This window comes from Pseudomonas sp. GM41(2012), from assembly GCF_000282315.2.
Taxonomy (GTDB): domain Bacteria; phylum Pseudomonadota; class Gammaproteobacteria; order Pseudomonadales; family Pseudomonadaceae; genus Aquipseudomonas.
Map to the genome: position 1 here is coordinate 798058 of NZ_AKJN02000006.1, position 230686 is coordinate 1028743.

Below are 230686 nucleotides of genomic sequence, written 5' to 3' on the forward strand. Positions count from 1 at the left end.
TTTTACCTACTGAGCAAAAATGAAAGTAGTATGAGTGGACACTCATTAATCTACTCGCACCTTTTTCTATTTATGGGGCTAGCACTTCTCGCAAATTTGATCAGGCATGCGATCCTAAATGACATTGCAATGCGCGATTTCCAGATTACGTCAATCATCGGCATGGCCTTATTTTTCTTAGGCAAGCAATATGGCTACTTCATAGCGGTACCTAAAATAAGGAAATACATACTACAAAACACCTTGATCGTGTTTTCTCTAGGTGGTTTGGTTATATTCCTACCCCGCGTCGAGTACATATTGGTCGGCCTGACAGTAACCATGATCTGTTATGTTTTATTAAACTTCAGGTATCGTTGAATCTTTAAAGTTGGGCCATATCACGGGTGGATCAGCTATCCGCGCGCACCAAAGACTCAGCAGCTGATTGTCGAGGACTGACGCACTGCGGATCGTGCTGAATGTGGTTAGCTGTTCAAACCCTTCGCCCAGTCGCTATACATCCCTACCAACGAGAAGCGGGTGGTCGCATGGTAAAGCACGGGGGGAAACACCGCGCGGCGGGAGGCCCGCGCCAAGCGGCAAAAACCTAATCAAAGAAGGCCAGGGTGCGAACTTCGATACTCTCGCGCGGCGGGGCTCCCGGCGGCGTATTGGGGTCTTTGAAGGCGGTATGGGGCGTGAAGCGGGCACGGCCGTCGTGACGTGAGTCATACCCCTTGATCAGCAAGACTTCGTCACGGCGCATGTCCGGAAAATAGTACCAGCGCTGTTGCGGATTGTAGGCCAGGTGGTAGATCTCACCGATACGATCCGGATAGACCAAGTCGGTGGCCAGCAGGTCATTGGAGTTGAGTGTCGAGGCGTCCAATACGGCCAGCGGTGAGCGCTTGACGGGCCCGCTCATCGGGCGCCAGAGGTTAATCTGGGCCACCGACACCAGTGTGGCGGCTTGATCCTGACCCAGCACGTCGCGAATACGCTCAGGCCCCGAGCGGTCGGTGTAGTCATTATGCACACGGCTGGCTGGACCGCGAATATCCCGCCGCTCGGCGTCGCTGCGCCTAGTGTGGTCGAAGATGACGACCCGGCTCGCGCCCGTCAACTCCTTGATCAAGGCCTTGACCTCGTCATAGTAGATGCTTTCCACTGAGGTATCGTCGTAGAGATCGTCGACCACCGTATCCCGCCGATGGAGTTCAAACCCCTGCTTGTCCAGAGACAGGCTGTCTGCCAACGGACGACCGTTGTGTATCGTGACCTCGCGCTCCTCCTGCTCAGCAAAATAGTGCGGTTCACTGTTACCGGTCAGCGCCTCGGTATGCACATAGGGCTTCGCATCGTGCTTGACCAGGTAGGTAAGTGTCGTAATGACGCTAGCGGGCGTATCAGTTGTGTGCTTCAAGTAACACCTCCCAGTCTGCTGACCGCTTCAGGCGTGGTGTCACCGTGGCGGAGCTGTAACTTGTACGTAGGCACCTTCCCGCTCAATCGTATGCCTTCGAATGGACACTATCAAATTTAGCCCGAGGTGCATGGCTCCCGACTGGTAAAAAAGGACCACTGTTACCTCGGCATCGACGACCAGCTTGACCATGACTGGCGCGTCGCACTCCGGGTCTGCGCCGATCATGAGCATCCGATATCCCGGCCCGCCCTTTACATTCGTTTGTCTGCCATGACGGGTTCGGACGTTGGTTGAATCAAACTTCCCGCACGACTATCTAGAAAAGCGGAATGCTATAACTCACAAAAACACGATTCTGATCTACGTTACGAGATGCTTCGCTGTTGGACTTGCCGTTACGCCAGCCGAACCCTACGCCTTTGAGCGCTCCGGATTGAAGGACGTAGTCCAGACTAATGTCTCTTTCCCATTCCTTTTGGTTGTTGCCTGAGGTAGTTTTAATATTATCACCGGAGAGGTACATGACAGAGCCTTTCAGGCCAGGGACACCCAGAGCGGCGAAGTCGTAAGCATACTGACCGAAAGCTGTGCGCTCCCCTGCGCGGGTGAAAGTTTGGATAAGGCGGTCTGTATACAAGTACAGGCTTGCTCCACCGGCGCCCTTGTCTACCAGGCTACCCTGGCTGAGTTGAGTGAAGTTGCTGCCATCCGACACACTTTGGTACCCCGCAGTAATCGCGTGGCCACCCAGTGTATAAATCAACGCGGCACTCCAGGTGCGGTTGTCGATCTCTCCACTACCGTCTTTGGTGTAGCCACTCATTCTGTAGCCTGACGTACCGGAGCTATTTGCCCCTGACGAGTCAGTTTTGAAATAGCGCAGGTCGGTTTTTAGGGACTGATTGTCCGAGAGGGCAAGGGTGTGAATTAATCCCATAAAATGCTGCGTATAGTAGTTGTCGAGGCTGGCGTAGTAGTACTGAGCTGTCAGAGCCTTGGTGATGTTCCAATCGCCCCCGGCGAAGTCAAACTGATTGCTTTCCCGCGTACCACCGGCAACGGCCAACCCCGTCTGATCGCTCGAACCACGTCCTGTTGCATGTTCGATACGACCTCCAGTCAAGGTCAGCCCTTTGAACTCGCTCGAGGTGATTTGACCGCCCTCGAAGGTTTGTGGAAGTACGCGCCCATCGTTGGCGACCAGAATTGGGAGTTTCGGAATCAAAGTGCCGTAGCGAAGTTCAGTTTTCGACATTTTGCCTTTTACGGTCAGCCCCAGCCGGCTCCACTCTTCGACGGCACGGTTGTCACCGTCAGAAGGCATCATGCTGCTACCGACATGCCGTCCTTTGCCACTGTCCAAGGTAACTCCCAGCAACCCCAGGCCATCGACACCAAAGCCAACAATTCCATCGGTATAGCCCGATTTGAAGTCCAGCATGAAACCCTGCGCCCATTCTTCGGTTTTGGAAGGTGCGGCAACGCCATCGCGGTTGTCGTTATTGAAGTAGAAGTTTCTCATTCCCAAGGTGGCTTTGCTGTCACTCAGGAAGTCCGCATGCACCTGGGCACTCAGGGTAATACTAAGAAACACCGAACTTGCAGTTATTGTTTTTCCACTCATTTATATAGCGCTCCATTTGTTATTTTAAAGTAATAGAAGCAACGCAAGATTTTCAGGTGCGCGTTTTTTATTATTCTTAATATCCTGCTGAAAACGAGAAATCGACGATGCCTCGCCCCTCCTGCATCAAGTTAATATTGTTAATGCAAGTTCCAAAGTCGCTCATCGCACCTGTTTCTGTTATGCAGCGCGATAGCGTTAGAGCGGATTGTGTGAGAAAGGCGCAGGGAGTGCCTTGCCTGGGGAAATGGAGTTCTGCGTTGCGGTCTGAAAATTTATCTTATCGTCTGAATTTCAGGACTGGGGCCGGACACAATTGTCGGTCGAGTATCCAAAGGCTCAGCGGGCTGACCTGACGACTGTCCTCTCTAGCAACCCGCGGCGCGGCGATCACGACGTCCAAGGCCCAGACTGCGGTGTAATCATCTGCAACAGGTACCGAGACGGACGACGAACATGGCGGTTCCCCGCAATGCCGCCTACGCTTGTTGGATGGTCCCCATGCTTTTGCTCAGGCGATGTATCGGGCCGGAACGATCTAATTTATTTTGACCGTCCGTTCATCGCCAATCCGGGCCTGCCCGCGCGTTTTGCCAGCAACTGTCCCTCACCCGGTCGACCCGATCAGCATGTACGGCGCAACGGGCAAAGATTGCACCCACTACCCCACCTGTCGTTCCCAAGCGACCGATGCCGCAGCACCTCTGGAAACAGGGGCGCTGTTCACGTTCTCCCCATTGAGGAAGATGAGTATGTATCGGCCGAGCACGACTCCTTATCAGGAGCATCGAGGGTTCAGCCGAACCTTCACTCCGGGTCATTTGAGCCTGGGATTGTTCTTTCCTTTGGAGGCCTTCGATGGGGACACTCCGAGTATGCTCAACCAGGTCGCATTGGCCAAACGAGCAGAGGCGCTGGGCTTCTGCGCGCTCTGGTTTCGCGATGTGCCTCTTCGGGACCCTAATTTCGGTGATGTCGGCCAAGTCTTCGACCCCTGGGTATACCTGGGCTATATGGCCGCTCATACGTCGGAGATAGCGCTTGGCACCGCATCCATTGCCATCCCGTTACACCATCCTCTGCACACGGCCAAGGCATCAGCCAGCGTCGATCAGTTGAGCGCAGGTCGCTTGATTCTGGGTGTAGCTTCCGGCGATCGCCCTGTTGAGTTTTCGGCTTTTGGCGTTGATCCCGAAAGGCGCGCAGAAATCTTTCGGGAGCATTACGAGGTGATTCGCAAAGCCCACAGCACCAGCTTCGAGCCCATTCGCTGGAGCGATGGTGAGATGCAGGGCGCAGACCTCATTCCGAAACCCACGACCCAAGTTATTCCAATGCTCGTGACCGGGAATAGTCGCCAGTCACTGGATTGGATCGCGCGCGAAAGCACCGGATGGATCAACTATCCACGCCAACCGAAAATGCAGCGACTGATCGTGGAAGATTGGCGGCTGGAGGTCATGAAGCAATGTGGTTCAGTCTATAAGCCCTTCACTCAGTCGCTTTACATCGACCTCGATGAGAACCCGTCCACGCCGCCCACTCGCATTCATTTGGGGTTCAAACTTGGACACTACCATCTCCGGTTTTTGCTGGAGTCGCTTGAGGAAATCGGAGTGGACCACGTTATCCTGAATCTCAAATACGGAAAGCGCCCTGCTGCGCAAGTCATTGAGGAGCTGGGCACTCACATCGTTCCGCAATTCGGAGTACAGCCGCGTCCTGAAGCGAATTGATCCGCCGGCCGCCTCCACGCCGGCCGAGGTGGTGCGGTTCAACTGGTTGAATCATCAGGCCGATACCTGCTCAAGGAATATCAGTTGCAACGGCTCTTCGAGCAGGTCATCTGCCGTGGCGGCAAAGCGCTGAAAGTAAGGCATCGAAAAATGCGCATCCAGCGCCGTCTGATCCCTGAAAGCCTCGCGCATGTAGAACGTGTCCTGCTCGTCGCGCAGCTTGAACAACACATAATCGAGATTGCCCGGCTCTGCTCGGGTCGGCTCTACCAACGCCAGCAGTTCTTGTTTCAATGCCAGCTCTTTGCCTGCCTTGGCCTTTAGCACGGCAATCGATACCAACACGTTACTGGACGAATTCATCGTCAACGCTCCAACATTGAAAAATGGCAAGTGATGCCGCAGGCGGTTCAGCGGGCCCGCAAGCGACCCGCCTTAAGTGAAATCAGAAACCTTCGAGAACGATCTTGCCCCGGGCCTTGCCGCTCTCGACTAGCGCATGGGCACGACGCATGTTTGCCGCATTGATTGCACCGAAGTGCTCGCCCACAGTGGTTTGCAGAACACCTTGGTCAATCAGAGCGCTGACCCGATTGAGCAGGTGATGCTGGTTGATCATGTCCGGGGTTTCGTACAGCGAGCGGGTGAACATCAGCTCCCAATGCAACGACAGCGACTTGCGCTTGAGCGGCATCACGTCGAGGCTGTCGGGATCGTCAATCACACCCAGACGCCCTTGCGGCTTGAGAACGTCGATCAGTTGTGCAAAGTGCTGTTCGGTGTGAGTCAGGCTGGCGACATAGTCGATCTCCGGCACGCCGAGCGCTTGCAACTGTGCGAGCAGTGGCTGGCTATGATCAATCACGTGATGCGCGCCCAACTGCCGCACCCAATCAGCGGTTTCCTGGCGTGAGGCAGTTCCGATGACGGTAAGGCGGGTCAGCTGTCGTGCCAGTTGCACCAGCATCGAACCGACGCCCCCAGCCGCTCCGGTGATCAACAGGTACTTGCCCTCCCCCGAAGCCTCGACGACACCGAGCCGGTCAAACAACAATTCCCAGGCAGTGATCGAGGTCAACGGCAACGCTGCCGCATCGGCGGCACTCAATGACCGAGGCTTGTGCCCGACGATCCGCTCATCGACCAGATGGAATTCGCTGTAGCTGCCGGTGCGGGCAATCGAGCCGGCATAGAACACTTCATCGCCCGGCTGAAACAACGTCACTTCAGAGCCGATCTCGCGGACAATGCCTGTGGCATCCCAGCCGAGGATTTTCGGTTCTTTTGTGAAAGTTCCGGCGCGCACCTTGGTATCGACCGGATTCACTGACACCGCGCGAACTTCGACCAGCAGATCCCGTGGACCAGGCGTGGGCACCGGGAGGCTGATGTCGATCAATGCGTGTGGATTGTCGATGGGCAAAGCGTGTTCGGTAAAGGTGATGGCTTTCATAAACACTCGCTGTCTGAAGGGTGATGCACTCGTTTGCAGCCATCTTCGACTTCCCAAGTACAAAGAAAAACAAGCAGAATGCGCCAACACTTTCACTGCAGGAGTGAAAATGATCCGCATCGATGATCTCGGTTTATTCATCCGCAGCGCCGCGCTGGGCAGTTTCACCGCAGCGGCGCTGGAGGCTGATCTATTGCCTGGTCAGGTCGCCGCCGCCATCAAACGTCTGGAGCGCGAGCTGGACGTACGCCTGTTCGCCCGCACCACTCGCAGCCTGCGATTGACTGCCGAAGGCGAGCAATATCTGCCCACCGCCCACTCAGTGCTTGAGACCCTGCAGCAAGGCAAGGAAAATTTGCGTGGTAAGAACGCCACGCTGCGGGGCGTCCTGCAGGTGACAGCACCCTCCGATCTGGGGCGCAACATACTGCTGCCGTGGCTGACGCTGTTCCGCCGTCAGCATCCAGAATTGACGTTGCGTTTTTTCCTGTCAGACCAGATGGCCAATCTGTTTCGCGACCCGGTGGACGTGGCGATTCGATACGGCCCGAATGAAGACGCCAACTACGTGGCACTGCCGCTTGCACCGTGGAACCAGCGGGTGCTTGTTGCCTCGCCAGAGTATGTGCAACGCTGCGGTTCTCCCCAAACGCCGGATGACTTGAGCAAGCATCACTGCCTGCTCTATCTGCAAAATGGCCGGGTCTACGACAAGTGGAACCTGGGCGGGCAAACCGTGCAGGTTTCAGGGCCACTGTTCAGCGATGACGCCGATGTCGTGCGACGCTGGTCGTTGGACGGTGAAGGTATCGCCTACAAATCCTGGCTGGATGTCAGTGCCGATATCGCCACTGGGCGCCTGCTTGTGCTGCTGCCGGATTTTCCTGGCGAAGCTTCGCCGTTGAGTCTGGTGTGCCCGCATCGCAAGCAGATCAGCCCTGCGGTTTCCCAGCTTTATACGTGGTTGAGTGGTCAGTTTTCTGCGCTGAAGCGCAGTTGAACCGAATGACGACAATTGATGTAGCGCTGGGCACCGGCATCGTTTGAAAGGGTGACAAAAAATTCAATAGCTTCTCCCTGTCCGTACCGTAAAGGGCCGGCTAACAGTCCTTTCCTTTATAGCAAGTGCATAGGTATGACCTAAATCTTTGGCCAGTTACTTCGGCCACAAAATTCACCTCAAATACAAGTGTTTCAATAGGCCAGCATAACAACCCATCTGATACCATTTTTTTTCGCTCACCTGAGCCTTTTTCGTCAACCAGCATTCTATAAAGTGCAAGCCCGATGTTCTTTAAAACAACAAAAAAGAAGCCAACTTATTTTGGCGCTTGGGCACACTGACGCGCTCAAGAATCCAGACCATCCCAGGATAAACAATAGAACCATGCTTTATCAGAAAGAAATGGGACAAATAACTATTCATTTGATTTGGAGATGGTGCCGTGCGAAAGCTTGGCTTGGGTTTCCTGGTAACGGGCGTTGTAGGGCAACTATCAGCATTATTATGGACGTACACAGCCATAGGACCACTTTGTGAAAACAATGTCGACAATTCATACATCCAGAAAAACGTGACAAAGCTAAAACAGCTCATCGATGACACCGCTAATGAAGTTGTAACAAACCTCACTACGAAATATTCCGACGGGCTCACGCCCCTTGCGGAAAACGAATCCCCCATACCCGACTCAACGGAGGCTCACGCCGCACAGTTTTTGATCGAAAATCCAGACGAATCGCCAGTTTTTTCGCTGCCTTCACTGCCCACACAAGCACGCAATTGGACAATTATCCTTAGCGGCCTGATTGCTTCTACCGGCCTGCTCCTGGTGCTCTTCGCCCGCAAAAAAACCTCTGATCCGCAATGGCACGTCTTTCGCTCCGTTCCTGGGTCGTTAATCACGCTGGAAAGCCCGTGCTTAACGTGCGGTAGCTATATTCTCCACGCTAAAAAAGAAGCTTCAACCACGCCTTCATCCGGCTTGTGGGTGATCGAAATAGCGTTGAACACACCCAGCCGTCATCGCGCCACAAATGCCATTAAGCAACTGGAATTACCGGTAGCGCGTAAAGAAAACAACTTTGTCGTCATCGGCCCGTATAGACAAAAACAAGACGCAGCTCGAGTCGTGAAAGAGTTGAGTGAGAGTCATGGCGTTCGAGGATGGATGATGGCAGGAAATTGACATAGTCCGATTTAGCGCTGGGCCGACCTCGTACAACCCGCCACATTTTTCATGCCACAAGAGAATATTTCATGATCGCAAAAGAATTCAGAGCCGAACACGCTCTGAAGAAATTCCTGGACGCCAACTTATGGCTCCAGCTTGAACTCAGCGAGTTGAACTACAGCCTCGCTGAAAGTTGCGGGCTGTCGCCCCAAGAATATCGCCAGAAATTCCTGCAAGAAGCATTTGAAACAGAAGCAGACGCTCATGACTGCGATTGTTGGGACTTCACTCTCCAATGGGTAGCCAACACTAATGAAGAGCTTGAGTTGATGCGTGAAGAACGCATGAAAGAGATTTATGAGTTTCTGGACGATTAGTCCACTCTATAACTTTCGTAGCCTATACACGCCTCCAATGCTGTAGATAAACGACTAACTTCACCGACGGGAGTATTGCCCAATACCCCGCCCTTCTCTCGATTCAAACCGTCGGATAACAATCCACTACTCGCCGATACTGGCTGGGTGAAGCTCCGATGTGCTGACGGAAAAACCGTGTGAAATGACCTTGCTCGGAGAACCCGAGGTTCTCCGACAACAGGCCCAATGTTCCACTGCGCTCACGCTCAAGCCAGGCAAAAGCCCGGCGCATGCGCGCGTCGTTAAGCAGCAGGGTCGGCGTCATGCCGGTATCTTTCTTGAACAGCGCAAAAAAGTGCGCCCGCGACAGACCACAAGCCCGTGCGGCGTTGTCGATCGGGTTCGGATCATCGAGGTGCTCAAGCAACCAGGCGGTGCCACGGCGCACGCGTGCGTCCCGGAACTCACCTGAGTTCGGCGCACCCAGTAGCGACAAATGCCGCCAGCTGGAAAAGTCCTCGATCAGCTCGATCAGGAAATCAAACAGCATGAATTCCATGCGCTCTTTCGGAACAATCCCGCAGCCATGCGCTTCGGCAACCAGGATGTCAGCCAAGGTGCGATTACGACTCGACAGCTCGATGCACGACTGGGCAAAAAAGTCCGGCCGACCGCTGAGCGCCAGCGACTGCTGGGCAGTGGCCAGCCAGGCGGGCTCGATGTAGAGCGCCAGGATCAGGGTGGCACCGGCATCCGGCTGCGGATCGTAGAAATGCGGCTCCCAGGCGTTGACCAGCACCGCCGTGCGATCGCTGAGCGGTACCCGCCGACCGTTAACGTTGAAGTAAGTGTCTTCGCCAGACACTTTGACCAGCACATGGCATTCGGAATGGGTGTGGGTGACCAGCGAACGATCCATATTCAACAAGGCGACCCGTCCAAACCTGCCGTGGAAAACCCGTTGGGCAATGGACATCAGATTTCTCCGCTCGCATGAAGCGATATCGTTATCGACCTCAATGCATATCATCGGGGCGTCTATCTATTTCTCAACACCGGCGATCGCTCTATGGTTCAGCAAACCACTATCGCGCGCGAATGACCGAGCGTCTACCTCGACTTTCGCAGCCCCCACACTCGTCGGAAAAACCGTCTTACAAGGCATGACGCTCTTTGCCGTGATACACGCGCAGGATATCGGCCACCACCGCCAGGGCGATTTCCGCCGGGGCTTTGCTGCCCAGGTCGAGGCCGATGGGCATGTGCAAACGGGCAATCTGTTCATCCGTGAGACCACCGATGCGCTTGAGCCGCTCGGCGCGTTTGTCCGAGGTTGCCAGGGACCCCATGGCGCCGATGTAAAACGCCGGCGTGTGCACCGCTTCCATCAGTGCCAGATCGTCGATTCGCGGATCGTGAGTCAGCGCCACTACCGCGGTCGCCGCGTGGCAACCTCCGGCGGCAATGAACATTGAGGGCAGCACACGTTGCATCTCCACGCCTTCAAGATGTACATGCAGCATCTCTTCCCGGGGGTCGCAGGCGATAACTTCGCAGCCGATGGCTCGGGCGAAACTGGCGCAAACTTCAGCGACCGGCGAGAGCCCTGCCAGAATCAGGCGTAACGCCGGGCCAACGCTGATGCGCACCCTTTCGTCGTCGACTTGTACCCGTTCGCTGCCGTGGCCCGCGTCCGGATCCAGGCGCAAGGCACCGCTGCTCAGCTCGATATGGCGCTGCAGACGTCGCTGACCGAGTAACGCCGCTTGCAGACTCTCCAGGTGTGCGATCCATTCAAGGCTGGCAGCGCGGTGTTCGACCAGCACTATCAGCACGCCACCACAGGGCAACCTCAGGCGGTGGCGTTGCTCGACGCTGTCGCCATAACTGACGATCTGTGCCGGTTCGCGTAATTCGCCGCGCGCCAGACTTTCGAGAAACTCCTCTTCGACGCAGCCACCCGACAGCGAGCCGACGTGTTCGCCCGAGCCGTTGGTCACCAGCATCGCACCCGGCGCACGCGGCGCCGAGCCATAGGTGGAGAGCACCGTGCACAGCCACTGTGCCTGCCCAGCGCGAGCCCATTGCAGTGCCTGGTCGATCACCTGAACATCGAGATGACGCATGTTTTCTGTACCTCAAGCAAAGCGTGGTGCTGCATGCAGGGTTACGTTTACGGTAACCTGCGAGCAACCTTGTTCAATCGTTGATTCAACATGTCGCCACAACAATTTTTGCAACTTGGGCCGCTGCGCCTGGAATATCGCCAAATCCCTGCGGCTGACCCATCGCGACCGACGCTTGTGCTGCTGCACGAAGGCCTCGGAAGCGCCGATCAATGGAAAGACTTTCCCCAGCGCCTGGCCCAGGCCAGCGGTTACGGTGTAGTCACTTACAGCCGTCAGGGTTATGGGCAATCGAGCCCGGTAACCCTGCCGCGTCCGCTGAACTACCTGAGCAGCGACGGGCCTCGTGAACTGCGGCAACTGCTCGATGCCTTGCAACTGCCGCAAGTGGTCTTGCTCGGTCACAGTGACGGCGCATCCATCGTCCTGGCCTATGCCGCCGCCAACGATCCGCGCGTGTTGGGCAGCATTGCATTGGCGCCTCACGTGATTGTCGAGACCGAAAGCCTCGATGGCATTCGCCATACCACTGAGGCTTGGCATCAGGGCGAATTGCGCGAACGCCTGGCGCGCCACCATGGGAGCAATGTCGACGGTGCTTTTCACGGCTGGAGCGACAGTTGGTTGCACCCGGACTTTTCCCTGGACGATCTCGAAACGCAGTTGGCTTATATCGAAAAACCGCTGCTGGTCATCCAGGGTCGCGAAGACCACTACGCGACGCCCGAGCAACTGGTGGTCATCCAGCGGCAGGTGCCTGGACCCTGCCGATGTGTGTTACTGGATAACTGTCGGCACTTTCCCCAGACCGAAGCGCCCGAGCAGACCTTGCAGCTGATCTGCGAATTCCTGGAGCACCTCCCCGCCTTTATTTGAAATTGCCTTGGGTTTCTGGAATCACCACACTGCCAATCAGGTAGATCACAGACAGACCGACGGCAAAAAACGCCAGTACCATGGGGATCTGCGCGGGGCTGCTGCTGACCAGAGACACAAAGGTCGGCATGGTTCCGCCGAGGGCGAAACCGATGTTCCAGGACAATCCGGTGCCGCTGGCTCGCAGCTCGGTGGCAAAGCGTTCGTTGAGGAAGATCAGGATAGGCGCGATGATCGCCCCGCCCATGAAGCCTATGCCCATGCAATACAGCGCAGTGCGGGTCAGCGAACCCGGTTCGGCGACCCCAAGGAACATCATGGGCAGGCCCACCAGGTTGATCACACCCAGCAGCATGAAGGTCTTCTTGCGACCGATCAGGTCACTCAGGTAACCGAAGGCCAGTGCTCCGACAATGGTTGCCACCGACCCATACATGAGCAGCTGCGAAGTCTGGGTATGAGGCACTTTGGCGACCACGTTGAGCAATGTCGGCAGATAACCGCAGGCCAGGTAATACGTGGCACCGCCGCCGAAGGTAATGAGCAGATTGACCAGCATCACGGCGCGGTACTCACGACCGAACAGACGCTTGAGTGGCGACACGACCACGACCGTCGGCCCCTTGTTTTTACGCGCTTGTTGCAGTTGCTGCCAGACCGGGGTTTCTTCCAGGTAACGGAACATCACCAGCCCAAAAAAGGTGCTGAGCAGACCGCAGAAGAACATGCAGCGCCAGCCCCAGACATCAAATTCACCTCCGGGAAAGATCTGCGACAACACCAGATAAGTGGCTGACGCCAACAACGCGCCCATGCCGGCACCGGCGCCACCGATCAACCCGGACATCAAGCCGCGATAGCGCGGCGAGATGGATTCGGTGCCGATGGTGTGAGTGGAAGCGACGATGCCGCCAACGAAAATGCCCTGAATCACCCGCAATACCAAAAACAGTATCGGGGCCAACACCCCGACCTGGTGAATGGTTGGCAACACGCCAAACAGTGCCGTGGAAATACCGACGCCGACCATCGATACCATCAGCGCACGCTTGCGACCGTGTTTGTCGGCATACGCGCCAAAGATCGCCGAGCCCAGTGGACGCACCAGCAAGGCCACGGCGAACGAGGCGTACACGGCGGCCAGCGACAGTGTCGGGGTGTCCGAGGGGAAGAACAGGCGGCCAATGATCGGCGCCACATAGAGCAGAATGAACAGGTCAAACAAATCCAGCGCCCAGCCGAATGTCGAGGCAAATGCCGCGAGCAAAGCCTTACCCGGTGGAATCTGCGGTGTATCGATAGCGGCGCTGGTGGGTGATGCAGTTATTGTTGTTGTCGTAGTCATGGTTGCCTCACACAAGCGGTGAATCAAAAGGAGCGGCAGGCCCTGCTCCGTAAGGCGTACGCCGTTACCAACATACTCCCGGGCCTGTTCGCCGGTACGATTTACTCGCCGATAAACACGGCTTCACGCTTGCTGTGAAACGCTTCGACGCCTTCCTTGAAGTCCTTGGAACTGCGCAGACGGCTATAGCAGTGACCTTCCATTTCGATCGCGACGGTCAGCGGCGCATCTTCGTTGTCGTTGATCAGTTTTTTCGCCGTGCGCTGAGCCAGCGGCGAGAATCGCCGCAGTTCATCGACCAATGCATCGACGGTGCTTTCCAGTTCGGCATCCGGCACGACCTCGGTAGCGATACCCCAGGCATAGGCCTGGTCGCCGGTGATGCGTTTGGCGCGCATCACCATGTGCTTGGTGCGGGTGATGCCGATGATTTTCTGCAAGCGCGCGGAGCCACCCGAGCCCGGGATCTGACCCAGGTTCTGCTCAGGCAAGGCGTAGCGAGTGGTTTGCGAAGCAATACGGAAATCGCAGGCCAGGGACAGTTCGAAACCGACGCCGAAGGTGTAACCACGGTTGGCGACGATCACCGGTTTTTCGCAACGTGCCGGTGCCGCGACGTTCCAGGCCAGCTTCGAAACGTGCTCGGGCGAGGCTTCGAGGAAACCCTTGATGTCGCCGCCGCTGGAGAAGTGTTCACCCACCGAGCGCAGCACGATGACGCGCACGTCTTTGTGTGCATCGAGGGCTTCGAAGACCAGGCGCAATTGATCGCGCTGCCCCATGGAAATGACGTTCAATGGCGCCCGGTTGAGGATGATGTCGGCGCGCTCGCGGGACACATCGACTTCAACCTGGAAGCCATCGAACTGAGTGTCGAGAAATTGCTGGATCGCTTGTTGTTGCATGAGAGTGTCCTCTGGATGATTAGCTGATGGCCTTCAAGGCCTGTTCCTGGAATTGGGCGAGCAGCACGCGCCGCAGCACCTTGCCCACTGGAGACTTGGGAATCTGATCGATGAACTGGTAACGCCGTGGCCGCTTGAATTTGGCCAGGCCCGAAGCGATGCAATGGGCATCGAGGTCTCCTTCCGAGACCTCGGCGCGCGGCTTGATAAACGCGGCAATGATCTTGCCCCACTGCTCGTCGGGCAGACCGACCACCACCACTTCTTCCACTGCCGGGTGCAGAGAGAGCATGTTTTCGATTTCCGCCGGGCTGACGTTTTCGCCGCCGGTGATGATCAAGTCATCGACACGCCCCGTGACGAACAGATCGCCCTCCAGATCGAAGTAGCCGATGTCACCGGTGAAATACCATCCGTCACGTAATGCCTTGGCGGTCGCTTCGGGGCGGTTCAGGTAGCCTTCGAACGCCTCGTCACTCGCCAGGTCGGCGATGATCTGGCCCTCCTCCAATGGGTTGACCTGCACATCCGCCGTTTCAGCATCGATCGGCACCACGCGCACGCGCTGGTTCATTGCACTGCGCCCTGACGAACCGGGTTTGCGGTTGGCTTGCTGGTCGATGGTGAAGGTGTAGATCTCCGAGCTGCCGTAATGATTGACGAACAATTGCGGCTGGAACGCCTGCTCGACACGACGCATCAAGCCGTCGCTCATCGGCGCACCGGCAAAGCCGATTTTCTCCACACTGGCAACTCGCTCGCGAGCAAAGGCCGGGTGTTCGATGAGCATGTGGTAGAGCGTCGGCACCAGGTAAAGGTTGCTGACTTTTTCCCGCTCGATGGCCTGCAGCGTGGCTTCCACGTCGAACTTCGGCACACAGACGAAATGTCCGTCAATCAGCGCCATGGACAGCAACGAACGCACGCCCATGGTGTGGTAAAGCGGCATGACACCCAGCGTGCACTCGCTCTGGCGGTAGAGGTTTTGCGCCACGTGGGCAACCGCCGCGGCGCGTTCGCAACGGTGCCGACGGGGCACGCCCTTGGGCTTGCTGGTGGTTCCGGAGGTGTAAAGCAGCAGTGAATAGTCTTCGGCGTCGGCCTGCAAAATGATGCCGGAGGGGGTCTGCGAACACAGTTCCTCGAAACTCAGGTCGGTGTTGGCGGCACGAAGTCCGGCGGCGATCCGAGGCAGCCTTGTGGCGGCGCTGCAACCGGCCACGGCGGTCACGGTAGCGTCGTCGTAAGCCACTGCCCGGATTTGCGCATCTTCGATGCAGTAACCCAGTTCATCGGCCGTCGAACGCCAGTTCAAAGGGGTCATGACGATGCCCGTAAACTGACAGGCCCAATGCAAGGTTGCCATCTGCCAGCGGTTTTGCATTGCTACCAGCAGTCGATCACCGCGTTGCAGCCCAAGGCATTGCATGCCCCAAGCGGCGCTCTGGATATCGACGAACCAGTCTTCATAGGTTTTCTTCAACGCACCGTCACTGACCGCCACGGCGTGCGGCCGGCGTTCAACAGCAGCGAGGAAACTGCGTCCGAGATCGAACATTATTGTTATACCCCTTTGTTCGTTTGGCGCTGGGCAGCGACTTCGAGCACGGCCTGGACGATGCCGGTGTAGCCCGTGCAGCGACATAGATGCCCCGAAAGCATGTCGCGTACCTGGGTCTCGTCCGGGTTGGGTACCCGTTCCAGGAAATCCACGCAGGACATGAGAATGCCCGCAGTGCAAAAGCCGCACTGCAAGGCGTGATGACGGCGAAAGGCTTGTTGCAGGTCGCTCAGAGTGTCGTCGTCGGCCAGGGACTCGACGGTCTCGATACGCCGCTCGTGTCCCTGTACTGCGAGCATCAGGCAGGAACGCATGGCGACTCCGTCCACCAGCACCGTGCAGGCACCGCAGACACCGTGTTCGCATCCGACATGGACACCGGTGGCACCGAGGTCGTGGCGCAGGAAGTCGCAGAGTTGGGTCCGCGGTTCGGCTAGCGCTTCGCGGGAGCGGCCATTGAGTTCCAGGCGAATCGGAAAGGTTTGGTCGGCAGTTACACGCATGTTCAGACTCCTTCGATCAGCTGATGACCCAGCTCGCGAATCAGTTGGCGGCGATAGGCAGCGCTGGCCTGCACGTCGTCTTGAGCGTCGAGCGACCAGGCGGTTTGATTGAGCGCGTCCGGCAGCGCCGCACCACGTGGCAGGCTGCGACGTTGCGGACGGTCGGCGACCCCGCCGATGCCGAGTTCGACCTGGTCCGCGCCGATGGCCGCGGCCAGGGAGACAATGGCAAAGTCGCCGTGGCGCATGGCGATTTCGCGGAAGCGATAGGTGATGCCTTCGCGCTTGAGCGGAAAACGCACCTCGACGACCAGTTCATCGGCACGCTTGTCGGTGGTGAGAATGCCTTGGAAGAAGTCGGCAGCCTTGACGATGCGCTTGCCTTTTTTCGACTCGAGAACGATCTCGCCGCCCAGCGTCACCAGGCACAGCGGCAACTCGGCGCTGGGGTCGGCGTGAGCCACCGAACCGCAGACGGTGCCGCGATTGCGCGTCTGGAAGTGACCGATCCAGGGCATCGCCAGTGCCAACAGAGGAACCTCGTCCATCAGGGTCGAACGCGCCAGCAGCTGCGCCTGGCGTACCCCAGCGCCTACCGCCAGGCAATCCTTGCGCAGTTCGATATAGGTCAGCTCAGCCACATGATTGATATCGATCAGCAACTTGGGTTGAGCCAGGCGCATGTTCAGCACCGCCATCAGCGACTGGCCACCGGCAATGATGCGAGCGTCCTGGCCGTACTCGGCGAGCAACTCAACCACCTGACGACGGGTGTCAGCCCGAACGTAATCGAAAGCAGCCGGTTTCATTGCGCACCTCCCTTGCCAAACAGCGCGCCAAGCGAGGCCCGCAGTCGCGCCCACCAGCCGGTGGAGATGGCTTGGCCGCTGACCCGTTGCGACAGGCGAGTAAAGATTTGTCCGATGATCACTTTCGAGGCCCCTTGCAACATTCGGCCGCCGACCGCAGCGACTTTGCCGCTGACCGCCACCTGGTATTGGTATTCCAGACGTGTGTGGCCATTTTCCAGTTGGACGAAACGAACCTTGGCCTGACCCTGGGCCGAACCCATCGAGCTGCTGCCGGAACCGGACAGACGCAATGAATGCGGCGGGTCCAGATCACTCAGGGCAACCTTGGCCTCGAAGCGCGCACGGATCATGCCGACGCCGACGGTGACGTCTGCGCGGTAACGGTTTTCGCCTTCAAGCACGAGGTCGTGGCAACCGGGAATGATTGCCGCCAGCGTCTGCGGGTCGAGCAAGGTATCGAAGACCTGTTGCGGCGCAGCAGGAATCACCACCGAGTCGTTGGCCCGCAGTGCCGGTCCACCGGCAGCTGCCGCGTCCAGGTTTTCATCGGGCTCCATACCGGCGGGCCGTGGCGGCTCGTCGATCCCGATGAGCGTGCGTACTTTCGATGGCGTCAGTGGCAGACGGATGTCCGAGCGGCCAAGGGCGTCGGCCACCGCGTTGGCGATGCACACCGGCGTGCTCATATTGTTGCCCTCGCCCACACCCTTGGCGCCCAGTGGGGTGAATGGCGATGGCGTTTCCATGTGCAGGATCACCGGTTCGATCACTTCCGGTGCGGTCGGCACCAGATAATCGGCGAAGGTCCCGGAGAGGAAACTGCCGTCCTCGCCATAGGCGAACTCTTCCATCAGCGCCGCGCCGAGGCCTTGGGTGAAGCCACCACGAATCTGGCCATCGACCAGCGCCGGGTTGAGCAGGCGGCCGGCGTCATGGCAGGTGACGTAGCGATCAATGTGGATCTCGCCGGTCATGCGGTCGATTTCCAGACCACAGATGTCGAAGACAAAGCCGTAGCACAGCGAGCTGTTGACCTGATCCTGGTCGTCCGGGGCCACCAATTGCGGCGGGCTCCAGAAGGCGGTTTCGCGCAGTCCGCCACTTTCACCTTCCGGCAGCAAGCCCGGCGACCAGTGGGTCGCACCAGCAATCCGATGGAATGGCGCCACCGCCCCGCCATTGACCACAAAAATCTTGCCACCGGCGAAACGAATATCTTCGGGACTGGCCTGCAATTGCTCGGCGGCAATCGCGGCGAGGCGATCGCGGATCTTCAGCGCGGCCTTATAGACGGCACCGGCCACAGCGCCCGCGAAGCGGCTGGAATAGTTGCCAGAGGCAATCGACCAGGCGTCCTTCTGGGTATCCAGCTCGACGTTGACCACGATGGATTCCAGCGCGACGCCTAGCACTTCGGCGACGACCTGAGCGACGGTGGTTTGATGGCCCTGCCCTTGCGGCGCCGAGGACACGTGCACACTGACGTCACCCAACGGGCCGACGTTGATGGTGGCGGTTGCGACAGCGCCGTTTTTCGGACCGGCCTTGCGCCGCTCTTCGGGCGTCATCGCGGTGGTGATGTAACCCATGTTGGAAATCGAAGGCTCGATGACAGCGGCATAGCCAATGCCATAGATCCGGCCTTCGGCACGGGCCTGATCACGACGTTTGAGCAACTCGTCGAGTCCACCGTCAGCCGCCGCCAAGGCAATGCCTGCCTGGTAATTGCCGGAATCGAGCAACGCACCGGCGGCCGCGCGATAAGGGAAGGCATCGGCCGGCACCAGGTTGCGGCGGATCACGTCCAACGGATCAAGGTTCAATTGCACGGCAATGTGTTGCAGCAGCCGCTCCAGGGCGAAATACACCTGCGGGCCACCGAAACCACGGTTCAGGCCGGATGGGGTTTTGTTGGTCAGCACCACTCGGTTGCGCACTTGCAAATTGCGGATCGCGTAGGCGCCCGTCAGGTTGCCGTGCATGCGGTAGAACGTCGCCGGTTCAGGCGCTCTCAGGTAGGCACCACAATCGTCGATCTGGTCATAACGCAAAGCGGTGATGCGGCCATCCGCTTCCACCGCCGCTTCAATTTCGGTCACCCGATTGGTCGCCGAAGAAGCCCCCTGCAAATGTTCCAGACGGTCCTCGACCCACTTTACCGGTGCGCCGACCTTGCGTGACGCCAGGCCCATCATCACCACGTAAGGGAAAACCCCTTGCTTGATGCCAAAGCTGCCGCCGGAATCTTTCGGTGTGCGCAAACGCAAGCGGTTGCCGGGCACATTCAGTGCACGGGCCATGACCGTGTGCAACGCGTAGGGACCCTGGAAATTGGCCAACACGTCATAAATGCCGGTGGCGCGCTCGTACTGAGCCAGCACCACATAGCATTCAATGGGTGTGCAGGAACTGCGCGGAAACTTCACTTTGAGCGAGACCTTGTGCGGCGCCTGCTCGAAAGCCTGCTCCGGCTCGCCATAACGAAAGCGCCGTTCGTTGACCACGTTGCTGCCGACGGCTTCGTGCAGGATCGGCGCCTGTTCGGCGGTGGCCAGTTCGGGGTCGATGATCGGGGGCAGCGGCACGTATTCAACGCGCACACCTTCGATGGCGTCCTCGGCCAGATAGCGGCTCTCGGCGATCACCACGGCCACAGGCTCTCCGACGTAACGCACCTTGTCGACGGCGACGCACCAGTGCTCCATGGGCTGCCGCACCCCCACCGGGAACGGTAGCGCCCAGCGTTTGACGTCTTCGCCGACCAGTACGCCGTGCACGCCTTTCATCAGCAGCGCTTTGGAAAAGTCCACCGAGGTGATCCGCGCATGAGCGTGGGGTGAACGGATGATCGCCGCGTGTAGCGTACCCGGCGGGATCGCAGCGTCATCGGCATAGCAGCCAAGGCCGCGCAACAATGCGGCGTCCTCGACACGGGTCTGACGGGCGCCGATGTGGCCGGTCTGGCTTTCGGTAGCAGGTTGGAAACTAGTCATTTTTCGCGGCTCTTGTTGTTTTGCAGCGCGATAGCGTTAGAGCCGAGTGTGTGAGAAAGGCGCATGGAGCGCCTTGCCTGGGGAGAGGGAGTTCTGCGCTGGGGTCTGAAAATTTGCCTTAGCGTCTGATTTTCAGGTCTGGGACCCGACACAATTGCCGGTCAGGGAGAGGGAAACAGGATGGCTCAGGAACGCTTCGATTTCTGCAAAGGGCATCGGTTTGGCAAAGTAATACCCCTGAAAAATATCGCAGCGACTGACCTCCAGAAAATCCACCTGGGCAGCCGTTTCCACGCCTTCGGCGACCACCGTCAGGCTGAGGTGATGGGCCATGGAAATGATGCCTTGGGTGATCGCTGCATCGTGATGGTCGGTGGCGATTTCCTGGATGAACGAGCGGTCAATCTTGATCTTGTCGATGGGCAAACGCTTGAGATAGCTGAGGCTGGAAAAACCGGTGCCGAAATCATCGAGAGCAATGCGCACCCCCAACGCCTTGAGCCGGTGCAACGTGTCGATCGCCTGTTCAGCGTTATGCAGCAGAAGCGACTCGGTGATCTCCAGCTCCAACTGCTCACCCAGCAGACCATGTTTGTCCAGGGTAGCCTGGATACACTGGACGAAATGGCCACGCTGAAAATGCATCGGCGAAATATTCACGGCCATTGAGATGCCGGTGATGCCCTGCTCGCCTAGCTGGCGCAACTGCGCGCAAGCCGTATCAAGAACCCAAAGGCTTAGCGGGATGATCTGACCACTGTCCTCTGCCACTGGCACAAACACCGCCGGAGAGATGAATCCTTTTTCCGGATGCTCCCAGCGCAGCAACGCTTCGATCCCGACCACCCGCCCCGTGCGCGCGTCTATCTGCGGTTGATAATGCAGCTGTAACGATTGAGTTTCGATAGCCTTTTGCAGGTCATTGCGCAGGCTCGCGTGCTCACAAACGCGCTGATTAAGATCGCTGGTGTACCACTGAAAGTTGTTGCGCCCTTGCTGCTTGGCTTTGTACATGGCCATGTCAGCCTGCTGGATCAGCTGCATCGGCTGCTCGATGTGACCATCGCTCAGGGTGATGCCGATACTGGCACTCACGTGCAAGTCAATGCCCTGGACACAGTAGGGTCTGGCAATGCTGGCCATCAAGCGCTCGGCCACCGGTACAACGTCCTCATCACGAAGCAGGTCCGGCAATAGCACGATAAATTCGTCACCGCCCATGCGCACGATGGTATCCCCGGGACGAACCTGCTGGGTCATACGCTGCGCCACCTCGATCAGCACCTGATCGCCGAAGTAGTGCCCGGTCGAATCGTTGATGGATTTGAATCCATCCAGATCTATGCACATCACCGCCAGACGACGCTTACGCCGACGACTGATGTGACAATCCAGAACAAGCCGGTCTTCAAGCGAGACACGGTTGAGCAAACCGGTCAGACGGTCATGGCTGGCGTTGAAGCTCAATTGGCGCTCGAAATGCTTTTGCTCGCTGATGTCCCGGGCAATGCCAAATACCCCGACGATCTCTCCGTTGACCATGATCGGCAGGTTAGAGATGTCCATGGTCAACAGCTTTTCACTCTCGTCGCGAACCCGCGCCTCGAAGCGCTGAGGCTCTCCGGCGCGGGCTGCGGAAAAATGCTGACTGACCCGTTGCAGGTCTTCTTCAAGCACCAGATGGGAAAAGTGATGACCAATGAAATCGGTTGCGGTGTGCGGTTTCAGCTTCAGGCCTGCTGGATTCACACTCTGGATGTTGCCGCCTAGATCGAGAGCGAACACAGGGTGGGGGTTGTAGGTGAACAACGAACGAAAACGTTGCTCGCTTTCCTCCAGACGTTGGCCGTCACGCTCATGGCGGATCGCGATGACTGCCAGTTGTGCTGCGCAGGCCAGCCGTTGAATCTGCGCCTCGTCCGGCGCATGGGCGCGGTTCTGGTACAGGGCAAATGTGCCCAACACGTTTCCTTGATGGGAGAGCAACGGCACCGACCAGCAGGAACGCAGGTTATGCCCCAGCGCCAGGCTGCGGAAACGCTCCCAGTTCGGATCCCGGGCGATGTCTTCGGTGACCACCAGTTCGCGCCGGAACGCTGCGGTGCCGCAGGTTCCTTCGTGTGGACCAATGGCCATGCCATGAATCGCCTCGCTGTATTCCACCGGCAGGCTGGGCGCCGCGCCGCTCAGCAAGCGTTTGCCCTCGGCATCTGTGAGCAGGATAGAGCAGAAGGTTTCGGGGGCCTGATCGTCAAGCATCTGGCAGATGGCGCTGAGTATTTCGCTCAGATGATGGTCGGTCGCGATCATGCCGAGAATGTCACGTTGAGACTCGGGGAGTGCCTTGCTGTGAAAGCTGGGACGAGTATTCACGGTGATTCCTGAAGACTCTCGAGGTCGTCCGGTCTTCAGAGAGCCTGAAAAAGTGGGCGGCCGATCACTGTCCGCTAGTGCGTCGGACGCGCACTCTATAGAGCACTGACTAACCAAAAAAAGGCTCAGATCCAACATAAAAAACAGTATCAGATGGCCGCCGTTTGCCTGACTTCGCTTTCTCGACTCGCGGCAATTTCTCGACCAATTCTCCACCTCCTGTACAGCATCGCGTTCGCTGTACTGGAAATTCAAACCCACATGGTTGACACCGACCGCCCGCAGGCTTTCGAGAAACTACAGGATCACGTTGTGCCCGACGCACAAATCCAAGTGACTCGGGCACGGGTGAATGGTTGGGGTGTACGGCCGTTTCGATGTTCTGCTGAGCCGCACAGTTCGCAGGCTGCTGCCCGGTTTCCATGAACTTGGACCGATGAACATTTCCATGCCAATAGCCTTCGGACGTGCCGCAGAACATAGTAACGGCCTGCCTATGAACATATGACATGGCCCACTTGTATAGGCGAAGTCTTCGGTGAGCCCCTCCCTGGGTATTACTTCTCGGGTTCCCGATCGCGGAATGGTCGGGTTAGCACCATCCCGGGGGCATTGGCTCGCGATTAGATCCCCATCATTCGCCAGCAAGACAGCGCGGCGAAAGGGTTTCAGGTCCTGCGAGCGCAACCATCGCTACTGGGATGCTGAGATTGCTACGTCCAAGGAACCCTTGAAGTGGCAGCGAACAGCCAACTGGGCCTCCGACCAACTACGAACGAGGGGGGCTGCCGAGAACGAGATGTGCGGGCGTAGAGATCTATTGATAGGTGCAGGCTCCCTCGGAAGCTCAGTCGCGGAGAACTGCTCGACGCTTTCGCGTTTTACCAATTCAATGCCGGCGAGATCACTGTGAGCGTTAAAGCGGGCCGCCATAACGTCTATTGGGGTGAGTCGCTTTTTAATGCTACCAACGGCATTGCCTACTCCCAGGGCCCCATGGACCTGGCAAAAGCGCAGGCCAACCCTGGTACTGAGGCCAAGGAGCTCTATCTGCCGCTGTCACAAATCTCGACCCAGATAGACCTCAACAGCAACCTTGCATTGCAGGCTCAGTATTATCTGGATTGGGAAGCGTCCCGCTACGCGGAGGGTGGCACCTACCTGGCAGCCAGTGATTATCTGCTCAACGGCCCTGGGTGAAATCTTTATAGATGCGGTAACCACGAATGGGAACGAAGTCGACAGTCCTTTGGCGAGAGGCAGTTGTGGGAAGCGGGTGCGGATCACGGGCGGGGCGGCAGAAGATCCTATAAGTGAAGTGGCTGCTTTGTCGAATCCACCCCTTCTGGATCCCGACACCCGAAAGCAAAACGGCATCCCGCCCCTGCTCACGGCGATACTGGACATCACGTTCAAGAATGACTGCCACAACGTGGGGGCGATCTATTGAGACACCGGGCGAAATCGGCTTCGTACCAGGTGATTGGCAGTTCGATAGTCAGATCATTCAAGCAGCGCCTCGACGTACTCTACGTGGCAAGCGAGGACGCAGCGGATTGGCACCCAATTTGACACGATGATCAAGTTCGTTCAGAACTTCGCGAGCCTGATAGGCATCCATCTCGATAAGCTGCTCGAACATCTGCAAACCTTCAAGCTTTGTTCCTTCCGTTCGGTGGAGCGTGATTGCAAGGTCCATGATTTCTCTTCCTGCAAAGACGAGCGCAGATCCCACATTTGTAAGACGGTCTCGCCACAGCTGAATAAGTTGAGTAGCAATTCGAGCCACAAGAACCGCATGGCGAGGAAGTAGGTCTCCCAAACGCTCAACAACGTACGGTTCACTGGGCGGAGGTGCATGCTCTATGTTGTCACTGATCGCCTGTAGAAGTCGCAGGGTGTGCGGTTCTGGCGAGGCTCGCGATTAGATCCCCATCATTCGCCAGCAAGACAGCGCCGGGACGAACCTGCTGGGTCATACGCTTCGCCACCTCGATCAGCACCTGATCGCCGAAGTAGTGCCCGGTCGAATCGTAGCGGCATTGGCACTCGGGGCCTTGCAAGTCGTGGTGCAGCAACTGAACTTTGCCCAATTCAGCGATTCCCCCCTGCTGGAGGGGCTTACCGCATGCGGCCTATTGTTGCTCGGCGTATTCGTATGGCAGCAGTGGAATCATCCGCGACCGTTGTTGCGTTTTCACGGATTGAAAGAGGCGACCTTTCGCACCGGCTTGATGCTGTATGCACTTTATTATTTTATCAACAACGCCCTCGGGTACCTGATCTCCCGATTCCTGCAAGGAGGGCTTGGATATCCCGTGGAAAATGCGGGACACCTGGTGGGTATGACGTCCCTCGCATCTCTCGGCGGAGCCCTGATCTATTTCCGTTACGCCGGTCTTGTCAGCCACAAGAAATGGATCTTCGTCCCAGGTTTTCTGCTTACCGCTTTTATCGGCGGATGGATGGCAAGCATGCCGCCGTATGCCAGTACTTCCTGGCTATTGCTGCCTCTGACCCTGCGCGGTCTGCTGCTGATGTTTGTTGCCTTGCCGGTGGCCAATATCGCCTTTCAGAGCTTCGCAATGGAGCTGTACCCCCACAGCTATCGCATCAAAAATATCGTCAAGCAAATGGCCTACTCGTTTTCGACAGCCACGATCATCGTCTTCGAACAACATCGCGTGGCTATTCATCAGACCAACCTGTCGACAAATGTCAGCGCCAACAATCCAGTATTTGGTCACGCGATGGAGAAGTTGACCCATCACTTCGAGCAGGCGGGCCAAAGTCTATCGGCTGCCCATGATTTGGCGCTTTCGCAGATCTTGAAGCTGGTTGCCGACCAATCTATCTTCATGAGTTATCTCGATGGGTTTCAGTTCATAGCGATCCTGTCGACAGGGGCCGCGATATTTGCACTGTGGCAACGCCGGATTGACTGATGCACCTCTCCCCCAACCCACACTTCTGGCGGATTGCTGCAATCAGTGAACAGCCACCTTGGTGGCAAGCGACCGCAAGACCTACTTATCGATGCGCCAATATGCGTTGTGGAAGCGGCCGTGGATGAGGGGCCGGCGTCATCCACGGCTAATCAACCTTTCTTGCCGAGCCCGAACATCGGACCCCATGCCGCTTTACATCACCGTGCCGGCCCGTTTCGGCGCAAACCTGAGCATCACACGCATATCATGGAGTGCCCCCGCAGGCTTGCAAGTGTAGTTTCATATCAAGCAAGCCTCTGATCGCGAGCTTTCAACTCCGGGCCCTGGAGGTTAACGTATCGCACCGTTTTCGTGGAGCGCCTGCCTATGCCGTACCTCAATCTAGACCGACGCTTCGTCCAACGGAGGAAATACGACCAGGAGGAGTTACTGCGGTCAGACCTCAACGGTCGTAAATTGTCATGGGGTGAGGTTCTGGCAAGCCGTTATGCGATTATCGTCGCGCCGGCTAACTTCGGGAAAACCACTGAACTCAAAGAGCAGGCAAAGAGTGAACGCGCGGCGGGGAAATACGCGGTGTTTATCGAACTGCGCAAAGTGCTTGACCGGGGTGCCTTTGAGGACTCACTGATCCCGTCTGAGGTCGATGCCTTCGAGGCCTGGCAGCAGGTTCCTGATGCGCCAGTCACCCTGTTCATCGATTCCTTGGATGAGGCTTCGCCCAAGCAGCGGGCCGACCTGCATCATGCCCTGAAGAAGGTCCTCAAGGCGGTTCAATGGCCAAACAGTAACACCCAGTGGATCATCTCTACACGCCCGGCCGTACTCTCTCAGGATGTTTTGAGCCAGCTCTCAGAGATTCTGGATGTTCCCCTTGAGGTCACCTCCAAGGAGGAGGCCGACTTGGGAGGGCTGTTTGATGATGAAGCGAACAAGGCCATAACCACCCGTCTAAGCAGCAGCCAGGCCGCCTTGTCCATTTTCTCCCTTGCTTCGCTAACCTCAACCCAAGCCAAAACCTACCTACAGCGTGTACAAGGGGTTGATGATGCAGCCACACTCCTCGAGGTAGCCCACAACAAGGGCCTGCCTGGGTTCACGAAGAGCCCTGGCGGACTTGCGATCCTTGCCCACCTCGATCTGGCAAACCGCCAACCAGAGTGTCTAACGGACGTCTACAAGGGGGTGGTCCAGGCTGTCGAACTCCAACAAGGACGCGACGATCGCCTTTCAACTGCTGGCACTCCCTCTGCACAGGTGGCGGTTGTAAGCAGAATTGCGGCAGCCTCAATGGTTTGTCAGCGGATAAACATCGAGATGCCCTCGGAACAGTTCGGCGTGGATGACGCTGTGCTTTCCGCGCGACTGATTGCGGGTACCCAACTCTCCGAGTCGGGCTTGCAGCAATTGCTGACATCGCAACTATTCATTGATGCTGGCCACCACCAGGTCAAGCTCTACCCTGAGGAACTTGTTCCATTTCTTGCCGCGCAACATTTCGCCTCGCGGGTTCAATCACCCGAAGATGCCAAACGCCTGGTCGATGCGTTTTCCTGGGACGCCCCTACTGGTGAGCGTGGCGTACAGCGTCGGCTGCTGCCGATTTTGGGTTGGCTGGCGACGTTGAGCGCCTACTGCCGGGCAGAACTTTTGCCGCGCGACCCGCAAGTGGTCGCCTTTTTTGGTGACTTACGTAACCGGGACATCCCTATGGCTGATGCCCACGAGGCGATCAGGCGAAGTATTCAACTCGTGGCCACACAAGGGGATCGCCTTGGGCGCAAACATTACGATCTCACACCCGAAAACTACTGGCAGGTTGGCGCAGACTGCAACCTGCCATTGATCAGCGAGCTGTTCGAGCAATATGGTTCAAATCATCGCGCCCGAAGTGCGCTGATCAATATTGCGACCTACAGCCAATCAGACATTCTGCGCCAGCAGGTGCTGAAGGCGTGTCAGTGTGACCTCGCCCTGCTCATGAAACAACGACAGGGCCTCGACCTGTATTACCTGCTGGACCTTGGCGTCAACGAGGACCTTCAAGGCATCGCAACCGCGCTGATGGAGGAAACTGATCTACATGAAAGCCTGATCTCCGCCTCGATTATCCGCCTGGCCTGGTCGCACCTGACGGTGGCCCAGATCGTTACCTTGGTCGAACGACAGTTTGACCGGGGTCAAGGAGCTTACCGCCTGACCTCCACTATCACTGGTCCGGTTCTCGACGCTGCGGATGATCAGCAGGCCTATAAGCTGGCGCGTTCGCTGGTAATTCGCTTGGTCCGGGACCGTCATCTGCCCGACGCCCGAAAGAAAGTCTATTCGGACTTCTCCGATCGTAGGATCAGTTTTGTGATCGATGTACTGGCCTCGCTTATCACTCGTTTAGGGATCCGCTATGAAGCCCGCGTAGTTCTCCTTTGCCTCATCATCCGTCGTTTTTTCCGCGAATGCTTTTATGGTTCGAGTGATTTTTCAGCTCTGCGCACAGCGCTTGGCCAGAACCCGGCGGTACGCTTGGAACTCCTTCGGAAAATCCTACAGCTAACAGTCCCAAATGCTGAATTGCTCATGCAAGCAATTTTTGGCTTTGGCTTTATCTGTGAACCCACCTTGGAGGACGCCACGACGCTCATGTCAGACCCGCTGCGGTCCGCGATTCTGAAATCTCAAGCTAACACCACGGCTGGCAAAAAGCCCCGGCCGACGGCCAAGGAAATTCGACAGAGTCGCTTGACCATGGACGCCACATCACTGGCAACCCTGCACAAAGAGATTGAGCTGATCCGTGACGGCTCTGGACGTCAGACAATTGCCTGGTTGGTTAGCTGGCTTTTGCAGGCAAACACGTCGTCCCGCTACAGCGACGTTAGCATCGAGCCCGTGGCGGCGGTCGCTGGCGCTGACCTGGCAACCGCATTCAAGGCCGGGCTGTCCACGCTTTGGCGCGATCAACTGCCAATGTTTAAGGAGGATGAACCAAGGTCTACGTACCACATCACCGTGGCTGGCTTGCTGGGCCTATGCCAAGAGCTTCGCGACGGCACCGATTTGCCGACCTTGTCGGGGAGCCAGGTAGGACAGGCCATTCAATACGCTTGCTTTGAAATCAACGGATTTCCTAAATGGTTCTGGCCATTGGTCGACGCACACCAGGCTGTGGCGATTGTCGAGTTACAGCAGCTGATCGCGCGCGCGGATCGGGGGCCAACCTCCTTCGAACACGCAGAAGAGTTGCTTGTTGAATTAAAAAACGCACCGGAGAGCATTCAGACAGCGTTGGCGCCGGCGGCCTGGTCCTTTCTTCTTAAACAGCCACGGTGCAGAAATCACACGACCGAGTCGCTCCTCAATCTGGTAAGCAATGTTCCTGGCACAACAACTCAAGACGTGATTGAGGCGCAGGCGTCGAGCCGACTTCAGGCGACATTCAGCACGGCCATGCTTACTGAATCAGGCGAGAGCGTCATTCAGCCCGCTCTACTGGAAACAGTGGCACAAAGTGTCATGTGGGGGGCTTTCTGGCTTACTACCCATCCAGATTCCTTCAAATCCCATCTTGAGCGGTGGCTGGTTGACGCCCGTCCCCAAGCACAGAGTTTTGTTTTCGAACTGGCGGCCTACCTCGGAAAGGACTATGGGTCGAAAGTGATCGGGCTCGCCAAACAGAGTGACGACGGGGTTGACACACTGGCCGCCCTTTATAGATGGACCTTCGGTATCGTCCGACCTGAGAACGACATCGAGCATCCTGAAGGAAGTGTGTATACGCCAGGTAATCGGGATGCTGCCGAGCAACTGCGTGATGCGCTCATACCCGCCATTGCTGCAGCAGGGTCGACAAGAGCCTATGAAGCCCTTGAGGCAATTCGCAAGGTTGCGGGCGACGAGCAAGTACAGTACCTGAGCAGTGTTTTATTCGACATGCAGGAAGCACGCTTCAGTCGTTCGCCAGTATTGCAACGGGATTTTGACAAGTTCGATGACGACTTCAGGCAGCCAGTCGCCGGCACACTTTCGCTGGCGCTGGCGGTCCAGGAAGACCTTCTGGCCGTGAAGTACAGCATTGAAAAAGGTGAGTTCAGTCTTCGTCGGTTCTTCAGCGCCGTGAACTTTTCTCGCATCAGTACCGACAAGGAAGGCCTCGCGTTGGAAGCCGATTTTCAGGCCTTGCTTGGGAGTGAAATGAATCACCTCGCGGGGGCTCGTTATACCGTCACTCGGGAGTCCGAGACAGCAGAGGCCACGCGACGGGATGTGCTTTGTCGGAAAGGTTCAGACTACGCCTCCATCGAACTCAAGATGTCCATGCGCTGGACCGTGCCCCAGTATTTGGAAGCACTCGAGCACCAGTTGGTGGGGCAGTACATGCGCAACCGCAATGCAACGACAGGCTTCCTAGTCATTGTGCTGCAGGAGAAAGATCGAAAATGGCATTACCCTACAGGTTCCGATCGAATGACATTCAGTGAGCTCATTAAATTGCTTCAGACCCGGGCTCTTGAATTAGAAGGGCAGGATCGCAGGCGATTTATTCGAGTGATCGGGATCGACGCGACACCGCCGAGAAGCTTTCGGGACGCCTGAGGATCCAGAGGGCCGGCCCGGTATCGTGGCCGCCACTCAAATGGTCGGCCGATCTCCTATGCGTGCAGTCTTCCTTCGCCCATGAAGGGTTCATCGACACGCCATCCTTCGATGATTTCGCCAGCGAGCGGCAGCTCACCCCGGAGAATTGGCATGGCCCTCAAGGTCGTGGATTACTGGAAAGATCGTAAGCGTCCGGCTACCGGACGCTTATGCAGTTTTCACACAGCGACGTGTTGGAAGTAAATATCCAAAACCGGAAGGAGCTACACGGTTTTGGATATTTACATGCCAGAAATTTCGATATTTACTTCCGGGTAGTTGAAAGGCCAGAAACGACGAATCCCGCTTTAGGCGGGATTCTCAGCCGTCGATTGCATGCGTTCGACGGGGCAGGACGCTGTTACCTGGCACTGGGCCATCTGACTTTCATCAGAAGAGGGGTGCGATCCGAAGATCCCTGTAACCACCCTGTGGTTCACGCCTAGGCGCAGATGAACAATAGTCAATCCATAATCGCTGTGTCAATCCTGCTGTCACCACCTAGATTCACCCCCGATCATCCCTCAGCCCCCGGTTCCGAGGGCTCTTAGCCGCAGAACTGGCTCTTCGCCGGATCGCTACGAAGCGGAAAACGGGCTGCGGCGATCATGGCTTGATCCAGTCGGTGCGGCTCAACTGGCATAATCCGTATGCCTATCCAATAAGGAATGAGGCCGTTAAGGCAATTCAGTCGCTCATGGACTGAAGCTGAACCTCAGGTTCAGTTCAGCTGATTGCTGCATCGGGATCGCAGGCTGCAAGCCGGAGTGTGGAATGGCCGCTGATGGCTGTGGATTCAATCGGTCGATACTACGGATTTTCGGGATTTGGGCTTACGCTTGACGGCGGGAACCTGACGCACCTTCGTCAATTGTTGTTCTAGGGCTTCGGCGCGGGCCTGCTGTGCCGCAGTCAATTGCCTAGATTGACTGAGCTCGTTTTGAGTCGACTCCAGCCGCCGTTGTAACTGCTCGACCTGCCGCCCGGTGGCTTTGAGTTGGATCATCATCGCTTTGCCCTCCTCCCTAGCGTGATCGACCTCGCGGTAAGCGCGATTTTCGACGCCACGGACGTAGCTTTCCTGGGCGATGCGCTCCTGCTCCATCTTTAGCCGCAGCGCCTGCATTTCCTGCTGGAGTGTCTGACTTTGTTGCTGAGCCTCGCCGCGCTCGCGCAACAGGTCTTCACGCTGTTGCTGCAGGTCCTCGATCTGAGTCTGACGCTGCGCCAGCAACAACTCGAGGTCAGCCAGTCGCGTCTCGACGGTTAGGCGTCCCGCCACTGCCTCCACCGTTTGCTGCCGAAACTGCGCCGCATCCTGACGCGCCTGCTCCTCGACGGCAGCGACCCGCTCACGCTCTGCGGCGACTACCTGTCGTTGTTTGTCCAATGCCTGTTCGGCGACACCTTGCGCGAGAAGGATTGCCTGTTGCCACACCGCAACAAAAGCTTGTGACACCTCGTTCGGTAATGCCGGCAAGCGGATCTCGCCACTCAGGCGTTCGGCCAAGCGTGCCCACCACTGATCGAGCAGGCCACCGACCCGCGCCGGACTGCCGCGCCCCAGTTCCAGGCGGACACGTTCCACCGTTGGCCGTTCCCCACGGGCCAACACCGCATCCGCGGCGGCAAACACGTCGTTTTCCGGCACCCCTACTGCCATGCCTCATCTCCGGCTATATTGGGTCTGATAATTAAAGATTATCCGACGTTATTTTTTGAATAATGGAATTATCATACGTTGAACGTACTAAATATTACAGATCAATTTCCCTTGGTCGACGAAACCCCACTGGACCTGCTTGTTCTCGCCGAAAACTCCCAGCACGCTGCGGCGGCGTTTATCGCCGCCGGCACCGCGGCCAACACCGTGCGCAGCTATCGCAGCGCCCTCGCCTACTGGTCGGCCTGGCTGCAACTGCGTTACGGCCAAGTACTCGGCGATGCGCCACTCCCCGTCACCGTGGCCGTGCAGTTCGTCCTCGATCATTTGGCCCGGCCGTTGGCCAACGGCGACTGGGCGCACCTGTTGCCGCCGCCAATCGACGCGGCGCTGGTCACCGCCCGGGTCAAGACCCGGTTGGGCCCGCTGGCGTTCAACACGGTCAGCCACCGTCTGGCGGTGCTCGGCAAATGGCACCGGCTCAACGAGTGGGACAGCCCGACCGAAGCAACGGCACTCAAGACCCTGCTGCGCGACGCGCGCAAAGCCCAGTCGCGCCAAGGCCTCTCAGTGCGCAAGAAAAGCGCGATCGTGCTCGAGCCGCTGCAGGCGCTGCTCGCCACCTGCGACGATGGCGTACGCGGGATTCGCGACCGCGCCCTGCTGCTGCTGGCCTGGAGCGGTGGCGGTCGCCGGCGCTCGGAAGTGGTCGGCCTGCAAGTCGGTGATGTGCGCCAACTGGATGCCGACACCTGGCTGTACGCCCTGGGGGCGACCAAGACCGACACCGGCGGCGTGCGTCGGGAGAAGCCACTGCGCGGCCCGGCTGCGCAAGCACTCACCGCGTGGCTGGACGCAGCGCCTGCCGAATCCGGCCCGCTGTTTCGTCGGCTGTATAAAGGCAACAAGGTCGGGGCCACGGCCTTGTCGAGCGACCAGGTGGCGCGCATTATCCAGCGCCGCGCACAGCTCGCGGGGCTGGACGGTGATTGGGCCGCGCACAGCTTGAGATCCGGCTTTGTCACCGAAGCCGGCCGTCAGGGCGTGCCGCTGGGCGACGTCATGGCCATGACCGAGCACCGCAGCGTGACCACGGTGATGGGCTACTTCCAGGCGGGCACCCTGCTGCACAGCCGAGTCACAGACCTCCTCAGCCCGAAAACCTGACCAAGCACACAAAAACGCACTTGGGATGAAATGATCAGCCGGATCGGCAAGCGCACTGAGGGCAATGCCGCCTGCACTCTAGTATGGCTAGTGAGGCCGGTCGCTCGGCGAGGCGGCGGCTTCTGGACACGTCATGGCGTTTCGGCAAGCTCCGCCCTGATCCTTTCCAGGATCTCATCGAGGCTCTCGCCCGACTGGAGAATATAGCCTTCGATGAGGATGCTCAGCGGATGAACATCCATTGCCTGAGCGATGGCCGTGAGCTTGTTCACGGTCACCGCCCTGATCCCCCTTTCCAGGGAGCTGATGTAGGTTCGGCTGCTGATCGCACCAAAGTCCTCCTGGGTAAAGCCCCTTCTTAGTCGAGCGTTTTTCAGCGCCTGCCCGAGAGCATTGTTAAGTTCCATTTGCGCAACCTGCAAAAGGAACGATCAGGCGACATTGAACACTAAAGGACTACAATCTATAGTGTTCATTTTATGCAAGGGGTGGTCTGAATGTTTATGACTCATCCAGGCGCTGAGCTACACAGCAGGCTGCAATTCGGAGATGGAACTAAACAATGGGCGATCATCGAACAGCAGTTATCGATACCTTGGCTCTACGTTTGCATCACACAAACTGACCACTGCTACGACTATCGGCGGATGTTGTTGGTCTCGTGCGTTGAACATTTTGCGAAACTGCTCGAGGACCTACCCCAGAACGCGAGCGTGACGGGGGTTATGAGCGTTCTGCCCAATCGCGATGGTATGGGTCTTTGGTCGATGGTTCAGGTAGACCGCATCGATGCCCACGCCAAAGACGGCATGCCCGTGGCGACCGTCACGCTCGCCAACGGTGACGCGTATGAAGAAGTCGGGGGCGCCAACCTCCTCGGGGCCAACTGCAATCCGCTGTACCGGGCTAGCTGAAAGCCGGTCAACCCGCAGCAACAAACGGCGACGGACGCCCTACCTTGATGTGATCACCATACCAAAAGCGTAGAAAGGTCGCTGGCTCGGGTACGTAGCACCAGAACTCAACGGTCTCATGCGCGCGAAAGTTGCTCTGGTCGCTGACGCGCAACCTCATGCCGCATCGCTTGTCCGTACAGCGGGACAGCAACGCGGGGCAAGCGTGCCAGCAGGTCAGATCGGAACTCAACCGAGAACCAGCACCAATGACGCTGATGGCTTCCGCACCCAACACTAGTGAGGTGCTGCCCGACAGCTCAACGGAAAAACGATCCAAATCTCGATTGCAGGCCGTGCACATAACTTCGATGCCGGCCCAAATTGCGTAGAAGTGCGTTATCCAGAGTGCCATGATCTGACGAGGCGTGGACGGACGGTCATGCCAGTTCGGCGCAACAAGATTGATTCCGTCCCCCTCTGCGAATCGATAGCGCAACGCGGCACACCATGCCAAAAAGGCCGCGGAAACCACACAGGCGCATTGGCAATCGAGGCCATGTCGACTCCGCGCAGAAAGGCTCGACAGATACCTGTAGCAGCCCGCATGTGGCCTCACGTAGGCGTTGTACAGGTAACGCCGGACGTATCGGTACAACAGAAAGACTTGCCGGGCACTGAAGTCAAAACCAGCGGCCTCTTGGGCGCTGTAAGTCGCCCGGGTCATTTCGTATCGGGGAATCGGAATCAGGTTGATGGCATTGGGGGCGGGAAACCCTCCCACGGCGGCAACTGCTGAATTGAGTCCGATGTTGATCAGCCGCTCTTCTTCGTCGATGTTTCCGCCTTTCGCCTTGTTCGCATGGAGCGAAGAAATTGCATAGTTGACCAAGGGGTCCTGCATCGCTCCCGCCGCATCGAGCCATGCTTCTATCCTCGCGCCCAACTCCGCATACTTACGCTTCTGGTCAGGGGTGGCACAAATCAAGCGAACGGATCCAGCGGAGTCAAACAAAAAGTGACTGCAACGCATCTTGCTGCTGAAGCCGGCCGGCGCATGGGTGACAACCAGTCCACGTACGATGGCGTTGCTGCAGTGTGAGCAAGGCTCAAGCAGTTCGTTATGCCAAGGACACCGTTTTATGATCTGGAGAAAAAAGAAGACCGAGTGATACCCGACGGCCACACATTTTGCGCAATGCCGGATGCATACCGTGGACATCCGCGGACTGCACTCCACCAGGTTGTCGATAAAGGCTCGTCTGATTGCAGGATATGGCAGGGACAGCGCCGCCGCCAGTTTCGTGTCGTCAACATCACAGGCCCTCCAATACTGGGAGGGATAGCTTGGCTGTTGGGTGCGGAACAGCTCGCTGAGTAATTGCAGGGGCGATGCAAGGTTCAACGCGCTCGCTTTAAGGAGAATCCCCCAAGACGACTCAAAAGGAATATGGTTGAATCGCCCATACGTGAGCTTCATCTACTGGTTGCTTGGAGCTTGTTGCATGAAGGACACGAACTCAGCAATCAGGCTGGAATCCACGGCCTCCTTGACGATCCCCTCAGTGAGCTTGAACACTGAGCAGTCCATGTGGCGGGACCTGATCAAGATACGTTCGATCACGCGGAACATGTGTTCCATGGGTAACACGCCGGGACCACTCTCCCCTGCCACGCTCATCAGCCCAGACCAGATCAGCTTATTGTATTGAGCAAGGCGAAAACTTGCCGCGAAGGCTTCGGGCAAGAAGAATTCGGTGTAACTGCAGCCAGAGTCCAGCGGAAACTCTTTATTTGCATCATACTCATTGAGCATGGATTCGAAATCGGCTTCGGACATGCAACCGTTGAACCGAATCGGCTCACACAAAAACCGGGCAACCAAGTTGGTGGCTCCCAAACCAAAGAAAAAATGTCGTCTTTGGAGTATTTCTTCCTGGCCAAACCCCAGCGTCGTCATGCTGATGCCGTGCATTTCCAAACGGTTATGAATCACCAGCAGTTCATTCCAACTGTCTGTCGACAGCAACTGGTTTTCGTCAATAATAATTACGAAATGACCACCGCCCCGGGACTCCACCTCGGCACGCACATGGACAATAAATTTCTCCATTAAGGCGCTGTACGATTCTTTTTGGTTTTTGAACAGGCCTACCTCAACGACCAAGTCCCGGATCAGCTTGGCGGATTTGTTCCCGTCTGCGGTGTGATACAGAAAGTACTTCTTGGGGAATTCGGCCGCCAGCAGATCCCTAACGATTCTGGCACACCGGGTTTTACCCATTCTCGGCTTCGCGTACAAAAAAGTGCCCGTATGCCTCGAAAAGACCCGCTCGCGAAAAATCGAGTATACTTTGGCGATCATCGGAGTAATCAACGTATAGAGAGTGCTTACAACCGGATGACTCTCTAGGTAAAGCTCCCGATCAAAACCATTGTTGGTAGTATTCATTCCTTAAACCTCCTCTGCTTGAGCAATGCGTTCAGATCAGGAACCTTTTTGCCAATGATCAATGCGTCCGAGAACTCCAACGGTTTTCCCTCGATAGCCGGCACAGGGGCGGGGCGGGGTTCGGCAACTACCAACGGCACTCCCCCTTCAGTCGCTACCCGTTTTGCCTCGGTTACCACATCGGCCGAAATAACAACGGACTTCTTGCTCTTTGAAGCACTTAGGAAAGCCAGGTAAACCAGAACCGGGTCTTGCTCGAGGCTGACCTGCAGCGTCCTGTCCGCCATTTTTGAGTTGATGGCTTTACGGGTTCGCATGTCGTGCTTGGTATCAGCCCATTTCCCTACCGCAACCAGGTTGCCAAGCAAAAAGCCTTCCATTGTGAATGCCGTTACGAACCTCAAGTCGTTCTCATCAATATGGAGGATAATTTTTTTCCCAATCATGGGCCATGCGTCGTACAAGTAGTTGGAGGTGTAATGAACCCTCAAAAACTGAACATACGGATGGCGTCCGTTTTTTGTGTTACCGCGAACAGTGACGATTTTCTTCAGTTGCAATATCGTAACTCCTCTGTCACTAGCGTCAGGTAGTGTTCTTACCAAGAAATGATGCCGGTTCTGCTCCAGCTTTTGCCGGATAAAATCCAATGGCGACAGAAAGAACAACCCTTCACTGATCCTCGCATTGTGCTGCGTGATCTCAACGTCAAGAAGGTGCAGCAGGTGTTCCGCAAGTACTGGAGCCTGTGTGGCATACTCTTCGCAATTATCTGCACGCCCGTTGTTCGGGCCGTGTCCGGTTGTGCTTAAAAGCCGGCAGAACACATTGTTGGAGAGCAGGCCAAACAAGTGCTCTACATATGGTCGCCTTTCAAAGTGCCCTGGAGGGCCGAGTGTCCAAAAATAGCCCAACTCCTTTCTGGCGGCATTCGTCACTTTTTCAGACAGATGCGCCAACGCCCCATCAAACTTTACGACTGTAAACAAGGCACCTTTACATTCTTGAATGACTTCATTTGGTAATCCGCTACCTTCGGGATATATAAGTCCTTCAATAACTGGCTCTGGCCTGGACTGTCCCACTATCGAATAGCGCATGACATCAATCACGTCGGTGGCAGAGACCTCACTTCTGAGAACGCACTTGTAAGCCAAGACAGCTTCGGATGCGCAATCTAACATGAGAACAACCCATATCCGGCTAATTCTCTTGGCGACGTAGGTACCGTTTGGAGCCTTCATCAGCACCGAGGAATGGCTGTCAAATTTGTACCCATCGATCTCAACGGCATCGAAGGGCTCGGTATAGACCAACCCGGGCCTCGGCCCTTTTCCGACTGCCATGTGGGCCTTCGCCTCGCGCTCGCCCTCGTTGCGCACCACGCGACTGAAGTTACCTTCCCGAACATTTTTGATGTGTTCGTATACTGAGCGCTGCCCCAACCATTTGGTATTAAATGGCCACTCAGGTTCTTGAATATCGAACTCTTCGAGTAGGGAAAGGAAAAATCTATGCAGCGTCTTTGGTTTGATTGCGTATTCGTTTTCAGACTCATGATCCACATGCGAAAGAATTTTCCGGTTGAACCGCTTTTCCAGTTCCGGATATTTGGCAAATACCATGCCCAATGCACCTGCATGACCGCCTTGCGCTTCCGAAAGTTTTGGGGCCACCGATTTGGTTCTGCCGTAGTTTTTTATGTGCAAGTACGGCAATAACGCGCGACAGCCCCACCACATGCCATCCGGCGCCGACTGCAGACAGCGTGCGGCATAGTAGTTTAGGCACTGCCTGTTTATGCCCGTTGCGGCGACGATGTCCTTAATGGGCACTCCCTCGCAGTAGAGTTTCATAGCTAGAGACTTTAACTGAAAATCCTCTAACTCAACTTCCGTCAGCCCAACCAGCTCTGGCTTTTGCCAGTCATGAAAGGTTCCAAACGCTATCGCCCTTTTGCTTAAGGATCCGACCCAGTTGTTAGCCTCAACGTCTTTATTGGTCATGTCCGGCACTTCCATTGGGTATAGCGACCAAATGAAGGCTCTTTCGTTAGATCAATCTCTATAAGTCCGGCAATGAAATGGCGGATCAAGACTCCGCATATTATGGGTGGGGCGATAAGCGGGGCGTTTCTAAGCACAGCCTGAACATCTCCAGCTCCCAGTGATACTTCAATTGCACGCACGGCATTTGAAGCTGCCGTACATGCAGATCCCCTGATCGCCGCTGCATATGCCATCGCTTTCATGGCCTTGATAGCCAAAGGTGCCTTTGCCAGAAGCTGACTCCGTGAAATACGAATGGTGCATCTCTCTTCGCTGCCTGAAGGTTCGTCTAGATCCGAAAAAACCACTTCAGACACACTTCCTGATTGTTTTTTCACCAGAAAATCGAAGCCATCCCCGCCTTCAGACTGGCTAAATTCTACTACGTCTAAATCAATCTCTAGGAACACCACCCAGTAAATTAGAGCGCTGTCAGACGGCAGTACTAAATCTCTATTCAGCTTGACGCTATACACGTACCAAAGGTTGCTACTTCCATGTCCGCGCGCTCGCGCTTCCTGCAGAATCCTTCTTCTGTGCTCTTGCTTGAGAGAATGTTTGCCCGCGCTCATACACCCGCCTCCCGGCTGTCCACGCTTTAATCTAACGTGTAATTTTCCTATCGATATATCAATTTATAATATGAAAGCCTCAACTAATTTCCGAACAGCCCAAGCATTAAAGTCAGTGCGAGTTACGCATAAAAGTTGCCAAGCTAATATTTTGCTTGCTGGTTATGCGTACGTGATGAGTATCGTCTAATGCAAATCAATCGTGACAAGCACAATATGCGTACGTGTAATGCATTAATGTCGCCACCATATTTAAAATGGTGTTGACCTGACACTTGCACGTACCAAGCTAAAGCAAATGGCCAAAACAAGCGATTTGGGCACACGAAGCGTTTTCGACGGGTGAACGCTTGAGTTATATGACATTCCAAAGCTGTTCCGCCATCTGCGTGTAACGGCGCGAGGAGGTATGAGCGTAATGCTTGTCCAAGCCAAGTTGGTTTCGCTTCTGCTATAGCGTTACCGCAGCTTCGAAAAAAAATTTGTTCCGGCGTCCTCTTGGAAAAATAATCAGTTCTCAAGATTGAACTAATTGTTTTTCCCAATGCATCGTGCGCTGGTTAGAAACAGTGTCATCTCTTTGTATTTATTGGTAATCTTATGTAAGGAAATGTCAATAATTTACTTCTGAGCACTATCAATTCCCTCAGCCCTCATTCTCCCGTCAGCCTCTCAAACAGCTGCGAATGTTCGGGAAATTGCTCGCCAAGCTTTTGCCGACTACCCAACTCCATATCTGCAAAATCAAACCCAGGTGAAACCGCTTCACTGATCAAACCGTATCCCGCCAATCCATTTGTAAGCTGCGAAGCTTTCCAAACGCCACCCGGTACCTGTAGCTGCAGACATTGGCCGGCGATTATATCGCTGCCCATCACAACCGTTTTTAATGTGCCGTCCGGGAAAATCAGGCTGTACTGAATTGCATCTCCCACATGGTAGTAATGAACGATGTCCGATGGGTTCAGATGAAAATGACCTATCGGCGAATCCTTGGTCAGCAAGTAGTAAATGGATGTCATCAGGTAGCGCCGGCCCCCAGCGGTCTCAACCATCGTGTGGTGATCGGTTTGAAAGGTTCTGCGGTAGAAACCGCCTTCCATGTGGGGTTCCAGGTTCAGTGCTGCGATTACAGCCTCAGCGCTGGGAATGTGTTTATCAAAGGTGTTGGTAGTCATGTTGATTGAGCCCTCCAGCCTTTGAAATAACGCGCTATCAATGTGTTATTTCTATTGTATCTATGCAGTAAATTAATAATAACTATGCTAAATAGCTCTTTAGTAGAGCTAGCTAATAGAGCTTGAGCATACGAGTACTAACTACCCTCGCCCGCTATTGTTGTTCACACTGCACTTGTGTTTGCGACCCGAGCAGTGCGGATAAACAAGGCGCGCACTTTCTCCCAGAAATTTCCCCCTAATACGAAAAAGCTGCCGATCAGCATGAGGTCACCCAGCGCTTGAGCTTGCCAGAGGTTGGGTCTGAGCCCTGGCCAAATGCTGTCGATGTAGGGTTCAAGAAAGGAGGAAATCAGCGGCACAAAGAACATAACGATGCCAATTCTGTGACGCCATGGGCCCACTTCGACTTCCGTGCTAGGGGCCAGTAAGGACACATATCCGAACAGGGTGCGTTTTAACTGTTGGAATCCGGCTTTGCCCATCACCGCAATAACGATGATCAACAGGACTTTGTTGCTGATGAACAGCACGCCGGTCAGTGCCGCGATCCTTGATCCAGGTACATCGACGGCCGCGGCGATAGGCACCAACAGCCAGGAGCCCAGCATCAAGCAGATAATTGCTATTCCCAACTTAAAGCGCCAGCTGGCTGAATGGGGTTCAACGACACCGTCGGTGTTATTCATAATCGTCGTACCTTTTTAACAGATGACAATAGATTTGATGGCGCTTAAAAAGCGTAGCAGTCATGTGCCCATTTGGACGGCTATGCTCCAGTGATCTTTGTTGGTCGGGACATGCGTAATGCATCCAGGTAAAACCCTGCTGAAGTGGCCAGGCCGACTCGTGCTGCTTGGCGTACTCGGCCTCAATGGCTGCGTACGACTTGGGCCGGACTTCCAGCCGCCCGGCGAAGAATGGGTCAAACACTGGAGCACCCCTGCCCTCGAGCAATCCAGCCAGCGGAGCCTGAATCCGGACCTTCGTCAGTGGTGGCAAATCTTTGCCGATCCGGTCCTCGATCATTTGATTGCCGAGTCGGATGCACGCAACTCCAGCCTCAAAATCGCCGGCCTGCGCGTCATGGAAGCCCGCGCCCAACTCGGTATTGCTCAAAGTGGTCTTTACCCGCAACTGCAGCAAGCCAGTGTCGACAGTCTTTACTTCAACCGCAGGCAATCCGGCGGGACCAACCCGCAAGACAGTCATTTCTGGCAACACAGCGTGGGGTTCGATGTGGGTTGGGAGCTGGACTTCTGGGGCCGCTTCAGTCGCGCTATCGAGTCGTCCGATGCCAGCTACTTCGCCGCCCAGGCCAACTATGAAGACGTACTCGTACTGCTGCGTGCGCAAGTGGCCGATACCTATTTCTCGCTGCGCACCACCGAAGCCCGTTTGCGTGTCGCCCAGGAAAACGCCAAACAGCAAAAACGCAACTTCGAGATCACCGAAAAGCTCTTCAACAGTGGCCAAACTGCCGAACTCGACCTGCAACAAGCCAGAACCCAGTACCTGGGCACGTTGAGCACCATCCCCAACTTCGAAGACCAGTTGCAACGAACCCGCAATGCGTTGGCGGTGTTGATTGGCCAGCCGCCCGGCGCGATGCCGCAACTGGTCGAGTACGTGGGATTGATCCCGCTGGTCGACCGTGCCGTGTTGCAAGATGTACCGGCCAATCTGCTCCTGCGTCGGCCCGACGTGCGCGCCGCCGAGCTAAATGTCGCGGCCCAGTCAGCGCTGATCGGTGTGGCCGAGAGTGATTTCTATCCGTCGTTGACCTTGCTGGGCAGCATCGTCTGGTCAACCGACACGCTCAGTGGCACGCCCCGGAATCTGGATTTGATTGGCGGTCCCAGTCTGCGCTGGAATCTGTTCGATCACGGCCAGATCAGCAACAACGTGCGCGTGCAGGATGCGCGGTTGCAGCAGCTGATCGAGGCCTACCGCGACAAGGTTCGCCAGGCGGCACGCGAGGCAGACGATGCGGCCTTTGGCCTGATCAAATCCCTGGAGCGCGAAGGCATCCTGCGTGAGGCCGAAGTGGCCGCCAAACGCTCGCTGGTGCTGGCCAGCGCGCAGTATCGCGAAGGTTATTCGGACTTCCAGCGGGTGCTGGATGCGCAGCGTGCCTTGCTCGAACAACAGGACAATTATCTGGTCGCCCGCAGCAATGCCGTCAGTAATGTCATTGCCTTGTACAAAGCCGTGGGCGGTGGTTGGTACAGCGCCCAGCCGAGGGTTGATCCGACCACCCGCCAACAGATGGAAAAACGCACCGACTGGGGCGATCTGCTGAAAGAACCCGCCACTGCACAGCCTGCCATTCCAATGTCTTACAAGGTAAAAGACCAATGAGTGAAACCGCCCCTTCCTCGTCCGAGCCCCCAGTCGCCCAAGCGCCAGCACCAGCAACGGCTGCCGACCCGGCGAAAAAAGGCATCAAGTGGGTGCTGTTACTGATCCTCCTGAGCCTGACCTGGTACCTGTTGGCGGATCGTTTCACACCCTATACACAACAGGCCCGGGTGGGTGCCTTTGTGATTCCGGTTGCCTCTGAAGTGGCAGGCCGCGTGACCCGGGTGAACGTGCGCAATAACCAGGACGTCAAGGCCGGCGAAATCCTTTTCGAGGTGGACCCTCAGCCGTACCAGATTGCCGTCGACCGTGCACGTGCCGACCTTGAATCGACCCGTCGACAGATCGGCGCAAGCACCGCCGGCATTGCCTCGGCCCAAGCCAATCTGCGCGCAGCCCAGGCCAATGAACTCAAGGCGCGCCAGGACAATCAGCGTCTTGAGGGTTTGTATCGCGAAGACCCCGGCACCATTTCCGTACGACTGCTCGAAGTGTCTCGCGCCAACCGCGAACAGGCGGTCAGCCAAGTAGCGGCTGCCCGCGCCGAAGTGCAGCGCGCGCGTGAGCAGGAAGGTGGCAGCGAGGAAGACAACGCCTTGCTGCGCAGCGCCGCCACGGCATTGTCCAAAGCCGAACTGGATCTGTCCAACACGCAGATTCGCGCTCGCTCGGCCGGACTGATTACGGATCTGCGTACTGACGCCGGGCAATTCGCCGCTGCCGGTAGCCCGGTCATGACCCTGATCGCCATTCATGATGTGTGGATCAGTGCGGACATGACTGAGAACAACCTCGGTCTGGTGAAGCTCGACACACCGGTTTCGATTGTTCTGGATGCTCTGCCGGGCGAGGTCTTCGAGGGGCGCGTGCGCAGCGTCGGTTATGGCGTCAGCGTGGGGCAGACACCCGCGCCGGGCACCTTGCCCAGCGTGCAGAACAGCCGCGACTGGTTGCGTCCGGCCCAGCGTTTCCCGGTCATTATCGAGTTCTCGCCAGACTCGTTGAACACGTTGCGTGACAGTCGGGGGATCCGTGCCGGTGGGCAGGCCGAAGTCATGGCCTTCCCCACCGAGGGCAATCCGCTGAACCCGCTCGGCCGCGTGTTTGTGGGGTTCATGAGCTGGCTGAGCTATGCCTATTAAGAGCATGTCTACTCGGCGCACGCCGCGGGATCAACGCGCGCTGCGCCTGGCCACCGGTACAGCGTTGTGCCTCACCGCCAGTTTCGGCCTGGGCTTGCCGATTCCCTTTCTGGCGCCGGTGCTTTGCCTGCTGTTGCTGGCTTCTGTCAATCGCCCGCTGCCGTTCAAGGCCGGACTGGTTCTCGCACTGGCTGCCATGTTGACCACCGGCATCGGCCTGCTATTGATCCCGGTCCTGCGTTATTACCCGGTCAGCGGCGTGCTATTGATCAGCGTCGGTCTGTTCCTGGCCTTCCGCTTTGGCCTGCGCGGCGGCAACACCTTGATCATGACCTTCCTGGTGATTGGCCTGACCATGATCTCCTCGGCGGGTATCGCCGAATTCGATCTGGCGGCGATGGTCATCGGCGCACTGGTCAAGGGTTTGCTGCTCGCCGTTGTTGTCGTGGCGTTCAGTCATGGGTTATTCCCGGATCCACCCAACGCCCCTTCTCCGCCGCCTGCCCCACCTCTGCCGGCAGAAGAAGTCAGTCGGGTTGCGCTACGAGCAACCCTGATCGTGTTGCCGGCACTCCTACTGGCGCTGATCGACCCGGCCGGTTATTTGCCCATCATCTTGAAGGCCGTCAGCCTGGGTCAGCAAAGCTCCACGACAAACGCCCGCATCGCCGGTCGCGAACTGCTCGGCTCGACGTTACTCGCAGGTCTGTTGGCGATCCTCTTCTGGAGCGCCCTCAGTCTGTTTGTACATCTGTGGATGTTCTTTCTGTGGATGTTGCTGTTCGGCCTGGTGCTGGCGCGCAAGCTGTATGCCCTGAGCCCGACGAGGTTTACCCCGGGGTTTTGGCTCAATACCCTGATCACGCTGATCATCCTGTTGGGTCAGTCGGTACAGGACAGCGCAGCAGGCAAGGACGTTTACACAGCGTTCGCCATTCGCATGGGCTTGTTCATCCTCGTGACGCTGTATGCCTGGCTGATGGTTCATTTGCTCGAACAACGGCAGGAAAACGCTCAAGGATTAACCTGATACCCCTTCCCTTGCAGGCAACTGGTATAGGCCGTTGAACTGGTCGCAGCACTGGTTTTCTCTTGCGCCCGGCGTTCCTGACGCTGACGCGAACCTCCGACGACCGCTCCTGCGGCGGCGGTTTCCTTGGCGCGATTCTGACGATAGTCCTGCTTCACGTCATCGTCGACACGATCATAAAACTCGTCGTGCTGACGTCCACGCACCTGGGCCCCCGCAGCCCCTGCGGCAGCGCCCGCTGCGGCCCCCTTCAGTCTTCCACCGGAAGGAGGCGGTGCAGTCGAGGAACTCTGACTGGCTGCGATGTTGTGGCATTCGGTCATGTCCGCCTGGGTTTGTTGTGAACTCTGCCCTTTCATCGGCACGACCGTTTCGGCCCATCCCTGGGTCCAGGAAAGCGACAGTGCGATGCACAGGCTAATGAATGACAACCTTTTCATGATGACCTCCGACAGGGCCCGGCACTCTGCAAGCACACTGGGTCGGTAGACAGACAGCTCAATACGTCACACCTTGTGATCCTGAGCGTGGTTCAGCATAAAAGATTGTAGATCACCCCTTCTCAACCGCCCCCCTTCCCTATTCGTGGCCCGCATCGCGGAACTATTTTTCGCGCCAGCACACGCCATGACCTAACCTGAATGGTTAAAGCCGCTGGAGGCATGCCTATGCGTCCTGCATTGAAATTACTCATTTTCGTTGTGTTTGCGCTAATGGGGGCGAACATCGGCGAGCTGTCGGCGGATGAACTACCCAACACGTCGAGCAACAGTGAGACCAGCGCTAGCGCTACGGTGTCAAAAAGCGATCTCGAAGCACTGCAATTAAGACTGGATAACCTTAAACAGCAAGTATCACTGACCAGTAACTACACCCAGTTGATAGGCTTTCAGGACAACGTTCAGTTGCTCTTCAGTGATGTGGACAAGTTGGCGGCTGTGTTACTTCCCGAGCAAGCGCAATTACAAGCACAAATCAGTGTGCTCGGGACGACGTCCGCTACCAGCGCCGCCATGGAAAAGTCCGATCTCGTGAAACAGAGGTCTTATCTCACTGAACAAAAAGACAAGGTGGATGACGATCTCAACATACTGTTGGCCATCAAAGAAGGCGCGACTAACCTCATCACCCAGATTGCCGCCATTCGGCGCACTCAACTGGAAACCGAACTGGCCCAGCGCACCGCCAGCTTCCTCAACCCCCGGTTCTGGTTGCCGCTGTTCTCTCCACTGGAGGAGGATAAAAACCGTCTGAGGTTTTTGATTGACCAGTCTAACAATGTCATCCAGTCCGTCTGGCAACCCGACCGGCGTGCCGCGACCGTCACGTTGTTATTGCTGGCCCTGGCCTTCTGGACGCCGGGGCGAAGACTGGCTGAACGTGGTTTGACATGGATCTGCATCCATCGAGTACCGGAAGGTCGCCTGCGCAGAAGTTCATTGGCGATAGCGACGGTAGTTGCCACGATGTTGAGCGCAGGTTGTGTAATACAGCTCATCTCCGCGGCGACTACCCGCCTTCAACCATTGCCGCAGCCACTGGAAGGTTACTTCGACGATGTCGAGAAAGTCGCTTACGCCTGCGCCCTGATTATCGGTCTGAGTCGGGCCCTGTTGTCTAAACGCAATCCCTCATGGCGGTTGCCTGGCATCGCCGATGAAGTAGCACTTGCAATAAACCCTTTTCCGGCGCTGCTGGCCGGATCAATGCTGATACTCATCTCGCTGGTACAAGTCACCAATGCGACGGGTATGAGTACGCAAGTGGTTCTCTTCAGCCGGGGCGTCGTGTCATTGGTCGTCATCATGATTATTGGTGCGCTATTGCTACGCGTCAGTAGAACCCGTCGAGCGATGGTTATTGCCGGGGAACACCCTGAGTCAGGGACTACGCTGGCGGGGGTGATTTATACCGGCGTGAGTATCGCCGTGTTGATCTCGATTTTTGGTCTGCTGATCGGTTACATCTCCCTGGCCCGATTTATCACTTACGAAATTGTCTGGCTCTATATCGTTGTTGCCAGCTTCTATTTGCTGATGCAGTTGTTCAGGGACTTGTGTGATTACCTGTTTTCGCCAAAGCACCCAAGCGGCAAAACGATCAAACAGCTGCTGGGTATCGGTGACGTACGACTGGAACAAATCGAGGTTGTTGTGTCGGGTATTGGCAGAGCGGCCTTACTGCTAATTGCCGTGATTACAACGTTTGTGGGGGGGATTGGAGCGACCTTTGGCCAACTGACTGACAGGGTTTCAGCGATCCTCGGCGGCGATGGCCTGCGCAAGCTGAATATCATTCCGGGCAATCTGTTGAATGCGGTCCTCGCGCTGTTGATCGGTATTTACCTGATTCGATCGCTGCGCAGATGGCTGGATAACGAATTCCTGCCGAAAACCGATATGGACCCCGGCATGGGGGCGTCGCTGAGCACCCTGTTCAGTAATATCGGGTACGTACTGGTCATTCTGCTGGCGTTGTCCTCATTGGGCATCAAATGGACCAATCTGGCCTGGATCGTCAGTGCGTTGTCGGTGGGTATCGGCTTCGGCTTGCAGGAGATCGTCAAGAACTTCGTGTCCGGGTTAATCCTGCTCACCGAGCGTCCGGTCAAGGTCGGCGACCTGATCAGCATCAGCGGGGTCGAAGGCGATATCCGGCGAATCAATGTCAGGGCCACCGAGATACAGCTCAGTGACCGCTCGATCGTGATCGTGCCCAACTCCCAGCTTATCTCCCAGAACCTGCGCAATGTGACCATGGGCGGCAGCGCCCAAGGGGTGGCGACACTCGAGCTGGTGTTCCCCCTGGATATCGACCCCGAACAAGTCAAAACCCTGCTGTACACCGCCTATCACGAGCATGAAACCATCCTCGACAAACCCTCCCCCGTTGTTCGCTTCAGCAATCTGAGCCCTGAAGGCATCACCCTGACCATCACCGGCTATGTCAGCAGCCCAAGGATTGTCAGTACGACCAAGAGCGATCTGCTCTTTGAAATCCTCAAGCGATTGGGGGCGGCCGGCATTGAATTAGCCAAGCCTGTTCCTCCTGCGTAATACCCATCAATAGCCTGCCTGTCGCCTGAATATGCTCGTGATCACACGGGAGCGTTGTGAATTTGTGCGCCTCCGAGTGATACGTTTATTTTCACAGCATTGCATTATGAAATAAAACATGTCATTTATAGCCACACAAAATCATCAGGACTGATCCACCGCGCCAGATCGGATGGCCTGTACCACCCCAACGCCCCTCCAAGGAGTCAACAATATGAACAAGACAGAACTTCTAGGTGCTCTGGCACTGTGCGCCGCAAGCTTGCTGGCACACGCCGACGAAGACAGCCTGCGAATCGGTATCGAAGCCGCCTACCCGCCCTTCTCTTTCAAGACGCCGGAGGGCAACGTCAGTGGTTTCGATTACGACATCGGCAACGCCCTGTGCGAAGAAATGAAGGTCAAATGCGAGTGGGTCATCCAGGAATTCGACGGCATGATCCCATCGCTGAAAGTGCGCAAGATCGATGCCGTGCTGTCGTCGATGTCGATCACTGAAGACCGTATGAAGTCGGTCGACTTCAGCAAAAAGTACTACCACACGCCCGGCAAGTTCGCGATGAAGGCCGGCAACGTGATCAACGACCCGCTGGTTGATCTCAAGGGCAAGAAAGTCGGGGTGCAACGCTCATCGACCTACGACCGTTTTGCTACCGAGCAGCTTGAAAAAGCCGGGGTCCAGGTGGTGCGCTACGGCTCACAAAATGAAGCCTTCCTCGATCTGGCGTCAGGTCGACTGGACGCGACGCTCGCCGACATCGTCAACACCGACGAGAGCTTCATCAAAACGCCGGCGGGTAAAGGCTTCGCGCTGGTGGGACCGGACATCAGCGACCCGAAATATTTCGGCCGAGGCGCCGGGATTGCGGTGCGCAAAGGCGACAGCGTGAACGTTGCACGTCTGAGTACAGCGATCGACGCCATTCGCGCCAACGGCAAGTACCAGCAAGTGATGGCCAAGTACTTCGCGTTCGATATCTACGGCGAATAAGCCTTACCTGAAACCCTGTGGCGCCCGCCTCTTGCGGGCGCTTTTGGGCTTGTCTCGCGCGCCTTTTGGCGCTCGTTTGAGGACCTTCATCATGCTTCACGGCTACGGATCGAGCATTCTCGATGGCGCCTGGCTGACCATTAACCTGGCCTTGACCTCCATGAGCATGGCGATTGCTTTGGGTCTGATCGGCGCGGCCTTTCGGTTGTCGCCGCTCAAATGGCTGGCAATGCTGGGCGAAGGGTATACCACCCTGATTCGCGGTATTCCTGACCTGGTGTTGATCCTGCTGATCTTCTACGGCGGGCAGGATCTGGTGAACCGCATCGCCCTGGCACTCGGTTACACCCACTACATCGACATCAACCCCTTTATCGCCGGCGTCTGCACCATGGGCTTCATTTTTGGCGCCTATCTGTCGGAAACCTTTCGCGGCGCGTTCATGGCGATTCCTAAAGGTCAGGGTGAAGCCGGCGTGGCGTATGGCATGAGTGGCGGCCAGGTGTTCTGGCGGATTCTGGTGCCGCAGATGATTCGGTTCGCCATCCCCGGGTTCACCAACAACTGGCTCGTGCTGACCAAATCCACCGCACTGATTTCGGTGATCGGCTTGCAGGACATGATGTTCAAAGCCAAGAACGCAGCGGACGCCACCCATGAGCCGTTTACGTTTTTCCTCGCGGTGGCGGCGCTTTATCTGATGCTGACCAGCGTGTCATTGCTGGTGCTGCGTTACCTGGAAAAACACTACTCGGTCGGCATCAAAGCCGCCGAATTGTGATTGGGAGCAACCCCATGATTCTCGACTACAACCTGATCTGGGAAAACCTGCCGCTGTATTTCAATGGCGCCTTGTTGACCCTCAAAGTCCTGCTGATTTCCTTGGCCTTCGGTCTGGTGCTGGCGATTCCGTTGGCACTGATGCGGGTGTCCCGATCGCCCCTGATCAACGTCCCTGCGTGGCTCTACACCTACGTGATTCGCGGCACGCCGATGCTGGTGCAATTGTTCCTGATCTATTACGGCCTGGCGCAGTTCGCAGCGGTACGTGAAAGCGCGCTCTGGCCGTACCTGTCCAGCGCAACCTTTTGTGCCTGCCTGGCCTTTGCAATCAACACCAGTGCCTATAGCGCGGAACTGCTGGCCGGCAGTTTGAAGGCCACGGCCCACGGCGAGATCGAAGCCGCCAAGGCCATGGGCATGTCGCGCTTCACTTTGTACCGCCGCATTCTGCTGCCCTCGGCCTTGCGCCGGGCGCTACCGCAGTACAGCAACGAAGTGCTGATGATGCTGCAAACCACCAGCCTGGCATCGATTGTCACGCTGGTGGACATCACCGGGGCTGCGCGTACGGTCAGTGCGCGGTTCTATCTGCCGTTCGAGGCGTTCATCACGGCCGGCCTCATCTACCTGGCCCTGACCTTCATCCTGGTTCGCCTGTTCAAGCTGGCCGAGCGTCGCTGGCTGGCGTACCTGGCACCGCGCAAGCACTAAGGAGCTGTTATGGAGCACATTGAATACCTGCTGCCGTGGAGTGCTTCGGGCACTGAACGACGCCTGTCACTGTTTCGTTTTGGCAGCGGGCCGCGCAAGGCCTACATTCAGGCGTCCCTGCACGCCGACGAGTTGCCGGGGATGCGCGTGGCGGTTGAACTCAAACGACGTCTGCGGGTACTGGAAGAACAAGGTCGCCTGAACGGCGTGATCGAGTTAGTGCCGATGGCCAATCCGATTGGCATCGCGCAGATGTTCCAGGCCACCCATCAGGGGCGCTTCGAGTTTTCCAGCGGGAAGAATTTCAATCGGGATTTCCCGGAGCTAACCGAAGCCGTGGCGGCGCTGGTGAAAGACCACCTGGGCGACAATGCCGACGTCAACACTGCACAGATCCGTCGGGCCATGGCCGATGTCCTCGCCGACATGCCACCACCGATGTCGGAACTCGATGGCTTGCGCCGCCTGTTGCTGCAACATGCCTGTAACGCCGATGTGGTGCTGGACCTGCACTGCGATTTCGAGTCGATCATGCTGCTTTACGCCATGCCGCAAAACTGGCCGCGATTGCGTTCGTTGGCCGCTCGACTCGGTGCCGGCGCAGCATTGCTGGCCGAGGGTGCGGGCGGCAGTGCCTTCGATGAAGCCTGTGCGATCCCTTGGTTGCGCTTGGCTGAGCTGTTTCCTGAAGCCGATATTCCGCTGGCCTGCGTGGCCACCACCATCGAGTTGCGCGGCATGGCCGACACCGAACGCGAACAATGTGTCGATAGCGCCGAGGCCATTCTGGGCTATCTCGCCGAGCAAGGCCTGATCAGCGGTGACTGGCCAGCAGCGCCACCGACCTGTTGTGAAGCGACGCCATTCGCCGGCGCGCAGTACGCCTATGCGCCGCACCCGGGGGTGGTGAGTTTTCTGCAACCGCTGGGTGCCCGGGTCAGGGTCGGCGATCCGCTGTTCGAAGTGCTGGATCCGCTGACCGATCGCCACAGTATCGTGCGCGCCAGCACCGACGGCACCCTCTATGCCCGAGAACGCCTGCGCTTTGCCCAGCCCGGTTTGTGGCTGGCCAAAGTCGCCGGCACCCGTCTTATTCGCCAGGGTCGCTTGCTCAGCGACTGACTCCAGAGAGTGAACAGCATGTACAAACTTGAAATCCAGAACCTGCACAAAAGCTACGGCAGCCACGAAGTGCTCAAGGGCGTGTCCCTGGAGGCGAAGGCCGGTGATGTGATCAGCCTCATTGGCTCCAGCGGCTCGGGCAAAAGCACCTTCTTGCGCTGCATCAACCTGCTGGAGCAGCCCAACGCCGGCAACATCGTGCTCAACGGCGAACAATTGAAACTGGTAACCAACAAACTCGGCGGGCTCAAGGCCGCCGAACCCAAGCAGCTACAACGCATGCGTTCGCGGCTGTCGATGGTGTTTCAGCACTTCAACCTGTGGTCGCACATGAGCGCCCTTGAAAACGTCATGGAAGCCCCGGTGCATGTGCTTGGCATGGGCAAGAAAGAGGCCCGGGAAAAGGCCGAGCACTATCTGAACAAAGTCGGCGTGGCGCACCGCATGGACGCCTGGCCAGCCCATATGTCCGGCGGCGAGCAGCAGCGTGTGGCGATTGCCCGCGCGTTGGCCATGGAGCCGGAAGTGATGTTGTTCGATGAGCCGACCTCGGCACTCGATCCCGAACTGGTCGGCGAAGTGCTCAAAGTCATGCAGGACCTCGCCCTCGAAGGTCGCACCATGGTGGTCGTGACCCACGAAATGGGCTTTGCCCGCGAGGTTTCCAATCAACTGGTGTTCCTGCACAAGGGGCAAGTCGAAGAACGTGGCGACCCGCGCGAAGTGCTGGTCAACCCGCAGTCCGAACGCCTCCAGCAGTTTCTTGCCGGGAGCTTGAAGTAATCCGCCCAGCTTAATTGACTGGCATTACCGACTCTTGGCAGCGCTGCACACCGAGGGTCGGCTTCGGATACACTCCCGCGAGCTTTATCAACCTTCAGGAAATGTTGAGCCGGATATGCCGACCCCATCGAACAACACCACGGTCTATGCCGCACCGGTTATGCGCAAACTGGCGGAGATCGTTGGCGATTTGCAGCCATCCCTGCGCAAGGTGGCGGACTTTATCCTGCGTCACCCGCTGAGGGCCGCGACGCTGACCATCGAGGAAATGGCCCACGAAACATCCACCTCGCCAGCCGCGGTCAACCGCTTGGCCAAGGCCCTGAACCTGGGCGGCTACACCGGCATGAAAGCCGAACTCGTGGCGACGTTGCAGCAGATGGTGTCGCCGGTCGACAAACTGCGCAACGAACTGGCACATCGTCCTGGCGGCGCGTTTGGCCTGCATGAGCAAATCCAGAGCGCCAGCAGCAACCTCGCGACGGCCGCGACCAACAACCATGCAGACACCTTTGAAGCGTTCGTGACCCGCCTGACCCAGGCTCGCAAAATCTACATCCTGGGTTTTGGAAACAGCGTGTACTTCGCCGGCCTCGCTGCCTCGACGCTGATGCCCTTCTGCGCCGACGCCACCGCCATTAGCATGGAGGGCGGCAACGAAAACGCCGCTTACCGTCTGGCCGCGATTACCGATCAGGATGTGTTGCTGGCGATCTCCCTGCCGCGCTATTCCCTCGACACCCTGCAACTCGCCCGTTTCGCCAATGAGCGGGGAGCCTCGGTGCTGGCAATCACCGATTCACCCGCCTCGCCGCTCACCAGCATTGCCGAACACGTGTTGTTTGCTCCCGCCGACCATCCGGTATTGACCAGTTCCAACATCGCGGTGCTCGCCTTGATCGAAGGCCTGGTGGCGGGCGTGATGGCGCGCAATAAAGAGGCCGTGAAACTGGCGACCGAACTGACCGAAAGCGTGATGGCTTACCTGCACATGCCGGGTAACAGCAAATCGGCGAAAGCCACAAAGCCGCGCTGACGTAACCCCGACTTACCCGCGACCCGTTGCGCCACAGGGTTTGCGGGCGAGCGTCTGACTGGGAAGTTCGTTGAACAACGCGCGATAACTGCTGGAAAATCGCCCTAAATGCCAGAACGACCAGTGCATCGCCACTTCGGCAACGGTGGTGTCCATCGCTGTGCGACTGAGCAATTCGCGGCGTGCGCTGTTGAGTCGACGCAAGCGCAGCCAATGGGTCGGGGTCATCCCGGTATAAGCCTTGAACGCATGCTGCAACTGACGCAGTGAAACCCCGGAGACCTGCGAAAGCTCCAGCAGGTTCAGGGTGTCTTCCGGGGCATCAGCAGCCCACTCACCGATGCGTTTCATCACTGCACGCTCTTCGGCGCGGCGCTGTAAACCGCCGCGATCAAGGCAAACACACGCGTTGTCGAGGATGTACAGGCAGTCTTCGAGCAACTGCTGAGTCAACGCCTCCTTGCTCGGTGGATCGAGGGTTTGCGCCAGTCGGGTCAACGTCCCGCTGAGCCAGCGACTGAACAATGCGTTCTGTCCCGAGTTCAGCGGCGCCATGAACAGGCCTTCGAGCCTGGCCACGTTCAAACCGTGACGCTGCACAAACTCCGGACCGAACACCACGGCGATTTCCTGATAGTTCTCCGGGGTGATCCAGATGTTGCGGCTTTCGCCATTCAACACGTACAGCGCGTTGTCGCTGCGATCGAAACAGAACGCCAGCGAACCTTCGGGCGCGCTGAAATTCTGCTCGACGCGGGTGTTCATCTGTTCCTCGTAAATCTCCACGCCTTGCAGGTCCAGATAGCGCACGCGCCCGGCGAAATGCCCCGGTGACATTTGCTGGTAATGCTGCACCCAACCCGGTGTGGCGCGGATTTGCTCGGCGACATCGGCGGTGTCGAACGCTTGGACTTGCAGGGGATTGCACGTTGTCATGGGTGACCTTACGCACTCGTTTGGTGCGTTTTGGTGCTGCTGAAAGTGGATAGATGGAACGTCAAGGCTCGCCCAAGATAGTCGTCAACGCGCCACAGGGGAAGTGTGTGATGGATGAAACCAGCCTCCCCGGCGTTAATAAAACCAATAACGAGGTCTTTATGAATGTCCCTTTCGATCAGCTGCTCACGTGGCTGAAAGATCACAAGATTACCGAAGTCGAGTGTGTGGTCAGCGACTTGACCGGCATCGCACGCGGCAAAATTGCACCCACCAACAAGTTCCTGCATGAGCGAGGCATGCGCCTGCCGGAAAGTGTGCTTTTGCAAACGGTAACCGGGGACTTTGTCGACGACGACATCTACTACGACCTGCTCGACCCGGCCGACATCGACATGGTGTGCAAGCCCGTCTCCGACGCGGTGTACGTGATCCCATGGGCCATCGAGCCCACTGCCATCGTGATTCACGACACCTTCGACAAGTTCGGCAACCCGATCGAGCTGTCACCGCGCAACGTGCTGAAAAAAGTCCTGCAGCTGTACACCGACAAAGGCTGGCGGCCGATTGTCGCGCCGGAAATGGAGTTCTACCTGACCCAGCGCTGCGAAGACCCGGACTTGCCGCTCAAGGCGCCGCTGGGTCGTTCGGGCCGTGCGGAAAGTGGTCGTCAGTCATTTTCCATCGACGCCGCCAACGAATTCGATCCGCTGTTTGAAGACGTGTACGACTGGTGTGAACTTCAGGGGCTGGACCTCGATACCCTGATCCACGAAGACGGCCCGGCGCAGATGGAAATCAACTTCCGTCATGGCGACGCACTGGATCTGGCCGACCAGATCACCGTATTCAAGCGCACCCTGCGCGAAGCGGCGCTCAAGCACAACGTCACCGCGACCTTCATGGCCAAACCGATTGGCGATGAGCCCGGCAGCGCCATGCATATCCACCAGAGCGTGGTGGACATCGCCACCGGCCAGCCGATCTTTGCCGATGCCGACGGAAAAATGAGCGAGCTGTTCCTGCACCACATCGGCGGCCTGCAAAAGTACATCCCCAAAGTGCTGCCGATGTTCGCGCCGAACGTCAATTCGTTCCGCCGCTTCCTGCCGGACACGTCGGCACCGGTGAACGTCGAATGGGGCGAAGAAAACCGTACCGTTGGCCTGCGTGTGCCGACCTCCACGCCGGACGCGATGCGCGTGGAAAACCGTTTGCCGGGCGCCGACGCCAACCCTTATCTGGCGATCGCTGCGAGTCTGTTGTGTGGGTATTTGGGGATGGTCGAGCGCATCGAACCGAGCGCTGCGGTGCAAGGTCGTGCCTATGAGCGCCGCAATCTGCGCCTGCCGATCACCATCGAAGACGCTCTGACGCAAATGGAAGAGTGCGACACCGTTTCGCGTTATCTGGGCAGCAAATTCGTTCGCGGTTATGTGGCGGTGAAGCGAGCGGAACACGAGAACTTCAAACGGGTGATCAGCTCGTGGGAGCGAGAGTTCCTGCTGCTTAGCGTCTGAGATCTGCGCTGCCTGTGAGGGCCTCATCGTCGGAACGCCGCCCGGAGCCGGCTCGCTCCCACATTTGAAATGCGTACCCCTGTGGGAGCGAGCCTGCTCGCGATGACGGCCGCCAGAACACCAAAGAAACGCCTGAAAAATCCAACAACTACAAGAGGTGTCGAATGCGTCTATTGAAATCCATGGTACCGGTCGCGCTGGCCGTGTTGTTCAGCGCCGTTGCGCAAGCTCAGCCAACGGTCAGCGTCTACAACTGGACCGATTACATCGGCGAGACCACTCTCGTCGATTTCCAGGCGAAAAGCGGGATCAAGGTGATCTACGACGTGTTCGATTCCAACGAAACCCTGGAGGGCAAACTGCTCGCCGGCCGCACCGGGTATGACGTGGTGGTGCCGTCCAACCACTTCCTCGCTCGCCAGGTGAAAGCCGGCGCGTTCCTGAAGCTCGATCGTTCGCAGCTGCCCAACTTCAAGAACCTCGACCCGAAACTGCTGGCGTTGCTGGAGAAAAACGATCCGGGCAACGAACACTCGGTTCCGTACCTGTGGGGCACCAATGGCATCGGCTACAACGTCGACAAGGTCAAGCAAGTGCTGGGCATTGACCGCATCGATTCCTGGGCGGTGTTTTTCGAACCGGAGAACCTGAAGAAACTCAGCCAGTGCGGCGTGTCGATGATGGATTCGGCGGATGAAGTGTTCCCGGCCGTTCTCAATTACATGGGCATGGACCCGCGCAGCGAAAACCCTGAAGACTTCAAAAAAGCGGAAGCCAAGCTGCTGACCATCCGCCCTTACATCACCTATTTCCACTCCTCCAAGTACGTTTCGGACCTGGCCAACGGCGACATCTGCGTGGCGTTCGGTTACTCGGGTGACGTGTTCCAGGCCGCCAACCGGGCTAAGGAAGCCAAGAACGGCGTGAATATCGCCTACGCGATTCCCAAGGAAGGCAGTAACTTGTGGTTCGACCTGTTGGCGGTTCCCGCAGACGCCAGCAACCAGAAAGAGGCGCATGCTTTCATCAATTACCTGCTCGATCCGCAAGTGATTGCCAAGGTCAGTGCGTCGGTCGGTTACGCCAACCCGAACCCGGCGTCCAAGCAAGACATGGACCCAGAGCTGGTCAACAACCCTGAGGTTTACCCACCCCAGGCAGTCCTCGACAAGCTCTACATTTCCACCACCCCGCCCCAGGCAATCATGCGTTTGATGACCCGTTCCTGGAGCAAAGTGAAGTCCAACCAATGAACCAGTACAGCAACGAACATGCTCGTTCCTATTACGCGGCGTCAGCCAATGGAACGGCGCCCTACCCTACATTGGCCGAGGACCTTGAAGCCGACGTCTGTGTGATCGGCGGCGGCTTTACCGGCGTTAACACCGCGATCGAACTGGCGCAACGCGGGCTCTCGGTGATTCTGCTGGAGGGCCGGCGAATTGGCTGGGGCGCCAGCGGACGTAACGGCGGTCAGTTGATTCGCGGCATCGGCCATGACGTCAGCGGTTTTGCCCATCATGTCGGTGAAGAAGGTGTGCGCTACCTTGAGCGTGCGGGCGTCGAGTCGGTAGCGTTGGTGGGCAACCGCATTCGTGAACACGGGATTGATTGCGACCTGCGCTGGGGGTTCTGCGAACTGGCCAATACTAAAGCGCAGTTCGCGGCGTTCAAGGCTGAGCAGCAAGGCCTTGCGGAATCGGGTTACGCCCACGAAACCCGACTCGTCGGGCCGGAGCAGATCCGTCAGCAGGTGGTGAACTCCGGCGTGTATGCCGGTGGTCTCGTCGACATGGGCTCGGGTCACTTGCACCCGCTCAATCTGGTCCTTGGCGAAGCGCTATTGGCGCAATCCTTAGGGGTGCGGATCTTCGAGCAAAGCCCGGTGCTGGAGTTGATCCATGGCAGCACCGTGCAGGTTCGCTGTGCCGGCGGCACGGTGCGCGCCGGCAGTCTGGTGCTGGCGTGCAACGCTCACCTGGAAGAGCTCGAACCGAAACTGAGCGGCAAGGTGCTTCCGGCGGGCAGCTACATCATCGCCACCGAGCCGTTGACGCCCGAACAGGCAGCGCAATTGATCCCGCAGAACCTGGCGCTCTGCGACCAGAAAGTCGGCCTGGATTACTACCGGCTCTCGGCGGACCGACGCTTGCTGTTCGGCGGCGCCTGTCATTATTCCGGGCGTGATCCTGCGGACATCGAAGCTTACATGCGCCCGCACATGCTCAAGGTCTTCCCGCAACTGGCCAACGTGCGCATCGACTATCAATGGGGCGGCAAGATTGGCATTTCCGCCAATCGCTTCCCTCAGGTCGGGCGCTTGAGCCAGCATCCGAACGTGTTCTACGCCCAGGGATACTCCGGTCACGGCCTGAACGTGACCCACTGGTGCGCAAAGCTGTTGGGTGAAGCGATCCACGTCGGACACAGTCAGGGCTTTGACGTGTTCAGCGCCGTGCCGCACATGACCTTTCCCGGTGGGCCGATGCTGCGCTCTCCACTGCTGGCCCTCGGCATGTTCTGGTATCGATTGCGCGAAATACTCGGCTAGAAATCAACGTTGCTGACCCACCGCTATCGCGGGCAAGCCCGCTCCCACAAGGATCATCGTCGTTCACACATGTTGTGATCGGTGAAGATCATGTGGGAGCGGGCTTGCCCGCGATTAACGATGACACGGTCTATCAGGCATTTGGCCTTTAGATTTGCTCAATCGCTAGGCGCTTCTATATTGAGGGAGTGCTCTGACTTCCTTGCGTCCTGGCGAGTGCAGCCTATGGCTACGACTGACCCACTGATCATCTGCGAGCACTGCGACTGCGTGTATGAAAAAGTCACGCTCGCCAAACATCAAAAAACCCTCTGTACACGCTGTGGCGGTGTGCTTCAGCGCTATAACGGCCTGACGGTGGAACAACGTCTGGCGTTGACCTTCACCGCGTTGATGCTGTGGATTTTCGCCAACTTCTATCCCGTCATGAGTATCAGCCTCAAAGGCCTTAAAAACAGCGCAACGCTCTGGGATTCGGTGCTGGCCCTGAGTCTGGGGCCGATCACTTTCATCGCCATGGTGGCGGCGATCTCAATGATCATCGCGCCGATTTTCCAGCTGGTGCTGCTTATCTGGGTCCTGAGCTTCGCCCTCGGCCACCAGCGCTCGCCCGGTTTCAAGTTCTGCATGCGCTGGCTGGAAACCCTCAGGCCCTGGAGCATGCTGGAGGTCTGTCTGCTGGGGGCGATGGTTGCGGTCATCAAACTCGCCGGATTGCTGGATGTGCTGCCCGGCATCGGCCTGTTTGCCCTGGCCATTCTCAGTCTGATGATGATCCGCATCGCCGGGCGCGACATCCGTGATCTATGGGACATCTTATGAACAGGCCCCCGGTGGCGAGTGAGCTCAACCTGTGCCTGTGTCATAGCTGCGGCCTGGCCTGTGACATGACCGATGAACCTCACGAATGCACACGGTGCGGCGCACCGCTGCATCGGCGCAAAACCAACTCACTGGCCCGGACCTGGGCCTACATGTTCACTGCCCTGGCGTTTTACGTCCCGGCTAATCTGCTGCCAGTGATGAACACCAAGATGGTCGGCAACGGAGCCGATAGCACGATCATGAGCGGTGTAATTGAGTTCTGGCAGCACGGCGCCTGGGACATTGCCCTGATTATTTTCATTGCCAGCATCGCGGTGCCGGGCATCAAGTTCGTCGCCCTGACGATGTTACTGGTGACCGTCCAGCGCGACAGCCAATGGGCGAGCAAGCAGCGGTCAACGCTGTACCGTTTCGTCGAGCTCATCGGTTACTGGTCGATGCTCGATGTGATCGTGGTCGCCCTGGTGGCCTCACTGGTGAAGTTTCAAGCCCTGGCCGATATTGAACCGCGCCCGGGCATTCTGTTTTTTGGCCTGGTGGTGGTGTTCACCATGCTGTCGGCAATGAGTTTCGACCCACGCCTGATCTGGGATAAAGAAGAGCGGGATAACCCAAACGAGGAGGTCATGGATGAAGTCGCAAATCACTGACGGGCCGCAAGCCCCCGGTCAGGCCCCGGTCAAGACCCGCCGCTTCAACGTTTCACTGGTGTGGATCGTGCCGATTGTCGCGGTGCTGGTGGGGATTTCCCTGGTCGTGCACACCATGATGCAGGAAGGTCCGACTATTACCGTCACGTTCAAAACCGGTAGCGGCCTGACGGCCAACAAAACCGAAGTCAAATACCGCAACGTGGTGATCGGCCATGTCTCGGACGTGGAGCTGAACAACGATCAGAAGAGCGTCAACGCCACCATCAAACTGTCCAAGCAGGCGGAAAGTTTCACCCGCGAAGACTCGCAATTCTGGGTCGTGCGTCCGCGTATTGGCGCTGGCGGGGTGTCGGGGATCGATACCCTGCTGTCCGGGGACTACATTGGCGCCGACATCGGCCAGGCCAACGCGCGTGCAAAAAACTTTATCGGCCTGGAAAACCCGCCACCGATTACCTATGGCGAGCCGGGCAAGCGCTTCACCCTGAACACCCAGGACCTCGGTTCGCTGGATATTGGCTCTCCGGTTTACTACCGCAAGATTCCGGTGGGGCAAGTGGTGGCCTATGGCCTGGACGCCGACGGTAAAGGGGTCAACATCGAAGTGTTCATCCACTCGCCCAACGATGCCTACGTCACTGAAAATACCCGGTTCTGGAACGCCAGCGGAATCGACGTGAACGTCGGCGCCAACGGCTTTTCGCTGAAAACCGAATCGCTGTCATCGATCCTGGTGGGCGGCATCGCCTTCCGCGCTCCGGATTACAGCCCCAATGATCAACCGGCTAAAGAAGACAAAGCCTTCGACCTGTTCGAAGACCAGCTAACCGCCCTCGCCCCGCCCAGCGGCAAGGGGCAATTCCTGACCTTGCGTTTCGATCAAGCCTTGCGCGGGCTCAAGGTCGGTGCGCCGGTGGAGTTCCTGGGCATGGAGTTCGGCAGAGTCGTGGCGGTCAATCTGGATTTCGACCCGAAAAAGCGCAGTTTCCCGGTCAATGTCGGGATCATGATCTACCCGCAACGACTCGGCCAGGCCCACACCAAAATGCTCGAGGTGTTGAAGCATGACCCCAACGACGAAGCCGCTGGCGTACGTTTGATGGGCAGCTTCATCGAAAACGGTCTGCGGGCCCAGGCCCGGAGCGGAAACCTGTTGACCGGTCAGCTCTACATTGCGCTCGACTTCTACCCCAAAGCAGACAAAGTCGTGTTCGACCCAACCGCCCGTCCAGTCTCTATCCCGACCATTCCGGGCAGCCTCGAGCAGTTGCAGGAAAAACTCGAGGGCATGGTCAACAAGATCAACCAGCTGCCCATCGAGCGCATTGCCGGCAACCTCGACAGCAACCTCGTCGAACTGCGCAAAGGCCTGGCGCAATTCAACGCCAAGACCCTGCCCGGCGTGCAGACCACCCTGGCGGACGTCAGTAAAACCCTGCAATCGGCCAGTTCGACCTTGGCCGAAGACTCGCCGCAACGCGAACAATTAGGTCAGACCCTGGACGAACTCGGGCGCATGTCGCGCTCCTTGCGTGAACTCTCGGATTACCTGGGACGGCATCCGGAATCGCTGATTCGCGGCCGCCCCGACAATGCCGCGCCGATGGACCTGCAGGGGCCACCACGCAAATGACCACAGGAGCATCACCCATGGCTTTTTCGTTAAAGATCACCTTGGTCAGCGCATTGTTTTTGCTCACGGCTTGCCGCAGCGAGCCGATTCAATTCCACACCCTGACCCCGGCCCAACCGAGCGGCAACTCAAGGACCAGCACTGCGGATATCCAGATCGAGGCCCTCAGCGTCCCGCCCCAGGTCGACCGTCCGCAGATCGTTATTCGCCAGGGCACCAGCGGCCTGGCGATCCTCGAAACCCAATGGTGGGGGGCGAGCCTGTCGGATGAATTGCGCACGGCCCTGGTCGATCAACTGGTCAACAGCAATCCCCAGCGCAGGGTGTCGGTGCGGCTGGACGTGCAACGCTTTGATTCGATCCCCGGCCAATACGCGCTGATTGACGTCAAATGGCGCCTGCGCAATCTTGGCGAACGCGATAACACGCTGGTCACTTGCCGCAGCACGTTGCAGACACCGTCAGGGCCTTCCATCGATGAACTGGTGATCGCCCAACAGAACAACGTCAAACGCCTGGCCGCGTTGATCAATCAGGCCGCTGCCGGTACATCAAGGGGTTGTCCGGCGGCGCAGTAAGCGCCGACCTCCCGTCAGTCAAGTCAACCGTGAAGCAACATCCGTTTGGCTGGCGGCTGGTGAGTTCCACTCGCCAATTCTGATGGGTGCAAATACGCTGGATCAACGAAAGGCCCAGGCCCAGCCCTTCGCCACGTTGCTCATCACCGCGCACGAACGGTTGAAACATTGCATGACGTTTTTCTTCCGCAATGCCTATGCCACTGTCTTCGACACTGAAACCGTGCTCGCGCAACGTCAGCCGAATGAAACCCTGATCGGTGTAGTGCCAGGCGTTACGCAACAAGTTACCCATGACCGATTGCAGGAACGTCAGGTTATGGCGATCCGTTGAAACGTGTTCGACGACGTAAATAAACTCGATGTCCTTTTCCCTGATCAGCGACCTCCAGACATCCACCAGCGCGTCGGCGATGTCCTTCAGGGTGGCACTCGCACTTGAACCGCAATCCTCCCGCGCGCGCGCCAACATCAAAAACGTCTCGACCAATTGGCGCATTTCATGACTGGCACGGGCGATTCGCTGAACCTGCGCCATGGAACGGTGGTCCAGCGAGGGATTGCCGAGTAGCAGTTCACAGGAGCTGGCCAGCACCATCAACGGCGTACGCAGTTCGTGACTAACATCGCTGGTAAAGAGTTTTTCCCGTCCCAGTGCTGCGCGCAAACGGCCCAGCGTCTGATCGAAGGAAAGCGCCAGTTCACCCACTTCGTCCGTTGCATAATCGGGATGTAGCGGTGGTGCCAGCTCCAGCAGTTGATCGCGATGCCGCACCTGACGCGCCAGACGAATCACAGGTGCGAGGACGCGCCGGGCCAGCAACCGGCCCATCAAAATCGCCAGCAAGACACTCAAGAAAACCCCGACAACCACCACCAGGAACAGCACATGTTCCCGTCGTTCGAGGCTTCGTTGGTCGCGCAACAAAACGTATTTTCGATCACCCACCAGGTTCACCATGGCGTAGTACTTCGACCCCCCGTAGAGAATCTCCTGAAACCCCGGGGGCAGCGCCTCCAGCACCGAGTTCAGGGCCATGGGGGCCTTGGCTCCCTGGGCGAAAAACAGTTCATCTTTCTCGGGTTGATGGGTCCAGTTATCGGGGTTGTCCATCAACAGGAGGCGGTGCAGCCCTCCTCCCAGGGTCGTGGCCGTGAGCCTTCGTTCCACCACATGGACAGTCGCCACAATGCCAAACGCAAAAATACCCGCGACCAGCGCGCTCATCAGGGCGAATACGATGACAATCCGTTTCGTCAGGCTTTGCTTTAAATCCATTCTGTTGCCGGGCTCCATTGTCGGGGTCTATTGCCGCAGAACCGGGGCTAAAACCAACATCAGCCCACAGGCAAGGTACATAAGAGAAACGTTTGCAACAATGCACTAATAATTAACTGCGCAACCCTCTCGCAAAACTTTCACATTTCTTTCACTCCTCAGGCACCTGACACCTTTTAGTTTGTCGTCGATTGCATCTTGACAACAAAAATAGCCAATCAGCTTCAGCATCTGATTGGAAGAAGCGCATTGAAAGTTGATGTTTATCGCGTACTCAGGGGTAAAAACATACGTGCCTAATTTACTATCGCGCAAGTTTCCGCAAAAACCAACGTGGCTATCGCGGCTGTTCGGGCTCACGGGGTTGATCGTGGTGTTGGTCATAATTGCCGGGGTAACCGGTTTTGCCTTCTGGCCAAGATCTCCGGTCAACGTGGTCACTGCCGGAGCCGCAACTAAAGCGGACCTGCTCCAGCGCTGGCAAGCCGGTGAGGTCGTCGCGCTGGTACGCCATACCGAGCGATGCGACCGATCCACGAACCCATGCCTGGGCCCGGCTGACGGCATCACCCAAGCCGGCAGCGTTGCGGCCGCGGCGGTGGGCCAGGGTTTCCTGCGCCTGGGGCTGTCGCAGACCGACGTCCTGAGTAGTCCGGTTACCCGTACAGTGCAAACCTCACACTATATGCTCGGCAAAGACGCGATGACTCAGGACTGGCTGTCGATCTGCGGCAAGACCCTGCGTAACGATGTGGTGGCGCACAAGGTGGCCCATCGCAATCTGGTGTTGGTCACTCACAGTGGTTGTATTCACGAATTTGAAGCGCAGACCGGTTTCAAACACGTGAAGAAAAGTGAATATGGCAGTTCGTTGTTCGTGAGCATTAGTGCGGATGGAAAACTTCAAGTGCTCGGGATCGTCAATGCCAATGACTGGGATTCGCTGTTGAGCGAAAAACAGGTGAACCCATAATCCTGCGAGCGCAGTCGAATACAGTATTTGAGAATAAATCGCTTTAACTTAAAACATTCAAAACCCCCGTTGAGCCAACTTCCAAGTTCAGGTCGCGGTTGCGTCATGACATTGAAGAAGTTGCACTCTTGCTGCATCGTGTCACGCGCCCGTTCATTTAAAAACTTTGACAAGGTTTAGTCATGACACCCGATAACCTGCTTCCCCGTTCTGCTGGCCGTTTGTCCCGAGCAGACTCCTCAGCCCGGTCGATCGCCGAGCGCTGGATGGTTCCGGGATTGCTGCTGGTCTTCCTGGTCTTTTATCTCCTGCCGCTGGTGACCCATGGTTTATGGACGCCTGATGAAACCCGTTATGGCCAGATCAGTCAGGAAATGCTGTTAAGCGGTAACTGGGTCGCTCCGCATTTCATGGGGATTCGTTATTTCGAGAAGCCGATTGCCGGTTACTGGATGATCGCCATCGGTCAGGCTGTATTTGGCGACACCCTGTTTGGGGTGCGTATCGCCTCGGCATTGAGCACCGGGCTGAGTATCTGGCTAACCTACCTGATTGCCCGTCGCCTCTGGAACGACCCGCGCAAAAGCTTCGCCTGCGCACTGCTGTACATGAGCTTCGGGTTGATCGCTGGTCAGGCCGGATACGCCAACCTCGATCCGCAATTCACGTTATGGGTCAACCTGAGTCTGGTTGCGCTGTGGTTTGCCATCGATAGCCAGGTTTCACGCGCCCGACTCGGCGCTTGGGCGCTGTTGGGCGTTGCCTGCGGTATGGGTTTCATGACCAAGGGTTTTCTTGCCTGGTTGTTGCCCGTGTTGATCGCCCTGCCCTGGATGCTCTGGCAACGACGCTTGGGTGAGTTGTTACGTTACGGGCCGCTGGCGGTCGTCGTGGCCGCTGTGGTCTGCCTGCCGTGGGTACTCGCGATCCACCATCAGGAACCGGACTTCTGGCGTTTTTTCTTCTGGAACGAACACATTCGCCGTTTTGCTGCCGATGATGCGCAGCACGCTCGTCCCTGGTGGTTCTACGTGCCGCTAATGGTCGTGTCGAGCCTGCCTTGGGCCGCCTTGCTGCCAGTGACATTCGTCCAGGCCTGGCAGCACAAACGCCAGCCGGCGATCTGCTTTCTGTTGCTCTGGCTGCTATTGCCACTGGGGTTCTTCAGCCTGAGCAGCGGCAAGCTGCCGACCTATATCATGCCGTGCCTTTTACCCCTGGCGTTACTGATGGGCCATGCTCTGACCGAGTTGCTGAACAAGGCGCGCAGCCGGGCGATTCGTATCAACGGTGTGATCAATGTCGTCATTGCGACCACAGCCCTGATCGTTCTGCTTTATCTGCAGACCACCAAAGAGCTCTACGAAAACACGGAAATGTTCAGCCTGTCGCTGGTGTTTTTCGTGCTGCTTGGCTGGATCATCGCTAACGCGTTGCAAGTCTTGCGTCCATTGATGTTCTGGGCCATGCCGGCCCTGGGCATCTGGCTGCTGGTCGCCTTGCTACCGGCGGCGATGCCCGGCCAGATCGTCGATAGCAAGATGCCCGATCAGTTCATTGCCGAGCACCTGGATGCCTTGAGCCAGACGACCTCGCTGCTGAGTAACGATTTGGGTGCGGCAGCGGCCTTGTCGTGGCGCCTGAAGCGGCCGCAGATCGCACTTTACAACACCGTCGGCGAGCTGAAGTACGGCCTCGAAGATCCTGCGATGGAATCGAGAAAAGTGACCATGGAGAATGTCGCTCAGTGGATGACCGAGGCCCGCAAAAAAGGCTCGGTCGGCGTGGTGATGCGGGTCAACAGTGTCCAGGAAGAACAAGAAGTCGAGTTGTTGCCCATCGATGGCAAGCGTTATGAGCGCGGTAACCTGCACATTCTGATCTTCGCGCAGCGCCAACCCTGACAAAATACCGGGCTCGCGAGTGACTGTCTCGGTCCCCGAGTCCACACGCCAAATGACAGGAATTAACGATTAAATTGACGTTTTTTTCTCATTTCAGGCACTACATTCGCCGCGTCTCAAACATGCAAATGATTCCTATTGATCTACACTCATCGACGACCTACCTCGTCGACGATGTCGAATCTGCGCGCACTATTAAAAAACAGGAGCTGCCGACGCATGAATGCCCATTTCCCCTCTTTCCTGAAAACCGCACTGCTGGCCACCGCTCTGCTGAGCGCCGGCCACGTGTATGCCGCGGATGCCGATGGCATCGTGGTCTACAACGCGCAGCACGAAAGCCTGACCAAATCCTGGATCGAGGGCTTTACCAAGGAAACCGGGATCAAGGTCACCGTTCGCAATGGTGACGACACCGAGATGGGCAATCAGATCGTGCAGGAAGGCGCTGCCTCCCCAGCCGATGTGTTCCTGACCGAAAACTCCCCGGCCATGGTGCTGGTCGACAACGCGGGGCTGTTTGCGCCAGTTGCGCCGGCCACCCTGGAACAGGTCGGCAGTGCTTACCGCCCGGCCCATGGTAAATGGGTAGGGATCGCCGCGCGCTCCACGGTGTTTGTCTATAACCCGAGCAAACTGCCCGAAGCCGAGCTGCCCAAGTCGCTGATGGACCTCGCCGGCCCGAACTGGAAAGGTCGCTGGGGCGCTTCACCGGCCGGTGCCGACTTCCAGGCCATCGTCGCCGCCGTGCTGGAACTCAAAGGTGAAGCCGCCACCCTGGAATGGCTGAAAGGGATGAAAACCAACTACACGGCCTATCGTGGCAACAGCGCCGTGCTCAAAGCCGTCAACGCCGGGCAGATCGACAGCGGCGTGATCTATCACTACTACAGCTTCGGCGACCAGGCCAAGACCGGCGAAAACAGCAAGAACACCGCCCTGCTCTACTTCAAGCACAAGGATCCGGGCGCGTTTGTCAGTGTCTCCGGTGGCGGCGTGCTGGCATCCAGCAAACACAAGGAACAAGCCCAGGCGTTCCTCAAATGGATCACCGGCAAAGATGGCCAGGCCATCCTCAAAACGGGTAAATCGTTCGAATACGCCGTGGGCAAGAACGCTGAATCCAATCCAAAACTGGTGCCTTTGCAGCAACTCGACGCGCCGACAGTCGATGCTTCAAAACTCGACAGTAAAAAAGCCGTGGAGCTGATGACTCAGGCGGGACTGCTCTAATTGATGCCTGAAACCTTGCCAGCGGGTGTCGCCGAGGCGATACCCGCGAATTTGCGACGACGATCCCGCGGCCTCTTCGCGGGACGTGGTGGCGCGTGGGTGATCAGTTTGTCGGTGCTGGTTTCGCTGCTGTCGCTGCTGCCGATTGCCTTCGTCATCGGCGTATCGTTTCAGACAGGCTGGGCGACCCTTGTGCCGCTGGTATTCCGGCCGCGGGTCGCTGAATTATTGATCAACACCGTTTTACTGGTGGTGATCACGATTCCGTTGTGCGTCACGCTAGGCCTGTGTCTGGCCTGGCTGACAGAGCGCACCAACCTGCCGGGGCGGCGCTGGTGGTCGTTGTTGGCAACCGCGCCGCTGGCGGTGCCGGCGTTCGTCCACAGTTATGCGTGGGTCAGTCTGGTCCCGCCGATTCACGGGCTGTTTGCCGGGGTTCTGGTCTCGGTCATCGCCTACTTCCCGTTCCTGTACTTGCCGATTGCTGCGACCCTGCGCAGGCTCGATCCGGCCATCGAAGACGTTGCCGAATCGCTGGGGCTCAAGCCTTGGGCGATCTTCTTCCGTGTGGTGCTGCCGCAATTGCGCTTGGCCATCTGCGGCGGCGCGTTACTGGTGGGCCTGCACCTGCTGGCCGAATATGGCCTGTACGCGATGATCCGTTTCGACACCTTCACCACGGCCATCTTCGATCAGTTCAAATCCACCTTCAACGGCCCCGCCGCCCACATGCTGGCCAGCGTGCTCGCCCTGTGTTGCCTGGTGATGCTGACCGCAGAATCGGCCGCTCGCGGCACGGCGCGTTACGCCAGGGTCGGGTCGGGAAGCGCTCGCGAACAGCGGGTGGTGCGCCTTAAACCCGTAACCACCCTCCTCGCCCTAAGCGTACAGATTGCGACCTGCGCGCTGGCGCTGGGCGTGCCACTCGTGACGTTAGGTAACTGGCTGATCGCCGGCGGTACGCAGGTCTGGCAGATGGACGAACTTCTGCCGGCGCTGGAACAGACGTTGCTGCTCGGCGTTGCGGGTGCCGCCCTGACCACCTGCGCTGCCATCCCGATTGCCTGGCTGTCGATTCGCTCTCCGGGCCGGTTGCAACGAGTACTGGAAAGCTGCAACTACATCACCAGTTCGTTGCCCGGAATCGTCGTGGCCCTGGCATTGGTGACCGTCACCATCCATTTCGCCCGGCCGATTTACCAGACGACTGTCACGGTGTTGCTGGCGTACCTGCTGATGTTTTTGCCCCGCGCCCTGGTGAGTTTGCGCGCCGGTATCGCACAGGCGCCGGTGGAACTGGAAAACATGGCCCGCAGCCTCGGCCGCTCCCCTGCCCGGGCTTTGTGGCTGATCACCCTGCGTCTGGCCGCGCCCGGCGCTGCCGCAGGCGCCGCACTGGTGTTTCTGGCGATCACCAATGAGTTGACCGCCACCCTGCTGCTCGCCCCCAACGGCACACGCACCCTGGCCACCGGATTCTGGGCCATGACCAGCGAAATCGACTACGCCGCCGCTGCGCCCTACGCCTTGCTGATGATCCTGCTGTCGCTTCCGTTAACCGGACTTCTTTATCACCAATCCAAACGAACGGCTGGCCGATGAACGCTCTTGAACTCCATTCCATTTCCAAGGCCTACGGCGCCCATCAAGCGCTGGAGAACATCAACCTGTCGGTGCCAACGGGCAGCCGAACGGTCATCGTCGGCCCGTCCGGCTCAGGGAAAACCACGCTGTTGCGGATGATCGCCGGCTTCGAGTTCCCGGACACGGGCCGTCTTTCACTCAATGGCCAAACGCTCGTCGATGAGACACACGAGGTTCCGGCGCATCAGCGCCTGATTGGCTATGTTCCTCAGGACGGCGCCCTGTTCCCGCACATGACCGTGGCCGCGAACATCGGTTTCGGGCTTTCGATCAAGGGCGGCGCAAAACAGGAGCGAGTCGCGGAGTTGATGGACAGCGTGGCGCTGGATGCGAACATGGCCAACCGTTGGCCCCATGAGCTCTCCGGCGGCCAGCAACAACGTGTGGCGCTGGCGCGGGCGTTGGCGCAACAGCCGCGCTTGATGCTGCTGGACGAGCCGTTTTCGGCCCTCGACACCGGGCTTCGTGGCGCCATGCGCAAAATGGTCGCACGGCTGCTGAGCGACGCCGGCGTGACCACCATTCTGGTCACCCATGACCAGAGTGAAGCCTTGTCGTTTGCCGATCAGCTGGCGGTGATGCGCGACGGCCGGCTGGTGCAGTCGGGCCATCCGCTGGACCTTTACCGCTACCCCGAGGATGAACAAACCGCGCTGTTTCTGGGGGATGCCATCGTCATGCCCGCCAGAATCGAAGCCGGCTGGGCCCATTGCGATCTCGGTCGGATACCGGTGAACAACCACCGGGCCAACAAATCGGCGCAGATCATGCTGCGTCCCGAACAACTGCAACTCGTCAGCATTCAGCCCAGCCCGACCACGGCTGCCGGGTGTCGCGCCGTCGTGACCGAGCGGGATTTCAGTGGTAATTCCTGCACGTTGACGGTGGAACTGGAGGCTTTGGCGTCCGGGCAACAGCCTGGTCGATCATTAATGGTGCGCAGTTCGGGCCTGTACGCACCACCCGCCGGCAGTGCAGTTCACGTCTCGACAATCGGCCATGCCCACGTACTGAGCGAATCGTGAACCCCGCCCATCAAAGATCGAACCGGTCCACAGCCCGACGCCGCTCGTTGTCATCGCGCACATCGTAGTTGGCCGTGGTCTGGATGTTGCTGTGATGGGCGAGTTTCTGGGCGATCGACAAGTCGTACTCCTCAATCACTCGGGTTATGAACGAACGTCGAAAATCATGCGGCATGATTTTCACCCCGACCTGCGCGCCCCGCTGTCGGGCGATGTAATAGATCGCATGTTTGGTGATGCGCTCGCGGGTGATGTGACTGCCGCGGCGGATGCGGTTGAACAGGAACGAATCGTCCGTTTCACCCTCCTTCAGTAACGAGCGCCGCAACTCCAGCCAGTCATTGAGTTTGGCGAACGCCCAGGCCGGTGCGTACTTGATCAGTTGCTTGTTGCCCTTGGCGGTCACACGAAGGCTGCGCTCGGTGAAATCGACCTGGTTCAGGTCCAGGTTCACCGATTCCGATTTGCGCATGCCCGAGCCATACAAAATCCCGATAATCGCCGCATCCCTCAACCCTTGTGGCCGTGGATCGGCAGCGCAGACTGCCATCAATTCCTGGATCAGCGTGCGCCTGAGGTTGCGCCCCTGGGACAATCGCGTGCCGGCAATCCCCTTGACCGAGCGCATTTTCAGCAAGTGTTCCTGACTGATCAGGCTCATGCGCCACGCCTCGTTCATCACCCCGCGCACCGCGTTGACGTACAGCGAAGAGGTGTTCGGCGCGTAGCCGTCGGTGCGCAAGGTCGCCACCAGTGCGATGACATCTTCCGGTTGCAGGTTGTGCCAGGGAATCTCCTCGACGTTCATGTCTTCGAAGCCCAGCCGGTCAGCGGCGTCCTGCAACACATAACGCATGGTCAGTTGGCTGGAAGGCGCCAGACGTGCCAGGTACAGGGTCAGCGGATTGGTCTTTGAAGGGATTGAATCGGTAGCGGGTAAGTCAATCAAACGAAACGGCCTTAATGTGGAAACAGTTCATTAAACAACTAAGGATTGAAACATCCTTCATGTAAAGCGGGCCATTTCTGTAGGACTTTCTACTAGAAATCTCGATGAACGGCACAAGCCTGAACAGTGGCTGTATGACATACAGATAAACGATTCGCCGACCGGGTTTTCATGTTCCTTTCACAAAATCGGGAATAACCTCAATGAATCCGGAATGACCCTGCTTTTGGTCCCAACCTGCCGAGCATGGCAGCAAAAGTCAACTGATGTGCTTTCTCATGCATTTGAAGTAACTGACTGATGCAGCTTTTGTTTTATCGTCTAAGCTTGCACTGGATCCAATTTTTTTTTAGCCTCACAGGCTATTCGCTCTTCAGCCCCCGAGGTGTCCATGAGTCAGGCTTTCCTCCCCTTCTCCCGCCCCAGTATCGGCGATGAAGAAATTGCCGCCGTAGAGCAAGTATTGCGCTCCGGCTGGATCACTACCGGGCCGAAAAACCAGGAACTGGAAGAGCAATTCGCCAACTACGTGGGATGCCGTCATGCCGTGGCACTGTCCTCCGCCACCGGCGGGATGCACATCACGTTACTGGCATTGGGCATTGGTCCTGGCGACGAGGTCATTACGCCGTCCCAGACGTGGGTATCCACCGCCAACATGATCTGCCTGCTGGGCGCGACACCGGTGTTCGTCGACGTTGATCGCGACACGCTGATGAGTGACCTGGCAAGCATCGAAGCCGCGATCACGCCGCGCACCAAAGCCATCATTCCGGTGCACTACGCCGGCGCCGCGTTCGATCTCGATCCGCTTTATGCGTTGGCCGACAAACACGGCATCCCGGTCATCGAAGATGCCGCTCATGCAGCAGGCACCTTCTACAAAGGTCGGCATGTCGGCGCGAAAGGCACCGCGATCTTTTCCTTCCACGCGATCAAGAACATGACCTGCGCCGAGGGCGCCATGTTCGTCAGTGACGATGAGGCCCTGGCCAGTCGTGTGCGCATGCTCAAGTTTCACGGCCTTGGCGTCGACGCCTATGACCGCATGACGCACGGCCGCAAACCCCAGGCCCAGGTCATGGAGCCCGGCTTCAAGTACAACCTGGCCGACATCAACGCCGCCATCGCCCTGGTGCAGCTGGAGCGCCTGGACCAGATCAACGCCAAGCGTACGGAACTGGCCGGCGCCTACCTGCAACGCCTCGAAGGCTCAAAAGTGCAGCCATTGGCGATTCCGGCGTACCCGCAACAGCACGCCTGGCACCTGTTCATCCTGCGCATCGACACCGAGCGCTGCGGGCTGGACCGTGAAGCATTCATGAAGGCCCTGCAAGCACAGAACATCGGCACCGGCATTCACTTCATCGCCACGCACCTGCACACCTACTACCGCCAACGCTTCCCCAACATCTATCTGCCCAACACCGAATGGAACTCGGCACGGCTGTGCTCAATTCCATTGTTCCCCGACATGACCCTCGATGACGTCGATCGTGTGGTCGGTGCTATTGAAAACGTTATGGACTCAAGCCTGTGAAACCTTACCCAATCCGTTGCGTGTCGATCGTCATCCCGGTCTACAACGAGCAAGACAGCCTGCCCGAGTTGCTCCGGCGCACCGAAGCGGCGTGTCAGCAATTGCACCATGACTACGAGATTGTATTGGTCGATGACGGCAGTCGCGATGACTCGGCGCAGATCCTCGAAGCTGCCGCCAATCGCGAGGGCAGCCCGGTGGTGGCGGTCATTCTCAACCGCAACTACGGCCAGCACGCGGCAATCATGGCCGGTTTCGAGCAGTGCAAGGGCGATGTGGTCATCACCCTCGACGCCGACCTGCAAAACCCTCCCGAAGAAATCCCGCGGTTGGTGGCTAAGGCCGAGCTGGGTTATGACGTGGTCGCCACCGTGCGCAACAACCGTCAGGACTCGGCGCTGCGCCGCTGGCCTTCGAAGCTGATCAACCTGGCCGTGCAGCGCTCCACCGGCGTCGCCATGACTGACTACGGCTGCATGCTCCGCGCTTACCGGCGAACCATCGTCGACGCCATGCTTGCCTGCCGTGAACGCAGCACCTTCATCCCGATCCTCGCCAACAGCTTCGCCCGGCACACCACGGAAATCCTCGTGCTCCACGCCGAGCGCGAACACGGTGAATCCAAGTACAGCCCCATGCGCCTGGTCAATCTGATGTTCGACCTGGTCACCTGCATGACCACCACGCCCCTGCGTTTGCTGAGCATCGTCGGCTTCGGCATGGCGGCCCTCGGCGTGCTGTTCGCCACCGCGCTGATCGTGCTGCGCCTGGCCTTCGGCGCCCATTGGGCCGGCGACGGGACCTTCGTACTGTTCGCCGTGCTGTTCATCTTCACCGGTGGCCAGTTCATCGGCATGGGCCTGTTGGGCGAGTACCTGGGACGCATGTACAGCGACGTGCGCGCCCGCCCCCGGTTCTTTATCGAAAAGGTTCTGCGTGGTCAGCCTGCTGCCCCCGCTCCCGTTGTCACCGTTGACGGCCTCACTTCCACTTCTTCAGATCAGGTTCTCTCATGAGTGCAAAAGCTATTGTCTTCGCCTATCACGATATCGGCTGTGCCGGCATTGAAACCCTGCTCAGCTCGGGCTTTGAAATTGCCGCCGTGTTTACCCACGCCGATGATCCGAAGGAGAACGCGTTCTATGGCTCAGTTGCGCAACTGTGCGCCCGCAATGGCATCCCGGTGCACGCCCCGGAAGATGCCAACCACCCGCTGTGGATCGAGCGCATCAGCAAGCTCAACCCGGATTACCTGTTCTCGTTCTACTACCGCCACCTGCTGAGCGAACCGCTGCTGGCCACTGCCAGCAAAGGCGCCTTCAACCTGCACGGTTCGTTGCTGCCGCGCTACCGTGGACGCGCGCCGGCCAACTGGGTGCTGGTCAACGGAGAAACGGAAACCGGCGTTACCTTGCATCGCATGGTCAAGCGTGCCGATGCCGGCGCCATCATTGCCCAGCAAAAGGTTGCCATCGACCGCAGCGACACCGCGTTGACCCTGCACGGTAAGTTGCGCGTGGCCGCCACCGACTTGCTGCGTGACACCTTGCCAGCGTTGCTCGCCGGCAAGATCAGCGAAACCCCACAGGACGAATCCAAAGCCACTGTGTTTGGTCGTCGCACGCCAGCCGACGGCAAACTGGTCTGGAAGAAACCGGCGGAAGAACTGTTCAACCTGGTTCGCGCGGTGACCCAACCTTACCCGGGTGCTTTCTGCGCCGTGGGCGAGCACAAGCTGATTGTCTGGAGCGCAGAAGTCGCCCAAGGCAATGAAGGTCAAGCGCCTGGTCGCGTCATCAGCGTCAACCCGCTGCGAATCGCCTGCGGCGAAGATTCCCTGGTGATTACCGCCGGCCAGCGCAACGACAATGGCCTGTACCTGAGTGGCCCGCAACTGGCCAACGAGCTGGGCCTGGTGGACGGTTCCGTGCTGCGTGGCGCCGAGTCCGGTCGCGCCCCGCGTCGCACGCGCGTGCTGATCCTGGGCGTCAACGGCTTCATCGGCAATCACCTGTCCGAGCGCCTGCTGCGTGACGATAGATACGAAGTCTATGGCCTGGACATTGGCTCGGACGCCATCGAGCGTCTGCGCAGTCACCCGAACTTCCACTTCGTCGAAGGCGACATCAGCATCCACTCCGAGTGGATCGAATACCACATCAAGAAGTGCGACGTGATCCTGCCACTGGTGGCGATCGCCACGCCGATCGAATACACCCGCAACCCGCTGCGGGTGTTCGAGCTGGACTTTGAAGAGAACCTGAAACTGGTTCGCTACTGCGTCAAATACAACAAACGTGTGATCTTCCCGTCGACCTCCGAAGTCTATGGCATGTGCCAGGATCAGAACTTCGACGAAGACACCTCCAACCTGATCGTCGGCCCGATCAACAAGCAGCGCTGGATCTACTCGATCTCCAAGCAACTGCTCGATCGCGTGATCTGGGCCTACGGCCAGAAAGGCCTGAACTTCACGTTGTTCCGTCCCTTCAACTGGATGGGCCCACGCCTCGACCGCCTGGACTCGGCGCGTATCGGCAGTTCCCGGGCGATCACCCAGTTGATCCTCAACCTGGTGGAAGGCACACCGATTCGCCTGTTCGATGGCGGTGAGCAAAAACGCTGCTTCACCGACATTGCCGACGGGGTAGAAGCCCTGGCGCGGATCATCGACAACGACAACGACGCCTGCAACGGCCAGATCATCAACATCGGCAACCCGGACAACGAAGCCAGCATCCGCCAGTTGGGCGAAGAGCTGCTGCGTCAGTTCGAAGCCCACCCGTTGCGCGACAACTTCCCGCCGTTCGCCGGTTTCCGCGATGTCGAAAGCAAAGCGTTCTATGGCACCGGTTACCAGGACGTGTCGCACCGCAAACCGAGCATCGCCAACGCCAAGCGCCTGCTGGACTGGACGCCGACCGTGGAAATGAGTGAAACCATCGGCAACACGCTGGACTTCTTCTTGCGTGAAGCCATGCTCGAAATCGCGGACAAGCGTTAATGCAGGCAGGTCTTCGAATCGATGTCGACACGTACCGAGGCACCCGTGAGGGGGTGCCGCGGCTCCTGGAAATTCTCGATGAAGCGCAGGTCAAGGCGACGTTTTTTTTCAGTGTCGGGCCGGACAACATGGGGCGCCACTTGTGGCGCCTGATCCGTCCGCAATTTCTCTGGAAAATGCTCCGCTCCAACGCGGCAGGCCTGTACGGCTGGGACATCTTGCTGGCCGGCACCGCGTGGCCCGGCAAACCGATCGGCCGTGATCTTGGGCATTTGATGCGTCAAACCGTGGCCGCCGGGCATGAAGTCGGCCTGCACGCCTGGGATCATCACGGCTGGCAGGCCAATGCAGGACGCTGGAGCGACAAGCAGCTGATCGAGCAACTTCGTCGGGGCGTGGACACGCTCTGCGACATCCTCGGGCAAAACGTCGAGTGCTCGGCATCCGCCGGGTGGCGGGCGGACGAGCGCGTAATCGAGGCCAAGCAAGCGTTCAGCTTTCGCTACAACAGCGATTGCCGGGGCCAGAGCCTGTTCCGGCCGAGACTGGCCGATGGTGGTTTGGGTGCGCCGCAGATTCCAGTGGACCTGCCGACGTTCGATGAGGTAGTCGGCCCCCACGTGGCGGCCAAGGACTTCAACGCCTTCATTCTTGATCGCTTCAACCCCGAAAAACTCAACGTCTATACGATCCATGCCGAAGTAGAAGGGATTCTGATGGCCAACGATTTCCGCAAACTGCTCGCCGATGCGCGCCAGCGAGACATCCATTTTCAACCCTTGGGCGATCTGCTGCCCGAAGCCCCCGGCACCTTGCCGGTCGGCCGAGTGCTGCGCGGCACCCTGGAAGGTCGCGAAGGCTGGTTGGGAGTGCAAGGCGTATGAGCAAGCGCTGGGCATTGCCGTTGTTGCTGGGCATCTTCGTGCTGGCGTATCTGCTGCCGCTGGGCAGCCACGGCTTATGGATTCCCGACGAAACCCGCTACGCCCAGATCAGCCAGGACATGCTCCTGAGCGGTAACTGGGTGTCGCCGCATTTCATGAGTCTGCGTTATTTCGAAAAACCCGCGGCCGGTTACTGGATGATCGCCGCCAGCCAGGCACTGTTTGGCCAGAACCTGTTCGGCGTGCGGTTTGCCTCCGCCCTGAGCACCGGGCTGAGTGTGTTGCTGTGTTACCTCATCGCTCGCCGGATGTGGAACGATCCACGCAAGAGTTTTGCCTGTGCGCTGCTGTACATGAGTCTCACCGTCATCGCCGGCGCGGCGGGCTACGCCAATCTCGATCCGCAATTCACGTTCTGGGTCAATTCGAGTCTGGTCGCTTTGTGGTTTGCGCTGGACAGCGTCAACCGCACCCAACGCCTGATCAGTTGGGCCGGGTTAGGCCTGGCCTGCGGCATGGGGTTCATGACCAAGGGGTTCCTCGCCTGGTTATTGCCGGTGTTGATCGCCCTGCCCTGGATGCTCTGGCAAAAACGCTGGCGTGAGCTGCTGATCTACGGGCCGCTGGCGATTGCCGTGGCCATCGCCGTCAGCTTGCCGTGGGCCTTGGCGGTGCATGGCCAGGAGTCCGATTACTGGCGGTTCTTCTTCTGGCACGAACACATCCGCCGCTTCGCCGGGGACGATGCCCAGCATGACGCCCCGTGGTGGTACTACTTGCCGTTGCTGGTGGCGTTCAGTCTGCCGTGGGTGGCGTTGTTGCCAGCGGCGTTGCGGCAGGCGTGGCAAACACGACGTCAATCGAATATCGCTTTCCTGTTGTTGTGGCTGTTGATGCCGCTGCTGTTTTTCAGCCTCAGCAAAGGCAAATTGCCGAGCTACATCTTGCCGTGCCTGTTGCCGCTGGCGTTGCTGCTGGGCCACGCACTGGTGGACCGCTTGAAGCTTGAGCAAGGTCGGGTACTGGGCATCAATGGTTTGCTGAACCTGCTGCTGGGCCTGACGATCCTGGTGGCCCTGGTCTACCTGCAACTGAAAAAACCGCTCTACAACCATGAACTGCACAACCTGGTGCTGGTGTTCATCGGCCTGACCGGCTGGATCATGGCCAACCTGCTGCAAGCCTTCAGACCCTTGCAATGCTGGGCGGCACCGGCCTTCGGCAGTCTGCTGCTGATCGCCTTGTTGCCGGCCGGGCTGCCCGAGTCGGTGGTGGCCAACAAGATGCCCGACCAGTTCATCCTCGAGCATACCCAGGAACTCAGCCAGACCGACCAGTTGCTGAGCAACGACCTCGGCGCCGCCGGGGCCCTGGCCTGGCGCCTGAAGCGCCCGGACGTGGCGTTGTACAACACGATAGGCGAATTGAAATATGGCCTCGCCTATCCTGACGGCGCACAGCAGCGAGTCGACCCGAACCAGGTTCAAGCATGGATGCGCGAGGCCCGCCAGAGCGGTTCGGTCGGCGTGGTGATGCGCATCAAGGGTGACGACGAACTGCGCGAAATCGAACGGCTGCCCAAGGATGGCAAGCGCTATGAACAAGGCAACATTGTGATTCTGATTTTCCCTCAGGAGGCGTCATGAGCCTGTTACTGCTCTTGGCCGCCTGCCTGCTGACCTGCCTGGGCCAGATCGCCCAGAAATACGCTGTTGAAAGCTGGCGCGACAAGGCCTCGGGCTGGAGCGAGAAACTGCGTTCACCGTGGCTGTGGCTGGCGCTCGCCGCGTTGGGATTGGGCTTGCTGGTGTGGCTGCTGGTGTTGCAGCGCCTTGAAGTCGGCATCGCCTACCCGATGCTGAGCCTCAACTTCGTACTGATCACCCTCGTTGCCCGCTTCGTTTTCCACGAAACCATCGACCGTCGCCACTGGCTGGGTGTGGCGCTGGTGATCGGTGGCGTGGTGCTGCTGGGGCAACACACATGAACCTGCGTCGCGGAATTACCTTCGCACTGGGCAGCGTACTGCTGGTCAGTGCCGCGCAATTGGGCATGCGCTGGAGCATGAGCCGCCTGCCATCGCCCGAGCACTGGCTCACCACCAGCATCGATCTGAGCGCTATCGCCGTGGTGCTGGTCGCCATTTTCGCTTACGCCCTGTCGATGCTCAGCTGGCTTGCCGCCCTGCGGGATTTACCGCTGGGCCGGGCGTATTCGCTGCTGAGTATCAGCTACGCGCTGGTGTACCTGCTGGCCGCCAGCCTGCCGCTGTTCAACGAAGCGTTCAGCCTTTCAAAAACCATCGGGGTGGCCCTGGTCATCCTCGGTGTCATTACCATTAACTCTCGGCCTGCTCGCACGCGCGAACTCAGGAGTGCCCCATGAAAATCAGTGTATTTGGTAGCGGTTACGTTGGTCTGGTGCAAGCCGCCGTCCTGGCAGAAGTTGGCCACGACGTGGTCTGCATGGACATTGACGAGAGAAAAATCGAGCTGTTGCAGCAAGGCCACGTGAGCATTTTCGAACCGGGGCTGGCCAGCCTGGTGCGTGAAAGCCTGGAAGCCAAACGTCTACAGTTCACCACCGACGAAAAATTCGCAGTGCAGCATGGTCAGGTGTTGTTTATCGCGGTCGGCACACCGTCCCGAGACGATGGTTCGGCGGATCTGAGTTATGTGCTATCGGTGGGAGAAGCCGTGGCGCGTCATCGTGAACAACCGGTGATTCTGGTGGAGAAATCCACGGTGCCGGTGGGCACGGGTGACACCTTGCGCGCACATATCGACAAGTGCCTGATCAAGGTCGGCCGCTTGCTGCAGTTCGATATCGTCTCCAACCCGGAATTTTTGAAAGAAGGCTCGGCCGTGGCCGATTGTCGGCGCCCGGACCGGATCATCATCGGCTGCGAACGCGATGAAGTGCGTGAAGTAATGCGTGACCTCTACGCGCCCTTCAACCGCAACCATGACCGGGTCATGTTCATGGACCTGCGCAGCGCCGAGCTGACCAAGTACGCCGCCAACTGCATGCTGGCGACCAAGATCAGCTTCATCAACCAGATCGCCGAACTGGCCGAACACCTGGGCGCCGACATCGAATCGGTGCGCCTGGGCATCGGCGCCGATTCGCGCATTGGCTACCACTTCATCTACCCCGGTTGCGGTTATGGCGGCTCGTGCTTTCCCAAGGACATGCGCGCGCTGATCCACAGCGCTGAAGAGGCGCATTGCTCCAACGATTTGCTGAAAGCGGTAGAAGCAATCAACGAGCGTCAGAAGCACAAGCTGTTCGAGCGCATCAACGCGTTCTACAAGGGCGATTTGCGCGGCATGACCTTTGCCGTGTGGGGGCTGGCGTTCAAACCGAACACCGACGACATGCGCGATGCACCGAGCCGGGTGCTACTGGAATCGCTGTGGGCTGCCGGGGCCAACGTCCGCGCGTTCGACCCCGAAGCCATGCAGGAAACCCAGCAACTGTATCCCGATGAAGCCAAGTTGATGCTCATGGGCACGCCGGAATCGGTATTGTCCGGCGCTGACGCGTTGATCATCTGCACCGAATGGCAGCAGTTCAAGGCCCCGGATTTCAACCTGATCAAACAGCGGCTCAACACACCGATAATCTTCGACGGACGCAACCTCTACGACGCCGATCGCCTGGCTCGCGCCGGCTTCAAGTACTTCCCGATGGGCCGCGGTGAATCGCGCAATCTGCCGATTCCGCATCAACAGTGGCCCGCTGCGTCGGTCACCGCTTGATTGCAATGTCACCCGGTATCCGCCGACAGTCGCTAGGCCTGGGACTGTTGGCGCTGCTGCTGTTCAGCGCCGGGGTGTATCAGCAGGCGGTGATCGGCTTCGATTCGCGCTTCGTGTTGTTCGCTCAGGAAATGCTGCGCCACGGGCCGTCCGTTTTTCCGACCACCTATGGCCAGCCGTATGCGGACTATTCGGCGCTTGCGACGCTGTTCACCTGGCTGCTGTCGCTACCGTTCGGTCAGGTCAACAGCCTGAGTGCCTGGTTGCCGAGCGCCATTGCCGGGGCGGTGATCGTCACGTTGATGTACCGGTTGCTGGCGCCCTACTCCCAGCGTTGGGCGCTGCTGAGCATCGCCCTGATGCTACTGACCAACACGTTTGTCACCGAAGCCCGTGCCGTGTCCCTGGATCTGATGCTCGCGGCGGTGGCTTTTTCGGTGTTCTACCTGGGCTATGCCGCCGATCATTTCGCGGCAAAGCGCCGGTGGTGGCTGATCTTTGTCTTGTTGCTGATGGGTTTCGGGATTCGCGGGCCGATCGGGCTAGTGATTCCCACGGGCATGCTGTGCAGCTATTTCTTGCTCAATCGACAATGGCAGCATTTTTTTGGTTTTGGCCTGATGGCGTCGGTGCTGCTGGCCTTGTGCATTGGCGTGCTGCTGTGGCTGGCGGAAACCGTCGGCGGCCCGGAGTTCATGCACGACGTGGTGCGCATGCAGTTCATGGGGCGCCTGGACGGTAGCGAAGGCGTCAGCGGTTCGCTGTATTACTTCACCAGTTCGGTGGGCAACTATGCGCTCGCGTATCCATTGGCGTTGCTGGTACTGGCCGCCGTCTGGCTGACAACTCCGCGGCAGGCCGGTCCGGCATTGCGTCTGTTGCAGTACTGCACGGCAGCCGGCCTGATCGTGATGGTCGGGCTCTCGATCCCCCAGGCCAAAAAGGCCCGCTACCTGCTGCCGGTGTTGCCCATGGCAGCGATCATTGCGGCGTATCCGTTTCAGGTGGCGCAAGGTCGGGTATTCGCCTGGTTGCGGGGGTTGATGCAAGGGGTGTGGTTGTTGATTCCCGCCCTGTTGGCCGTTGGATTGATGGTCACTCACCGACGTTTTTCCGAGCAATTGCCGCCACTGCCTGCAATTCTGATCATCCTCGGCGCGCTGCAAGTCATTGCGCTGGCGGTGCTTTTGCGGCCCGGCTGGCGGGCTCAGACACTGGCCTTGTGCGCGGTCCTGGCGTTGTGGTCGGTCTACATTCTGGTATTCGAACCGGTCGAACGCCGACTCTACGACACCCAGACTTTCAGCCGCGCGGCATTCGCACTGGTCCAGAAAGACCCGGCGCCTCTGGTGCTGCACGCCATGGGTAAAGACGCCAAGGCGATCAAGTTCATGGTCAACATCGAGCAGGACTTACAGCCGGTTTTCACCGAATCGACCCAAGAACTGGAAAACCTTCAGCGGCCAGCGTGGTTGATGATGGATGAAAACGACTACCGCGCCCTGCAGGGCACGCCGTTGGGTGCGTTGCCGCCCGTGTTGAGCGGCAGTTTCGACAAAAACGATTACATCCTGCTGCACCTCAATCCCTTGTAGGAGCTGCCGGAGGCTGCGATCTTTTGATCTTATTCTTTTAGCTCCTCCGCTATTGTTGAAGATCAAAATCAAAAGATCGCAGCCTTCGGCAGCTCCTACATGAACCGTGATTAACATGATGATTACCTTGCGCCGTGCCCGATCTATCGACGCTGTTGCCCTCCCCGCCATCGAGCGTTCGGCGGCTGAACTGTTTCGCTGCGACCCTTCGCTGGCTTGGCTTGCCGATGCGCAGGTGACCGATGCCGAACAGCATCGCCGGGCAATCGAGATGGATGAGGTTTGGGTGGCGCAATCCCCTGATGGCGTACTTATGGGGTTTCTCAGCGCTGTTGAAGTCGACAACGAACTGCCTATTCAGGAACTGTCCGTCGGACAACACTTCCATGGCCAGGGCGCGGGTCGAAAGTTACTGTTAACCGCCGTTGCACATGCCCGGGAATGAGGACTCTACGGTCTGACGCTGACCACGTTCCGCGACTTGCTGTGGAATGAACCGTTTTATCAGCGCCTGGGTTTTGAAACATTGAGCCCAGCACAATGGGGTCCGCGATTAGCGACTGTATTAAACGACGAAGTCGCCCACGGCTTACCCGGCGAACGGCGTTGTGCGATGCGCTTGTGCCTTAGAGCGGCGCCTTCAAATCAACCCCCAACGCCTGGGCAAACGCCTTGACCAGCGGACTGCGCACGGTGTTATGGCGAAGGATCAGATTGAACGGCGTGACGATGTGGATGAGGTCCGGACGCACAGCCCGAAACTGCCCCTGAGCGACCATCGATGCGGCGTAATGCTGAGGCAGAAAACCCACGAAACGCCCGGTCTTGATCAACAAAGCCACCGCTTCGACCTGGCTGGCCGAGGCGGAAAAGCTGTCGTAGTGGGCAAAATTCAGTTTGTCGCGATGAATCGCGTAGCGGTGGTTGATGCACTCGTAATCCTTGAGCACATGACTGCCAATTTCTGCGTCCGGCACCGTGAACAACGGATGACCGACCGCACAATAAACTTCGGAGCGTTCTTCATAAAGCGCGTAGTAATCAAACTCTTCGCGCTTCTGATAAACCGGCACGATCCCTGCCACTAACCGCCCCTCTACCACGCCTCTTTCCACTTCATCCAGCTGAGAGGCTTGAAGTTGGAACCTTACTTTAGGCGATGTCTCATTAATTATTCTAAGCGCAGCAACTAACGGCGAATTAACGTCGGAAATAGTATTGTCAATAACCCCCACACCAAGGTCACCGATCAGTTCGTTTTGCGCTGAACTAAGGCGATCACGAAAGTTGTCGACCGAGGCAAATAAATCAATGGACGCCTGATACACCAGGCGACCCTCTTCGGTCAGGTGAAAACCCTCTCGGCCGCGGGTGCACAGGCGCATGCCGATGCGGATCTCCAGGTCGGAGATTTGTTTGCTGATGGCTGCCAGTCCCACATTCAGCTCGTTCTGGGCGGCACTGAAACCGCCGGCCTCGACCACGGCCTTGAACACTTTGAGCAGTTTGAAGTCCAGACCGCTGAGGGTCAGCGGTGCCCGATGACCCGTTTTCAGCGGCGGGTTTCCGGAATTGGAAAGTGGGGTTTCCATAATGCCTATTTACCTCTGGCGCCCTATTCAACAACCTGTGTCCAACAACAAAAATAGTGCTGGTAAATAATAATGACCACAGAAAACCAGGCTTGGCAACCGCTAATAAATCCCGCACATCAGTGCCAACTCACTGATTTCGAACTATTAAAAGCTGACACTTCGATCAGCTCTCGCAACGATGCAACTGCCCTCTTGAAAACTGCTTAAGCCGAACCACGCCCGAATCATTTCCGGCAGATGTTCCCGGCTCTGCACACCGATCTGTAGGAGCATGGCTTGCCCGCGATGCTCTTCGGCGTAACACCAAATGAATTATTAACTTCCGAGCAACGACGAGGAAAACAACAATGTCTCAAACCACCGACCGTCTCTGGGGTGCTCGCTTCAAAAGCGGCCCGTCCGAAGCCCTGGCGGCCTTGTCCCGTTGCCCCGAGCGCTACTTTCGCCTCACCCCGTATGACCTCGCCGGTTCCAAGGCGCATGCCCGTGAATTGCAGCGCGCCGGGCTGCTGAGCGAACAAGAAACCCAGACCATGCTCGACGCTCTGGAGCGCATCGGTGATGACTTCCGCGCCGGCAGCATCGCGCCGACCCTGGACGACGAAGACGTCCACACCTTCATCGAACGCCTGCTGACCGAACGCCTCGGCGCCCTCGGCGGCAAGCTGCGCGCCGGCCGTTCGCGCAACGACCAGACCGCCAACGACCTGCGCCTGTTCCTGCGTGATCACGTCCGCACCCTGGCCGTTGAAGTCCTGGCACTTCAACAAGCCCTGGTGGATCAGGCCGAGCAGCACATCGAAAGCATCTGCCCGGGCTTCACTCACCTGCAGCAAGCCCAGCCGATCGTTTTCGCTCACCACTTGCTGGCCCACGCCCAATCCATGTTGCGCGACGTACAACGCCTGGTGGACTGGGACGTGCGCACGTCGCTGTCGCCACTCGGCGCGGCGGCCATGGCCGGTTCCGCCATCGCGCGCTTGCCGCAGCAGTCGGCCAAGGAAATGGGTTACAGCGGCGTGTGTGAAAACTCAATCGACGCCGTGGCCAGCCGCGATCACGTTGCCGAGTTCCTGTTTATCGCCAGCATGCTCGGGATCAACATTTCCCGGCTCGCCGAAGAGTTCTGCCTGTGGTCGTCGCGGCAGTTTCGCTGGGTCGCGCTGGACGATGCCTACGCTACCGGCAGCTCGATCATGCCGCAGAAGAAAAACCCGGACATCGCTGAACTGGCCCGCGGCAAGGCGGGTCGCCTGATCGGCAACCTGACCGGCCTGCTCTCCACGCTGAAATCCCTGCCGCTGTCGTACAACCGCGACTTGAGCGAAGACAAAAACGGCGTGCTCGACAGTGTCGACACCCTGTTGCTGGTGCTGCCAGCCATGGCCGGGATGGTCGCGACCATGAAGGTCAACGTCGAAGAGTTGCGTCGTCAGGCGCCACTGGGTTTCACCCTCGCCACCGAAGTCGCCGACTGGCTGGCCATGCGCGGCGTGCCGTTCAAGGAAGCTCACGAAATCACCGGTGCGCTGGTCCAGGCCTGCGAGAAACACGACATCGAATTGTGGGAAGCGTCCCCGGCACTGTTGGCCGAGATTGACCCGCGCCTGACCGCGGAAGTGCGCGACAGCCTGACCCTCGAAGCCGCCATCGCCGCCCGCAGTGGCTGGGGCGGCACCGCGCCGCAACAGGTGCGCGAGCAGATCGGACGGTTGAAAACCGCCCTCGCCGCCCAGCAAGCGTGGACCGAAAATTATCAAGGTTTCCGGCTCTGAAGCAGGACACAAAACCTGTGGGAGCGAGCCTGCTCGCGATAGCGGTATGACATTCAACACCCCTGTGCCTGACCCGCCGCCATCGCGAGCAGGCTCACTCCTACAGGGATTGTGTGTGACCTGAAACACCAGTGTACGGAGAAGCAACATGAGCCAGACTCAGGCAGAACGACTCCAGTCGGAGCGCAAACTGGCGGAAAACCAGTTCGATATCACCCAGTACCACCATGTGCCACGGCGTTACTACGGGCGGATTTTCTTCGCCACCGTGATCGTCATTGCGATTCTCGGACTGGTGCGAGCCTTCGCCGAAGGCAAGATCGAGTGGTCTTACATCGGCCAGTTCCTCACTTCCCAGGCGATCATTTGGGGCTTGCTCAACACCATCGTCATGGCGGTGCTGGCGATGGCGTTGGGCATTGTTTTCGGGGTGATCACGGCGATCATGCGCATGTCGGCCAACCCGATCCTGCGCTACGTGGCGGTGACCTACACCTGGCTGTTCCGCGGTACGCCGCTGATCCTGCAACTGCTGTTGTGGTTCAACCTGGCGCTGATCTTCCCCACCATCGGCATCCCCGGCCTGTTCGAAATGGACACCGTGAGCCTGATGACCCCGTTCGTGGCCGCCCTCCTCGGCTTGAGCATCAACCAGGGCGCCTACACCGCCGAAGTGGTGCGTGCCGGCCTGCTGTCGGTGGACACCGGCCAGTACGAAGCCGCCAAGTCGATCGGCATGCCGCGCCTGCAAGCGCTGCGCCGGATCATCCTGCCGCAAGCCATGCGGGTGATCATTCCGCCGGTCGGTAACGAGTTCATCGGCATGGTGAAAATGACCTCGCTGGCGAGCGTCATCCAGTACTCGGAACTGCTCTACAACGCCCAGAACATCTACTACGCCAATGCCCGGGTCATGGAGCTGCTGATCGTCGCCGGTATCTGGTACCTGGCCACGGTCACCGTCCTGTCCTTCGGTCAAAGCCGTCTGGAGCGTCGTTTCGCTCGCGGCGCCGGCAAGCGTTCTTGAGGAGCCCCACATGAGAAGCATCGTCAAGGCTGTGAGCCTGAACAAGTACTACGACCATTTCCACGCGCTCAAGGACATCAACATCGAAGTCGAGCAAGGCGAAGTGCTGTGCATCATCGGCCCGTCCGGCTCCGGCAAAAGCACCTTGCTGCGTTGCATCAACCAGCTGGAAAAAATCGACAAGGGTGGTCTTTGGGTCGACGGCGAACTGGTGGGATACCGGATCGTCGGCAACAAGCTGCACGAACTCAACGAATCGCAGATCGCCCGTCAACGCCTCTCCACCGGCATGGTGTTCCAGCGCTTCAACCTGTTCCCGCACATGACTGTGCTGCAAAACATCATCGAAGGGCCATGCCAGGTGCTCAAGCGTTCGCCCAAAGAAGCGCACGAAGAAGCCTTGGAATTGCTCGCTCGCGTCGGCCTGGCCGACAAGCGCAACAGCTACCCGATCGAACTGTCGGGTGGGCAGCAACAACGCGTCGCCATTGCCCGAGCACTGGCCATGCGGCCCAAGCTGATGCTGTTCGATGAACCCACTTCGGCACTCGACCCGGAACTGGTCGGTGAGGTGCTGTCGGTGATGCGCGATCTGGCGCAAACCGGCATGACCATGATCGTCGTCACCCATGAACTGGGCTTCGCTCGCGAAGTTTCCAACCGCATGGTGTTCATGGACGGCGGGCAGATCGTGGAGGCTGGAAGCCCCGAAGAAATACTAATAAGTCCGCAAAACCCGCGCACCCAAAGCTTCATTTCTGCCGTTCGAACCTAAGCGTCCTTTGGCGCTCACAACACTCATAAGAGAACGACCATGAAGAACATCGTTATTCCAGCAGTACTCGCAGGCGTTATGGCTTCCAGCTTCACCTGGGCCGCCGAGCTACCGGCCAGCATCAAAGCAAAAGGCGAGGTCGTGGTAGCGATCATGCCGAACTACCCGCCGATGGACTTCAAGGACCCGGCCACCAACACCCTCACGGGTCTCGACTATGACCTGGGCAATGCCCTGGCCGAACGTCTGGGCGTGAAGATCAAATGGCAGGAAACCGGTTTCGAGCAAATGATCAATGCGCTGACCACCGACCGCGTGGACATGGTGATGTCGGGCATGACCGACACTGCCGAACGTCAGGCCAGCGTGACCTTCGTTGACTACTTCACCAGCGGCCCGCAGTTCTACACCTTGCAGAAGAACAAGGATTTCAACGAGATCATTGATTTGTGTGGCAAGAAAGTCGGCACCAGCCGCCGCACCACCTTCCCGGCGGAAATCGCCGAGTGGAGCAAGGCCAACTGCGAAGCCGCCGGCAAGCCTGCGATCAACGTGATCGGCACCGAAGGCTCGGCCGATGCCCGCGCGCAACTGCGTCAGAGTCGTATCGACGCCGCCATGCAGGGTAGCGAGACCTTGCCCTACCTGAAGACTCAGGAAAAGGACATGTACAAAACCGTGGGCCTGCCGATTTCCAAGCAGTTCACCGGGCTGGGTGTGAGCAAGAAAAAGCCTGAGCTGAGTGAGGCGGTGAAAGTGGCGATGCAGAGCATGGTCGATGACGGCAGCTACCAGACGATCCTGAAGAAGTGGGACCTGGAACTGGGTGCGATCAAGACTGTGACCATCAACGCCGGCAAGTAATCTGGTTCGAAATCGCCCCCTCACCCCAACCCTCTCCCCAGGGGGTAGAGGGAGCTGACCGAGGTGATCTTTCGAGGTACTGCGACCTGAGATATCGAGTTGAACTCAGGTTTGAAAACGCTGGAGATCGGCCCCCTTTCCCCCTCTCCCCTCTGGGGCGGTCCGACGTTTCGGGAGGGTTGGGGTGAGGGGTCGATTTTGACCGCACCAACGATCAACAACCGGAGCGCAACACCCATGTCCTCCTCACCCCAACCCACCTGGCCCGACCAGCACAAAGCCTGCCTCGCCCTGGCCTTCGACCTCGACGGCCCGACCGGCGATGCCATGCTCAACGGTTCGATCTGGCACAAACCCGAGTACTTCGGTTTTGGCGGTTACGGCCCTTACCGCGCCCTGCCACGAATCCTCGATGTGCTCGACGAGTACCAAATCCCGACGACGTTCTTCGTCCCGGCCTGGGTCGTGGAGAACTGGCCGAAACAGTGCCAGGCGATTGTCGAGCGCGGGCATGAAGTGGCCTACCACGGCTACAAACACGAATCCTTTTACGCCCTGACGCTGGAACAGCAAAAGGACGTGATGAAGAAATCCCGCGAGGTGTTCTGGAAGCACTTGAACATCCGCGCCGAAGGGTTTCGCACCCCGTCCGGTGACTGGCGGGCCGAAACCCCGGCGATGCTGGTGGAGGCCGGCGTGACCTACTCCAGCAGCATGCGCGGTGATGACCGGCCGTACCTGGTAAAAGTGCCGGGGCACGAAACACCGTTGGTGGAAATCCCCGGTCGCTGGGAAATGGACGACTACGCCTCCCTCGCCTACACCCGCGCGCCGGACTTTCCTTCCGGGCTGGACCGCACCGCCAGCTACGCGCTGACCCTCGATAACTGGTGCCGCGAATACGACGGTGCCATGAACGAAGGGCTGTGCCTGACCACTCTGTTCCACCCCAAGATCACCGGCAAACCAGGACGCATCCTGCTGCTGGAAAAACTCTTCGAACACATGCGCCAGCGCGATGACGTGTGGTTCGCCACGTGCCGCGATGTCGCCCAGTGGTGGCTGAAGGAGCATCACCATGGCTGATTCCACTGTCTGGCCCAAAGGCTACCGCTGCGCCGTGGTACTGACCGTCGATTACAACGACATCCACGGCATCCTCACCCAGGCCCCGGAAGTCGCCGGGCGCGACAAGACGCTGTCGGTCTGGCGCTATGGCACCCAACGCGGCGTCGACCGTTTGCTCGGTTTGTTCGAAGAACTGGGGGTTTCCAGCAGCTGGTTTGTGCCCGGTATCGTCGCCGAGGAAAACCCCGGGCACATTCGGGCAATCCAGGCCGGTGGACATGAGATCGCCTGCGCCGGTTATCGCCATCAGCACTACGACAACCTGAGTCTCAACGAGCAAAGCGCCGAGATGGCCAAAGGCTGTGAGGCGTTGACCGCGCTGACTGGCCAGCGCCCGACGGGGTTTCGCATCCCGGCCGGCAACGGTGCGCCGGGCTTCATCGAGGCGTTGAAGGATCACGGCATTCGCTGGTCATCGTCGTGGCGCGGTGATGATTTGCCATTCGTTCATCCGACGGCGCCCGAAGTCATTGAGTTGCCGTTGCACTACGAACTGGAAGACGAACCCTACTTCGCCTTCAACCTGAGCCCGGCCGTGCCCCCGGCGCAATCGCGGATCGCCTCTTACAGCCACACCCTGGGCAACCTGCAAATGGACTTCGCCGGGTTTCACCGGTTTGGTTTGTGTTATGTGCTGCGGCTGCACCCGGAGATCATTGCTACGCCCGGGCGGATTGGCGTGTTGCGCGAGTTGCTGGAGGGGATTCAACAGCACGATGACGTGTGGATTGCCACGGGCGCTGAGGTCGCTCAATGGTGGGCTGAATCGGCGCTGCCGGTGACCGAGGACCATCCGGCGGCCGTGTATGAGCGGCATTATCGGGATTACCTTTCATGAGTGAGCGGATGCAGCGATTGGCGCAGTTCTGCGTCGACACCCGATTCGAAGACTTGCCGCCCGCACTGGTGGCCCAAGCCAAGCGGCACATACTCGACACCTTCGGCGCGACCCTGGCCGGGGCTGGCAGCGATGTCGCGAAGCAGGCACGGCAGGTCTTCGACGGTGAAACCGGGAGCACGTTGATCTGGGGCACCGATCAGCGCACCGGCGCGGCTCAGGCCGCCATGCTCAATGGTGTCGCCGCCCACGCCCTGGAACTCGACGACACCGGCGGCTGCGACCATTCCGGCGCGGTGGTGCTGCCGGCAGTCATGTCTGCGGTGGCGATGTCCGGAAAACCGGTGAATGGCCGGGAGTTGATCACTGCCGTGGTGATTGGCTACGAAATCGGCCGTCGGGTGCTCGAAGCCTGCGGCAGCTATTCCGCCCACAACGGCGCCGGCTGGCACTCCACCGCCACCTGCGGCGTGTTCGGTGCGGCGGCGGCCAGTGCGCGAATTCTCGGACTGGATACCGCGAAAACCGTCTCGGCGCTGGGCATTGCCGGCAGTTTCAGCGGGGGGTTATGGGCGTTTATCCACGACGGCTCGCAAAGCAAAAAACTTCACAGTGGTCGTGCCGCCGAGGGTGGATTGCTGGCGGCGCGTTTTGCCCAACGAGGCATCACCGGGCCGACCCGATTATTCGATGATGTCTGGGGCGGATTTCTCAAGACCCTGGCCGGTGAGACTGCACAACCTGACGCGCTGGATGCCGATCTGGGCGTCGTATGGAAACTTGCTCGCTGTTCGATCAAACCTTATGCCGCATGCCGCGGAACGCATTCAGCCATTGATGCGCTAGGGCTGTTGCTGGATCAGTTGCAGGTCAGCGCGGATCAGGTCGAGGATGTCCGGGTGTCGTTGTGCGGGTTTCTGCAGGACATGTGCGGCGGGCGAGACGTCGGTACGCTGGCGGCGGCGCAGATGAGCCTGCCGTATGCCCTCGCGGCCCGGCTGGTGCAGGGTCATTGCCGGCTGGAGGCGTATGACGATGAACAACGACGCGATCCACGGATTGCTCACTTGATGTCACATATCTGTCTTGAAGTGGACCCGCAACTGTCAGAGGATGGCGAGCCCGTCGTCAGCGTGCGGACCGTGGACGGTCGGCAAGCGAGCCTGTGTGTCGACCCGCCGCTGGGTGCGCCGGGCAATCCGTTGAGTGATGCGGCGCTGGAGGAGAAGTTTTTCAGTCTGGCGGTGCGGGTGATGCCGCGGGAGCAGGCTGGAGAACTGCTTGAGCAGTTGTGGCGGGTTGAAGAGTTGGAATCTATAGAGGCTCTGGGTGCATGGCTTGGGGGTTTGGGTGGTCGTTAAAACCACCCCTCACCCCAACCCTCTCCCCAAGGGGGAGAGGGGGAAAGGGGGCCGATCTTCATGCTGTTCAAAGCCTGAGTTCGACTCGGAATTTCAGGTCGATGTAACTCGAAAAACACCTCGATCAGTCCCCTCTACCCTCTGGGGAGAGGGTTAGGGTGAGGGGTGGATCCCAAGCCAAATACCAAAATAAGGACATCCGCACCACCGTGGCCACTTACTCACTCGTTATCCGCCGGTTGATGATCGTTTCGCTGACCATCGTCGTCAGCCGCGCCATCACCAGCCCGCTGCTGACGTTGTTCCTGAGCAACAAACTCGGCCTCAACCAACAGGATGTCGGCTTGCTGCTGGGCATCGCAGTGTTTATCGCCACCCTGCTCGCGCTCTACGGCGGTTACATCATCGACCGCCTCGAAAAGCGCCGGCTACTGATCCTGGCGATGCTCTCCAGCGCCATTGGCTTCGTGCTCCTGACCTTCGCCGACAACCTCTACCTGACCACCGCCACCCTGGTGATCACCGAAACCGCCTCGGCGCTGTTTCTGATCGGCTCGAAGGCAATCCTCAGCGAAAACCTGCCCATGGGCCAGCGTGCCAAGGCGTTTTCCCTGCGCTACACCTTGACCAACATCGGCTACGCCACCGGTCCGATGCTGGGCGTGGTGATTGCCGGGGTGTATCCGATTGCACCGTTCCTGATCGCCGGCGGCATCGCGTTCTTCAGTATTTTCCTGATGATCGGGATACCGAAGGACTCGGCCCAGACACCCGCAATCGGCCAGCCCCAGAGTTTTCTCAAGACGCTGGTCACCCTGAAAAACGACCGCACGCTGATCATGTTCACCTGTGGCTGCCTGCTCAGTACCGTGGTCCACGGCCGTTTCACACTGTACCTGTCGCAATACCTGCTGGTGACCCACGACTCCAAACGGGCACTGGAAACCATGGCCGCCCTGCTCGCCTGCAACGCGATCAGCGTGATCCTGCTGCAATACCAGATCGGCCGCTTCCTCAAGCGCGAACAATTGCGTTACTGGATCGCGGGCGGTACCAGTCTGTTCATCGTCGGGTTGATCGGCTTCAGCCTGGCCGACAGCCTGGTGAGCTGGTGCGTGGCCATGTTCATCTTCACCCTTGGTGAAATGATCATTTACCCCGCCGAATTCCTCTTCGTCGACACCTTGGCCCCGGAAGAACTGCGCGGTAGTTATTACGGCGCGCAAAACCTCGCGGCCCTCGGCGGTGCGTTGAGCCCGGTGATTTGCGGTTTCCTGCTGATGCACACCCCGGCGCCAACGATGTTTTATGCCCTGAGCGCGCTGACCGCCATGGGCGGTTTCCTGTGTTTCATGAGTGGTCGTCGGGTGGCTTTACAGCAAAATTAATGCACTGAAACTGCATTAATATGAATTTGTCAGCATCGGGAATGAACGGCACACTGTGCTCGTTCCTCCCCCAATAGTTGGAACAACTTCAAGGGCTTTCTGGGTATCCCAGCTAAGCCTTTTTTTTGCCTCGGTTTTTTTCAACGGATCGTCTGCCTCATGTTTGCTCGCTGGTTTCCCGCCGCCATCAACACTCGCCCCTCCGAATGGAGCCGCGCCGCGATCGGCATGTCCTTGGGCACGATGTTCAGCGTCTGGCTCTGCAGCCAGGTATTCGGCATGCAAGTGGCGCAACACCTGATCGGCCCGCTGGGTGCCTCGGCCGTGTTGCTGTTCGCAGTGTCCTCCGGCGCCCTCGCCCAGCCCTGGTCGATTCTTGGCGGCTACCTCAGCGCCGGGGTGGTTTCGCTGCTGGTCGCTCACGTGCTCGGACGAACCCTTGGCAGCGCCTGTCTGGCGGCGGGCATGGCGCTGATTCTGATGTGCTGGCTGCGTTGCCTGCACCCACCGGCCGGGGCCTTGGCGTTGCTGTTGGTGTTGGCAGACCCGGCGACCATTGCCCTCGACTGGAAAGCCCTCGGCCCGGTGATGCTCAGCGGATCAACCATGTTGCTCAGCGCCCTGGCCTACAACAACCTGACGCGCATTCGTTACCCAAAACGTCCCGCTGAACCGGCACCGATGATGCCCGTCCCCGACAGCCAGGCGATCACTGCCCAGGACCTGAAGCTGGCCCTGGCGGACATGGAAGCCTTCTTCGACGTCACCCCGGAAGACCTTGAACAGTTGATCCATGCGAGCGAACTGCACGCCAAACGCCGCAGCATTGGTGATGTGTTTTCCAGTAAGGGTTGAAGATCAAAAGTTCGCAGCCTGCGGTGCTCCTACATTGAAATGCAATCCCCTGTAGGAGCTGCCGCAGGCTGCGATCTTTTGCTTTTAAGATTTTATCTAGGCTGCTGACTGTTGCCGTGCAGGCACCGCCAGACTGACCGCGCGCACCGATGAACCGGCACTCAACCCCAAACTCTTCGCAGTTGCTGCATCGACTATCAACGTCCCGGCAGCCACCCGCGCCGGTGCCGCGGTAATCCGGCACTCGGCAAATTGACGGTTATGAATCAGGTATGTCGCCGCCTGCTCACCCGGTGTGCCAATGCTCAGTTGCAGCACCTGACTGTCGCGCACTGCGCGGATATCCCCGGTGGCGCATTCGATCAGCGGGCCGCCGTCGAAGATGTCGATGTAATCGCGGTGTTCGAATCCTTCAGCCTTGAGCATGCCCAGCGCCGGTTCGGTGTTGGGGTGAACACGACCGATGACGGTTCGCGCCGCTTCCGGCAACAGGCAGGTCGGCAGCGGAAACTTGGGCATCAGCTCGGCGATGAACGTCTTGTTACCCAGCCCGGTCAGGTAGTCGGCATCGGCAAAGTCCATTTTGAAGAAGTGCCGACCCAGGCCTTCCCAGAACGGTGAAACGCCCTCTGCGTCCGAGTAACCGCGCATCTCGGCGATGACCTTCTCCCCGAAATGCTGACGAAACTCCGCCAGAAACAGAAACCGCGCCTTGGACAGCAAGCGCCCGTTCAGACCGCTGCGGTGATCGGCATGCAGAAACAGCGAACACAGCTCTGAGTGACCGGTCATGTCGTTACCGAGGAACAACGTCGGCAACTGCTGATTGATCCCGAGGTTTTTCGAGGCCGCGACAAACAGGCCCAGTCGATAGTTGTACCAGGGCTCACGCAGGCCGACGGCACCGGCCAGTGCGCAAATGCCGATGGCTTCATGCTGGTCATTCTCCAGCACAAACAGGTAATCGGCATCGGCGCGTTCGGCCTCGCCGGCGAAGGTTTTCGCCGCCCATTCCAGACGCTGGCGCAGACGCCCTGCGTCGGCCGGCAAAGTGGTCAAACCGGTTCCGGCGCTATGGGCCAGGGCTAACAGTGCCGGCAGGTCTGCCGGTGTGGCTGGACGAACGATCATCGCATTTGCTCCTGGGTAGCCAGATGTTTGGACAGAAAGACCTCGGCCAGCATGCAGCGCGCGCTGCCGCCGCCAATTCGCTCGATGGTGTCGATGTTCACGGGGAGTGGCGTGGTGTGGGTTTCGATCAGGCGACGTTGCGCGGCATCCAGCGATTGCCAGGCCGTGCGCGACATCACCAGCAAGGGTTCGCCCGCAGCGTTGTGGACTTCCAGCATGTTGCCGGCGAAAGATTCCAGCTGCGCCCAGTTCAAGGCAATCACCTGCTTGCCGCTGTCTTCCAGGCGTTTACGCAGGGCCAGGCGTTCGGCCGGGTGCGTGACCGACGCCAGGCACGCCACGGCCAGGCGCGTGCCGACACTCATCATCACGTTGGTGTGGTATATCGCGACGCCCTGGCGGTCCACCGCATTGAAGGCGCACAGCTCGTAACCCAAATGACTGACCACCTGGTCCAGGGCGCGGGCATGGGTGCGGGTGGAGTAACCGGCGTAGCAAATCCGCTGCTGACGATCCAGCACCATGCTGCCGGTGCCTTCGAGGAACACTTCCTGCTGTTCGAGGCTGGAAAGGTCCAGCAACTGCTCGACCCGGTACTCGTCCCGCAGCCAGTCGAGCACGCCTTTGTCCCGTTCCAGACGCCGGTTATGGCCCTGCATCGGGTACAGCACCAATGTGCCGTCGGGATGGCTGCTCCACCAGTTGTTGGGGAAGATCGAATCCGGGGTATGCGGCGCTTCGCGGTCGTTGTGCACCATGACCTCGACACCGTGGTGACGCAGCGCGGCAACGTAGCCATCGAACTCTTGCAGGGCCTTGAGCTGCACGTCTTCGCTGACGGCGGCCGGCTGCTGGAAACGGTTGTTCGCCGCCGTGTCCTGATTGAAGGAGAAACGTGTCGGGCGAATCATCAAAACGGTATTGGTGGTTTGCATGGGCACAGATTCAATGAGGGTTAAGAGGTACTCATTGTCTGTTTCGGCGCCGGGAAAACCCGGTTGATAAGGGGCTGCGGCGTGATGGAAACGGCTGAAAAACGTGTGTGGGTCAGCCGATTCGGCGAGCACCGAAATGCAAAAGATCGCAGCCTTCGGCAGCTCCTACGGGATCGGGTTTTCACGCGGTCAATGTAGGAGCTGCCGAAGGCTGCGATCTTTTGATCTTGATCTTGCTTCTATTCCATCGTGGTCTTGACCATCGCCAATTCCGGATGGCTGACCAACTTGTCGATGTGCAAATCCGGATCATCGAACCAGACTTCGGTCAGCACCCGATAGTGCTCCATGTCCCGGCAACGCATGCGCAAGCTGTAGTCGAACGCGCCGCTGATCAACCGACATTCCAGCACCTGCGGACAGGCGCGGACCTTGGCTTCGAACGCCTTTTGCGCCGCCCGCCCACTCTGGTTCGACAACGCAACCAGTACCAGCAACGACAAGCCTGGTGTCAGTTTCTTTTCATCGAGAATCGCGCCATACCCACGAATGACCCCGAGCTGTTCGAGCTTGCGCACCCGTTCCAGGCACGGCCTGGGCGTCAGGTGCACGCGCTCGGAAAGCTTTTGATAAGTGATGCGCCCTTCGTGGCGCAGCACTTCGATGATTGCCTGATCGATACGATCAAGCACGATCGACAGATCGCGGATATCCGCCATGTACGTCTTGCCTCACTTCAAACGACCCGATAGAAATTGCTGCAAACGTTCACTTTTTGGCTGGTCGAGGATCGTAGCGTCACCCTGCTCCTCGACCTTCCCTTGATGCAAGAACAACACCTGACTGGAAACCTGCCGGGCAAACCCCATCTCGTGGGTCACCATCAACATGGTACGGCCTTCTTCGGCCAGCGCCTGAATTACCTTCAACACCTCACCCACCAATTCCGGATCGAGTGCCGAAGTCGGCTCGTCGAACAACAGAATCTCCGGTTCCACCGCCAGGGCACGCGCGATTGCCACCCGTTGTTGTTGCCCACCGGACAGAAATGCCGGGTATTGATCGGCCACTCGTTGTGGCAGACCGACCTTGTCCAGATAGGCCCGTGCACTCTCTTCGGCGGCCTTGCGGCTGATCCCCAGCACCCGACACGGCGCCAGCACAATGTTCTCCAGCACCGTCAGATGGCTCCACAGATTGAAATGCTGGAACACCATCGCCAGGCGCGTGCGCAAACGCTGCAATTGCGCCGGATGAGCGACGCGCATGCCACCGGCACCCGGGCGCGTGATGACGCGCTCGCCGTCCAGCTCAATGGCGCCTTCGTCCGCACGTTCCAGAAAGTTGATGCAGCGCAGCATCGTGCTTTTACCCGAGCCGCTGGCGCCGATCATGCTCACCACATCGCCTGCCCGTGCATTCAACGAGACGCCCTTGAGCACTTCGTTGTCACCAAAACGTTTATACAGATTTTCAACCGTGAGTTTGTACATGTCAGCACTCCTGGAGCGGTGCGCATGGCGGCACCGCTCTGGACAGAAAATGGGATTCAGTGAGTCGGGCCGAGAAAACTCAGCCAGCGCTTCTCTGCCAGGCGGAAGGCTCCGACCAGGCCGAACGACAGCGCGAGGTACAGCAGGCCGGCAATGCCGAATGCCTGGAAGGTCATGAAGGTCGCGGCATTGGCGTCCCGGGCGATTTTGAGGATGTCCGGAATGGTGGCGGTGAACGCCACTGAGGTTGCGTGCAACATCAGGATCACTTCGTTGCTGTAATACGGCAGTGCCCGGCGCAATGCCGAAGGCAGAATCAGCCGCAGGTACAGGCGCCAACCGCTCAAGCCATACGCATGGGCGGCCTCGATTTCACCGTAGGGAATGCTGCGAATCGCCCCGGCGAAGATTTCCACGGTGTAGGCGCAAGTGTTGAGCGTGAACGCGAGCAAGGTGCAATTCATCGCATCGCGAAAAAATGCTTCGAGCAGCGGTTGCGAGCGCACCACGGCGATGCCGTAGATCCCGCTGTAGCAAATCAGCAACTGGATATACAGCGGCGTGCCGCGAAACACATAAGTGAAGAGCTGAACCGGCCAGCGCAGCAGGCCCCAGCGCGAGGTGCGCATGATCGCCAATGGCAACGACAGGAAGAACCCCATCACAATGCTCGCCACCAGCAGCCACAACGTCATGGCCAACCCGGTGAGGCTGTAGCCGTCGCTGAACAGAAAGGGTTTCCAGTATTCGGCAATCAACTCGATCATCGTGCCATCCCCCGCACACCCTGGTTATAGCGCCGTTCCAGCACGCGCAAAACGTAGTTCGAAGCGCTGGTGATCAGCAAATACAGCGCCCCTGCCAACAACAAGAAATCGAGCATATTGAAGGTGCTTTTACCCGCTTCCTGCGCGACCTTGACCAGGTCCGACAAACCGATGATCGACACCAGCGCCGTGGCCTTGAGCAGCACCAGCCAGTTATTGCCCAGGCTCGGCAAGGCGAAACGCATCATCTGCGGGAACACCACGAAGCGGAATCGCTGCCAGCGATTCAGACCAAAGCACGCGGCGGCTTCCTGCTGGCCGCGCGGCACGCTCAGAATCGCCCCGCGAAAGGTCTCGGTGAAATACGCGCCGTAGATAAAACCAAGGGTGATGACGCCGGCCACGAACGGATCGATTTCCATGTAGGGCCAGTCCATCGCCTCGGTCAGGCTGCTCAGCCAGCCTTGCAGGCTGTAGAAAATCAGCAGCATCAGCACCAGGTCCGGCACGCCACGGATCAGTGTCGTGTAGAAGGTCGCCGGCAGGTTCAACAGCTTCAGCGGCGACAGTTTCGCCGCCGCGCCGAGCAGGCCCAGCGCCATGCTCACCAGCAGCGAGAGCGCTGACAATTTCAGCGTGACCCAGGTTCCGTGCAGCAACAAAGGGCCATAGCCTTGCAGGGCCGAGAGATCGACCCCGATCAGATTCAGGAAGGAGTTCACGTCAATCACCTGTCTTGAGGCGCCCGCGCTCAAGCGCTGCGCCTGTTACCAGACGCAGCCTTCGGGGCGCGAGGATCAGTAGTTGTAGAGGTCTAGATCGCCGAAGTGTTTCTGCTGGATCTGTGCGTAGATACCCTTGTCATGCAGGGCCTTGATGGCGGTATTGAGCATGCCTTTGAGTTCTTCGTTGTCCTTGCGCACGCCGATGGCGATGTCGGACGGGACCAACGGGTCGCTGATGCCTTCACTGTTCTTGAAGTCAGCCCCTTGAGGGGAAGTCAAAAAGCTCATTTGCGCCTGCATCTTGTCCTGGATCGAGGCGTCGAGACGGCCAAATACCAGGTCGGCGTAGACCTGATCCTGATTCTGATACGCCCGCAGTTTCACGCCGCCGGGTGCCAGTTTGGCCTTGGCGTAGGTTTCCTGAATCGTGCCCTGCATGTAACCGATGGTCTTGCCCTGCAGCGACTCAGCGGTGGGCAACAGCCCGGAATCCTTGCGAGTGACGATGGCGGTCGGCCCGGCATACAAGCGATCGGTGAAGTCGATCTGTTTTTTGCGCGCATCGGTCACCGTCATCGACGATTCGATAGCATCGAACTTGCCCGCCTTGAGCGCCGGAATCAGCCCGTCGAAGTCATTGCTGACCCACACGCATTTCACCTTCAATTCGGCGCAGATCGCGTTGCCCAAATCCACGCCAAAGCCCTGCACGCCGCCATCGGCGGTGGTGGACTCAAAAGGCGGGTAACTCGGGTTGACGCCGAATCGCAGCTCTTTCCATTCCTTGGCGCTGGCGCCGGTGGTGCAGCACAGCAACGCGATTGCCGGCAAGGTCAGCCATTTGATGTTGATCATCTTCTTGAGTCCCGGATTATTTGGATTTATCGCGGTCTGGCGCCTGCGCCTAACCACACTTTTTGACAGGGGCAGAGAGTCGATGCGGTATTCACCGCAGCCGTATTTGTTGTTGTTTTCGACCGGTCGAGCCAGCCGTCGGAGTGCAGTCCGTTCCAGACGCATCGTCGCAAGCGCTTGAAATGGACCGTCAGAATGCCAATTGCCAGCCCGGCGCAGGTGTCGTAAGCCCCTGTTCTGACAGCCCAACTGCGCTGAACGAAGGCCTTTCACAGCCGATTCTGTCGTCGGCTATCCGTTGCAGCGCAAGATCAAAAGATCGCAGCCTTCGGCAGCTCCTACATGGACCGCATTTGCCGGGATTTTTGCGCATGAACACCCATCCCGTAGGAGCTGCCGCAGGCTGCGATCTTTTGATCTTGCTTTAAGGCAAAAACGCAAACTAACCCTGCACATATGCCGGTTGTACATCACAAATTTGCACTGTTACGATCCAGCATCGCTCGCGCGCGAGCTTCTCTATAAAGAACAATAAAAGCAGGGAGTTAGTGATGACTGCTCAGGTTTCTTCTCCGCGGACTACGTCCATGGATGCCACGCAAAACGAAGTGCTGGCCGAGGTCCGCAACCACATCGGTCACCTGACCCTCAATCGCCCCGCCGGCCTCAACGCCATTACCCTGGACATGGTGCGCAACCTGCAGCGTCAGCTCGACGCCTGGGCACTGGATCCGCACGTACACGCGGTGGTGTTGCGCGGTGCTGGCGAGAAGGCTTTCTGTGCCGGCGGCGACATCCGTTCGCTGTACGACAGTTTCAAGAACGGCGACACGCTGCACGAAGATTTCTTCGTCGAGGAATACGCCCTCGATCTCGCGATTCACCATTACCGCAAACCTGTACTCGCCTTGATGGACGGTTTTGTCCTGGGTGGCGGCATGGGCCTGGTGCAAGGCGCTGACTTGCGGGTGGTCACCGAGAAAAGTCGTCTGGCGATGCCGGAAGTGGCGATCGGTTATTTCCCGGATGTCGGTGGCAGCCATTTCCTGCCGCGCGTTCCCGGTGAACTGGGGATTTACCTTGGCGTCAGCGGCGTGCAGATCCGTGCGGCCGATGCGCTCTATTGCGGCCTGGCCGACTGGTACCTGGAAAGCGACAGGCTGGGCACTCTGGACGAGCAACTCGATCAGCTCGAATGGCACGAAACGCCATTGAAGGACCTTCAAGGTCTGCTGGCGAAACTTGCGGTGCAACAGCTACCCGACGCGCCATTGAGCGCGTTGCGCCCGGCCATCGATCACTTCTTCGCCCTGCCCGATGTGCCGAGTATTGTTGAGCAACTGCGTGAAGTAACGGTCGCCGACAGCCACGAGTGGGCCACGACCACCGCCGACCTGCTGGAAAGCCGTTCACCGTTGGCCATGGGCGTGACCCTGGAAATGCTCCGTCGTGGTCGGCACTTGAGTCTGGAAGACTGCTTCGCCCTTGAGCTGCACCTGGACCGTCAGTGGTTCGAGCGCGGCGACCTGATCGAAGGCGTACGCGCCTTGCTGATCGACAAAGACAAGAAACCGCGCTGGAACCCGCCGACCTTGCAGGCGCTGGACGCCGAGCACGTCGCGAGTTTCTTCAGCGGTTTTGAACAAAGCGGGAGCTGAGCCATGCACGATATCGAATTGAGCGAAGAGCAAGTCATGATCCGCGACATGGCCCGGGACTTTGCCCGCGGCGAAATCGCACCCCACGCCCAGGCCTGGGAAAAGGCTGGCTGGATCGACGACGGTCTGGTGGCGAAGATGGGTGAACTGGGTCTGCTGGGCATGGTGGTGCCCGAGGAATGGGGCGGCACCTATGTCGACTACGTCGCCTACGCCTTGGCCGTGGAAGAGATTTCGGCCGGTGACGGCGCCACTGGCGCACTGATGAGCATCCACAACTCCGTGGGCTGCGGTCCGGTCCTCAACTACGGCACTGAAGAACAGAAACAGACCTGGCTGCCGGATCTGGCCAGCGGTCAGGCCATCGGCTGCTTCTGCCTGACCGAACCCCAGGCCGGCTCCGAAGCCCACAACCTGCGCACCCGCGCCGAACTGCGCGATGGCCAGTGGGTGATCAACGGCGCCAAGCAATTCGTCAGCAATGGCAAACGGGCGAAACTGGCCATCGTGTTTGCGGTGACCGATCCGGACCTGGGCAAGCGCGGCATCTCGGCGTTCCTGGTGCCGACCGATACCGCGGGTTTCATCGTTGATCGCAGCGAACACAAAATGGGTATTCGCGCGTCCGATACCTGCGCGGTGACCCTGAGCAACTGCACGATTCCTGAAGCCAACCTGCTGGGTGAGCGCGGCAAAGGTCTGGCGATTGCCCTGTCGAACCTCGAAGGCGGCCGCATAGGCATCGCGGCGCAGGCGCTGGGCATTGCCCGCGCGGCATTTGAAGCGGCGCTGGCCTACTCGCGGGATCGGGTGCAGTTCAACAAGCCGATCATCGAGCACCAGAGCATCGCCAACATGCTGGCCGACATGCACACCCGGCTGAACGCGGCACGACTGCTGATCTTGCACGCTGCGCGGTTGCGCAGTGCCGGCAAGCCATGTCTGTCGGAGGCTTCACAGGCCAAATTGTTTGCGTCGGAGATGGCCGAGAAAGTGTGTTCGTCGGCGATGCAGATTCACGGCGGGTATGGGTATCTGGAGGATTACCCGGTGGAGCGTTACTACCGGGATGCGCGGATTACGCAGATTTATGAAGGGTCGAGCGAGATACAGCGGATGGTGATTGCTCGGGAGCTGAAAAACTATTTGGTGTGATGTTTGGGAATGGGGTGGCCTTTAGATCCACCCCTCACCCTAACCCTCTCCCCAGAGGGTAGAGGGGACTGACCGAGGTGTTTTTAGAGTTACATCGACCTGAAAATTCCGAGTCGAACTCAGGATTTGAAAAGCATGGAGATGGGCTCCCTTTCCCCTCTCCCCTATGGGGCGGTCCGACGTTTCGGGAGGGCTGGGGTGAGGGGTGGATCTAAAGGCCACCCCGCAATATCACTTACCCTTAAACTCCGCCTCACGCTTACCAATAAACGCCGCCATCCCTTCCTTCTGATCCTGCGTCGCAAACGCCGCATGGAACACCCGACGTTCAAAGCGCACACCTTCCGACAGGCTCACTTCAAACGCGCGGTTGACGCTTTCCTTGATCATCATTGCAATCGGCAACGACTTCTTGGCAATCAGCGCCGCGACTTTCAACGCTTCATCCAGCAACTCATCAGCCGGAACAATCCGCGCGACAATCCCGCAACGCTCCGCTTCTACCGCATCGATCAAGCGACCGCTGAGGCACATTTCCATAGCCTTGGCCTTGCCCACCGCGCGGGTCAGGCGCTGGGTGCCGCCCATGCCCGGCAGTACGCCGAGGTTGATTTCCGGCTGACCGAATTTGGCGTTGTCGCCGGCCAGGATGAAGTCGCACATCAGCGCCAGTTCACAACCACCGCCCAAGGCGAAACCGTTGACGGCGGCAATGATCGGCTTGCGGCGGTTAGCCACGCGATCGCTGTCGCTGAACAGGTCGTCGAGGTAGATCTGCGGGTAGGTCAGCTCAGCCATTTCCTTGATGTCGGCGCCGGCCGCAAAGGCTTTTTTCGAGCCGGTGAGCACGATGCAGCCGATGTTCGAATCGGCTTCCAAGCCATCGAGGGCGTGGTTCAGCTCACTGACGATCTGCGCGTTCAACGCATTCAGCGCTTGCGGACGGTTCAGGGTAATCAGACCAACGCGACCGTGGGTTTCCAACAAAATCGTTTCGTAGTTCACAAGTAGCTTCCTTCTCAAAGATTGCGCGAAATAACCATGCGCTGAATATCGCTGGTGCCTTCGTAGATCTGGCAAACGCGCACGTCGCGGTAGATCCGCTCCAGCGGGAAATCGTTCAAGTAACCGTAACCGCCGAGGGTTTGCAACGCCGCGGAGCAGACTTTCTCAGCCATTTCCGAGGCGAATAGCTTGGCCATGGACGCTTCGACCAAGGCCGGTTTACCGCTGTCACGCAGCGCCGCCGCGTAATGCACCATCTGCCGAGCCACGGCGATTTGGGTTGCCATGTCCGCCAGGCGGAACGCTACCGCTTGATGCTCGATGATCGGTTTGCCGAAGCTTTCACGCTCACGGGCATAGTCGCGGGCGGCTTCGAACGCAGCGCGGGCCATGCCCACCGATTGCGAAGCGATGCCGACACGGCCGCCTTCGAGGTTGGCCAAGGCGATTCGATAACCTTCGCCCTCCTCGCCCAAGCGGTTGGCCACCGGCACCTTCACGTCTTCGAACAGGATCTGGCAGGTGTCGGAGGCGTGCTGGCCGAGTTTGTCTTCGACCCGTGCGACTTTGTAGCCCGGCGAATCTGTGGGCACGATCAGCGCCGTGATGCCACGCTTGCCGGCACTCGGATCAGTCACGGCGAACACGATCACCACCCCGGCGTTCTGCCCGGAGGTGATGAACTGCTTGCAGCCGTTCAACACGTAATGATCGCCTTCCAGACGGGCACGGGTTTTCAAGCCGCTGGCGTCGGAGCCGGCCTGGGGTTCGGTCAGGGCAAAAGCCCCGAGCATCGAGCCGCTGGCCAACGGTTTGAGGAAGCGTTCTTTCTGGTCGTCGTTGCCGTACTTGAGAATCGGCACGCAACCCACAGAGTTGTGCACGCTCATGATGGTCGAGCAGGCGCCGTCGCCGGCCGCGATTTCTTCCAGGGCCATGGCGTAGGCCAGGTAACCCGTGTCGCAACCGCCCCACTCTTCCGGCACCAACATGCCGAAAAAGCCCAGTTCGGCCATCTCGCCGATGGCTTCCTTGGGGAAACGATGCTCGCGGTCCCACTCGGCGGCGAACGGTTTCAGCCGTTCCTGGGCAAACTGCCGGGCCGCTTCGCTGATTTGCAGTTGTTCGTCATTGGGAATCATGCCAAATCCTTAAAATAAATTGCCCCGTAGGAGCTGGCGAAGCCTGCGATCTTTTGATCTTGATCTTAAAAATCAAAAGATCGCAGCCTCGTTTCACTCGACAGCTCCTACAGAAACCATGCGGACCTTAGTAAAGGCATTCAACGGCCATGGCCGTGGCTTCGCCGCCGCCGATGCAGATCGCTGCAACGCCGCGTTTCAGGCCTTTCTGGCGCAGGGCCGAGAGCAAGGTCACGAGGATCCGCGCGCCAGACGCACCGATCGGGTGGCCGAGGGCGCAAGCGCCGCCATGAACGTTGATCTTCTCGTGAGGGATTTCCAGTTTGGTCATGGTCACCAGACTGACCACGGCGAAGGCTTCGTTGACTTCGACCAGATCGACTTGGTCCAGGGACCAGCCGGTTTTCTTCATCAGCTTCTCGATCGCGCCCACCGGTGCCACCGGAAACAGGCCCGGGGTGTCGGCAAACGCCGCGTGGCCGTGAATCACTGCCAGCGGTTTCAGGCCGCGCTTTTCAGCTTCGGAACGGCGCATCAACACCAGTGCCGCAGCACCATCGGAGATCGAGCTGGAGTTCGCCGCCGTCACCGTGCCGCCTTCGCGGAACGCCGGTTTCAAGGAAGCGATCTTGTCCAGTTTGGCTTTCGGTGGCTGTTCGTCGTTGCTGATCAGCACCTGCTCTTTACCGACAGTCACGGTGAGCGGCACGATCTCGTCTTTGAAGCTGCCGTCGTTGATCGCCTGCTGCGCACGGGTGGTCGAGGCAATGGCAAACGCGTCCTGGGCTTCACGGGTGAAACCGTTGGTTTCAGCGCAATCCTCGGCGTAGGTGCCCATCAGGCGACCTTTGTCGTAAGCGTCTTCCAGACCGTCGAGGAACATGTGATCAAGCACACGACCGTGGCCCATGCGGTAACCGCTGCGGGCGCGGTCCAGCAGATACGGGGCGTTGGACATGCTTTCCATGCCGCCGGCGACAACCACGTCGACACTACCGGCCACCAGCATGTCGTGGGCCAGAATGGCCGCTTCCATGCCCGAGCCGCACATCTTGTTCAGGGTGGTGCAGCGGGTCGATTTATCCAGCCCTGCGCCCAATGCAGCCTGGCGCGCCGGGGCTTGGCCGAGACCGGCAGACAGGACGCAACCGAACAGCACTTCTTCAACCGAGTCTGGCGCCACACCGGCGCGCTCGACGGCAGCGCGAATTGCCGCAGCACCGAGTTGCGGTGCAGTCAGGCTTTTCAGTTCGCCCTGGAAACCGCCCATCGGGGTGCGGACGGCGCTGACGATAACAATGGGATCGTTGGAAATAGTCATGACAAATCCTCCTTATTTGGCGGCCATGCGCAAGGCGCCGTCGAGACGGATCACCTCGCCATTGAGCATGCTGTTTTCAATGATATGCCTGACCAGCCCGGCATACTCGCCTGGTTTGCCCAAGCGCGGCGGAAACGGCACGCCAGCCGCCAGGGACGCGCGGACTTCCGGGGTCATGCCGGCCATCATCGGGGTTTCGAAAATGCCCGGGGCGATGGCCATCACGCGGATGCCGAAGCGCGCCAGTTCACGGGCGGCGGGCAAGGTCAGGCTGACGATCGCGCCTTTGGAGGCGGCATACGCGGCCTGGCCGATCTGGCCATCGTACGCTGCAGCCGAGGCGGTGTTGATGATCACGCCGCGCTCGCCGTCAGCATCGGCTTCGGTTTCGGCAATCGCCGCAGCGGCCAGGCGCAGCATGTTGAAACTGCCGATCAGGTTGACGTTGATCACCTGGCTGAAATTGGCCAACAGGTGCGGGCCGTTCTTGCCGAGGATCTTCTCACCACGCACGATACCGGCGCAGTTGACCAGACCATTGAGGCCACCGAAGGCTTTGACCGTCGCCTCCACAGCGGCTTCGGCCGCGGCTTCGTTGCTGATGTCCGCCACCACGCTTTGCGCCCCGAGACGTTCAGCCTGGGCCGCAACAGCTTCGGCATTCATGTCCACCAGCATCACTTTGGCACCGGCCGCGACCAGCATTTCAGCCGTGGCCGCACCGAGGCCCGACGCACCGCCGGTGACGAGAAAAACCTTGTTTTCGATCTGCATCATTGTTTCCTTGGATTCAAGCTGAAACGTTCTTCGCGGCGGCCTCTTGAGCCTTGGCGATTTCCTGGTTGCGCAAGATAAAGCGCTGCAATTTGCCGCTAGGGGTTTTCGGCAATTCGCTGACAAATTCGATTTCACGGGGGTACGAGTGCGCGGCCAGTCGTTTGCGCACGTGTTGGCGCAATTCTTCGGCCAGTTCCGGTGCCGCGCGGTATTGCGCGCTGAGCACGACAAAGGCTTTGACCAGTTCGGTGCGTTCCGGATCGGGTTTGCCGACCACGGCCGCTTCGACCACTGCCGGGTGTTCAATCAACGCGCTTTCCACGTCAAACGGGCCGACCCGGTAGCCGGAGGTGGTGATCACGTCGTCGCTGCGACCGACGAAGCTGATGCTGCCGTCCGGGTTCCACTCGACGGTGTCGCCGCTCAGGTAATAGTTGCCGACGAAGGCCTTGGTCGGTGCGCCTTCGTAACCGGCGAACCAGCACATCGGCGACTGGGTACGATCGATGGCCAGAATGCCCGGCTGACCGACACCGAGTTCTTTGTACTCGTCATCCAGCACTACGATGCGGTGGCCCGGCGAGGCGAAACCGGCGGCGCCCATGTGGATCGGATGCTCCAGGCCATGGTGATTGCACAGCACCATGCCGAGTTCGGTCTGGCCGTAGTGATCGTGGATGGCCACACCGAGGTTGTCGGCGAACCAGCGAATCACTTCCGGGTTCAGCGGCTCGCCGGCACTGCTGACGATGCGCAGCTTGCCCTTGATCGAGCGGGCAAACTCGTCGCCACCCGCGATCAACAGGCGATAGGCCGTCGGCGAACCGGTGAGGTTAGTGATCCCGTATTTGTTGATCACCCGGCAGGTGCTTTCGAGGGTGAACGGGCCATCGTAAAAGGTGATCGGATGCCCCATGGCCATCGGCCCGGTAACACCGAAATAGATGCCGTAGGCCCAACCCGGATCGGCGACGTTCCAGAAGGCATCTTCAGGGCGCAAGTCCACGGCGTCACGGGTGTAGCTCTGGAAGGCGACGATGGCCTTGAGCGGAACGGACAGCGCTTTCGACGGACCGGTGGTGCCCGAGGTGAACATCAGCAGGAACGGGTCTTCGCCGGTCAACAGGACCGGTTCGCACACAGGAGAATAATTGGCCAGTTCGGCCCAGAAGCTGTAATCGCCGCGGACGATGCCTTGGCCTTTGGGACCGGCGACGGTGACGATGGTCGGGCAGTCGGCGACTTCAGAGAGTTTGGAGCGATTGCCCGCGTCGGTCACCACCACTTTGGCGCCAGAGGAGCTGAGGCGGTGCTCGATGGCTTTCGGGCCGAATGCCGTGAACAGCGGCTGGTAGACCGCACCGATGCGCCAGGTGGCGAATACGGTGATCAATAGTTCGATGTTACGTGGCAGGAGACCGGCCACCTTGTCGCCTTTTTTCACCCCTTGGGCCAGCAGGAAATTGGCTAAACGCGCGGCTTTGTCCTGCAAGTCGCTGAAGGTGTAGGTCGCGCTGGCGCCATCGCGACCTTCCCAGAACAGCGCGATGCGCCCCGGCAAGGCATGCCGGTCGCAACACTCGACACAGGCGTTGAGGGCAGACAAATCACCCGCGAGTGCGGCGTCGACGGTGTGCTGATAATTGAACTGTGATGTAGCAGACAAGTAATCGCGCATTGCCAGAATCCCTTTGTATTTTTATTAGGCTTGGGGAACCTTGAGTAACAGGGAAATACTCGCTCTGCGCGGGGCGCGGGACAATGGTCAAAGCTATCAAGTTGCGTGACTGGTTTGGCCAAGATTGGAGAGATACGGCGCCTGGGCGGACGCCATCGCGGGCAAGCCTTGCTCCTACAGGCCCTGATCATTCACACCATTTTGAGGCTGGCCATCGCCCTGTAGGAGCAAGGCTTGCCCGCGATGGCGTCGATCGGTGCCTAGCTGGCTTCGTTGAGGATCAGGCTGCGGTAATGCCCCGGATTTGACCCCGACCACTTGCGAAACGCCTTGTAGAACGAGCTGGTATCGGCAAAGCCCAAACGCGTGGCGATCTCGGCAAAGCTGATGGTCGGTTCTGCCAGCCAGACAATCGCCAACTCCTTGCGCACGCTGTCCTTGAGCCCCTGGTAAGTCTGCCCCTCTTCGGCCAGGCGTCGACGCAGGGTTGAAGCCGACATGCACAGCTGTTGCGCCAAGGGTTCGGTTTCCGGCCAGTGTTCGGCGGGCAGTTGCCGCAAATCGTGCTTGATCCGGCTGGCCAGGCTCTCCGGGTCGCGGTACTTGACCAGAATATTGGCCGGCGCATGGGCCAGGAAACGCTTGAGTTCTTCCGGGCTGCGCTTGATCGGCAAGTCCAGGCATTCGGCGGAGAAAATCATCCGCGTGCGCGGCCGGTCGAAACGCAGGTTCTCGGAGAACATCACCTGATAGTCATCGCAGAAGTCAGGCTGCGGGCAGCGCAACTCGATGGCCAGGATCGGAATCCGCCGCCCCGCCAGCCAGCAGGCGACGCCGTGAACGATCATCCAGTAAGTGAAATACGTGAAGGCGCGGCGCGGGTCCTGGTCGTCTTCGAGCAGGACGATTTCCGCCAGGCTTTGCTGACGAACCAGTTGCGCAGGCAGGTGTTCGAGCATTAACGACAAAAAGCTCAAACCGGAGGTCAGGCCGGCGGCCAGGCTCGGCTGGACCATGGAGCAGCGACAGAGAAATTCCAGGCTACCGGATTTGAGCTTGCGCGGGTCCATGCCAAAAAACTCATCGTCCCCACGTCGTGCCAGTAAACGCCACAGGCGCGCATAAGCGGTGGCCGGGACGCGGGCATCGCTGCTGTCGAGCAGTGCCGGATCGATGCCGACCTTGTTCAACACCTCTTCGGTAGCGACTCCCGGGGCGCAGCTTTGCAACAGCGCTTCACGCACCAGTTGAATGGAGATGGTGTCTTTTTCCGACATTGACCGAGCTAAGCCCTGTTCTTGTTTGAAGTGGTGGGCATATTAGCGCAGCCGTCGCCCTGACGCAGAACCCCTGTGGGAGCGAGCCTGCTCGCGAAGGCGTTTTTAAGGGCAGCACATTTGCCCCGACGTGCTACAGAATCCGGTACAACAACCGCTCGATCCGCACCCGACTCACGCGCTTGAGAAACTTGGCCACCCCCGCCGGGTATTCCAGCAGCGTTTCCAGTTCCTGGTAACGCTCGATGCGGCGGGTGTTCTCGAAAATCTCCGCCAGCTCTTTACGGCGCGGCTCCAACAACTCGCCTTTCGGATCATCAATCAGCAAGGCGTTTTCCAGATCGAGACGGAACGCCCGCGGGTTGAGGTTGTTGCCGGTCAGCAAGGTGTAACGCTGGTCGATCCACATGCCCTTGAGGTGGTAGGTGTTGTCGCCGTCACGCCACAGATGCAGGTTCAACTGGCCGCTGTCGACGCTGCGATGATGACGCTTGGCGAAGCGTCGCAGGCTGATCTCGTAAAGGTACGGCAGCGCCGAAATCACCTTGAACGGCTCGCTCGGCGGGATGTAGAAGTCGCTGGCCGTCTTGTCGCCGACAATGATGTCGATCTTCACGCCCCGCGCCAGTGCCCGATTGACTTCCCGGGTCACGGGCAGCGGCAGGTTGAAGTAGGGTGTGCAGATGGTCAGGTGATGCTGAGCGCTGGCGATCAATTCGCAAATCACTCGGCTCAACGGGTTGTTCTTGCCGACACCGAGCAATGGGCTGACCGACAAACCACTCCTTTCCGTGGTGCCTGTCGTGGTGTCGTACGCCGCGTGCTTGAGGCGGCTGCGCAGGTCGCCGATGTCGTTGCGCAGGCTGCGGGTGGTCGGCAGGTTCGGCAAATCGAGACGATGCACCGCTTTGGAGGCAATCAGACCGTGCTGGACCAGGTGCTGCATCGAATCGGCCAGGGTGCTGTTCTGCAGCAGGTGATAACGGTCGTAGCGGTACTTGTCGAATTTGTGCAGGTAAACGTTGTTCAGGCTCGCGCCGCTGTAGATCACGCAATCGTCGATCACGAAGCCTTTCAAATGCAGCACGCCGAACAGTTCTCGGGTTTGCACGGGAACGCCATACACCGGCACTTCACTGGCATGAGTGCGGGTGGTTTCCTGATACCAGGCCGAGTTGCCCGGCTGCTTGCCGGCGCCGATCAAGCCGCGCTGGGCGCGCAGCCAGTCAACCACCACCACCACGTCCAGTTCCGGACGCGCCAGTTTGGCCGCGTGCAAGGCATCGAGAATTTCCTGGCCGGCTTCATCCTGTTGCAGATAGAGCGCGACGATATAAATGCGCCGGGTGGCGCTGGCGATTTTTTCCAGCAGGCAGCGGCGAAACTCAGCAGCGCCGGAAAGAATGGTGACGGCATCGGCGGTCAGCGGAAAACTGCGCAGTTTGGGCAGCAGAGAGCGTTTGAAAAGCGACGGCATAGGGCTCGCAAAAAGGTCGAATCCGAAGAACCCGAGAGCTTACACCATGGATTGGTTCGGGTCTTGTTACTGACTGTAATGGCCCCATCGCGAGCAGGCTCACTCCCACAGGGGAACGCATTTCAAATGTGGGAGCGAGCCTGCTCGCGATAGCAATTTTGGAGGCGACGAAAATATCCGCTTGACCAAGGAGAACGATCGTTCTACTGTTCGCCACATGAACGAAATAACCAGCAACGACACACGCGACATCATTCTGGATGTCACCGAAAAGTTGATCTACAAAAGTGGCATCGCTGCCACCGGGATGGATCTTCTGGTGAAAACCGCCGGCGTCTCCAGAAAGAGTATTTACCGCTACTTCGCCAACAAGGAGGAGCTCACCGTCGCGGCCCTGCAACGCCGCGATGTGCGCTGGATGCACTGGTACAGAAGCGAAGTCGACCAGGCCGAAACGCCGGCCGACCGCCTGCTTAACCTGTTTACCGTACTCAAGGCCTGGTTCGCCTCCGAAGGCTTCCGTGGCTGTGCATTCATTAACACCAGCGGCGAAACCGGCGACCCGCAAGACCCGGTTCGCCTGGTTGCCAAAGACCACAAACAGAAGCTGCTCGACTACGTGCGCGAGCTCTGCACCGAACATGGCGCCACAGACCCGGAGACGCTGGCCAAACAGCTGCTGATCCTGATCGACGGTGCCATTACCGTGGCGCTTGTCATGGGTGATCACAGTGCCGCCGATAATGCGCAATGCATGGCGCGAAAGTTATTGGACCTGTAACACTTTAACCAAGCCCGACAACTTGCTAGAACTTTACTTTGATAGGGAGACTATTAATGTCTAATGCCGAAGTTCGTCCGCCATTGCCGCCATTCACCCGTGAATCGGCCATCGAAAAAGTACGTCTGGCCGAAGACGGCTGGAACTCCCGCGATCCGGAGCGCGTGTCGCTGGCCTACACCCTGGACACCAAATGGCGTAACCGTGCCGAGTTCGCCTACAACCGCGAAGAAGCCAAAGGTTTCCTGACGCGCAAATGGGCCAAGGAACTGGATTACCGCCTGATTAAAGAACTTTGGGCCTTTACCGGCAACCGCATCGCCGTGCGTTATGCCTATGAATGGCACGACGACTCGGGCAACTGGTTCCGCTCGTATGGCAACGAAAACTGGGAGTTCGACGAGAACGGTTTGATGGCCAATCGGTTTGCCTGCATCAACGACATGCCGATCAAGGAAAGCGACCGCAAGTTCCACTGGCCGCTGGGGCGTCGGCCGGATGATCACCCAGGCTTGTCCGACCTGGGCCTGTAAACACTGATCCCCTGTAGGAGCTGTCGAGTGAAACGAGGCTGCGATCTTTTGACTTTGATTTTTAAGATCAAAAGATCGCAGCCTCGTTTCACTCGACAGCTCCTACAGGGGTTTGTGGTGTTCAGGCGACCGCGGTTTGCGGTTTCACCAGCGCTTTAGCTTCCAGCTCACGCACCAACGGCAACACCCGCTTGCCGAAATACTCCACTTCTTCCTGGAAGTGTAGAAACCCCGCCAACACCAGATCCACGCCCACCGCTTTCAGCGCAACGATCCGCTCGGCAATCTGCTGCGGCGTACCGATCAGGTTGGTCTTGAAACCGTCGTTGTACTGCACCAGGTCCTCGAACGTCGACTTGGCCCAGTTGCCCTCGCCCTCAGGTGACGCTCTGCCCGCCTGTTTCGCCGCATCACCAAACGCATTCACCGCCTCGGGGTCCGCCTGATCGATGATTTGCGCCAGCACGGCTCGCGCTTCTTCTTCGGTGTCGCGGGCAATGACAAACGCGTTCACGCCGACTTTCACCGAATGATTGTTCGCCGCCGCCTTGGCGCGGATGTCATCGACCTGGGCCTTGATGCCTTCCGGGGTGTTGCCGTTGGTGAAGTACCAGTCCGACACCCTTGCTGCCATGTCCCGAGCTGCGCGGGAACTGCCACCCTGGAAGATTTCCGGCTGACCCAGCGGTTTCGGTTTGAGGCTGTAGTTGTCGAAGCGATAGAAGTCGCCGCGAAAGGTAAAGTTGTCCTGGCTCCAGATGCCCTTCAGCGAGCGGATGAATTCTTCGGAGCGGCGATAACGCTCGTCGTGTTCCAGCCAGTGTTCGCCAATCGCCTGGAATTCACCCTTGAACCAGCCACTGACAATGTTCACCGCCACCCGGCCATTAGTCAGCTGGTCGATGGTTGCCAATTGCTTGGCCGCCAGCGCCGGTTGCCAAGGGCCGGGCAGGATCGCGGCGATCACTTTCAGTTTGGTGGTGGCGGCCAGTAGCGCGTGGCTGAAGGCGACCGATTCGTGCTGGTACTCGGCGCCGTAACCGGCGGTGAAGCGGATCTGCGTCAGGGCGTATTCGAACCCCGCCTCTTCGGCCAGTTGCGCCAGTTTGCGGTTGTAGTCGATGCCCCAGTGGGTGCGTTGCTCGATCTTGCTGACCACCAGCCCGCCGCTGACGTTCGGTACCCAGTAGGCAAATTTTACGGCTTGCTGACTCATTGGCATGTCCTCGGATTTCAGGGAAGTCTTGGGTGAGAGCAGCAACCGTGCCAGCGCTGAAGCGTGGCTTGCGGTTCGCCTGTCTTAAGCCTGGTGAGAACCCTGTGGGAGCGAGCCTGCTCGCGAAGGGGCCATGAAGTTCAACATCTATGTTGACTGACCCACCGCTTTCGCGAGCAGGCTCGCTCCCACAGTGATTTGCGGTGCGTCGGGTCAATTTGCTGCTTTGTTGTTGCTACAGCAACAGTTCAGGCCTCATCGAAAATCACACTCCCCAGCAAATCCTGGCTACCTCTACCCGGCATGGACCGTGCAATCCCCAGTCGCATCCACTGCCGACCCAAGGAGCTGTCCCATGACCGAACACCAGGTAATCAATCCACTGTCCATTGGCACCGACTATGAAGCGCTGGCCGCAAGGTTCCGGCCGATTTTCCAACGCATCGCCGCCGGTGCCGTTGAACGAGAACAAACCCGCAGCCTGCCTTACGAACCGATTCAATGGCTCAAGGAAGCCGGATTCGGCGCCGTACGGGTGCCGGTTGAATACGGCGGTGGCGGTGCCTCCCTGCCACAACTGTTCGAGCTGCTGATCGAATTGGCCGAAGCCGATTCGAACGTGCCTCAGGCCTTGCGCGGGCATTTCGCATTCGCCGAGGATCGCTTGAACTCGCCACCTGGGCCGGCCCGGGATCTGTGGTTCAAACGCTTCGTCGACGGTGATATCGCCGGCAATGCATGGACCGAAATCGGCAGCGTGGCGATTGGCGACGTCATCACCAAAGTTTCGCCTCACGGTGACCAATGGAGGCTCAACGGCGAGAAGTTCTACAGCACCGGCAGCCTGTTTTCCGACTGGATCGACGTGTACGCGCAACGCAGCGACACCGGCGGCGATGTGATTGCTGCGGTCCGGACCCGCCAGCCGGGCATCGTGCAGAGCGACGACTGGGACGGCTTCGGCCAGCGCACCACAGGCAGTGGTACCTCACGGTTTATCGATGCCGACGTGGAGGCCGAGAACATCATCGACTTCGCCACCCGCTTCAAATACCAGACCGCGTTTTATCAGTTGGTGCTGCTGGCGACCCTGGCCGGGATCGGTCGTGCGGCGTTGCGCGATGTGGCTCACCAGGTGCGCGAACGAAAGCGCATCTACAGCCATGGCAATGCGCAGCATGTCAGCCAGGATTCGCAGGTGCAGCAAGTGGTCGGTGAGATTGCGGCACTGGTGTATGCGGCCGAGGCCAGCGCCTTGAGGGCTGCACAACCGGCGCAGCGGGCTTATCTGGCGCGCTTCTCGGGTGATGAAGCCTTGGAACAAGAAGCGAATGTCGCGGCGGAAATCGAATCGGCCAAGGCTCAGGTGGTGGTGTCGGAGTTGATCCAGCGAGCGACCACACAACTGTTCAATGCACTGGGGGCTTCGGATACCCGGGTGGGTAAATCGCTGGACCGGCACTGGCGCAATGCGCGGACGGTGTCGTCGCACAATCCGGTGATCTACAAGGCACGGATTGTCGGGGATTGGGCGATCAACGGGACCGAGCCGCCGTTTGTGTGGCAGATCGGCAATGGGCCGCAGCCAAAGTGATGTAGCGCCTGGGAGGACGCCTTCGCGGGCAAGCCTCGCTCCTACAGGAATCGCGTATCTCTGTAGGAGCGAGGCTTGCCCGCGAAAGGGCCAGAGCGGTCGCCGCAGAAGTTGGATATAGGTAAGATATCGGCCCTTCCCCGCAGCCCCGTCCTGCACCCCGCCGAATAAGCCGATTCCATGCCTTTCGAACTCAGTGTTGACCTCACCACCCTGGCCATTCTGGCCCTCGTTGCTTTCATTGCCGGTTTCATCGACGCCATTGCCGGCGGTGGTGGTCTGTTGACCACTCCGGCGCTGCTGACTGCTGGCCTGCCACCGCATCTGGTGCTGGGCACCAACAAACTCAGTTCGACGTTCGGCTCGGCCACCGCCAGTTTCACCTTCTACCGACGCAAGCTGTTCCATCCAAGGCAGTGGATGCACGCCATTGTCGGCACGCTGGTGGGCGCGCTGACCGGTGCCGTGGTCGCTCACTACTTGCCGGCGGAATGGCTGAACAAGATGCTCCCGGTGATCGTTTTCGCCTGCGGCGTCTATCTGTTGTTTGGTGGCACGCCGAAAGCGCCGCTGGACAGCGACGCACCGATCAAGAAAAAGTGGCAATCGACCCAAGGCTTCGGCCTTGGTTTTTACGACGGCGTGGCCGGTCCCGGCACGGGCGCGTTCTGGACCGTCAGCACGATGCTGATGTACCCCATCGACCTGGTGAAGGCCAGCGGCGTGGCGCGCAGCATGAACTTCGTCAGCAACATTGCGGCACTGTCGGTGTTCGTGTTTTCGGGGCAAGTGGACTGGATCATCGGCCTGAGCATGGGCCTGTCGGTGATGGTCGGGGCGTTCTTCGGGGCTCGCACCGCCATCAGTGGCGGTGCGAAGTTCATCCGCCCGGTGTTCATCACCGTGGTACTCGGCTTGACCGTGCGGTTAGCCTGGCAACACTGGTTCAGCGTGGCCTAAGCGCCGCGCCACATAGACGTCGATCAGGTAACGGGCAATCGAGCGTGACGCCGGCAACGGCGGCAGCTCATGAACGTTGAACCACTGGGCGTCCTCGATCTCGTCTTCCTGACACACGATCTCGCCGCCAGCGTATTCGGCATGGAAACCCAGCATCATCGAATGCGGGAACGGCCAGCACTGGCTGCCCATGTACTGGATGTTCTTGACCTCGATCTGCACTTCTTCGCGGACTTCACGAATCAGGCAGTCTTCGGCCGATTCACCCGGTTCGGCAAACCCTGCCAGTGTGCTGTAGACCCCGGTGACAAAGCGCGGCGAACGCGCCAGCAGGACTTCATCGCCCCGGGTCACCAGTACGATCATGCTCGGTGAAATGCGCGGGTAGCTGCGTAAATCACACGGCTCGCAATACATCGCCCGTTCCCGGGTCACTTGGGTCATCGCCTGTCCGCAGTTACCGCAAAAGCGGTGTTCGCGGGCCCAAGTGCCGATTTGCGCGGCATAACCGAGCATCTTGTAAACCGTATGGTCGCCTTCGAGCATGAACGCCCGCAGGCCTTTCCAGTTGCAGCCCGGCACCTCGCTGTGACTGCGCAGCTCCAGTAAATAGACCGGTTCGCCGTCCAGGTGACCGATGCCATGTTCGGCGAGGATCGACAGGTCCTGGCGTTTGAGCCATTCGCGAGGGAACAGCGCGCCATTGTCATCGAACAGAAAGCCTTCGGGGCTACGCGCCACGGCCCAGCCGCCGGGTTGGTCGGTGTCCAGTACTGCAGTGGTCCAGCGTGAAGTCATTTTTAATCAGTCCAGAAATTCGGGTTTCTGTTTGCTCATATGGGCGGCCATGGCCACGCGCAGATCGGTGGATTGCAACATGGCGGCGTTCCAGGTAGCGACGTATTCGAGGCCGTCATCGATGCGATGGTCGCGCATGTAGCTGATCATCTCTTTGGTGCCGGTGATCGCAATCGGCGACTTGCTGGCGATCTCGCGGGCTATGCCCATGACTCCGTCGAGCAGGCTGGCGGTGTCGCTGTAAACGCGATTGACCAGGCCCATGCCACGCGCTTCCTCGGCACCGAACGAGCGACCAGTGTAAGCCAGTTCACGCAGCATGCCGTCACCAATGATCCGCGGCAAGCGTTGCAAAGTGCCAACGTCGGCGGCCATGCCGATGTCGATTTCCTTGATCGAGAATTGTGCGTCTTCGGCGGCGTAACGCATGTCGCAAGCCGCAATCAAATCAATGGCACCGCCCAGGCAATAACCCTGAACCGCCGCCAGTACCGGCTTGCGGCAATTGTCGACGGCATTGAAAGACGCTTGCAGGGCGAGGATCTTGCGGCGCAGCAGGCGCGCGTTGCGCCCCACGTCCTTGCCCAGTTCATTGGCCACGCCGGCCAGCATCATCAGGTCGATGCCGGAAGAAAAATGCTTGCCCGCACCACTGAGGACCACCACCCGGACTTCGTCGGTGTCGTCGATCCACTGGAAAATCTCGATGATCTCGCTCCAGAACGCGGCATTCATCGAATTGATCTTTTCCGGCCGGTTGATCTGCACATGGGCGATTTTATCGGCCAGTTCGACGGTGAACGCAGTGTACTGAGACATGGCAGTGATCCTTTTACCGGGCAGAAAATGAGGCCCGGACTATAACAAGGCAACATGGCCGGCTGTAAGGCAGCGGTTCGGCCAAAGACGGGACTGGTCGCCGCGCACCACAACGGTGCGCAAGCATTGCCGCGCTTCGCACATTCATGTGACATCGCGACTTTTTTTTGAGGCAAAAAGTTAAAAAAACATGCCCTTCGTCGGTGCGTTTCCCCCTCCAAGCGGTACGTCCGTACCTCTTTAAACCGATTGTCGAACAATTTTGCCATATGGCCTTCCCCGCTCTAAGTTCTGGCCTAGACTCAGTTCCGCGGGGCAAAACCGACCGGTCACAAAGCGGAAAGAAAGTCGAAACTTTTGCCGGTCGTGACGGGTCAGCTAAAAAGGAGGTGCGTTGCGACTGGTGCAATCCTTGCAACGATCTCAACAGCCATTCTGCTTCATCGCATTGGCAGCGCTTGCTCACCGATGCGTAGCGCGTTTGCGCCCGGCCACAGGAATTGGCCACGAAATACCGTTTGTGCCAGACCTAAGAATTAGATCAACAACACGGGAGATTCATATGATCAGTGCGGCTTTAGATATTCAGGGAGAACGTGCTCATCAGCAGGTCGGCGAAACGAGCGCCGTGAGCGCCCATAGTCACCAATCGATCAGCGTCCCCGGCACCAAGACGCTGGCACCGGTGGCCAGTCAGAATCCCAACAAGAAGAAAGTGTTGTTCGTCACCTCGGAGATCGCCGATCTGGTGAAAACCGGTGGTCTGGGCGACGTTTCCGCAGCGCTGCCGCGAGCCATGGCGCATTTGCACGATGTGCGAGTGTTGATCCCCGGTTACCCGCAAGTGCTGCACAGCGAAAACCCGATTCATATCATTGGTGAGCTCGGTGGTCACGCCGCGTTGCCTCCCTGCAAGATCGGGCGCATGGACATGCCCGACGGCCTGGTCATTTACGTATTGATCTGCCCCGAACTCTACGAGCGCGAGGGTTCGCCTTATGGCGCCAACAACGGCCGCGACTGGCCGGACAACCACATTCGTTTCGCCCGTCTGGGCCTGGCAGCCGCCGATATCGCCGCCAATCTTGCACAAATCCACTGGTGCCCGGACCTGGTGCACGCCCATGACTGGCCTGCCGGTCTGGCACCCGCTTACATGCACTGGCGTGGACAGCGCACCCCGACGCTGTTCACCATTCATAACCTCGCCTACCAGGGCGTGACCAGTCTTGGGTCGTGCCCGGAACTGGGTATTCCCATGCATGCCTTGCAACAGGAAGGCATGGAGTTCTACGGCAAGATGTCGTTCCTCAAGGCCGGCATGGCCTATTCGAGCCACATCACCACCGTCAGCGCCACCTATGCCCAGGAAATTACCACCCCGGCCTTCGGCTGCGGTCTCGACGGTTTTCTTGCCGCCAAGACCCAGCAAGGTCTGCTCAGTGGCATTCCCAATGGCATCGATGAAAGCTGGGACGCGGCGACCGACCCGCACCTGTTCTGCCCCTTCAAAATTGGCGATTGGGAAGGCAAAGCGGTCAACGCCGCCCACGTGCGTGAGCTGTTCGGCCTGGAAGACTCCGAAGGTCCGCTGTTCGCCGTGGTTTCGCGATTGGTCTATCAGAAAGGCCTGGACCTGACCGAAGCCGTCTCCGAGTACATCGTCAAATCTGGCGGGCAGATCGCGATCATCGGTCGTGGCGAGCCGGAAGAAGAACAAGCCATGCGTGAACTGGCCCTGCGTTTTCCAGGCCAGATCGGCGTGCGCATCGGTTTCAACGAAACCGATGCCCGTCGCATGTTCGCCGGCAGTGATTTCCTGCTGATGCCTTCGCGTTATGAGCCTTGCGGACTGAGCCAGATGTACGCCCAGCGCTTCGGTTCGTTGCCGGTGGCGCGCAACACCGGGGGTTTGGCCGACACCATTGAAAACGGCGTGACCGGTTTCCTGTTCGACGAATCCACGGCCGAGAGTTACGAGGAAGCCCTGAGCCGGGCCTTCAAGGTTTTTGCCTTCCCCGACCTGCTCAATGCCATGCGCTGCCGGGCCATGGCCGCGCCTTTCAACTGGTGCAAGGCGGTCGAACCTTACGCCGAACTCTACGAAAAACTGGTGACCAAGGCGCTGGGCAAATCGGGCAAACATTAAGAGGTTTTCAAAGATGCCGTTACGGACCCTTGAGACCTGGCCCCACGGCGCAATCATGCTGGACGCAGAACACACGCGTTTTGCCTTGTGGGCGCCAGATGCGTTTTACGTCAGTGTCGAACTGGAAGATGGACAGTCCTTGCCACTCCTGCCCCAGGCAGATGGCTGGTTCGTGATCAATACCCGCTGCCCCGCTGGCACACGTTACCGCTACAACATCGACGGCGAGCTGGAGGTGCCCGACCCGGCCTCCCGCGCGCAGGCCGGTGATATCGACCGCCACAGCGTGGTGGTCGATCCACTTGCCTATCAATGGCAACACAGCGCCTGGCTCGGGCGGCCGTGGAATGAGGCGGTGATCTACGAATTGCACGTCGGTGCGCTCGGCGGCTTCAGCGAAGTCGAGCAGCACCTGGCACGCCTCGTGGAGCTGGGCATCAGCGCGATCGAACTGATGCCGCTGGCGCAGTTCCCCGGTGATCGCAATTGGGGCTACGACGGGGTTTTGCCCTACGCACCCCAAGCCTCCTACGGCACTCCCGAACAACTCAAACACCTGATCGACACCGCCCACGGTCATGGCCTGGCGGTGATTCTCGACGTGGTCTACAACCACTTCGGCCCGGACGGCAATTACCTGCATCGCTACGCCAAGGGCTTCTTCCGCGAGGACAAGCACACCCCGTGGGGTGCGGCGATCGACTTCCGGCGGCGCGAGGTGCGGGACTTCTTCATCGACAATGCGTTGATGTGGTTGCTGGAATACCGCTTCGATGGTTTGCGCCTGGACGCGGTGCACGCCATCGAAGACCCGGACTTTCTTCGGGAACTGGCGCAAAAGGTTCGCCAGCAAATCGATCCGGCCAGGCATGTGTGGCTGACCGTTGAAAACGAACACAACCAGGCCAGCCTGCTCGAAGAAGGCTTCGACGCGCAGTGGAACGATGACGGCCACAATGCTTTGCACGTGCTGCTGACCGGCGAAACCGACGCCTATTACGCCGACTACGCGCAAAACCCCACCGAGCAACTGGCACGCTGCCTGAGCCAGGGCTTTGTGTTTCAGGGTCACGTAACCCGTCACGGTACAACCCGTGGCGAACCCAGCGGTCACTTGCCGCCGAGTGCTTTCGTGTTGTTTCTGCAAAACCACGACCAGATCGGTAACCGCGCCTTGGGCGAACGATTACATCAATTGGCCAACCCCGATGCGCTCAAGGCCGCCACCGCATTACTGCTGTTGTCACCGATGATCCCGCTGATGTTCATGGGCGACGAGTTCGCCGCCGAGCAACCGTTCCTGTTCTTCACCAGCCATCACGGTGAACTCGCGGAGCTGGTCCGCGAGGGACGACGTAACGAGTTTGCAGCGTTCAGCGCGTTTGCTGATCCGCACAAGCGCGAGCAAATTCCCGATCCCAACGCGCGCCAGACCTTTGAGGCTTCACGCCCCGAGCTGAGATCAACCCGACAATCCGCCATGCACGACCTGTATCGCCAACTGTTGCAGATCCGCCATCAGCAGATCATTCCCCGCCTGCCCGGTGCGCAAGCACTGGGCGCCGAGGTGCTGGCCACAGGCGCGGTAACGGCGCGCTGGCGCCTAGGCGATGGCAGTCAGCTGCGCATTGACCTGAACCTCGGCGACACGCCTGTGGTCCACACCCCTCAGGCCGACGCTTCATTGTTGTTGTTCGAATACCCGCCACAGTCAGCCGGCCTGTTGGATCAGGGCACGCTTGCCCCGTATTGCGCGCTAGTCAGCCTCATGGCCGCAGCCCCTTTGCTACCCCCGGATGGAGAGCGCCAATGAGCGATGCGCAACTGGAAATACTGGCCAGCCGAGCAGGCCTGGCAGTCGACTGGATCGACGCCAACGGCCGCCCACAGAAAGTCGCTTCATCGGTGTTGCGTAACGTCCTCATCGGACTCGGCCACCCGGCCGGCAGCGCTCAGGAAATCGACGCCAGCCTGCAGGAACTGCAGCAAGTGCAACAGACCCGGCACCTGCCGCCGCTGCTGACCGCAGACTTCGGTGTCGGCCTCAGCCTGGCGCATTACTTTGAGCCCGAAACACCGTGCGAGATCCACCTTGAAGATGGCTCGCGACTCAACCTGAAACTGGATGCCGAGGCGATACTGCCTGGCCTGATCCCGGTCGGTTATCAACACGTCAGCATCGACGGACAGGAATTTACGCTGGCCGTGGCACCGACGCGCTGCTACAGCGTCGGCGATGCCGTCGAAAGCCCGATCCCGCGCGCCTGGGGCCTGAGCGTGCAGCTGTATTCGCTGCGTCGTCCGGGTGATGGCGGTTTCGGCGATACCCAGGCACTCGAAGACCTGGCCCGGGTGGCCGGCGAGCGCGGTGCCGAGGCGTTGGCGATCAGTCCGCTGCATGCGATGTTCGGCAGCGATACCCAGCGTTACAGCCCGTATTCGCCTTCCAGCCGTTTGTTTCTCAACAGCCTGTACGCCGCACCGGGCGCCATCCTCGGTGATCGGGCATTGCGCACCGCGATTGATGCAACCGGCCTGGCGGCAGAGCTCAAACACCTTGAAGCTTCGCCGTTGATTGATTGGCCGGTGGCGGCCGAAGCCAAACATCGTCTGTTGCAGGCGTTGTACGAAGGCTTTGTCCAGGGCGAACACCCGTTGCATGCCGACTTCAGCAGCTTCCGCCACGCCGCTGGCGAAGCCCTGGAAAACCACTGCCGCTTTGAAGCCATTCAAGAAGCCCGCGCCGCCAAAGGTGAAAGTCTGGACTGGCGGCATTGGCCCGAGCAATGGCAAAACCCGCGCAGCGCGGCCCTGGCCGAATTCGCCGAAGAGAACGCCGGGCGCATCGGCTTCTTCGCCTTCTGCCAATGGCTGATCACACGCTGCCTGGAACGCGCACAAACCGCCGCCCGCAGCGCCGGCATGAGCGTTGGCCTGATCGCCGATCTGGCGGTGGGTGCCGATGGCGGTGGCAGTCAGGCCTGGAGTCGTCAGGACGAATTGCTCGCCTCGCTGACCGTGGGTGCACCACCGGACATTCTCAACCGCACCGGTCAGGGCTGGGGGATTTCCGCGTTCTCGCCCGAAGGTCTGGTGCGCAATGGCTTTCGTGCCTTCATCGAAATGCTCCGCGCCAATTTTGCCCACGCCGGTGGCCTGCGCATCGATCACGTCATGGGCCTGCAACGGCTGTGGGTGATCCCCAATGGCGCGTCACCCGCCGACGGCGCCTACCTCTATTACCCGGTGGACGACCTGCTGCGCTTGCTGACCCTCGAGTCCCATCGGCATCAGGCCATTGTCCTCGGTGAAGACCTCGGCACCGTGGCTGACGGTCTGCGAGAAAAGCTCATCGCCCGCTCGATCCTCGGCATGCGCGTGCTGCTGTTCGAACAGGACAACGCGCACTTCAAACCGATTCTCGACTGGCCGGACAACGCACTGGCGACCACCAGCACCCATGACCTGCCGACGCTCAATGGCTGGTGGCATGGCCGCGATATCGACTGGAACGCCCGACTGGGCCTGGTCAACGCCCCGGGTGAAATCGAATGGCGCCACCACCGCGAACGCGAGCGTGAAGGCCTGCGCCGGGTGTTGAGCGAGGACCCGCAGAACTTTCGCGAAGAGTCCCATGAAACCGATCAGGTGCTCGATGCCGCGATACGTTTCCTCGGTCATACCCGTGCGCCGCTGGTGTTGCTGCCGCTGGAAGATGCCCTGGGCATCGAGCAGCAGGCCAACTTGCCCGGCACCACCGACACGCACCCCAACTGGTCCCGACGCCTGCCCGGCGACAGTGAAGCCTTGCTCGATGACCCGGACGCCGCCCGACGCCTGGAACTGCTTGCCTGTGCGCGGCTTCAGGCGGCCGAGCGTGACCAATGAAGCAAACGCTTATCCAACCGTTGCGGGCGACCCTACGGTTGCAGTTTCATAAAGACTTCACGCTGGACGATGCGGTGCCGCTGGTGCCGTACTTCGCCAGCCTCGGCATCAGCCACGTCTATGCGTCACCGCTGCTGAGCGCCCGTGCCGGTTCCATGCATGGCTACGACGTCGTGGACCCGACCACGGTCAACCCGGAGCTGGGCGGCGAAGCGGCGCTGCGGCGTTTGGTCAGCGCATTGCGCGAGCTGAACATGGGGCTGATCCTCGACATCGTCTCCAACCACATGGCCGTCGGCGGTGGCGATAATCCCTGGTGGCAGGATTTGCTGGAATGGGGACGCCTGAGCCCTTACGGCGAATTCTTCGATATCCAGTGGCATTCGCCCGACCCGTTGATGGAAGGCCAGTTGTTGCTGCCCTTCCTCGGCAGCGACTACGGCATCGCCTTGCAGGACGGCACCCTGCCCCTGCGCTTCGATGCGCAAAAGGGCGCGTTTTATGTCGAGCACTATGAGCATCACTTCCCTATCTGCCCGACGAATTACGGCGAACTGCTCAGGACCGATGACCCACTGAGCGCTGAATCGCTCAAGTCGCTGGCAGACCGTTTCAGCACCTTGAGCTACCAAACCGACGCCCACAGCCTGGCGATGCCGCTGAAAACAGAGTTGCGTGAACTGGCCAGCGATCCGGCGATTCTGCAGGCCATCGAGCAAAACCTCAGCGCTTACGACTCGCTCACCGCCGAAGGTTTCCAGCGCCTGCACCTGTTGCTTGAACGCCAAAGCTATCGCCTGGCCAGTTGGCGCACGGCGGCAGATGACATCAACTGGCGGCGTTTTTTCGATATCAATGAATTGGGCGGCCTGCGGGTCGAACGCCCCGCCGTGTTCGAAGCCACCCACGCGAAAATCTTCGAGCTGGTGGCCGAAGGCCTGGTTGACGGTCTGCGCATCGACCACATCGACGGTCTCGCCGATCCGCGGGGCTACTGCCGAAAATTGCGGCGGCGGGTCGACAGCCTGTCGCCGGACCGGCACCTGCCGATCTACGTCGAGAAGATCCTCGGCGAAGGTGAAACCCTGCACCGTGACTGGTCGGTGGATGGCACCACGGGTTACGAGTTCATGAATCAACTGTCGCTGCTGCAACACGCACCCGAAGGCGCCGACACGTTGGCCGAACTGTGGAATCGTTACAGCGAACGGCCCGCCGATTTCCGTCAGGAAGCGCAACTGGCCCGTCAGCAGATCCTCAACGGCTCCCTCGCCGGAGACTTCGAAAGCGTCGCCCAGGCCCTGTTGCAAGTGGCCCGGGATGACCTGATGACCCGCGACCTGACCCTCGGTGCGATTCGTCGGGCGTTGCAGGAACTGATCGTGCATTTCCCGGTGTACCGCACCTACATCAGCCCCCGTGGGCGTTCGGCCGAAGACGATGTGTTTTTCCAGCAAGCCATGGACGGTGCAAGGCAAACCCTCGGCGAGGCCGACTGGCCGGTGCTCGATTGCCTGGCCCGCTGGCTGGGGGGTGAATCATGGCGCAAACGCCCGTTGGGCCGGCCGCGCAAGATGCTCAAACATGCCTGTGTGCGTTTTCAGCAACTGACGTCGCCGGCGGCGGCGAAGGCCGTGGAAGACACCGCGTTCTATCGCTCGGCGACGTTGCTGTCGCGCAATGACGTGGGCTTCAGCACCGAACAGTTCAGCGCGCCGGTGACCGATTTCCATGCGGCTTGCGTCAACCGTCTCGACGAGTTCCCCGATAATTTGCTGGCCACCGCGACCCACGACCACAAACGCGGCGAAGACACCCGCGCGCGCCTGGCGGTGCTGAGCGAGCGCAGTGCCTGGTACGCCGAACAAGTGCCGGTCTGGCAGGCCCTCGCCCGCCCCCTGCGCGACGACGACCAAATGCCGACGGCGGGCGATGAGTTGATCCTCTATCAAGCGATCCTCGGCAGCTGGCCACTCGATTTGCACAGTGACGATCAAGCAGCGCTGGAGAACTACACTCATCGTGTGTGGCAGTGGCAACAGAAAGCCTTGCGCGAAGCCAAGTTGCAAAGCAGCTGGAGCGCGCCGAACGAGGCTTACGAACACGCGGTTCACCAATTCCTGCAACGTCTGCTTCTGAGCCCCGAAGGTGAACTGCTACGCGCTGCCCTCGGCAAAGCAGCCAAGAGCATCGCCGTCCCCGGCGCACTCAACGGATTGGCGCAAACCTTGCTGCGCATGACCGTGCCGGGGGTACCGGACCTCTATCAGGGCAACGAGTACTGGGACTTCTCGCTGGTCGATCCTGACAACCGCCGGCCGGTGGATTACGCCAGCCGTCAGCAGTCGATGCAGACGCCATTGGCACTGCCCGAACTGTTGGTGGACTGGCGGGACGGGCGCATTAAACAAGCGCTGATCGCTCAAGTGTTGAACCTGCGGCTCGAGCACACCGAGCTGTTTCGGCGAGGGACGTATCAAGCCCTTGAAGTCGTCGGCAGCCAGGCTCACAGGGTGCTCGCATTTGCGCGCTCGCTGGAAGGAAAACGCGCCATCGTGATCGTGCCGATACGCTGCGCCGAACTGCTGAAAAACAGTGCCGAACCCCTGATTGACGCGCCGCTGTGGGGCGATACACGGGTCAAATTACCGTTCACCGCCCCTGATGAAAATTTGAAGGGACTTTTTTCAAGCACAACAGTCACACACCAAAGGGAGCTGAACATCAGCGACGGGCTGGGGGATTTCCCGGTCAATCTATTTATCCAAACTACCCACACTTGAGTTCAGTTCAGGAGCATTTCGATGAGCACAAACGATAAACGCATCCGCGAATTCGCCTATCAGATCTGGGAATCGGAAGGAAAACCCGAGGGTCAGGACGCTCGCCACTGGGAGATGGCCCGCAAACTGGCTGAAGCCGAAGCCCTGGCACCGAGCAAATCGCCAAAAGCCGCTGCCAGCAAAGGCGACGGCACCAAGGCCCCTGCCAGCAAAGCCAATGGCAAGGCAGCGGTGGCAAAAACCAAAGCCAAGCCCGCCGCTGCCTCCAAGGTCATTCCGCCGGGCGAAAAAGCCAGCGAGAAAAAGCCTCGAGCAGCGCGTAAGCCGCCCGCTGTCTGACGCCTTTCACCTTTGTCCTGATTGACCTCGTGGCGAGCCTTCTCGCCACCGAGGGCTCGCTCGCCCTCAAAAAAAACCAGAGCCAAGAATTGTCCCCCCTTTGCAGGAGCACCTATGACCAGTCCGAAGAAAGCCGCGCCAGAACCTCAAGCCGAGGCCTCGCGAATCCGTGAAGGCTTGCCCTTCCCGCTGGGCGCGACCTGGGATGGCCTGGGGGTCAACTTCGCCTTGTTTTCCGCCAATGCCACCAAGGTCGAGCTGTGCATCTTCGATGATGCCGGCGAGGTCGAACTGGAACGCATCGAACTGCCGGAATACACCGACGAGATCTATCACGGCTACCTGCCCGACGCGCATCCGGGGATGATCTACGGCTACCGTGTCTACGGCCCGTACGACCCGGCAAACGGTCATCGCTTCAACCCCAACAAACTGCTGATCGACCCCTACGCCAAACAACTGGTCGGCCAGTTGAAATGGTCCGAAGCGTTGTTCGGCTACACCATCGGCCACCCCGACGCCGACCTCAGTTTCGATGAGCGCGACAGCGCGCCGTTCGTGCCCAAGTGCAAGGTGATCGACCCCGCCCATACCTGGGGTCACGACCATCGGGTCAGCGTGCCGTGGGACAAGACCATCATTTATGAAACTCACGTGCGCGGTTTCAGCATGCGTCACCCCTCCGTCCCCGATAACGTGCGCGGCACCTTCGCCGGGTTGATGGTCGATGACGTGCTGGAACACATCCGCAAGCTCGGCGTGTCGACGGTGGAATTGCTGCCGATTCATGCCTTCGTCAACGACCAGCATCTGTTGCACAAAGGCATGACCAATTACTGGGGCTACAACAGCATCGCGTTCTTCGCCCCCGACCCGCGTTACCTGGCCAGCGGCAAGATCGCCGAGTTCAAGGAGATGGTCGCGCACCTGCACGAAGCCAATCTTGAAGTGATCCTCGACGTGGTCTACAACCACACCGCCGAGGGCAACGAACAAGGCCCGACCCTGTCCATGCGCGGCATCGACAACGCCTCTTACTACCGCTTGATGCCCGATGACAAGCGTTTCTACATCAACGATTCCGGCACCGGCAACACCCTGGACCTGAGTCACCCGTGCGTGCTGCAAATGGTCACCGACTCCCTGCGCTACTGGGCCTCGGAAATGCACGTGGACGGTTTCCGCTTCGACTTGGCGACCATTCTCGGGCGCTACCACGATGGCTTCGACGAACGTCACAGCTTCCTTGTGGCCTGCCGTCAGGACCCGGTGCTGCGTCAGGTGAAGATGATTGCAGAAGCCTGGGATTGCGGCCCCGGTGGCTATCAGGTCGGTAACTTTCCGCCCGGTTGGGTCGAGTGGAATGACAAATTCCGCGACACCGTGCGTGCATTCTGGAAAGGCGACGACGGCCAACTGGCGGACTTCGCCAGTCGCATGACCGCTTCCGGCGAGATGTTCAATCAGCGTGGCCGACGGCCGTATGCCTCGGTGAACTTCGTCACCGCCCACGACGGCTTCACCTTGAACGACCTGGTGTCGTACAACGACAAACACAACGAAGCCAACGACGAGAACAATCAGGACGGCAGCAACAACAACCTGTCCTGGAACCACGGCGTCGAAGGACCGACCGACGATCCCGAGATCAATGAGCTGCGTCAGCGCCAAATGCGTAATTTCTTTGCCACGCTGCTGCTGTCCCAAGGCACACCGATGTTGGTGGCCGGCGACGAATTCGCCCGCACCCAGGAAGGCAACAACAACGCCTATTGCCAGGACAGCGAGATCGGTTGGGTCAATTGGGACCTGAGCGAAGACGGCAAGGCCCTGCTCAAGTTCGTCAAACGCCTGATCAAGTTGCGCCTGGCCTACCCGATCCTGCGTCGCGGCCGGTTCCTGGTGGGCAATTACAACGAGGACATCGGCGTCAAGGACGTCACCTGGCTCGCGCCGGATGGCAGTGAAATGTCCACCGAACAATGGGAGGAAGGCCATGGCCGCTGCCTCGGCATGCTGATGGATGGCCGCGCCCAGGAAACCGGTATCCGCCGCAAAGGTGCTGACGCCACCCTGTTGTTGGTGGTCAACGCGCACCACGACATCGTCAATTTCCTGCTTCCGGAAGTGCCTGACGGCGGTTTCTGGACCTGCATGATCGACACCAATCAGCCGTCGATTCGGGGTCAGGAACGCTTCGAGTTCGGGCGCGAATATTCGGTCACTGGCCGTTCGCTGCTGCTGTTCGAATTGCAGCGTGAGGAAGATGAGTGAAATAGACTTTCAGGGATTTCAGGCGGTATCCGCAGCGTTGCGGTGCCGGGACGGGGTGCGGCCCGGATGAAAAAACATACTGAATGGAACATCGAGGCGACGAATAGCGTGACATGAGCAATACTCTGCTCGCAGCAATCCAGGGTTTGGAGCGCTGCACATTGCTATCAACGAGAACAAGGATGTAGCCATGAAATCGGTTTCCATCAGTGAAAGCAGCCTACCCGTACAAATCTGGAACAGCGCCCCGCAACTGGACAACATTCCTGTCATCAGCACTCAGACCCTGGTCCCCCCCGGCGCACGCGCTGTAGTGATTGCCCCACACCCTGGCGATGAAGTCGTGACCTGCGGCGGCCTGCTGCAGTTGCTCAGCGCCTTGGGACATCCGCTCCAGTTAATCTCGATGACCGACGGCAGCGCCAGCCATCCGGGCTCGCAACAGTGGTCGGAGAAACGCTTGAGCGTGTTCCGCCCCCAGGAAAGCCTCGAAGCCTTGCGCCGGCTCGGGCTGCCGATGCACAGCCTCAAATGGATTCGCGGTGGCTTCACCGACAACGCGCTGGCTGAACGGGAATTGCAGATGACTCAGTTCATTGCCCGTTATTTACGCCCCGGGGATGTGGTGTTCAGCACCTGGCGCGAGGATGGCATTGTCGACCATGACGCCGTTGGCCGGGCCAGCGTCAAGGCCGCGGCCATGGTCGGGGCGGCGTTCAACGAAATACCGGTCTGGGCCTGGCACTGGCCAACGCGTGATCGAGGGCTCATCCCGTGGCATCGCGCGCGCAAGGTTCGCCTGGACACCTGGACCGTCGCGCGCAAAAGCCACGCCACCCACGCCTACGCCAGCCAGCTCGACGGCGAGCCGGCCATCGGCCTCGCCCCGCTGCTGCCCCCGGTGCTTCTGGAACGGATACGGTTGCCTTATGAAATTGTCTTCGTCTGAAGATCAAAAGATCGCAGCCTTCGGCAGCTCCTACATTTGCGCGTACACCTGTAGGAGCTGCCGGAGGCTGCGATCTTTTGCTTTACAAATATCTACCGCAAATCGCACTGAACTGCCCGCCGCTGTATCAGTCGCATACATAACCCGTCCTGATTCAGAGGAGTGAACGTGACCAGTGATTCCAAGTGGCAGGCCGTCGAATCATCTCCATTGAACACGCCGCCGGCGATTCATCGATTGAGAGTGCTGACGGTCAATACCCACAAGGGTTTTACCGCACTCAACCGACGTTTCATTCTCCCGGAACTGCGTGAAGCGGTACGCAGTACGTCGGCGGACCTGGTGTTTCTGCAGGAAGTCGTCGGTGAACACGACCGCCATTCCACTCGCTACAACGATTGGCCGCAGACCTCACAATACGAGTTCCTGGCCGACAGCATGTGGAGCGACTTCGCCTACGGCCGTAACGCGGTCTACCCCAACGGTCACCACGGCAATGCCCTGTTATCGAAATACCCGATCCGCGAACACCGCAACCTCGACGTCTCAATCACCGGCCCCGAACGCCGCGGCCTGCTGCATTGCGTACTGGATGTGCCGGGGCACACTGAAGTGCATGCGATTTGCGTGCACTTGAGTCTGTTGGAAAGCCATCGCCAACTACAGCTCCAGCTTCTGTGCCAACTGCTCGAATCGTTACCCGACGATGCACCGGTGATCATCGCCGGCGACTTCAACGACTGGCAGCTGCAAGGCAATACCGCCCTGTCCCGTCGCGATTACCTGCATGAAGCCTTCGAGCGCCACCTCGGTCGCCCGGCGAAAACCTATCCGGCGCGCTTTCCACTGCTGCGTCTGGATCGGATTTATCTGCGCAATGCCAGCAGTCATGAGCCGCGAATACTGGGGCACAAGCCCTGGACGCATTTGTCGGATCACTTGCCGTTGGCGGTGGAAGTGCATCTTTGAAACGCTCATTAGCTTCGTAGACTACTGTGCCGGCCGCTTTCATGCGTTTAGCGAACGCGTTTAAAGACACTCGGTGTTACGTCCTAACGGCTACAACACCTTGCGTCGTTACCTACGCGTGCGCCAGAATCCGCCGGCTTGTGCGCTTTGACCCCGGCCTCTATCGTTTACCTGCCACTGCTCATCAGTGGTCGGGTTTAGTCGCTCGGTGGTTATCGGTAAGGTGCATAAGCGCCATTCAGTCAGGTCGTTCTATGCCTGTGCTTGATGGTGGTTGTGCGCAGGGCGCCCTTGGGCGCGCCGGGCTTGCTGATTCCACCGGTCGACTAACCTGCGTACAGCCGCCACCCTCTTTTAGTCGAGAGCGGTAGCGGCCTCAACTCTGGAAATCAGATCTATGTTCAAAGTAACGCCGAATCCCCCGCACACGGGTCCAGTACCCTACGACGCCTTCATTGATCTTGACCCCAAGAAAATGAGAGAGGCGGCCGACCGCGCACTCAGCTTTTACCTCAACCCCGGGGCGTCGAAAACGCAGATACCGCCCTACAAGCCCAGCACCATTTTCACCATCGACGCAGCGGTGGATGACGAAACGTTGCTCGTCGAGGCCTGCGAATCGTTGGCATCAGCCAGCGCCATGGTCAACGATCTCGCCGACATAACGGACGGCCCGCGACGGCAAACGATGCTGGTGCTGCAACGGATGATCATGTTGGGTGAGTTAGCGGTCAATCGAGTACTGGATAACCACAAGCCTGGGTAGTCGCCAGGCGTGTAGCGAGGGCGCCTGCGTCCTCGCTGTTTAGCAGCATTCAAAGGTCGGACGACCACTGGAACCTTATATGGCGGAGTCGATTACACCCGCAATATCGACAGCAATCAGCTGCGCGCAACGGCTGCAAATATCGGTGTCAGAGTGAGTGGGTAGACCGGTAGCCCACTATCAAAAACGCTCTGGGACGCGGAATTTTTGACGATTTTCCGAACAAACAAGAACTTAGATGTGCGTCGAAAATCAGTCACTTGCGAGTCACAAAATACACATACCATTTATCGGCCATTTTCTTGACGCAATGTCAAGGGTCTTCTTAGCTACACGTTACTACCCCCGGAAATACACCAGGGGCAAACCACAAGACACCCGCAAAATCGGGCGGCCAGCGGCTTGCCCCACTACATTCGGTCGCCCCTCATTCGGGTAGGAGAGAGACGCCAGAGCGAGATACCGCATGCGATAGCAAGGCAGACCTCCATGAAAACTTCATTCACCCAACAAGAGATCAAAGTTACTTTTTGCACTGTCTCGAGCTCACTCCTACTGTGCTCGTCCATGGAAGTACTGGCAGGGCCGGCAGAGAATGACACCACGCCTTGGTACCGTCAGGATGTTCCGGTCATGACCTTACCCGCCGTCACTTTCACCGCCCCCTACTCCGGCCGCTTCAGCCCCGCCTCCGATACACGAAGTTCACACCTGACCATCGAGGACGCTACGCCTTCGGCCTGGGATCAGATGTATGGACTGGCTTCGCGGCAGGCGCAAACCGATGTTCTGGCTCAGGGGTTTGCTGTCCCTGGCAGTAGCGAATTCAAAGGCCCGGCGATCCTGACGCTGCAAAGCGATAGCGGTCATACCCAGCGGGTCGGGCTGGTCGGCGGTATGACTCAGTTACAAGGCAACAGCAACGGGCTGCTGACCGGTCGCGCCCTTGCTGACCCCAGCCACGACACCCTCAACCTCGAAGGCCAGAGCCTCGGCGCTTACTGGAGTTTGACCGGGCCCCAAGGCTGGCACGTGGACTTGACGGCCAGCGGCGGTCGGGTCAACGGCTATACCCGCAATGACCAGGGCGCCCGACTGCCGACCGAGGGCAACGCGGTGACGCTGTCGGTGGAAGGTGGTTTCCCCATTGGTCTGAGCGATAACTGGGTAGTTGAACCCCAGGCGCAATTAATCAATCAACGCATTACCCTGGACACCCCGTATGCCGGCTCAGGCAATGCCTCGTCCGGCGATCTGACGTCCTGGAGCGGCCGGGTCGGTGCACGGTTGAAAGGTAATTACGACATCAACGGGCTGGGAGTCGAACCCTATGTGCGAACCAACTTGTGGCATACGGTGTACACCAGCGATACCGTGAACCTCGATCAGGTCGAGAAGATCAGCAGCAGCCGCTACTCATCGACCGTCGAAGTGGGTTTGGGCCTGGTGGCCAGAGTGACGCCCGCCGTGAGTCTTTACGTCAGCGCCGACTACAGCAGTGATGTGGATGGCAATGATTTGAACGGGTTTATTGGGAGTTTGGGTGTGCGGATGCGGTGGTGAGCGTTTCAGTTCAAGAAATTGATTGTTCGGGCTGACGCCATCGCGAGCAGGCTCGCTCCCACATTGGATTGATGTCGTACACAAAACCAATGTGGGAGTGAGCCCGCTCGCGATGGGAGCGACTCGGTTTTAGATCAACCCTCCGGACGCAGCATCAACACCGCCAGCGGCGGCAGGTTCAATACCAACGAGAGTGCCTGGCCATGGCTCGGCTCGTCCTCGGTAAACGCCCCGCCGCTGTTGCCATAGTTCGAACCGGCGTAAGTGGCCGCATCGCTATTGATCACCTCGGTCCAACGCCCCACAAACGGTACGCCGATGCGATAACCCTCACGCGGCACCGGGGTGAAGTTAGCCACCACCAACACCGGCCGCCCCTCCCTGCTCCAGCGCATGAAGGCGTAAACACTGTTGATTGCATCATCACCAATCAACCACTGGAAGCCTTGCGGCGCATCGTCCTGATCGTGCAGCGCCGGTTCTTCGCGATACAGCCGATTAAGATCGCCGACGAGTTTCTGCACACCTTTGTGTTCCGAGTACTGCAGCAAGTACCAGTCGAGTTGCTGATCGTGGTTCCACTCACGCCACTGACCAAACTCGCAGCCCATGAACAATAGCTTCTTGCCCGGATGTGCCCACATGAAACTGAGGTAGGCGCGCAGGTTGGCGAATTTCTGCCAGCGATCGCCCGGCATCTTGTCGATCAGCGAGTGCTTGCCGTGTACCACCTCGTCGTGGGAAATCGGCAGGATAAAACGCTCGGACCAGGCATACACCAGGCCAAAACTCAGTTCGTTGTGGTGATGAGCGCGGTACACCGGGTCTTGCTGGATGTAGTGCAGCGAATCGTGCATCCAGCCCATGTTCCATTTGTAGTCGAAGCCCAGTCCGCCCTGTTGCGTGCCCTGGCTGACACCCGGCCACGCGGTGGATTCTTCGGCGATCACCAGCGCGCCGGGGGCTTCGAGGTCGACCACGTCATTGAGATGGCGCAGGAAGTCGATGGCTTCGAGGTTTTCTCGACCGCCGTGACGGTTTGGCACCCATTCGCCGGCCTTGCGCGAGTAATCGCGATACAGCATCGAAGCCACGGCATCGACCCGCAGACCGTCGACGTGGAAATGTTTGAGCCAGTGCAGCGCCGAGGCCAGCATGTAGCCGTGCACTTCGGTGCGACCCAGGTTGTAGATCAGCGTGTCCCAGTCCTGATGGAAGCCTTCCTGCGGGTTGCCGTACTCGTACAGCGCGGTGCCGTCGAATTGCGCCAGACCGTGAATATCGGTCGGGAAATGGGCCGGCACCCAATCGAGGATCACGCCAATATCGGCCTGGTGGCAGGCATTGACGAACGCGGCGAAGTCATCCGGCGACCCGTAGCGGGCGCTTGGGGCGAATTGCGACAGCAGCTGATAGCCCCAGGAGCCGCCGAACGGGTGCTCCATGATCGGCATCAGCTCGATGTGGGTAAAACCCAGTTCCTTCACGTAAGGAATCAGCCGCTCGGCCAACTCATGCCAGGTGTACAGGCGCGCAACTTCGCCCAAATCATCCAGCTCACATTGCCAGGACCCTGCATGCAATTCGTAGATCGACAGCGGCGCACTCACCCGATGACGGTCGCCCCGCGATTGCATCCACTCCTGATCCTGCCAATCGATGTTCAGCGGCGAAGCGACTTTTGACGCGGTGTCCGGCGGCAGCGAGGTGGCCAGCGCCATCGGGTCGGCCTTGAGTGGCAGAATGCCGTGGCTACCGAGGATTTCGTATTTGTACGTTTCCCCCGCTTGCATGCGCGGGACGAAAATTTCCCATACGCCGGTAGGATGGCGCAGGCGCATCGGGTGCCGGCGACCGTCCCAGTTGTTGAAGTCACCCACCACCGACACCCTCTTGGCGTTCGGTGCCCACACGGCGAAACGCACGCCATCGACACCGTCGACCGTTTTCAGCTGTGCGCCCAGGCAAGCGCTGAGGTCGCGGTGATTGCCTTCGGCGAACAAGTACAAGTCCATCTCGCCGAGCAACGGGCCAAAGCTGTAAGTGTCTTCGGAAACCTGTTCGCCGCCGGCCCACCGGGTTCGCAGCAGATACGGCTGCGCCCGATCGAAGTGCCCGACGAACAGGCCCGGCGTCTGGGTGGCCTCAAGGTTGCCGAGCTCTTCCCCGGAGTCCTTGGCCAGTACCTGCACGCTCAAGGCGTCCGGCAAATAGGCCCGAATGAATTGCCCGCCGGCACCATCGCCGTGGGGGCCAAGAATTGCAAAGGGGTCGTGATGTTCGGCGCGTACCAGTGCGTCGATGTCCCGCGATCTGGGCAGCAACGCTTCTTTAGCGTGCCCCTGTTCCTTGTTCGAGAAACTCATGACTACTCTCCACCAAGATCGGAAAAGGGTTTAAGCCCACTCAATAATCCATACAAACCGTGCAACGGCACGGGCAACCATGTGGGGCGATTTTCTGCCTCATAGGCCACTTCATACGCTGCCTTCTCCAGGCCGAACAACGCCAATGCGGCGTCCTCGCCTTCCGGATCTTGCCATGCATGAGCAAGACTAGCTGCCGCTAGCCGATAAGCGTCGACAAATGCGTGTCTTGCTTCATTCAAATAGCGATCGGCGACACGTTGACGAGCGGCTTGGGCATCGGCCGTGTTGTCGACGTTGTGCACATTGATCGCCATCGCCGCAGCGTAGTCAAAGGAGCGCAATACGCCACTGACGTCTTTGTACGGGCTGTGTTTGCCCCGTCGTTCGTGCAGCGGCCGCGCCGGCTCGCCTTCGAAGTCGATCAGGTAGGCGTCGCCCTTGATCACCAGCACCTGCCCCAGGTGCAAGTCCCCGTGGACGCGAATGCGCAGACCCCCAACGGCTTTTTTGCCCAGCTCCTGAACATGGCTGAGGATGGCTTTTTTGTTGTCCAGTAAACGAGTGACCAAGGCTTTGTCTGCCGGGTTCAATTCGCTTTGATGCTGTTTGAGCAATTCCAGCGCGTGCTCCAGTTGCGCCGCCACGTCCTTGGCGCAGGCCAGGGCCTCTTTCTGGGTAGTGACTTTCGGGGCGAAGTCCGGGTTGTCGCTGGGCGCCGCCAGCACCTGATGCATTTCACCCAGACGCTGACCGAGCATGCCGGCGAAGTCTCTGAGTTCACCCAAGGCGTTGTAGTGTTGCTCCTGCTCGGACATGGCGTCGGCCAGCTCGTCGCGCAGCGCCCGTTCAAGGTTGTTCTGGGTCCATTCCCAGGCGTCGCCCTGATTGCTCAAGTAGCCTTGGGCAATCATCAGCAGACTTTCCTCACCCGCCGGATCACGGCGAACCACCGAACCCAGTAGCGGCGAGATATTGCGGAAACCGGCGTGAGTCAGGAACGCGCTCATTTCCAGTTCCGGGTGCACGCCGGACGCGACCTTGCGGATCAGTTTCAGCACCAGGCTGTTGCCGATCACCACCGAACTGTTGGACTGCTCGGCGGACAGGTAACGCACTTCCGATTCCCCGGTCAGGCCGAGTTTCGCCAGTTCCCACGTCGGCTCAAAGCAGATATCGCCCGCACTGGATGGCACTACGGTATTACTTTGCATGCCCTGCAATACCGCATGCACAAAGGTATCGAGGCTGAAGGCATCAGTGATCAAGCCAACCTGACGCACGCGCCGGACCCGAGACAAGGCCAGTTGCTGAGGCAACGCGGCACCCACCTGATCTTCAGAGATAAAACCGAACGGCAACTGATAGCGGCTGGTCTGGCCGCCACTGGTGACGTCGATTTCACTCAACAACACGGGGTGCAGCGGATCGCCGAAGCGCACGCCGTAGGCGATGTTGACCTGTTCGATGGCCGCGTCCTTGCCGGCAAACCAGCGGCGATTCTGTAGCCAGCTCGGCAAGATGCCCTGCTCCAGCGTGCCGCGGGACGGCGCTTCGAGCAGTTCTTCCATGCGTTTCTTCAGCACCAGCGTGGTGAAGTCCGGCAGGCTTTGCGCCGGTTCCACGTGCCAGCTTGGCATCTGGTTTTCTGCTGCCAGGCCGAACCAGTAGAAGCCGTAAGGCGCCAGGGTCAGAAGGAAATTCAACTGGCCGATCGGCGGGAAGGCGTTACCGCCAAGCATTTCCACCGGCACCATGCCGGCATAAGCGGATAAATCCAGCTCCGCCGCTTGCGCACTGCGCGATACGTTGGCCACGCACAGAATGATTTCGTACCTACCATCCGGTCCGGTGAATTCCCGGGTATAGGCCAGGATCCGTCGGTTACTCGGCGAGAGCATTTTCAGTGTGCCGCGACCGAAGGCCTTGGACTGCTTGCGCACGGCGAGCATGCGCCGGGTCCAGTTGAGCAACGAATGCGGGTCGCCGGCCTGGGTTTCAACGTTGACCGACAGGTAACCGTATTGCGGGTCCATGATCGGTGGCAGCACCAGGCTGGCCGGGTCAGCGCGGGAGAAACCGCCGTTACGGTCAATCGACCACTGCATGGGCGTGCGCACGCCGTCACGGTCGCCGAGGTAGATGTTGTCGCCCATGCCGATTTCATCGCCGTAATACAGGGTCGGCGTACCGGGCATCGACAGCAGCAAACTGTTAAGCAGTTCTACGCGACGACGGTCGCGCTCCATCAACGGCGCCAAGCGGCGGCGAATCCCAAGGTTGATCCGCGCCCGACGGTCGGCCGCGTAGTAATTCCACAGGTAATCGCGCTCCTTGTCGGTGACCATTTCCAGGGTCAGCTCATCGTGGTTGCGCAGGAAAATCGCCCACTGACAGTTGGCCGGGATCTCCGGGGTCTGACGCAGGATATCGGTGATCGGGAAACGGTCTTCCTGGGCCAGCGCCATGTACATGCGTGGCATCAGCGGGAAGTGGAACGCCATGTGGCATTCGTCGCCGTTCAGGCCTTTGGCGTCGGTGTCGCCGAAGTAAAGCTGCGTGTCTTCGGGCCATTGGTTGGCCTCGGCCAGCAGCATGCGGTCCGGGTAATTGGCGTCGATTTCGGCACGGATCTGCTTGAGGACGTCGTGGGTCTCGGGCAGGTTTTCGTTGTTGGTGCCGTCGCGTTCGATCAGGTACGGGATCGCGTCGAGGCGCAGACCGTCGATGCCCATGTCCAGCCAGTAGCGCATTACCGACAGCACGGCTTTCATGACTTGCGGGTTATCGAAATTCAGGTCTGGCTGGTGGGAATAGAAACGGTGCCAGAAGTACTGGCCGGCCACCGGGTCCCAGGTCCAGTTGGACTTTTCGGTGTCGAGAAAAATGATGCGGGTGCCGTCGTACTTTTGATCGTCATCCGACCAGACGTAGAAATCCCGCGCCGCCGAACCTTTCTTGGCCTTGCGCGCACGCTGAAACCAGGCGTGCTGGTCCGAGGTGTGGTTGATGACCAGTTCGGTAATCACTCGCAGGCCACGTTTGTGGGCTTCCGAGATGAAACGTTTCGCGTCGGCCATGGTGCCGTAGTCGGAATGCACGCCACGGTATTCGGCAATGTCGTAGCCGTCATCACGCCGTGGCGAGGGATAGAACGGCAACAGCCAGATAGTGTTGACGCCCAGATCGGCAATGTAATCGAGTTTGGCGATAAGACCGGGAAAGTCGCCGATCCCGTCATTGTTGGAGTCGAAAAAAGACTTAACGTGAACCTGGTAGATCACCGCATCCTTGTACCAGAGCGGGTCCTTGATGAAGGTGGCTGCCTTGGGTTTCTTCGCCATTTGAAACTCCTGTTGAATTCAGTGAAGCCTTTGAGCCGAACGCCTACGTGTGGTGAAGGGGGCTTTTGTGGCGAGGGGATTTATCCCCGTTCGGCTGCGAAGCAGTCGCATGCTTTTAATCTTGTTGATGCGGTGTCTGGGCGGATTGGGGGCCGCTTCGCGGCCCAACGGGGATAAATCCCCTCGCCACATAAGCAGGCTCAGGAAATGCTGATTCGCCAGATCCCGAACGGTTGATGTGCCGGGTCGATCCGCATGAATTGGTACTTGCCGTGCCAGGTCCAGCGATGACCGCTCATCAAGTCTTCGCCCTGGGTGCTGGCGTCGTCGGGCAAGCCCATTTCCCACAGCGGCAATTCGAAATTCGCTTCCTGGACGTTATGCGGATCAAGACTGACGGCCACCAGAATGAAATTGCTGCCATCCGCGCTGAGTTTGCCGAAATACAGAATGTTGTCGTTCCAGGCGTTGTAGACCTTCAAGCCCAGATGCGTCTGCAGCGCCGGGTTCTGCCGGCGGATGCGGTTGAGCTGGGCGATCTCGGCAATGATGTTGCCCGGCGCGTTGAAGTCCCGTGGGCGGATTTCGTACTTCTCGGAGTTGAGGTATTCCTCCTTGCCCGGCACCGGTGCCGCTTCGCACAGTTCAAAGCCTGAATACATTCCCCACAAACCAGAGCCCATGGTCGCCAGCGCCGCGCGGATCAGAAAACCGGCGCGCCCCGACTCATGCAAAAACGCCGGGTTGATGTCCGGTGTGTTGACGAAGAAGTTCGGCCGAAAGCATTCGCGCCACGGTGACTCGTTGAGTTCAGTGAAATAGGTGGCCAGCTCGGACTTGTTGTTGCGCCAGGTGAAGTAGGTGTAGCTCTGGGAGTAACCGACCTTGCCGAGCCGCGCCATCATTGCCGGGGTGGTAAAGGCTTCGGCCAGGAAGATCACTTCGGGGTACAGCGCCCGCACATCAGCGATCAGCCATTGCCAGAACGGCAGCGGTTTGGTGTGAGGGTTGTCGACGCGAAACAGCTTCACGCCCTCCTCGACCCAACCCACCACGATGTCGCGCAACTCGACCCACAGACTCGGGATCGCATCGGTGGCATAGAAATCGACGTTGACGATGTCCTGGTATTTCTTCGGCGGGTTCTCGGCGTATTTGATCGTGCCGTCGGGACGCCAGTTGAACCAGCCCGGGTGCTGCTGCAGCCACGGGTGATCCTGAGAACACTGAATCGCGAAGTCGAGGGCGATTTCCAGTCCATGGTCCGCGGCTGCTGCAACGAGCCGACGGAAGTCTTCACGGCTGCCCAGTTCGGCGTGTATGGCTTCATGCCCGCCCTCTTCGCTGCCAATGGCATACGGACTGCCCGGATCGTCCGGTCCGGCGGTCAGGGAATTGTTCGGGCCTTTGCGGTAGCTGCGGCCGATCGGGTGGATCGGCGGGAAGTACAGCACATCGAAGCCCATGTCCTGAATCATCGGCAGCCGCGAATGCACATCGTTGAAGGTGCCATGACGGGCCGGATCGTCAGTGATCGAACGCGGAAACAATTCATACCAACTGGCGAACTGCGCCAGGTCCCGTTCGACGTCGACCGGGTACTCAGGGCTGAGGCTCAAATAGGCACGATGATCGGCCTGCGTCATCAGCTCGGCGCTACGCTGGTGCAGAAACAGCTCGACCTGCTCGATTTCGAGCAGACCCGACAATTCATGGTGCAGCGCCGCCAGTTGCTCACTCAGCGGCCCTTCGGTGCGTTCGGCGGCTTGCTGGACCAGCGTACGCCCCTCCTGCAACTCCAGGCTGATCGGCACCCTGGCGGCGTGTTTTTTCTCCAGCTCATAACAGAAGCTGGCGAACTGATCGATCCAGGCTTCGATGCAAAACACATAACGGCCCTGGCGCGCGACCCGGAACTGGCCCTGCCAACCATTATTGCCCAGGTCGGCCATGACTTCGCTTTGCCAGGTTTCCTCTCCCTCGGCGTGCCAACGTACGCGCACGGCCAATTTGTCGTGACCGTCAGCGAACACTTTGCTGGTCACCACCACGTCCTGACCCATCACGGCCTTGACGGCGAACTGCCCGCCATCGAGGGTCGGCATGGTGTTTTCGATGGCGATGCGCGGTAGCAGTAAAGCCTGCGACAACGGCATATGAGGGTTGTAGTTCAGCTCTGTCGGTTTTTCAGCAGTCATCGAGCATCTCTCCTTTACGCCCCATGGACGCTCTTGTGTCTGTGGCTTGTAACAGGATAGCCATCCCGCAGGATCGTCCGCCCCGGAATGAACTCACTTAGGTTCCGAGCGACAGGCGCCGGTAAAAGTTCACGAGGATTTGCCCGGGCCTTCGAAGGAATCAATTCCTTTACGCCGTGGTCAACACACTTAAGCACGACTTACGCCATGTGCCACCGGAGGTTGAATTTATGAGCATTCCGATCCCTGCCGAAACGCCTGATCCAAACATCGACAGCCCGACCATTCCGCCGACCGAGCCTGAACCTGTGCCTGAGCAAGACCCGCCCGGCACTACTCCGCCACCTCGGGAAGACCCGCCAGCGACGATGCCGCCAGTGGTCGTCATACCGGAATGATCGCCAGTTCAGGGATTTTGATCCTTGTCCTTGTCGATCATCCGCACTACGGCGGGCATCACACTGAGAATCGCCAACGCCAGCAACGTGCTGAGCACCGCCGTCGCCTCTCGCCCCAACCCGGCCGAGACGCCAATGGCAGCGGTCATCCACAACCCGGCGGCGGTGGTCAGGCCTTTGACGTGCCCCTCGTCGCCCTCGTTGTTTTTCAGAATAGTCCCTGCGCCAAGAAAGCCGATCCCCGCGATCACACCCTGCACCACCCGGCTCATGGCATCGGCTTGCGAGCCGGACATTTGCGGCACCAGCACGAACAGCGCGGCGCCGAGGGCCACCAGCATGTGGGTGCGAACCCCGGCGGCCTTGCCCTTGTGCTCGCGTTCGAAGCCGAGAATTGCGCCCAACACCGCCGCCATCAACAAACGCACGGTAATGCGCGTCAGTTGTGAAGCGTCACCAACGTCGGCGAACTCCGCTTGCAGGGTCACCCAAACCTCATGCCACCAGGCGTTCATGGTGTTGTCCTTGTCAGGGGTCGTTTCAGGGTGGACCGCGTCGACCATTAATCGGTTGCACAGAACGATGATCCTCGGCTGCGCCCTAACGCTTTAGATCCCGCAGAAAAAGGGCACCTCCATGACTGTGCGCATCGAAAACCAGACCTGCTTCTTCATTACCGCGAACGGCGAAGAAATTCGTTTGTGTCCCGACGTCACCATCATCACCGACCCGGAAAAAGCCATGTCGGCAGTGGAGCTCGATGATCGGCGCTTCTACATTACCGAAGCAGAAGCCGACGCATTGACCGTAGCAGGCGCAGTCGACGGGCGTAGGCATTTGAAGGCCACCGACAGTGGTTCGGTGATTTGACTGACCCGGATCAATAACCCCCGCAGACGCTTGATATAGGTGTCTGCGTCCCGCTGTAGCGGGTGCATCAACTTGTCGCAGGCTGCGGATCAATGCCCATCTGATCCGCTTTTTATTGCAATAGGTGAGTCTGTTATGCAAACAGATCGCCGCTCATAGTGCTCAGGCCTGATGGAGGCTGATGAGCGAAAGACCATGAGCGATAGAATCCCCGTCCGAATTGTTGAAAGTGCCCCGTCCGTTCAAAGCTATGAGCCTTCGCGTCCAAAGATGAAGGCCAAGTCCAGCGACAACCTGATCCACACCCGCAGCTTCACCGGTTTATTCCGCACCCTGCGCATGAGCGGCGCGGGGTTTCTGTTTCTGCTGTTCTTCGGCACGGTGTGGTTGAACTGGGGCGGCCGCCAGGCGGTGCTCTGGGACCTTTCCGAAAGCAAATTCCACATCTTCGGTGCGACCTTCTGGCCGCAGGATTTCATCCTGCTGTCGGCGCTGCTGATCATTGCCGCGTTCGGCCTGTTTGCGATCACCGTGTTCGCCGGGCGAGTCTGGTGCGGTTACACCTGCCCACAGAGCTCCTGGACCTGGATCTTCATGTGGTGCGAGAAGCTCACCGAAGGCGAACGCAACCAGCGGATCAAGCTGCAAGCCGCGCCCTGGGGCCTGAACAAACTGGTCCGCCGCTCGGCCAAGCACACCTTGTGGCTGGCCATCAGCCTGTTGACCGGCCTGACCTTTGTCGGCTACTTCACCCCGATCCGGCCGCTGGCCGAAGAGCTGCTGACCTTGCAGATGGGCGGCGTCAGCCTGTTCTGGGTGCTGTTCTTTACCGGCGCGACTTACATCAACGCCGGTTGGCTGCGTGAAGCGGTGTGCATGCACATGTGTCCGTATGCGCGGTTCCAGAGCGTGATGTTCGACAAAGACACCCTGACCATCTCCTACGACGTCGCCCGTGGCGAAAACCGTGGCCCGCGCAAACGTGACGTGGCACCGGCAGAAGTCGGCCTCGGTGATTGCATCGACTGTCAGCTGTGCGTACAGGTCTGCCCGACCGGCATCGACATCCGCGACGGTTTGCAGATGGAATGCATCGGCTGCGCCGCGTGTATCGACGCCTGCGATTCGATCATGGACAAAATGGGCTACGCCCGCGGGCTGATCAGCTATACCTCCGAGCATCAATTGCAGGGTGGCAAGACTCATTTGTTGCGGCCGCGATTGATCGGCTACACCGCGGTCTTGCTGGTGATGATCGGTGCGCTTGCCTTGGCGCTGGTGGAGCGGCCGATGGTTTCGCTGGACGTGAGCAAGGACCGTGGCCTGTTCCGCGAGAACAGTCAGGGGCAGATCGAAAACATCTACAGCCTGAAAGTCATCAACAAGACCCAGCAACGTCAGGATTACCGTCTGACCCTGGTCGATGGCGACGGCTTCCAGTTGCAAGGCAAGACCGAACTGAGCCTGGCACCGGGCGAGATTGTGGATGTGCCGGTGTCGGTGGCGATGACCACGGAACGGCCGAGCAGCAGTTCGCAGACGATCAGCTTCAAGATTGCCGACAGTGATGAGCCTGAGATTTATAGCGTGGCGAAGAGCCGGTTTGTTGCGCCGATGAATCGTTGAGCCTTTAAGATGCAAAGCCAAAGATCGCAGCCTTCGGCAGCTCCTACAGGTGTACGCCAATCCATTGTAGGAGCTGCCGAAGGCTGCGATCTTGGCGACCTGACTGCCACCCATTTTTTCAATGAATGACACCAATCCGGGCACTCGATGAAACGCTACGAAAAATTCGCCGACGACATCGCTGAACTGATCCGCTCCGGCGTTCTCGGCCCCGGCCAGCGTGTGCCGTCGGTGCGCTACGCCAGTCAGACTTACGGGGTCAGCCCGTCCACGGTGTTCCAGGCCTACTACCTGCTCGAACGCCGCGGCCTGATCCGCGCTCGCCCGCGTTCCGGCTACTTCGTCAACGCACACGCGCCGAGCCCGTTCTCGGAGCCGGTGATCAGCAGTCAGGTCAATGAGTCCACCGAAGTCGACGTCAGCGAACTGGTGTTCTCGGTCCTCGATTCGATCAAGGACCCGAACACCGTGCCCTTCGGCTCGGCCTTCCCCAGCCCGACCCTGTTCCCGCTGCAGCGCCTGTCCCGCTCCCTGGCCAGCGCCGCGCGTGAGATGGACCCGCGCATGGTCGTCACCGACATGTCGCCGGGCAACCCGCAACTGCGTCGACAAATCGCCCTGCGCTACATGGTCGGCGGGCTGATGCTGCCCATGGAAGAACTGCTGATCACCAACGGCGCGCTCGAAGCGCTGAACCTGTGCCTGCAAGCGGTCACCGAGCCCGGCGATCTGGTGGCCATCGAAGCCCCGGCGTTCTACGCGTGCCTGCAAATCCTCGAGCGGCTGAAGCTCAAAGCCGTGGAAATCCCTGTGCATCCGCGCGATGGCATCGACCTAGGCGTACTCGCGCAAACCCTGGCACGGCACCCGATCAAGGTTGTCTGGTGCATGACCAGCTTCCAGAACCCGATGGGCGCGACAATGCCCGAGGCGAAGAAGCAGGAACTGGTTGAGCTATTGCGCAGCCATCAGGTGCCGCTGATCGAAGACGACGTCTACGCCGAACTGTATTACGGCCAACAGGCGCCGAAACCGGCGAAGGCTTTTGATACCGAAGGGCTGGTGATGCACTGCGGTTCGTTCGCCAAAAGCCTGGCCCCCGGCTACCGCATCGGCTGGGTCGCCGCCGGGCGCTATGCGCAGAAAATCGAACGGCTGAAACTCATGACGTCGCTGTGCGCGTCGATGCCGGCCCAGGCGGCCATCGCCGATTACCTGCAACACGGCGGTTACGACCGGCACCTGCGAAAACTGCGTTACGCCCTGGAAGAACAGCAAAGCGCCATGCTCGCCGCCATCGCGCGCTACTTCCCGGCGCAGACTCGCGTCAGCCAACCGGCCGGCGGCTACTTTTTGTGGCTGGAATTGCCACCGCAGATGGATTCACTGAAGTTGTTTCAGATGGCGTTGGCGCAAGGAATCAGCATTGCGCCCGGGCCGATCTTTTCACCGACCCAGCGCTTCAGGAATTGTATCCGCCTGAATTACGGCAGCCCCTGGGATGAGACGGCCGAGAAGGCGATGGAGACGTTGGGGCGGATTGTGCGGTCGTTCTGACGCCTTGGTTTTGCCTGTACCGGCCTCATCGCGGGCAAGCCTTGCTCCTACAGGATTGCTGTCGATCACAAATTTTGCGAACTACACAAAACCTGTAGGAGCAAGGCTTGCCCGCGATGAGGCCCGCACAAACAATGCAAATCTATGGACTTAGCGCCCACCACCAAGGTCAACGAACGTCCCGGTCGCATAGGAAGCCTTGTCCGACAGCAACCACACAATCGCCTCAGCCACTTCTTCCGGGCGCCCGCCCCGAGCCATCGGGATCGCCGACTCCAGCTTGCTGACCCGATCCGGGTCACCGCTCAATGCATGGAAATCGGTGTAGATGTAACCAGGGCGCACCGCGTTGACGCGGATGCCTTCGCCAGCCACTTCTTTGGACAGGCCGATGGTGAACGTATCCAGGGCACCTTTGGAGGCGGCGTAGTCGACGTATTCATTGGGCGCGCCAAGGCGGGAGGCCACCGAGGACACGTTAACGATGCTGCCACCCTGCCCGCCATGCTTGGGCGACATGCGCAGGATCGCGTGTTTGGCGCAAAGGATCGGCGCCAGGACGTTAGTTCTGAGGATCTTGAGAATACGGAATTCAGACATTTCATCGATCCGCGACTTTTGCCCGACGGTGCCGGCGTTGTTCACCAGTGCCGTGACCCGGCCCAACTCAGTGTCCACGCGGTGGAACAGCGCGATCACTTCATCTTCGATGCTGACGTCAGCGCGCACCGCGATGGCTTGGGCGCCGAGGGCGCGGACTTGCTCCAGCACCGTTTGCGCAGCGGATTCGTCGGCCAGGTAGTTGATGCAGATCTTATAGCCTTGTTCGGCGGCCAACAGGGCTGTGGCGGCGCCGATACCACGGCTGCCGCCAGTGATGACGATGACTTTGTCCATGCGAAATTTCCCCCATACCAAGCGTTAGCGGTCGGGGCCAAGAATAACCGTCATCGCTGGCTTTTGCATGGACTCACATCAATCACAGTGTTCTCAACTCACCGCCAATTGCTCTGCACGCAGAATATCCACCATGAAGCGTTCGGCCGGCAGCGGGTGCCCGAGCAGGTAGCCCTGCAGCGAATCACAACCGAGTTGCGTCAGGAAGTCTTGCTGCGAGTCGGTTTCCACCCCTTCGGCGACGATCCGCAACCCCAGTGCCTGGCCGAGGGCGACGATGGCGGAAACGATGGCGGCGTCATCGCTGTCACGCTCCAGATCGCGGACAAAACCACGATCGATCTTCAGTTCGTTGGCGGGCAAGCGCTTGAGGTACATCAAGCTCGAATAGCCGGTGCCAAAGTCGTCGATCGACAGGTCGACCCCCATTGTCGACAGTTCCTGAAGCACCGTCATGCTCGCATCGGCATCGCTCATGGCGGTGGTTTCCGTGATCTCGAGGGTCAGGCTGTTGGCCGGCAAATGGTGAGTGGCCAAGGCTTTGGCGACGCTCTGGACCAGACCTGCGTGGCAGAACTGCAGGGCCGAAAGGTTCACTGCGATGCGCCAGTCGGTGTACCCGAGCACGTACCACTCGCGCATCTGACGGCAGGCTTCGTTAAGCACCCACTCGCCAATCGGAATGATCAGCCCGGTCTTTTCCGCCAGTTCGATGAACTTGTCCGGGAGCAACATGCCCTGGGTCGGATGCACCCAGCGCAGCAAGGCCTCAGCACCGACCGGTCGGCCATTGTTGGCATCGAATTTGGGTTGGTAATAGAGACTGAATTGCTGCTGATCCAGAGCGATACGCAGGTCCTGCAGCAATTGCAGCTGTTTACGCGCGTTGCTGTTCATCGAAGCATCGAAGAAGCTATAACCGTTTTTCCCGGCACCCTTGGCGTGATACATCGCCGCGTCGGCGTTCATCAGTAACTCTTCGGCGGTTTCGCCGTTGCCTGGATAAATCGCGATGCCGACACTGGCGGAAATCTGCAAGTCATGTTCGGCGACCCGGAACGAACGCGCGATCAGCCCGACCTGACGGGCTGCCAGGCTCAATGCGTCATTCTGTTCACCGAGCTGCACCAGTAAAACGAACTCATCGCCGCCGATCCTCGCCAGAGTGTCATGGCTGCGCAAATCCTCGCGCAAGCGCAAGCCGACTTCACGCAACAACAGATCGCCCATATGGTGGCCGAAGGCATCGTTGACGGGTTTGAAACCGTCCAGATCGATGAACATCAACGCGAAACAACCACCCTGCTCCTGCACCATGGACATCGCCTGATCGATGCGGTCAGCCAGCAACACGCGATTCGGCAGGCCGGTCAGGGTGTCATGCAGAGCCAGTTGAGTCAGTTCGCGGTTGGCCTCGGTCAATGAGTGGGCAAGGCTTGCGGTGCGGGCCTCAAGGCGCGCATCGAGGATCGAGGTCAACAAGGCAAGGCTCAACACTGCCAGGGTGGTGATCAGCACCAGATTGTCCAGGCCCTTGCCGTTCAGGCCGCTGACGGCCGCGCCACAGAAGCTGCCATCCGGGAAACGCGCCGCCGCCATGCCGGTGTAATGCATGCCGACGATCGCGAACCCCATGATCACCGCCGCACCGCCACGGATCAGGCCGACATAAGGCGTGTGCTGGCGCAGGCGGAAAGCGATCCATAACGCAGCGCCCGAGGCGACTACGGCGATCAGCAGCGAGGCGCCGAACAGCGTCGGATCGTAATCGATACCCGGCTGCATGCGCATGGCGGCCATGCCGGTGTAGTGCATCGCGCTGATCCCGGAACCCATGACCAGCGCGCCGAATGCCAATTGCCAGGCTGGCAATTTTGGCTGGCTGACCAGCCACAGGGCAAAGCCGCAGGACAGGATGCCAGTCAGCAGTGACAGCAACGTGATGCCGACGTCGTAACCGAGGTCGATGGGCAATTTGAACGCGAGCATGCCGATGAAATGCATCGACCACACGCCAATCCCCATGGCAAAGGCGCCGCCCGCCGTCCATAGATGCACGGCCCGGCCCTTGGCCGTGGCGATGCGTCCGGTCAGGTCGAGCGCGGTATAAGAGGCGAGAATCGCCACAAAAAGCGAGATGATGACCAGCGTGGGGGAATAGCTACCGATAAGCATGAGACTACTCGCGACAGCCCCTCCGTACTGCTTCCATTCTCGGGGGGCAAATCGGGCGATTGTACTGATTGCGCAAAAGAACGCACTGACAAAATAAGCAAAGGGCCATCAAGCCCGATGAAACACTTGTTTGACACCTCGCTCGCGGCGCCTACTCTTTTTCGCTTACTTGCAACGCCCCATCCCAGCCACCGCCCAATGCCGCGATCAACTGCACGCTGGCAATCAACCGGCTCTGCAACAGGCTCAGCACGCTGCGTTCATTGTTCAACGCTGTGGCCTGAACGACCACCACGCCCAGATAAGCGATCACACCGGCCTTGTACTGGTTCTGGGTCAGGCGCAAGGACTCACGCGCCGCGTCCAGTGCTTCCTGGCGCACGCCCGCTTCGTCTTCCAGGACCTTCATCTGTACCAGATAGTTTTCCACTTCACGGAAGCCATCGAGCACCGTCTGGCGGTACTTGGCCACGGTTTCGTCGTAGGCCGCTTCGCTGCGGTCAACTTCCGCGGAGCGCTGACCGCCGTCGAACAAGGTCATGGCCAATTGCGGTCCGACCGACCAGAAACGGTTCGGCACGCTGATCCAGTTGGCATAGGTGCTGCTGCTATAGCCACCGTTCAGACTCAGGGTGAAATCCGGGTAATAGGCCGCCTTGGCCACACCGATATTGGCATTGGCCGCCATCACCGAGCGTTCAGCGGAGGCGATGTCCGGGCGGCGCTCGAGCAATTGCGAAGGCAGGCTCAGCGGTATCTCGGGCAACGCAGGAATGTCTTTGGTTTCAGCCAGGCTAAACTCGGCCGGCGGTAGCCCGATCAGTACGGCGATGGCATTTTCGAATTGAGCACGCTGCCAGATCAAATCAACCATGTCAGCCTGGGTGCTTTTGAGCTGAGTCTGGGCCTGCGCCACCGCATCCTTGCCGGAGACACCGGCGCGATACTGGTTTTCAGTCATTGTCAGCGAGCGCTGATAGGCCTCGACCGTCGCTTCCAGCAGCCGTTTCTGCTCGTCGATCACCCGCAATTGCAGATAGTTCTGCACCAGTTCCGACTGCTGGCTCAAGCGCATCGCCGCCAGATCGGCATAACTCGCCTCGGCGTTGGCGGTGTCGGCTTCCAGTCCTCGGCGCAACTTGCCCCAAACGTCGGCCTCCCAACTGACGCCGGCCTGTGCGGTGTAAGTGTCGCGAATCCCGCTGGAAGAACTGGTCAGGCTCGAACTGCTGCTGCCGGTGCCCTGGCTGGAGCGGTTTTTCCCGACGGTCAGGTCCACGGTCGGGAAAAACGCGCCACGGGCACTGCGCACCAAGGCCTGGGCCTGACGGTACTGGGCTTCGGACTGCGCGACCGTCTGGTTGGCACTGTTGAGTTTTTCGATCAGGCCATTGAGCTGCTGATCGCCATACAACTCCCACCAGGCGCCACGGGCCAGGGAATCGCTGGGATTGGCCTGACGCCAGCCTGCCGCTTCCTTATATTGCGCCGGCGCAGCCGCTTGCGGGCGCTGGTAATCCGGGCCGATGGCGCAGGCGCTGAGCATCGCCACGCACAGCGCCAGGCTCAACAAACGCGAGCCTCGGGCCGTTACCAGCGGTGCAGCCAGAGTGATAAGCGAACGGTCAGTCATAGCGGAGTTTCCAGAGCAGCATCGGTACGCACCCCACGCCAGTGATTGAAGCGATGGCGCAGTTTGTCGAGATAGAGGTAAACCACCGGGGTGGTGTAAAGGGTCAGCACCTGGCTGAAAACCAGTCCGCCAATGATCGTCAGGCCCAGCGGCTGACGCATTTCCGCACCTTCGGCGCGGCTCAGCAGCAACGGCAACGCGCCGAGGATCGCCGCCAGGGTGGTCATCAGAATCGGCCGCAGACGTTGCAAGCAAGCGCTGCGAATCGATTCCAGCGGTGCCATGCCCTGATGCCGTTCCAGCTGCAAGGCCAGGTCGATCATCAGAATGGCGTTTTTCTTCACCACGCCGATCAGCAGGAACAGCCCGAGCAACGAGATCAGGCTGAACTCACCGCCCAGCGCGTAAATCGACAGCAACGCGCCGACCCCGGCCGACGGCAAGGTCGAAAGAATGGTCAGCGGATGGATGTAGCTTTCATACAGCACACCGAGCACCAGATACACCGCCACCAGCGCCCCGAGAATCATCCACGGCTGGCTCTTCTGGGTCGCGGCAAAGGCGTCGGCGGTGCCGGCCATTTTCACGATCACATCTTCCGGCATGCCGAGTCTGGCGATAGCCCGCTCAATGGCCGCCGTGCCCTGCTCCACCGCCACGCCTTCGGCCATGTCGAAGGAAATGCTCTCGGAGGCGAACTGGCCTTCGTGGCTGACGCGGTCGTCTTCCAGGCTGTTTTCGTAATGAGCGATGGTCGAGAGCGGAATCCGCGCACCGTCAGCCGTGATCACCTGAACCTGTTTGAGGGTGATCGGGTCCTGGGCATATTTCGGATTGACCTCCATGACCACCTGATACTGGTTAAGGCTGTCGTAAATCGTCGAAATCTGCCGCTGGCTGTAAGCGTTGTTCAGCACCGCGGTGACCATGTTCATGTCGACGCCCAGGCGTTTGGCCTGATCGCGGTCGACGATCAGGGTCACCTGTTGGGCGCCGCGCCCTTCACGTGCATCAATCGCGGTCAGTTCCGGCAAGGCCTTAAGGGCGGTGACGACTTTCGGATACCACTCGCGCAACTCGCCAAGGTCGGCGCTTTGCAGGATGTAGGAATACTGCGACGTGGTCTGTTCACGACCGCCACCAAACTGCAGGTCCTGATCGGCCATCAGCATCAGCTGCGCGCCGGCGACCTTGGGCATTTCCTTGCGCAGGCGTTCGATGACCTTTTGCGCAGACAGGTTGCGTTCCTTGATCGGTTTCAGCCGCACCAGCATGAAGGCGTTGTTGGTGCCGTTGGTGCCGCCGATGAAGCCGGCGACACTTTGCACCGCGTCATCCTTGAGCACGGCGCGGCGGAAGGTTTCCATTTTTGGCTGCATCACATTGAATGACAGTCCGTCGTCACCGCGCACGAAACCGATCAGCTGGCCGGTGTCTTGCTGAGGCATAAATGTTTTAGGAACAACGACATATAGCGCAATGTTAACGCCGACTGTCATGATCAGGCTAAGCAACGTCAACCGACGGTGACGCAGCACCCAGTCAAGGCTTGTGGCGTATTTGCCGACCATCCACTCGTTGGCGCGCTGACTCCAGCGCTGCAAACGGTTCTCCTCACCCGGCGTATGCGGCTTGAGCCAGCGGGCGCAGAGCATCGGCGTCAGCGTCAAGGAGACCACCAGCGACACCACGATGGACGCCGCCAAGGTGATGGAAAACTCGCGAAACAGGCTTTCGACAATCCCGCCCATGAACAGGATCGACAGGAACACCGCCACCAGCGAGGCGTTCATCGACAACAAGGTGAAGCCGACTTCCTGCGCCCCGAGGTACGCGGCCTTCATCGGCGGTACGCCTTTGTCGATGTGCCGCGAAATGTTCTCCAGCACCACAATGGCATCGTCCACCACCAACCCGGTGGCCAGAATCAGTGCCATCAGCGACAGGTTGTTCAGGGAGAATCCGTAGAGGTACATCACCGCAAAGGTGCCGACCAGCGACACGGGCACCGCAAGGGTCGGAATCAACGAGGCGCGGAAGTTACCGAGGAACAGGAACACCACCAGAATCACCAGCGCCACGGCAATCAGCAGGGTCATTTCCGCTTCGTGCAAGGTCGCCTTGATCACCGGCGACCGGTCCATCGCCACGTTCAGCTTCACGCTGGCCGGCAACACGGCCTGCAACGCCGGCAGTTGAGCCTTGATTTCGTTGACCGTCTCGATGATGTTGGCGCCGGCCTGGCGGTTGATCACCAACAGTACCGCCGCGTCGTTGTTGAAGAAGCCGCTGTTGTAGCGGTCTTCGACGCCGTCGCTGACCTTGGCCACGTCCTTCAGGCGCAGGGCCGCGCCGTCCGCGTAGTGAATGATCAGCGACTCGTAATCCTTGGCTTTTTCCAGTTGATCGTTGGCCTGAACCTGCCACAGCCGCTGGCCATCTTCGACCGAGCCTTTGGGCCGGCGCACGTTGGCGTTGGCGATGGTGTTACGCACATCGTCCAGGGCCACGCCGTACTGGTTGAGCGCCTGCGGTTCGAGCTCGATGCGCACCGCCGGCAAGGAACTGCCGCCGATCTGCACTTCGCCAACGCCCTGCACCTGAGACAGGCTCTGGGACAGAATCGTCGAGGCCAAATCGTAGAGCTGGCCTTTTTCCAGTACATCGGAGGTCAGCGACAGCACCATGATCGGCGCCTGGGACGGGTTGACCTTCTTGTAGGTCGGCATGCTGCGCATCCCGCTCGGCAGCAAATTGCGCGAAGCGTTGATCGCCGCCTGCACTTCCCGCGCCGCGCCGTTGATGTCGCGATCCAGGTCGAACTGCAAAATCACCCGGGTCGAGCCCTGGCTGGAGCGGCTGCTCATGGTGTTGACCCCAGCGATGGCGCCGAAGGAACGCTCAAGTGGCGTGGCCACGGTCGAGGCCATGACCTCCGGGCTCGCACCGGGCAGACTCGCCTGGACCACGATCACCGGGAAGTCCATCTGCGGCAACGGCGCCACCGGCAACAGGCCGAAGCTCACGCCGCCCAGCAGCAGGATCGCCAGGCTCAGCAACATCGTCGCGACCGGGCGCTTGATAAAAGGTCCGGACAGGTTCATCGACGCCAGCTCCCGACATCCACCCCTGTGGGAGCGCACTGTGGCGAGGGGGCTTGCCCCCGTTTGAGTGCATAGCACTCACAAGATTCTTGGTATCTGAGGGAGTTGGGGGCTGCTTCGCAACCCAACGGGGGCAAGCCCCCTCGCCACAGTTTGCCGCCCGACGCCATCATACCGCCGCCTCTTGGGCTTCGGACTTGCCGAAACGGCGTCCCAACCGGTCGAAGTACAGGTAGATGACCGGAGTGGTAAACAGCGTCAGCACCTGACTCACCAGCAAGCCACCCACCATCACCAGACCCAACGGTTGACGCAGTTCCGCGCCGGAACCGGTCGCCAGCATCAGTGGCACCGCGCCGAACAACGCGGCCAGTGTGGTCATCAGAATCGGCCGGAAACGCAGCAGCGCCGCCTGATAGATCGCCGTTTCCGGGTCCATGCCCTGATTGCGCTCAGCGTCGAGGGCAAAGTCGATCATCATGATCGCGTTCTTTTTCACGATACCGATCAACAAAATGATGCCGATGATCGCGATCATGCCCAGATCATTGCCGCTCAACAGCAACGCCAGCAAGGCACCGACCGCCGCCGAGGGCAAGGTCGAGAGAATGGTGATCGGGTGGATGTAGCTCTCGTAGAGCACACCGAGCACGATGTACATGGTCACCACCGCCGCCAGAATCAGCAGCAAGGTGCTCGAGAGCGACGCCTGGAATGCCTCGGCCGCGCCCTGGAACTGGGTCTGCACGCCGATCGGCATGCCGATGTCTTTCTGCACCTGGTCGATGATCTCCACCGCATGCCCCAGCGCCACGCCGGGCGCGAGGTTGAACGACATCATCACTGCCGGAAACTGCCCGATATGAGTGATCGCCAGTTGGGCCTGACGCTCCTCCATGTGCGCCAGACTGGACAGGCGCACTTGCCCGCCATCGGTGGTTTTCACGTGAATCTGGTTCAGCGCCTCCGGGCCGATCCTTTCGCCCGACTGCGATTGCAACACCACTCGGTACTGGCTGGCCTGGGTGTAGATGGTGGAAATCTGTCGCTGACCGAAGGCGTCGTACAGCGCATCGGTGATGTTCGACACCGACACACCGACCCGCGACGCCGCATCGCGGTCGATCACCAGATAGACCTGCAGGCCTTTGTCCTGCAAATCGCTGGCGACGTCGGTCAGCTCCGGCCGTTGGGCCAGTGCGTCCACCAGACGACCGCTCCACAGACTGAGCAACTCGGAATCCGGCGACGACATGCTGAACTGATATTGAGTCCGGCTGACGCGGTCTTCGATGGTCAGGTCCTGCACCGGTTGCATGAACAGGCGAATGCCGGTGAGCTTGTCCAGTTCCGGTTGCAGGCGTGCGATCACCTCGGTGGCGCTGAGGTCGCGATTGCTGTGGGATTTGAGGTTGATCAACAGACGACCGCTGTTCAGCGTCGAGTTATCACCGTCGACGCCGATGTAGGACGACAGGCTCTCCACCGCCGGATCCGCCAGGATCACTTTGGCCAGTTCCTGCTGTCGTTCACTCATGGCGGCAAAGGAAATCGACTGCGGCGCTTCGGAAATACCCTGAATCACCCCAGTGTCCTGCACCGGGAAAAAGCCCTTGGGCACCACCATGTAAAGGAACACGGTCAACGCCAGCGTGCCGATGGCCACCATCAGGGTCAACGGTTGATGCTTGAGAACCCACTTTAACTTGCGCCCGTAAGCCGCGATCATCCAGTCAATTGCAGCGCCGCTGGCCCGGTAGAAACGGCCCTGTTCTTCTTCCTTCGGCTCACGTTTGAGCAAACGTGCGCACATCATCGGCGTCAGGGTCAGGGAGACGACAAGGGAAATCAGGATCGCCACCGCCAGGGTGATGGCAAATTCGCGGAACAACCGCCCTACCACGTCGGCCATGAACAGCAGCGGAATCAGTACTGCGATCAGCGACAGGGTCAGGGAGATCAGGGTGAAGCCGATCTGCTTGGCGCCCTTGAGCGCCGCATTCAGGGGGCTGTCGCCCTCTTCGATAAATCGGGAAATGTTCTCCAGCATGACGATCGCATCGTCCACCACGAAACCGGTGGCAATGGTCAGTGCCATCAGGGTCAGGTTGTTGACCGAGAAACCCGCGAGGTACATCACGCCGAAGGTGCCGATCAGCGACAGTGGCACGGCCACTGACGGAATGATCGTGGCGCTGGCCCGACGCAGGAACAGAAAGGTCACCATCACGACCAACGCAATGGCGATCAACAATTCGTGCTGCACGTCGGTGACCGAGGCGCGGATGGTCTGGGTGCGGTCAGTCAGCACGGTGACTTCGAGACCGGCCGGCAGGTTGTCGGTGATGCTCGGCAGCAGGGCTTTGATCCGGTCAACCACTTCGATGACGTTGGCGCCAGGCTGACGCTGGATGTTCAGCAGCACGGCCTGGTTTTCGTTGGCCCACGCCGCCAGACGTTCGTTTTCCGCGCCATCGACAATCTCCGCCACATCCTTGAGCCGCAACGGCGCGCCGTTGGCGTAGGCAAGAATCAGGTTGGCGTAGTCCTTGGGCGAGGTCAGTTGATCGTTTGCATCGAGCATCGACACCCGGGTCGGGCCGTCGAAGTTGCCCTTGGGCTGGTTGACGTTGGACGCGCCGATCAGGGTGCGTACGTCAGACAGGTTCAATCCATTGGCCGCCAGGGCTTCAGGGTTGACCTTGATCCGCACGGCCTGACGCTGGCCGCCGGCAATGCTGACCATGCCGACGCCGCTGATCTGGGCAATTTTTTGCGCCATGCGCGTGTCGACCAAATCATTGAGCTTGGGCAGCAGCATGGTCTTGGAGGTGATGGCCAGGGTCAGCACCGGGGTGTCCGCCGGGTTGACCTTGTTGTACACCGGCGGCGCCGGCAGGTCCTTGGGCAGCAAATTGGTCGCGGCGTTGATCGCCGCCTGCACCTGCTGCTCGGCGACGTCCATGTTGATGTCGAGGCTGAAACGCAGGGTCAGCACTGAAGCGCCGCCGGAACTGGTCGAGGCCATCTGGGTCAGGCCGGGCATCTGCCCGAATTGACGCTCAAGGGGCGCGGTCACGGCGCTGGTCATGACATCCGGGCTGGCGCCGGGATACAGCGTCATGACGCGGATGGTCGGGTAATCGACCTGAGGCAATGCCGACACCGGCAACAGCCGATAGGCGATCACGCCGGCCAGGATAATGGCCAGCATGCTCAAGGTAGTGGCTACCGGACGAAGGATGAACAGCCGCGAGATGTTCATGCGCCGCCCTTTTTCGCCTTGTCGGTGGTTGTCGCGTCAGGCGCCGTGGTGGCCGATTTGCCTTGCAGGTGCCCGGTCGGGGTGGTCGGTACATCCTTGGTGTCGTTGACCACTTCCACTTCGCTGCCTTCCTTCAAGCGGTCGGTGCCTTCAAGGACCACGCGATCCCCAGGGGCCAGGCCTTCGGTAATCACGGTGTTTTCACCGTCACTGGCGCCGACTTTCAACTGACGAATCGCGACTTTCTTGTCGCCGTCCAGGGCGTAGACAAACGTGCCGTTGGTGCCGAATTGAATCGCTGCCGAAGGCGCGAGCACCACGTCTTTGAGGGTGTCGGCCAGCAGGTGGACGTTGACGAACTGGTTCGGGAACAGCGCCTGATCGCGGTTCTCGTAACGCGCCTTGAATTTCAGCGTGCCGGTAGTAACGTCGATTTGGTTGTCCAGGCTCTGCAAGACGCCGGTGGCCTGCAGCTTGGTGTCGCCACGGTCCCAGGCTTCGGCGGGCAGTTTGGCGCCGGTGCGATAACGGGCCAGCACGGTTTCCAGGCTGTTTTCCGGCAAGGTGAAGGCAACGCTGATCGGTTGGGTCTGGGTGATGATCACCAGCGCGGTGGTATCGTTGGCTGCCACCAGGTTACCGACATCCAGCTGACGCAAGCCCACACGCCCGGCAATCGGGGCGCGGATCTTGGTGAACTCCAGATTGAGCTTGGCGTCGTTGACCGCCGCCTGATTGGTCTTGACCGTGCCCTGATACTGGCCCACCAGCGCTTCGGCGGTGTCCAGGGTCTGCTTGGCGATACTGTCTTCGCGATACAGGCCGCGATAGCGTTCCACATCGACCTGGGCGTTTTTCAGTTGTGCCTGGTTCTGCAGCAACGTGCCTTCGGCCTGTAGCAAGGCGTTCTGGTAAGGACGCGGGTCGATTTCAGCCAGCAGATCGCCAGCCTTGACCATCTGCCCTTCCTCGAAGGAGATCTTCATTAGCTCACCACCGACGCGGCTGCGCACATTAATAGTGTTCAGCGCCGTCACGGTGCCCAGTGCCTTGTAGTACAGCGGGAAGTCGCCCTTGACCGCTGGCGCGACACGCACTGGAACCGGCCCGGTCGCCCCGCCGAACCCCGGACGCATCCCCCCCGACCTGCCGGTATGCCCGGCAACGGCTTTTTGCCCTGCGCCCTCTTTTTGGGCAGTGCCGGCGGGCCAGAATTTCCAGCACAGGCCAGCGATGACCAACAGGACAAGCAGGCCGAACAGCCAGCGACGGGGACTACGGGAAACGGAGGATTGCATGGAATGATCAACCATTGGGCGCGTGGGCTTCTTCTACAGGAGGCTGAACGATAAGCACTGGCGGGCATTAAGCAAAGCGGCTTTACCGGCAATTTACCTTTGGCTTACGTAACAGGATGTTTGGCCAAGACACTGAATCACAAATGAAAACGGCCTGGACAGGGCCAGGCCGTTAAGGATTGTAAAACCAGACTTACTTCAGAACAGCAAGTGCCGCTTCGTAGTTCGGTTCTTCAGCGATTTCCTTGACCAGTTCGCTGTGCAGAACATTGTCGTTTTCGTCCAGCACCACGACGGCACGGGCGGTCAGGCCTTTGAGCGGGCCGTCAGCGATGGCAACGCCGTAGTTCTCGATGAACTCGGCACCGCGCAGGGTCGACAGGTTCTGTACGTTTTCCAGGCCTTCGGCGCCGCAGAAGCGTGCTTGAGCGAACGGCAGGTCAGCGGAGATGCACAGCACGACCGTGTTGGCGACATCACTGGCCTGGGCGTTGAACTTGCGAACCGAAGTCGCGCAGGTCGGGGTATCGACGCTTGGGAAGATGTTCAGCACTTTGCGCTTGCCGGCGAAGCTCGCCAGGGTCACGTCGGACAGATTGCCGGCAACCAGGGAAAAGGCTGGCGCCTTGGAACCGGCTTGTGGCAGTTGGCCGTTGACTTGAACCGGGGAGCCTTTAAGAGTGACTTGAGCCATGAACGGAGTCCTTCTGAACGTTGTTGTAGAGATTTTTGAAGAGGCCGAAGTTAACCACGAAATGGCCCGACGACCTATGCCCAGATACAAATTGTGAAGTGTCGCCCCCTAAATTGGATACAACTCCAACAATCAACACTATTCCCTTGTGGGAGCGAGCCTGCTCGCGATGACGGCGGCACATCCAGCATCGATGCAAGCTGAACCACCGCTATCGCGAGTAGGCTCACTCCCACAGGGGATTTACTGTGCCTGAAAAATCCAGGACAACCACAGATCAAATGTGGGAGCGAGCTTGCTCGCGAAGGCGTCGGCACATCCAGCACTGATGCAAGCTGACCCACCGCTTTCGTCGGAACGCCGCCCGGAGCAAGCCCGCTCCCACAGGATCGGTGTACAGCGTACCGCCCTCGCCGGCCGCAACCAGGCGTTCATGACGAAAGGCAGCCAGCGTTGTCGATTCAGGCGACGGCCATTCGACTAGTCTGTGATTCACTCACATCCAGCGGAGATAAGACCATGCGATTCATGATCATTGTGAAAGCCAGCCCTGATTCCGAGGCCGGTGTGATGCCCAGCAAAGAACTGATGACCGCGATGGGCAACTACAACGAGGAATTGACCAAGGCCGGCATCCTCATCGACTGCGATGGCCTGCAGCCCAGCAGCAAAGGCGCCCGTGTGCGCTTCTCGGGTGACCAGCGCACGGTGATTGACGGCCCGTTCGCCGAAACCAAGGAGCTGATCGCCGGCTACTGGATATGGCAGGTGAAGTCGAAACAGGAAGCGATCGAGTGGGTCAAGCGCTGCCCCAACCCAATGCCAGGCACCGACGCCGAGATCGAGATTCGCCAGGTGTTCGAAGCCGAAGATTTCGGGGACGAGTTCACACCGGAACTGCGGGAGCAGGAAGAGCGGGTCCGGGCGCAGATGAACAAGCACTGAACAACGGATCATTCCCACGCGCCTGCGTGGGAATGATCAAAATGTCGGTACCTAGTGGCGAACCCCGAGTTAGCTGCTAGCGTCAACAGACGTGTCCTACAGGCTTGATAGGAAAGAGATTTCGCAGTAACGGCCGCCAAGTGCCGGGTTGTCCAATGAGGCCACGAAGGAACGGGGGATTCATGTCGAACAATTCGGGAACACACGCCTTTCTATTGGCTGCATCAATGACGTCTGCCGTTCATGCCCACGCGGATAACGCCAATACGGCCAACAAAAGTAACAATCCGCGGAACCTGGCGCCCGGCGCCAACCTTCAGGATTACTACACACCCAAGCTTTACGACACCAATGCCCATACCAACGACGTCCTGATGCGAGGCACTTTGCCCATCGCACCCAATGACTTCATGGGTGTGCCGCAATTGCTGCGCGCCACGTGCCGATCAGCCCTATTCATAACCTGGCCAAAGGTGGGTATTTGCGCTCAACCGGCACCTGGACGTTCGACCTGAAAAACGACACCCATTACATCCCCATCGGGCTCGGTGGCGGCAAAGTGTGGTAAATGAGGACTTTTCTATGCACGGTGCAATTCGCGCAGCCGGCTTCAGCCTGATGACCATGTTCGTCAGTTGCGGTGTCGGCGCTCTAGACCTCGAGACCCGAATCGGCAAAATCGCGATGGAAGGCGAACTGCCGGCCCATGAATCGATTGCCAAACTCTACGCCGAACTGGATTTCCAACAGGCGACCCAGAGTTATCTGTGGGCCTTGCCGCTGGTGTCCTACGCGCAATGGCAGGAAGCGTTTCGCGACACACTCGGCGCCCACAGCGGCGACCTGATGGTGCTCAACAGTTACGAAGACAAACTGGGCGTGATCACCGCCAACGCCACCACGCCGTACATCCTCGGTTTCGTCGACCTGAATGAAACCGGTCCGCTGGTGATCGAACTGCCGCCCGGCCCGACGGCGGGCGGTGTGGGTGATTTCTGGCAGCGTGCAATCATCGACATGGGCCAGACCGGCCCGGACAAAGGCAAGGGCGGCAAGTATCTGGTGCTGCCACCGGGTGCCGAGCCACCGGCCGACGCTGGCAAGTATTACCTCGCCAAGTCGGAAACGATGAACGTATTGGTGGGTTTTCGCGTCCTCGATCCGGACCCTGCCAAGGGCAAGGCGCTGGTCGAACAGTTCAAGATGTACCCCTATGCCAAGCGCGCCGCGCCTGACAAAACCAAATTGCTATCGCCCGGTGGAAAAGCCTGGTCCGGCACCCAGCCGCGCGGCCTGGCTTATTGGGAACGGCTGCATCAAATCATTCAGAAAGAACCGGTCAACGAACGTGACCGTTTCTACATGGCCATGCTGGCCAGCCTGGGCATCGAAAAAGACAAACCTTTCAACCCCAACGACAACCAACGCAAGGCACTCGAACAAGGTGCTCAAGTCGGCGAACTGATCGCCAAGGCCAACACCTTCGCCAAGCGTTTTCCAGACGCCCAGTACTGGAAAGACCGGCAATGGGACACCGTGCTGAACATCGCCGAGCCGTCCCAGCGCGTGGCTTATTACGACCAGTTGTGGGAACGCAGTGCCTGGTTCTACGAAGCGGTGACCAACACCAAGGGCATGGTTTCCAAGACCCCGGGCCTGGGCCAGACCTACCTCGGCGCCTACACCGACGCCAAGGGCAACTGGCTCGACGGCGGCAAAAGTTATCGCCTGCACGTCGGCGCCAACCCGCCGGCCAAGCAGTTCTGGTCGATGACCGTCTACGACATCGACAGCCGTTGCCTGATCGACAACCCGCAGCGCAAGGCCGATCTGTCGTCCCGTCAGGACCTGAAAAAGAACTCTGACGGCTCGGTGGACCTGTACTTCGGCCCGACCGCACCCAAAGATTTCGAGAGCAACTGGGTGCAAACCGTGCCGGGTAAACACTGGTTCAGCTATTTCCGCCTGTACGCACCCACCGAGGCCTACTTCGATAAAAGCTGGAAACTCGACGACATCACGGCGGTGGAATGACGCCCAAGCGTTTTATAAGGAAATTTTATGAATACCCGCATGCTGCTCACCGCACTGTCAATCGCCCTGAGCACCAGCGCCTGGGCCGACTTCACCGCCACCCCGGAAGAAGCCCGGGGCATCGCCAGGGAAGCCTATTTGTACGGCTTCCCGGTGGTAGAGATGTACAAGACCCTCTACACCCAGGCCGTGGACAAAAAGAACCCGAACTTCAAGGCGCCGTTCAACCAGATCGGCAACACCGCCAAGGCGTTCACCGCCAAAGACACCGCCTTCGTCACCCCGAACGCCGACACGCCCTACTCCTTCATCTGGATGGACCTGCGCGCCGAACCGGTGGTGCTGACCTTGCCGGCCATCGACGAGCACCGTTACTACTCGGTGCAGTTGATCGACGCCTACACGCAGAACTTTGCGTACCTGGGCACACGCAGCACCGGCAACAATGGCGGGCATTTCATGATTGCCGGACCGACCTGGCAAGGTCAGCAACCGGTGGAAATGGATCGGCTGCTGCGCAGTGAAACCAACATCGCCTACGCGCTGTATCGCACGCAATTGTTCGATGAAAAGGACTTGGGCAAGGTCAAGGAGATCCAGAAGGGTTACAAGGTCGAGACGCTCAGCCATTACGTCAAACAAAAAGCCCCGCCCGCCGCGCCAAAGATCGACTGGCCGAAACCCACGCCGACCATGAGCGAGACGCCCGACCTGTTCCGCTACCTGAACTTCATGCTGTCGTTCGCCCCGCCCCAGGATGCGGAAAAGGACCTGCTCGCACGCTTTGCAAAAATCGGTATTGAAGCCGGCAAGCCTTTCAAACTGGATGCGCTCACTCCTGAACAGCGCAAGGCGCTTGAGGACGGTATCAGCGACGCCAAAGCCGAGTTTGCCCAGTTCAAAAAAGACAAGGTCGACACCCACCAGGTCACCAGCGGTGACTTTTTCGGTACACGCGATCACCTGAACGGTAACTACCTGTACCGCTACGCCGGCGCCAACATGGGGATCTTTGGCAACTCCGCCGAAGAGGCGAATTACATCGGCTATTTCGTCGACAAGGACGGCCAGCCGGTCGACGCCTCGAAACAGGATTACACCCTGCATTTCGACAAGGGCGCCCTGCCCCCGGCCGACGCGTTCTGGTCGCTGACGATGTACGACGGCAAGAACAAATTGCTGGGGGCCAACCCGTTGAATCGTTACCTGATCAACTCGCGGATGTTGCCAAATCTCAAGCTCGACGCCGACGGTGGGCTGACGCTTTATGTGCAGCACAAGGCACCGGCCAAGGACCTGCAAAGCAACTGGCTGCCGGCGCCAAATGGCCCGTTCTACGGGGTCTTGCGCTTGTACCTGCCGAAACCGGAAGTCACCAGTGGCGAATGGAAAATGCCGCTGCTGACCCCCGTCAATCAACCAAAACAATAAACGGAGTCCGTCATGGTCAGGCCTTTTGTTGTGCGTCCTTTACTGGCCCTGTGCGTGCTCGGTACAAGCCCGCTGACCCTCGGGGCGGAGGGCGGTGTCGGTCGGCCGATCACCGGGCAACAGGTGTTTTCCAATGCCGGGATCGTGCCGCCGGAACCCGGTTGGGTCATGTCCTTCACCAGCATCTGGTATGACGGTGAACTCAAGGGCGGCAAGGGTGCGCCGATTTCCGGTGAAGTTGGTGTAGGCCTGGACATGAAAGTCTCCTACACCATGGCCAACTTCACCCATATCTGGGACACCGGCAAAGGTCGCTGGAACTACGCCTCGGCCATCGGCGTGCCGGTGCAATACACCGACGTCAGCATCAGTATTACCGGCCCGCGCGGGCGGACACTGGGCAGCGAAGACACCGGCACACAGTTCGCCGACATGCTGATCACGCCGATCGCCGCCGGCTACCACTTCGACGAGGTCAACCACCTCGCGCTGTCCTTGCCGATCTACGTGCCGACCGGTGCCTATAACGACGATCGCCTGGCCAACCCCGGCCAGAACACTTACACCTTCATGCCCACCGTGGCCTTCACCCATCTGGACGGCAAGGGCGGCGAGTTCACCCTGTCGAGCGGCCTGGAGTTCTACACCGAGAACGACGCCACGGATTATCGCAACGGCAACATCTTCACCCTCGATGTGCTGTGGACCCACGGTTTCGGCAATGGCTGGAACGCCGGCATTGTCGGCGGTTACGTACAGCAGATCACCGATGACAAAGGCCAGACCGCCGATTCACTCAACGGTTTTCGCGGCCGCTCGGTGGGCGCCGGGCCGGTGGTGGGCTGGGCCGGAAAATTTGCCGATGCCCAGGCCAGCGTCAGCGCGCGTTGGGTACCGGAGTTCGACACCAAGAACCGCCCTGAAGGTAACGGTTTCAGCATCAACCTGACGTTGGCGTTTTTCTAGGAGTGGAACATCCCATGAGCGCACTCACTGACCTCAACGCCCTGCAAGCCAGCATCGCCGAAGCCGTGCTCGGCCAGGATCAGGTGATCCGCCAGATTATCCTTGGCCTGTTGGCCAACGGGCACTTGTTGCTCGAAAGCCTGCCCGGCCTGGCCAAGACCCGCACGGTCAAGGCGCTGGCCAAACACCTGGACGCGAAGATGAGCCGCATCCAGTTCACTCCCGACCTGCTGCCGTCAGACATCACCGGCGCCGAGGTGCTGCACCAGATCGATGGCAAGAACGAGATCCAGTTCCAGCCCGGCCCGCTGTTCGGCAACCTGATCCTGGCCGACGAAATCAACCGCGCCCCGGCCAAGGTTCAGGCCGCGTTGCTCGAAGCCATGGAAGAACGACAAATCACGGTGGCGGGCAACAGTCATGTGCTACCGGAGCTGTTCATCGTGGTGGCGACCCAGAACCCGATCGAACAGGAAGGCACTTACCCGCTTCCGGAAGCGCAGATGGACCGGTTCCTGATGAAGGTTCTACTGGATTACCCGAGCGCGGAAAACGAAAGCCAGGTGCTGCGCCTGTTGCGTGAAGAGGAGTTTGCGTTGGGCGCCAAAACGGCTGCAGTGCAGGGCTTTTCACTGTCCCAGGAGGTGATCTTCGCGGCGCGTCGGGAAGTCAGCGCCATTCACGTGTCCCCGGCCATCGACCGCTACCTGATCGACCTGATCAATGCCACCCGCCACCCGGCCGATTACGATGCCGACCTCGGTCGCTGGATCGCCATCGGCGCCAGCCCTCGCGGCGGTATCGGCCTGGACCGTTGCGCCCGGGCCGATGCCTGGTTGCAGGGGCAGGATTTTGTCTCGCCGGACAACGTTCGCGCCGTGGTGCATCCAGTGCTGCGTCATCGCCTGCAACTGAGCTATGACGCGGTAGCTGACGGCGTCACTGCCGATCAGGTGCTTGATCGCCTGCTCGACAACGTCGCGATTCCGGCCTGAGGCTGAAAATGAACAATGCGGACGGTCTGGTCTATGTCTCCCTGGCGCAGTTGATGGCCCTGGAGTTCAAGGCGCGTGACCTGAGCTTCCTCGCGCGTCAGCCACTAGGCAGCATTCTTGCCGGCAACCATGCCTCGCGCCTGCGTGGCCGTGGGTTGAACTTCGATGAGCTACGCCGCTATCAGCCGGGAGACGACTTGCGTCATCTGGATTGGCGGGCGTCGCTGCGCACTGGAAAACCGGTGGTTCGCACCTTCACCGAAGAACGCGATCGCCCGGCGTTGATTCTGGTCGATCAGCGCATGTCGATGTTCTTCGGCTCCCGGCGCAGTTTCAAATCCGCCATTGCCGCCGAACTTGGCGCGCTGGCCGCGTGGATGGTGTTCCACGCGGGAGATCGGGTCGGCGGCCTGGTGTTCAACGATTTGCGCATCGACGCCATTGTCCCGTTGCGCAGCCGTAAACGTGTTGAAGCACTGTGCAGTCGCATCGCTGGGCAGAATCAGCAACTGAACGCAGCCAATCCGGACGCCGAAGGTGAGGATCAACTCGACAAGGTTTTACAGCATTGCCTGGCGGTGGCCGGTCACGATCACTTGATTTGCATCGTCAGCGACTTCGCCGGCGCCGGTGAACGCACCCTGCAGTTGATGCGCCAGTTGGCGGCTCACAACGATGTGATTGCGATGCAGGTCTACGACCCGTTGGCGCTGAACCTGCCGAAGAATGGCCGTTTACTGATCACTCAAGGCCAGTTGCAGGTGGAACTGGCCGTCGAGCAACGCAGCGTTCATCAGCCGCTGGGGGACTTTCTCAGTGGTCGGCTCAAGGACGTCGCCACGTTGCTGCGCCGCAGTCAGGTGCCGCTGATGATGTTCAGCACCGCCACCGAAGCGCAGGAACAATTGCGCGCCGAACTGGGCAAGCTCGGTAGAGGTCGGCGATGAACCCGAACATCCCGAGCATCGACCAGCTCAAGGAGATCGCCGTGCCCGCGCCGTTCAGTTATGCGCCGCAGACGTGGGGTTGGTGGGTGTTGCTCTGCCTGTTGGTGATTGCCGTTTTGCTGGTCAGCGCACGGAGGTATTGGCAGTGGCGGCGGGATCGCTATCGGCGTGAGGCGTTGGTGCGGTTGGTCGAACTGCAAAACAGCGATGATCAGTTGCAAGCCCTGCGCGAACTGCCAGAGCTGCTCAAACGCGTAGCCCTGTCCATGCCCCCTCCTGGCTGGAATACAAAACCTGTGGGAGCGAGCCTGCTCGCGAAGAGGCCCTCACATTCACCATTGATGTCGACTGACCGGACGCCATCGCGAGCAGGCTCGCTCCCACAGGTGACGGCGTTAGGCGGGAAAGATTGGCAGGCATTCCTGGAGCGGCACAGTTCCCAGCCATTACCGGCGGACTTCAGCCAGCAACTGGCGCAGTTAGCCTATGCGCCCGATGCAACGTTATCGGCCCTGCCGAGCAATCAGCGCAATCAACTGTTCGCCACCTGCAAGCACTGGGTGGAGCATCACCATGTGGCAGCTTGATTACCCCTGGCTGCTAATCCTTTTGCCGTTGCCGTGGTTCGGCTACCGCTACCTGCCCGGTTACCGCGAAGCCCGCAGCGCCGTGCGCGTGCCGTTTTTCGCGGCCATGAGCCGCGCGGTCGGCCAGGCACCCAGCCAGGCCGGCACCCGCAGCAATCGCTGGCAGTTGCTGTTGAATCTGCTGGTCTGGGCGCTATTGCTGCTGGCGGCCGCTCGCCCGGTGTTGGTTGAAAAACCGATCGAGCGCCAGCAACCGGTGCGCGACCTGATGCTGGCCATCGACATTTCCCAGTCCATGGAAACTACTGATTTCACCGACACCAACGGCCAGAAGATCAACCGCCTGGCAGCGGTCAAGGATGTGGTTCATGGCTTTATCGATAAGCGCAAAGATGATCGGCTGGGCCTGATCGTGTTCGGCAGCGGGGCTTACCCGCAGGCGCCGTTGACCCTCGATCACGCCAGTCTGTCGCTGTTGCTGGACGACACCGGCATCGGCATGGCCGGCCCCAACACGGCCATCGGCGACGCCATCGGTCTGAGCCTGAAACTGCTCGACCAGGCCCACGAACAGGAAAAAGTCCTGATCCTGCTCACGGACGGCAACGACACCAGCAGCGCCATTACCCCGGATCACGCGGCGTCCATGGCGGCCGCCAAAGGCGTGGTCATTCACACCATCGGCATCGGCGACCCTGACGCCTCGGGCGAAGCCAAGGTCAACCTTCAGGGTTTGCAGCAAATCGCCGACGCTACGGGTGGCAAGTTCTTCCGTGCTGAAGATCGCAATACGCTGGATCAGGTGTACGACACCCTCGACAAACTCACGCCGCATCAAGTGAAAACCCTCAGTCATCAGCCGAAAAAAGATCTGTTCTGGTGGCCAATGGGGGCCGCGATCGGCTTGCTCGCGCTCTATCACTTAGGCGCCCTGCTCCGTCCGCACCTGACCATCGCGCGTCAGCGGCAGGAAGCTTGAGATGGAGATCAATCTCAGTGACTTCCATTTCCTGCGTCCACTGTGGCTGTTGCTGGTGCCGTTCGGCGCCCTGTTGTCCTGGCTGTGGCGCCGCAGTCGCGACGTGCAACGGCGCTTGCGCAGCAACATCGCGGAGCACTTGTTGCCGCACTTGCTGATTACGCCAGAGGATCAACAGCGTTTTCGCCCCGTGCATCTGGCGTGCGCGTTGTTGATGCTGGGCGCCATCGCGGCTGCCGGGCCCACCTGGGAACAGGACCGTCCGGACTTTCTGGAAAACCGCGCGCCACTGATCATCGCCATCGACCTGTCGCCGTCCATGGACGCCACCGACGTACAGCCAAGTCGTCTGGAAGCGGCCAAACACAAGCTGCATGACCTGATCCAGCGTCGCGCCGGTGCGCGCAACGGGTTGATCGCCTACGCCGGCAGCGCTCATCTGGTATTGCCGCCGACCGACGATCCCGCCCTGCTCGACACCTTCATTCAAGCCCTGAGCACCGACCTGATCAGCAAACCGGGGAAAAATGTCAGCGCGGTGATCGAGCAAGCCAAACGCCTGCTGATCGCCGAGAAAACGCCGGGGACCCTGCTGCTGATCACCGACGGCGGCGACACCTCGCAACTCAGCGGTCTGGACAAGCAACTGGACGACAGCGCGCTGCAAGTGCTGATTCTGGCCGTCGGCAGCGAAGATGGCGGGATCATCCACGACGCCAACGGCCAGCCACGGACCGACAGCAATGGTCGTCCGGCACTTGGCAGTTTTGATCAGGCCGCACTTAAACAGCTTGGATCAACGTTGGATGCGCCGTTGGGCAGCCTGACGCTCAATGACGACGACCTGGACTGGATCGAGCTGCACGCCCAGCAGCACTTCCAGGCGGCCAGCGATGAACAGCGCGAACTGCACTGGAAAGACGCCGGTTACTGGCTGTGCTGGCCGTTGCTGCTGATCGCCTTCTTCAGCGTGCGCAAGGGCTGGAGCCTGAACTGGACGGTCGGGTGGTTGCTGGCACTGGGCATCGGATTTCAGCCAATACCCGCCGAAGCCAACGCATTGACCGATGCCTTTTTTACCCCTGACCAGCAAGGCCGTTGGGCCTTCGAGCACGAGCATTTCCCGCAGGCTGCCGCGCACTTCGTCGATCCCTACTGGAAAGGCATTGCCGCCTACAACGCCGCCGATTACGACCTGGCACTGGCCAGTTTTGCGCGACTCGACACCCCGCAGGCGTATTTCTATCTGGGCAATATTTACGTGCGCCGCTTCAAGTTTGATCAGGCCATCGCCGCGTATACCCAGGCGTTGAAGATGCAACCGCAATTCCCTGAAGCCACCGCCAACCTGGCCTTGGCCATCGCCTTGCAGAAAGACACCGACAGCGCCGAACAGAACGCGCCGGAGGTCAAACCCGACGACATCAAAATGGACAAAGCGCCGGGCAAGGGCCAGAGCAAACCGGTCGAGACCGAGCAAGCGGCGTCGGATGCACTGTGGTTGCAGAACCTCAGCACGTCGCCGGCGAAATTCCTGAAGCAGAAATTCAGTTTGCAGGATCAGGCGGGAGGTAAACCATGATCCGTCTGATAGACCGAGTCGCGGCCATCGCGAGCAGGCTCGCTCCCACAGGGGATTTGCAGCGCACACAAATCAAATGTGGGAGTGAGCCTGCTCGCGATGGCGCCAGGTCATTCACCACTAAATTCGGCACTTTGTTGATCCTCTCTCTGATCAGCATCAACGCCGTTGCCGCCGAACCCGAGCTACGTGTCCAGACCCACCTGCAACCCACCGACTCAATCATGGTCGGCGGCATTCTGGAACTGCAACTCGACGTCCTCACCGACAGCTGGTTCACCGACGCCCCCACCCTGCCCGACCTGAAACTGCCTGGTGCACTGGTCATGCCGCCCGACGGCCACGCTGAACACCTGAACCAGACGCTCGACGGCAAGTCGTTCAACGGCATGCGCTACCGCTACCGGATCACCCCGAATCTGGCCCAGGGTTTCGACATCCCGGCATTGACGGTGCGCGCCACGCCCGGTCAGGCCAGCGCGCCGTTGACCGCCCAAAGCCAGCCACTGCACTTCATTGCCACACAACCGCCGGGGTTCAAACCCGGCGAACCGGTGCTGGTGGCCCAAGGGCTGCGCGTCACGCAAACAGTCCTCTATTCGGCGACACCCCTGAAGGTCGGTGACAGCATTACCCGGCAACTGACATTGCAGGCCGACAACGCCCTGGCCATGTCGCTACCCGCGCCGTCACTGGCGGATGTCGCCGGCCTCAGCCGTTATCCGAAAGCCGCGCAAATCAGCAACCTCGACGACGGTCGCGGCCATTTCAACGGCGGCCAGCGCATCGACACCGTGACCTATCGGATCGACACCGAAGGCCGCCATCACCTGCCGGCAATCGAGCAGAAATGGTGGGACGCCAGCACCGGACAGACCCGCACGGCACAAGTCCCGGCCGTGACCTTCGATGCCACAGCCAACAGTGCTTATCGGCCGGTGTTTTCAATCACCGAAGACCTGAAAAAACTCACTCAGCAAGGTCGCGTGCATCTCTCCGGGCATTGGTTGGTGCTTTTAACGCTGCTGGTGGCCGTGACGCTGCTCGGCTGGTTTGCCCGTCCGTTCGTCCAACGTGCGTACCTTAAATGGCAAGCCCGACGCCGCGCCCGACGCGCCGCGTGGCTGGAGTCCGCCGACTACGCCTGGCGGCAGATTCCGGCGCAAATCGACGGCAAACCCGCACAGTTGAGCGCCCTGTACCTGTGGGCCAGACGCAGCCGCATGGGCCTGAAACTGATGAACCTTGGTCCGCGCCTGCAGGACCTGTTGCACGCCTGTTACAGCCGTCAACCCACCGAAGACCAGGCGCTCCACCACCTCAAGCAATCCTTGGCTACGCTGCATAGTCAGGCCAAACGCGACAAAGCGTCAGCCGCACCAGCACTGCGTCCACTTAATCCCGCTCACGCGAAGGATGTCCCATGACGAACCCGATATCGCTGCGCTACCGCTACGGGCTGACGCTGCTGTTAACCCTTGCGCTGAGCCTGCCGGTGCTGGCCCAGACTCGCGAGCCCCTGCCCTCGTGGAACGACGGCCCGGCGAAAAAGAACATCGTCGAGTTCGTCCAGGCCGTGACCGATCAAAGCAGCAAGGATTTCGTCAAACCCGCCGATCGAATCGCCGTGTTCGACAACGACGGCACGCTGTGGAGCGAGCAGCCGATGTACTTCGAATTGCTGTTTGCCCTGGAAGAGGTCAAGCGCACCGCACCGCAGCACCCGGAATGGAAAACCACCCAGCCCTTCAAGGCCGTGCTCGAAAATGATCAGAAGGCCCTGGGCGAGTCCGGCATGGACGGCATCCTGAAAATCTTCGGTGCCACTCACACCGGCATGACCACCGAAGCCTTCGACGACTACGCCAAAACCTGGCTGACCCAGGCGCGCCACCCGAGAACCGGCAAGCCCTACACCGAGATGATCTTCCAGCCGATGCGGGAAATGCTCGATTACCTGCGCAGCCAGAATTTCAAAACCTACATTGTCTCCGGCGGCGACACCGCGTTCATGCGCGCCTTCGCCGAGCAGGTCTACGGCATCCCGCCGGAACAAGTGATCGGCACCACGTTTGTCACCGCCTACCAGCTCAAGGACGGCCAACCGTCGATCCTGCGCACCGCCAAACTGGCCCACAACGATGACGGCCCGGGCAAACCGGAAAGCATCGACGCAGTCATCGGCCGGCGTCCGATCCTCGCGTTCGGCAACTCCGACGGCGACCTGCAAATGCTGCAGTGGACTGCCGCCGGGCCGGGCAAACGCTTCATGGGACTGGTGCATCACACCGACGCCAAACGCGAATGGGCTTATGACCGTCAATCCAAAATCGGTCGTCTGGACAAGGCTCTGGACGAAGCAAAAACCCGCGGCTGGACTATCGTGGATATGGCCGCCGAATGGCGCCGGATCTATCCCTTCGAGGCCGCCACCCCCGAGCACGTGCAATAAAAAAGCGTTACGCAGGACTGCAAAAAACGTTTGTCGCGCATGAGCGACGCAAGTAAAAAAAGGAGCAAGTCAGATGACTCGCATACACAAGTGGCTACCGAAATTCGCCTTGGTGGCAGCCTCGGTGATGGCGATTTCGGCAACAGCCGCAGCCGCTGAAAAACCCAACATTCTGGTGATCTTCGGCGATGACATCGGCCAGACCAACATCAGTGCCTATTCCATGGGCGTGGTCGGGTACAAGACGCCGAACATCGACCGGATTGCTAAAGAAGGCATGATCTTCACCGACTATTACGCGGAGAACAGCTGCACTGCGGGGCGTTCGTCGTTCATCACCGGGCAGACACCATTGCGCACCGGTCTGTCGAAAGTCGGTATACCGGGTGCCCCGGTGGGCCTGCAAAAACGCGACATCACCATCGCCCAGGCACTCAAGTCCCAGGGCTATGCCACCGGCCAGTTCGGCAAGAACCACTTGGGCGACCGGGATGAGTACCTGCCGACCAATCACGGTTTCGACGAGTTTTTCGGCAACCTGTACCACCTCAACGCCGAAGAAGAACCCGAGCGTCCGTACTGGCCCAAGGATGACCCTGAGTTCGTCAAGGCCAACTCCCCGCGTGGTGTGATTCACAGTTTCGCCGACGGCAAGATCGAAGACACCGGCGCCTTGACCGCCAAGCGCATGGAAACCATCGACGACGAAACCACTGCTGCGGCGCAAGCGTTTATCGAGAAACAGGCCAAGGCGGACAAGCCGTTCTTCGTCTGGATGAACACCACCCGTATGCACTTGTTCACTCACGTGCGCGATTCGATGAAGGGCCAGAGCGGCATGCCCGGCAACGAGTATGCGGACGGCATGCTCGAGCATGACGGTGACGTCGGCAAACTGCTGAAAACCCTCGACGACCTGAAAATCGCCGACAACACCATCGTCGTCTACTCCACCGACAACGGCCCGAACCAGTTCTCCTGGCCGGACGCGGCGACCACGCCGTTCCGTAACGAGAAGAACTCCAACTGGGAAGGTGCCTATCGGGTACCGGCGATTGTTCGCTGGCCGGGCAAGATCAAGGCTGGGGAAGTGTCCAACGAAATGTTCTCGGGCATGGACTGGTTCCCGACCCTGCTGGCTGCTGCTGGCGATGCCGGGGTGAAAGACAAACTCCTGAAAGGTTGGGCCCCGACTTCCGGCGGCACCAGTTTCAAAGTGCACCTGGACGGTTACAACCAACTGCCCTACCTGACGGGCCAACAACCTAAAGGCGAACGCAAGGAGTTCTACTACTTCAACGACGACGGTGTGCTGGTGTCCATGCGTTTCGATAACTGGAAAGCCGTGTTCTGCGAACAACGCGCACCGGGCGGTTTCAAGGTCTGGAGCGAACCGTTCGTATGCTTGCGGGTACCGAAAATCCTCAATCTGCGGATGGATCCGTATGAGCGCGCCGACATCGTTTCCGATCAGTATTACGACTGGCAAACCAAGAACGTCTACCTGGCTGCTGTAGCCGTCGGCAAGTCGGCGCAGTTCCTGCAAACGTTCATCGAGTATCCGCCAAGCCAGAAACCGGCCAGCTTCAGCATTGACCAGATCCGCGCGGCCGTGGATGCAAAAATCGCGGAAAAAATGAAGAACCAGCCTGCACAGTAAGACCGCTGGACCGCCGCTCGCCTTCACCAGCGAACGGCCTTGTTTTTGGCTTGAGACCGCGTCGTCCCCCTTCGCGAGCAAGCCCGCTCCCACAGGGGATCTGCAGTGCGGCACAAATCCCCTGTGGGAGCGGGCTTGCTCGCGAAAGGGCCGCCACGGTCGCCGTATTTTTTGAATTGGAACAAGGCAAACCGCAATGTCCTCACGTGTCGCCAGCAAGTCGTCGGCCCTACCCGCCACTCGGATCAAATCTCCGGCGTTGCTGATTCCAGCCCTGTTGCTGTTCGTCTCCGGTGCCGCGGCGCTGGTGTATCAGGTGCTGTGGATCAAGCAGCTGTCGCTGGTGGTCGGCGTCGAGGTGTACGCCATTACCACCGGGATCAGCGCCTTTTTTGCCGGATTGGCGTTAGGCGGTTTGTTGTTCGGCCGGTGGGCCGATCACTTGCAAAAACTGGTTCTGCTCTATGCAGGGCTGGAAGTGCTGGTGGCCGTACTCGGCGTCGGGGCGACCTTCGCCATGAGCCTCGCGGCCAGCCCGTTTGCCTGGCTGGAGCAACAAGTCGGCCTGCTGGCCTGGGTGTTGCCGTTTGCACTGGTGGGCATTCCTGCGCTGCTGATGGGCGGCACCCTGCCGGTGCTGATTCGTTCGTTGGCAGCAAACCCGCAACAGCTGGGCAAGGCCGGCGGTCAGCTCTATGCGGCGAACACCGCCGGGGCCATCGCCGGCACCCTGCTCGCCGCGTTTGTGTTGATTGCAACCCTCGGTGTACGCGGCAGTGCCTTGGCGGCGGCGATGCTGAACCTGCTGGCCGCCGTCGGTGCCTTGTGGTTTCAACGCCACCGCTCGCTGCCGAACGAGGCACCGGTCAAGCACCACGCCGACAAAGCGCCCGATCGCGTTGCCTTGTGGCTGTACTCAATCGCCGGTGGCGTGGCCCTCGGTTACGAAGTGGTCTGGTCGCAATCCATCGTGCAGTTCATGAGCACTCGTACCTACGCCTTTGCAGTGGTGCTGGCGACGTACCTCACCGGGCTGTTTCTCGGCAGCATGCTGCTGGCCCGTCGGGTTGACCGCATTCGTGATCCCTGGGGTGTGTTCGGCTTGTTGATCGCCGGTGCCGGGCTCGTCGCGTTGCTGGAAATCGCCCTGCTCGGACGCTGGTTGGTGGTCGCCCAAAGCGTGGCTGAAACCTGGGTGTTGTCGTTGGGTGCGAGTGACCTGCTGGGCATGACCGCGCGGTTTGCGGTGGCGGCAGTGAGCATTGTGTTTGTACCGACCTTGCTGCTCGGCGCCGCATTTCCGCTGGCCCTGCGTTTGAGCGTCGGCCGCGAGCGGGTCGGTCATGCGGTCGGCGCGGTGGTGGCGTTCAATACGCTGGGCGGGATTGTCGGGGTGATGCTTTGCGGGTTTGTGCTGATCCCGTTGCTGGGGCTGGTCCGAACCCTGGGCCTGCTGGCGATTGCCGCCGCCGGGATTGGGTACTTCGCGGTGCGCAAGGGTCATGGGGTCAAGAAAGGCCGGCGCCAGGCGGTGGTTGCTATCGGTTTGTTGTCAATTGCGGTGGCCGTTTTTACCCCCGTGAACAAACTCGCCAGCCTGCTTCCCGGCGCTCGCAACGCGACGTTGGCGTTCTACGAAGAAGGACGCGGTGGAACCGTCGCCGTGGTCACTCAGGGCAAAGGACAAAAAGCATTCCAGCGTTTGTACATCCAGGGCGTTTCCAACACTGGCGACGCCATGCCGTCACTGCGCTACATGCGTATCCAGGCGCTGCTGCCGCTGCTGATCCATAATGGCGAACCGCGCTCGGCGCTGGTGATCGGTTTTGGCACCGGCATCACCGCGGGCGCCCTGACGCGCTATCCAGGGCTGGAGCATCGCGTCGTGGCCGAGCTGCTGCCGTCAGTGGTCAAAGCCGCGCCGTTGTTCAAAGGCAACTTCAATGCGGCCACTGACCCCAGCGTTGACGTACGCCTGCAGGATGGCCGGCAGGAACTGCTGCGCAACCCGCAGCGCTACGACTTGATCACCCTCGAACCACCACCGCCCTCCGCTGCTGGCGTGGTGAATCTGTATTCCCGGGACTTCTATCAGTTGGCCGCCAGTCGCCTGGAGAAACAAGGCCTGGTCGCTCAGTGGTTGCCGCTGCCCACCCAGAACATCGACGACTCGCGCTCACTGGTGCGCAGCTTTCTCGACGTCTTCCCCTACGCCACCCTGTGGACCAGCGAGTTCCACGAAATGCTGCTGGTGGGCTCGATGGAACCGATCGAACTGGACGCAGCGAAAATCAGCCAACGCTTCCAACAGGACACCGTGCGCAGCACCTTACAGGACGTGGGCATTGGCTCGGCTGCAGCGTTGCTCTCGACCTGGGTCACCGATCATGCAGGCCTGGAGCGTTTCGCCGCCGACGCCCAACCGGTGACCGACGATCAGCCGCGTATCGAATATGCACCATGGGTGCGTGCCAAGGAGATCAGCCGCGTACTGCCGGCCCTGCTGGACCTGCGTATAGCGCCACCGCTGGTGAATGCCGATGCGGGTTTCAACGAGCGGTTGAACGCACACCAGCAACGCCTGATGCAGTTCTATCGGGCGAGTCTGCATGCGTATGACGGTGACCGAGACGCGTGGGCCAGGGATATTCGCGAGGTGATGCGCGGGGATGGGGGGAATCCGTATTTCCGGTGGTTTGTCGGGGAGTGATGCGGCGCCTGACAGACCGCCTTCGCGAGCAGGCTCGCTCCCACACTGGATCTGCCTTGATCACACATTCTGTACACAGCAGAGATCAAATGTGGGAGCGAGCTTGTCTCCGGGCGGCGTTCCGACGAAGAGGCCCTCAGCCCCAACGCATCACTTGGACTTGAGCTTCATCGGTCTTCATGACCTGGACACTGCACAGCAGATCACAACCGTCATTTGACAGTCGCCGGCCATCCGGCAAAGCTGCATCGAGCTTGAACGCGCGCCTGACGGCAAACGCACCCGGACTATGGAAGTCGCAATGCCGAAACATAAAAATAAAGCGGTACAGCCAACCCCTGATTCGCCACCGACCTTGATTGGCCGTTACCTGTTTCCCGTCACCCTCGGCGTTTTGCTATTGGCCATCGCGGGCATCGGCTGGTTTCTGTTCAGCAGCAAACCTGCTCCCGTGACTTATGCGCCTGTCAGCACTCCGGTTGCCCAGCCGGTCAATCCGCAACCGGTCGCCGTGGCGCCGGCAACGATGGTCGATGAGCAACAATGCCAAGGCTGCCACAGCGAGCAGGTCAAGGACTGGCAAGGCTCCCATCACCAATTGGCGATGCAGGAAGCCAATGCCGAAACGATGCTGGGCGACTTCAATAACGCCACCTTCAAAGCGGAAAACGAAACCACCCGTTTCTCGCACAAGGACGGCGGGTTCTGGGTCAACACCCCCGGGATTGATGGCAAGAATGCCGACTTCAAGGTCGCCTACACCTTCGGCATCGCGCCACTGCAGCAATACATGATCGAGGTCGGCGAAGGTCGGTTGCAAGCCCTCGGCGTGGCTTGGGATACCGAGAAGCAGCGCTGGTTTCACCTCTATCCGGGCCAGGGCGTGAACTTCAAGGACCCGTTGCACTGGAGCAAGCCGAGCCAGAACGCCAACTTCATGTGCGTCGAGTGCCACACCACCGGTTACAAGCGCAATTTCGATGCCGCGAAAAATACCTTCGACAGTCACTGGAACAGCCTCGGTGTCGGCTGTCAGGCTTGCCACGGCCCAGCCTCCAATCACCTGGAATGGACATCAAAAAAAGCTGACCTGGTCCATGCCGGTTTTGCCGTCGACCTGAAGGACAAGAACGCCACCGTCGAAATCGAAACCTGCGCCCGCTGCCACTCGCGCCGCGCGCCATTGGGCGACGGCTTCACCGCTGGCAAACGCTTGATGGATGACTACCTGCCGAGCCCCCTGACCCGCGAGTTGTACGCGCTGGACGGCAAGATCAAGGACGAAGTGTTCGAGCACGGCTCCTTCGCCCAGAGCAAAATGTTCGACAAGGGCGTGCGCTGCAGCAACTGCCACAACCCGCACAGCACCGAGCTCAAGGCACCGGGCAACGGTGTCTGCCTGCAATGCCACAACAGCGCCGGCAAGACTTCGGTGGACGGCGTCGACGGCAAAGGCTTGCAAGCGAAGAACTACGATTCCATCGAGCACACCCGCCACACCATGGGCCAGCCGGGTTCGCAATGCGTGGATTGCCACATGCCCGGCAAGTTCTACATGGGCAATGACTTCAGGCATGACCACAGTTTCAGCATTCCCAACCCTGAGCGGGCGAAAAAGCTCGGCACGCCGGACGCTTGCCTGACCTGTCACCAGGGCAAGGCTGGCGACAAGGTCACCGAGCAATTCAAGCTCTGGAACACCGCCACCGCGCAGGCACCGCGTTACGACGAAAGCCTGTGGCTGATTCGCAACGGTCAGCCCGGCGCGGCACAAGCCTTGTACGAGCAGCTGCAGCGCAGCCATTTGCCAGCGATTCAGCGCACAACCCTGCTGGCCGAGTTGCCGCTGTATCCCAGCGAACAGGCGTTGAAACTGGCCACCCAGGACTTGAACCACCCGGCCCCGCAAGTGCGTGAAAGCGCCGTCCGGGCGATCAGCGCCTTCCTGCCGCCACCGGAGCGCGCGCCGCTGCTGACGCCATTGCTGGCCGACCCGGTGAAAGCTGTGCGGATAGCCGCAGCCCGGGACCTGCTGAGCGTGGCCCGTAATGGCTTGGGCAGCGCCCAGGACAACTGGAATGCAGCCATCGCCGAATACGAGGTGGTCCAGAAGAACCTGGCCGAACGCGCCGAAGCCAACCTCAACCTGGCCATGCTCTTTCAAGCCAGCGGTCGTAGCGGCGAAGTCGAAGCGCTGCTGCGCACCGCCCTCAAGCGCGATCCGGATTTCTACCCGGCGCTGGTGACGCTGGTGCAATGGCTGGAGGCGAACGGACGCAATCAGGAAGCTCAGACGCTGCTGGCGCAGAGCCTGAAAGAACACCCGGAGGCCGCCCTGCTGCAACACACTCAAGGCCTGTCGCTGGTGCGCGCGGGCAAATCCGCCCAGGCCATGCCGGCCCTGCGCAAGGCCGCGCAACTGGAACCTCAGAACGCTCAGTACGGTTACGTGTTGGCGGTGGCGTTGCACGACAGCGGCAAGGTCGATGAGGCCTGCCAAGAGCTGGAGCGGCTGCTGAAAGTGCAACCGGCCAATCGCAATGCCCGGTTGTCGTTGATCCAGTACTACCTGGAAAACGGGCAGGAACCGAAGGCACAGGTGCTGTTGCAGGGCTGGAAGAAAATGAACATGGGGGATCCGGCGTTAAAGTGACCCGGAGTACATTCTTGAAATCCACCCCTCACCCTAACCCTCCCGAAACGTCGGACCGCCCCAAGGGGTAGAGGGGACTGACCGAGGTGTTTTTTCGAGCTACATCGACCTGAAATTCCGAGTCGATCTCAGGTTTTGAAAAGCTTGAAGATCGGCTCCCTTTCCCCTCGCCCCCGTGGGGAGAGGGTTGGGGTGAGGGGTGGATCTAAATGACACCCCACATCTTCACCATGACGACCCGCTCTTCAACGCCAACTCCCGCCGACTATTCGCCCGCATCGCCTTGATCAACGACACCGTGCCCACCAGCAAAATCGCCGCGCCAAACAGGAAGTCAATGTTGTACAGCTGAAAGTCCTGCAACGGCCCCACCAGAAACACCCGGATCGCCCCGATACTCACCAGCGTGGCGAGAAAATCGATGCCGGGCTCGTCGCGATAAAACACGTGCATCAGCGGCAGGCAAATGACCAGCAGCAACAGCAATACAATCACCTTGAACGAGCCCTTGCGCTCGACGCTGAACGCGCATTCGTTGGCGGCGTAAGGCTTGTAATCCTCGTCGCGCACCAGCGAGTTTTTCTCATTGATGTACTCGACCCGGTTGTACTTCTGAATGGGCGTAAAGGTGTTCGACATCTCCATCACCGTGGTGATGTGGCGAAAGCGCAAGTCGATGCGCTCATTGCCCTTGAGGTAATACAGCACCGGTTTGTAGCCGTAGCGGTAGGTGTCGAAGGGAAACTCGGTGGCGCGCCCCTGCACGCCAATCGGGCGTGGCTCGAGCTCCGCGTAGGCGCTTTTGTTGTCTGAAGCGAGGTTACGGCTCAGGGGTTTGATCCTGACCTGTTCGAGGAAAATCGGCGTGGCGCCGTAGGACCATTGCAGCGGTTCCAGGCGCAGGCGCAGCTCGTTACGGCCCAGGTCATAGCGGTTGAAGGTGCGCTCGGAAACAATCACCGCGCCGCTGAGCGTGAACTCGCCACGCAGGTTGTTGGTGACGCGCAGCGTCAGTTGATCCTTGCCCAGCGACAGCGCATCGGCGGCCGGTGGCGTGCCGCACCAGGCGTAACTGTCGAACGCACCACCCAACTGCCCGCCGCGGTTTTCCTGAAACACATAAAAGTAACCGCCCCACAGGGTCAACATCAGCATTAACGCGGTTAACCCTAAAATCTTCTTGCCCACACTCAAACCAGACTCCTTTCAGTACGACTTCCTTATGAGGTGCGGACTCTACCAAAGTGACATCACAGCCCAAAGCAAAAAGATCGCAGCCTGCGGCAGCTCCTACATCAACTGCGTACACGCAATCCCGTGTAGGAGCTGCCGCAGGCTGCGATCTTTTGACCCGTTTTTTTACCTCCGCCTGAACAACGGTCGCGGCTCAATCACCGAACGCCCATACAACACGCTCATCCCCGCCAGCCCCTTGAGCGCATCTTCAGCCGATTTGTCCTCACGCACCGCGAAGCTGTCGAACCCGCATTGACGCATGTGGCTGAGTTGATCGCGCAGTACATCGCCAACCGCGCGTAACTCGCCGGTCCAGCCCAATCGAGTGCGCAGCAAGTACGCCTGGCTGTAACCGCGACCATCACGGAAACTCGGGAAATCCAGGGCAATCAGCGGCAGATGTGAAAACCACGGTTTGAGGCTTTCCACTTCATCGTCCGGCCCCAACCACACGCCCTTTTGCGGTGGACCTTCAAGCCAGCGGGCCAACGGCAGAATCACTGGACCCGCCGGCCATTCATCGTTGACATCCCTGACCAGGGTCCATGGATCATCAGCGACAATCCGCGCTACACCCTCCTCCAGTCGCAGTAAATTGTTCATGCCGACACCTCCAGCAGCTTCGGATAGACCTGCTCTTTGAACGGTTCCAGACCGATGCGCTGCAAGGTGTCGACGAACACTTCCTCGCTCTCGCGGTAATTGACGAACGTGGCGATGATCTGCTCGATCACCCCGGGCACTTCGGCGGCGCTGAAGGACGGGCCGATGACTTTGCCCAATGCGCTGTTCTTGCCCTGAGCACCACCGAGGGTGATCTGGTACCACTCGCTGCCGTTCTTATCGACCCCCAGAATGCCGATGTTGCCGATGTGGTGATGGCCACAGGCGTTCATGCAGCCGGAGATGTTCAGGCTGATGTCGCCCAGATCATGCAGATAGTCGAGGTCTTCGAAGCGTGCCTGAATGGCTTGCGCGATGGGGATCGACTTGGCATTGGCCAGCGCGCAGAAGTCACCGCCGGGGCAGGCGATGATGTCGGTCAGCAAGCCGATATTGGCGCAACCCAGCCCCTGTTCGCAGGCCAGGCACCAGAGCGAGTAGAGATCAGCCTTGGGCACGTCGGGCAACACAATGTTCTGTTCATGGGCGATGCGAATTTCGCCAAAACCGAACTGCTCGGACCAGCGGGCAACCGCCTCCATTTGCTCGGCCGTGACATCACCCGGCGGCGAGGCAATGCCTGGTTTGGTCGACAGCACCACGCTGGCGTAGCCCGGCACTTTGTGCGGCTGAACGTTGCGCGACACCCAACGGGCGAAGGCCGGGGTTTCGGACAGGCGTGTGCCGAAGTCGAGGTCGGTGTCCGCCAGAGCGCGGTAGTCCGGCGGCACAAAGGCACTGGCCACGCGCTCATACTCGACGTCGGTCAACTGCGCCGGGCCATCCTTGAGGTACTGCCACTCTTCCTCCACTTCCCGGGCAAAGGCCTCGATGCCCAGCGCCTTGACCAGAATCTTGATCCGCGCCTTGTACTTGTTGTCGCGCCGACCGTGGCGGTTATAGACGCGCAGCACAGCTTCGACGTAAGACAACAGGTGTTGCCACGGCAACCCTTCGCGGATCTGTAAACCAAGGATCGGCGTGCGCCCCAACCCACCGCCAACGATGACCCGCAGCAACATCTGTCCGTCGGGTCCCGGGTAAAGATAGAGGCCGATGTCATGCATCATGATCGCCGCCCGGTCCTGCTCCGCCGAGCAGATGGCGATCTTGAACTTGCGCGGCAGGAACAGGAATTCCGGGTTGATGGTTGACCACTGCCGGAGGATTTCCGCCAGCGGTCGCGGGTCGATCATTTCATCCGCAGCCACCCCGGCAAAGGCTTCGGTGGTGATGTTGCGCACGCAGTTGCCGGAGGTCTGGATCGCGTGCATTTCCACTTGCGCCAGGCGTTCGAGGATGTCCGGCACCTGGGCCAGTTCGATCCAGTTGAACTGCATGTTCTGCCGCGTGGTGAAGTGGCCGTAGCCACGGTCGTAATCCCGGGCGATGCTCGCCAGCGTGCGCATTTGCGGCGCGCTTAACGTGCCGTAAGGAATCGCCACGCGCAGCATGTAGGCGTGTTTTTGCATGTACAGACCGTTTTGCAAACGCAGCGGCAGGAATTCTTCTTCGCTTAGCTCATCCGCCATGAAGCGTTCGACCTGATCGCGAAACTGCGCGACCCGCTCAAAGACCAGGGCCCGGTCATAGTCATCGTACTGATACATGTGGCTACCTCATCAGGATTGATCGGGCTCTGCGGCTCGTTCACGAGGTAACGACTATGGACCTGCGGCGCAGCACGTTACAGATTCAGCTAAACACTAAAAAACCGTATCAGACTGCGGCTGATCACCGCAGGCATGCTCTTTATCTGATCCGCATAAACTCGGTTTTTCTGAGTCTGTTTTGTTTCCGGCAAGGTTTCTACAGTGCACGACATGCCAGTCCGGGTGGCCTGGCAAGACTTTGCAACCGTGGAAGCATTGACCATGAGCACAGCAACAATCGGACAGGCCTATAACTACAAGGTCGTCCGCCAATTCGTCGTGGCAACCGTGGTATGGGGTGTCGTGGGGATGGCGATGGGGGTGTGGATCGCCTCGCAACTGGTGTGGCCGCAGATGAACCTCGACCTGCCATGGACCACCTTCGGCCGCTTGCGCCCGCTGCACACCAGCCTGGTGATTTTCGGCTTTGCCGGCAGCGCGCAATTCGCCGCCAGTTACTACGCGGTGCAGCGCACCTGCCAGGTGCGGCTGTTTTCGGACAAGCTCGCGGCATTCACTTTTTGGGGTTGGCAGTCGGTGATTGTGGTGATGCTGATCACCCTGCCGCTGGGCTACACCACCACCAAGGAATACGCCGAAATCGAATTCTCCGGCGCGGTGTGGATGACCGTGGTGTGGGTCGCTTACGCCATCGTGTTTTTCACCACCGTGGTGAAGCGCAAGACCAAGCACATCTACGTCGGCAACTGGTTCTTCGGCGCGTTTATCGTGGTGATCGCCATGTTGCACGTGGTCAATCACCTGGCGATTCCGGTGGACTGGTTCAAGTCCTACCCGGTGTATTCCGGGGCGACCGACGCCATGGTGCAGTGGTGGTACGGGCACAACGCGGTGGGCTTCTTCCTGACCACCGGGTTCCTGGGGATGATGTATTACTTCGTGCCGAAACAGGTTGGGCGGCCGGTGTATTCCTATCGGTTGTCGATCGTGCACTTCTGGGCGTTGATCACCCTGTACATCTGGGCCGGCCCGCACCACTTGCACTACACCGCGCTGCCGGACTGGGCGCAGTCGCTGGGCATGGCGATGTCGTTGATCCTGCTGGCGCCAAGCTGGGGCGGGATGATCAACGGCATGATGACCCTGTCGGGTGCCTGGCATAAGTTGCGGACCGACCCGATCCTGCGCTTTTTGGTGTTGTCCCTGGCCTTCTACGGGATGTCGACCTTCGAAGGGCCGATGATGGCGATCAAGACGGTCAACGCCCTCTCCCACTACACCGACTGGACCATCGGCCACGTTCACGCCGGCGCTCTGGGTTGGGTGGCAATGATCACCTTCGGCTCGCTGTACCACATGATCCCGAAAGTCTTCGGACGCACGCAGATGTACAGCACGCCACTGATCAACCTGCACTTCTGGCTCGCAACCATCGGCACCGTGCTGTACATCGCCTCGATGTGGGTCAACGGCATCACCCAGGGCTTGATGTGGCGTGCGATCAACGACGACGGCACGCTGACCTACTCCTTCGTCGAAGCCTTGCAGGCCAGCCATCCAGGGTTCGTGGTGCGCTTCGCCGGCGGTGTGTTCTTCCTCAGCGGCATGTTGCTGATGGCTTACAACGTCTGGCGCACGGTGCGGGTTTCGGACATCGAAATGGCCCACCGCGAAGCGCAGATTGCCTGAGGCGAGGGGCTTGAGATGATTGAGGTCGTGCTGAATGTATTGGGCGTCGTGGGGCTTTGGCTGGCGGTTGAATACTGCCTGAAGCAGCAGACGGCCGAGAGTCTGGATGAAGCCAGTTTGATTCCGTTTGCCGATGACCCGGAGGTGGCGCGGCGGGTGGAATTGGCGACGGGCAAGACCGTGAAGGCGGTGGCGCCGGAAGAAGCAAAACCTGACTGGGGCAATTTGGAGGTTTGAGGGGTGTCAGTTGGAACCACCCCTCACCCTAACCCTCTCCCCAAGGGGTAGAGGGGACTGACCGGGGTGTTCTTAGAGGTGCATCGACCTGAAATATCGAGTCGAACTCAGGTCTTGAAATGCATGGAGATCTGCTCCCTTTCCCCTCTCCCCTCTGGGGAGAGGGATGGGCGGGCGGCGTTCCGATGAGGGGTGGCCCTTGACCTTAGCCACGTTCGCGGGGAATCAGGCTCTGCAACTGCTGCGCCAAAAAATTCGCATCAAAGGCAAAGGTATCCGGGTCTTTCAAGCCATTGGTCTTGCGCCATTGCCAACTGCTGGACGGTGGCAGGCACACCAGCGAAATGCTGCCGTACCGCGCCGCAGTCAGGCCCATCACGGCCAGTGAAATCTGACCACCGGCACCCATCACATCGGGCACAAATTCCACCGGTTTACCGGCGATCACAATGGACAGCTTCTCGGTCTTGAAGGTCGACGTTTCGACTGGAACGCTCGGCCCCGAGGCGACATAGGCCTCGCGGCTTACCTCCAGCAGATTCGGCGCCTGGACCGGTTCCAGCCATTGCTGGATCTGATCGAACAGTTCACCAATGCGCGTCGCCCATGCGGCCGATTGCGACTCGAACAGTTGCTTCTTGTGCGCTTCGCTTTCTGCGTAATGGCGAAGCATCTCACCCAGTTGCTGTACATCGTCCATTGCGGTGTTCCTTTGTTGACGCGGTGCTGCGGACTTTGAGCATGGCAGATGCGCGCTGCCGGCGTACGACTAAAAGCGTGAACGGTATTGGCTGGGGGTCATGGCCAGGTATTTGCGAAAGGCACTGCCCATATGGGACTGATGGGCGAAGCCGGCGTCCAGGGCGATGTCGGCCAGGGACAGGTTGGTGTGTTCGATCATCCGGCGTGCCGCCTGAAGCCGCACTTCAACGAGGTAAGCGTGGGGTGTCAGGCCGATTGCCCGGGTGAAGTCGCGCAGAAAGCGCAGCTCGTTTTGCCCGTAGGTGGCGGCCAATTGTTCAAGGGTCAGGGGCTCGTGGAACTGCTCGGCGATCTGGTCCAGCACTTGGGTGAAAACCCTGGACGTGGCATGTTGCGCGGTATCGACCTTTGGACTCACCAAACCAACGAATTCCATAGCCCTTTGCTCAAGCGCCAGCTTGTCCTGTTGCGGAGCGAGCAAAAGACGCCGCAATTCCCGGCCCAGCATCAGCGCGCGGCGATTGCCTGAAGACTGCACACGGTGGTCAACCGAGGGAAAATGCTGATCGGCGAACGGTTCGTCCAGACGCATCAGCAGGTATTCGCCACCGCTGGCCGATTCGGAAAACACTTCCACGCCGGCCGGGGTGTAAGCCAGCACGCCAGGCAAGGTGTCGAAATCCACCCGGTGATCCGAATCGATGGCGTGCACACCCTGTTGACGTTCCAGCGTCACCCCAAGGGTTTGCCACTGCACCGGGTCGCGCGCGCTGTAAGCGGCTCGGGGCAAAAGCTGCAAGCAGAGTCTGCCGCCCAGCAGCTCTTGGCTCAGTGCCGTTGGCATGTGAAATTTCCTGATAGATCGCGATGAAGAGCCACGGGTACTCTCAAATAAATGCATGCTCAAAAACAAAGGGTTGCCATCAACAGGAGCAAAACATGCGCACCATCGGCCTTATCGGCGGCATGAGCTGGGAGTCCAGCGCCGAGTATTACCGTCTCATCAACCAGCAGGTGCGCGACCGGCTCGGGCCGTTGCGTTCGGCAAAATTGCTAATGTACAGCGTCGACTTTGGCCCTGTCGAACAGGCCCAGCATGCCGGGCGCTGGGACGATGCCGCGGCGATTCTGGTGGATGCGGCGCAGCGGTTGCAGGCGGGTGGTGCCGATTGCGTGGTGTTGTGCACCAACACCATGCACAAAGTGGCCGGGCAGATTCAGGCAGCGATCAGTATTCCGTTCCTGCACATCGCCGACCCGGCGGGTCGGGCTGCCGTCGAGGCTGGCGCGCTGAAAATAGGACTACTCGGCACAGCGTTCACCATGGAGCAGGACTTCCTCAAGGAACGCCTGACTTCGATGGGGCTGACCGTGCTGGTGCCGGAGGCCGATGAACGTCAGGCCGTCCACCGGATCATCTATGACGAGTTGTGCGTCGGGGTGGTCAGCGAGGCGTCACGCAAGGTGTATCAGCAGGTCATCGAATCACTGACCCGACGTGGCGCCCAGGCAATCATCCTCGGTTGCACCGAAATCGGCCTGCTGATCAAACCCGAGCACAGCGCCCTGCCCTTGCTCGACACCACCGAACTGCATGCGCAGGCGGCGGTGGCGTTCGCGTTGGGCGAGTGATTCAACCGGCCTTGGGCGTGCGACGCAGACGCGCCATGCTCAAGGCATCCACCAGCACGCCGTCACGCACGGCGTAGTCGCGAAACAATCCTTCGGTGTCGAAGCCGAACTTGCGATACAGCCCGATGGCGGCCTCGTTGTCGGCGTACACCGAAAGCTCGAGCCGTTGCAGGTTCATCCAGTTGTCGGCGATGTCCAGCGCCGCCGCCAACAGCTTCGAGCCGACACCCTTGCCCTGCCAGGCCACCGCGACGCCCATGCCGAGATTACCGGCATGGCTGCGGCGGATCCGCGAGAACTGCTCCAGGCCAATATTGCCGATGACCGTCCCTTGATGCAGCGCCACCAGCTGCACCACACGCTCGTTGTCCGACTCCAGACGCTTGCGCCAGACTTCGGTGGACTGAAACGGCATTTGCAGCACCTGACGGGTAATGGCCGGGTCGTTGTAGAGCGCGGTAATGCCGTCGATGTGGGATTCGTTGAAACGTTCGAGGGTGATAACAGCGTCAGTGGCGGGCATGGGTGATTCATCCTTGATACAGGCATGGCCGCCCACTCTATACCGCGTACTTGCGATATGGCGAGGGTCAGTGTGGGAGCGGCGGTGCGGCGATCCGACTTGCTCGCGAAGGCGATTGCACATTCAACAATGATGTCGACTGCCAGTCCCCGTTCGCGAGCAAGCCCGCTCCCACATTTTGGACTGTGTTCAGCCTTCAAACCACTCCCGCCGCTCTTCGAAGGTATTCTGGATCAGCTCAACAATCATCCGCACCTGCGCTGCCCCCTCGGACTCGGCATTGACCGCCATCCACACCTGACGCTGCATCGGTTGACTGAACAGCCCCGGCAATTCAATCAGGCCGCGGTCGAAGCGGCTGATGTATCCGGGCAACAGGCCAATGCAGGCGCTGCAACGGATCATCTCCAGCATCAGCTCATAGGAATGCAACTGCACCACCCCGGCCAGGCGCTGATCCACGAGGGTATTCCACGGCCGGAAACAGTCGACCTGACGGTCATGCTGCCATTGCACCAACAGGAAATCCGTCAAGTCGTCGAGGCTGTCTGGCCGCGACGCGACCCGTGAATACCGTTTGGCGATGTGAGGCAGGTAGTCGAGCCGTGCCAGACGCCGGGGCTCGCTGACCGCAAAACTCGGGCCGGGCAGCGGTGATTCGGTGCCGGCCAGCCACAGCACCACATCGGCGCTGACCGCTTGCAGGGACAGTTCGCTGTCCAGGGTGATGATGTCCAGGCGCACGCTGGCGTTGCGCCGCAACAAGGCAACCAGATCGCGACCGAGAATGTCATGCAGGATCGATTCGGCGACGGCCAGGCGAATCAACGGCTGTTCGATCACCGGCAAGTCGCGCTCGTGGGCCAGGGCAATCAACTGCGATTGCAGCTGCAATCCGTCACGACTGAGGGCAACGCCATTCTCTGAGTGACTGAACAGCGAACACTGCAGTTGCGCTTCAAGCTGCGCCAATTGTTTGCGCAACTGGGTGGCCTTGATATTGAGACTGCGAGCCGCCTGCATGAAACAGCCGCAACGGGCACTGACCCGAAAAGACTGCGCCAGTACCGGATCAATCCCTGCCGCCAGTGTGCGCCAGGATGAAGTTTTTTCTACGGGCGAGCGGTACTCGGCAACTCGCTGACGCTCTGTGGTTTCCATGAATCGCATCGCTGACTCCCTGTCGATCTGTCCTTGAAAGCCTCATCCTGCGCAGGGTTTATGAACCTGACGTGACACTCGAGGCGGAAAATCGATTCAGCCTCCAGGGGTTTGCCGAAAACTCACCGCCAGTCGATTCCAGCTGTTGATGGTCGTGACGGCGATGGTCAGGTCGACCATCTCGCCTTCGTTGAACTGCTCCCGGGCCTGAGTGTAAACGTCGTCCGGCACATGGCTTTCAGAGAGCAGCGTGACGGCTTCGGTCCAGGCCAGCGCCGCGCGTTCTCGCGCATTGAAAAAGCCGCTGTCGCGCCAGACCACGATCGAATACAACCGACGGTCAGTCTCGCCGAGTCGCCGGGCATCCACCGAGTGCATGTCGGTGCAGAAAGCGCAGCCATTGAGTTGCGAGGCACGGATCTTGATCAAGTGCAGCAAGGCCGGCTCGATGCTGAGGTTGCTGGTCAACGCCTCCATGGCAATCATCGCTTTCATCGCTTTGGGCGATGCGCTGTAGTAATCCAGGCGGGCGTTCATGGCGTGACCTCGTGGATCGAATGTGTGCCCCCCAAGGTAGGCGTTGATACACAGGCGTTACAGATCCAATTCTGCGAAATACCCGTGGACCACTCAGGCACCAGACCAATCGGAGGTTTTTCGCCCACGCAACTTTTGCGCAGGCGCTCATGCGGGTAATCTGGCCCGACGCACACGCGCCTCAATCGCCCCAGGAGCTTCGCCGGTATGGAACTTCACGTTGTCATCAACGGCCGCAAGGACCTGGCAGGCCAGTTGTACAACCAACTGCGCAGCGCCATCGAATCCGGCCGTCTGGCAGCCGGGACGCAACTGCCGCCCAGTCGTTTGCTGGCAGAACAACTGGGCATTTCGCGCAAGACCATTTCTGACACCTACACGCAACTGACCTACGAAAACTTCCTCACCGGGGTCATCGGAAAAGGCACCTACGTCAACGCCCGACCGGCGAAAATTACCCGTAAGCAGAGCCATTCGGAGCTGGCCAGTGCCGAGGTCATCGAGTCCTGGCGCAACCTGCCAGTGTTCCTGCGCCATCCGACGCTGGAAGGCTCGTTGCGTTACGACTTCATCGGCGGCGCTACCAGCAAGGGTCAGTTTCCTCAGGATGACTGGCGGCGCTGCACCGCTCACGCCTTGCGCCAGATCGCTGCGTCCAAGGGCTTATACAGCCTGCCCGAAGGCTTGCCGGCGTTACGCAATGCGATCGCCCGGCACATCGCGTTTTCCCGCGGGGTCAATTGCCAGGACGAAGACGTGGTGGTGTGCAATGGCGCGCAACAGGCGCTGGACCTGATCTCCCGGGTGCTCACGCGGCCCGGCAGCATCGTCGCCATGGAAGACCCCGGTTACCCGCCCGCACGCCTGTTGTTCGGTACCCACGGCGCCACGGTGATCGGCGTCCCGGTGGACGCCGAAGGCATTCAAGTAGACAAGATCCCCCTTGGCACCCGCCTGATCTACGTCACGCCGTCCCACCAGTTCCCGCTTGGCATGCCGATGAGCCAGGCGCGCCGGGTCGCGCTGCTGGAGCGGGCCCATGAGTTGGGCGCGATCATCATCGAGGACGATTACGACAGCGAATTCCGCTACGAAGGCCGGCCCACCGACTCGCTGCAAAGCATGGACGAACGCGGCATCGTCGCCTACGTCGGGACCTTTTCGAAAACCCTCCTGCCGGAGCTGCGCCTGGGTTATGCGATCCTGCCGCCGGCGATACTCGAAGCGGTCATTCGCGCCAAGCAGCTCACCGACCTTCACACCTCCACCCTGCCCCAATGGGCGCTGGCCAAGTTCATCGCCGAAGGCTGTCTGCTCAAGCACATCCGGCGCTGCCATACGATCTATGCCGGGCGTCGTGAGCGGATCCTCGAGCGCATGGCCGGCGATCTGTCACCGTGGCTCGAGGCGGTTCCGACCACAGCCGGGTTCCACATGGTGGTTATGTGCAAAGTGTCTATCGATATTCCATTGGTGATCACACTTGCAAAAAAAGTCGAAGTCGGGGTGTATCCCATCGACAGTTTTTTCTACCAGCAAGCGCCGCAGTCTGGGCTTTTCCTGGGTTTTGGCGCCATCGAAACCTTGGACATCGACATCGCCCTGGACCGCCTGCGGGACATTTTGCAGCAGGTTGCCTGACGGATTGGTCTGCGTTTTTATCCCGCGATTGGCTATTGGTGGTCCGGGGATGCAGGCCTATCCTGCATAAACGTTATCCCTCAATGAGCAGGATTCGTCCGGCCTGATTCAGGAGTGTGAGCAATGTCCAACGAAGTGATCAATACCGTTAAGGTGCAGGCCGCCGCCGGCCGCTCGGACGAACTGGGTAAGCAACTGCAAAAAATCGTCGACACCCTGCGCGAATTACCGGGCTGCGATTCCTATATGGTCGACCGCTGCCCCGAGGACGACAACCGCTGGACGGTCAGTGCCCGCTGGCAATCGGAAGCGGCCATGCAAATGCATTTCAACTGCCCTGAAGTACAAGGCTTTATCGGCCTGATCGACAGCCGCCTGGCCAACAGCGTCGACTTCAACAGCTTTCCTATCGTTTAAATTAGGTCGCTGTCTTCGGCCATTCCTACAGGGCAATGGGTACCTCTGCAGGAGTGGCTGGAGGCGGCGATCTTGTTTTTTCAACGAGCATGATTGGTCCCCTCGCCTTCACGAAAATTGGCTGTTTGATTGGCCTTGGCCGAGACTTACTGTGGTCCCTGACACTAACCACAGCAGGTGATAACCCATGAATGCCTTCCGTTACTGTGCTGCGCCCCTCGCCGCCCTGGCCCTGACCTTTTGCGCCGCGACATACGCTCACGAAGCCGCCCCTTCGGAAAAGGTCACGGTGTTGCAGGACCAGATGTTGAAAAACGCACCAGGTAAAAAAGCGCTGATGATCGAAGTCGATTACAAACCCGGCCAATCATCCATCGCCCACAAGCACGAAGGCACGGCCATGGCTTACGTCATTTCGGGGGAAATCATTTCCCAGGTCAAAGGCGAAAAGGCGATCACTTACAAGGCTGGTGAATACTGGTACGAGCCAGCCGGCTCGGAGCATTTGGTCTCGAAAAATGCCAGTGCCACCCAACCCGCCAAACTGTTGGTGTTTATGGTGTTAGCGCCCGACGAAAAAGTATTGATCCCTTTGGAAAACTGATAGCTGTTGCGCCAGCCATAAATAAACGGGCTCGAATTAAGCATTCGGGCCTTTTAATTTCCCGACGCAATTAACCGAGACCTTTTAAACCAAACAAAACTATAGTTTTCCTGACAAGTGCAGTGATGGTCTATTTCATTCAGTGTCGACAGGTTTAGTCTGGAATCTCCGCCGACTGTGTCCGGCCTATTAACTTTCCGACTCAAGTTGTTTCACGGGAGAAACACCATGAAACTTTCACTTGTCAGCACCTTGACGATAACGGTTCTTTTAACGGGTTGTTCAATACCTACTGCACCGAAGGCTGTTTCTTCGCTCGACGGCATTTTCACCGGGCCGGTCGGCCGCAGCAGCGCCACGCATGTCACCCATGGCAGCAACGTGTCCCTGGGCATCGTCTACAGCCGCAACACGCAGACCAACCGCGCCTACCTTCAGGATTACCAGAGCAACGCCGGCACCGGTTTCGGCCAGAGCCTGCTGGTGCAGTCGATTCATGATGCCTACGTCGCCACTTCCAAACCGGACCTGGCGGTGGACTGGGTCAAAGCATCCTTGCAACGTCAGTTTGGCTCGGTGACGGTGTACCCGGACATGCAAAGTCTCAGGGCCGCCAAACCGGACGTGGTCGCCATCGTCGACACGCGCAGTCAATTGATGACCTCGCGCAGTTCGGATATCAGCGCGAATGTCAGCGCAGCGTTCTACGATTCCAACTTCAACTACATCGGCACTGCGCAAGGTCATGACGCTAAAGAACTGAGTCCGTTATGGGCCGACTATAAACGCAGCGAAGAGATAGTTGCCGATATAAACGAACAACAGAATGTGCAAGTCAGGGCCTTGCAGAAGTTTGACCAGTCGCTCAGTAATTTATTGACCAGGCCGACAGATAAAGTGTCGATGATCGAGAATAAAACAGTCTGGAAGTTGCATTGAGGCGAATGGCCTCATCGCGAGCAAGCTCGGCTCCTACAAGTTATGTGTTCAACCCAAAACCTGTAGGAGCCGAGCTTGCTCGCGATGAGGCCCGACCAGACGGTCCAAAACCTTCAGACAAAAAAAAGCCCCGCCTCTCTCAAGACGGGGCTTCTTCATTCAGCGCCTGATCAGGCAGCCGGCTCCAACTCAGCGCTGGCAATGCTAGTGGCAGTGACTGGCACTACCGCTTGACCGCTCAACGCCAGATCCAGCAACTCACGGTTGGCCACTGCATACATGGCGTAATCAGTGCCGCTGGCGGCACGGATTTCTACCAGCATGGCGCGCCAGCGTTCGATCATGCCTTCGTGCTCTTCCATCCACAGCTCCAGACGGGTTTCCACGTCCTGGGTGCCGTCGCCCTGTTGCAGGACGGAGATGGTGATCGCACGTTGTTGCCAGTCGACGTCATCGCGGAACGCTTCACGGGCCAGGGCCTGCCAGTTGTTTTCAACCGGCAGAGCGCTGATCTGTTGCAGGTACCAGGTGATGTCCAGCGCGCTGCCCACGGCGAAGTAGGCCTTCGCCACGTCGGCGGCGTTCTGACCGGTCACGTCGGACGCTTCGATGATTGGCAGCAAGGTGTACAGGTGAGTGGTGCCTGCAACCATGCGCGCCAGCAACTCAGGAACGCCAGCCGCAACGTACGCCTGATAACGGGTCTGCCAGCCTTCGCGGGTCGGGCCTTCCAGCAGTTCGTCGAGCTTGAGGCCCAGCGCTGCCAGATGTGGACCGAAGTGCGCGACGTCACGGGCAGCATTCTGCTCGTTGCGACGGCTGCGCAGGAACCAGCGCGTAGCGCGACGGCCCAGACGCATCAGCTCATCCATCAGCTCCAGTTGCACGTCAGCGGAAACCTGGTAGTCCAGGGCTTCGATCTGACGGAACCAGTGCGGGAGGTGGAAGATGTCACGCACGATCACATAAGCACCGGCCACGTTCGCCGGGCTCATGCCGGTCGACTCTTTGAGTCGTTGAACGAAGGTGATGCCCATGTGGTTGACCAGATCGTTGGCGATCTGGGTGCTGACGATCTCACGCTTCAGACGGTGACGGCGCATGGCGTCGGAGAACTTGCTCACCAGGGTCGGCGGGAAAGCGGTTTCCATGTCGCGCGTCAGGTAATCGTCGTCCGGTACCTGGGAATTGAGCAGCGCTTCCTTGAGGTCGATCTTGCTGTAGGAGATCAGCACCGACAGCTCTGCACGGGTCAGGCCATGGCCTTCCGCGAGACGCTCGTTGATCGCTTCTTCAGCCGGCAGGAACTCGATGGCGCGATCCAGCTTGCCGCGGCCTTCCAGATCGTTCATCAGACGCTTGTATTCGGCAATCCGCACGAAGGCACGGCGTGCCGCCAGGGACAGTGCCTGAGTCTGCTTGTAGTTGTTGCCCAGCACCAGGTTGCCGACTTCGTCGGTCATGCTCGCCAGCAACTGGTTACGTTGCTTGTCGGTCATGTCACCGGCATGAACCACTTCGTTCAGCAGGATCTTGATGTTTACTTCGTGGTCGGAGCAATCCACACCACCGGCGTTGTCGATGAAGTCGGTGTTGGAACCGCCGCCATTGAGGCCGAATTCGACACGACCCAGCTGGGTCATACCGAGGTTACCACCCTCGCCCACGACTTTGCAGCGCAGTTCGTTGCCGTTTACGCGCAGTGCATCGTTGGCCTTGTCGCCGACATCGGCGTGGCTTTCGCTGCTGGCTTTGACGTACGTACCGATACCGCCGTTCCACAACAGATCCACCGGTGCCTTGAGCAAGGCGTTCAGCAGTTCGGTCGGGGTCAGCTTGTCAGCCTGAATGTCGAAGCGCTCTTTCATCTGCGGGGAAATCGCGATGCTTTTCGCGCTACGGGAGAAGATCCCGCCGCCTTCGGACATGATGCTGGTGTCGTAATCCGACCAGGCCGAACGCGGCAGGTCGAACAGGCGCTGACGCTCGGCGAAGCTGTTGGCCGGCTCCGGGTTCGGGTCGATGAAGATGTGCAGGTGGTTGAACGCTGCGACCAGTTGCAGCTTGTCGGACATCAACAAGCCGTTACCGAACACGTCACCGGCCATGTCGCCGACGCCGACCACCGTAATGTTGTCTTCCTGAACATTGATGCCGCGTTCGCGGAAGTGACGTTGAACGCCAACCCACGCGCCCTTGGCGGTGATGCCCATCTTCTTGTGGTCGTAACCGGCCGAGCCGCCCGATGCGAACGCATCGCCGAGCCAGAAGCCGTAGTCGATGGCGATACCGTTGGCGATGTCGGAGAAGGTTGCAGTGCCCTTGTCCGCAGCGACCACCAGGTACGGGTCATCGTCGTCATGACGCACGACGTTGGCCGGCGGTACCAGCGCGCCGTCTTTCAGGTTGTCGGTGATGTCCAACAGGCCCGAAATAAAGATGCGGTAGCAGGCGATGCCCTCGGCCGCGATCTCGTCTCGACCGCCACCCAGTGGCAGGCGACGAGGCAGGAAGCCGCCCTTCGCGCCAACCGGCACGATGACCGAGTTCTTCACTTGCTGGGCTTTTACCAGGCCCAGGACTTCGGTGCGGTAGTCTTCTTCACGATCAGACCAGCGCAGACCACCGCGAGCAACGTTGCCGAAGCGCAGGTGCACACCTTCGACGCGTGGCGAGTAAACGAAGATTTCGAACTTCGGGACTGGCTTCGGCAGCTCTGGAATCTGGTGCGGGTTGAACTTGAAGCTGAAGTAGGACTTGTTCTGACCGTGCGCGTCGGTCTGGTAGAAGTTGGTCCGCAGGGTGGCCTTGATCAGGTCCAGGTAGCGACGCAGGATGCGGTCTTCGTTCAGTACCTGAACATCGTCCAGAGCGCTGAGAATCGCGTGTTCCAGGCGTTGCTGCTTGTCTTCCAGATCGTCGCCGGTCAGCTTGCGCGCCAGGTAGAAACGGGTTTTGAACAACCGGGTCAACTCGCGAGCGATGTCGGTGTGGTTGTTCAGGGTGCTGGCGATGTAACCCAGGTCGAAGCCCAGGCGAATCTGCTTCATGTACCGGGCGTAGGCACGCAGCAGCGCGACATCGCGCCATGGCAGGCCGGCGGTCAGCACCAGACGGTTGAACGCATCGTTCTCGGCATCGCCACGCACGATGTGGACGAAAGCGTCCTGCAAGGTGTCGTTGAGTTGCTGGATGTCGAGTTCCAGACCTTCAGCGGCAGTGAACGCAAAGTCGTGAATCCAGAACTCGCGGCCATTGTTATGACGCAGGCGATACGGGAATTCACCCAGCACGCGCAGGCCGAGGTTTTCCAGGATCGGCAACACGTCGGACAACGCCAGCGGGGTATCGGCGTGATACAGCTTGCAGTGCAACTCGCGCTGACCGGAGACCTGACCCAGTGGCTGATAGAAGCTCATCACCAGCGGATTGGATTCTTTCAGGCTCAGCAGGTGCTGCATGTCGACCACAGCCGAATGCGCGGCGAAACGCTCGCGGTAACCGGCCGGGAAGCCTTTCGGGAAGTCGGCCAACACGTTGGTGCCGTGGGCTTCGCCAAAGGTTTCGACGGTCAGGGCCGAGTAGTCGTCCTGCCAGCTGCGGCAAGCCTGGATTACTTCGTTTTCCAGCTGCTGCGGGTCGATGTCCAGACGGTTCTTCGGATCGACGCGCAAAATCAGTTGCACGCGGGCCAGCACGGACTCGGAGAAGAAGGTCCAGAACTCGCAGTCCGAGGCTTTCAGGCGATCCATCAGCACTTGCTGGATCTTCTGGCGCACTTCGGTGGAGTAGATGTCGCGCGGCACGTAGGCCAGGCAGTAGCAGAAACGACCATACGGGTCTTTGCGCAGGAACACGCGAATCTTGTTGCGTTCCTGGATCTGCACGATCGACATCACGGTAGCAAACAGTTCGTCGACCGGGGTCTGGAACAGGTCGTCACGCGGCAGCACTTCAACCACCTGCGCCAGTTCCTTGCCCAGGTGAGCCTTGGCCTGGAAGCCGGAACGGCGTTCGATTTCTTCGACCTTGCGGCGGATGTACGGGATGACCCGCACGCTCTCGCCATACACCGAGGAGGTGTACAGGCCCATGAAACGGCATTCCTTGATGACGTTGCCGTCGGCGTCGATTTCACGGATCGACACGTAATCCGGGTAAGCCGGACGGTGTACACGGCTTGGGTGCGCAGCCTTGGCGAACGACAGCAGGGTCGGTTCGCGCAGATAGTTCACGGCGTAGTCTTCGATGCGCAGGTCATCGTAGGTCAGGCCGGTGCGCAGCAATTTGGTCAGGCCGAGGAAGGAATCCTGGTCGTAGACGATGTGGCCGCCGTCGGCTTCATCGCGAACCACGAATTCTTCATAGCCCAGGAAGGTGAAGTGGTTGCCCACCAGCCATTCCAGGAAGCTTTTGATTTCGGCTTTTTCTTCGGAATCGACAGCGAACTGGCTGTTGTCCAGGCCGGTGAGGATTTCCTGGACCTTGGCTTTCATCGGTTCGAAATCGGCGACCGCGACGCGGACTTCACCGAGCACCTGTTCCAGCTCTTTGCTCAGGACATTGAGCTCGGCGGTGTTGGCGCAACGGTCGATTTCCAGGTACATCAGCGATTCTTGAAGAATGCCTTCGCCCTGGGTGCCTTTCGGCAGGATTTCCAGCAGCTCGCCCTTGCTGCCGCGACGTACGCTCAGCACAGTGGTTTGCAGGGTGTGGATGCTGTAGCCGCGACGGTTCAGCTCGGTGCGTACCGAGTCCACCAGAAATGGCAGGTCGTGGTGCAGCACTTCGACCGCGGTGTGGGTCGACTGCCAGCCGTGGCGTTCGTAATCGGGGTTGTAGACGCGCACTTGCGGTTGCGCGTGATCGAAGCGCTCAAGCAGGCGCCACGCAGAAAGGGTGCAGCCGGCGAGGTCGGACAACCGACGCTGGGTCAGCTCGTCCAGGGAAATGATGCCGAAAAATTGTTCCGCGAACAGCGCCACTTGTGGCAGTGCCTGTTCACTGATGTGCTGGGCCAGTGCCGCTTGCAGTTGGTGCTGGAAGTCGGCTTTGCTGGCTGCGGTGAAGAACGCCATCTGTGGTACTCCGCTTGGGCTTGTTATTGATGGAAGCGTCGCGTGCAAACCCCTTTCGGGGCAATCCGTCACCCTGTTCCTGATTCTCGGGCAGAGGAAACAGGATGACAGGTGGGTGAAGCTGGACGAGACACTCAGGTCACATTCACCTTCCATGAATGGGCATCTGCAAAAACGACTGGGCAAGGTGCAGCGCAATGCCTTTACAGGTGCTCATCCGTTGCGCAGCTTAACCAGTGCGACAAGGCCCGTGCTTGCAGCGCTGCGACATATTCGGTCATCGGTACGCAGCTTGCGCCTTGTGCATCGAACAACACTAGCAGCCGCACGGCAAAACGGGGGGTTTAAGCCCGGTTTTGCGGCACATCCGTACCAGAAATGACCAGCAACACCCTGAATGCTCACGACACATCCTCAGACACTCAGGCGAGCAGAAATTCCCCAGGGCTGGCAGAATCGCCCTTTGTTCGTCTTCACAACGCTCGTCGAGCCAGGAATTCCCCATGCAAATGACCACCGCCCTCTTGATCGTCAACCCGTGCGACGACGAAGAAGACAACATGGCCATGCTCTGCTGCCACAGCGATCAGGGCGATATGTTCCTGATGACCCGCTACCCGGACGAGGACGCGCTGGACATCAGCCTTGGCGACGAGCCTTCGACGCTGGACGGCGTAAAAGTCACCCTCAGCCCTACCCGCCTGCTGATCGAAATCGCTGCCGCTGACGCCGATGCGCTCAATGGTGATGATTCGCTGGAAATCATTCACAGCACTGATGCGGCGGATTTGGCCGAAGTGGAAGAAACGTTGCAGAACATTCTCAAGGGTACTGGCACCTATATAAGCCAGCTTTGAGCCTCAGAATTTCGGGTGCCTGAACCTGCCTCATCGCGAGCAGGCTCGCTCCCACATTGGAATTGTGCCGGATGCAAATTTCGCGTCCGCTGGAGATCCCCTGTGGGAGCGAGCCTGCTCGCGATGAGGCCCGAAAGAACACCACCACCCTTCGAGTCCTACAAAATTCAAACAATCTCGCCAATCAATTCCTGCACTTTGCACAAAATGCCGTTAGTCGCCGCCCCCCGCGATAGATTAAAGTAACGCCCCCAGCCCTGGCGTTATTCGAACGTCTTCGGTCACCCTTTCCAGGAACAGTCATCGATGGAACATCGTGAAGCGCTGCTAGCGCTGCGAACCTTTCTTTCAACGCAGATTCTCGGCCAGGAAAAACTCATCGAGCGCTTGCTCATCGCCTTGCTTGCCGACGGCCACATGCTGGTCGAGGGCGCTCCGGGCCTGGCCAAGACCAAGGCCATCAAAGAACTTGCCGAAGGCATCGAAGCACAGTTCCATCGCATCCAGTTCACCCCCGACCTGTTGCCCGCCGACATCACCGGCACGGAAATCTATCGCCCGGAAACCGGCAGTTTCGTGTTCCAGCAAGGCCCGATCTTCCACAACCTGGTGCTGGCGGACGAAATCAACCGCGCCCCGGCCAAGGTTCAGTCCGCCCTGCTCGAAGCCATGGGCGAGCGCCAGGTCAGCGTCGGACGCAGCACGTACGAGCTGTCGCCGCTGTTTTTGGTGATGGCCACGCAAAACCCGATCGAGCAGGAAGGCACCTATCCATTGCCCGAAGCGCAGCTCGACCGTTTCCTAATGCACGTGAAGATCGGCTTCCCGGACGCCGCCGTCGAACGTCGGATCCTGCAACAGGCCCGTGGCGAAGCGCTGAACGGCGAAACCAAGCCCGAGCGCCGGGTCAGCCAGCAGGCGATTTTTGCCGCGCGCAAGGAAATCCTTGGCTTGTACATGGCCGACGCCGTGGAGGAATACCTGGTGCAACTGGTCATGGCCACCCGCACCCCGGCCAAGTTCGACCCGGAGATGGCCGAATGGATCGCCTATGGCGCCAGCCCGCGCGGTTCGATTGCCCTAGACCGTTGCGCCCGGGCCCACGCCTGGCTGGCCGGTCGCGACTTCGTCAGCCCGGAAGATATCCAGGCGGTGCTGTTCGACGTACTGCGCCACCGCATCATTCTTTCCTTTGAAGCCGAAGCCGCGGGCATCGACCAGGACCGGGTGGTCCAGCGGATTCTCGACGTCGTAGCCGTCGCTTGACCCCGATGAACGTCATCCTGCCGCCCGAGCCGGGCATCCGTGTCAGCCTCGCCGAGCTGATCGAGATGCGCCATCGCGTGCGTGAAGTGCAACTGTTTTCCACACCGAGCCAGCGCAGCCCGCTGATCGGCCTGCACCACTCCAAACTGCGCGGGCGCGGGGTGGACTTCGATCAGGTGCGGGTTTATCAGGCCGGCGATGACGTGCGAAGCATCGACTGGCGCGTCACCGCCCGCACCCAGGAACCCCACACCAAGCTGTTCCATGAAGAGCGCGAGCGGCCGATTTTCATCATGGTCGAGCAAAGTCGCCGGCTGTTTTTCGGCTCGGGGCTGATGTTCAAATCGGTGCTCGCCGCCCAGGCCGCGAGCCTGATCGGCTGGGCCGCACTGGGTCATAACGATCGGGTCGGCGGACTGGTGTTCGGCAACAACGAGCACTATGAAATCAAGCCACGACGCAGCAAACAGAGCCTGCTGCAATTGCTCAACCGTCTGGTGCGGGTCAATCAGTCGCTGCACACGGAAAACGAGCCGGACCGGGACGCCTTCAACATTGCCCTGCGTCGCGCCCGGGAAGTACTGCGTCCCGGCAGCCTGGTGATCATCATCTGCGACGAACGCACCCTGACCGAGGGCGCCGAACAACAGCTGAGCCTGTTGTCGCGGCATTGCGATCTATTGTTGCTGCCGGTATCCGATCCGCTGGATCACGCCCTGCCCGCCGCCGGACTTTTACGCTTCGCCGAACGCGGTGCTCAACTGGAACTCGACACCCTGAATTTCGAGCTGCGCCAGACCTATCGCGCCCAGGCCGAAGCACGCCTCGCTCGCTGGGAATTGCTGGCACAGAAGCTGCGGGTATTGCTGATGCCCCTGAGCACCCAGAGCGAGATGGTTGAACAATTGCGCGAATACCTGAACCCGCAGAAACCGGGGAAAGGCCGATGAGCAGCCTCGATCAACTGCAACCGCTGATCTCCCCGCCACCCATCGAATTCTGGCCACCGGCACCAGGCTGGTGGCTATTGCTGTTGTTACTGCCGCTCATCGGTTTTGGTCTGTGGAAGGCAAGACACTTCCTTGCGAACAAGCGCCCGATCGTGCGCGCCGAACAACCGCTGGACCCGGTGCGCCTCGCCGCGCTGGCAGAACTCGCGCGGATGCCCAAACCCTACGACGGCGCTCCGGCCGGTGCCTGGTTGCAGCAACTCAACGGTTTGCTCAAACGCCTGTGCCGCAACCATTACCCCTACAGCCAGAGCCACACCCTCAATGGGCGCAAATGGCTGGCATTCCTCGACAATCGTTGCCCGGCCGCCGGCCTGACCCGCTGGATGGTGCTGGTCGAAGGCGCCTACAAACCCGAATGCAAACTCGACGACAAGGCCATCGCCGGCCTGACTCAAGCGGTCGACACCTGGATTCGTAAACATGTTTGAGTTCGCCTGGCCGTGGATCTTTGCCCTGTTGCCGCTGCCCTGGCTGATGCGCATCGTGCTGCCTGTCGCCGACAGTGGCGAACCGGCGCTCAAAGTCAGCTTCCTCGGCGACCTCGAAGGCCTCGTCCGCCGCCGCGCCCGGGCCAACCTGCCGGCCTGGCGCCAACAGGCACCATTCATTCTGCTGTGGCTGTTGCTACTGATCGCCGCGGCGCGCCCGCAATGGCTTGGCGAACCGCTGCCCATCGCTGCCAGCGGTCGCGATCTGCTGGTAGCGGTCGACGTGTCTGGCTCGATGGATTTCCCCGACATGCAGTGGCAGGACGAAGAAGTCAGTCGACTCACCCTGGTTCAGCACTTGCTCGGTGACTTCCTTGAAAGTCGCGACGGCGATCGCGTCGGCCTGATCCTGTTCGGCAGCCAGGCGTATCTGCAAGCACCGCTGACGTTCGACCGGCACACGGTGCGCGTGTGGCTCGACGAGGCGCGGATCGGCATCGCTGGCAAGAACACCGCCATCGGCGATGCCATCGGTCTGGCCCTCAAACGCCTGCGCCAACGCCCGGCACAAAGTCGCGTACTGATTCTGGTCACTGACGGTGCCAACAATGGCGGCCAAATCGACCCGCTCACGGCTGCGCGGCTGGCAGCCAGCGAAGGCGTGAAAATCTACCCGATCGGTATCGGCGCCGATCCGGAGCAAAGCGGCACCTTGGGTTTCCTGGGGGTCAACCCGAGCCTGGACCTCGACGAACCCTCCTTGATGGCGATCGCCGAAGCCACGGGCGGCCAGTATTTTCGCGCCCACGATGACAAGGAACTGCAAGCGATCAAGGACACCCTCGACCAACTGGAACCGGTGACCCAGCAACCGACTCAGGCCCGCCCGGCTCAGGCGTTGTACCACTGGCCTTTGGCGCTGGCGTTGCTGCTGAGCATGCTGTTGGTGGTTCGCGAGCGCTGGCCGGATAACCCGTTGCGGCGCCTGTTCACCAAGGACCTTCTGCAAACGCAACTGCCCGACTGGCGCCAGCGGCTTAAACGCCTGCGTCTGCGGAGGCGCCGATGAGTGCGCTCTGGCCGTACTTGTTCCGTCCCTGGTGGTTGCTGTTGTTGCCATTGCTTGGCTGGTTGCTCTGGCAACTCTGGCATCGGCAGAAACGCGCCGGGCGCTGGCAGATGATTCTGCCACCGGCCTTCCATGCCGCGCTGCTCAGTGGTGGCAGCGGTCGCGACAGCAAATTGCCGTGGGTCATCCTTGGATGTGCCTGGGTGCTGACCGTTCTGGCGCTGCTCGGACCGAGCTGGGAACGTGTCGAGCAAGCCAGCCAGAAACCCGCCGACCCGCTGGTCGTGGTCCTTGAGCTGACCCCGGAAATGCTCGCCACCGACGTACCGCCCAACCGGCTGGAACAGGCCCGGCGCAAGCTGTTCGACCTGCTGGAGAACCGCAGCGATGCCCAGACCGCGATTGTCGTCTACGCCGGCAGTGCTCACACGCTGGTGCCGCTGTCGGATGACCTGTCGACCAGCCGCAATCTATTGGATGCCCTCAAGCCTTCGCTGATGCCCCAAGCGGGACATCGCGCCGACCTGGCGGTGACCAAGGCCCTTGCCCTGCTGGAACAGGGCGCCCTCGGCGACGGGCGGATCCTGCTAATCGGTTCGACCTTGACCGAACTGGAACGCCAGGGGATTCAGCAGGCGCTGGACGGCAAGTCGACACAATTTCTGATGCTCGGTATCGGCACTGCCGAAGGCGCGCCGATCACCCAGGAGGACGGCAGTTTTCTGAAGGACGACCAGGGCGCGATTCTGGTGCCACATCTGGACGAGCCAAGCCTGAAAGCCTTTGCCAACGACCTGGGCGGAAGCTATCGCCACGCGCGCCTGGACGATGCCGACTTGCGCGCACTCGGTTTGCTCGAGGGACCACGCGCGTTGCGCAACGACGGCCATACCCTGCGCCTCGATACGTGGGCCGATCAGGGTTACTGGCTGTTGTTGCCGTTGTTGCTGCTGGCGGCGTGCGCCGGTCGTCGCGGCTGGCTGTTCTGCTTGCCACTGCTGTTTTTGCTGCCACAACCGAGTTATGCCTTCGACTTCAACGATTTGTGGCTGCGGCCCGACCAACAGGGTCTGATCTTGCTCAAGCAAAAGCACCCGGCCGAGGCGGCGCAGCATTTCGAAGATCGACAATGGCAAGGTGTCGCGCTCTACGAGGCAGGCGACTACAGCGGCGCCGCCCAGCGGTTCGCCGAAGGCAGCGACGCCCACGCCCACTACAATCGTGGCAACGCCCTGGCCAAAAGCGGTGAGCTGGAAGCCGCGCTGGATGCCTACGAGCAGGCGCTGGAGCGTCAACCGGATTTGCGTCCGGCCCTGACCAACAAAGCACTGGTGGAAACTCTGCTCAAGCAGAAAAACACTCCACCGCCCGTTGATCCGGACAAAAACGCCGGCAACCAGACCGAGCCCCCCACGCAAGAACCGCCGCCGGGCGCGGCCACGCAACCGTCGGATAAGGGCGAACCGAAAACCGACGGCCAACAAACCACGACGGACTCCGACCAACAGAGCAAAACGCCGTCGAAACCCGGCACCAATGAAGTCCCAGGCAGCGAGCTGGGGGATGAAGACAGCACCCGCCCACCGATGCGCCCGGCCAGCGACAGCATCGACGGCGAACAGCGCCAGGCGCTGGAACAATGGCTGCGCAAGATCCCGGATGACCCGGGTGAATTGCTCAGGCGCAAATTCTGGTACGAACAGCAACAACATCAGGATCAGGGAAAAACTCGATGACCCGCTTCACCACTTTCTTGCTCGCACTGTTGATCTGCACTGCTCAGGCCCAAGCTGCGGGGCTGGTCGCCAGTGTGGATCGCAGTCGCCTGAACAGCGGCGAGACGATTGAACTGACCCTGGAATCCAACGACGTGACGCAGTTCGGCAAGCCTGACCTGACACCGCTGGAGCCGCTGTTCGACGTGCGCGGCACCCGTCAGGTCAACCAGTTGACCACCCTGAACGGCGACAATCGTGCGACCACCCGCTGGATCATCACCCTGCTGCCTCGGCAAAACGGCAGCGTGGTGATTCCGTCACTGCAACTGGGTGACGTGCAGAGCCAGCCGATCACCGTGCAAGTGGTCGAGACCGAAACCCAGGACAGCCCGACCCAACGGGACCCGGTGTTCATCGACGCCAGCCTCGATCAAAACAGCGTGTACGTACAAGCCCAGGCGATCCTGACCTTGCGCATCTACCATTCGGTGTCGCTGTACGACGACAGCAGCCTGCCCCCTTTGCAAATCCCCGATGTGCGCATTGAGCAACTGGGCGAGGCGCGCACCTACGAGAAAGACATCAATGGCCTGCGCCACGGCGTGATCGAGATGCGCTACGCGATCTACCCGCAACACAGCGGTGAGTTGATCATTCCGCCGCAGATATTCAACGCCGCACTGGTGGACGCACAACCCGCCAAGGACGCCGCCGCGCAGGCACCGAAATCCGGCAAATTGATGCGGGTCAGCTCCGCCGAGATTCTGCTGACGGTCAAGGCCAAACCCATCACCTACCCGGCCGACGTGCCATGGCTGCCGGCCCGCAGCCTCAGCCTGAGCGAAAGCTGGAACCCGGAACCGGATCATGCGCAGGTGGGTGATTCGTTGACCCGCAGCCTGACGGTGAAAGCTGAAGGCCTGGACAGTTCGCAATTGCCACCGCTGCCCGCCACCGACGTCAACGGCTTGCGGCGCTACCCGGATCAACCGGTGCTGGGCAACCAGAACAGCGAGCGAGGCCTGATCGGCAGTCGCGAAGACCGTGAAGCCCTGGTGCCAACGCGTGCCGGCGCAATCGAGTTGCCAGCGGTTGAAGTGATCTGGTGGAACACCTTCGAAGACCACCTGGATCACAGCAGCCTGCCGGCTCAAACCCTGCCAGTGGCGAACAATCCGAGCCTGATGGTCGACACCCCGGCCGGCATGCCTCAAGTCTTTTCCGCGGCTGACAACGAAGCCCTCTGGTGGTGGAAACTCAGCAGCCTGATCCTGGCCTGCACCACCCTGCTGGGCTTCGGTCTCTGGTGGCGCGCCCGCTGGCAACCGGCGATCCTGCGCGCGGCGCAGACCGGTCCAAGCCCGCGCACCGTGCTCGACGATCTCAAGCGCGCCTGTCAGGCCAACGATTCCCACGCCACCCGCCAGGCCCTCGACGCCTGGGCCCGACAACAACCGGAAACCCTGGCCGATATGGCGGCGCGGTTTGTGCCGTTGTCCGACGCCCTCGACGGCTTGAACGGCGCGCTCTACAGCGAAACCGGCCAGCATTGGCAAGGTGAAGACTTGTGGCGGGCGATCAAGGCGATTCCGATTGCCGAACGGGTTCAGGACCCGGTGGGCGACAGTGGCCTGCCACCGCTTTATCCGAAGTAACTGTCAGAAAAGGTCGCCATCCCAGCTGCGATTCTGCTTCACGGATATGTCCTACAAAGGATATCGATTCGTCTGACTGCGCCAATTGGTAGATCCACGCAAAGTCCCGTGTCTTCAACAGACACAGGGACATGTGGATGCTCAGCGATGCCAAGCAGGTCGTTTTCAAACTCGACATTGAAGGTTTTCCCCACGATCTTCAGGTACTCGAATTCCGCGCCAAGGAAAGGCTCAACCAACCCTACCAAGTCAAACTCGAACTGGTCAGCGAACGCCCCGACCTGGACCTCGAGTCTCTGCTGCATCGCCCGGCGTTTCTGCGCTTCGGTCCTGACGGCGCCGGCATTCACGGGCAGGTCTATCAAATCGCCCAAGGCGATTCCGGCAAACGCCTGACCCGCTATCAGATGACTCTGGTGCCCCGGCTCGCCTACCTCACCCACTGCCACAATCAGCGTATTTTTCAGCACCTGAGCGTGCCGCAGATCATTGAAAAAGTACTGAAAGACCAAGGAATGCAGGCCGATGGTTGGCGCTTCGAACTAAGCGCCGAGTACCGGCCTCGGCTCTATTGCGTGCAGTACGAGGCTGACCTGCATTTCCTGCAAAGGTTGTGCGAGGAAGAAGGTCTGCACTTTCATTTTGAGCACAGTCCCGACGGACATGTGCTGGTGTTCGGCGACGATCAAACCAGCTTTTCGCAACCCTCCCAGTCAACCGCGTACCGGCCAGGCAGCGGCATGGTCGCCGAAGCGCCGGTGATTGACCGTTTCAAACTGCGACTGGAAACCCGCCCGACCCACGTCAGCCGTCGTGATTACGACTTCGAGAAGCCGCGTCTGGAACTGGAAAGCGAGGCCAAAAACCCGCTGCTGCCGCACCTTGAGGATTATGGTTTCCCAGGTCAGTTCACCCATCGTGAGCGCGGTAAACATTTGGCCAATCGGGCACTGGAACGCCACCGGGCCGATTACCGGCAAGCCGATGGACGTAGTGACGAAAGTGCGATGCGCAGCGGCCATTTTGTCGAGATGACGGAACACCCACGCGCTGACTGGAATGGCCTGTGGCTTCTGACTGAAGTCAAACATGTTGGCCTGCAACCCCAAGTGCTTGAGGAGTCGATCACCGATGCCAGTCCGCAGGACGGTTTCAGTCAGGGCTACCGTAACCACTTCGTCGCGACACCTTGGGACGTCCTGTTCAGGCCGGCCCTTGAACACGCCAAGCCGCGAATAACGGGCAACCAGCACGCCATCGTCACAGGCCCGCCCGGCGAAGAGATCTACTGCGACGAATACGGTCGGGTAAAGGTTCAACTGCCGTGGGACCGAGAGGGGCAGCACAACGAACAATCGAGCGGCTGGCTTCGGGTCGCTACCGGTTGGGCCCATGACCGTTATGGCAGCGTCCAGATCCCCCGGGTCGGCATGGAAGTGCTGGTGGGGTTCACTGATGGCGACCCTGACAAACCTTTTATCCTCAACTGTCTGCCAAACGCCTCAACTCCAGTCCCGCTCGATTTGCCTGTCGAGCACACCCGCAGCATTTTCCGCAGCCAGAGCAGCCCCGGTGGCGGCGGTTACAACGAGTTGCGCATCGAAGACAAAAAGGGCGCCGAGGAGATTGCCCTGCGTGCTCAGCGTGATTTCGTCCAGCTCGTCCTCAACGACGAACGCATTCAAGTCGACAACCAGCGAACCGTGATCATCGGTGGCATCGCCAGTCACGATCTGCGCAGTGAAGAACATCACCTGACCCACGGCAACCGTTTGACTGAACTCAAGCAGGACGATCACCTGTTGGTCCATGGCGATCAACATATCCGCGTTGCCAGCCAGCGACTCAGCGCCACGCAACAGATTCACCTGAGTGCCGGGCAACAAATCGTCATTGATGGCGGAACGCACCTGACGATCAAGGCTGGCGGCCAGTGGTTGACGCTGGGGCCGGAAGGCATTTTCAGCAGCGTGCCGATTCTAGAGGGCGGTGCCCCGGCCGTGGGTATGCCAGCGGTGCCTCTGATGCCGGGTGCCTTGCCTCTGTTGAAAGTGACATTCGATGCGGTTCAGCAACGCCATGCGTTGATTTCAACCCGCGCCTCGCGATGCCTGATTTGTGAGGCCGCCCAAGCATGAGCCTCTCGACCTCTCTGCCTGAAGACCTGCCATGGAGCGAGCAACAGGCTTTCCTGTTGCTGGACGGTGCGACCTTGAGCGATTTGCCGGAGCGCTTGAAACAACTCAGTCCGGGCGCAAGCACTGTTGCGCTGTATGACAGTGCGCCATTCACTGCACTGCAGGATATCTCGCCGCTGTTGGTGGCGATCGATCAACCTGACGAGCCGATCTTTCAGTTCTATCTGCAACAAGCGCATGAAGAGTGGGGCGTGCTGTTGTTCAGCCCCGAGCCTGCGCATGGCGTTGCTCAGCATTTGCGCAAACTGCTGACGGTTGAAATGCCAGAGGGCCTGCCGGTGATTTTGCGACTGGCCGATGCCGCCGTGGCGCGCGCCTTGTTCGGCAACGGCGATCAGCGTTTGTTTGGTCCACTGTCCTGTGCGGTAACGGCCGATAGCGTCGGCGCGAATTGGCATCGCCACCAACCCCGGTCGTCCGAGCGTCCTGACCTGCCGACGCCTTATCGCCTGAGCCCTGAACAAAATGCGGCGCTGGACCACGCTGACCGGCGCCGCGTACTGCTCGAACTCGACGCTCATCTGCTCGCTCACTTTCCCGAACGTTATGGCGGTGAAACCGTGGCCCAGCGTTGGCCAATGCTCGAACAAGTGGAGGCCGAGGCCAGCACGCTGGGTTTGAGCAGCCAGTCCGAATTGTTTTATTACGCCAACGTCATGGCCCGGCTGGACGGATCTCCCCTAGGTCAGCATCCCGAGATCAATCGATTGCTGCATAGCCCCTCCCTGCAACCCATCGGCGAGCGCATCGTACTGGCCGCTGACCTGGCCCGCCAATGGGCAAATGAAAGAGGTCGTCCATGAACAAGCCACACTCTGCCGACCTCGCCGCAGCAGCGGCATCCAAATCCCCCATCGGCTCTCTGGGTGCCTGCCCTCTGCGGCAAACCCACGTGCAGTTGTTGCCCTTGCGTTACGGGCTGGTGGAAAAGCCCCTCGATCCGAGTGCCGAACTGAAGCTGCCCTATGCCCTGACGACCCGCCCGCTGGGCATTCGCCTGCTGCGCGATGGCTGGTTGTACGTCATCGACAGCGTCACCGGCCACCTGCACGAATACCAAGTGCTCAACGGATTGATCAGCGCCTTGCTGCACAAGGGCGCCAAGGTTGCCGGCGATCTGCGCACGCCCATCGAAGAACGCCCCGCACTGGTTTTTTCAAGACGCAGCACCCTGCATGTGACCTTCGCCGAAGTGCAGTGGACAGCGGCCAAATGCACGCAAGTGCTCGCCAGCCGAGCCGAGCGTAACCACTTCATGCAGGCCGTCGACCTCGGCCCGGTGCATTGCCAAACCGGCGGCGAACACCTGCTGACGGTCGCGCAAGGCAAACAGTGGCTGGCAGAGATTGCGACGGTTCCGGCCCGGCAGGCGTTAGCCGCCCAAGAGCGCACCGAGTTGGAAGCGGCGTCGCCACCGGACGCCGATCTATTGCCGACGGTGCACGTCAGCGACGTCCCCGAGCACGAAACTGAACCCTATCTGTGGGAGCAGCCAGGGCGCTTTCGCGAGGCGCACATCGGCGAGTTGCTCGGGCGGGTGCGCCCGGCTTATCAGGACGACACGCTGTTCCTCGTGGTGCCGGACGACCTCGGCGTATTGCGCGATCTGGCCGAGTATCAAGACACCGTGGTCGGCTGGGTCGACGACTGGAGCAACACCGATAACAACGAACGCGATTACTTGCTGGCGTGCTACATCGAATCCCTGAGCCGGCTCAGTCCGGCGGATATCGGCAACCTGGCCGACGCCAGCGACGACCCGGCGGTCAATGCGCTGCTCGTCGATCTGCAACAGTTGCCTGAACCAACGCGGGAACACACGCGCAAAGCCTTGCTGGATTACCTGAACAAGGGCGGCAAGGTCGAGCCTGTCGACGTACCAGCCCCCCCGGAGCTGGTGCAGCTGCGCAAGGAAGCCCAAGCCGAAGTCCAAGAGATGCTCAAGTATCAGGGGGGTACTCCAGACATCACTGCACACAAGCGCGCCATTGAAGACGCGGACCGCAGTTACTACACCCGCCAGCACTTTGCGATGGCCCCCACCGACTTCGTTGAGCAGCACCTCAACACCCTGATCAAGCTCGGCAAGGAGCAAAACAAACGCATTGAGGACGTGATCGAGGGCTCCGGTTTCACGGGCAAACGCGGGATCAACGATTTCATCGACCGCCCTGCCATGGACGACACGTTGTTTCAGCACCGCGCAGACCTCGGGCGCTGGAACCGCTTGCTCGAACGCATCACCGCTGACCGTACGATGCTGGTATGTGCCGGGCGTTACCATCGCTCGGCCTGGTACTACGACGCGCACGAGCCGCAGCAATTGGCCGAGGTCTTCGCTGCCGAATATGCCTGCGTCAAAGACATCTGCCGCAGCGACCACGCCAGCGAAAAAATGCTGGGCTATCTGGAGCAACACCCGGAGTTGACGCGGTCCCCGTTCTATACCTTGCCGCTGCGCGTCAGGCCTGAGCTGCTGGTGCAATACAGCCTGTTGTCCAATGCGGGTGTCGGCCTTTTAAGCAAGCTGCCCCATTGGTTGGAAGCCCTGCGAAAAATCGAACAACCGCACCTGCCAGCCCTCGACGATTTGCCCGAACACACCCGCGCCATGGCCGACGCGGTGCAACACAGCTACAGTCCAGCGTTGAACCTGGGCCTGAGCCGCGCGCTGGAAGGCTTCGATCTGGCGGGTGGGAAAGTCCCCGACCTCGACGAACTGTTCCGCCATCTGCCCAAAGCGCTGCCGGCACGGATCCTCGACGCGGCAAAAACCACCGGGGTGACCTTCACCGTCGCCACTCCGGCGGAACACGCGGCGCTGCAAACCGACATCAAGGACGTGCTCAGGGAGCGCGCTTACCAAAAGAGTTTGACCAGTGAGCGCAACCGGCTTACCCACAACAAAAACCTGCCGGGACACAAAAGTCCGCGTGCGGTTGAGTTGCAGACCGAGATCGTTCGCGTGCGTGCACAGCTGACGCAACTTGAAGGCCGACTGGCGGGCGCGCTGAGCCCGATTGCTGAACTGCCGGATCAGTCGGTGCGCACCTACGGAGCCACTCCGGCTCGGGCGGGGGTGACCGTGGTGTTTCCACCGGCGCAGCAGCAGGAAGTGAGGAGTTTGCTGAAGAACATTCGGCTGGGGATTCAGAGCGTGCCGAAGGCAGACTTGATCAAGAGCGAAGGGCTTGGGTTGTTGGTGTTTTTGGCGCAGGCGGTGAATTTGGTGGTGGTTTATCGAGAGATGATGAGCCAGACCAAGGACGAAAAGAAACGGGCCGTTTTTTTTGCGGCGCTCACTTCAACCGGTGCGGCTGGATTCGCTGCCGCTCAAAGCTTGGCAGACACTGCGCTGAAGGCACGCAGCAAAAAGCTGGTCGCGGCACTTCAATCTCACGCCTTGGAGAATGTGCATGTGCAGATGGGGAAGATTCATGTTGGTCTGGGTCTTTTTACCTACGGTTTTGGTCTCTTTTCTTCAAGGTCCAGCCTATCTACACAACACCAGAATTGGCAACAGGCGACGCGTAGCGGCAACCGCTCAGCGCAGAGTAGTGCAGCGCTTGCCACACTGGGTGCTGCGGGCATGACGGCCGTCAATGCCTTTGGCCTTGGTCACACAATACACGCGGGGGCCACTGTATTGATCGCCAAAAGCACTGCTGCAAGAACAGCCGCCTGGGCCGCCGCCGGCACACGCCTTTCAGCAGTCTTTTTCCGGGTCAACCTGGCTGGCTTCTTGTTTACCGTACTGGAACTGGGCGGCACCTGGCTGTTCAACCGCTACAACATCAGCGCCCATGACAAATGGCTGAAAACCACACCATGGAGCCTGGACAATGATGAACGCGGTAACTACACCCTGGATCAGTACCAACGTTACCTCGGCGAATTGCTTCATGCCCCTTCGGCACAACTTGGCTTGAACAAACATGACTCATTGCTGAAGAACCTGTTTTTGCGCGCCAAACCCAGTGATATTCATCTGACGCTGCCGAGGATGAAACTGAGCGACTTCCAGCCCCCCTTGAGCGGTAAACCATCGCACCGCCTGGGTATCGGCGCCCATCGGCTTTTCCGCCCAATCGACAGCCGCGGTACCGCCCGTGAACGCAAGGATGTGATCAGCGATGAAGTGACGGACAGCCTGCAGGTCGTGCAAGCAGACCCGCTGATTGTGTGCCTGCAATATCCGCTGAATCGTAATGCTCCGATGGCGCCTGTGGTCGAGACACTGGAACTGGGGGTGTGCGTGCAAACGTTGAACGCCAAAGGCGAGTGGATCTCTCGCACCCACGTCATTCACTTAAACCCTAGGGGCGAAGGCCATTTCCCTTCGCTGCCGCCTAAATCAGTCACCGAGCATCCGCCGCTGTTACTGGTTGAAACCCATTTGCTGGAGCCGGTCGACCATGCCCAAAAACCTTGATAGCCCCGTGCCGACACCGCACCTTGAGCAATCGCGCAAAGCCGGAGATGTCGAGCCCTTTCCAAGCGGGAGGATCACCTATCTCGCACCGTTGCCGCTTCCGACACCGTTGCCACCTCATGGCCCTCATATAGGGGAGTTAAATGAGGTGTACATGGACTTCGGGTTGGGATCACCTCAAGTGTTTATGTGGCAGATGACACTGGGTGGACCATTCTGCATCACCTTCTCAGTGATATTTCTGTTCCCGCTATTTACTGGGTTTTTAGGGATTATTTTTGGCTACGGCTGGGAAGATATATGGGACTCAATGATCGGCATGTTTGATGAAGGTCGTGGAAATGCCCTCTTAGTCAGCCCCTTAATACTGCTCATCTGCCTTGGCGTCTGGCTCCACAACCACAACAAACGCGCCGAAATCATCCCCACCCGCTTCAACCGTCAACGTCGTGAAGTCTGCTTCATGCCCGAAGACGCCACCGAACCGGTCTTCGTCCCCTGGGAGTCCCTTTCGGCCTGGGTCATCGAAGCCCAAAGCGCCACCCAGTACGGCATCCGTCGCCAATACGGCATGGGCATCGGTTTCCAGCATGGCGAGATCCTGACCAGTGTCGAATTCCCCTGCACCGGCCTGCCCATCGCCATCAGCCATTGGGAAGCGATTCGCGGCTACATGGAATACGAAGTCAACGACCTCAAATCCATCCAGGACCCGCTAGACCTGCAAGGCCCAGACGACCCACCCCACGAAGGCTTGCACACTTTTCACAACGCCCGAGCGCGCATGCACCAGCAAATCCGCGACGGTTCACGCAATCGGCTCTCGGGATTTTTCTGGTACCTGTACCACGTCATGACGCTGTGGACGATTCCCAACTACCTGACCGAATGGGAAATCCGGCGCATCAAAGCCATGGGCCAACACACGTTGCCCGAGGCGATGCGCCAGTGGTCCGAGCCGTTGCCAAAGGAGCAATGGGCCAAACCGAGCGAAGAACTGCTGCGCATGAGCGCACAGGTCCACGCCCTGCACAAACGCCAGCCGCGCCGGCCGATTACCGAGATTTTCGCCGAGGTGTATCGGATCGACAGCACGGGCAAACGACGTGCATGAAGTGTTCTGGCGGGACGAACCGCATCGCTCACACAGCCGTCATCGCGGGCAAGCCTTGCTCCTACAAATCGGGCCAGACCTTGGCGCGCAACCGCGAGTGGATCTCTCGCACCCACGTCATTCATCTCAATCCTCGGGGCGAAGGCCATTTTCCTTCGCTTCCGCCAAAATCAGTCGCCGAGCATCCGCCGCTGTTACTGGTTGAAACCCATTTGCTGGAGCCGGTCGACCATGCCCAAAAACCTTGATAGCCCGATAGCTGTGCCGCACCTTGAGCAATCCCGCAAAGCGGGAGATGTCGAACCCTTTCCAAGTGGGAAGATCACCTATCTCGCGCCGTTGCCACTTCCGATACCGCTCCCGCCTCATGGCCCTCATATCGGGGAGTTGAATGAGGTGTACATGGACTTCGGCTTGGGATCACCCCAAGTCTTTATGTGGCAGATGACATTAGGCGGACCATTCACCCTTGTCTTCATGATTACCTTCCTATTCCCTCTATTTACTGGGTTTCTAGGGATTGTTTTTGGTTACGGCAGAGAAGCTATCTGGGACTCAATGACGGCTATATTCCACGAAGGTTATGGGTATGCGGCAGTAACCGGCTTCAGCACCCTGTTCATCGGCCTCTGCGTCTGGCTTCACAACCACAACAAACGCGCCGAAATCATCCCCACCCGTTTCAACCGCCAACGCCGTGAAGTCTGCTTCATGCCCGAGGACGCCACCGAACCGGTCTTCGTCCCCTGGGAGTCCCTCTCGGCCTGGGTCATCGAAGCCCAAAGCGCCACCCAGTACGGCATCCGCCGCCAATACGGCATGGGCATCGGTTTCCAGCACGGCGAGATCCTGACCAGCGTCGAATTCCCCTGCACCGGCCTGCCCATCGCCATCAGCCATTGGGAAGCGATTCGCGGCTACATGGAATACGAAGTCAACGACCTCAAATCCATCCAGGACCCGCAAGACTTGCAAGGCCCCGACGACCCACCCCACGAAGGCTTGCACACTTTTCACAACGCCCGAGCGCGTATGCACCAGCAAATCCGCGACGGTTCACGCAATCGGCTCTCGGGATTTTTCTGGTACCTGTACCACGTCATGACGCTGTGGACGATTCCCAACTACCTGACCGAATGGGAAATCCGGCGCATCAAAGCCATGGGCCAACACACGTTGCCCGAGGCAATTCGCCAGTGGTCCGAGCCGTTGCCAAAGGAGCAATGGGCCAAGCCAAGCGAAGAACTGCTGCGCATGAGCGAGCAGGTCCGGCAATTGCACAAACGCCAGCCGCGATGCCCGATTACCGAAATTTTTGCTGAAGTGCAGCGATTGAACTTGGCGGACAAACATCGTGCATGAAAGGTTCTGGCCAGGTGGATACGTGCAAACCTTGAGCGCCAACAGCGAGTGGGTTGCTCGTACTCACCTCATTCGCCTCAACGCCGGCAACAAGAGTTGTTTCTTTGCAAGCAACGCGGCTCGTTAGCCGGCTTATCCAAACGTTGATAGAAGTCGGTAATGAGTACAACCGGCGCATCATGGATGATCGATGGCCCTGTACTCAGGGCCAGTGTTGGGAGCAACGACTTCTTTGGCCACCCGTTTATGGAGCACGACGGGCTCCATTCCCGGGGGTGGCTTGCCCGCCGGAACCTCATGTTCAAGCGTATTGCCACGGGCCGCATGAGGCTGGCGAGTGTCGGGCGGCACCGGCGCTGGTAGTGGAGATACAGCGCGCAGGATCCGCGTCAACTCACCCATTCTTTCGCCGCCGAAGAAGTCTGGTCCGCTCCTTACATACTGGTTCATTGCGGCTCGAGTAGCTTTAAAGCAACCGCGGTCAAACTCAACATCTCCATTCCCCGCACTTATCTTGCACTCGTTGAGTTTCGCCTGTCGTGCATGACTATTACCCTCATACCAATGAATTGTTTTAAGGTTCTCAGGAGTATCTCTTGCAGTTGCCAAGCTTTCTTCTTTTTCAAGATCCTGTCGCCTCATGCTTATCGTGATAGATGCAAGTTTTGCATTCGAACACCACGTGTAATGCGGCATAGGATTGTACTTTGTTGAGTGGTTGCAGCTTATTAGGGCTCGATTTATCTCGGATGGGTTATCGATAAACCATTGAACAGGAGGTGCTTCATCGTCTCCGCACCCGACTAATATAAAAGACGAAATCAGCACAACAGAGAGTTTTGCACTCACACTTAGAAGCTCTGAGAATTGAAATGGCTGCGGTACTCTGGGTTTGCTCATGCCGACCTTCGCTCTTAAAAACGGCGACTTTGGCAAGTCACCCCAGTTAAAGATGCAGGAGGGCTCCACTTTTCATGTAGGTTGTTTCCGAATTTTTCTGCACCCGACTGACCGGCTTTTAGTCCTGCACATCGGCCCTGGTGTCTGGCGCCTCAACCACAATAAACGCTCGGCCATCACCCTGCTTCGGCCGTCCATCGCCACCAGCCATTGGGAAGCGATTCGTGGCTACATGGAATACGAAGTCAACGATCGGCACATGAGTTGTAGAGACGCGCTTGAAAGCCTGGTTTTCAGTGGCAACTCCCACGGGTGGAGGCGGTGCTTCCACCAGCGCAGCAGGACGTGAGGAATTTTCTGAAAAAGGGCCTTCGTGCTGCCGTTCGGACAATTAGCTGACAACAGTGGGAACACTTAATGTCGTCCCCGCCATGTAGCTCGAAATGTCGTCAGTGCTGCTTGCGCAACCGCTTTGGTGGCACCGAATGCCGCCGATTTGAATCAGTGGAATAGCGAGAACCGGTTACAACCTTCAATTGCCCGCCTTCACGCACAAAATCACTCACCTCCTTAACCCGGCGGCTACGCAGCCAGGTAATCCACTGGATCAACTCGGTATATCCCTGCTGTTCCAGCATCTGGATAAAACGCACTTGCCAGCGCTTGCAGGCAGTCCCGCAAAGCCCCGTGCGGCGTTGCAAATCAACCACGCTTTCGCCATTGATCACCCCTTGAGCTAAACCCAGCCAGTGCTCCGGATAACCCAACCGGGACAGCACCGTGCCACGCAGTAAGCTCAACGTGCTTGAGCAGCCAGAACAGTAGAAGTTAGGGCGCCGCTCATCGACGCGCCGCATTTGAAGCGAGCCACACCTTGAGCAGACAGCCTGTTGAGTCGTCAGTAAATGCTCTAACCCACTCAGGACCGCCTGTGCCTGGGCCGCAATATGCGGCGGCGGTTCCAGGTCGGTTCGATCTTGTCGCGCAGACCACCAGTGGTACAACACTGGAAATTCTTTAGCCATTACCGCACGGCAAGGTTTAATCCAGCGCCACGTGGTACTGGGGGAAATGCCCATCGCTTTGGCGATATTGGGCATAGGCCAACCCGCCAAGAGGTACTGACCGTAGGTGGACCACAGGTGCATGAGCCCGTACCCCGAAAATGGGTTTTTCGACAGACAGTTAAAGCCTTTATTGCAAGCCGCACAGCGGTAAAACGGAAGACGCAGATTTGGCATGGTCTCCAGTCTGAAGCGTGGATGACCACACTGCGGACATTCGACCGGGGATTTATTGGGTAGCTCGTGCAGATAGCGGATAAATGCTTCCGCCTGACTGTGCAGCTCGATGGGCAGGCAGCTGTGGTAGTCAGGTGAGTCTGCCAAGTGGCCAGCATTAGCCGGTGCGAACATGCGCTTATCCTTTTGCTTTTTTAGCTCGTCCTTAAGCTGAGAGAGAAAAATCGCGATCCCCGAGTCGTGCCTGGCCCGAGCAGGTCGCCAAAAATGCCTTGCACGCTAACAAGGCATCCAAAGTATTGATGTAGGAGGGATCTTGAAGCCCGGTATGAAATTTCTGCGATACCGAAAGTTCCATTTTGGAACTTTGCTTGAAATATAAAGCGCCATCAAAATGATGGCGCTTTTCTTATTGATGCGTCGAGTAGTCATGATCTGGTTGAACTCCCTGTCTGTTGCCGCCATAAGCGTGAGCGCGCGGCCATAAGCGACGTGCCGCACCGACTCAACATTGAGAGTGTTTGTGCAAACTACCGAAGCAGATAGGCACTTCAAGCCCAAGGAGACCAAACCGGACGCGTCCTACAAGTGTTCCGGATACAGGGAAGATAACTGTGTTGGTTTTGTGCTCCCAGCTGTGTGCTGGGCACCCTAGTGAGAAAAACCCCGATGGGGAGGAACACATCAATCGGGGTTGCTTACTACTTGGTGGGCTAACTGACTTTGCTTTGTTGTTTGGCGAAAACCGCTGCCATCTCGGGTTCATCCAGATGATCCAGCATTCGCTCCACCAACAAATGCACGCCGTCAGCCATGCGGCTGAGCGCCAAGGCTACGGAACGGCGTGAGCCGTCCACATCATCGGCGAGGTTGGCGGCGATGGCGCTGATGGACAGCAAATCTTCCGAGGCATTGGCGAGAAGGGTTTCAGGGTTGATACCCGGGCAGACGCTGAAGAGCTGGCCGTTGCGTTTTGGTGGTTTGGGGTCGGCTGGCGGGAAGTGATGGTCGAGGGCGCGCTCGGCGGCTTCGTTGAGTTTGTTTGAATCAGGGCTTTCGTAGGGAGAGACCGGATCGGTGTCGGGTGGGTTCGGTGTGACCTTGAACATATTCAGTACTCCAAATTGGAGCCGTCACCGAGTCGCTGCTAAACGAAGGGTGGCAGCTGTGCGCAGGTTAGCAGACCGGGGAGTACGATACCGGCGCGCCCGAGAGCGCCCTGCGCACAGCTACCAAGAAGTGCAGGCATGAAATGGCCTGACTGTCTTGATGCAGATGCGCTTCGTAAACCACGGGCTGCTAAACCCGATCACTGATGGGCAGTGACAGGAACCAAGTTACCGACCGCCCCCAAGGCGCACAAGCCGGCGGATTCTGGCCTAGCCGTAGGCAACGGCGCAAGGTTTTGTAGCTTGCAGGAAGTAACCTTGAGCCGTTTTCAACAAGTGTTGTCGAGCGACGTTTAACTTCCGGAAATGTTGGCAAGAAACGATGTTCGACAATCTCTACCACGTGATGACCCTGTGGACGATTCCCAACCACCAGGCACTTCAGTTGCCTGGTGGTGAAAATTCAGCACGGTGACTCAGGCCAAGGTCACTATTGCAGGCATACCAACGCCTGTGCGCGGGGCAATACCTCGCCGGCCATCACCAGGTTTCGGACACCAACAGCTCGCTGCCGAGATGGAACTCGGCGTCCAGATGAATGGCCTGTAAAAAAGCGCTGTCGTGTGAGACGACGATCAATGTCCCTTGGTACTGATTGAGCATCTGCTCCAGCGCAATTTTACTGGGCAAGTCCAAATGGTTGTCCGGTTCGTCCAGCAACAGCAATTGCGGGGGGCGTTGTGCATACAGCTGCGCAGCCAGTGCTATTTTCAGGCGTTCGCCGCCGCTCAACTGACAGGTCTTGAGCATCGCTCGATCCGCATCAATGCCCATCTGCGCCAACCGGGTCCTCGCCTCGGCCTCGGGCAACTCTGGATTACTCTCGTAGAGCCATTGCACCGCTGTGCGTTCGGGGTACTGCAATCCGGCGTGTTGATCCAGCCAGCCAACATGGCAACTGCGGATGAGTTCGCCTTCACGCACCGGCAGTTGGCCGGCGATCACTCGCAACAGGGTCGACTTGCCGCTGCCGTTGGCGCCAAGGATTGCCATGCGCATAGGCCCCGTCAGCGTCAGATTGACCGGCGCCGCGTAACCGAACGGGAGAATCACGTCGTTGAGCTGCACAATCAGCTTGCCATTGGGCTCTACGCTTTCCGGAGACAGCATCATGCGTTGAATGTCCGGCGCACACCGCGCACGGGCCTCGGCGATCCGTTGTTGTTGCTGCTCCCGGGCCACCTGTTGATTGAGGCGCAATTTTCCCTGACTGTTTTCACTGCGTTCTTTCTGGGCGTTGGTGATCAGCTTGGTCTGATTGCCGTCACGGGCCTGACGGTCACCGCGCGCATTACGCCGTTGCTGACGCTCCATCTGCACAACCATCTCACGTTGCTCGCGCTTGGCCTGCGCCCGCGCCCCTTGCAATGCCGACTGGAACGACTGCTGTTCTTGCTCGCGCGCCGCCGCATACTGACTGTAGTTGCCGCCATAAACTGCCAGGCCCAAGGGTGAAAGCTCGACAATTTCGTTCACGTGCTCCAGAAGGCCCCGGTCGTGGCTGATCAACACCAGGCCGTTGGGCCAGCGATCGATCTGCTGCGCAAGCTTGTGTTGCTGATCAATATCCAGGTGGTTGCTGGGCTCATCCAGAATGAGCCAGTCGGCTCTGGATAACCACGCCCCCAGCAGCGCCACCTGTTGCCGTTCGCCACCACTGAGTGCGTCGGTGCGCGCGTCGGCGTTCAAATGACCCAGGCCGATCTGCTGCAGCTCCGCCTCAAGGCGTGTGGCGCAATCCCACTGATCGACCGCCAGCGCATGATCCTCATCGTCGACGCTGCCCTGAGCAATGCGCTCCAGCGCCGCCAGAATAGGGGCGACCCCGGCCAGCGCGGCAACGCTGGGATAGCGCTCGGGTTCCAGTAACTGCGCCACGGCATAAACCCGCCCTTCGCGACGGACGATGCCGCTGGTGGGCAGTTGTTCCCCCGTCAGGAGCCGGCCAAGCAAGGACTTGCCACAACCATTGGCGCCCACGATGCCAGTGGCCCTGGTACTGAAGGTGTGGTTCAAGTGATCGAACAGAACGCGCCCGTCGGGCAAGTTGAACGACACTTGATCAAGTTGAAGTAATCGTTGGGTCATGACGCCTCCTTAAACATTAAAACTCCCTGATGCTGCGCAACAGCGTTCGACTGCCCCCTACCATACTGAAGCTGCACCACCCAATCGACAGGCAATCTTTCAAGGCTTTCAGCATCCCCGGTCTTTTGCCAGTAAACTCCCTCCCCTTTAGCCGCCATCATTTTCCTCGCGGCCATCACCTTATTTCCTACGGAGTTCACCTTGCGTCTGTTTCACACCTCCGACTGGCACCTTGGGCAAAACCTGCACGGCCAGGAACGCGATTTCGAACACGCCTGCTTTCTCGAATGGTTGCTGCGCCAGCTGAAGCTGGACCAGCCAGACGTGCTGCTGATCGCTGGCGATATCTTCGACACGGTCAATCCTCCGGTCAAAGCCCAGGAACGCCTCTACGACTTCATCGTCAGCGCCCATGAACAACAACCGAAGCTGACCATCGTGATGATCGCCGGCAACCACGATTCCGGTTCGCGGATCGAACTGCCCGCGCCGTTGATGCGGCGTTTGCGCACGCATGCGCTGGGTCGTGTGCTGTGGCTGGATGATGGTCAACTCGACGCCGAGCGCCTGCTGCTGCCATTGCCGGATGCCAAAGGCAAAACCGTCGCCTGGTGCCTGGCGCTGCCGTTCCTGCGACCGGCAGAAGTGACTGGCGCGCATTTGGGTGACAACTACCTGCGCGGTATCGGTCAGGTACACGAATGGCTGATCGAAGCCGCCAATGCCAAGCGCAAACCGGGTCAGGCGCTGATTGCCATCAGCCACGCGCACATGGCCGGCGGTTCGGTGTCGGAAGACTCCGAGCGCAGCCTGATCATCGGTAACGCCGAAGCGCTGCCCGCCAGCCTGTTCGGGCCGAGCATCAGTTACGCGGCCCTCGGTCACTTGCACAAGCCGCAGAAGGTCAATGGTGAAGAGCGCATCCGCTACAGCGGCTCGCCGATTCCGTTGTCGTTCTCCGAGATTGGCTATCAGCACCAGATTCTCGACATCACACTGAAAGGCGAAACCCTGGTCAGCGTCGAACCCAAACTGATCCCCCGGGCGGTGAATCTGCAACGCATCGGTCCCGCGCCACTGGCGGAAATCCTGCTGCAACTGGCCGACTTGCCGAACATCGACCTGCTGGCCGATATCCAGCGCCAGCCGTGGCTGGAAGTTCGCGTGCGTCTCGATGAGCCGCAACCCGACTTGCGTTATCAAGTGGAAACCGCCCTGCAAGGCAAAGCCGTGCGGCTGGTGCGGATCGCCGCTGAATATGCTGGCAATGGCAGCCGCGATGGTGTGGATGACGGCACGACCTTGATCGAACTCGATCAGCTCTCACCTCAGGAACTGTTCAGCCGCGCCTGGCAGGACAACTACGGCAGCGAGGTCGACGAGCAAACCCTCAAGGACTTCGCCGAGCTGTTGCAAGACGTACAGATGGAGAGCGAACAACCATGAAGATCCTCGCGATCCGCCTGAAAAACCTCGCCTCACTGGCCGGGCCTTTTGAAATCGACTTCACCGCTGAGCCGTTGGCCAGCGCCGGTCTGTTCGCGATCACCGGGCCGACCGGCGCTGGTAAAAGCACCTTGCTTGACGCCTTGTGCCTGGCGCTGTTCGGTGCTGTGCCTCGGCTGAGCAATGCTCAGGTGTCTGCCAAAGCGCCAGACGCCGACGGCGAGATCAGCACTGGCGACCCCCGCACATTGCTGCGTCGCGGCACGGGTGAAGGTTATGCCGAAGTCGATTTCGTTGGCATCGATGGCCGTCGCTACCGCGCTCGCTGGGAGGCTAATCGCGCCCGGGAGAAGGCCGGCGGCAAGCTGCAAGCCAGTCGTCAGAGTTTGCGCGACATCGATCTGGATCAACTACTGGCCAGTCAGAAAGTTGAATTCAAAACCCAGCTCGAATCCGTACTGGGCCTGAACTTCGAGCAGTTCACTCGCGCGGTGCTGCTGGCTCAAAGCGAATTCAGTGCGTTCCTCAAGGCCAACGACAACGAACGTAGCGAATTGTTGGAAAAACTCACCGACACCGCGCTGTATACGCGCCTCGGTCGCCGGGCGTTCGACAAAACCAAAGACGCTCGCGAAACCCACAAGCTGCTGCAGGACCAGGCCACCGGCGTGACACCGTTGTCGCCGGAAGCACGCGCGGAACTCGATGAACGCTTCAACGAGGCTCAGCAGCAACTCAAGACTCAGCAAGCGCAACTCAAACAATTGGAACTGCAACACACCTGGCTCAAGGATTTGCGTCAGTTGCAGGACGAACAACAGAGCGCCACCGAGCAGCTGCAATCAGCCCGGCAGCACTGGGAAGGCCTGGCCGGCGAACGTTTGAAGCTGACTCGCCTGGAGCAACTGGCCCCGCAACGCCATCAGTTCGCCCGCAAGACTGAACTCACCGCCCAGCTCACACCGCTGGCCGCGCAGGTTCAGCAACATACCCAACAGCAAACCGAGCTGAACGAGCGCCAGGCGCAACTCGAACACAGCCTCAGCGCTGCGCAGACCGCGCTGGTCGAGGCCCAAAGCCAACACACCACCAGCGCTCCGCTGCTGCGTCAGGCCTTCGAAGAGCAAAGCACCCTCGCCCGTCTGGTCAAGGATGCCAGCCTCAGTGCCGAGCTCAAGCAGCAGGCAGAACTGGCCTGTACACAGGGCCAAAACACGATCCAAGGCTTGCTCGACCAACAGAAACAGGTCGCCGAACGTTTGCAGCGGATTACCGGGGAACTTGAGCAAAGCACCCCTCTGGCGCCCTTGAGCGATGCCTGGAACGCCTACCGTGATCGCCTGCAACAGCTGATGTTGATCGGCAATCGCCTGAACAAGGGCGAGGCCGAACTGGCCGCCCTTGAACAAAGCGCCGCTCGCGCTGCCGAGGATCTGTCCACTCAGCGTCAGAGCCTTGAAGTGCTGTACAAGGAAGCCGGCGCCGAACCGGAAGCGGTGGCCGAGCAGATCCGGATTCTCGGGAGTCTGTTGCAAGATAATCGCAAGCAGCAGCGGGCCTTTGAAGAGCTGACGCGCCTGTGGGCCAGTCAGCAGGAACTGGACAAGCGCGCGTCCGAACTCCAGCAGCGCCAGTTGACCGCTCAGCAAGAACGAGAACGTCTGACCCAGGACGGTGTGAAAGCCAAGAACGAATTGGTCGTTGCCGAACAGACCCTGACCGTCACCCGCGAACTGCTGGAACGCCAGCGCCTGGCCCGCAGCGCCAGCGTCGAAGAACTGCGCGAGCAGTTGCAGGACGATCAGCCGTGCCCGGTCTGTGGCAGCCCCGACCATCCCTATCATCAGCCCGAAGCCCTGCTGCAGAGCCTTGGCCGGCATGATGAAAGCGAACAGGCCAACGCCCAGAAAGCCGTCGACCTGCTGAAAGAAAAGCTCACAGACCTGCGCGCTGAAGTGGGCGGCGTGATTGCCCAGCAAAAGGAGTTGCTGCAACAACAAGAACACCTCGCGACTCAGCAACAGAGCCTGGCACCAAGCCTTGAAGCACACCCGTTATCTGCGCAGCTGCTCACGCAGGATGCGCTCAAACGCGATGCCTGGTTGGTGCAGCAAAACAACCAGTTGACCCAAAGCATCACTCAGGACGAACTACGGCAAACCGCCCTGCTCGCCCTGCAGCAAGACGCCGCGCGCCTTCAACAGCAACTGCGTAGTGCTGAAGCGACGAGCCAGCAAGCGACCCAGCACCTGACCAACCAGCAACGTGAGTTGAGCAGTGATCGCCAGCGTCTGGACGAGGAACTGACGGCGTTCAGCACCCTGCTCCCGGCCGATACGCTGCAGGCGCTGCGCAACGAACCGGCCGCGACCTTCATGCAGTTGGACCGGCAGATCAGCCAGCGCCTGGAACAACTCGATCAGCAACGCGATGAACTCAGCGAGCAGCAACTACGGCAGCAGACGCTGGAGAAAGAACAGGACCGCCAACTCACTCGCCTCCAGCAGTTGGAAACGGCACGCCTGCAGTTCACCGCCCTCGCCGACCAGCAACAGGCCTGCCAGCAAAAACTCACGCAATTGCTCGGCGAACACAGCAGCGCCGAGCGGTGGCAGCAGCAACTGGATCAAGCCGTCGAACAGGCGCGCAATGCCGAAGCCACGGCCAATCAGGAACTGCAAACCGTGCGTACGCGGTTGGTGCAGCTGGGCGCCGAACTCAAGGCCCAGCAGGAACGCTCGCAGGCACTGGACACCGAAGATCGCGAGCTCAGCGGCAAGATTGCCGACTGGCGCGCATTGCATCCGGAACTGGATGACGGTGGCCTGGAAGATCTGCTGAGTGTCGACGACCAGCAGGTCAGCGAACTGCGCCGGCAATTGCAGCAAAGCGAAAAAGCCATCGAACAGACCAAGGTCCTGTTGCAGGAGCGCGATCAGCGTCTGCTCAATCACCAGGCACAACACAACGGCAATCTCGACGCCGAACAACTGGCGACGGCGCTTGCCGAATTGCAAAACCAGTTCACCGCCAGCGAACACCGTTGCGCCGAACTACGCGCCGAACAGGCCGAGGATCAGCGCCGGCAAAACGCCAATCAGGCCCTCGCGCAGCAGATTGCCGACGCCTACACCGAATACCAGCGCTGGGCACGTTTGAATGCACTGATCGGTTCGGCCACGGGCGACACCTTCCGCAAGATCGCCCAGGCCTACAACCTCGACCTGCTGGTGCATCACGCCAACGTTCAGTTGCGGCAACTGGTGCGGCGCTATCGCCTCAAACGTGGCGGCAGCATGCTCGGGTTGTTGGTGATGGACACTGAGATGGGTGATGAACTGCGTTCGGTGCATTCGTTGTCCGGCGGCGAGACGTTCCTGGTGTCGCTGGCCCTGGCGCTCGGTTTGGCGTCGATGGCATCGAGCACGCTGAAAATCGAATCGTTGTTCATCGACGAAGGCTTCGGCAGCCTCGATCCGGAATCCCTGCAACTGGCCATGGATGCTCTCGACGGCTTGCAAGCCCAGGGACGAAAAGTCGCGGTGATTTCACACGTGCAGGAAATGCATGAACGGATTCCGGTGCAGATTCAGGTTCGCCGTCAGGGCAACGGCCTGAGTACGCTGGAGGTGAAATGAATACGCTGTATTCCTTCCGCCGCTGCCCCTACGCGATGCGGGCGCGCATGGCCCTGCGCTATTCGGGGGTTGCGGTGAACATTGTCGAGGTCAGCCTGAAGGCCAAACCTGCCGAAATGCTCGCGCTGTCGAGCAAAGGCACGGTGCCGGTGCTGAGCGTCGACGGTCAGGTGATCGATGAAAGCCTGGCGGTCATGCACTGGGCCCTGGCGCAGAACGATCCGCAGGATTGGTTGCTCAAGGATGATCCCGTCGGGCAGCAACACATCGCCGGGTTGATCGAAGAAAATGATCAGGTGTTCAAGGTGCACCTGAATCGCTACAAGTACGCCGAGCGATACCCCGAGCAGCCAATGACGGTTTATCGCGCCGAAGGCGAGGTGTTTTTGCGCAGACTCGATGAGTTGCTGGAGGGACGCGACTACTTGCTGGCCGAGCATCCGAGCCTGGCGGATGTGGCACTGATGCCGTTCGTGCGGCAGTTCGCCCATGTGGATCGCGAGTGGTTCGGGCAGTCGCCCTATCGCCGCTTGCAGGCCTGGTTGCAGCGGTTTCTGGAGTCGGAGCTTTTCATCGGCGTAATGGCAAAGTAACGGTCCATTGTGGCGAGGGGGGGCTTGTCGGAATGCCGCATCACCCCGTTCGGCTGCGAAGCAGTCGTAAATCCAAGCGACTCGGTGGGCCTGAAAAATTGCAGAGGGTCGCTTCGCAACCCAACGGGGTGATGCGGCATTCCGACAAGCCCCCTCGCCACAGGGACCTCATGGCTGCTGGCATTCACGCCAATACCGAGCACATCTGCAACACCGAGCAATCCACGTGGAACGGCCCGAAGAAGTCGTTCTGGCGTTCGATTGGCGGATTGCCGGCCAACAGCCCCAGGGCCTTCGCGGTTTCAATGTTGCGAGCAAGGTTGTGATTGGCTTCGATAGTCCGTGCCACCGACCCCGCCGAGCCCTGTCCGATCCCCAACAAGGAAGATCCATTGGTCATGAACGCCAGGAAGGCGATGACCCAAAGTCTGTGCCCTTTCATTCCCCGGCGACTCCCGCGAGTTCAGCCTGATCGACCATCGCGGTTTGCGAACGGTGTTCAAACTGAATGCCGGGATGAGCGACCTGAATCGGCGCTTCAAGCGGTTGACGCGATTGTGGCGAGAGGCTGACAACCAGCACCAGGACCACGTAAAGAGCGATAGCCAGGTAGGCGCCGTGTTTGGCAGAAGTGATGATTGCGCTGGCCATGATGTTCTCCGCAGGCATGTTTCGATGCCCACAGAATCGATCAAAAAAGCGGTGATAACCACTCAGGGTTATCCATAGTAACCATCAGCTTCGTTAATCATTAAACCAAACTATCTCAGTCTTCAATAAAACTAATCATGCGTTCGCGGGCCGCATCCGGCTCGTCTGGAACGGGCTGGGCAGCCGAAAGAATGGGGGTGGAATAGAGAAACAGAAGAACCACGGCCAGACGCATTGCCATGCTGTCGATCCTTATCAGGAGAATGAGTCAAAAAATCAGCGTCAAATTTAAACTCATGGCCATGTGATATCAAGCATTACATTGATGGCAATATGATGCTGTCGTAAACGCGTTATGCAGGAGCGACATCACTCAGGTTTCTCAAAGCTTTTCAGCTCGATCGGCGCAAGTGACTTCGCTCCTGCATAAAAGGTGCAGGGTTCAAATTTCAGGCTTGGGTCTTGTGATCCAGAGCCGCGTAAAAGTTGGCGCTCTGTTGCAAGTATTTCTGGGTGTAGCTTTGGGCGTGGGATTTTTTGTCGCTGATTTCAACGCTGGCGCTGGCTGGCAACGCAACGGTGGCAGAGATTGCAGAAGCGGCGATTACGGAGAAGAGATTGAAGTTCATGGCGGTGTTCCTCGGATTCAGTTGGCTTGCTTGCCCGGTGGGGCCGTGAAGCAAACTTAACCTTCGAGGTTGGCGCCTTGAAATCTTTTGTAGCATTAGCAGATATCAGCGTCATTAATAGAAGGATGCAGGCCCCATCAACCGGGGCCTGCGGCCTATTGACGCACCAGGAACTTGAGGTCGCTCGGGGCGTCCATCGGCAGTTTTTGCACGGTTTTACCCAGCAGGCCTGTCTTTGGATCGCGCTCGACGACGACAATCTGATTGCTTTTCTGATTGGCGATCAACAAGAACTTGCCACTCGGATCGAGGCTGAACTCGCGCGGGTGATCACCTTCTACGGAACGGCGCTGCAGTTCCTTGAGGTGCCCGGTAGCAGGATCGATGGCGAACACCAGCAGCTGATTGGCGGTGCCACGGTTGCTGACGTAGAGGAACTTGCCATCGCTTGACGCGTGAAGCGCAGCGGCTGCCTTGTCTGAAACGGGTTGCCCCGTCGCCAGCTCAACCATCTGCGTTTGCTTGAGTTGGCCATCCTTGTAATCGAACACCGCAACCTGCGCGCTCATTTCCATGGTCAGCCACGCGTGTTTGCCATCGGCGCTGAACAGCAGATGACGCGGACCGCTGCCGGGTGGCAACTGGACGGACGCCGGTGTAGCGGCGGTCAAGGGCAGTTCCGGGTTAGCCTTGGGGTCGAAGCGGTAGGCAAAGATCTTGTCAGCGCCCAGGTCACTGGAGAACACATACTGGCCGTCCGGCGACGAAACCGTTGAATGCACGTGCGCCGACATCTGCCGCTCGGGATTGACCCGGCTCGATGGATGGCTGCTCATCTGCACCACGGGTTTGAGCTTGCCGTCGGCGCCCACCGGCAATACCGCCAGGGTGCCGCCCGGATCTTCAGCCACCGAATAGTTGCTGACAAACAGGTGACTCGCTTCAACGCTGAGGCCCGAATGAGTCGGCTCGTTGCCCAGGCTCTGCATCTGATTGATCAGGCTCAGTTCATGGGTTTTCGGATCAATCGCATAACTGCTGACGCGCCCTACCGGATCAGTCTGTCCCGGGCCGTTTTCGTTGACCACGAACAGGTGACGCTGATCCTTGGACAGGGTCAGCCAGGATGGGTTTTCACTCTTGACCACTTGCAGCGGCTTGGCATCGATCTGCCCGGTAGCGCTGTCGAAGTTCAGGCGATAAATCCCCTGGCTCTGACCGGCGGTGTAGGAACCGACGAGCAACTGATCGCCATCGGCCAATGCCGCCTGAAAGCCCATCGCGCCGACGCTGCCAGCCATCAACAATGGCCAGAGCTTACGCATCCTCATTCGCTTCTTCCTCATCGTCATCACCGCGGAACGCGGTCATGCACACCAACCGGTGCTCGCCGGAACTGCCGGTGATCAGCCAGCTTTGCAGGTCTGGATCGAAGGTCGCGGCCTCGACCTCGGCCGGGGTGAACTCCCAGTGCTTGGACACACGACCGTCCAGGCATTCGATGTGCAGGTTATCGTCTTCATCGAGGGAGAATTCGAAGGCGTGCAGCCCGTCGATTTCCACCATATCGCAATGTTCGAGGGTGGCGAGCAAGGTGTCGGTTGCGGCAGTCATGGCAGTCAATCTTTGAATGGGAAAGACGCAATGATAGCTCAATGTGGGAGCGAGCCTGCTCGCGAATGCGGAGTGTCAGTCGACATCATCTTTGACTGATACCGCGCTTTCGCGAGCAGGCTCGCTCCCACAAGGGTCATGTTCGAACGTTAGAGTGCGTTGCGGGATAGCTGGCCGTCCACCAGGCGTTGAATGCGCAACGGATTAGCATTCTTCAACGCATCCGGCAGCAGGCTGTCGGGGTAGTTCTGGAAGCATACCGGACGCAGGAAACGGTCGATGGCCAAGGTGCCCACCGAGGTGCCACGCGCATCGGAAGTTGCCGGATACGGACCGCCGTGGACCATCGAATCGCAGACTTCCACGCCGGTTGGATAACCGTTCAGCAAAATCCGTCCAACCTTCTGTTCCAACAACGGCGTCAACTCAGCGAACTGCTCGAAGTCCGCCGGCTCGCCAATGATCGTCGCCGTCAGTTGGCCGTGCAGGCCGTTCAACGCGGCGCTGAGTTGCGCCTGATCCGCGACTTCGACGAACACCGTGGTCGGGCCGAACACTTCTTCCTGCAGCACTTCGTCGCCCTTGATCAACAGGCTGACATCGGCCTTGAACAGCTGCGGTTGCGCCTGATTGCCTTGTTGCGAACTGCCGGCCAGATGCTCGATGCCGGGGTGAGCGAGGAGTTTTTGCAGGCCTTTGCCATAGCTGCTCAAGGTCCCGGAATTGAGCATCGTTTGCGCCGGCTGATCGCCGATGAGGCCCGCCACCTGCTGCACGAATGCGGTGAATTGCGGCGAACGAATACCGATGACCAAACCGGGATTGGTGCAGAACTGACCGCAACCCTGGACCACCGAAGCAGTCAGGTCGCGAGCGACCGACTCTGCGCGAGTTTGCAGCGCCTGCGGCAACACGATTACCGGGTTGATGCTCGACATCTCGGCGAACACCGGAATGGGCTGCGCACGTGCTGCGGCCATGTCACACAACGCACGGCCGCCCTTGAGCGAACCGGTAAAGCCAACGGCCTGAATCGCCGGATGCTTGACCAGCGCTTCGCCAACCCCACCGCCGTAGATCATGTTGAACACGCCGGATGGCATGCCGGTTTTCTCAGCGGCGCGGATGATCCCGTCGGCCACAAACTCGGCTGTGGCCATGTGACCGCTGTGCGCCTTGAACACCACCGGGCAACCGGCGGCCAACGCCGACGCGGTGTCGCCGCCGGCCGTAGAGAACGCCAATGGAAAGTTACTGGCGCCAAACACGGCCACCGGACCGAGGCCGATGCGGTACTGACGCAAGTCTGGACGCGGCAACGGTTTGCGTTCAGGCAACGCTTGATCGATCCGCGCACCGTAGAAATCACCGCGACGCAGCACCTTGGCGAACAAACGCATCTGGCCGCTGGTGCGACCGCGCTCGCCTTGAATCCGAGCCGCAGGCAGCGCGGTTTCGCGGCAGACCAGCTCTACAAAGTCATCGCCCAGCGCGTCGAGTTCATCGGCAATGGCATCGAGAAATTGCGCCCGACGTTCGGCGCTCAGGCTGCGATAGGCCGGGTAAGCGGCAGCGGCAGCCTTGGCGGCGGCATCGACTTCTTCCGGCGTCGCCTGGGAGAAATCAAACGACAACGCTTCGCCCGTGCTGGCGTCGATGCTCTGTAGATTGAGTTGACCGGCCGCACTGCGCTGACCGCCGATGTAGTTGTGACCAAGAATTCGGGTCATGCCTATCTCCTTAAAGGGTACCAACGGTGCCGGGCTCGAACGCCGCTTCAACCGGTGCAATCCCGTTGATCAACGGTGCACCGAACTCGGCCTGACTGATCTCGAACACGTCACCCGGCTGGGTGCGAATGCCATCGGCAAAGGACAGGGTCGCGGTGCCGAAGAAGTGAATGTGCACATCGCCCGGGCGCAGGAACTGGCTGTACTTGAAATGGTGGTACTCGAGGTTTTCCAGGCTGTGGCACATGTTGGCCTCGCCACTGAGAAACTCGTTCTGCCACAGCACTTCGCCGTCACGCAGGATGCGACTGGTGCCTGCCAGATGCTCCGGCAGTTCACCGACCCGAAGCTCCGGGCCATAACTGCAACTGCGCAATTTGGAGTGGGCCAGGTACAGGTAATTCTTGCGTTCCATCACGTGATCGGAGAACTCGTTGCCCACGGCAAAACCGAGTCGATACGGTTTGCCGTCGTGACCGATAACGTAGAGCCCGCTGAGCTCCGGCTCCTCCCCCGCGTCTTCGGCGAACGGTGGCAGCGGGAACGGTTGGCCCGGACGCACGACGATGCTGCCGTCGCCCTTGTAGAACCATTCCGGTTGTACGCCGGCCTGCCCCGCTACCGGTTTGCCGCCCTCAACGCCCCATTTGAAGATGCGCATGGTGTCGGTCATCGCGGCTTCGTCGCCGACTTGCTGATGCATCTTGTCCCGGGCCGACGCACTGCCTAAATGGGTCAGGCCTGTGCCGCTGACCAGCATGTGCGCCGGGTCCGGGTGATCCAGTGGCGGCAGGATGCGCAACGTGGCCAGCAGTTCGGCATAGTCATGGCTGATGCCCAGGCCCAGGTTTTTCACCTGTTGCTCAAGATTGACGCCGGCCTCGATCGCGGCCAACGCCAGGTCGCGAACGGTGCGCGCGTCCTGCACTTCGCGCACCAGACCGTCCTCGACCACGCCCACCCGGCGCTCGCCGTTACTCAATTCGAACTGTACTAAACGCATGAATTTTCTCCTGTAAACAATTAATCCCCGTAGGAGCAGAGCTTGCTCGCGATGGCGGCAGAACATTCAGCATTAATGTCAACTGTCAGACCGCTATCGCGAGCAAGCTTTGCTCCTACAGATTTCGTGTCAGGTGCGGGTAGCGCCT

At 59.3% G+C, this 230686-nt stretch carries 184 protein-coding genes and 3 pseudogenes (2 of these 187 running past the window's edge); 109 read left to right on the forward strand and 78 right to left on the reverse strand.

Going from position 1 to position 230686, the window contains the following annotated elements:
• A protein-coding gene (locus tag PMI27_RS22130; protein WP_008061008.1) for a low temperature requirement protein A crosses the window boundary here: on the forward strand, nucleotides 1–360 show its final stretch. It extends 741 nt beyond the left edge of the window; 360 of the gene's 1101 nt are visible here — the last part of the coding sequence; its start codon lies beyond the left edge, outside the window; its stop codon occupies nucleotides 358–360.
• A gap of 229 nt (nucleotides 361–589) precedes the next feature.
• On the opposite strand, the gene PMI27_RS22125 is transcribed toward PMI27_RS22130, so the two are convergent.
• Nucleotides 590–1405 (reverse strand): CmcJ/NvfI family oxidoreductase, encoded by an 816-nt coding sequence (locus PMI27_RS22125; RefSeq protein ID WP_008061002.1) that lies wholly within the window; start codon nucleotides 1403–1405, stop codon nucleotides 590–592.
• Nucleotides 1406–1724: 319 nt separating this feature from the next.
• On the reverse strand, nucleotides 1725–3032 hold the full coding sequence (locus PMI27_RS22115) for an OprD family porin (RefSeq protein ID WP_008061000.1): 1308 nt from the start codon (nucleotides 3030–3032) through the stop codon (nucleotides 1725–1727).
• Between the two features lie 752 nt (nucleotides 3033–3784).
• Here PMI27_RS22115 and PMI27_RS22110 point away from each other — a divergent pair.
• Complete coding sequence (locus PMI27_RS22110; RefSeq protein WP_008060999.1) at nucleotides 3785–4768, forward strand: LLM class oxidoreductase; 984 nt, start codon at nucleotides 3785–3787, stop codon at nucleotides 4766–4768.
• Between the two features lie 54 nt (nucleotides 4769–4822).
• Here PMI27_RS22110 and PMI27_RS22105 read toward each other — a convergent pair whose 3' ends face one another.
• Both PMI27_RS22105 and PMI27_RS22100 read right to left on the reverse strand, forming a co-directional pair.
• Entirely contained in the window at nucleotides 4823–5131 is a 309-nt protein-coding gene (locus PMI27_RS22105; RefSeq protein WP_008155402.1) for a putative quinol monooxygenase, read from the reverse strand.
• A gap of 82 nt (nucleotides 5132–5213) precedes the next feature.
• Nucleotides 5214–6221: a zinc-binding alcohol dehydrogenase family protein gene (locus PMI27_RS22100; protein WP_008060997.1), complete on the reverse strand. Its 1008-nt coding sequence runs from the start codon at nucleotides 6219–6221 to the stop codon at nucleotides 5214–5216.
• Between the two features lie 109 nt (nucleotides 6222–6330).
• On the opposite strand from PMI27_RS22100, the gene PMI27_RS22095 reads away from it, so the two are divergent.
• The 3 genes from PMI27_RS22095 to PMI27_RS22085 all read left to right on the forward strand — a co-directional run bounded on the left by PMI27_RS22095 (nucleotide 6331) and on the right by PMI27_RS22085 (nucleotide 8772).
• The gene (locus PMI27_RS22095) at nucleotides 6331–7221 is read left to right on the forward strand and encodes a LysR family transcriptional regulator (protein ID WP_008060995.1); all 891 of its coding nucleotides are present in this window, start codon (nucleotides 6331–6333) and stop codon (nucleotides 7219–7221) included.
• Between the two features lie 445 nt (nucleotides 7222–7666).
• Nucleotides 7667–8410: an SPOR domain-containing protein gene (locus PMI27_RS22090; RefSeq protein ID WP_008060993.1), complete on the forward strand. Its 744-nt coding sequence runs from the start codon at nucleotides 7667–7669 to the stop codon at nucleotides 8408–8410.
• 71 nt (nucleotides 8411–8481) lie between these two features.
• Nucleotides 8482–8772, forward strand: coding sequence for a DUF6388 family protein (locus tag PMI27_RS22085; RefSeq protein WP_008060991.1), 291 nt, complete (start codon nucleotides 8482–8484; stop codon nucleotides 8770–8772).
• 103 nt (nucleotides 8773–8875) lie between these two features.
• Here PMI27_RS22085 and PMI27_RS22080 read toward each other — a convergent pair whose 3' ends face one another.
• Both PMI27_RS22080 and PMI27_RS22075 read right to left on the reverse strand, forming a co-directional pair.
• Entirely contained in the window at nucleotides 8876–9730 is an 855-nt protein-coding gene (locus PMI27_RS22080; RefSeq protein ID WP_008060989.1) for a helix-turn-helix transcriptional regulator, read from the reverse strand.
• A gap of 178 nt (nucleotides 9731–9908) precedes the next feature.
• On the reverse strand, nucleotides 9909–10880 hold the full coding sequence (locus tag PMI27_RS22075; RefSeq protein WP_008060987.1) for an XdhC family protein: 972 nt from the start codon (nucleotides 10878–10880) through the stop codon (nucleotides 9909–9911).
• A gap of 90 nt (nucleotides 10881–10970) precedes the next feature.
• Between PMI27_RS22075 and PMI27_RS22070 the strand changes: the two genes are divergently transcribed.
• Nucleotides 10971–11756 carry an alpha/beta fold hydrolase gene (locus PMI27_RS22070; protein ID WP_008155398.1) on the forward strand — a complete coding sequence of 262 codons (786 nt, stop codon included), beginning with the start codon at nucleotides 10971–10973 and terminating at the stop codon, nucleotides 11754–11756.
• Here the strand turns inward: PMI27_RS22070 and PMI27_RS22065 are convergent.
• From PMI27_RS22065 to PMI27_RS22035, 7 genes are all read right to left on the reverse strand, one after another.
• Nucleotides 11749–13101: an MFS transporter gene (locus PMI27_RS22065; RefSeq protein ID WP_008060983.1), complete on the reverse strand. Its 1353-nt coding sequence runs from the start codon at nucleotides 13099–13101 to the stop codon at nucleotides 11749–11751. The genes PMI27_RS22070 and PMI27_RS22065 overlap by 8 nt on opposite strands.
• Before the next feature lie 101 nt (nucleotides 13102–13202).
• Nucleotides 13203–14006 carry an enoyl-CoA hydratase/isomerase family protein gene (locus PMI27_RS22060; protein WP_008060981.1) on the reverse strand — a complete coding sequence of 268 codons (804 nt, stop codon included), beginning with the start codon at nucleotides 14004–14006 and terminating at the stop codon, nucleotides 13203–13205.
• Between the two features lie 19 nt (nucleotides 14007–14025).
• Complete coding sequence (locus PMI27_RS22055; protein WP_008060979.1) at nucleotides 14026–15564, reverse strand: AMP-binding protein; 1539 nt, start codon at nucleotides 15562–15564, stop codon at nucleotides 14026–14028.
• Between the two features lie 5 nt (nucleotides 15565–15569).
• Complete coding sequence (locus PMI27_RS22050; RefSeq protein WP_008060977.1) at nucleotides 15570–16070, reverse strand: (2Fe-2S)-binding protein; 501 nt, start codon at nucleotides 16068–16070, stop codon at nucleotides 15570–15572.
• A 2-nt stretch (nucleotides 16071–16072) separates the two neighbouring features.
• Entirely contained in the window at nucleotides 16073–16879 is an 807-nt protein-coding gene (locus PMI27_RS22045) for an FAD binding domain-containing protein (RefSeq protein WP_008060974.1), read from the reverse strand.
• Nucleotides 16876–19875 carry a xanthine dehydrogenase family protein molybdopterin-binding subunit gene (locus PMI27_RS22040; RefSeq protein WP_008060972.1) on the reverse strand — a complete coding sequence of 1000 codons (3000 nt, stop codon included), beginning with the start codon at nucleotides 19873–19875 and terminating at the stop codon, nucleotides 16876–16878. The genes PMI27_RS22045 and PMI27_RS22040 overlap by 4 nt, the downstream gene beginning before the upstream one ends.
• A 132-nt stretch (nucleotides 19876–20007) precedes the next feature.
• Complete coding sequence (locus PMI27_RS22035; RefSeq protein WP_008060970.1) at nucleotides 20008–22248, reverse strand: putative bifunctional diguanylate cyclase/phosphodiesterase; 2241 nt, start codon at nucleotides 22246–22248, stop codon at nucleotides 20008–20010.
• An 861-nt stretch (nucleotides 22249–23109) separates the two neighbouring features.
• Between PMI27_RS22035 and PMI27_RS22030 the strand changes: the two genes are divergently transcribed.
• Complete coding sequence (locus PMI27_RS22030; RefSeq protein WP_081504842.1) at nucleotides 23110–23448, forward strand: DUF1302 family protein; 339 nt, start codon at nucleotides 23110–23112, stop codon at nucleotides 23446–23448.
• 307 nt (nucleotides 23449–23755) lie between these two features.
• Here PMI27_RS22030 and PMI27_RS31155 read toward each other — a convergent pair whose 3' ends face one another.
• Together PMI27_RS31155 and PMI27_RS32415 are read right to left on the reverse strand one after the other, a co-directional pair.
• Entirely contained in the window at nucleotides 23756–23947 is a 192-nt protein-coding gene (locus tag PMI27_RS31155) for a hypothetical protein (RefSeq protein ID WP_008155394.1), read from the reverse strand.
• 229 nt (nucleotides 23948–24176) lie between these two features.
• Nucleotides 24177–24281, reverse strand: a pseudogene (locus PMI27_RS32415) (diguanylate cyclase domain-containing protein); the annotation flags it as partial.
• Nucleotides 24282–24314: 33 nt separating this feature from the next.
• Between PMI27_RS32415 and PMI27_RS22025 the strand changes: the two are divergent.
• Both PMI27_RS22025 and PMI27_RS22020 read left to right on the forward strand, forming a co-directional pair.
• Nucleotides 24315–25193 carry a hypothetical protein gene (locus PMI27_RS22025; protein ID WP_238545900.1) on the forward strand — a complete coding sequence of 293 codons (879 nt, stop codon included), beginning with the start codon at nucleotides 24315–24317 and terminating at the stop codon, nucleotides 25191–25193.
• A gap of 369 nt (nucleotides 25194–25562) precedes the next feature.
• Nucleotides 25563–29786, forward strand: a complete 4224-nt coding sequence (locus PMI27_RS22020; RefSeq protein ID WP_008155392.1) for a hypothetical protein — start codon at nucleotides 25563–25565, stop codon at nucleotides 29784–29786.
• An 838-nt stretch (nucleotides 29787–30624) separates the two neighbouring features.
• On the opposite strand, the gene PMI27_RS22015 is transcribed toward PMI27_RS22020, so the two are convergent.
• Nucleotides 30625–31491: a DNA-binding protein gene (locus PMI27_RS22015; RefSeq protein WP_008155390.1), complete on the reverse strand. Its 867-nt coding sequence runs from the start codon at nucleotides 31489–31491 to the stop codon at nucleotides 30625–30627.
• 78 nt (nucleotides 31492–31569) lie between these two features.
• Between PMI27_RS22015 and PMI27_RS22010 the strand changes: the two genes are divergently transcribed.
• The gene (locus PMI27_RS22010) at nucleotides 31570–32658 is read left to right on the forward strand and encodes a site-specific integrase (RefSeq protein ID WP_008155388.1); all 1089 of its coding nucleotides are present in this window, start codon (nucleotides 31570–31572) and stop codon (nucleotides 32656–32658) included.
• A 131-nt stretch (nucleotides 32659–32789) separates the two neighbouring features.
• Here the strand turns inward: PMI27_RS22010 and PMI27_RS22005 are convergent, their stop codons facing one another.
• Complete coding sequence (locus tag PMI27_RS22005; protein WP_008155386.1) at nucleotides 32790–33065, reverse strand: helix-turn-helix domain-containing protein; 276 nt, start codon at nucleotides 33063–33065, stop codon at nucleotides 32790–32792.
• A gap of 90 nt (nucleotides 33066–33155) precedes the next feature.
• Between PMI27_RS22005 and PMI27_RS22000 the strand changes: the two genes are divergently transcribed.
• Entirely contained in the window at nucleotides 33156–33572 is a 417-nt protein-coding gene (locus PMI27_RS22000; RefSeq protein WP_008155384.1) for a hypothetical protein, read from the forward strand.
• A 7-nt stretch (nucleotides 33573–33579) separates the two neighbouring features.
• Here the strand turns inward: PMI27_RS22000 and PMI27_RS30020 are convergent, their stop codons facing one another.
• The 6 genes from PMI27_RS30020 to PMI27_RS21975 form a co-directional block, all read right to left on the reverse strand.
• Nucleotides 33580–35031 (reverse strand): hypothetical protein, encoded by a 1452-nt coding sequence (locus tag PMI27_RS30020; RefSeq protein WP_008155382.1) that lies wholly within the window; start codon nucleotides 35029–35031, stop codon nucleotides 33580–33582.
• Nucleotides 35032–36003, reverse strand: coding sequence for an ATP-binding protein (locus tag PMI27_RS21995; RefSeq protein ID WP_008155380.1), 972 nt, complete (start codon nucleotides 36001–36003; stop codon nucleotides 35032–35034). It abuts the gene before it with no gap.
• Complete coding sequence (locus tag PMI27_RS21990) at nucleotides 36000–38009, reverse strand: hypothetical protein (RefSeq protein WP_008155378.1); 2010 nt, start codon at nucleotides 38007–38009, stop codon at nucleotides 36000–36002. The genes PMI27_RS21995 and PMI27_RS21990 overlap by 4 nt, the downstream gene beginning before the upstream one ends.
• Nucleotides 38006–38623 (reverse strand): hypothetical protein, encoded by a 618-nt coding sequence (locus PMI27_RS21985; protein WP_008155376.1) that lies wholly within the window; start codon nucleotides 38621–38623, stop codon nucleotides 38006–38008. The genes PMI27_RS21990 and PMI27_RS21985 overlap by 4 nt, the downstream gene beginning before the upstream one ends.
• 653 nt (nucleotides 38624–39276) lie before the next feature.
• Complete coding sequence (locus tag PMI27_RS21980; protein WP_008155374.1) at nucleotides 39277–39801, reverse strand: cupin domain-containing protein; 525 nt, start codon at nucleotides 39799–39801, stop codon at nucleotides 39277–39279.
• A gap of 164 nt (nucleotides 39802–39965) precedes the next feature.
• Nucleotides 39966–40490 (reverse strand): transporter suffix domain-containing protein, encoded by a 525-nt coding sequence (locus tag PMI27_RS21975; RefSeq protein WP_008155373.1) that lies wholly within the window; start codon nucleotides 40488–40490, stop codon nucleotides 39966–39968.
• Nucleotides 40491–40608: 118 nt separating this feature from the next.
• Here PMI27_RS21975 and PMI27_RS21970 point away from each other — a divergent pair, with 118 nt between their 5' ends.
• Genes PMI27_RS21970 through PMI27_RS21960 form a run of 3 tightly spaced genes read left to right on the forward strand, consistent with a single transcriptional unit; the run spans nucleotide 40609 to nucleotide 44334 of the window.
• Nucleotides 40609–42162 (forward strand): efflux transporter outer membrane subunit, encoded by a 1554-nt coding sequence (locus PMI27_RS21970; protein ID WP_008155371.1) that lies wholly within the window; start codon nucleotides 40609–40611, stop codon nucleotides 42160–42162.
• Nucleotides 42159–43304: an HlyD family secretion protein gene (locus PMI27_RS21965; protein WP_008155369.1), complete on the forward strand. Its 1146-nt coding sequence runs from the start codon at nucleotides 42159–42161 to the stop codon at nucleotides 43302–43304. Before PMI27_RS21970 ends, PMI27_RS21965 begins: the two co-directional genes overlap by 4 nt.
• A 4-nt stretch (nucleotides 43305–43308) precedes the next feature.
• Complete coding sequence (locus PMI27_RS21960) at nucleotides 43309–44334, forward strand: DUF2955 domain-containing protein (RefSeq protein WP_033053098.1); 1026 nt, start codon at nucleotides 43309–43311, stop codon at nucleotides 44332–44334.
• Here the strand turns inward: PMI27_RS21960 and PMI27_RS21955 are convergent.
• The gene (locus tag PMI27_RS21955; protein ID WP_008155365.1) at nucleotides 44319–44774 is read right to left on the reverse strand and encodes a YMGG-like glycine zipper-containing protein; all 456 of its coding nucleotides are present in this window, start codon (nucleotides 44772–44774) and stop codon (nucleotides 44319–44321) included. The genes PMI27_RS21960 and PMI27_RS21955 overlap by 16 nt on opposite strands.
• Nucleotides 44775–45002: 228 nt before the next feature.
• On the opposite strand from PMI27_RS21955, the gene PMI27_RS21950 reads away from it, so the two are divergent.
• The 7 genes from PMI27_RS21950 to PMI27_RS21920 all read left to right on the forward strand — a co-directional run bounded on the left by PMI27_RS21950 (nucleotide 45003) and on the right by PMI27_RS21920 (nucleotide 52816).
• On the forward strand, nucleotides 45003–47390 hold the full coding sequence (locus PMI27_RS21950; protein ID WP_008155363.1) for a DUF3772 domain-containing protein: 2388 nt from the start codon (nucleotides 45003–45005) through the stop codon (nucleotides 47388–47390).
• Between the two features lie 214 nt (nucleotides 47391–47604).
• On the forward strand, nucleotides 47605–48381 hold the full coding sequence (locus PMI27_RS21945) for an ABC transporter substrate-binding protein (RefSeq protein ID WP_008155361.1): 777 nt from the start codon (nucleotides 47605–47607) through the stop codon (nucleotides 48379–48381).
• Between the two features lie 91 nt (nucleotides 48382–48472).
• A complete protein-coding gene (locus PMI27_RS21940) occupies nucleotides 48473–49162 on the forward strand; it encodes an ABC transporter permease (RefSeq protein WP_008155358.1) in 690 nt (229 codons plus the stop codon).
• A gap of 14 nt (nucleotides 49163–49176) precedes the next feature.
• Nucleotides 49177–49875 carry an ABC transporter permease gene (locus tag PMI27_RS21935; protein WP_008155357.1) on the forward strand — a complete coding sequence of 233 codons (699 nt, stop codon included), beginning with the start codon at nucleotides 49177–49179 and terminating at the stop codon, nucleotides 49873–49875.
• A 9-nt stretch (nucleotides 49876–49884) separates the two neighbouring features.
• Nucleotides 49885–50997, forward strand: a complete 1113-nt coding sequence (locus PMI27_RS21930; RefSeq protein WP_008155355.1) for a succinylglutamate desuccinylase/aspartoacylase family protein — start codon at nucleotides 49885–49887, stop codon at nucleotides 50995–50997.
• Nucleotides 50998–51015: 18 nt separating this feature from the next.
• Nucleotides 51016–51780 (forward strand): ABC transporter ATP-binding protein, encoded by a 765-nt coding sequence (locus tag PMI27_RS21925; protein WP_008155353.1) that lies wholly within the window; start codon nucleotides 51016–51018, stop codon nucleotides 51778–51780.
• 115 nt (nucleotides 51781–51895) lie between these two features.
• Nucleotides 51896–52816, forward strand: coding sequence for a MurR/RpiR family transcriptional regulator (locus PMI27_RS21920; protein ID WP_008155351.1), 921 nt, complete (start codon nucleotides 51896–51898; stop codon nucleotides 52814–52816).
• Nucleotides 52817–52828: 12 nt separating this feature from the next.
• Here the strand turns inward: PMI27_RS21920 and PMI27_RS21915 are convergent, their stop codons facing one another.
• Nucleotides 52829–53752 carry a helix-turn-helix domain-containing protein gene (locus PMI27_RS21915; RefSeq protein WP_008155350.1) on the reverse strand — a complete coding sequence of 308 codons (924 nt, stop codon included), beginning with the start codon at nucleotides 53750–53752 and terminating at the stop codon, nucleotides 52829–52831.
• Nucleotides 53753–53913: 161 nt separating this feature from the next.
• Here PMI27_RS21915 and PMI27_RS21910 point away from each other — a divergent pair, with 161 nt between their 5' ends.
• The 7 genes from PMI27_RS21910 (at nucleotide 53914) to PMI27_RS21880 (ending at nucleotide 61512) form a co-directional block, all read left to right on the forward strand.
• Complete coding sequence (locus tag PMI27_RS21910; protein ID WP_033053302.1) at nucleotides 53914–55272, forward strand: glutamine synthetase family protein; 1359 nt, start codon at nucleotides 53914–53916, stop codon at nucleotides 55270–55272.
• 164 nt (nucleotides 55273–55436) lie between these two features.
• Nucleotides 55437–56525 (forward strand): polyamine ABC transporter substrate-binding protein, encoded by a 1089-nt coding sequence (locus PMI27_RS21905; protein ID WP_008155346.1) that lies wholly within the window; start codon nucleotides 55437–55439, stop codon nucleotides 56523–56525.
• Complete coding sequence (locus tag PMI27_RS21900) at nucleotides 56522–57823, forward strand: NAD(P)/FAD-dependent oxidoreductase (RefSeq protein WP_008155344.1); 1302 nt, start codon at nucleotides 56522–56524, stop codon at nucleotides 57821–57823. The genes PMI27_RS21905 and PMI27_RS21900 overlap by 4 nt, the downstream gene beginning before the upstream one ends.
• 225 nt (nucleotides 57824–58048) lie before the next feature.
• Nucleotides 58049–58645 carry a paraquat-inducible protein A gene (locus PMI27_RS21895; protein ID WP_008155343.1) on the forward strand — a complete coding sequence of 199 codons (597 nt, stop codon included), beginning with the start codon at nucleotides 58049–58051 and terminating at the stop codon, nucleotides 58643–58645.
• Nucleotides 58642–59298: a paraquat-inducible protein A gene (locus tag PMI27_RS21890; RefSeq protein WP_008155341.1), complete on the forward strand. Its 657-nt coding sequence runs from the start codon at nucleotides 58642–58644 to the stop codon at nucleotides 59296–59298. The genes PMI27_RS21895 and PMI27_RS21890 overlap by 4 nt, the downstream gene beginning before the upstream one ends.
• Complete coding sequence (locus PMI27_RS21885; RefSeq protein ID WP_008155339.1) at nucleotides 59279–60934, forward strand: PqiB family protein; 1656 nt, start codon at nucleotides 59279–59281, stop codon at nucleotides 60932–60934. The genes PMI27_RS21890 and PMI27_RS21885 overlap by 20 nt, the downstream gene beginning before the upstream one ends.
• Before the next feature lie 17 nt (nucleotides 60935–60951).
• Entirely contained in the window at nucleotides 60952–61512 is a 561-nt protein-coding gene (locus PMI27_RS21880; protein WP_008155338.1) for a PqiC family protein, read from the forward strand.
• Here the strand turns inward: PMI27_RS21880 and PMI27_RS21875 are convergent.
• Nucleotides 61463–62791 (reverse strand): sensor histidine kinase, encoded by a 1329-nt coding sequence (locus tag PMI27_RS21875; RefSeq protein WP_008155336.1) that lies wholly within the window; start codon nucleotides 62789–62791, stop codon nucleotides 61463–61465. The genes PMI27_RS21880 and PMI27_RS21875 overlap by 50 nt on opposite strands.
• A gap of 259 nt (nucleotides 62792–63050) precedes the next feature.
• On the opposite strand from PMI27_RS21875, the gene PMI27_RS21870 reads away from it, so the two are divergent.
• The 5 genes from PMI27_RS21870 (at nucleotide 63051) to PMI27_RS21850 (ending at nucleotide 69570) form a co-directional block, all read left to right on the forward strand.
• The gene (locus PMI27_RS21870) at nucleotides 63051–63764 is read left to right on the forward strand and encodes a histidine phosphatase family protein (RefSeq protein WP_008155333.1); all 714 of its coding nucleotides are present in this window, start codon (nucleotides 63051–63053) and stop codon (nucleotides 63762–63764) included.
• Nucleotides 63765–63946: 182 nt separating this feature from the next.
• Nucleotides 63947–65668 carry a lipid IV(A) 4-amino-4-deoxy-L-arabinosyltransferase gene (gene arnT, locus PMI27_RS21865; protein WP_008155331.1) on the forward strand — a complete coding sequence of 574 codons (1722 nt, stop codon included), beginning with the start codon at nucleotides 63947–63949 and terminating at the stop codon, nucleotides 65666–65668.
• Nucleotides 65669–65887: 219 nt separating this feature from the next.
• Nucleotides 65888–66901: an iron ABC transporter substrate-binding protein gene (locus PMI27_RS21860; protein WP_008155329.1), complete on the forward strand. Its 1014-nt coding sequence runs from the start codon at nucleotides 65888–65890 to the stop codon at nucleotides 66899–66901.
• A gap of 3 nt (nucleotides 66902–66904) precedes the next feature.
• Nucleotides 66905–68503 carry an ABC transporter permease gene (locus PMI27_RS21855; RefSeq protein WP_008155327.1) on the forward strand — a complete coding sequence of 533 codons (1599 nt, stop codon included), beginning with the start codon at nucleotides 66905–66907 and terminating at the stop codon, nucleotides 68501–68503.
• Nucleotides 68500–69570 (forward strand): ABC transporter ATP-binding protein, encoded by a 1071-nt coding sequence (locus PMI27_RS21850; protein WP_008155326.1) that lies wholly within the window; start codon nucleotides 68500–68502, stop codon nucleotides 69568–69570. Before PMI27_RS21855 ends, PMI27_RS21850 begins: the two co-directional genes overlap by 4 nt.
• 10 nt (nucleotides 69571–69580) lie before the next feature.
• Here the strand turns inward: PMI27_RS21850 and PMI27_RS21845 are convergent, their stop codons facing one another.
• Nucleotides 69581–70519, reverse strand: a complete 939-nt coding sequence (locus tag PMI27_RS21845) for a site-specific integrase (protein WP_008155324.1) — start codon at nucleotides 70517–70519, stop codon at nucleotides 69581–69583.
• Nucleotides 70520–70910: 391 nt separating this feature from the next.
• On the opposite strand from PMI27_RS21845, the gene arnB reads away from it, so the two are divergent.
• From arnB to PMI27_RS0229240, 10 genes and pseudogenes are all read left to right on the forward strand, one after another.
• On the forward strand, nucleotides 70911–72059 hold the full coding sequence (gene arnB / locus PMI27_RS21840) for a UDP-4-amino-4-deoxy-L-arabinose aminotransferase (RefSeq protein ID WP_008155322.1): 1149 nt from the start codon (nucleotides 70911–70913) through the stop codon (nucleotides 72057–72059).
• Entirely contained in the window at nucleotides 72056–73075 is a 1020-nt protein-coding gene (arnC, locus tag PMI27_RS21835) for an undecaprenyl-phosphate 4-deoxy-4-formamido-L-arabinose transferase (RefSeq protein ID WP_008155320.1), read from the forward strand. The genes arnB and arnC overlap by 4 nt, the downstream gene beginning before the upstream one ends.
• Nucleotides 73072–75063, forward strand: a complete 1992-nt coding sequence (gene arnA, locus PMI27_RS21830; protein WP_008155318.1) for a bifunctional UDP-4-amino-4-deoxy-L-arabinose formyltransferase/UDP-glucuronic acid oxidase ArnA — start codon at nucleotides 73072–73074, stop codon at nucleotides 75061–75063. The genes arnC and arnA overlap by 4 nt, the downstream gene beginning before the upstream one ends.
• Nucleotides 75063–75947, forward strand: a complete 885-nt coding sequence (gene arnD / locus PMI27_RS21825) for a 4-deoxy-4-formamido-L-arabinose-phosphoundecaprenol deformylase (protein WP_008155316.1) — start codon at nucleotides 75063–75065, stop codon at nucleotides 75945–75947. Before arnA ends, arnD begins: the two co-directional genes overlap by 1 nt.
• Nucleotides 75944–77593 (forward strand): lipid IV(A) 4-amino-4-deoxy-L-arabinosyltransferase, encoded by a 1650-nt coding sequence (arnT, locus tag PMI27_RS21820; protein ID WP_008155314.1) that lies wholly within the window; start codon nucleotides 75944–75946, stop codon nucleotides 77591–77593. Before arnD ends, arnT (PMI27_RS21820) begins: the two co-directional genes overlap by 4 nt.
• Nucleotides 77590–77934 (forward strand): 4-amino-4-deoxy-L-arabinose-phosphoundecaprenol flippase subunit ArnE, encoded by a 345-nt coding sequence (gene arnE / locus PMI27_RS21815; protein ID WP_008155313.1) that lies wholly within the window; start codon nucleotides 77590–77592, stop codon nucleotides 77932–77934. The genes arnT (PMI27_RS21820) and arnE overlap by 4 nt, the downstream gene beginning before the upstream one ends.
• Nucleotides 77931–78332, forward strand: a complete 402-nt coding sequence (arnF, locus tag PMI27_RS21810; protein WP_008155311.1) for a 4-amino-4-deoxy-L-arabinose-phosphoundecaprenol flippase subunit ArnF — start codon at nucleotides 77931–77933, stop codon at nucleotides 78330–78332. Before arnE ends, arnF begins: the two co-directional genes overlap by 4 nt.
• Nucleotides 78329–79708, forward strand: coding sequence for a UDP-glucose dehydrogenase family protein (locus PMI27_RS21805; RefSeq protein WP_008155309.1), 1380 nt, complete (start codon nucleotides 78329–78331; stop codon nucleotides 79706–79708). Before arnF ends, PMI27_RS21805 begins: the two co-directional genes overlap by 4 nt.
• Nucleotides 79709–79713: 5 nt before the next feature.
• Nucleotides 79714–81303 (forward strand): ArnT family glycosyltransferase, encoded by a 1590-nt coding sequence (locus tag PMI27_RS21800; protein ID WP_008155307.1) that lies wholly within the window; start codon nucleotides 79714–79716, stop codon nucleotides 81301–81303.
• A 115-nt stretch (nucleotides 81304–81418) separates the two neighbouring features.
• Nucleotides 81419–81979 (forward strand): annotated as a pseudogene (locus PMI27_RS0229240) (GNAT family N-acetyltransferase).
• On the opposite strand, the gene PMI27_RS21795 reads toward PMI27_RS0229240, so the two are convergent.
• Nucleotides 81930–82895, reverse strand: a complete 966-nt coding sequence (locus PMI27_RS21795) for a LysR family transcriptional regulator (protein ID WP_008155304.1) — start codon at nucleotides 82893–82895, stop codon at nucleotides 81930–81932. The pseudogene PMI27_RS0229240 and the gene PMI27_RS21795 overlap by 50 nt on opposite strands.
• 350 nt (nucleotides 82896–83245) lie before the next feature.
• On the opposite strand from PMI27_RS21795, the gene argH reads away from it, so the two are divergent.
• The 9 genes from argH (at nucleotide 83246) to PMI27_RS21750 (ending at nucleotide 92909) form a co-directional block, all read left to right on the forward strand.
• A complete protein-coding gene (argH, locus tag PMI27_RS21790) occupies nucleotides 83246–84673 on the forward strand; it encodes an argininosuccinate lyase (protein WP_008155302.1) in 1428 nt (475 codons plus the stop codon).
• Between the two features lie 148 nt (nucleotides 84674–84821).
• Nucleotides 84822–85700 carry an amino acid ABC transporter permease gene (locus PMI27_RS21785; RefSeq protein WP_008155300.1) on the forward strand — a complete coding sequence of 293 codons (879 nt, stop codon included), beginning with the start codon at nucleotides 84822–84824 and terminating at the stop codon, nucleotides 85698–85700.
• A 10-nt stretch (nucleotides 85701–85710) separates the two neighbouring features.
• A complete protein-coding gene (locus PMI27_RS21780) occupies nucleotides 85711–86475 on the forward strand; it encodes an amino acid ABC transporter ATP-binding protein (RefSeq protein WP_008155299.1) in 765 nt (254 codons plus the stop codon).
• Between the two features lie 39 nt (nucleotides 86476–86514).
• Entirely contained in the window at nucleotides 86515–87339 is an 825-nt protein-coding gene (locus PMI27_RS21775) for an ABC transporter substrate-binding protein (protein WP_008155297.1), read from the forward strand.
• A 237-nt stretch (nucleotides 87340–87576) separates the two neighbouring features.
• Nucleotides 87577–88425 carry a polysaccharide deacetylase family protein gene (locus tag PMI27_RS21770; RefSeq protein WP_008155295.1) on the forward strand — a complete coding sequence of 283 codons (849 nt, stop codon included), beginning with the start codon at nucleotides 87577–87579 and terminating at the stop codon, nucleotides 88423–88425.
• On the forward strand, nucleotides 88418–89305 hold the full coding sequence (locus PMI27_RS21765; protein WP_008155293.1) for a polysaccharide deacetylase family protein: 888 nt from the start codon (nucleotides 88418–88420) through the stop codon (nucleotides 89303–89305). Before PMI27_RS21770 ends, PMI27_RS21765 begins: the two co-directional genes overlap by 8 nt.
• On the forward strand, nucleotides 89302–90666 hold the full coding sequence (locus PMI27_RS21760; RefSeq protein ID WP_008155291.1) for an MmgE/PrpD family protein: 1365 nt from the start codon (nucleotides 89302–89304) through the stop codon (nucleotides 90664–90666). The genes PMI27_RS21765 and PMI27_RS21760 overlap by 4 nt, the downstream gene beginning before the upstream one ends.
• A 209-nt stretch (nucleotides 90667–90875) precedes the next feature.
• Nucleotides 90876–92054, forward strand: coding sequence for an MFS transporter (locus PMI27_RS21755; RefSeq protein ID WP_033053100.1), 1179 nt, complete (start codon nucleotides 90876–90878; stop codon nucleotides 92052–92054).
• A 159-nt stretch (nucleotides 92055–92213) separates the two neighbouring features.
• Complete coding sequence (locus tag PMI27_RS21750; protein ID WP_008155287.1) at nucleotides 92214–92909, forward strand: HPP family protein; 696 nt, start codon at nucleotides 92214–92216, stop codon at nucleotides 92907–92909.
• A 96-nt stretch (nucleotides 92910–93005) separates the two neighbouring features.
• Here PMI27_RS21750 and astA read toward each other — a convergent pair whose 3' ends face one another.
• The 7 genes from astA to PMI27_RS21715 all read right to left on the reverse strand — a co-directional run bounded on the left by astA (nucleotide 93006) and on the right by PMI27_RS21715 (nucleotide 98815).
• Nucleotides 93006–94040 (reverse strand): arginine N-succinyltransferase, encoded by a 1035-nt coding sequence (astA, locus tag PMI27_RS21745; RefSeq protein WP_008155285.1) that lies wholly within the window; start codon nucleotides 94038–94040, stop codon nucleotides 93006–93008.
• Nucleotides 94037–94975: a citrulline utilization hydrolase CtlX gene (ctlX, locus tag PMI27_RS21740; RefSeq protein WP_008155283.1), complete on the reverse strand. Its 939-nt coding sequence runs from the start codon at nucleotides 94973–94975 to the stop codon at nucleotides 94037–94039. The genes astA and ctlX overlap by 4 nt, the downstream gene beginning before the upstream one ends.
• 239 nt (nucleotides 94976–95214) lie before the next feature.
• Nucleotides 95215–95694 carry an Lrp/AsnC family transcriptional regulator gene (locus PMI27_RS21735; RefSeq protein ID WP_007974731.1) on the reverse strand — a complete coding sequence of 160 codons (480 nt, stop codon included), beginning with the start codon at nucleotides 95692–95694 and terminating at the stop codon, nucleotides 95215–95217.
• A 12-nt stretch (nucleotides 95695–95706) separates the two neighbouring features.
• Nucleotides 95707–96468 carry an ABC transporter ATP-binding protein gene (locus tag PMI27_RS21730; protein ID WP_008155281.1) on the reverse strand — a complete coding sequence of 254 codons (762 nt, stop codon included), beginning with the start codon at nucleotides 96466–96468 and terminating at the stop codon, nucleotides 95707–95709.
• 56 nt (nucleotides 96469–96524) lie between these two features.
• Entirely contained in the window at nucleotides 96525–97235 is a 711-nt protein-coding gene (locus PMI27_RS21725; RefSeq protein WP_008155279.1) for an ABC transporter permease, read from the reverse strand.
• Complete coding sequence (locus PMI27_RS21720) at nucleotides 97232–97957, reverse strand: ABC transporter permease (protein ID WP_033053105.1); 726 nt, start codon at nucleotides 97955–97957, stop codon at nucleotides 97232–97234. Before PMI27_RS21720 ends, PMI27_RS21725 begins: the two co-directional genes overlap by 4 nt.
• Before the next feature lie 75 nt (nucleotides 97958–98032).
• Nucleotides 98033–98815, reverse strand: a complete 783-nt coding sequence (locus PMI27_RS21715; RefSeq protein ID WP_008155275.1) for a transporter substrate-binding domain-containing protein — start codon at nucleotides 98813–98815, stop codon at nucleotides 98033–98035.
• Nucleotides 98816–99366: 551 nt separating this feature from the next.
• On the opposite strand from PMI27_RS21715, the gene PMI27_RS21710 reads away from it, so the two are divergent.
• Nucleotides 99367–100473, forward strand: coding sequence for an enoyl-CoA hydratase/isomerase family protein (locus tag PMI27_RS21710; protein WP_008152688.1), 1107 nt, complete (start codon nucleotides 99367–99369; stop codon nucleotides 100471–100473).
• 3 nt (nucleotides 100474–100476) lie between these two features.
• The gene (locus PMI27_RS21705; protein WP_008152689.1) at nucleotides 100477–101628 is read left to right on the forward strand and encodes an acyl-CoA dehydrogenase family protein; all 1152 of its coding nucleotides are present in this window, start codon (nucleotides 100477–100479) and stop codon (nucleotides 101626–101628) included.
• A gap of 231 nt (nucleotides 101629–101859) precedes the next feature.
• On the opposite strand, the gene PMI27_RS21700 is transcribed toward PMI27_RS21705, so the two are convergent.
• The 7 genes from PMI27_RS21700 to pssA all read right to left on the reverse strand — a co-directional run bounded on the left by PMI27_RS21700 (nucleotide 101860) and on the right by pssA (nucleotide 110305).
• Nucleotides 101860–102633: an enoyl-CoA hydratase gene (locus PMI27_RS21700; protein WP_008152691.1), complete on the reverse strand. Its 774-nt coding sequence runs from the start codon at nucleotides 102631–102633 to the stop codon at nucleotides 101860–101862.
• Between the two features lie 14 nt (nucleotides 102634–102647).
• Nucleotides 102648–103775 (reverse strand): acyl-CoA dehydrogenase, encoded by a 1128-nt coding sequence (locus PMI27_RS21695; RefSeq protein ID WP_008152693.1) that lies wholly within the window; start codon nucleotides 103773–103775, stop codon nucleotides 102648–102650.
• A gap of 127 nt (nucleotides 103776–103902) precedes the next feature.
• On the reverse strand, nucleotides 103903–105096 hold the full coding sequence (locus tag PMI27_RS21690; RefSeq protein ID WP_008152696.1) for an acetyl-CoA C-acyltransferase: 1194 nt from the start codon (nucleotides 105094–105096) through the stop codon (nucleotides 103903–103905).
• A gap of 12 nt (nucleotides 105097–105108) precedes the next feature.
• Nucleotides 105109–105870: an SDR family NAD(P)-dependent oxidoreductase gene (locus PMI27_RS21685; RefSeq protein WP_008152698.1), complete on the reverse strand. Its 762-nt coding sequence runs from the start codon at nucleotides 105868–105870 to the stop codon at nucleotides 105109–105111.
• Nucleotides 105871–105886: 16 nt separating this feature from the next.
• Nucleotides 105887–107551, reverse strand: a complete 1665-nt coding sequence (locus tag PMI27_RS21680) for an AMP-binding protein (RefSeq protein WP_008152700.1) — start codon at nucleotides 107549–107551, stop codon at nucleotides 105887–105889.
• Between the two features lie 260 nt (nucleotides 107552–107811).
• On the reverse strand, nucleotides 107812–108828 hold the full coding sequence (locus PMI27_RS21675) for an AraC family transcriptional regulator (protein WP_008152702.1): 1017 nt from the start codon (nucleotides 108826–108828) through the stop codon (nucleotides 107812–107814).
• A gap of 133 nt (nucleotides 108829–108961) precedes the next feature.
• The gene (gene pssA / locus PMI27_RS21670; RefSeq protein ID WP_008152704.1) at nucleotides 108962–110305 is read right to left on the reverse strand and encodes a CDP-diacylglycerol--serine O-phosphatidyltransferase; all 1344 of its coding nucleotides are present in this window, start codon (nucleotides 110303–110305) and stop codon (nucleotides 108962–108964) included.
• Between the two features lie 217 nt (nucleotides 110306–110522).
• On the opposite strand from pssA, the gene PMI27_RS21665 reads away from it, so the two are divergent.
• The gene (locus PMI27_RS21665; protein ID WP_008152706.1) at nucleotides 110523–111086 is read left to right on the forward strand and encodes a TetR/AcrR family transcriptional regulator; all 564 of its coding nucleotides are present in this window, start codon (nucleotides 110523–110525) and stop codon (nucleotides 111084–111086) included.
• A gap of 56 nt (nucleotides 111087–111142) precedes the next feature.
• Entirely contained in the window at nucleotides 111143–111619 is a 477-nt protein-coding gene (locus PMI27_RS21660) for a nuclear transport factor 2 family protein (protein WP_008152708.1), read from the forward strand.
• A gap of 121 nt (nucleotides 111620–111740) precedes the next feature.
• On the opposite strand, the gene sfnG is transcribed toward PMI27_RS21660, so the two are convergent.
• On the reverse strand, nucleotides 111741–112835 hold the full coding sequence (gene sfnG / locus PMI27_RS21655; RefSeq protein WP_008152710.1) for a dimethylsulfone monooxygenase SfnG: 1095 nt from the start codon (nucleotides 112833–112835) through the stop codon (nucleotides 111741–111743).
• Nucleotides 112836–113190: 355 nt separating this feature from the next.
• Here sfnG and PMI27_RS21650 point away from each other — a divergent pair, with 355 nt between their 5' ends.
• Nucleotides 113191–114429 carry an acyl-CoA dehydrogenase family protein gene (locus PMI27_RS21650; RefSeq protein WP_008152712.1) on the forward strand — a complete coding sequence of 413 codons (1239 nt, stop codon included), beginning with the start codon at nucleotides 113191–113193 and terminating at the stop codon, nucleotides 114427–114429.
• Between the two features lie 180 nt (nucleotides 114430–114609).
• Complete coding sequence (locus tag PMI27_RS21645; RefSeq protein WP_008152714.1) at nucleotides 114610–115389, forward strand: TSUP family transporter; 780 nt, start codon at nucleotides 114610–114612, stop codon at nucleotides 115387–115389.
• Here the strand turns inward: PMI27_RS21645 and nudC are convergent.
• Together nudC and PMI27_RS21635 are read right to left on the reverse strand one after the other, a co-directional pair.
• A complete protein-coding gene (nudC, locus tag PMI27_RS21640) occupies nucleotides 115357–116187 on the reverse strand; it encodes an NAD(+) diphosphatase (RefSeq protein WP_008152717.1) in 831 nt (276 codons plus the stop codon). The genes PMI27_RS21645 and nudC overlap by 33 nt on opposite strands.
• A gap of 6 nt (nucleotides 116188–116193) precedes the next feature.
• Nucleotides 116194–117006, reverse strand: a complete 813-nt coding sequence (locus PMI27_RS21635; RefSeq protein WP_024164543.1) for a crotonase/enoyl-CoA hydratase family protein — start codon at nucleotides 117004–117006, stop codon at nucleotides 116194–116196.
• A gap of 562 nt (nucleotides 117007–117568) precedes the next feature.
• On the opposite strand from PMI27_RS21635, the gene glgA reads away from it, so the two are divergent.
• From glgA to PMI27_RS21585, 10 genes are all read left to right on the forward strand, one after another.
• Nucleotides 117569–119155 (forward strand): glycogen synthase GlgA, encoded by a 1587-nt coding sequence (glgA, locus tag PMI27_RS21630; RefSeq protein ID WP_008154339.1) that lies wholly within the window; start codon nucleotides 117569–117571, stop codon nucleotides 119153–119155.
• A gap of 13 nt (nucleotides 119156–119168) precedes the next feature.
• The gene (gene treZ / locus PMI27_RS21625) at nucleotides 119169–120968 is read left to right on the forward strand and encodes a malto-oligosyltrehalose trehalohydrolase (RefSeq protein WP_008154341.1); all 1800 of its coding nucleotides are present in this window, start codon (nucleotides 119169–119171) and stop codon (nucleotides 120966–120968) included.
• A complete protein-coding gene (gene malQ / locus PMI27_RS21620; RefSeq protein WP_008154343.1) occupies nucleotides 120965–123043 on the forward strand; it encodes a 4-alpha-glucanotransferase in 2079 nt (692 codons plus the stop codon). Before treZ ends, malQ begins: the two co-directional genes overlap by 4 nt.
• The gene (locus PMI27_RS21615) at nucleotides 123040–125826 is read left to right on the forward strand and encodes a malto-oligosyltrehalose synthase (protein ID WP_008154346.1); all 2787 of its coding nucleotides are present in this window, start codon (nucleotides 123040–123042) and stop codon (nucleotides 125824–125826) included. Before malQ ends, PMI27_RS21615 begins: the two co-directional genes overlap by 4 nt.
• A gap of 21 nt (nucleotides 125827–125847) precedes the next feature.
• On the forward strand, nucleotides 125848–126165 hold the full coding sequence (locus tag PMI27_RS21610) for a DUF2934 domain-containing protein (protein WP_008154348.1): 318 nt from the start codon (nucleotides 125848–125850) through the stop codon (nucleotides 126163–126165).
• A 114-nt stretch (nucleotides 126166–126279) separates the two neighbouring features.
• Nucleotides 126280–128439 carry a glycogen debranching protein GlgX gene (glgX, locus tag PMI27_RS21605; RefSeq protein WP_008154349.1) on the forward strand — a complete coding sequence of 720 codons (2160 nt, stop codon included), beginning with the start codon at nucleotides 126280–126282 and terminating at the stop codon, nucleotides 128437–128439.
• Between the two features lie 190 nt (nucleotides 128440–128629).
• A complete protein-coding gene (locus PMI27_RS21600) occupies nucleotides 128630–129388 on the forward strand; it encodes a PIG-L deacetylase family protein (protein WP_008154351.1) in 759 nt (252 codons plus the stop codon).
• A 168-nt stretch (nucleotides 129389–129556) separates the two neighbouring features.
• Nucleotides 129557–130357 carry an endonuclease/exonuclease/phosphatase family protein gene (locus tag PMI27_RS21595; protein ID WP_008154352.1) on the forward strand — a complete coding sequence of 267 codons (801 nt, stop codon included), beginning with the start codon at nucleotides 129557–129559 and terminating at the stop codon, nucleotides 130355–130357.
• Between the two features lie 397 nt (nucleotides 130358–130754).
• The gene (locus PMI27_RS21590) at nucleotides 130755–131123 is read left to right on the forward strand and encodes a DUF6124 family protein (protein ID WP_024164544.1); all 369 of its coding nucleotides are present in this window, start codon (nucleotides 130755–130757) and stop codon (nucleotides 131121–131123) included.
• A gap of 489 nt (nucleotides 131124–131612) precedes the next feature.
• Complete coding sequence (locus tag PMI27_RS21585; RefSeq protein ID WP_033053107.1) at nucleotides 131613–132686, forward strand: autotransporter domain-containing protein; 1074 nt, start codon at nucleotides 131613–131615, stop codon at nucleotides 132684–132686.
• A 134-nt stretch (nucleotides 132687–132820) separates the two neighbouring features.
• Here the strand turns inward: PMI27_RS21585 and glgB are convergent, their stop codons facing one another.
• From glgB to PMI27_RS21570, 3 genes are all read right to left on the reverse strand, one after another.
• Nucleotides 132821–135052 (reverse strand): 1,4-alpha-glucan branching protein GlgB, encoded by a 2232-nt coding sequence (glgB, locus tag PMI27_RS21580; protein WP_008145527.1) that lies wholly within the window; start codon nucleotides 135050–135052, stop codon nucleotides 132821–132823.
• Between the two features lie 2 nt (nucleotides 135053–135054).
• The gene (gene treS, locus PMI27_RS21575) at nucleotides 135055–138396 is read right to left on the reverse strand and encodes a maltose alpha-D-glucosyltransferase (protein WP_024164545.1); all 3342 of its coding nucleotides are present in this window, start codon (nucleotides 138394–138396) and stop codon (nucleotides 135055–135057) included.
• 200 nt (nucleotides 138397–138596) lie between these two features.
• On the reverse strand, nucleotides 138597–140594 hold the full coding sequence (locus PMI27_RS21570) for an alpha-1,4-glucan--maltose-1-phosphate maltosyltransferase (RefSeq protein WP_008150891.1): 1998 nt from the start codon (nucleotides 140592–140594) through the stop codon (nucleotides 138597–138599).
• Nucleotides 140595–140824: 230 nt separating this feature from the next.
• Between PMI27_RS21570 and PMI27_RS31855 the strand changes: the two genes are divergently transcribed.
• The gene (locus tag PMI27_RS31855; protein WP_008150889.1) at nucleotides 140825–140992 is read left to right on the forward strand and encodes a hypothetical protein; all 168 of its coding nucleotides are present in this window, start codon (nucleotides 140825–140827) and stop codon (nucleotides 140990–140992) included.
• Nucleotides 140993–141000: 8 nt separating this feature from the next.
• On the opposite strand, the gene PMI27_RS21565 is transcribed toward PMI27_RS31855, so the two are convergent.
• A complete protein-coding gene (locus PMI27_RS21565; protein ID WP_008150887.1) occupies nucleotides 141001–141507 on the reverse strand; it encodes an MgtC/SapB family protein in 507 nt (168 codons plus the stop codon).
• Between the two features lie 121 nt (nucleotides 141508–141628).
• Here PMI27_RS21565 and PMI27_RS21560 point away from each other — a divergent pair, with 121 nt between their 5' ends.
• The 3 genes from PMI27_RS21560 to mapR all read left to right on the forward strand — a co-directional run bounded on the left by PMI27_RS21560 (nucleotide 141629) and on the right by mapR (nucleotide 145045).
• Nucleotides 141629–141862 carry a DUF3203 family protein gene (locus PMI27_RS21560; protein ID WP_008150884.1) on the forward strand — a complete coding sequence of 78 codons (234 nt, stop codon included), beginning with the start codon at nucleotides 141629–141631 and terminating at the stop codon, nucleotides 141860–141862.
• Between the two features lie 195 nt (nucleotides 141863–142057).
• The gene (gene ccoG / locus PMI27_RS21555) at nucleotides 142058–143488 is read left to right on the forward strand and encodes a cytochrome c oxidase accessory protein CcoG (RefSeq protein WP_008150882.1); all 1431 of its coding nucleotides are present in this window, start codon (nucleotides 142058–142060) and stop codon (nucleotides 143486–143488) included.
• A 147-nt stretch (nucleotides 143489–143635) separates the two neighbouring features.
• Nucleotides 143636–145045, forward strand: coding sequence for a GntR family transcriptional regulator MpaR (mapR, locus tag PMI27_RS21550; RefSeq protein WP_008150880.1), 1410 nt, complete (start codon nucleotides 143636–143638; stop codon nucleotides 145043–145045).
• 150 nt (nucleotides 145046–145195) lie between these two features.
• Here the strand turns inward: mapR and PMI27_RS21545 are convergent, their stop codons facing one another.
• The 7 genes from PMI27_RS21545 to tpx form a co-directional block, all read right to left on the reverse strand.
• Entirely contained in the window at nucleotides 145196–145942 is a 747-nt protein-coding gene (locus PMI27_RS21545) for an SDR family oxidoreductase (RefSeq protein ID WP_008150878.1), read from the reverse strand.
• Between the two features lie 93 nt (nucleotides 145943–146035).
• The gene (locus PMI27_RS21540; protein WP_008150875.1) at nucleotides 146036–148117 is read right to left on the reverse strand and encodes a putative bifunctional diguanylate cyclase/phosphodiesterase; all 2082 of its coding nucleotides are present in this window, start codon (nucleotides 148115–148117) and stop codon (nucleotides 146036–146038) included.
• Between the two features lie 151 nt (nucleotides 148118–148268).
• Entirely contained in the window at nucleotides 148269–149750 is a 1482-nt protein-coding gene (locus tag PMI27_RS21535) for an efflux transporter outer membrane subunit (protein ID WP_008150872.1), read from the reverse strand.
• Nucleotides 149747–152854 carry an efflux RND transporter permease subunit gene (locus PMI27_RS21530; RefSeq protein WP_008150870.1) on the reverse strand — a complete coding sequence of 1036 codons (3108 nt, stop codon included), beginning with the start codon at nucleotides 152852–152854 and terminating at the stop codon, nucleotides 149747–149749. The genes PMI27_RS21535 and PMI27_RS21530 overlap by 4 nt, the downstream gene beginning before the upstream one ends.
• Nucleotides 152855–153023: 169 nt before the next feature.
• Complete coding sequence (locus PMI27_RS21525) at nucleotides 153024–156119, reverse strand: MdtB/MuxB family multidrug efflux RND transporter permease subunit (RefSeq protein ID WP_008150867.1); 3096 nt, start codon at nucleotides 156117–156119, stop codon at nucleotides 153024–153026.
• Nucleotides 156116–157432 (reverse strand): MdtA/MuxA family multidrug efflux RND transporter periplasmic adaptor subunit, encoded by a 1317-nt coding sequence (locus tag PMI27_RS21520; RefSeq protein ID WP_008150864.1) that lies wholly within the window; start codon nucleotides 157430–157432, stop codon nucleotides 156116–156118. Before PMI27_RS21520 ends, PMI27_RS21525 begins: the two co-directional genes overlap by 4 nt.
• 178 nt (nucleotides 157433–157610) lie before the next feature.
• Nucleotides 157611–158111, reverse strand: coding sequence for a thiol peroxidase (gene tpx, locus PMI27_RS21515; protein WP_008150862.1), 501 nt, complete (start codon nucleotides 158109–158111; stop codon nucleotides 157611–157613).
• A 519-nt stretch (nucleotides 158112–158630) separates the two neighbouring features.
• Here tpx and PMI27_RS21510 point away from each other — a divergent pair.
• From PMI27_RS21510 to PMI27_RS21445, 15 genes and pseudogenes are all read left to right on the forward strand, one after another.
• Nucleotides 158631–159056 (forward strand): YciI family protein, encoded by a 426-nt coding sequence (locus PMI27_RS21510; protein WP_008150861.1) that lies wholly within the window; start codon nucleotides 158631–158633, stop codon nucleotides 159054–159056.
• A gap of 182 nt (nucleotides 159057–159238) precedes the next feature.
• Nucleotides 159239–159621: pseudogene (locus PMI27_RS30275) on the forward strand (hypothetical protein); the annotation flags it as partial.
• A gap of 17 nt (nucleotides 159622–159638) precedes the next feature.
• A complete protein-coding gene (locus PMI27_RS21505; protein WP_008150860.1) occupies nucleotides 159639–161090 on the forward strand; it encodes a DUF1254 domain-containing protein in 1452 nt (483 codons plus the stop codon).
• Nucleotides 161091–161117: 27 nt separating this feature from the next.
• Nucleotides 161118–162521, forward strand: a complete 1404-nt coding sequence (locus tag PMI27_RS21500) for a DUF1254 domain-containing protein (RefSeq protein ID WP_008150858.1) — start codon at nucleotides 161118–161120, stop codon at nucleotides 162519–162521.
• Nucleotides 162522–162533: 12 nt separating this feature from the next.
• A complete protein-coding gene (locus PMI27_RS21495) occupies nucleotides 162534–163487 on the forward strand; it encodes a SphA family protein (RefSeq protein WP_008150855.1) in 954 nt (317 codons plus the stop codon).
• A gap of 14 nt (nucleotides 163488–163501) precedes the next feature.
• Nucleotides 163502–164482: an AAA family ATPase gene (locus PMI27_RS21490; RefSeq protein WP_008150853.1), complete on the forward strand. Its 981-nt coding sequence runs from the start codon at nucleotides 163502–163504 to the stop codon at nucleotides 164480–164482.
• Nucleotides 164483–164490: 8 nt separating this feature from the next.
• On the forward strand, nucleotides 164491–165429 hold the full coding sequence (locus tag PMI27_RS21485; protein WP_008150851.1) for a DUF58 domain-containing protein: 939 nt from the start codon (nucleotides 164491–164493) through the stop codon (nucleotides 165427–165429).
• Nucleotides 165426–166016 (forward strand): DUF4381 domain-containing protein, encoded by a 591-nt coding sequence (locus PMI27_RS21480; RefSeq protein WP_008150849.1) that lies wholly within the window; start codon nucleotides 165426–165428, stop codon nucleotides 166014–166016. Before PMI27_RS21485 ends, PMI27_RS21480 begins: the two co-directional genes overlap by 4 nt.
• Nucleotides 166003–166995 carry a vWA domain-containing protein gene (locus PMI27_RS21475; protein WP_008150847.1) on the forward strand — a complete coding sequence of 331 codons (993 nt, stop codon included), beginning with the start codon at nucleotides 166003–166005 and terminating at the stop codon, nucleotides 166993–166995. The genes PMI27_RS21480 and PMI27_RS21475 overlap by 14 nt, the downstream gene beginning before the upstream one ends.
• A 1-nt stretch (nucleotide 166996) precedes the next feature.
• A complete protein-coding gene (locus PMI27_RS21470) occupies nucleotides 166997–168577 on the forward strand; it encodes a VWA domain-containing protein (RefSeq protein ID WP_008150845.1) in 1581 nt (526 codons plus the stop codon).
• On the forward strand, nucleotides 168574–170004 hold the full coding sequence (locus PMI27_RS21465) for a BatD family protein (protein WP_008150843.1): 1431 nt from the start codon (nucleotides 168574–168576) through the stop codon (nucleotides 170002–170004). The genes PMI27_RS21470 and PMI27_RS21465 overlap by 4 nt, the downstream gene beginning before the upstream one ends.
• Nucleotides 170001–171029 carry an HAD family hydrolase gene (locus tag PMI27_RS21460; protein WP_008150841.1) on the forward strand — a complete coding sequence of 343 codons (1029 nt, stop codon included), beginning with the start codon at nucleotides 170001–170003 and terminating at the stop codon, nucleotides 171027–171029. The genes PMI27_RS21465 and PMI27_RS21460 overlap by 4 nt, the downstream gene beginning before the upstream one ends.
• Before the next feature lie 73 nt (nucleotides 171030–171102).
• Entirely contained in the window at nucleotides 171103–172689 is a 1587-nt protein-coding gene (locus PMI27_RS21455) for an arylsulfatase (protein ID WP_008150840.1), read from the forward strand.
• Between the two features lie 196 nt (nucleotides 172690–172885).
• Nucleotides 172886–175399, forward strand: coding sequence for a fused MFS/spermidine synthase (locus PMI27_RS21450; protein ID WP_008150838.1), 2514 nt, complete (start codon nucleotides 172886–172888; stop codon nucleotides 175397–175399).
• Between the two features lie 301 nt (nucleotides 175400–175700).
• On the forward strand, nucleotides 175701–178052 hold the full coding sequence (locus PMI27_RS21445) for a tetratricopeptide repeat protein (protein ID WP_008150837.1): 2352 nt from the start codon (nucleotides 175701–175703) through the stop codon (nucleotides 178050–178052).
• 225 nt (nucleotides 178053–178277) lie between these two features.
• On the opposite strand, the gene PMI27_RS21440 is transcribed toward PMI27_RS21445, so the two are convergent.
• The 3 genes from PMI27_RS21440 to PMI27_RS21430 all read right to left on the reverse strand — a co-directional run bounded on the left by PMI27_RS21440 (nucleotide 178278) and on the right by PMI27_RS21430 (nucleotide 181561).
• Entirely contained in the window at nucleotides 178278–179246 is a 969-nt protein-coding gene (locus PMI27_RS21440) for a hypothetical protein (RefSeq protein ID WP_008150835.1), read from the reverse strand.
• A gap of 165 nt (nucleotides 179247–179411) precedes the next feature.
• Nucleotides 179412–179891, reverse strand: a complete 480-nt coding sequence (locus PMI27_RS21435; protein ID WP_008150833.1) for a DUF934 domain-containing protein — start codon at nucleotides 179889–179891, stop codon at nucleotides 179412–179414.
• Nucleotides 179888–181561 (reverse strand): nitrite/sulfite reductase, encoded by a 1674-nt coding sequence (locus PMI27_RS21430; protein ID WP_008150831.1) that lies wholly within the window; start codon nucleotides 181559–181561, stop codon nucleotides 179888–179890. Before PMI27_RS21430 ends, PMI27_RS21435 begins: the two co-directional genes overlap by 4 nt.
• Nucleotides 181562–181825: 264 nt before the next feature.
• On the opposite strand from PMI27_RS21430, the gene ccoN reads away from it, so the two are divergent.
• Together ccoN and PMI27_RS21420 are read left to right on the forward strand one after the other, a co-directional pair.
• Nucleotides 181826–183253, forward strand: a complete 1428-nt coding sequence (gene ccoN, locus PMI27_RS21425) for a cytochrome-c oxidase, cbb3-type subunit I (RefSeq protein ID WP_033053306.1) — start codon at nucleotides 181826–181828, stop codon at nucleotides 183251–183253.
• Between the two features lie 15 nt (nucleotides 183254–183268).
• A complete protein-coding gene (locus tag PMI27_RS21420; RefSeq protein ID WP_008150826.1) occupies nucleotides 183269–183490 on the forward strand; it encodes a hypothetical protein in 222 nt (73 codons plus the stop codon).
• A 205-nt stretch (nucleotides 183491–183695) separates the two neighbouring features.
• Here PMI27_RS21420 and PMI27_RS21415 read toward each other — a convergent pair whose 3' ends face one another.
• Nucleotides 183696–184190, reverse strand: a complete 495-nt coding sequence (locus PMI27_RS21415) for a hypothetical protein (protein WP_008150824.1) — start codon at nucleotides 184188–184190, stop codon at nucleotides 183696–183698.
• A 69-nt stretch (nucleotides 184191–184259) separates the two neighbouring features.
• Nucleotides 184260–185036 (reverse strand): helix-turn-helix domain-containing protein, encoded by a 777-nt coding sequence (locus PMI27_RS21410; RefSeq protein ID WP_008150822.1) that lies wholly within the window; start codon nucleotides 185034–185036, stop codon nucleotides 184260–184262.
• 95 nt (nucleotides 185037–185131) lie between these two features.
• On the opposite strand from PMI27_RS21410, the gene PMI27_RS21405 reads away from it, so the two are divergent.
• Nucleotides 185132–185824 (forward strand): aspartate/glutamate racemase family protein, encoded by a 693-nt coding sequence (locus tag PMI27_RS21405; RefSeq protein WP_008150820.1) that lies wholly within the window; start codon nucleotides 185132–185134, stop codon nucleotides 185822–185824.
• A 1-nt stretch (nucleotide 185825) separates the two neighbouring features.
• Here PMI27_RS21405 and PMI27_RS21400 read toward each other — a convergent pair whose 3' ends face one another.
• The 3 genes from PMI27_RS21400 to PMI27_RS21390 form a co-directional block, all read right to left on the reverse strand.
• Complete coding sequence (locus PMI27_RS21400; RefSeq protein ID WP_008150818.1) at nucleotides 185826–186347, reverse strand: GNAT family N-acetyltransferase; 522 nt, start codon at nucleotides 186345–186347, stop codon at nucleotides 185826–185828.
• A 189-nt stretch (nucleotides 186348–186536) separates the two neighbouring features.
• Complete coding sequence (locus tag PMI27_RS21395) at nucleotides 186537–187517, reverse strand: LysR family transcriptional regulator (RefSeq protein WP_008150815.1); 981 nt, start codon at nucleotides 187515–187517, stop codon at nucleotides 186537–186539.
• Between the two features lie 87 nt (nucleotides 187518–187604).
• Complete coding sequence (locus tag PMI27_RS21390) at nucleotides 187605–188045, reverse strand: carboxymuconolactone decarboxylase family protein (protein WP_008150813.1); 441 nt, start codon at nucleotides 188043–188045, stop codon at nucleotides 187605–187607.
• A gap of 207 nt (nucleotides 188046–188252) precedes the next feature.
• Between PMI27_RS21390 and pdxR the strand changes: the two genes are divergently transcribed.
• The 4 genes from pdxR (at nucleotide 188253) to PMI27_RS21370 (ending at nucleotide 191646) form a co-directional block, all read left to right on the forward strand.
• Nucleotides 188253–189686, forward strand: a complete 1434-nt coding sequence (gene pdxR, locus PMI27_RS21385; RefSeq protein ID WP_008150811.1) for a MocR-like pyridoxine biosynthesis transcription factor PdxR — start codon at nucleotides 188253–188255, stop codon at nucleotides 189684–189686.
• 123 nt (nucleotides 189687–189809) lie between these two features.
• On the forward strand, nucleotides 189810–190103 hold the full coding sequence (locus PMI27_RS21380; protein WP_008150809.1) for a putative quinol monooxygenase: 294 nt from the start codon (nucleotides 189810–189812) through the stop codon (nucleotides 190101–190103).
• A 187-nt stretch (nucleotides 190104–190290) separates the two neighbouring features.
• The gene (locus PMI27_RS21375; protein WP_008150807.1) at nucleotides 190291–190707 is read left to right on the forward strand and encodes a cupin domain-containing protein; all 417 of its coding nucleotides are present in this window, start codon (nucleotides 190291–190293) and stop codon (nucleotides 190705–190707) included.
• A gap of 228 nt (nucleotides 190708–190935) precedes the next feature.
• On the forward strand, nucleotides 190936–191646 hold the full coding sequence (locus PMI27_RS21370) for a hypothetical protein (protein WP_008150805.1): 711 nt from the start codon (nucleotides 190936–190938) through the stop codon (nucleotides 191644–191646).
• A 170-nt stretch (nucleotides 191647–191816) separates the two neighbouring features.
• Here PMI27_RS21370 and PMI27_RS21365 read toward each other — a convergent pair whose 3' ends face one another.
• The gene (locus PMI27_RS21365) at nucleotides 191817–196724 is read right to left on the reverse strand and encodes an NAD-glutamate dehydrogenase (RefSeq protein ID WP_008150803.1); all 4908 of its coding nucleotides are present in this window, start codon (nucleotides 196722–196724) and stop codon (nucleotides 191817–191819) included.
• A 503-nt stretch (nucleotides 196725–197227) separates the two neighbouring features.
• On the opposite strand from PMI27_RS21365, the gene PMI27_RS21360 reads away from it, so the two are divergent.
• The 12 genes from PMI27_RS21360 (at nucleotide 197228) to PMI27_RS21300 (ending at nucleotide 213836) form a co-directional block, all read left to right on the forward strand.
• Complete coding sequence (locus PMI27_RS21360; protein ID WP_008150802.1) at nucleotides 197228–197581, forward strand: hypothetical protein; 354 nt, start codon at nucleotides 197228–197230, stop codon at nucleotides 197579–197581.
• A gap of 306 nt (nucleotides 197582–197887) precedes the next feature.
• Nucleotides 197888–198847, forward strand: coding sequence for an AAA family ATPase (locus tag PMI27_RS21355; RefSeq protein ID WP_008150800.1), 960 nt, complete (start codon nucleotides 197888–197890; stop codon nucleotides 198845–198847).
• Between the two features lie 5 nt (nucleotides 198848–198852).
• Nucleotides 198853–199797 carry a DUF58 domain-containing protein gene (locus tag PMI27_RS21350; RefSeq protein WP_008150798.1) on the forward strand — a complete coding sequence of 315 codons (945 nt, stop codon included), beginning with the start codon at nucleotides 198853–198855 and terminating at the stop codon, nucleotides 199795–199797.
• Nucleotides 199794–200288 (forward strand): DUF4381 domain-containing protein, encoded by a 495-nt coding sequence (locus PMI27_RS21345; protein ID WP_008150795.1) that lies wholly within the window; start codon nucleotides 199794–199796, stop codon nucleotides 200286–200288. The genes PMI27_RS21350 and PMI27_RS21345 overlap by 4 nt, the downstream gene beginning before the upstream one ends.
• Nucleotides 200281–201357 carry a vWA domain-containing protein gene (locus PMI27_RS21340; protein WP_008150793.1) on the forward strand — a complete coding sequence of 359 codons (1077 nt, stop codon included), beginning with the start codon at nucleotides 200281–200283 and terminating at the stop codon, nucleotides 201355–201357. Before PMI27_RS21345 ends, PMI27_RS21340 begins: the two co-directional genes overlap by 8 nt.
• Nucleotides 201354–203093 carry a tetratricopeptide repeat protein gene (locus tag PMI27_RS21335; protein ID WP_008150791.1) on the forward strand — a complete coding sequence of 580 codons (1740 nt, stop codon included), beginning with the start codon at nucleotides 201354–201356 and terminating at the stop codon, nucleotides 203091–203093. Before PMI27_RS21340 ends, PMI27_RS21335 begins: the two co-directional genes overlap by 4 nt.
• The gene (locus tag PMI27_RS21330) at nucleotides 203090–204730 is read left to right on the forward strand and encodes a BatD family protein (protein ID WP_008150789.1); all 1641 of its coding nucleotides are present in this window, start codon (nucleotides 203090–203092) and stop codon (nucleotides 204728–204730) included. The genes PMI27_RS21335 and PMI27_RS21330 overlap by 4 nt, the downstream gene beginning before the upstream one ends.
• Nucleotides 204731–204867: 137 nt before the next feature.
• Nucleotides 204868–206868: a type VI secretion system Vgr family protein gene (locus PMI27_RS21325; protein WP_008150787.1), complete on the forward strand. Its 2001-nt coding sequence runs from the start codon at nucleotides 204868–204870 to the stop codon at nucleotides 206866–206868.
• The gene (locus PMI27_RS21320) at nucleotides 206865–207731 is read left to right on the forward strand and encodes a DUF4123 domain-containing protein (protein ID WP_008150784.1); all 867 of its coding nucleotides are present in this window, start codon (nucleotides 206865–206867) and stop codon (nucleotides 207729–207731) included. Before PMI27_RS21325 ends, PMI27_RS21320 begins: the two co-directional genes overlap by 4 nt.
• Nucleotides 207728–211360, forward strand: coding sequence for a toxin VasX (locus tag PMI27_RS21315; protein ID WP_008150783.1), 3633 nt, complete (start codon nucleotides 207728–207730; stop codon nucleotides 211358–211360). Before PMI27_RS21320 ends, PMI27_RS21315 begins: the two co-directional genes overlap by 4 nt.
• A gap of 310 nt (nucleotides 211361–211670) precedes the next feature.
• The gene (locus PMI27_RS21310) at nucleotides 211671–212474 is read left to right on the forward strand and encodes a hypothetical protein (protein ID WP_238545888.1); all 804 of its coding nucleotides are present in this window, start codon (nucleotides 211671–211673) and stop codon (nucleotides 212472–212474) included.
• A gap of 558 nt (nucleotides 212475–213032) precedes the next feature.
• Nucleotides 213033–213836, forward strand: coding sequence for a hypothetical protein (locus tag PMI27_RS21300; protein ID WP_238545889.1), 804 nt, complete (start codon nucleotides 213033–213035; stop codon nucleotides 213834–213836).
• A gap of 177 nt (nucleotides 213837–214013) precedes the next feature.
• Here the strand turns inward: PMI27_RS21300 and PMI27_RS31170 are convergent, their stop codons facing one another.
• The 4 genes from PMI27_RS31170 to PMI27_RS21290 form a co-directional block, all read right to left on the reverse strand.
• Entirely contained in the window at nucleotides 214014–214736 is a 723-nt protein-coding gene (locus PMI27_RS31170; RefSeq protein ID WP_008154366.1) for a hypothetical protein, read from the reverse strand.
• Nucleotides 214737–215185: 449 nt separating this feature from the next.
• On the reverse strand, nucleotides 215186–216151 hold the full coding sequence (locus PMI27_RS31175) for a helix-turn-helix domain-containing protein (RefSeq protein WP_008154368.1): 966 nt from the start codon (nucleotides 216149–216151) through the stop codon (nucleotides 215186–215188).
• Nucleotides 216152–216690: 539 nt separating this feature from the next.
• A complete protein-coding gene (locus tag PMI27_RS21295) occupies nucleotides 216691–217086 on the reverse strand; it encodes a DUF6124 family protein (protein WP_024164548.1) in 396 nt (131 codons plus the stop codon).
• A 540-nt stretch (nucleotides 217087–217626) separates the two neighbouring features.
• Complete coding sequence (locus PMI27_RS21290; RefSeq protein WP_008157069.1) at nucleotides 217627–219234, reverse strand: ABC-F family ATP-binding cassette domain-containing protein; 1608 nt, start codon at nucleotides 219232–219234, stop codon at nucleotides 217627–217629.
• Between the two features lie 201 nt (nucleotides 219235–219435).
• Between PMI27_RS21290 and PMI27_RS21280 the strand changes: the two genes are divergently transcribed.
• Genes PMI27_RS21280 through PMI27_RS21270 form a run of 3 tightly spaced genes read left to right on the forward strand, consistent with a single transcriptional unit; the run spans nucleotide 219436 to nucleotide 224911 of the window.
• Entirely contained in the window at nucleotides 219436–220680 is a 1245-nt protein-coding gene (locus PMI27_RS21280) for an exonuclease SbcCD subunit D C-terminal domain-containing protein (protein ID WP_008157056.1), read from the forward strand.
• Entirely contained in the window at nucleotides 220677–224318 is a 3642-nt protein-coding gene (locus tag PMI27_RS21275) for an AAA family ATPase (protein WP_008157054.1), read from the forward strand. Before PMI27_RS21280 ends, PMI27_RS21275 begins: the two co-directional genes overlap by 4 nt.
• Nucleotides 224315–224911, forward strand: a complete 597-nt coding sequence (locus tag PMI27_RS21270) for a glutathione S-transferase (protein ID WP_008157053.1) — start codon at nucleotides 224315–224317, stop codon at nucleotides 224909–224911. Before PMI27_RS21275 ends, PMI27_RS21270 begins: the two co-directional genes overlap by 4 nt.
• A gap of 184 nt (nucleotides 224912–225095) precedes the next feature.
• On the opposite strand, the gene PMI27_RS21265 is transcribed toward PMI27_RS21270, so the two are convergent.
• From PMI27_RS21265 to PMI27_RS21230, 9 genes are all read right to left on the reverse strand, one after another.
• Nucleotides 225096–225353, reverse strand: a complete 258-nt coding sequence (locus PMI27_RS21265) for a hypothetical protein (RefSeq protein WP_008157052.1) — start codon at nucleotides 225351–225353, stop codon at nucleotides 225096–225098.
• Nucleotides 225350–225562: a hypothetical protein gene (locus tag PMI27_RS21260; RefSeq protein ID WP_008157051.1), complete on the reverse strand. Its 213-nt coding sequence runs from the start codon at nucleotides 225560–225562 to the stop codon at nucleotides 225350–225352. Before PMI27_RS21260 ends, PMI27_RS21265 begins: the two co-directional genes overlap by 4 nt.
• A 115-nt stretch (nucleotides 225563–225677) precedes the next feature.
• Nucleotides 225678–225803 carry a hypothetical protein gene (locus PMI27_RS32230; RefSeq protein ID WP_008157049.1) on the reverse strand — a complete coding sequence of 42 codons (126 nt, stop codon included), beginning with the start codon at nucleotides 225801–225803 and terminating at the stop codon, nucleotides 225678–225680.
• A 208-nt stretch (nucleotides 225804–226011) separates the two neighbouring features.
• Nucleotides 226012–226191: a hypothetical protein gene (locus PMI27_RS21255; RefSeq protein WP_008157047.1), complete on the reverse strand. Its 180-nt coding sequence runs from the start codon at nucleotides 226189–226191 to the stop codon at nucleotides 226012–226014.
• 155 nt (nucleotides 226192–226346) lie between these two features.
• Nucleotides 226347–227516 (reverse strand): lactonase family protein, encoded by a 1170-nt coding sequence (locus tag PMI27_RS21250; RefSeq protein WP_033053121.1) that lies wholly within the window; start codon nucleotides 227514–227516, stop codon nucleotides 226347–226349.
• Complete coding sequence (locus PMI27_RS21245) at nucleotides 227509–227805, reverse strand: DUF5629 family protein (protein ID WP_008157045.1); 297 nt, start codon at nucleotides 227803–227805, stop codon at nucleotides 227509–227511. The genes PMI27_RS21250 and PMI27_RS21245 overlap by 8 nt, the downstream gene beginning before the upstream one ends.
• A gap of 149 nt (nucleotides 227806–227954) precedes the next feature.
• A complete protein-coding gene (locus PMI27_RS21240; protein ID WP_008157044.1) occupies nucleotides 227955–229535 on the reverse strand; it encodes an aldehyde dehydrogenase (NADP(+)) in 1581 nt (526 codons plus the stop codon).
• 10 nt (nucleotides 229536–229545) lie between these two features.
• Nucleotides 229546–230538 (reverse strand): AraD1 family protein, encoded by a 993-nt coding sequence (araD1, locus tag PMI27_RS21235; RefSeq protein ID WP_008157042.1) that lies wholly within the window; start codon nucleotides 230536–230538, stop codon nucleotides 229546–229548.
• Between the two features lie 129 nt (nucleotides 230539–230667).
• A protein-coding gene (locus tag PMI27_RS21230; protein ID WP_008157041.1) for an MFS transporter crosses the window boundary here: on the reverse strand, nucleotides 230668–230686 show its 3' end. It continues 1304 nt past the right edge of the window; only the last 19 of its 1323 coding nucleotides appear in the window; the start codon falls outside the window, past its right edge; the stop codon is at nucleotides 230668–230670.

Coding starts and splice junctions, on each gene's coding strand:
- PMI27_RS21380 (WP_008150809.1), top strand. CDS start 189,810: ATGTCCAACGAAGTGATCAATACCGTTAAGGTGCAGGCCGCCGCCGGC.
- PMI27_RS21955 (WP_008155365.1), bottom strand. CDS start 44,774: ATGAAAAGGTTGTCATTCATTAGCCTGTGCATCGCACTGTCGCTTTCC.
- PMI27_RS21420 (WP_008150826.1), top strand. CDS start 183,269: ATGATTGAGGTCGTGCTGAATGTATTGGGCGTCGTGGGGCTTTGGCTG.
- PMI27_RS22005 (WP_008155386.1), bottom strand. CDS start 33,065: ATGGAACTTAACAATGCTCTCGGGCAGGCGCTGAAAAACGCTCGACTA.
- PMI27_RS21935 (WP_008155357.1), top strand. CDS start 49,177: ATGATTCTCGACTACAACCTGATCTGGGAAAACCTGCCGCTGTATTTC.
- PMI27_RS21715 (WP_008155275.1), bottom strand. CDS start 98,815: ATGATCAACATCAAATGGCTGACCTTGCCGGCAATCGCGTTGCTGTGC.
- PMI27_RS21945 (WP_008155361.1), top strand. CDS start 47,605: ATGAACAAGACAGAACTTCTAGGTGCTCTGGCACTGTGCGCCGCAAGC.
- PMI27_RS22000 (WP_008155384.1), top strand. CDS start 33,156: ATGTTTATGACTCATCCAGGCGCTGAGCTACACAGCAGGCTGCAATTC.
- PMI27_RS22075 (WP_008060987.1), bottom strand. CDS start 10,880: ATGCGTCATCTCGATGTTCAGGTGATCGACCAGGCACTGCAATGGGCT.
- PMI27_RS21985 (WP_008155376.1), bottom strand. CDS start 38,623: ATGAGCGCGGGCAAACATTCTCTCAAGCAAGAGCACAGAAGAAGGATT.
- PMI27_RS21660 (WP_008152708.1), top strand. CDS start 111,143: ATGTCTAATGCCGAAGTTCGTCCGCCATTGCCGCCATTCACCCGTGAA.
- astA (WP_008155285.1), bottom strand. CDS start 94,040: ATGATCGTTCGTCCAGCCACACCGGCAGACCTGCCGGCACTGTTAGCC.
- PMI27_RS21245 (WP_008157045.1), bottom strand. CDS start 227,805: ATGACTGCCGCAACCGACACCTTGCTCGCCACCCTCGAACATTGCGAT.
- PMI27_RS21455 (WP_008150840.1), top strand. CDS start 171,103: ATGACTCGCATACACAAGTGGCTACCGAAATTCGCCTTGGTGGCAGCC.
- PMI27_RS21975 (WP_008155373.1), bottom strand. CDS start 40,490: ATGAATAACACCGACGGTGTCGTTGAACCCCATTCAGCCAGCTGGCGC.
- PMI27_RS21275 (WP_008157054.1), top strand. CDS start 220,677: ATGAAGATCCTCGCGATCCGCCTGAAAAACCTCGCCTCACTGGCCGGG.
- PMI27_RS21250 (WP_033053121.1), bottom strand. CDS start 227,516: ATGCGTAAGCTCTGGCCATTGTTGATGGCTGGCAGCGTCGGCGCGATG.
- PMI27_RS21885 (WP_008155339.1), top strand. CDS start 59,279: ATGAAGTCGCAAATCACTGACGGGCCGCAAGCCCCCGGTCAGGCCCCG.
- PMI27_RS21685 (WP_008152698.1), bottom strand. CDS start 105,870: ATGCAGATCGAAAACAAGGTTTTTCTCGTCACCGGCGGTGCGTCGGGC.
- PMI27_RS21545 (WP_008150878.1), bottom strand. CDS start 145,942: ATGGACAAAGTCATCGTCATCACTGGCGGCAGCCGTGGTATCGGCGCC.
- PMI27_RS22115 (WP_008061000.1), bottom strand. CDS start 3,032: ATGAGTGGAAAAACAATAACTGCAAGTTCGGTGTTTCTTAGTATTACC.
- PMI27_RS21880 (WP_008155338.1), top strand. CDS start 60,952: ATGGCTTTTTCGTTAAAGATCACCTTGGTCAGCGCATTGTTTTTGCTC.
- tpx (WP_008150862.1), bottom strand. CDS start 158,111: ATGGCTCAAGTCACTCTTAAAGGCTCCCCGGTTCAAGTCAACGGCCAA.
- PMI27_RS21590 (WP_024164544.1), top strand. CDS start 130,755: ATGTTCAAAGTAACGCCGAATCCCCCGCACACGGGTCCAGTACCCTAC.
- PMI27_RS21290 (WP_008157069.1), bottom strand. CDS start 219,234: ATGACCCAACGATTACTTCAACTTGATCAAGTGTCGTTCAACTTGCCC.
- glgA (WP_008154339.1), top strand. CDS start 117,569: ATGATCAGTGCGGCTTTAGATATTCAGGGAGAACGTGCTCATCAGCAG.
- PMI27_RS21475 (WP_008150847.1), top strand. CDS start 166,003: ATGTGGCAGCTTGATTACCCCTGGCTGCTAATCCTTTTGCCGTTGCCG.
- PMI27_RS21260 (WP_008157051.1), bottom strand. CDS start 225,562: ATGGCCAGCGCAATCATCACTTCTGCCAAACACGGCGCCTACCTGGCT.
- PMI27_RS21430 (WP_008150831.1), bottom strand. CDS start 181,561: ATGTATCAGTACGATGACTATGACCGGGCCCTGGTCTTTGAGCGGGTC.
- sfnG (WP_008152710.1), bottom strand. CDS start 112,835: ATGAGTCAGCAAGCCGTAAAATTTGCCTACTGGGTACCGAACGTCAGC.
- PMI27_RS31175 (WP_008154368.1), bottom strand. CDS start 216,151: ATGTTCGCACCGGCTAATGCTGGCCACTTGGCAGACTCACCTGACTAC.
- arnA (WP_008155318.1), top strand. CDS start 73,072: ATGAGTGCAAAAGCTATTGTCTTCGCCTATCACGATATCGGCTGTGCC.
- PMI27_RS21635 (WP_024164543.1), bottom strand. CDS start 117,006: ATGTCTCAGTACACTGCGTTCACCGTCGAACTGGCCGATAAAATCGCC.
- PMI27_RS21510 (WP_008150861.1), top strand. CDS start 158,631: ATGCGATTCATGATCATTGTGAAAGCCAGCCCTGATTCCGAGGCCGGT.
- PMI27_RS21485 (WP_008150851.1), top strand. CDS start 164,491: ATGAACAATGCGGACGGTCTGGTCTATGTCTCCCTGGCGCAGTTGATG.
- arnD (WP_008155316.1), top strand. CDS start 75,063: ATGCAGGCAGGTCTTCGAATCGATGTCGACACGTACCGAGGCACCCGT.
- PMI27_RS21890 (WP_008155341.1), top strand. CDS start 58,642: ATGAACAGGCCCCCGGTGGCGAGTGAGCTCAACCTGTGCCTGTGTCAT.
- PMI27_RS21900 (WP_008155344.1), top strand. CDS start 56,522: ATGAACCAGTACAGCAACGAACATGCTCGTTCCTATTACGCGGCGTCA.
- PMI27_RS21320 (WP_008150784.1), top strand. CDS start 206,865: ATGAGCCTCTCGACCTCTCTGCCTGAAGACCTGCCATGGAGCGAGCAA.
- PMI27_RS21990 (WP_008155378.1), bottom strand. CDS start 38,009: ATGACCAATAAAGACGTTGAGGCTAACAACTGGGTCGGATCCTTAAGC.
- arnE (WP_008155313.1), top strand. CDS start 77,590: ATGAGCCTGTTACTGCTCTTGGCCGCCTGCCTGCTGACCTGCCTGGGC.
- PMI27_RS21950 (WP_008155363.1), top strand. CDS start 45,003: ATGCGTCCTGCATTGAAATTACTCATTTTCGTTGTGTTTGCGCTAATG.
- ccoN (WP_033053306.1), top strand. CDS start 181,826: ATGAGCACAGCAACAATCGGACAGGCCTATAACTACAAGGTCGTCCGC.
- PMI27_RS21765 (WP_008155293.1), top strand. CDS start 88,418: ATGGCTGATTCCACTGTCTGGCCCAAAGGCTACCGCTGCGCCGTGGTA.
- PMI27_RS21680 (WP_008152700.1), bottom strand. CDS start 107,551: ATGCGCGATTACTTGTCTGCTACATCACAGTTCAATTATCAGCACACC.
- pssA (WP_008152704.1), bottom strand. CDS start 110,305: ATGCCGTCGCTTTTCAAACGCTCTCTGCTGCCCAAACTGCGCAGTTTT.
- PMI27_RS21650 (WP_008152712.1), top strand. CDS start 113,191: ATGACCGAACACCAGGTAATCAATCCACTGTCCATTGGCACCGACTAT.
- PMI27_RS21435 (WP_008150833.1), bottom strand. CDS start 179,891: ATGAACAATTTACTGCGACTGGAGGAGGGTGTAGCGCGGATTGTCGCT.
- PMI27_RS21395 (WP_008150815.1), bottom strand. CDS start 187,517: ATGCGATTCATGGAAACCACAGAGCGTCAGCGAGTTGCCGAGTACCGC.
- PMI27_RS21855 (WP_008155327.1), top strand. CDS start 66,905: ATGCCTGAAACCTTGCCAGCGGGTGTCGCCGAGGCGATACCCGCGAAT.
- PMI27_RS21895 (WP_008155343.1), top strand. CDS start 58,049: ATGGCTACGACTGACCCACTGATCATCTGCGAGCACTGCGACTGCGTG.
- PMI27_RS22080 (WP_008060989.1), bottom strand. CDS start 9,730: ATGTCCATTGCCCAACGGGTTTTCCACGGCAGGTTTGGACGGGTCGCC.
- PMI27_RS21540 (WP_008150875.1), bottom strand. CDS start 148,117: ATGCTTATCGGTAGCTATTCCCCCACGCTGGTCATCATCTCGCTTTTT.
- glgB (WP_008145527.1), bottom strand. CDS start 135,052: ATGAGTTTCTCGAACAAGGAACAGGGGCACGCTAAAGAAGCGTTGCTG.
- PMI27_RS21340 (WP_008150793.1), top strand. CDS start 200,281: ATGTTTGAGTTCGCCTGGCCGTGGATCTTTGCCCTGTTGCCGCTGCCC.
- malQ (WP_008154343.1), top strand. CDS start 120,965: ATGAGCGATGCGCAACTGGAAATACTGGCCAGCCGAGCAGGCCTGGCA.
- PMI27_RS21925 (WP_008155353.1), top strand. CDS start 51,016: ATGTACAAACTTGAAATCCAGAACCTGCACAAAAGCTACGGCAGCCAC.
- PMI27_RS21345 (WP_008150795.1), top strand. CDS start 199,794: ATGAGCAGCCTCGATCAACTGCAACCGCTGATCTCCCCGCCACCCATC.
- PMI27_RS21405 (WP_008150820.1), top strand. CDS start 185,132: ATGCGCACCATCGGCCTTATCGGCGGCATGAGCTGGGAGTCCAGCGCC.
- PMI27_RS21860 (WP_008155329.1), top strand. CDS start 65,888: ATGAATGCCCATTTCCCCTCTTTCCTGAAAACCGCACTGCTGGCCACC.
- PMI27_RS22085 (WP_008060991.1), top strand. CDS start 8,482: ATGATCGCAAAAGAATTCAGAGCCGAACACGCTCTGAAGAAATTCCTG.
- PMI27_RS21520 (WP_008150864.1), bottom strand. CDS start 157,432: ATGGTTGATCATTCCATGCAATCCTCCGTTTCCCGTAGTCCCCGTCGC.
- PMI27_RS31855 (WP_008150889.1), top strand. CDS start 140,825: ATGAGCATTCCGATCCCTGCCGAAACGCCTGATCCAAACATCGACAGC.
- PMI27_RS21565 (WP_008150887.1), bottom strand. CDS start 141,507: ATGAACGCCTGGTGGCATGAGGTTTGGGTGACCCTGCAAGCGGAGTTC.
- PMI27_RS21490 (WP_008150853.1), top strand. CDS start 163,502: ATGAGCGCACTCACTGACCTCAACGCCCTGCAAGCCAGCATCGCCGAA.
- PMI27_RS21265 (WP_008157052.1), bottom strand. CDS start 225,353: ATGAAAGGGCACAGACTTTGGGTCATCGCCTTCCTGGCGTTCATGACC.
- PMI27_RS21480 (WP_008150849.1), top strand. CDS start 165,426: ATGAACCCGAACATCCCGAGCATCGACCAGCTCAAGGAGATCGCCGTG.
- PMI27_RS22055 (WP_008060979.1), bottom strand. CDS start 15,564: ATGTTCGATCTCGGACGCAGTTTCCTCGCTGCTGTTGAACGCCGGCCG.
- PMI27_RS31155 (WP_008155394.1), bottom strand. CDS start 23,947: ATGGACCTTGCAATCACGCTCCACCGAACGGAAGGAACAAAGCTTGAA.
- PMI27_RS21705 (WP_008152689.1), top strand. CDS start 100,477: ATGCACGATATCGAATTGAGCGAAGAGCAAGTCATGATCCGCGACATG.
- PMI27_RS21875 (WP_008155336.1), bottom strand. CDS start 62,791: ATGGATTTAAAGCAAAGCCTGACGAAACGGATTGTCATCGTATTCGCC.
- PMI27_RS21400 (WP_008150818.1), bottom strand. CDS start 186,347: ATGCCCGCCACTGACGCTGTTATCACCCTCGAACGTTTCAACGAATCC.
- PMI27_RS21495 (WP_008150855.1), top strand. CDS start 162,534: ATGGTCAGGCCTTTTGTTGTGCGTCCTTTACTGGCCCTGTGCGTGCTC.
- arnF (WP_008155311.1), top strand. CDS start 77,931: ATGAACCTGCGTCGCGGAATTACCTTCGCACTGGGCAGCGTACTGCTG.
- PMI27_RS21980 (WP_008155374.1), bottom strand. CDS start 39,801: ATGACTACCAACACCTTTGATAAACACATTCCCAGCGCTGAGGCTGTA.
- PMI27_RS21500 (WP_008150858.1), top strand. CDS start 161,118: ATGAATACCCGCATGCTGCTCACCGCACTGTCAATCGCCCTGAGCACC.
- PMI27_RS21665 (WP_008152706.1), top strand. CDS start 110,523: ATGAACGAAATAACCAGCAACGACACACGCGACATCATTCTGGATGTC.
- PMI27_RS31170 (WP_008154366.1), bottom strand. CDS start 214,736: ATGAGCAAACCCAGAGTACCGCAGCCATTTCAATTCTCAGAGCTTCTA.
- PMI27_RS21940 (WP_008155358.1), top strand. CDS start 48,473: ATGCTTCACGGCTACGGATCGAGCATTCTCGATGGCGCCTGGCTGACC.
- PMI27_RS21615 (WP_008154346.1), top strand. CDS start 123,040: ATGAAGCAAACGCTTATCCAACCGTTGCGGGCGACCCTACGGTTGCAG.
- PMI27_RS21410 (WP_008150822.1), bottom strand. CDS start 185,036: ATGCCAACGGCACTGAGCCAAGAGCTGCTGGGCGGCAGACTCTGCTTG.
- PMI27_RS21530 (WP_008150870.1), bottom strand. CDS start 152,854: ATGAACCTGTCCGGACCTTTTATCAAGCGCCCGGTCGCGACGATGTTG.
- PMI27_RS21675 (WP_008152702.1), bottom strand. CDS start 108,828: ATGTCGGAAAAAGACACCATCTCCATTCAACTGGTGCGTGAAGCGCTG.
- PMI27_RS21750 (WP_008155287.1), top strand. CDS start 92,214: ATGTTTGCTCGCTGGTTTCCCGCCGCCATCAACACTCGCCCCTCCGAA.
- PMI27_RS21915 (WP_008155350.1), bottom strand. CDS start 53,752: ATGACAACGTGCAATCCCCTGCAAGTCCAAGCGTTCGACACCGCCGAT.
- PMI27_RS21325 (WP_008150787.1), top strand. CDS start 204,868: ATGCTCAGCGATGCCAAGCAGGTCGTTTTCAAACTCGACATTGAAGGT.
- PMI27_RS21470 (WP_008150845.1), top strand. CDS start 166,997: ATGGAGATCAATCTCAGTGACTTCCATTTCCTGCGTCCACTGTGGCTG.
- PMI27_RS21375 (WP_008150807.1), top strand. CDS start 190,291: ATGAATGCCTTCCGTTACTGTGCTGCGCCCCTCGCCGCCCTGGCCCTG.
- PMI27_RS21960 (WP_033053098.1), top strand. CDS start 43,309: ATGTCTACTCGGCGCACGCCGCGGGATCAACGCGCGCTGCGCCTGGCC.
- PMI27_RS22040 (WP_008060972.1), bottom strand. CDS start 19,875: ATGACTAGTTTCCAACCTGCTACCGAAAGCCAGACCGGCCACATCGGC.
- arnT (WP_008155331.1), top strand. CDS start 63,947: ATGACACCCGATAACCTGCTTCCCCGTTCTGCTGGCCGTTTGTCCCGA.
- PMI27_RS21465 (WP_008150843.1), top strand. CDS start 168,574: ATGATCCGTCTGATAGACCGAGTCGCGGCCATCGCGAGCAGGCTCGCT.
- araD1 (WP_008157042.1), bottom strand. CDS start 230,538: ATGCGTTTAGTACAGTTCGAATTGAGTAACGGCGAGCGCCGGGTGGGC.
- PMI27_RS21365 (WP_008150803.1), bottom strand. CDS start 196,724: ATGGCGTTCTTCACCGCAGCCAGCAAAGCCGACTTCCAGCACCAACTG.
- PMI27_RS21255 (WP_008157047.1), bottom strand. CDS start 226,191: ATGAACTTCAATCTCTTCTCCGTAATCGCCGCTTCTGCAATCTCTGCC.
- PMI27_RS22015 (WP_008155390.1), bottom strand. CDS start 31,491: ATGGCAGTAGGGGTGCCGGAAAACGACGTGTTTGCCGCCGCGGATGCG.
- PMI27_RS22065 (WP_008060983.1), bottom strand. CDS start 13,101: ATGACTACGACAACAACAATAACTGCATCACCCACCAGCGCCGCTATC.
- glgX (WP_008154349.1), top strand. CDS start 126,280: ATGACCAGTCCGAAGAAAGCCGCGCCAGAACCTCAAGCCGAGGCCTCG.
- PMI27_RS21645 (WP_008152714.1), top strand. CDS start 114,610: ATGCCTTTCGAACTCAGTGTTGACCTCACCACCCTGGCCATTCTGGCC.
- pdxR (WP_008150811.1), top strand. CDS start 188,253: ATGGAACTTCACGTTGTCATCAACGGCCGCAAGGACCTGGCAGGCCAG.
- PMI27_RS21780 (WP_008155299.1), top strand. CDS start 85,711: ATGAGAAGCATCGTCAAGGCTGTGAGCCTGAACAAGTACTACGACCAT.
- nudC (WP_008152717.1), bottom strand. CDS start 116,187: ATGACTTCACGCTGGACCACTGCAGTACTGGACACCGACCAACCCGGC.
- PMI27_RS21905 (WP_008155346.1), top strand. CDS start 55,437: ATGCGTCTATTGAAATCCATGGTACCGGTCGCGCTGGCCGTGTTGTTC.
- PMI27_RS22020 (WP_008155392.1), top strand. CDS start 25,563: ATGCCGTACCTCAATCTAGACCGACGCTTCGTCCAACGGAGGAAATAC.
- ccoG (WP_008150882.1), top strand. CDS start 142,058: ATGAGCGATAGAATCCCCGTCCGAATTGTTGAAAGTGCCCCGTCCGTT.
- PMI27_RS21350 (WP_008150798.1), top strand. CDS start 198,853: ATGAACGTCATCCTGCCGCCCGAGCCGGGCATCCGTGTCAGCCTCGCC.
- treS (WP_024164545.1), bottom strand. CDS start 138,396: ATGGCGAAGAAACCCAAGGCAGCCACCTTCATCAAGGACCCGCTCTGG.
- PMI27_RS21415 (WP_008150824.1), bottom strand. CDS start 184,190: ATGGACGATGTACAGCAACTGGGTGAGATGCTTCGCCATTACGCAGAA.
- PMI27_RS21725 (WP_008155279.1), bottom strand. CDS start 97,235: ATGATCGAGTTGATTGCCGAATACTGGAAACCCTTTCTGTTCAGCGAC.
- PMI27_RS21995 (WP_008155380.1), bottom strand. CDS start 36,003: ATGAATACTACCAACAATGGTTTTGATCGGGAGCTTTACCTAGAGAGT.
- PMI27_RS21970 (WP_008155371.1), top strand. CDS start 40,609: ATGCATCCAGGTAAAACCCTGCTGAAGTGGCCAGGCCGACTCGTGCTG.
- PMI27_RS22105 (WP_008155402.1), bottom strand. CDS start 5,131: ATGAATTCGTCCAGTAACGTGTTGGTATCGATTGCCGTGCTAAAGGCC.
- PMI27_RS21315 (WP_008150783.1), top strand. CDS start 207,728: ATGAACAAGCCACACTCTGCCGACCTCGCCGCAGCAGCGGCATCCAAA.
- PMI27_RS21795 (WP_008155304.1), bottom strand. CDS start 82,895: ATGGAAACCCCACTTTCCAATTCCGGAAACCCGCCGCTGAAAACGGGT.
- PMI27_RS21270 (WP_008157053.1), top strand. CDS start 224,315: ATGAATACGCTGTATTCCTTCCGCCGCTGCCCCTACGCGATGCGGGCG.
- PMI27_RS21525 (WP_008150867.1), bottom strand. CDS start 156,119: ATGAACATCTCGCGGCTGTTCATCCTTCGTCCGGTAGCCACTACCTTG.
- PMI27_RS21585 (WP_033053107.1), top strand. CDS start 131,613: ATGAAAACTTCATTCACCCAACAAGAGATCAAAGTTACTTTTTGCACT.
- PMI27_RS21610 (WP_008154348.1), top strand. CDS start 125,848: ATGAGCACAAACGATAAACGCATCCGCGAATTCGCCTATCAGATCTGG.
- argH (WP_008155302.1), top strand. CDS start 83,246: ATGTCTCAAACCACCGACCGTCTCTGGGGTGCTCGCTTCAAAAGCGGC.
- PMI27_RS21240 (WP_008157044.1), bottom strand. CDS start 229,535: ATGACCCGAATTCTTGGTCACAACTACATCGGCGGTCAGCGCAGTGCG.
- PMI27_RS21295 (WP_024164548.1), bottom strand. CDS start 217,086: ATGTTCAAGGTCACACCGAACCCACCCGACACCGATCCGGTCTCTCCC.
- PMI27_RS21370 (WP_008150805.1), top strand. CDS start 190,936: ATGAAACTTTCACTTGTCAGCACCTTGACGATAACGGTTCTTTTAACG.
- PMI27_RS22045 (WP_008060974.1), bottom strand. CDS start 16,879: ATGAAACCGGCTGCTTTCGATTACGTTCGGGCTGACACCCGTCGTCAG.
- PMI27_RS21930 (WP_008155355.1), top strand. CDS start 49,885: ATGGAGCACATTGAATACCTGCTGCCGTGGAGTGCTTCGGGCACTGAA.
- PMI27_RS22110 (WP_008060999.1), top strand. CDS start 3,785: ATGTATCGGCCGAGCACGACTCCTTATCAGGAGCATCGAGGGTTCAGC.
- PMI27_RS22095 (WP_008060995.1), top strand. CDS start 6,331: ATGATCCGCATCGATGATCTCGGTTTATTCATCCGCAGCGCCGCGCTG.
- PMI27_RS21460 (WP_008150841.1), top strand. CDS start 170,001: ATGACGAACCCGATATCGCTGCGCTACCGCTACGGGCTGACGCTGCTG.
- PMI27_RS22070 (WP_008155398.1), top strand. CDS start 10,971: ATGTCGCCACAACAATTTTTGCAACTTGGGCCGCTGCGCCTGGAATAT.
- PMI27_RS21770 (WP_008155295.1), top strand. CDS start 87,577: ATGTCCTCCTCACCCCAACCCACCTGGCCCGACCAGCACAAAGCCTGC.
- PMI27_RS21450 (WP_008150838.1), top strand. CDS start 172,886: ATGTCCTCACGTGTCGCCAGCAAGTCGTCGGCCCTACCCGCCACTCGG.
- mapR (WP_008150880.1), top strand. CDS start 143,636: ATGAAACGCTACGAAAAATTCGCCGACGACATCGCTGAACTGATCCGC.
- PMI27_RS32230 (WP_008157049.1), bottom strand. CDS start 225,803: ATGGCAATGCGTCTGGCCGTGGTTCTTCTGTTTCTCTATTCCACCCCC.
- PMI27_RS21850 (WP_008155326.1), top strand. CDS start 68,500: ATGAACGCTCTTGAACTCCATTCCATTTCCAAGGCCTACGGCGCCCAT.
- treZ (WP_008154341.1), top strand. CDS start 119,169: ATGCCGTTACGGACCCTTGAGACCTGGCCCCACGGCGCAATCATGCTG.
- PMI27_RS30020 (WP_008155382.1), bottom strand. CDS start 35,031: ATGAAGCTCACGTATGGGCGATTCAACCATATTCCTTTTGAGTCGTCT.
- PMI27_RS21965 (WP_008155369.1), top strand. CDS start 42,159: ATGAGTGAAACCGCCCCTTCCTCGTCCGAGCCCCCAGTCGCCCAAGCG.
- PMI27_RS21300 (WP_238545889.1), top strand. CDS start 213,033: ATGACGGCTATATTCCACGAAGGTTATGGGTATGCGGCAGTAACCGGC.
- PMI27_RS22100 (WP_008060997.1), bottom strand. CDS start 6,221: ATGAAAGCCATCACCTTTACCGAACACGCTTTGCCCATCGACAATCCA.
- PMI27_RS21695 (WP_008152693.1), bottom strand. CDS start 103,775: ATGATTCCCAATGACGAACAACTGCAAATCAGCGAAGCGGCCCGGCAG.
- PMI27_RS21805 (WP_008155309.1), top strand. CDS start 78,329: ATGAAAATCAGTGTATTTGGTAGCGGTTACGTTGGTCTGGTGCAAGCC.
- PMI27_RS21920 (WP_008155351.1), top strand. CDS start 51,896: ATGCCGACCCCATCGAACAACACCACGGTCTATGCCGCACCGGTTATG.
- PMI27_RS21390 (WP_008150813.1), bottom strand. CDS start 188,045: ATGAACGCCCGCCTGGATTACTACAGCGCATCGCCCAAAGCGATGAAA.
- PMI27_RS21785 (WP_008155300.1), top strand. CDS start 84,822: ATGAGCCAGACTCAGGCAGAACGACTCCAGTCGGAGCGCAAACTGGCG.
- PMI27_RS21535 (WP_008150872.1), bottom strand. CDS start 149,750: ATGACTGACCGTTCGCTTATCACTCTGGCTGCACCGCTGGTAACGGCC.
- PMI27_RS21600 (WP_008154351.1), top strand. CDS start 128,630: ATGAAATCGGTTTCCATCAGTGAAAGCAGCCTACCCGTACAAATCTGG.
- PMI27_RS21335 (WP_008150791.1), top strand. CDS start 201,354: ATGAGTGCGCTCTGGCCGTACTTGTTCCGTCCCTGGTGGTTGCTGTTG.
- arnT (WP_008155314.1), top strand. CDS start 75,944: ATGAGCAAGCGCTGGGCATTGCCGTTGTTGCTGGGCATCTTCGTGCTG.
- arnB (WP_008155322.1), top strand. CDS start 70,911: ATGAGTCAGGCTTTCCTCCCCTTCTCCCGCCCCAGTATCGGCGATGAA.
- PMI27_RS21310 (WP_238545888.1), top strand. CDS start 211,671: ATGATCGGCATGTTTGATGAAGGTCGTGGAAATGCCCTCTTAGTCAGC.
- PMI27_RS21710 (WP_008152688.1), top strand. CDS start 99,367: ATGACTGCTCAGGTTTCTTCTCCGCGGACTACGTCCATGGATGCCACG.
- PMI27_RS21775 (WP_008155297.1), top strand. CDS start 86,515: ATGAAGAACATCGTTATTCCAGCAGTACTCGCAGGCGTTATGGCTTCC.
- PMI27_RS21330 (WP_008150789.1), top strand. CDS start 203,090: ATGACCCGCTTCACCACTTTCTTGCTCGCACTGTTGATCTGCACTGCT.
- PMI27_RS21690 (WP_008152696.1), bottom strand. CDS start 105,096: ATGACTATTTCCAACGATCCCATTGTTATCGTCAGCGCCGTCCGCACC.
- PMI27_RS21800 (WP_008155307.1), top strand. CDS start 79,714: ATGTCACCCGGTATCCGCCGACAGTCGCTAGGCCTGGGACTGTTGGCG.
- PMI27_RS21445 (WP_008150837.1), top strand. CDS start 175,701: ATGCCGAAACATAAAAATAAAGCGGTACAGCCAACCCCTGATTCGCCA.
- PMI27_RS21560 (WP_008150884.1), top strand. CDS start 141,629: ATGACTGTGCGCATCGAAAACCAGACCTGCTTCTTCATTACCGCGAAC.
- PMI27_RS21570 (WP_008150891.1), bottom strand. CDS start 140,594: ATGACTGCTGAAAAACCGACAGAGCTGAACTACAACCCTCATATGCCG.
- PMI27_RS22060 (WP_008060981.1), bottom strand. CDS start 14,006: ATGCAACAACAAGCGATCCAGCAATTTCTCGACACTCAGTTCGATGGC.
- PMI27_RS21910 (WP_033053302.1), top strand. CDS start 53,914: ATGAATGTCCCTTTCGATCAGCTGCTCACGTGGCTGAAAGATCACAAG.
- PMI27_RS21505 (WP_008150860.1), top strand. CDS start 159,639: ATGCACGGTGCAATTCGCGCAGCCGGCTTCAGCCTGATGACCATGTTC.
- PMI27_RS21360 (WP_008150802.1), top strand. CDS start 197,228: ATGCAAATGACCACCGCCCTCTTGATCGTCAACCCGTGCGACGACGAA.
- PMI27_RS21730 (WP_008155281.1), bottom strand. CDS start 96,468: ATGTACAAACTCACGGTTGAAAATCTGTATAAACGTTTTGGTGACAAC.
- PMI27_RS21735 (WP_007974731.1), bottom strand. CDS start 95,694: ATGGCGGATATCCGCGATCTGTCGATCGTGCTTGATCGTATCGATCAG.
- PMI27_RS21355 (WP_008150800.1), top strand. CDS start 197,888: ATGGAACATCGTGAAGCGCTGCTAGCGCTGCGAACCTTTCTTTCAACG.
- ctlX (WP_008155283.1), bottom strand. CDS start 94,975: ATGCAAACCACCAATACCGTTTTGATGATTCGCCCGACACGTTTCTCC.
- PMI27_RS21870 (WP_008155333.1), top strand. CDS start 63,051: ATGTTTATCGCGTACTCAGGGGTAAAAACATACGTGCCTAATTTACTA.
- PMI27_RS22050 (WP_008060977.1), bottom strand. CDS start 16,070: ATGCGTGTAACTGCCGACCAAACCTTTCCGATTCGCCTGGAACTCAAT.
- PMI27_RS21760 (WP_008155291.1), top strand. CDS start 89,302: ATGAGTGAGCGGATGCAGCGATTGGCGCAGTTCTGCGTCGACACCCGA.